Below are 230686 nucleotides of genomic sequence, written 5' to 3'. Positions count from 1 at the left end.
CGCCGGCAAGCCGGCTCCTACAGTTTCCCGGGAATGCGTGAAGATCCTTTTTTATTCGTCGTTGCTTACTTCGACGCTTCAACCACACCGGTTTGGCGCTGCTTGAGGTTCTTGTCTGCCTTGTACTGCAAGGCTACGGAAGGCACGTCTGCGCTCTTTCCGCTCTCTACCCAATTACGCATGCGCGTGGCATCGGCAAAATGGGTGTACTTGCCATAGGCGTCAAGGATCACCAGGGCCACCGGGCGGTTACCCATTCGGGTCACCAGCACCAGGCAGTGACCGGCTTCGTTGGTGAAACCGGTTTTTGTCAGCTGGATGTCCCAGTCCGGCTTGCGGACCAAATGGTCGGTGTTGCGAAAGCCCAGGCTGTAGTTGGGTTTACGGAACGAGACGGTTTTTTCCTTGGTCGTGCTCAGCTCGGTCAGCAGTGGGTACTTGTGCGCGGCAATCAACAATTTGCTCAAGTCGCGAGCGGTCGACACGTTGCGCGGCGAGAGACCTGTCGGTTCGACGAAGTGTGTGTTGGTCATGCCCAGGGCCCTTGCCTTGGCGTTCATCGCGGCAATGAACGCGGCATAGCCGCCCGGATAGTGGTGCGCCAGAGTGGCGGCGGCGCGGTTTTCCGAGGACATCAGGGCAATCAGCAGCATTTCCCGGCGCGGCAGTTCGCTGCGCAGCTTGACCCGGGAGAACACGCCTTTCATTTCCGGTGTATCGCTGATGTTGACGTCGATGTATTCGTCCATGTTCTGCCGGGATTCAACCACGACCAGGCCAGTCATCAACTTGCTGACGGAGGCGATCGGCACCACTACGTCAGGATTGCTGGCATAGATGACTTTGTTGGTCTGCATGTCCAGCAGCAAGGAGCTGCCGGAAGCGAGCTTGAGTGTGGTATCTCGCGGCGCAGCGGTGGTTTCGCCAGCGCTGGCGATTGGCGTGATGAAAGTCCCTGCAACTGCAATAAATAGGCTCAGGATGGAAAGACGGATTTTCACGCTGGCAGACTCGTAAAGTGTTGATAAGCCGTTTTGTAACGGGCTGTTTCCTGAAAAGCGCGACATTCTGGAGTATGGCTGAATAACTGTCGATGGTTGTTCAAGTAACAGGTGAAAGTCCTGAGAAACATGAAAAAAATGTCATTTTCCGGCGGATGGTCGAGATGTTTCGCAGGCAAAAAAAACCCCGCCAGGGGCGGGGTTCCTTGTTTCGCTGTCAGCGTCTGCGTTGAAACTCAGCTGTGCAGGGTTTCAGCGGCATACAGGGTGTTTTCCAGCAGGCAGGCACGGGTCATCGGACCTACGCCGCCCGGTACCGGAGTAATCCAGCCGGCGCGGGGCAGGGCGGTTTCGTAGATCACGTCACCGACCAGCTTGCCGTCGTCCTGACGGTTGATGCCGACATCGATCACGATCGCGCCTTCCTTGATCCATTCGCCCTTGACCAGGCCCGGCTTGCCGGCGGCGACGACAACCAGGTCCGCACGGCCGACATGGCCGGCCAGGTCCTTGGTAAAGCGGTGGGTAACGGTCACGGTGCAACCGGCCAGCAGCAGTTCCATGGCCATCGGGCGGCCAACGATATTGGACGCACCGACAACCACGGCATCCATCCCGTAGAGATCGGCCCCGGTGCTTTCCAGCAGGGTCATGATGCCTTTGGGGGTGCATGGGCGCAGCAGCGGAATGCGCTGGGCCAGGCGACCGACGTTATAAGGATGGAAACCGTCGACGTCTTTATCCGGGCGAATGCGCTCCAGCAGTTTGGAGGCGTCCAGGTGTTCAGGTAGCGGAAGCTGCAGCAGAACGCCGTCGATTGCAGGATCGTCGTTCAGGCGATCGATCAGATCGGTCAGCGCTTCTTGAGTGGTTTCGGAAGGCAGGTCATAAGCTTGGGATAGAAAGCCGACCTCTTCACAGTCTTTACGCTTGTGCGAGACATAAACCTGAGAGGCAGGATCGCTGCCGACCAGGATCACCGCAAGGCCGGGCGTGCGCAGGCCTTGCTGGCGACGCTCGGTGACACGTTGGGCGATCTGCTGGCGCAGGCTGGCGGCGATCGATTTGCCGTCGATTAGTTGTGCAGTCATTGCGCGTGATTAACCATCGAGAGGGGAAAAAAAGAGAACGCATTCTCGCATGTCATGCGGTGAGGGCAAAGGCGCTTGGTCTGCAAATTCCCCTAACTCCTTTAATTAAATGAATTTTTTTTAAAAATGATTTGACGACCTTCAGGGGGCTCTATACTATTCGTCGCACTTGTCGGGCACAGCCTAGCACTGGTTAAGAAGGTTGAGCGGGATTACGGTTCTGCGAGACTGGAAAGCACTTAGTTTGTAGTCCTCCAAGGTTACAGCTAACAAGGCGCCCGTAGCTCAGCTGGATAGAGCATCCGCCTTCTAAGCGGATGGTCGCAGGTTCGAGTCCTGCCGGGTGCGCCATTAGGCAACTTTGGCACAAGTAGCGCGATATGGTGGGCGTAGCTCAGTTGGTAGAGCACGGGATTGTGACTCCCGTTGTCGTGGGTTCGATCCCCATCGTCCACCCCATATTTCGAAAGGCGCCAGATTAACAGTCTGGCGCCTTTGCTTTAAAAGGCTTCATCCGCGGATGTGGTGGAATTGGTAGACACACTGGATTTAGGTTCCAGCGCCGCGAGGCGTAAGAGTTCGAGTCTCTTCATCCGCACCAAATAAAGCTTCACTCAGGCTGTCGGCCTGGCTGGAGCTTCATAAAGAAGTTGTTTGGCTTCTTTAACAGGCAATATGGTGGGCGTAGCTCAGTTGGTAGAGCACGGGATTGTGACTCCCGTTGTCGTGGGTTCGATCCCCATCGTCCACCCCATATTTCGAAAGGCGCCAGATTGAAAAGTCTGGCGCCTTTTTTGTTTCAGCGGCCGCAGGTTCCGGGTCGCAGGGGCAGGGCGTTTCGTCGTATTTATGTTTCTCGATGATGCCGTCCTGTCCGCCGGCCTTGCTTGCGAGATCGGCTGTCAGGGAGATGATTGGCGACCTCTTCTATATAGGAAGGGTTGGCGCAGAGCCCTGGCGTGATTGGTTGTATTTGCCATCGGGGCGAGGTGCATTCGTGCATTCGCACCTATAAATTGCCTGCTGCTTTTTTACCCGTTTTCAGTAGGGTGACTTCTTGAGTTTGACCCACTAGAATGCATGCCCTTGATTCTGGGGTCGGAAACGGCCGGCTAACGTCTGTGCAACGAGGAATATCCATGCAAGTTTCTGTTGAAAATACTACTGCTCTTGAGCGCCGCATGAGCGTCACCGTGCCGGCTGAGCGCATCGAGAGCCAGGTCAACAAGCGTCTGCAGCAGACCGCCCAAAAGGCCAAGATTGCTGGCTTCCGTCCAGGCAAAGTGCCAATGAGCGAAATCAAGCGCCGTTTCGGTGCTGACGCTCGTCAGGAAGCTGTAGGCGACGTGATCCAGTCTTCCTTCTACGAAGCTGTGGTTGAGCAGAAGCTGAACCCGGCTGGTCAGCCTTCGATCGAGCCTAAGTCCCTGGAAGCGGGCAAGGACCTGGAATACGTAGCCGTATTCGAAGTGTTCCCTGAGTTCACCGTTGCCGGTTTCGAGGGTATCACCGTCGAGCGCCTGAGCGCTGACGTGGCTGACGCCGATCTGGACAAGATGCTGGACATCCTGCGCAAGCAGAACACCCGTTTCGAAGTGGCCGATCGCGCTGCCCAGAACGAAGACCAGCTGAACATCGATTTCGTCGGCAAAGTCGACGGTGAAGTGTTCGCTGGCGGTTCTGCCAAGGGTACTCAGCTGGTTCTGGGTTCCGGCCGCATGATCCCTGGTTTCGAAGATGGCCTGGTTGGCGCAAAAGCCGGTGAAGAACGCGTTCTGAACCTGACTTTCCCTGAGGACTACCAGAACCTGGACCTGGCTGGCAAAACCGCCGAGTTCACCGTGACCGTCAACACCGTTTCCGAGCCAAAGCTGCCAGAGCTGACCGAAGAATTCTTCGCTCAATTCGGCATCAAGGAAACCGGTCTGGAAGGCTTCCGTGCCGAAGTTCGCAAGAACATGGAGCGCGAGCTGCGTCAGGCGATCAAATCCAAGGTCAAGAATCAGGTAATGGATGGTCTGCTGGCCACCAACCCGATCGAAGTGCCAAAGGCTCTGCTGTCCAATGAAGTTGACCGTCTGCGCGTGCAGGCTGTTCAGCAGTTCGGCGGCAACATCAAGCCTGACCAACTGCCGGCCGAGCTGTTCGAAGAGCAAGCCAAGCGTCGCGTAGTGCTGGGTCTGATCGTGGCTGAAGTGGTCAAGCAGTTCGACCTGAAGCCTGACGAAGCCCGCGTTCGCGAGATGATTCAGGAAATGGCTTCGGCCTACCAGGAGCCTGAGCAAGTTGTGTCCTGGTACTACAAAAACGACCAGCAACTGAACGAAGTTCGTTCGGTTGTGCTGGAAGAGCAAGTTGTGGATACTGTTCTGCAGAAGGCTAGCGTGACCGACAAGTCGGTCTCTTACGAAGAAGCAGTCAAGCCGGTAGAAGCACCACAAGCCGACTGATCACTTTTGCGGTAAGAAGCAAACACCATAAGCCAGCCTTCGTGCTGGCTTATGCGTATTCAAGACATAACTATTTGGGAGTGACTGCAGAGCATGTTCCGTAATTCGTATATTCAGCAGAACTCTGATATCCAGGCCGCAGGCGGCCTGGTCCCGATGGTTGTCGAGCAGTCCGCTCGTGGCGAGCGCGCCTACGACATCTACTCGCGCCTGCTCAAGGAGCGAGTGATCTTCCTGGTTGGTCCGGTAGAGGACTACATGGCCAACCTGATCTGTGCGCAACTGCTGTTCCTTGAAGCGGAAAACCCGGACAAGGACATCCATCTCTATATCAACTCCCCGGGCGGTTCGGTGACGGCGGGCATGTCGATCTACGACACCATGCAGTTCATCAAACCCAACGTGTCGACCACTTGTATCGGTCAGGCGTGCAGCATGGGCGCATTCCTGCTGACGGCCGGTGCCCAAGGCAAGCGTTACTGCCTGCCGAACTCGCGTGTGATGATTCACCAGCCACTGGGCGGTTTCCAGGGCCAGGCGTCGGATATCGAAATCCATGCCAAGGAAATCCTCTTTATTCGTGAGCGTCTCAACACGCTGATGGCCAAGCACAGCGGGCGCACTCTTGAAGAAATCGAGCGCGACACCAACCGTGACAATTTCATGAGTGCGGACGCCGCGCGTGAGTACGGGTTGATCGACGAAGTGATCAGCCAGCGCCCTGCTTAAAATAAGCAGCTCAAAATAGGGTTGGTCGGCAGGTCCGATCACCTGCGGGCTTGAAAAAGCCCGCAATAGCCTTCATCTTGTGTTGCAAGCCTATCGGATTTGGATCGAACGAATGACTGACACCCGCAACGGCGAGGACAACGGCAAGCTGCTCTATTGCTCCTTCTGTGGCAAAAGCCAGCATGAAGTGCGCAAATTGATTGCCGGCCCCTCGGTCTTTATCTGCGACGAGTGCGTCGACCTGTGCAACGACATCATCCGCGAGGAGGTGCAGGAAGCACAGGCCGAAAGCAGCGCGCATAAATTGCCTTCGCCTAAAGAAATCAGCGGCATCCTTGATCAGTATGTGATTGGTCAGGAGCGTGCGAAAAAGGTTCTGGCCGTAGCGGTGTACAACCACTACAAGCGCCTTAATCAGCGTGACAAAAAGAATGACGACGTCGAACTCGGCAAGAGCAACATCCTGCTGATCGGCCCGACAGGCTCGGGTAAGACCTTGCTTGCCGAAACACTGGCCCGCTTGCTGAACGTTCCGTTCACCATCGCTGACGCAACCACCCTCACCGAGGCAGGTTACGTGGGTGAGGATGTCGAGAACATCATTCAGAAGCTGCTGCAGAAGTGCGATTACGACGTAGAAAAAGCCCAGATGGGCATTGTCTATATCGATGAAATCGACAAGATTTCGCGCAAGTCTGACAACCCGTCGATCACCCGGGACGTTTCCGGTGAAGGCGTGCAGCAGGCGCTGCTGAAGTTGATCGAAGGCACGGTTGCTTCCGTTCCGCCTCAAGGTGGTCGCAAGCATCCGCAGCAGGAATTCCTGCAGGTCGACACCCGTAACATCCTGTTCATCTGCGGTGGTGCGTTCTCTGGTCTGGAAAAGGTTATTCAAAACCGTTCCACCAAGGGCGGCATCGGCTTCAACGCAGAAGTGCGCAGCAAGGAAGAGGGCAAGAAAGTCGGTGAGTCCCTGCGTGAAGTCGAGCCTGACGATCTGGTCAAGTTCGGTCTGATCCCGGAATTCGTCGGTCGTCTGCCAGTCCTCGCGACGCTGGACGAGCTTGACGAGGCTGCATTGATGCAGATCCTCACCGAGCCGAAAAATGCTCTGACCAAGCAGTATGCCAAGCTGTTCGAGATGGAAGGCGTTGATCTGGAATTCCGTTCCGACGCTCTGAAATCGGTCGCCAAGCGTGCCCTGGAGCGTAAAACCGGTGCCCGTGGCCTGCGTTCGATTCTCGAAGGTGTATTGCTCGATACTATGTATGAAATCCCCTCGCAATCTGAGGTGAGCAAAGTAGTGATCGATGAAAGCGTGATAGAAGGCAAGTCCAAGCCACTGTATATCTACGAAAACAGTGAGCCGACCGCCAAGGCCGCGCCAGACGCTTAAGCGTCACGCAGCCGGTACAAAGAAGGGGCCTTCGGGCCCCTTTGCTTTTTGCGCGTTTTACACAGTCTTTGTGCTTGTTTTTTTTGAAGGCTACCCCCATCTTGGTTTCAAGCTTACTTCCATCTGTTTCCGGCCTTATGGCCGCCGTAGAGGCGAAATCATGAAGACAACCATCGAATTGCCTCTCCTGCCATTGCGTGATGTCGTTGTGTATCCGCACATGGTTATCCCGCTGTTCGTGGGGCGCGAGAAATCCATCGAAGCCCTCGAGGCTGCGATGACGGGCGACAAGCAGATTTTGCTGCTGGCCCAGAGAAACCCGGCTGACGACGATCCCGGTGAAGATGCCCTGTATCGCGTTGGTACAATTGCCACCGTTCTGCAGCTGCTGAAGCTGCCTGACGGCACGGTCAAGGTTCTGGTCGAGGGTGAGCAGCGGGGTGCCGTGGAGCGCTTCAGCGAAGTGGACGGCCACTGCCGTGCCGAAGTCTCCCTGATCGACGAAGTCGACGCGCCAGAGCGCGAGTCGGAAGTGTTCGTTCGCAGCCTGCTGTCGCAGTTCGAACAATACGTGCAGTTGGGCAAGAAAGTCCCGGCTGAAGTCCTGTCGTCGCTCAACAGCATCGATGAGCCAGGCCGCCTGGTCGACACCATGGCCGCACACATGGCCCTGAAGATCGAGCAGAAGCAGGAAATCCTCGAAATCATCGATCTGTCGGCCCGGGTCGAGCACGTCCTGGCGTTGCTGGATGCCGAAATCGATCTGCTGCAAGTTGAAAAGCGCATTCGTGGGCGCGTCAAGAAACAAATGGAGCGCAGTCAGCGCGAGTACTACCTGAATGAGCAGATGAAGGCCATTCAGAAAGAGCTCGGCGACAGCGACGAGGGTCACAACGAAGTCGAAGACCTGAAAAAACGTATCGATGCTGCCGGCCTGCCGAAAGACGCGCTGGCCAAGGCGACGGCCGAACTGAACAAGCTCAAGCAGATGTCGCCGATGTCCGCGGAAGCGACCGTGGTGCGTTCGTATATCGACTGGCTGGTTCAGGTGCCGTGGAAGGCCCAGAGCAAGGTGCGCCTGGACCTCGCACGGGCAGAAGACATTCTGGATGCCGACCACTACGGCCTGGAAGAGGTCAAGGAGCGGATCCTCGAATACCTCGCCGTGCAAAAACGCGTGAAGAAAATTCGTGGTCCGGTGTTGTGCCTGGTCGGTCCTCCGGGGGTGGGTAAAACGTCCCTGGCGGAGTCGATCGCTCACGCCACCAACCGCAAATTCGTGCGCATGGCCCTCGGTGGCGTGCGTGATGAAGCGGAAATTCGTGGTCATCGCCGTACTTACATCGGTTCGATGCCAGGAAGATTGATTCAAAAGATGACAAAAGTGGGTGTCCGCAACCCGCTGTTCCTGCTCGATGAAATCGACAAGATGGGCAGCGACATGCGTGGCGATCCGGCATCGGCGTTGCTGGAAGTGCTCGATCCCGAGCAGAACCACAACTTCAACGATCACTATCTGGAAGTCGATTACGACCTGTCCGATGTGATGTTCCTGTGCACCTCGAACTCGATGAACATCCCGCCGGCGTTGCTGGACCGGATGGAAGTGATCCGTCTGCCGGGCTACACCGAAGACGAGAAGATCAACATTGCCGTCAAATACCTTTCGCCGAAGCAGATCACTGCCAACGGTTTGAAGAAAGGCGAGCTGGAATTCGACGCCGAAGCGATCCGCGATATCATCCGTTACTACACCCGCGAAGCCGGTGTGCGTGGGCTGGAGCGCCAGATTGCCAAGGTTTGCCGCAAGGCGGTTAAAGAGCATGCACTGGAAAAACGCTTCTCGGTGAAGGTCACTGTGGACGATCTGGAGCATTACCTCGGCGTGCGTAAATTCCGCTACGGCCTGGCCGAGCAGCAGGATCAGATCGGTCAGGTGACCGGCCTGGCGTGGACTCAGGTGGGCGGCGAGTTGCTGACCATTGAAGCCGCTGTGGTACCGGGCAAGGGCCAGTTGATCAAGACCGGTTCCCTGGGGGACGTGATGGTCGAGTCGATCACCGCTGCCTTGACCGTTGTTCGCAGCCGGGCGAAGAGCCTGGGCATTCCCCTGGACTTCCACGAGAAGCGCGACACGCACATCCATATGCCGGAAGGGGCGACCCCTAAAGACGGCCCTAGCGCTGGTGTAGGCATGTGCACGGCCCTGGTTTCGGCATTGACCGGCATTCCGGTACGCGCGGATGTGGCCATGACCGGCGAAATCACTTTGCGTGGTCAGGTACTGGCGATTGGCGGTTTGAAAGAAAAACTGCTTGCAGCGCACCGTGGCGGAATCAAGACGGTGATCATTCCTGAAGAGAATGTGCGCGATCTCAAAGAGATTCCGGACAATATCAAGCAGGATCTACAGATTAAACCGGTTAAATGGATTGACGAGGTCCTGCAAATTGCGTTGCAATACGCGCCGGAGCCCTTGCCGGACGTGGCTCCGGAGATAGTCGCGAAGGATGAGAAACGCGACGCAGATTCTAAGGAAAGAATTAGCACGCATTAGTACGTATTTACCTGGGGGGCTTTCTTGACAGCTTTTTAGAGCCCTTGTTATAAAGCGGCTCTTAAGTGTCTGTAGGCCATTCAGCACTCGTTTTTGCTTTCACCAAAAAAACTTAGAATCATACTCAAATAGATATAAGGGGACTTAGAGTGAACAAGTCGGAACTGATTGATGCTATCGCTGCATCCGCTGATATCCCGAAAGCTGCTGCTGGCCGTGCGCTGGACGCTGTAATCGAATCCGTCACTGGCGCTCTCAAGGCTGGCGACTCTGTTGTTCTGGTTGGTTTCGGTACTTTCTCCGTAACTGATCGCCCAGCTCGCATTGGTCGTAACCCACAGACCGGTAAGACGCTGGAAATCGCAGCAGCCAAAAAACCAGGTTTCAAAGCCGGTAAAGCACTGAAAGAAGCTGTCAACTAAGTTCGATTCAGGTTTTTACCCATCCGGGTCGGGGTCATGCCTGACTTGGCAGCGGAGCGGCAGTCCTGACTGCAGGTCGCCGGTTCAAGACACCGAGGGTCGCCAGTTCGAGCCCTCGATCCGCTCCGCCAGTTACGAGAAGGCGCATCCTCGGATGCGCCTTTCTTCTATCCGGATTCTACCCACGCTCCACGGTTGCCTAATTTTGAAGTTCAACCGTTTCTGGGGGACGCATGCTGCAGAATATCAGGGACAATTCACAAGGCTGGATTGCCAAGACTATTATCGGGGTCATCGTTGTTCTGATGGCCTTGACCGGTTTCGACGCCATTTTCAAAGCCACGTCGCACAGTAATGATGCGGCCAAGGTCAACGGCGATGAAATCAGCCAGAACGAGCTGAGCCAGGCGGTCGATATGCAACGCCGCCAGCTCATGCAACAGCTGGGCAAGGATTTCGATGCTTCCTTGCTGGATGAAAAAATGTTGCGTGAATCGGCTCTCAAGGGCCTGATCGATCGCAAGCTGCTGCTGCAAGGCGCAGAAAAATCGAAGTTCGCTTTTTCCGAAGCAGCGCTGGATCAGGTCATCCTGCAAACACCAGAGTTTCAGGTTGATGGCAAATTCAGTTCCGATCGTTTCGATCAGGTGATTCGCCAACTCGGCTATACCCGCATGCAATTCCGCCAGATGCTGGCTCAGGAAATGCTGATTGGTCAGCTGCGTGCCGGCCTGGCAGGTAGCGGTTTCGTGACCGATGCACAGGTACTGGCGTTTGCCCGTCTGGAAAAACAGACCCGCGATTTCGCCTCCCTGAACATCAAGGCCGACCCGGCAGCCGTGAAGCTGACCGACGATGAGGTCAAGGCCTATTACGACGAACACGCCAAGGAATTCATGACGCCGGATCAGGTGGTCATCGATTACCTCGAGCTGAAGAAGGCTTCCTTCTTCGACCAGGTCAGCGTCAACGACGAAGACCTGCAGGCGGCCTATCAGAAAGAAATCGCCAACCTGTCCGAGCAACGCCGGGCTGCGCATATTCTGATTGAAGTGAACGACAAGACCACCGAGGCGCAAGCCAAGGCGAAGATCGAAGAGATCCAGGCCCGTCTGGCCAAGGGTGAGCAATTCGAGGCGCTGGCCAAGGAATTCTCCCAGGATCCTGGTTCGGCGAACAACGGCGGCGACCTGGGTTATGCCGGTCCTGGCGTCTACGACCCGGCGTTCGAAAAAGCCCTGTATTCGTTGACCAAGGACCAGGTCTCTGCACCGGTTCGCACTGACTTCGGTTTCCACCTGATCAAGCTGTTGGGTGTGGAAGCACCAGAAGTGCCAACGTTCGCCAGCCTGAAAGACAAGCTGACCCGTGGCCTGAAAAGCCAACAGGTCGAGCAGCGTTTCGTTGAGGCGAGCAAGCAACTGGAAGACGCCTCGTTCGAAGCGTCCGATCTGGCTCAGCCGGCGCAGGACCTGAAACTGACCGTGCACACGTCCAAGCCGTTCGGCCGTGAAGGCGGTGAGGGTATTGCCGCCAACCGTGCCGTGATCACTGCCGCGTTCAGCCCGGAAGTCCTGGATGAGGGCGCGAACAGCACCGCCATCGAGCTCGATCCGGAAACCGTGGTCGTGTTGCGTGCCAAGGAGCACCTGAAGCCTTCGCAATTGCCGCTGGAAAGCGTTTCTGCCGCGATCCGCGTGCAACTGGCCAAGGAACACGCCAGCGCCGATGCCAAGACCAAGGCTGAAGCCCTGATCGCCGGCCTGCGCGATGGCAAGACCCCGTTGGATCAAGCGGTCGACGGTCAGGCCTGGAAAGTCACTGAAGCGGCGACCCGCGCTCAGGAAGGGGTTGACCCTGCTGTGCTGCAAGCGCTGTTCCGCATGGCGAAGCCTGCGGCCAAGGACAAGCCGACCTTCACCAGCGTGACGCTGGCGGACGGCAGCCTGATGATCGTGCGCCTCAATGGCGTGAACGAAGCAGCGGCGCCGACCGAAGAAGAGAAAGCGCAGTACCGTCGCTACCTCGCTTCGCGTATCGGCCAGCAAGACTTTGCGGCGTATCGCAAGCAGCTGGAAAGCCAGGCAGACATCAAGAAATACTGATGCCTGAACAGGTTTAGCGCAGCACAGGAGACCCCGGCCGAAAAGCCGGGGTCTTTTTGTTTGGCCGTACGTCATTTGCCGCGGTGACGTTTGTGCAAAACCGGGGTCAATCAGCCTGTAACTGTTTTAAGACACGATCGATGCTCCGCTAAGCATCGATCTGTTGCACAATACGCCCCGTACCGTTTTCCTCAGGATGTTCAATGTTTAAATCATTTCCCATGCGGGTTGTCGGGTTGGCTGCCGTGCTTGCCACTGCGGCCGGTTGTTCATCGAACAAAACCGCCATCTATGAGCATGAGAACTTCGATGATTCCGGGACCTTTTCCCGCAACTATCCGGTCACCGATACCCAGAGCTGTGAAGCGGCCCGTCGCGCCTTGCTGAGCCAGGGTTACATCATCACCAGCAACGATTCGAAGCTGGTCAGCGGTCACAAGAGCTTCCAGCAGACCGGCGAGAACCACATGGAGATCAGCTTCAGTGTGGTCTGTACCGATGACGGCAGCGAAGGGCATCACGCGACGGTGTTCGCCAACGCCCTGCAGGATCGTTATGCGCTGAAGAAGACCAACAACTCCGCCAGTCTCGGTGTGGGTGTATTGGGCTCGGTATCGATGCCGATCGGCTCTTCTGATGACTCGATGGTCAAGGTCGCCAGCGAAACCGTATCGTCTGCCAAGTTCTACGAGCGCTTCTTCGCGCTGGTCGAACTGTTCCTGCCGCCGGAAGCGAAAAAGGCTGCGCACATCACCGAAAAGCCGAAGACGGACCTGGGCATGCCTGAACCCAAGGCCGCTCCGGCACCACTGGCGCCAGCCCCGGCGGCGGCACCCGCTGTAGAGCCGGCAGTGTCTGCACCTGCGCCGGCCGAAGCGATGCCTGTCTCCTCCGAGCCGGTTGCCCCGCCTCCTGACGCAGCACCGATCACACCGGTCGAGAGTATCGCGCCCGTACTGTCCCCGGAAATCGTCACGCCACCGCCGAACCCGACTGACTTGCCACCGCCGAGCGAACCCATTCCGGCGATGCCTGTCTCTGGCCAGTGAGGGTGTCTGCACAGGATCGGCTCAGATGACCCGATCCTGTGGCCGCTCCAATGATTGACCCGCATCAGGCAAGTCCGCAGTTCTGCGATTTCCCGCGAAAAAACCAATGATAAATTCCTGACCAACTGCTACGTTTTATTCAGTAGCGACGGAGTGTCGTGTCCGCGTCATTTTTCTTTCACGCGGGCACTTTATGCTCAAGGGGCTGGTCATTTATTCAAGCGTTTTCAATGTATGTCGGGGGGATCCAAAAATGGACGATTATCAAGAAGAGCTGCTCGAGTACCAGGCTTTCGAACTGGACCCACTGGAGCCGGCGGAAGACGCTACAGAGCTTTAAAGCTTCAACTTGTCGCTTGCAGCTAGACGCTTGAGGCTGTTTCTCTATGGCTTCGGCGAAATTCGCCGGGTGTCTGCCCGTTCCAGCGTTTGAATGCGCGTTGAAACGCTTCGGCTGAGGCAAAGCCCAGCAGGTAGGCGATCTCTCCGAACGCCAGCTCTGTGTCGCGTATGTAAGTCATGGCCAGGTCGCGGCGGGTGTCGTTGAGAATCGCGCGAAATTGCGTGCCTTCTTCGACGAGCTTGCGGCGCAAGGTCCAGGTCGGCAGCTTCAGGCGTGCCGCCACCTCCTGCAGGTCGGGTTCCCGGCCGCCATTAAGTAACGGTCCCAGCAGCGCGATGATGCGCTCCCGCAGGCTGCGGGTGCGTGTCAGTTGCTCCAACTCCTGCTCACACAGTTGCAGCAAATGCCGCCAGGTGCTCGGGCAATGCTCGGGGTTGCGCTGGGCGAGGCTTGCCAGGCCCAAGCGCAGTTGATTGCGTTCACTGCCAAACTGAATCGGACAGTCACCCAAAACGTCATAGGCCGCACGGTAACCGGGTTCTTCGAATTCGATCTCGATGCGTTCGGCGCGCAGTGGGGCCGGGCTGACACTGGATAACTGCTGTAACCAGCCGGCGATGATCGAATCGACCACGAAACGGTTGTAGGCGTTATAGGGGCTGATTGAATAGAAACGCAGCCAGGCGCCCTGGGCGTCTTCGTGAAAACTGGATTGACCCCGATAATTTGAACCATACAAGGCTTCGAAGCGAATCAGGCAGCGCGCGGCTTCACGCACTGTCGGCGCCTGGGCGGCGGTGACCCCGGCCAGGCCTGCCTGGCTCAGGCGACTGAGCTGCCCCATGCGCAGGCCAAGGGCCGGGTTGTCGGTCAGTTGAATGGCGCTGTGGCCCAGGCGCATGTAGCGCGGTATCGACAGGCGGGCACCGGCTTCGCTCAGGCGCGCGGCATCGAGGCCATATTGATCGAGCAGGGGCTGCGGATCGACGCCATGACTGCGCACGGCATCGGCCAGGCTATGAACAAAGCCCACCGACAGATTGCCGAGGCGCATCGGTTGCGGTTTCATGGCTTACAACCAGAGGTTCAGTAAGCGCGCACCCTGGGCATTGCCGTCGGCAAAGTGCTGGCCGTTGCGGCTGAGGAAACTGTGCCCGGCGCTGCCCTGATCCCAGAATTGACCCCGCAGGAACACACTCATGCCCGCGACAGCCTGACTGGCCGGAATCCGGGTCGAGAGGGTCAGGCGCTGCCAGGCCTGGCCTTCACTGACTTCTCCAGGCTTCAAGTCAACCGAGGCTGGCTCTGATGACCCCCTGTAGCCACGCCACGGCTGATCCCAAGTGCCACGGCCGGCAACAAAGGCCGGTACCGCCACCAGTTGAACGCTCTGGTCGTTGAGCCTGAGGTAGTTTTCCGGGTACCAGCTGTCGTGGCCGATCAATACGCCCAACCTTCCTGCGGGAGTATCAACGACGTTGAGCGCGTGCTCGCCGTTCGCCTTGATCCCGTTCTGTTGTGCGAAGAACGGGTGCATCTGGCGCTGGGGCTGGCCGATTGGCTGGCCATCGTTGTTGAACACTACACTGCTGTTGTACAGCGCACCGCGGCCGATTTTCAGGGTGCCGTCGATGATGCTCGGTTCGGGCAGCACAATGGAGCCTGCGACCAGTGTCACGTGGAATTCCCTGGCCAATCCTCCGAACAGTGCCTGGTAGTCTCTGGCCATCGCCTTGGCTTTCATGCGCAGATGGGCATCGTCCAGGCGGTTGCCACCTTCGGCGCTGATCAACGCCTTGGCGAACTTCAGGGGATTGCTCACCGCCAGCCAGTTCATGGCCTCCTTGAGGGTGCTGGCCTGATACAACTCATCCTTCTCGCCGCTGACCATCAGCCAGGTCCCGACGTGTTCCGGCAGCACGACGACGGTCTTGCCGTTCAACAAACCCTGGTCCTGGGCAGCTTGCAGATAGGCCGCGAGCTTGCGATGCAAGCGCTCGGGGCTTTGATAATCGGTAGGAAACAGTTCGGGCTGAATGCCCAGCAAATTGCCACGATCGGCAGGCGTACCCTGGTCGACAGCCAGATTGATCCGCAGGTCCGAAAGGTAATGGGCCACCGGCCGGTCCGCAGCCCACATCGCGTAGGTCGTGAGGGCGGCGAGCAATGCCATGGAGAATGTCAGGTACAAAAGTTTGCGCATGGGGAAACAGTTTACAGCCTGGAGCCGGGCGTGGCTTTTCATTTGAAACCGGATCGAGCATAAAGGGAATCAAGGGCTTGGTGGGCAAATTTCAACGCTGACGTATTTTTTGGCTGGAGGTCACACGGACCCTTGTAGGAGCGAGCTTGCTCGCGAGGGACGTCAACGATAACGCGTGTGAACTGGATAAACGCTGCGCACTTGAGTCCATCGCCGGCAAGCCGGCTCCTACAGGTATTGCGTTACTACTTGGTGACCAAGAGTTCCGGGCCGAGGTAGTTGTTGATCTGGTCGATGTCGTCGTCGCCCAGGCTGCCCACCGAAGAGGCCAGGCGCAGGCGCGACATCAGATAGCGCACCTTGGCATCGAACAGATCGTGACGTGCAACGAAGAGCAGCTCTTCGGCATTGAGGACGTCGGAGTTGGTGCTGGTGCCACCTTCCTTGAAGCCCTTGCGTGTCGAAGCCAGTGAGCGCTCGTTGGACGCTACGGCCGTCTCCAGTGCGCGAATGCGTTTGGCGCCGCTCAGTATGCCTTGATACTCACGGGTGGTTCCGGTGATGACTTCCTGTCGCGCGGCGTCAAGTTCATCCATAGCCTTGTCGCTATTGGCACTGGCCTGGCGAGTCAGAGCGCTGACGCCGCCACCGCTGTACAACGGAATATTGACTTCCAGCCCGACCGAGCCGTAGTGGTTGCGTTGATTCAACTCGGAAAGCGATTGGCTCTCACCCGCGGTGTAGCCGGCGATGAAATCCAGTGTTGGCCAGTGGCCTGCGCTGTTGCGCTTGACTTCTTCTTCGGCGAGGTCGCGGCTGTAACGGCGTGCATGGATCAGCGGGCTATCGGCTTGGGCCTTGACCAGCCAGTCCTGCAGGTTGCTTGGTAGCAGCGGTGGTGTATCGAAGGTCGGACGCAAGGTGGTCAACGATTCAGGGGTTTCACCGATGTATTCCTCGAGTTTGCGACGCGCGTTGACCAGATTGTCCTGTGCTTCGATCAGTTCAGCTTCGGCGAGGTCGCGGCGAGCGGTCGACTCGTCGATGTCGGTGACGGTGCCAGCCCCCAGTTCCATGCGCCGTTTCGCCGAGGCGAGTTGCTCATCGAAGGCGGTCAGCTTGGACTTGGCCAGGGTAATGGTTTCGCTGGCCAGGAGCACGTCGAAATAGCTTTCGGCCAGGCGCACTGCGGCGTCCTGGCTCTTGGCATCGAACACCGCGTCGCTGTAGTCGGCGCGCTGTTGACCCTGGCGGTACTCGGCCATTTTCTGTTTGTTGAACAGCGGTTGGCGCAGGCGCACGTTGGCGCCCTTGGAGTCGTAGTGCAGATCATTGTCGATTTTGTTCTGGGTTTGGGAGCCATTGACCTTGTTGTGGTAGCCCGAGGCATTGATCTGCGGTAGCAGGCCGGCCTTGCCGATGGCGCGGTTTTCGCCGCCGGCCTCTTTTTCATGCACGGCGGCTTTGTAGATAGGGCCCTGGTACTGCAACAGATCCCAGGCTTGCTTGAGGTCCATGGCGTTGGCCGGCAGGGCCAACCCCAGCAGGCAGAAAAGCAGGCAATGACGGTCCATTTCATTGTTCCTTGAATGAGCTGTCCACACGTTCGAGCATTGGTTTAAGAAGATAGCTCATCATGTTGCGTTCGCCGGTCTTGATGGTGACGCTGGCGGGCATGCCGGGGCGAATGTGATTGCTGCCAAGCAGGCTCATGCCGTCGGGCGTGACTTCCACCTGGGCCAGATAGAACGGTTGCTTGCTTTCCTCGTCCATCAGGCGGTCGGCGGAGATGGTCATCACGCGGCCGGGGATGTTGGGCGTCTTGGCATGGCTGAAGGCCGGGAAAGAAATGTCCACGGACAGGCCGGGGACCATCTTGTCGATGGCCTGCACGGGAATCATCGCGTCGACCTGCAGCGGTTGGTCGAGCGGAACGATTTCCATGATCTTGAAGCCAGGCTGAATGACCCCGCCGACGGTGGCAATGCTCAGGCCCTGGACCATGCCGTCGATTGGCGAGCGAATCACCGTGTGGGTCACTTCATAGTCGAGTGAGCGCAAGCGGTCGGCCAGTGTGGTGTTTTCCTTGGCGGTTTCAGTCAGCTGCGATTCGACTTCCTTCAGGTAATCGTGCTGGCGCTGCAGGATGCGCAGCTTGATTTCGGTGGTCTGGCTACGTATGCGGGCGATGTTGTTGAGGTTCTCGGCCTGGCCGGCGGAGAGGTCGGCATTGCTGCGTTCCAGTTCGAGCAGGCGGTTGCGTGGCACATAGCCTTCGGCCGACAGCACGCGGGTGCCTTGCAGTTCCTGATTGAGGAAGTTGATCTGCGAGGCGCGGGCGGCATAGACCTGCTGCAGGCCCTTTTGTTGCACTGCCGATGCCGCCAGGTTCTCCTGCAGGATGCTGATTTCGCCAGCGAGACCGATACGGCGAGTGTCCAGCAGGCGCTGTTGCAGGTCCATGGCGGCCTCAAGGCGGTAATCACCCTTGAAGCGCTTGAGCAGTTCGGGATCGAAGGTCACCACATCGCGACCGTCACGTTCCGCTTCCAGGCGGTTTTCCACGGTCTTGCTGACGATGTACTGGGCGCTGATTGCACCCTCCTCGGCAAGAGCACGCAACGAGTCGAGACGGACCACTTCCTGTCCTTTTTTCACCAGGTCGCCTTCGCGAACGAGAATGGCCTCCACGGTCCCGCCGCTCAGATGCTGCACGGCTTTGCGATTGTTGGTGACTTTGACCGTGCCTGTCGCAACCACGCCAGCATCCAGCGGCGCCAGCCAGGACCACAGGAGGAAACCGCCGAAGCCGGCGAGCACCAGCCACACGCCCCAGCGCGCGGGTTTACCGACGTCCAGATCGACTACGCTGCGGGGATCGGCAGGAATCATTTCGGTGTGTTGGCTCATTTGCATGATCGATCACTCCCGTGCTTTGACGGAGGCCAGCGGAGTCGACGCGCCTGCAGGCATCACACTGGCCTTGCGCAGCGCTGCGAATACTTCATCGCGCGTGCCAAGCATCTGCACGCCGCCGTCACGCAGCATCAGCACCTTGTCGACGGCGCAGAGTACGTTGGGACGGTGGGAAATCAGGATGACGGTGGCGCCACGAGCCTTGAGTTCGGCCAGCGCATCGACCAGGGCTTTTTCGCCGATATCATCAAGGTTGGCGTTCGGCTCATCCAGCACGATCAGGTTGGGCTCGCCATATAGGGCGCGGGCCAAGGCGATACGTTGCTTCTGGCCACCGGAAAGCGGGCTGCCATCGGTGCCCAGGCGGGTGTCATAACCCTGTGGAAAACGCAGGATCATTTCGTGCACGCCAGTGATCTTGGCGGCGCGGATGACCGCTTCGCTGTCCACTTCGCCAAATCGCGCAATGTTGTCGGCAATGTTGCCCTCGAACAGCTCCACATCCTGTGGCAGGTAGCCGATCCAGGGGCCAAGTTCGGCCTTGTTCCAGGTGAATATGTCCGCGCCGTCCAGGCGTACCTTGCCGGCCTGCGTCGGCCAGACGCCAACCAGCAGGCGGGCGAGGGTGGATTTGCCCGAGGCGGATGGGCCGATGATGCCCAGGCTTTCGCCGGGGACCAGGCTGAAGCCCACACCGCGCAGAATCGTGTTGTTGGTACCGGGGGCACCTGCATACACATTCTCCACCGCCAGCATGCCCTGTGGCCGCTGCAGCGACATGCTCGGTGGCCGGCGCGGGTAATCAGCCAACATCTCATTGAGCCGGCCCCAGGCCGAACGGCAGCCCAGCAGTTGCTTCCAGGACGCGATGACCTGTTCCACCGGGCCCAGTGCACGGCCGGTGAGGATCGAGCAGGCAATCATCATCCCCGGGGTGATCTTGCCTTCGATCGCCAGCAGCGCGCCGGCGCCAAGGATCAGGGATTGCAGCGTGATCCGCACGAAACGCCCGGTGCTGCTGATCAAGGCAGCGCGGTCGGAGGCCAGGGTCTGCATTTCCAGAATGCGCAAATGGCTCAGGTACCAGCGCTTGCTGATCGACGGCAGCATGCCCATGGCCTCGATGACCTCGGCATTGCGCAGGTTGTTGTTGGCGTATTGGGCGGAGGACATGGCGGCCTGGTTGGCTTCGGCCAGCGGCCTTTGCGTCGCCTTTTCAGTGAGGTACGCCAGGCCCATCAGGATCAGCGAGCCGACCAGGGTGAGCAGTCCGAGCAGTGGGTGGATCAGATAGGCGACCAGCAGGTAGATCGGCGTCCACGGTGCATCGAAGAACGCGAACAGGGAATTGCCGGTGACGAACTGACGAACCTGGGCGAGGTCTTGCAGGGCCTGGGCCGGATTACCGCCGGCGCGGCTCAGGTTGCGCTCGAATGCTGCGTTGAAAATGCGCCGGTTGAGGTCCATGTCGAGGCAGTTGCCGACCCGGATCAGAACCCGGGTGCGGACCATCTCCAGCGTGGACATCAGCAAGAACAGACCCACTACCAGCACAGTCAACATCGTCAGCGTCGTGACGTTGCGACTGACCAGGGCTCGATCATAGACCTGCAACATATAAATAGCTGGCGTCAACATCATGACGTTTATGACGCCGCTGAACCCCGCCAGAGAGTAAAAGCTGCGGCGCATGCGAAAAAGGGCGTCGGCCAATTCGGAACGGATGCTCGACTGCTTGGGCATGGTGATCCTCCCACTGCGAAAAGCCGGTTGCCCTTGCGGCGCAACAGCTAACAGTAAATGTAGTTCCTTTAAGCGCTTATGCACACGCAGGCTGGTCGCTCTGTGGATGGCGAGTCTTCCGAAATCGCTGCGGTGCTCCCTTATGCAGGAGCGTAGGTGGCGGCGAAACACTCCGAAATAACATTTCGCTCTATACCTGCACTCAACTTTCTATATGTCTTTTAAAAACAGCTAGTTGTGCGCCTCAAACACCAGTCGTCTGTTTTAGCGACGTAATATTGACAAAGGTTTGCTATGGAACTTTAGTCTTAGTTATCGGGGGGCCCGCCCGCCTGAAGCTTGCCATCGTTTTGGCAACGCAAGGCGCGGTGATTTTCCCGGGAGGAGCAGAACATGTTGATCATTTCGTTGTTTTGCGGAGTGAAAGGGCTTACCAGCAAGTTTGCCTTTACCTCCTGTTTCCATGGCCCGCCCAGGGCACGAACCCGCTCTGCCTGATCGCGCGGCGAGCAATCCATTACGCGAATTCCAGGCGCGTATCCCGAGTTCCGGGTAACGCCAGCTCTCGCTAAAAAACAAAACCAACAAACTGCACAAGCCAGCACTTGACTTGGCGCGGAAGGACTTTCTCGTCCCGCGCCTTTACCCAGACAGATCGAGGGCAATCCAAAATGGCCAATTTCAACAAGTCGGACCTGGAGTTCATCCTCAAACAAATCTTTATCGCCGAAGCGCAAGCCGACGGCGCCAGCCTCAGTGATTTGCTACCCAACACTCAGGTGCCATTCGGTCTGCGTACCGTTGATGGCAGCCTCAACAACCTGGTCACCGGCCAGAGCGAGTTTGGCGCCGCGGACAATGCTTTTCCGCGCCTGCTTGAACCCTCGTTCCTGCCTGATTATGTCGGGACAGGGACGGTGATCGACCCGCAACCACGGATTATCAGTAACCTGGTAGTCGACCAGACCGCCAACAACCCGGCGGCCTATGCCTCGGCTTTTGATCCCGGCCTGGACGGAGTGCTCAACTTCGGCGTGGTAGGCGCGGGTAATGACGACGTCCTCAAGGATGGCGTAGAGATAGTCTCCAGCCCCGGTCTGGATGGGGTATTCGGCACGGCCGATGACAAAGATGTGTTCTTCTTTCCCAACCAGTCAGCGGACGCCGGCCTGACCGCCAGCTTCAACTCGTGGATGACTTTCTTCGGCCAGTTCTTCGACCACGGTCTTGACCTGGTCACCAAGAGCGCCACCGACATCGTATTCATCCCGCTGCAACCGGACGATCCGTTGTTCGTACCGGGCAGCCCGACCAACTTCATGGTGCTGTCACGTGCGGTGCGTACCGCCGGCGCGGACGGAGTAGTCGGCACGGCCGATGATGGCCAGACCAATACCACCTCGCCGTTCGTCGACCAAAGCCAGACCTACAGCTCGCACCCTTCGCATCAGGTGTTCCTGCGCGAGTACGTTCTCAACGCGGCAGGCGACCCTGTTGCAACGGGGAACCTGATTAGCAACCGCGATCTCGGTGCCGATGGCATCTTCGGCACTGCGGATGATGGCGTCGGTGATGGCATGGCGACCTGGAAGGTGGTCAAGGCCCAGGCCCGTGACATTCTCGGTATCAACCTGACCGACGCCGATGTGCACAACGTGCCGTTACTGGCAACCGATGCCTACGGCAACTTCATCCGCGGGCCTAACGGCATGCCGCAGGTGGTGATTCGCGTCAGCAACGGTGCCGACGGCATCGCCGGCACGGCTGATGACGTCACTCAACTGGTCGAAGGCAACCGGGCTGCTCCAATCAGCCTGGCCAATGCCGTGAGCACCGGGCATGCCTTCCTCGACGACATCGCGCACAATGCCGCGCCGGTCGTCGTCGGCGGGGTTCTGCAGGCGGATGGCGACGCCCTTGTCGGCAATGCTCAGCCCGTTGGTCCGACTGGCAACAACCTGACCTATGACAACGAACTGCTCGACGCCCACTACATTGCCGGCGACGGCCGGGCCAACGAGAACATCGGCCTGACCACCGTGCACCATGTGTTCCACTCCGAACACAACCGCCTGGTCCAGCAGTCCAAGGACACCATCCTGGCCTCCGGCGACCTGGCCTTCCTCAATCAGTGGCTGGCTGACGACGTGACCGCAATACCGACTACACCTGCCGGGATCGCGGCGTTGGTGTGGGACGGCGAACGCCTGTTCCAGGCCGCCAAGTTCGGTACCGAGATGCAGTACCAGCACCTGGTGTTCGAAGAGTTCGCGCGGACCGTGCAGCCGCAGGTCGACGAGTTCCTCGCGCCCAACGGCTACGACACCTCGATCAACCCGGCGATCCTCGCCGAGTTCGCCCACGTGGTGTACCGCTTCGGTCACTCGATGTTGACCGAGACCGTCGATCGCTTCGACCCTGCGTTCAATCCGCTGCTCACTGACCCGACCAATCCGGACTCGCAAATGGGGCTGATCGCGGCCTTCCTCAACCCGCTGGCGTTCGCCGGCAGCGGCGCGACCGCGGACGCAGCGGCAGGGGCGATCATTCGTGGTGTGACCCGTCAGGTCGGCAACGAGATCGACGAGTTCGTCACTGAAGCCTTGCGCAACAACCTGCTCGGTCTGCCGCTCGATTTGCCGGCCCTGAACCTGGCGCGTGGTCGCGACACTGGCATCCCTACATTGAATGAAGCGCGTCGTGATATGTACGGAGCGACCGGCGACAGCCAACTGAAACCGTACATCAGTTGGGCTGACCTGGTGGACCACCTCAAGCACCCCGAGTCGCTGGTCAACTTCATCGCGGCCTATGGCACACATAGCTCGATCACGTCGGCGACCACCCTGGCAGACAAACGCGCTGCCGCACTGGCGCTGGTATTCGGTGGCGCGGGTTCGCCAGCCGACCGCCTGGACTTCCTCAATAGCACTGGTGCCTGGGCCAACGTAACGCAGGCCGGCGCGGATGGGGTACTGGGTACCGCAGACGACGTGACGGGTGTGACGATCACCGGGCTAGACGATGTCGACTTCTGGGTCGGTGGCCTCGCCGAACAGAAAATGCCGTTCGGCGGCATGCTCGGCTCGACGTTCAACTTCGTGTTTGAAACCCAGATGGAGGCGTTGCAGAACGGCGACCGCTTCTACTACCTGTCGCGTACCGCGGGCCTGAACTTCGGCACTGAGCTTGAAAACAACTCGTTTGCCAAGTTGATCATGCTCAACAGCGATGTCACCCACCTGTCGAACACCGTGTTCCTGACACCGACCTTCACCCTCGAGGTGAATCAGGCCAATCAGTTCACCGGCCTTGGCGTGGGTGGCCACGACGACCCGACCGGCGGCATCATGATCAACGGCGTGGAAGTCGTGCCGCTGGTGATTCGCGACAACCCCGACACCCCAGGTGCGGACACCAATTACCTGCAGTACACCGGTGAAGATCATGTCGTCATGGGCGGCACCGCCGGCAATGACATCATCATTTCCGGTGATGGCGATGACACTGTTTACGGCGACGGCGGCAACGACCGTCTCGAAGGCGGTGCGGGGAACGATGCGGTGCTGGGCGGCGATGGCGATGACATCATCAGCGACTCGTTCGGCGACAACCGTCTGGAAGGTAATGCCGGTAACGATGTGATCGTGGCGGGCAGCATGTTTGCCTTAGGCAACCTGATCCTGGGTGGCGATGGCCAGGACTTCATCATCACCACCGAAGACATCACCACCACCTTCGGTGGCCAGGGTGACGACTTCATCCTCGGTGCCAAGACCAACCTGCCACCGACCGGTAACGAAGGTGATGACTGGATCGAGAAAGGCACCCAGGACGGTGCGCCAGGCGATAACTTCTCGCCGCTGCTCAATGACGACATCATCGGCAACGATATCTTTGTCGGTGGCGGTGGCTTCGACGAAATGATCGGCGAGGGTGGCGATGACATCTTTGTCGGCAGCGATGCCCAGGACAAGATGGACGGCATGTCCGGCTTCGACTGGATCACCTACAAGAATGACAAGGTTGGCGTGACCGCTGACCTGAGCCTGGCCGCGCTGGCGCAGCCACACGGCAACGCGCCAAACCAGAACGCCGGGGTATTCAATCCGGTCGGCGCCTCGCCGGCCTCGATTCTCGACCGTTTTGCCGAGGTCGAGGGTTTGTCCGGTTCGAGCTTCGGCGACGTGCTCAAAGGCGATGATGTCGATGCTGACACCATCATCAACCACGGTGGTGCCACGGGCAGTGCACTGACCAATGTCGCGTTGATCCGCGGACTGGATCAGTTCCTGGCCGATGCCGGCTTGCCGGTTACCGGCTTTGCCACCGGCAACATCATCCTCGGCGGTGATGGCAGTGACCTGATCGAAGGCCGCGGTGGTGACGACCTGATCGACGGTGACAAATGGATCAACGTCAGGATTGCCGTTTATGCCCCTGGCGACGTCAACCATACGGGCCCTGAGGTCGCCTCCTTCGACAGCATGGTCGATATGATCCCGTTCATGATCGACGGTACCATTAACCCCGGTCAGCTCAAGGCCGTGCGGGAAATCATGCCGGGTACCTCGACGGGCGGGGCGGCCTTCGACACCGCCATTTACTCCGGGGTTGCCTCCGAGTATACGGTTACCGTTGATGACCGCGGCACGGTCGATCTGGCGGACGATGTCTATACGGTGACAGATAGCGTAGCGGGCCGCGACGGCACCGATACCCTGCTGCATATCGAACGCCTGCAGTTCTCCGATGAACAGCAAGTGCTGGTACCGGGGCTCAATGCCCAGCCGACTGGCAGTCCGGCGGTCATCGATGGCAACGGCGGTGCGATAGTCGTGGGCGACACGCTGACGGTCAACGTGAACGCGTTGCGCGATGCCGACAACATCACGGCGGGTAATCCGCTGGGCTTGATCAATAGCTCGGTGTCCTACTACTGGCAGTTCGAGTCAACGCCAGGCAGCGGCGTTTTCGAGGACATCATCCTCTTGCCGGCCGGCGACCTGGCGTTCCAGAGTGCCGACGGCACCACGTTCAAGGTCTCTCCCGACCTTGCCGGGTTGTCGCTGCGGGTCAAGGCGATCTACCAGGATGCTCACGGCACGACTGAAATCATGTTCTCGCAGCCGACTGGCGTAGTGGCTCCTGGCACACCGGTCGTACCGACGGCGCCGATACCGGTAGTCGATGCCACCGAGGGTGGCGCGGGCCTGCACATGGTTCGCTCCGACCTCAACTTCATTCTTGACCAGATCAAGATTGCCGAGGCTGAAGCGTCCGGTCAGGACATCCTTTCGCTGATCCCGAACATTCGCGCGCCGTTGGGCCTGCGTGCGGTCGACGGGTCGAACAACAACCTGATGAACCTCAATGGCCACAACAACACCGAGTTTGGTGCCGCCGACAACGTCTTTCCGCGCTTGAGCGATCCGGTCTTCAATCCGGCGGAAGGTGTGCCTGCCGGCTTCTTCGGCCCCGGTTCGCCGGCCGTCCCTGGATCGTCGTATGCGCAGACCAGCGGCAATGTGTTTGACTCACAGCCACGCACTATCAGTAACCTGATCTCCGACCAGACGTCGAATAACCCGGCGGCCTATGCCGCGGCCCACGACGTTGGCGCGGACGGCGTGCTCAACTTCGGCGCGGTGGGCAACGACGACGTGCTCAAGGATGGCGTGCGGGTAGTCGCCAGCCCTGGCCTGGACGGTCAGTTCGGTACTGCCGACGACCACGAAGTGTATATGTTCGAGAACACCGCGGCGGATGCGGGGCTGTCCGCACCGTTCAACTCCTGGATGACGTTCTTCGGGCAGTTCTTCGACCATGGCCTGGACCTGGTGACCAAAGGCGGTTCGGGCACCATCTTCATCCCGCTGCAACCGGATGATCCGCTGTTTGTGCCAGGCGGCAACACCAACTTCATGGTGGTGACCCGCGCGACCAACCTGCCAGGGGCGGATGGCATTCTCGGCACGGCCGATGACATCCATGAGCAAAGCAACACCACCACGCCGTTCGTGGACCAGAACCAGACCTATAGCTCGCATCCGTCGCACCAGGTGTTCCTGCGCGCTTATGAACTTACCGCTGACGGCCCCGTCGCCAACGGCAGGTTGATCACTAACCGTGACCTGGGCGCGGATGGCACATTTGGTACCGCGGACGACGTCGAAATCGGTGGCATGGCGACCTGGAAGGTGGTCAAGGCTCAAGCCCGTGACATTTTGGGCATCAACCTGACCGATGCCGACGTCGATAACGCCCCACTGTTGGCGACAGACGCCTATGGCAACTTCATCAAGGGGCCGAACGGCTTCCCGATGGTTGTGATGAGGGGGGCTGACGGCATTGGTGGTACGGCGGATGACGTTCTTGTCGAAGGCGATCCGACTTCCCCCATTAGCCTGACCACTGCTGTGCGTACCGGTCACCAGTTCCTCGTCGACATCAACAACAATGCCGCACCGGTAATCGTCGGTGGGGTTCTGCAGGCGGATACCGACTCCCTGGTCGGTAATGCGCAGCCCACTGGCCCGGCCGGCAACAACCTGACCTATGACAACGAACTGCTCGACGCTCACTACATCGCTGGCGACGGCCGGGTCAACGAGAACATCGGCCTGACTGCGGTGCATGCGATCTTCCACTCCGAGCACAACCGCCTGGTCCAGCAGACCAAGGACACCGTGCTCGATTCGGGTGACGTGACCTTCCTCAACGAGTGGCTGCTCAATCCGGTGGCAGCATTGCCAACCACCCAGGCCGAGTTCGATGCGTTGCAGTGGAATGGCGAGCGCTTGTTCCAGGCTGCCAAGTTCGGTACCGAGATGCAGTATCAACACCTGGTGTTCGAGGAGTTTGCGCGGACCATCCAGCCTAACGTTGACCTGTTCTTCGCACCGACCCAGGTCTATGACGTCGACCTCGATCCCTCGATCGTCGCCGAGTTCGCCCACACCGTGTACCGGTTTGGTCACTCGATGCTGACCGAGACTGTCGATCGCTACGACATCGACTTCAACGTGGTGGGCGATCCGGCCAGCGCCAATCCCGATCAGCAACTGGGCTTGATCGCGGCGTTCCTCAACCCGTTGGCGTACGCCGCCAGTGGCGTGTCGCCAGAGGATGCGACCAGTGCGATCGTGCGTGGGGTGACCCGTCAAGCCGGTAACGAAATCGACGAGTTCGTTACCGAGGCTTTGCGCAATAACCTGTTGGGCTTGCCGCTCGACCTGCCGGCGATCAACATCGCCCGTGGCCGCGACGTGGGGATTCCTTCACTCAACGCGTTCCGCCGCGACATCTACAGCCAAACCGGTGACACCCAACTCAAGCCGTACAACAGCTGGGTCGATCTGGTGCAGCACCTCAAGCATCCAGAGTCGTTGATCAACTTCATCGCGGCCTATGGTACGCACGCCTCGATCACGTCGGCGATCACGATGGATGCCAAACGCGATGCAGCCCTGGCGCTGGTGTTCGGTGGTGCCGGTGCGCCAGCTGACCGTCTGGACTTCCTCAATGGCACGGGCGCCTTTGCCAACGTGACGCTGCCCGGCAGGGATGGAGTGCTGGGTACTGCCGACGACCTGAAGGGCGTGACGGTCACGGGCGTCGATGCCATCGATATGTGGATTGGCGGTCTTGCCGAACAGAAAACGCCGTTCGGCGGCATGCTCGGCTCGACCTTCAACTTTGTGTTCGAGAACCAGATGGAAAAACTGCAGGACGGCGATCGCTTCTACTACCTGGAGCGTACCTCTGGCCTGTCGATGAATGCCGAACTTGAAAGCAACTCCTTCGCCAAGCTGATCATGGCCAACACCTCGGCCACGCACTTGCCTGGCCTGGTGTTCTCGGACCCTGGCTTCTACCTGGAAGTGGATCAGGGCAAGCAATTCAACGAAGGCCTGGTCGCTGTCGATCCGCTCGGCCCGAACGGCGAGCAGGTGGTGTTCCGCGACAACCCGCTGACCGTCGGCGCTGACACCAACTACATCCGCTACAGCGGTGCCGAGCACATCGTGCTGGGTGGTACCGACGGCGTCGACATCCTTATCTCCAGTGAAGGCGACGACACGGTCTGGGGCGATGGCGGCAACGATCGCATCGACGGCGGTGACGGCAACGACCAGCTGCGTGGCGGCACTGGCGACGACATCATCACCGACACCGGTGGCGACGATAACATCCAGGGTGGCGACGGCAACGACGTGCTGCACGGAGGCAATGGCGTCAACCTGATCATTGGCGGGTTCGGCAGTGACTTCATCGTGACCGGTGAGGACGCCTCCGAGGCCATTGGTGGCCAGGGCAACGACTTCATCCTGGGCAGCAAGGCCAACGAACAGGACATGGGTAACGAAGGCGATGACTGGATCGAAAAGGGCACCTCGGACGGTGCACCTGGCGACAACTTCGATCCGCTCGGCAACGACCCTGTGATCGGCAACGATGTATTCGTCGGCGGTAACGAGAACGATAAGTTCAACGGCGAAGGCGGTGACGACATCATGGTCGGCAGTCTCGGCTTTGGTGACCGCTATATCGGCGGCTCGGGCTATGACTGGGCGACCTTCAAGGATCTCGCCCAGGGTGTGACCATCGATTACAGCGACCGCTTCTTCGATGTGCCACCGATGCCGGGTTCGGGAGCCTCGGCGCTGGTGCGCTTCGACATCATGGAAGGCCTGTCGGGTTCGACACACGGTGACTTCCTGCGCGGTGATAACGAAGATGCGACATCGCTACCTACCGCGGGTGCAACCGGCAGTGTGCTGACCAACATCAGCCTGATCAACGGCCTGTCCGATCTGCTGGCAGCCGGAGCGACGTTCTACGACGGCGGCAACATCATCCTCGGCGGCAGCGGCAGCGACCTCATCGAAGGTCGCGGCGGTGACGACATCATCGATGGTGACAAGTGGCTGAACGTACGCATCAGCGTACGGGCAAACGCTGATGGTACCGGCGCGGAAATCGCCAGTTTCAACAGCATGGAGCCGCTGGTGCCGTTTATGCTCAACGGTACCTACAATCCGGGCCAACTGGTCGTCGTGCGGGAGATTCTGGCCGGCACTGACAACTTCGACACCGCGGTGTATTCCGGTAATGCGTCGGAGTACACAGTCACGCTCGACGGCAATGCCGTCGTCGTGACCGACCTGGTGGCGGGCCGTGATGGTGTCGATCGTCTGACGGGCATCGAGCGTCTGCAGTTCTCTGACCAGGCGCAGGCGACCGGAGTCGGCACCGCTGTGAACAGTGGACCTGTGGGGCGTCTGGCAATTCTCGACGCTACTACCGGTGCGCGTGACGATACGCCTGTCGCCGGTCAGTTGCTGCGGGTCAGCAGTCAGTCGATCCGCGACCTGGACAGCGTGAGTGCAACCAATGCGACCGGTGCGGTTACCGGTCCCGTGTCTTACTACTGGCAAGTCGAAAACGTTGCTGGCTCGGGTGTCTATGAAGACATCACCTTCGTCGCCGCCGGCGAGGTATCGCGGGCGATCGGCGCCACCTACCGGGTGGCGGATGATGTCGCCGGTCTGAACATCCGTGTTCGGGCGGTGTATCAGGATGGCAATGGCACGCTGGAGTTTGTCTCCTCGTCGGCGAACAACACACCGACGGCAGGGCCAACCGTCACCGGGCTTGCAACACAGAACCAGGTGCTGACCGCCGACCCGTCGACCATCATTGACGTCGATGGCCTCAGCAATCCGCAGTTCACCTTCCAGTGGCAGGTGACCAACGGGGTTACCTTCGTCAACATCGCCGGTGCCACCGGCAGCACGCTTACGCTTGGCCAGGCTCAGGTCGGCAACCAGGTGCGCGTGGTGGTCAGTTACGTGGATGACTTCGGTGTCGCTGAAAGCGTGCCGTCCGATGCCACGGCGCCGGTGGTCAACGTCAACGATGCACCGACAGGTGCGTTGCTGATCAGCGATACCACACCGACTCAAGGGCAGGTGCTGACCGCACAGACGGCCGCGATTGTCGATCCGGACGGCGTGGGCGCATTCAGCTACCAATGGCAGCAAGGTACCGGGACTACCTTCACCAATATCGCTGGCGCAACGGGCGTGAACTTCACGCCTGGCGCGGCGCAGATCAACCAGCAAATCCGGGTGATCGCGCGCTACACCGATGGCTTCGGCACGCTGGAGTCGGTGACCTCGGCGGCGACGGCGCTGGTCGTGCTGCTGGGTGCGGTGCAAACGGGTGACGCTTTGGCGAACACCCTCGTCGGTACCGCAGGTAGCGATGTGCTGTTCGGCCTGGGCGGCAACGATACGCTCATTGGCCTGGGCGGTGTCGACCAGTTGTTTGGTGGCATCGGTGACGACAATCTCAGTGGCGGAGACGGCAACGACTTCCTCAATGGCGAGGACGGCAATGACTTCCTCAATGGCGGTGCGGGTAATGACCAGATGCTGGGCGGAGTCGGTAACGACACCTACCGCGTCGACTCAGCCGGGGATGTACTGATCGAGTTGACCGGCGAGGGTGCGGATTCCGTGCAGACCACGCTGGCCAGCTTCACACTGGGCGCCAATATGGAGCACCTGCTCTACCTCGGCGCCGCCAACTTCACCGGTAACGGCAACGCGCTGAACAACGTCATTACTGGTGGGGCGGCTAATGACACCCTCAACGGCGGTGACGGCAATGACACACTGATGGGTGGCGCCGGCAACGACGTCCTCACCGGCGGTGCGGGCAATGACGCGATGGTCGGTGGAGCCGGCAACGATACCTTCCGCGTCGATTCAACCGGGGACCTGGTGGTCGAGACGGCGGGTGAGGGTTCCGATTCCGTGCAGACGACGCTGGCCAGTTACACACTGGGCGCCAATGTCGAGAACCTGCTCTACACCGGAACCGGCAACTTCACCGGCAACGGCAACGCGTTGAATAACGTCATGACCGGTGGGGTGGGTAATGACACCCTCAACGGCGGTGACGGTAACGACACCTTGCTCGGTGGCGCCGGCAACGACGTCATCACTGGCGGTGCGGGCAATGACCGGATGGTCGGTGGCGTCGGCAACGACACCTTCCGCGTCGATTCGAGCGGAGACTTGGTGGTCGAGGTGACAGGTGAGGGTGCGGACTCCGTACAGACGACGACGATCAGCTACACGCTAGGCACCAATGTCGAGCATCTGCTCTACCTCGGAGCCGGCAACTTCGTCGGTACCGGCAACGCGTTGAACAACATCATGACCGGTGGGGTGGGTAATGACACCCTCAACGGTGGTGATGGCAACGACACATTGCTCGGTGGCATCGGCAACGACGTCATCAATGGCGGTGCGGGGGCTGACCGGCTGGAAGGCGGAGTCGGCAATGATACCTACATCGTCGATTCTGCCGCGGACGGGGTGATCGAGTTGGCGGGTAACGGTGAGGACTCCATCCAGACCTCGCTGTCCAGTTACACACTGGGCGCCGATGCCGAGCATCTGCTCTACACCGGAGTTGGCAACTTCAGCGGTACCGGCAACGCGTCGAACAACGTCATCACCGGTGGGGCGGGTAACGACAACCTCAACGGCGCTGGCGGTAACGACACAATGCTGGGCGGTGCAGGCAACGACATCATCGATGGCGGTGCCGGCAACGACAGTATTGCGGGTGGTGCCGGCAACGACACGATGAATGCCGGCAGTGGCGACGATGTCTTCGTGTTCGGACTGGCCTTCGGCAACGATCGGATCCTCAACTTTGATGCCAACGCGGCTGGAGGACAGGATTTGCTCAATTTTGCCGCGCTCAACATCACGGCAGCGACATTCAACACGAGTGTCAACATCGTTGATCAGGGAGCGGATTTGTTGCTGAACTTCGGCGCCGGTTCCATCACCCTGGTAGGTGTGGGCGACCCGAACACCATCTCGGCCTCGGACTTCATTCTGGCCTCTTGATGTTCTGACAGGCACTGTCGCAAGGAGCGTGGACCACGGAAGGGAGGGCAATGGATGCCCTCCCTTTCTTCTTCCACCTGGTTTTCCGGGTGCCAGCAGCGTACTGGAGCTCGACAAAGCAGGCTGGAACCGAGCTGCGAAATCAAAAAATGAAAAAGGGGGAATTCGGCCGTGAACATTTCAGCCACCTGCCTCTTGATCAGCCTGTTGGCTTCGGTAACGGCTTCTGCCCTCGGAGCTGCTTCGGTGTTCGATCTGGACTTCACCCGATCGGCCAAGGAAACCCTGAAAAAACTGGATATCAACGACGCTTGCATCATCTCCGTTTCAAATCCTGCCGCGTTTACCTTCTGCCGAAAAGGATCGTCGACGCTTTGGAAGTATCAGGCGCTGGATCTGGAACAACAGGCGGCGATCCAGATTGGGCATAAGCGGTCTTCGACCGACTATCAACGAATTACCATCGTGCAACTCAACAGCGTTGCTTGCGAGCAGGAACACCTTGCAGCATTGGCTAAACCGGCTATCAGGCGTGGACTTGTGCTTGGCCTGATCACTCTGTTTTTGTTGGTCAGTCTTGGATATACCTACCGGGCAATCCGGTATGGCTACTATGACCAGGCTGGTCATTCGAAGCCCGATTTACAGCAATCCAGCGAATTTCAGTTACCGCAAAACTCAACTGTCATGGCGTTGGTCGCGTGGGGTATGGCGGCCATTACGGCATTTATCTACTTCGGCTTTTGAGTTTGACCGCAGATAGCGGACATGCCGTCAGGGGCTGCACATTTTGATCAATAAGTTGTCATTTACGGTCATTGAGCCATGGCGTCACGGCTCTTAGTCTGTCGAACATGAATGATGGGGGCCGTAGAGCTCCTGCACTTTCCGTGATCGATCGATGTGGAGTTACCGATGACCGCCGCTCAATACCCGCACCTGCTGGCTCCGCTGGACCTGGGTTTCACCACGCTGCGCAATCGCACCCTGATGGGCTCGATGCACACTGGCCTTGAAGAGAAGCCGGGTGGTTTCGAGCGCATGGCGGCGTACTTTGCCGAACGTGCCCGTGGCGGTGTCGGCCTGATGGTCACCGGCGGTATCGGCCCGAACGATGAAGGCGGCGTGTATTCCGGCGCGGCCAAGCTGACGACTGAAGAGGAAGCGCTGAAACACCGCATCGTCACTCGTGCCGTGCATGATGCAGGCGGCAAGATCTGCATGCAGATCCTCCACGCCGGTCGTTATGCCTACAGCCCGAAACAGGTCGCGCCGAGTGCGATCCAGGCGCCGATCAACCCGTTCAAGCCCAAGGAGCTGGACGAGGAGGGCATCGAGAAGCAGATCAGCGATTTCGTCACCTGCTCGGTACTGGCACAAACCGCCGAGTACGACGGCGTGGAAATCATGGGCTCCGAAGGTTATTTCATTAACCAGTTCCTCGCCGCCCACACCAACCACCGTACCGACCGCTGGGGCGGCAGCTACGAAAACCGCATGCGCCTGCCAGTGGAAATCGTTCGCCGGGTGCGTGAAGCGGTCGGCCCGAACTTCATCATCATTTTCCGCCTGTCGATGCTCGACCTGGTCGAAGGCGGCAGCAGCTGGGACGAGATCGTGCAACTGGCCAAGGCCATCGAGCAGGCCGGCGCGACCATCATCAACACCGGTATCGGCTGGCACGAAGCGCGGATTCCGACGATCGCCACCAAAGTGCCGCGCGCGGCGTTCAGCAAGGTCACGGCCAAGCTGCGTGGTTCGGTCAATATTCCGCTGATCACCACCAACCGCATCAACACGCCGGAAGTGGCCGAGCAGATCCTCGCCGAGGGCGATGCCGACATGGTGTCCATGGCGCGGCCGTTCCTCGCCGACCCGGATTTCGTCAACAAGGCCGCTGCAGGCCGCGCCGATGAGATCAACACCTGCATCGGTTGCAACCAGGCCTGCCTCGATCACACCTTCGGCGGCAAGCTGACCAGCTGCCTGGTCAACCCACGTGCCTGCCACGAAACAGAACTCAACTACCTGCCTGTGCAGCAATTGAAGAAAATCGCCGTGGTCGGTGCCGGCCCGGCCGGTCTGTCCGCCGCGACCGTGGCCGCCGAGCGTGGCCATCAGGTGACGTTGTTCGATTCGGCCAGTGAAATCGGCGGTCAGTTCAACATTGCCAAGCGGGTGCCGGGCAAGGAAGAGTTCTTCGAGACCATTCGCTACTTCAACCGCAAGCTGCAGACCACCCATGTCGAGGTGTGCCTGAACACCCGCGTCGATGTGGCGCAACTGGTCGAGGGCGGCTACGACGAGATCATTCTGGCCACCGGCATTGCGCCGCGCGTGCCGGCCATTCCAGGTGTGGAAAACACCAAGGTGCTGAGCTACCTGGATGTGATCCTGGAGCGCAAGCCGGTCGGCAAGCGTGTCGCGGTGATTGGTGCCGGTGGTATCGGTTTCGACGTCTCCGAGTTCCTTGTGCATGAAGGCGTCGCCACCAGTCAGGATCGTGCCGCGTTCTGGAAGGAATGGGGCATCGATACGCACCTTGAAGCGCGCGGCGGTGTCGCAGGTATCAAGGCCACGCCCCATGCGCCGGCTCGCGAGGTGTTCCTGCTGCAACGCAAGAAATCCAAGGTTGGCGACGGCCTGGGCAAGACCACCGGCTGGATTCATCGTACCGGCCTGAAGAACAAGCAGGTACAGATGCTCAACAGCGTTGAATACCTGAAGATCGACGACGAAGGCCTGCACATTCGCATTGGCGAAACCGGCGAGCCGCAGGTGCTGCCAGTGGACAACATCGTGATTTGCGCCGGGCAGGATCCGCTGCGTGAGTTGCATGACGGTCTGGTGTCGGCGGGGCAGAGCGTGCACCTGATCGGCGGCGCGGATGTCGCGGCAGAGCTGGATGCCAAGCGGGCGATCAATCAGGGTTCGCGGTTGGCGGCGCAGTTGTAATTCACGTAATCAGGCTGTTCACAAAACCTGTGGCGAGGGGGCTTGCCCCCGTTGGGACGCGAAGCGGCCCTAATACGACTGCTTCGCAGCCGAACGGGGGCAAGCCCCCTCGCCACAAAGGTGCTGCTAAGATGCCGGATCACTCCAATGATCCGGCATCATGCTTTCTCCTCCTGACAACTGGCTTCCTCAAGTCCCCCTCGAACCCCTTCACCTCGACTGGCTCGCTCACGCCGGCATCGAGTTGGCGGTCCTGCGCCTGGACCAGATCGACCCGCTGATCAGCGGCAACAAATGGTTCAAGTTCATCGAACACCTGAGGATCGCCGACCGCGCTGGTGCCGAAGGCATCATCAGCCTGGGTGGCGCGCACTCCAATCACCTTCACGCGCTGGCAGCGGCGGGCAAGCGTTTCGGTTTTTCCACTGTCGGCCTGTTGCGCGGCCATCCTCAGCAAACCCCGACGGTCAACGACTTGCAGGCGTTCGGCATGCAGTTGCACTGGCTGGGCTATGCCGGTTATCGCGCAAGGCATGAAGCGGGTTTCTGGCAACCCTGGCAGACACGCTACCCGACGTTGCATCCGGTGCCTGAAGGGGGGGGAGGTTTGCCTGGCGCCCTGGGTTGCATGCAGTTGCGGGCCGCTGTTTGCGCACAATTGCAGGGCTTGGGCTGGAGCGACTACGACGGCTGGTGGCTGGCCTGCGGAACCGGCACGACGCTGGCCGGCCTGGTGCTTGCGGAGGCCGGGGATCATCCGGTGTACGGTGCCCTGGCGGTGCCAGGCGATCACGGGGTGGCGCAGCAGGTCGAGAGTATCGTGCAGCAGGCCGCTATCGCCGATCCGGTTTATGAACTGTTCGACGCCAGCCGTGGCGGTTTTGCCAAAGTCGATCCGCTTCTGCTCGATTTCATTGAAAGGGCCGAGCAGGCCAGCGGCGTTCCCCTGGAGCCGCTGTACACCGGCAAAGCGCTGCTGGCACTCAAGCAGCAACTCGAGGCGGGAAAGTTTGCCCGTGGCACGCGGCTGATCTTCGTTCACACCGGCGGCTTGCAGGGGTGGCGGGGATTCAGTTCAAAAAACTGAGCGGCGCTGCGATCCAGTGTGGGAGCAAGTCCGCCCCCACATTGGCATTCAGTGGCCTCAGGTATCGCGGTTTACGCTTTTTGGCATCATCCGCAGCAAGGTGTTATCGCCCACCACGTAATGGTGATACAGCGCGGCCACTGCATGCAGGCCGATCAGCCAATAGCCGATAGTGCCGCCGAGCTCGTGCCAGTCCTGGAGTTGTTTGCCCAGCTCCTTGTTTTCCGCTATTGGCATCGGCAGGTCGAAACCGTAGAACATCACCTGATTGCCCTTGGCGCTGGTGACCAGCCACCCGAGAATGGGCGTTACGATCATGAAAATGTACAGCGCCCAGTGCATCAACCTGGCCAGCGTCGTTTGCCATCGCGGCGAGGCCGGGAAGACCTGTGGCGCCGGGCCGAGACTGCGTGCGAACAAGCGCAGCCAGACCAGGACGAATACGGTCAGGCCGAGCATGAAGTGAGATTCGACGATCAGCGTGCGCCCGCCACTGCCCTTGGGAAACATCCCGCGAAACTCGATACAGGCGTAAACCAGTGCCAGCAGGACCAGCATCAACCAATGCAGCGTTATCGATACGGTGCTGTAGCGCGAGGCAGAGTTCTTCCACGGCATACGGTGTTCCTCAGAGGTCCGGTTTAAAGCCACCGTTCTTGTCCGACGGTGTGCCTTAACTGTAATCCTGTTTCACCGGGTTTGCCTGAGGCGAATGGTCGCTGGATGCTCTGATTCGGTAATACACAGAAAATCCCCTGTAGGAGCGAGCCTGCTCGCGATGGTCGTCAACGATGACGCCGGCAGCCTGACACCCAGCGGTGTCCTGGAGCTCATCGCGAGCAAGCTCGCTCCTACAGGGGGGCGTTTTTTAGCTCGATTGCGGCATTTCGCCGTTGGCCAGGCGCTTGTTGATGTCGGCGATCACTTCCGGCAGGTCGGTGATGGTGTCGATCATGTAGTGCGGGCGCGAACTGTCGAACATCGCGTGGATGCGCTTGCGCTCGCTGTCCAGTTGGTCGCTGCCCAGCGCGCGATAACCTTCGTAGTCCAGGCCCAGGGCGTTACCGGAGCAGATCAGCGCAACGGTCCACATGCCGGCGCGGCGACCTTCGAGGATGCCCGGTACGGTGTCATCGATCTTCACGCACGCGCCGACATCGTCGATGCCCAGGGCGATGACGTTGGCCAGTGCCTGGGCAGGCCATGGGCGACCATTCGGCACTTCGTCGGTAGCGACCACGTGATCGGCCACGTAACCGTTGGTCGCGGCCAGTTCGACCACTTTGTCCATGACCTGTTTCGGGTAGCCGGAGCAGGAGCCGATCTTGATCCCTTGCTGGCGCAGGTTGGCGATGGTCTCCAGCGCACCTGGAATCAGCGCCGAGTGCTCGGCGATCTTTTCGATCTGCAGCGGCATGAAGCGCTGATAGATGGCGGTCACGTCATCGTCGGTCGGCGTGCGGCCGAACACTTTGCGATAACGCTCGGCAACTTCCGGCAGATCGCACAGGGTGCGGATGTGGTCCCACTTGCCCATGCCCATCGGGCCTCGGGCTTCTTCGATGGACACCTGGACGTCGAACTCGGCGAACGCCTCGACGAAAATCTGCGTCGGGGCAAAGGAGCCGAAGTCGACCACGGTGCCGGCCCAGTCGAGGATGGCGGCTTGCAGTTTGCTTGGGTTGGAGTAGTTCATGGTGATCAAGTCCTGTGGCAACTGGCTAATGATGGGTTGCTTTTTTGTGGGAGCGGGCTTGCTCGCGAATACGGTCTGACATTCAGCAATGATGTCGACTGATATGCCGCTTTCGCGAGCAAGCCCGCTCCCACAGAGAATTGCGGTGTGGGTTAGATCTCGAGCACTTCCATCTCGCGCAACACTTCAGCAATCGCTGCCACCGCTTCGCGCATTTGCGCCGGGTTGACGTGACCGATGCAGCCGACGCGGAAGGTTTCGACCTGGGTCAGTTTGCCGGGGTAGAGGATGTAGCCCTTGGCCTTGACCCGTTCGTAGAACTCCTTGAACTGGTAGCGCGGATCATTCGGGGCGTGGAAGGTGGCGATGATCGGCGCCTGGATAGCCGCCGGCAGGAAGCTGCGCAGTCCCAGCTTGCCCATCTCTTCCATCAATGCCTGGCAGTTGGCGGCGTAGCGTTCGTGCCGCGCCGGCAAGCCACCTTCTTCGTTGTATTGCAGCAGGGCTTCGTGCAGTGCGGCGACCACATGGGTCGGCGGGGTGAAGCGCCACTGGCCGGTCTTGGCCATGTAGGCGTGCTGGTCCTGCAGGTCCATCGCCAACGAGTGCGAATTACCGGCGGCGCTGGCCAGGGATTCCTTGCGGGCGAAGACAAAACCCATGCCCGGAACACCTTCCAGGCATTTGCCCGACGCAGCGATCAGGGCGTCGAATGGCACCTGTTGCGCGTCCACCGGCAGCGCGCCGAAGGAGCTCATGGCGTCGATGATCAGGCGCTTGCCGTGTTGCGCCACGACCTGGGCAATCTCCGGCAGCGGATTGAGGATGCCGGTGCTGGTTTCGCAGTGAATCAGGGCGATGTGGGTGATGCCGGTGTCGGCGCGCAGCAGACGGTCGACGTCGGCGGCGGTGGTCGGTTCGTCTTCGGCGGTTTCGAAGGTGCTGAAGGAGCGGCCCAGCACTTCGCAGATTTTCGCCAGGCGCTTGCCGTAGGCACCGTTGATCAGTACCAGAACCTTGCCATCGCGAGGCACTAGCGTGCCGATCGCTGCCTCGACCGCGAAGGTGCCGCTGCCTTGCAGGGGTACGCAATGGTGGGTGGCGGCGCCGTTGATGATCGCCAGCAGTTGCTCGCAGAGGCTGGCGGTCAGTTGATTGAAACGGTCATCCCATGAACCCCAGTCGACCATCATCGCCTGACGGGTGCGGGCCGAAGTGGTCAATGGGCCGGGGGTGAGCAGGATGGGTTCGGCAGTACTCATTCTCGTGTCCTCGCAATCGATGGGATGAAGCTACGGGGCTTAAATTGCAATTTGCCGTGTTATCAATCAAATTGTTTATTGTTATGCCAGCCATCAGTGAGGGTTATTCATGAACCTGTTTCAGCTGCGCGCCTTCGATGCCGTGGCCCGGGAGGGCAGCTTTACCCGGGCGGCGGCGCGGCTGTTCATCAGCCAACCGGCGGTTACCGGGCACATCAAGGCCCTGGAGGAGCACTACCAGATCACCTTGCTGCGCCGCACCGCCCGACGAGTGGAGCTGACGGAGGAGGGCACCAAGCTGGCGGCCATCACCCGGGCGATGTTCGGCCTGGCCGAAGAGGCGCAGGTGATGCTCGAAGCCAACCGGCAATTGCTGACGGGGCGTCTGGAGGTGGCGGCGGATGGTCCGCACATGGTCATGCCGATGCTCGCCAGCCTGCGCGCGCGCTATCCGGGGATCACGGTGAACCTGCGCCTGGGTAACGCCCAGGAAACTCTGGCGGCGCTGCTGTCCGAACATGCCGATGTGGCGGTGCTGACCGAGGTCGAGCCGCGCAAGGGCTTGCACCTGCAGGCGCTGAACGAGTCACGGATTTGCGCACTGGTGCCCGAGGGCCATCCTTGGGCGCAGAAGACCAAAGGCGTGCAGCTCAAGGAGCTGGATCAGGTGATCATGGTACTGCGCGAACCGAGTTCGATTACCCGGCGCACCTTCGATGAGGCTTGCGCCCAGGCCAGGGTCAATCCTCGGGTGTTGCTGGAACTGGACAGCCGCGAAGCGGTGACCGAGGCGGTGGCCGCCGAACTGGGGGTTGGGGTGGTGTCTTCGGTGGAGGTCAGCCACGACCCGCGAGTGGCGGCGGTGCCGATCATTGGCGAGGGGTTGCTTAACCGGCACATGATCGGGTGCATGGAGCGGCGACGGGATTTGCGCTTGATCCAGGCGTTTTTCGGGCTGGCGCCCGTCAGGTAGACCGAGACGCGGCCTTCGCGAGCAAGCCCGCTCCCACAGGGATCACGCTGAACCTGTGGGAGCGGGCTTGCTCGCGAAGGGGCCGGACCTGCCTACACCAGACTCTCGCGAACCATCTGCAGAAACGTCGCCACCACCCGCCGCGAACTCTGCTCGCGCAGGCACACCAGGGTTTCAGTCAGCCGTCGTTTGCAATCGATAATCGGCAGCGCGCAAACCCGGGAGTCCGCGCCAAACTCGGCAGCCGAAACCACGCCCACCCCAATCCCAACCACCACCGCTTCCCGCGCGGCCTCCCGGCCTTCAACCTGAATGGCCGGGCGAATGCGGAACCCGGCCCCGGCCATTTCCTCTTCCAGGGTCTGCCGGGTCACCGAACCGATTTCCCGTAGCACCAGTGGTGTGTCGTCGAGGTCCGCGAGGGTGATGGATTCGCGGTCGGCCCACGGGTGATTGCGCGACACGAATGCGACCATCGGGTCGTTACGCAGGGGCAGGGAGATCAGGCGTTCATCGCTGACGTCGCGGCCCAGTAACGCCAGGTCCGCCTGATAGTTGAACAGGCGAAACAGTGATTCATCGGTGTTGCCGGTTTCGATCTTCACGCTGATGCCGGGGTAGCGTTCGCAGAAGCGGGCAATTTGCGGCAGCACGTGCACCGGCGCATCCACCGCCAGAATCAGGCTGCCGGTCTGCAAGGCCTGGGAATCCTGCAACAGCTCCTGGGCTTCGGCCTCAATCACAAAAAGCCGCTGGGTCACGCTGAGCAGGCGTTCACCCAGATCGGTCAGGCGTACCGAGCGCTTGTTGCGGTGAAACAGCAAAACGCCATAGCGCTCTTCGAGTTTGCGCACTTGGTCGGAAATCGCCGGCTGCGTCAGAAAAAGTCGCTCGGCGGCTTTGGTAAAGCTTCCATGGACCGCCACGGCATGGAAGGCTTTGAGCTGGGCGTGGGAAACCGACATGGGAATCTCCAGTAACAAGCTGAGCTTATTTTGGAAATACGATAAATCGATTTCACTTATTAATCAGTAATTGTTTTTATCCACCTCAGCCCCGGTGACTGGTCAGTCGAACAGCAGCGGGTGCCATGAGCCTGTGCGTGCAACTACAGGACTCATCTGACCGGAATCACCCAAAGGGACAAGGTGATTTCGCAGTGCTCAACAATAAAAACACAGGCGTTTTCTTCCAATTCTGCCGGCACACTCACACCCTGAGGTCAGAACTACAATGAACAAGCACATCGGCACCATCAAGCGTTGGCGCGTGCAGATCTTCGCGATCACCTGGCTCGCCTACGCCGCTTTCTACTTCACCCGCAAAGCGTTCTCGGTCGCCAAACTCGGTATTGGCGAAGATCCGACCTTCATGCTCGACAAAATGGCCATGGCCAACCTCGACGCCATCTACCTGACGGCTTACGCCGTTGGCCAATTCACCTGGGGCATCCTCGCCGACCGCTTCGGGCCGCGGGTGGTGGTGCTCGGCGGGTTGCTGATTTCCGCCGCAGCAGCGCTGGTGATGGGCAACTTTGCAACGTTACCGATTTTCGCTACCTGCATGCTGATACAAGGCCTGGCGCAATCCACCGGTTGGTCGGGATTGTGCAAGAACCTCGGCAGCTTCTTTCCCTCCGAGCAACGCGGGCGGGTATTGGGCCTGTGGAGTTCCTGCTATGCCTTTGGTGGTCTGGTAGCCTCGCCGTTTGCCGGTTGGTGGGCGTACACGCTCATCGGTAGCTGGCATGCGGCGTTTGTTTCCAGTGCGGCGGTGGTTGGGCTGGTCGCCGTGCTGTTTTTTATTTTCCAACGCAACAAACCGGAAGACGTGGGCTTGCCGGCGGTGGAACCGGAACCTGAGCTGACCGCCGAACAAGCTGACGCGCAAAGCAAAATCAGCATGTGGGAGCCGCTAAAGGAAATCCTGCGCAACCGCACCGTGCTGGTGTTGGGATTGGCGTACTTCATGCTCAAGCCGGCGCGCTACGCGATTCTGCTGTGGGGGCCGGTGATCGTCTTCGAACAGATGCCTTCGGTGGGCAAGGTGGGTGCGGCGATCATTCCGACCGCGTTTGAACTGGCGGGATTGCTTGGGCCGATCCTGATTGGCCTGGCCTCGGACAAACTGTTCGGCGCCCGGCGCATGCCGGCCTGCGTGATCAGCCTGTTGGCGCTAACGGTGTCCCTGGCGTTTTTCATGGGCGCCCTGCATACCGGCAGCGTACTGCTGGTGGTGGCGCTGCTGTTCGTCATGGGCCTGACCCTCTATGGACCTGACTCGATGATCAGCGGCTCGGCCGCCATCGACTTCGGCACCGCCAAGGCCGGCGCCACGGCAGCCGGTTTCGTCAACGGCTGCGGCTCGGTCGGGGCGATTCTCGGTGGCCTGCTACCGGGTTACTTCGACACCGTTACCGTGTTCATTGTCTTCGCCGGCTGCGCGATGTTCTCGGCGCTGGTGCTGATCCCGCACTGGAACAGCCGCCCTGGCGGCCTGAAAACCAACTACCCCTTCGTGCCCAATCGGGCGATGAACATCAAACCCCTGCGCACCTGAATCCTGCCCCGCGTCGCCTGCTGCGTCTGCGGCAGGCTGGCGTGTGGGCCATTGACTGGAGATTTCCCCATGAGACCCTTTTGGCTGGACCAGGCCTTGAAGGCTGATGCATCCGAAACCTGTCCGCCACTGGAAGGCGACAGCCGCGCCGACGTGTGTATCGTCGGCGGCGGCTACACCGGGTTGTGGACCGCGATCATGCTCAAGGAACAGAACCCCGAGCTGGACGTGTTGCTGATCGAAGCGGATATCTGTGGCGCCGGGGCCAGTGGGCGCAACGGCGGTTGTGCGTTGTCGTGGTCGGCCAAGTATTTCACTCTTGAGCGCTTGTTCGGCGTCGAAGAGGCCGTGCGCCTGGTCAAGGAGTCCGAGCGCAGCATTCATGCCATCGGCGCGTTCTGCGAAAAATACGCGGTGGACGCCGATTACCGCCTCGACGGCACGCTCTACACCGCCACCAACCGTGCGCAATACGGCTCGACCGATGCGGTCATCGCCGCACTGGAGCGCAACGGCATCAACTCATTCACCCAGCGGCCGGTGGCTGATGTGCAGCGCATGGCCGGGTCCGGCAAACACCTGGAAGGCTGGTTTTCCCCGGCCGCGGCGAGTGTGCAGCCAGGCAAGCTGGTGCGCGGTCTGCGCCGGGTCGCCCTGCAGCTGGGCGTGAGGATTCACGAAAACACCGCGATGACCGGGCTGGAAGAGGGCAAGCCGGTGGGCATTCAAACCCCCAACGGCACCGTCCGCGCCGACCGCGTGGTGCTGGCGATGAATGCCTGGATGGCCCGGGCGTTCCCGCAGTTCGAGCGCAGCGTGGCGATCGTTTCCAGCGACATGCTGATCACTGAACCCCGCCCGGACCTGCTCAATGAAATCGGCTTGACCAGCGGCGTCACGGTGCTCGATTCGCGGATTTTCGTGCACTACTACCACAACACCCCGGACGGCCGGATCATGCTGGGCAAGGGCGGCAATACCTTCGCTTACGGTGGACGCATGCTGCCGGTGTTCGATCAGCCTTCGCCTTATGCGGGTTTGTTGCAGAACAGCCTGGCGGATTTCTTCCCGGCGTTTGCCGACGTCAAGGTTGAAGCGACCTGGAATGGTCCGTCGGACCGCTCGGTGACCGGGCTGCCGTTTTTCGGGCAGATGAGCGCCAGTGGCAATGTGTTCTACGGTTTCGGCTACTCCGGCAGCGGTGTCGGTCCCTGCCATATGGGCGGACAGATTCTGGCGTCGATGGTCCAGGGCCTGGACAACCCCTGGACCCGCTCGCCGCTGGTCAACGGCCCGCTGGGTTTTTTCCCGCCGGAGCCGATTCGCTACCTCGGCTCGTTGATGGTGCGCAACGCCATCCGCCGCAAGGAACGCGCGGAGGATCACGGGCGTCGGCCACGGCATCTGGACGTGCGCCTGGCGAAGTTCGCTGCCGCCGCCGGCAAGGCTGACAAGGGCTGAGTTTCAGGGCGCAAGGTCCGAGCGGGTGAGCAGCCAGTCGAACAGCAGGCGGGTATCGCCACGGGGCTCGCGCGGGCGAGGACGATGAGGTTTCGGCCTAGGGCCCAGAGCCGTACAGAGCACCGGGCGATCCGGGTCACTGTCGAGGAAAATCACCAGTACCTCACTGCCGGCCACGGGCAAGCGGGACGGATCGATCCAGTCCTCGGCGCAGGTCAGCGCCAGCGGCAGCCACAGGCCGGTGGACGCCTCCGTGGCTGATGGCGTGGCGGGCCAGAGGCGCACCTGAACCCGGCCATCCTCATCCACTGGCGCCGGTTGCCCGAGCGGGCCGCACACCTGGCCGGGCTGATACCCGGGAATGCTCGGCCGGGGTTGTTTGAGTGGGGGCCTGTACACCGTCGACCAGGGGATGGCGCTGAATTGATTGCGGTAGCCCGCGGCCATGCCCGACGAGTCGTCGAGCAGAATCGATGAGTGGCGCCCCTGATGGCTTATTTCTGTCACCAGCCATTGATCATTGAAATTCGCCAGCGGGTGCTCGGCCACTTGCAGGATCCGACCACTGCGAAATGCCCTCTGGTTACTTTGACCGTGGATCTGCAGGTGTCGGCAGCGCAGGCGTTCCAGTTGTCGACGGCTGAGCTGGTCGCGATGTTGTTGTTCGCGGGCGGGACAATGCCGTGCTGTGGCGAACGAGTGATTGGCTGCGCCTTCGCTGATGTCTGCTGCACCCGGATTCCTGGCGCCAGGGCGCACAGGGGAGAGCGGGGCATCATGGCGCTGGAACAATTCGCTGATCACCGGTTCCTGGTGCTCGCCGAGGGCATTGTTGCTCATCGACATGAGCAACGGTTCCTGGGGAAAACTCAGGCTGTCATCGGCCAGCACCAGCACATGGCCGTCGTGTTGATGCTCGAAGTGATAGTGGATGCCTTCTTCCTCGCACAGTCGTTGCAGCAACGCCAGGTCGGTTTCATCGTACTGGATGCAAAAAGGTCGCAGTGGATAGTGCCCGGTTGTCAGTTCAAAGCGATAACTGCTGGCGGGCAATCCATGCTCCTCAAGCAATTGGCGCAGGATCATGGGCACGCTGGTGCGCTGGAAAACACGTCGACATCGTTGCTGATCCAGCGCCTGGACACGGGGCACCAGCGCCAGTTTGTAGGCGACCCGGTGTCCGCTTCGATGTTCACAACTGGCACTGTGCAGCACGCCATGAATGCCTTGGTCGTGGCCGAACTCGAGGACTGCCGGTTGGTGCAGCAATCGCTCAAGGTTCAGGGCCGGTGCCAGCCCGATGACCTCGATGTCGAATCGATAGGGCTGGTTGAGAGCTTCATGACCACTGAACCGTACCACCTGGAAACTCAGGTCGTTGTCGAGAAGCGTGAGGGTGGTGGGACTTTCCTTGTCGTTGTGCATCGAACGCGCTACCGCCGTGGAGTAGGGTGCAGAGCGTACGAAACCCCAGCGCATTGCGGGCACGCCAAAGCGACATTTCCGAATCGCCCTACAACCGCTGGTGAAGATGTCGATGCAAGTCGGGATTTTTTGGTCGATTGCCAACTTTAGGCCGTATAAACTTGCGCAAAGCGTCGGCCAATAGATGTCTCGGCGCCACAGATGCCACAGATAAGAGAGTGAGAAATGGGCGCACAGTGGAAGGTTAAACACAAAGAAGCGGCAGCCAATGCCAAGGGCAAGATCTTCGGCAAACTGGTGAAGGAAATCACCATTGCTGCGCGCAACGGCGCTGATATTGCTACCAACGCACACTTGCGCCTGGTGGTTGAACAGGCCAAGAAAGCTTCGATGCCCAAGGAAACACTGGATCGCGCCATCAAGAAGGGCGCGGGCCTGCTGGGCGAAACCGTGCAATACCATCGCGTGACCTATGAAGGGTTCGCCCCGCATCAGGTGCCGCTGATCGTTGAGTGCGTGACCGACAACATCAACCGCACCGTCGCCGAGATCCGCGTAGCGTTCCGCAAGGGCCAACTGGGCGCGTCCGGCTCCGTGGCCTGGGACTTCAACCATGTCGGCATGATCGAAGCGTCGCCGGACACCCCGGACGCCGATCCGGAAATGGCCGCCATCGAAGCCGGTGCACAGGATTTCGAACCGGCTGAAGAGGGTGCAACCCTGTTCCTGACCGAGCCGACCGACCTCGACGCGGTCCAGAAAGCCCTGCCGGAACAAGGCTTCACCGTGCTGTCGGCCAAACTGGGTTACCAGCCGAAGAACCCGGTCAGCGGCCTGAGCGATGAGCAGATGGCGGAAGTCGAAGCGTTCCTCGAAGGCCTCGATAACCACGACGACGTGCAGGATATGTTTGTCGGCTTGGCGGGTTGATCGGACTGGCCTGGATCTGACTTGTGGCGAGGGGGCTTGCCCCCGTTCGGTTGCGCAGCAGCCGTCGCTTTTGGGACGGCTTCGCCGTCCAACGGGGGCAAGCCCCCTCGCCACATTGTTTTGTATTTACAGTTTGAACTCAGCTAATTCCTGAACAACTTCCTCAAACCCAGGCCGCGCCAGCACCTGCGGCTGACAGCAACGCTGCTCCAGCTGTTCCAGCACCCCACGCTGCTCATCGCTCAACCCCGAATCAACCCGCGCCAGCAATTCCCCCAGCAATACCCCGAACGCCCGTACCTCGATCCGCTGCAAGGCACGGCTTTCCGGGCTGTCGGACAAGGCGTGGAATGACGCCGCGCCAAAATCCCCCAGCAAGCAATCACCCTGTTCATTCCACAGAATATTGTGTCCATAGAGGTCGCCGTGGGTGATGCCATGGCCGTGCAGGTGCTCGGCCACCGAGGCGATGCCCGCGGCAATGCGTAGCGCCACCGCTGCATTGAAGCGCAAGTCGTCGGGGTAAATGTCGCGGCTGCACGACGCCAGGCTGGGCAGCGCGGCAAGGTTGCGGTAGCTCGGTGCGATCAGTTGCATCACCAGTCCGGCGGTTTGCTGCGGGTGATCGACAATCCGCCCTTCGACGCGAATCAGGTTCGGGTGCAGCCCGGCTGTGATGCAGGCGTTCATCTCGTGCAATGGCGAACCGTCGCTGGTCATTTCGCCCTTGTAGAGCTTCACCGCAATAGCCATGGGTGGCTGATCAACCGGTTGCCAGCGGGCTTGATGAATCACTCCGGAGGCCCCTTCGCCGAGTTTTTTCTCCAGGCGTAATGCCGACCAGTCAATGCGCGGTGTGGCGTCGAGGGCCGCGGCATCGGCTTCGGTTTCCAGTGGGTTACCGGCGTACGCCAGCCAGGTCAGGCTCGGCAGTTCCAGCAGCCATTGTGGCAACTCGGTCAACTGGTTGGCGGCAATGCGGAGCAGCTCCAGTCGATGGCACTGACGCAACGACTCCGGCAGCGTGTGCAGACGGTTGCCGGCGAGCATGAGCTTTTGCAGGAACGGGCGCTCTCCCAGTTCCTCCGGCAAGGTTTCGATGCTGTTGTCGGTCAGGATCAGCCAGCGCAAAAGAGGCGGGAGGGCCGCTGCGGGCACGTGAACGATACGGTTGGCCTTGAAGCCGATCATCGTCAGTGCGGCGCATTGGCCCAGGCAGGCCGGCAACTCGGTGAAGCGGTTATCGGAACAGAACAACACGCGCAAACGCGTCAGGCGATGCAAGTCCTCGGGCAGGGCGCTCAAGGCATTGCCAGTGAGGTTGAGCACTTCCAGCGAGTCCGCCAGATCGAAAATTTCCCGAGGGAATTCGGTGAGGCCATCGACCAGATCCAGCCGTGTGATGCCCGACAACTCGCCGGCACGCAATTGAGCAAGGGTATGCATGAACAGATTCGCTATTGATCAAGGAGTAGGCGCGAGGCCCCGCAAATGCGCGACATGATAGCGGGAAAGATGTGGCGACTGTCAGGCCGCCTTCGCGAGCAAGCCCGCTCCCACAAAGGATCGGTAATCAATGTGGGAACGGGCTTGCTCGCGAAGAGGCCCTTCAATACAACAAAAAAAACCGCTCATGCCAGTTCGCTGACTTCGACCAGTTGCCCCAATCGACTGCGGGTGCGCGCCAGATCAATGGCATCACCACCCAGGCTTTCGCGCAATGAGTGCTGCCCAAGCAGCGTCAGGTGTTTGTCCTGGTCGTACAGCACGTCGATGAGGTTGATGAAGCGCTGTTGGGCGGCAATCGAGCACTCGCCAAGCCGCGGCAGGTCATCGATGATCCAGCGGTCGAAGCGGCGGCACAGTTCCAGATAGTCCATCACGGCCGTGGGTTGCTCGCACAGGTCGGCGAAGGTAAAACCAATGCGCCGCTCCTCGCACAAGCGCGCCTGGAAATGCCGGGTGCCGACGGGCAACGACACGGCCGGGGCGTCGCGATCCGGCAGGTGCAAAGCCTGACGCTGCGCCACACTGGCCGGCCACACGTAATGGCCCTGGGTGAACACCTGTTGCGCGTGGCTGCGGATCTGGCTTCGATAGTCGTGCGGCCCGCCGACTTCCATCACCTGCATGCGCGTATTGATCAAGTCGATCACCGGTTTGAAGCGGGCGTGGTACAGCGGATTGGGCAGCAGGCCTTCGGGCGGGTAATTGGAGGTCAGCAGCACCAGGATGCCGCGCTGGAACAGCGCCTTGAACAGCCGGGTGATGAGCATCGCATCGCCGATGTCGTGCACATGGAACTCATCGAAACACAGCACCCGGCAATCGCTGAGCAGTTCATCGAGGGTGATCGCCAGGGCGTCGGCCTGTTCGCGGTGCTTGAACATGCCCAGATGCAGTTGGGCGAAAAACTCATGGAAGTGCAGGCGTTGTTTTTCCGCGAGGGGAATGGCCCGGAAAAACCCGTCGAGCAACCAGCTTTTGCCGCGCCCCACGGCACCATGCAGGTAAAGGCCGGGAAGGGTTTTCGACGATTCACCCATCAGTATCGAGGCATGCAGGGCCATGCAGTCGATCACGCGCTGTTGGCTGTGACTCAGGGTATAACCCCGAGAGTGGGCCTGGTGGCGAAAGTAATCGTGGATGACTTGGCGTGTCGCGTAGCTGCCCGCAGCCGGTGCCCTGCCGAGCAGACGACGCAACGCTTGCCAGCGCGATTGGGTTCGCGAACGGTTGGGCGGTCGAACGGCCACTGGGATATCACCTCTGGAGTGCGGGCAGGCTCTTCGTGCTGCGGCGGCATAGTGTAACCAGAGCAGTGAATTGGCTTCCAGCGGAGTCGCACTGCAAACCCTGTGGGAGCGGGCTTGCTCGCGAAGGGGGCGCATCAGTCAACATGATGTTGTTTGACACACCGCCTTCGCGAGCAAGTCGGATCGCCGCACCGCCGCTCCCATATTTGATTGGGGTCACCATCAAAACTGTACTGTTTTGCTGAGCATCCGCGCCGCCGGGGTGTCCGTCGGGCTGACCATCGCATAGTTGTAGCCGCTTCCCGACCAGTACTCGGCCTGCAACCCGCCATCACTGCGGCTGCCCCTGGGCAGGAGAAAGTTTTTCGGTCCGGGCGGTCGCACATAGAAACTGATCTTCTGCCCGCTCTGGTTCTCGTAGACCACCATCGCCGCCGGTCCTTGCTCGGTGCTCAGCAGGCGCCCGCTAACCGGTTTGAATCCGGCATCCGAAAGGTCGGGCAGGCGATTGGCCTGTGTGAAATAACGGTCGAGCCAACCCTGCATATCACCGTCCTCGCCGACTTTGTAATCGGCCGGCAGGAGGCCTTGCTGGGCAATCAGGCGATAGGCTTGCAGTGCGTCGGCCATCGGTGCCGATGCGCTGAGCAGGGTCATTTGCCGTGCTTGCCAACCGCTAACGCCGCCGATGCCGACCGCGATCAACAACACCGCGGCACTGGCCAGGTGCCGACGGGCCTGGCGTTTGAGGCGCTGGCGTATCACTGCCGGATCGAGGTCCGGGTTGGTTGGCTGCTGCAAGGCGCCACCAAGGGCGGCGCGCAGTTGCTGGGCGTCCAGTTGCCAAGCGTGCACTTGTGCGGAGATTTCGGGATTGCTGGCCAGAAAAGTCTCGACCAGGCGTCGGTCGGCGTCGCTCAGTTGGTGGTCGACGTAGGCGTGCAGGTCACGCTCGCTGGGGGGCATGCTGATCATTTGAGTCTCCGCAGGGATGGGCGGTTGATTTCGCCATCGCTGAGTTGGCGCAGGGCCTGGCGAGCCCGGGACAGGCGGGACATCACGGTGCCGGTGGGTACGTCGAGAATCTCGGCGACCTCTTTGTAGCTCAAGCCTTCCACGGACACCCAGAGCAGCAGCGCGCGTTGTTCGGTGGGCAGTCGGTCGAAGGCGTTGAGGGTCGATTGGGCTATGACTGTGCGCTCCACCGAGGGCTGGGCATCGTCACGGCCGGTGAAAAAGTCGAGCATGCGCGCATAGCGCCGGGAGCGGCGGTGCGCATCGAGAAACTGTCGATAGAGAATCGAGAACAGCCAGGCGCGCAAGTCGCCCTCGGCGCGTTTGCTACCCCAACTCGACAGCGCGCGCTCCAGGCAGGCTTGCACCAGGTCGTCAGCGCTGCTGGTGTTGCGCGTCAACGACACGGCGAAGCGCCGCAATCGGGGAATGATTTCTCTGAGTTGTTCGTCGATATCGTTCATCAAACTCTGACTAGTCACTACGCTTTGGACTAGGAAGACGCCCGGTACTCGAGGTTATTCCACGTCAGAAAAAATAAAAACCGCGTGTGGGAATAAACCTGCGTGCGGTTCGTCTGCTTGATTCTTCTCACTTGTGGCCGATGGCCCTGGAGTCTTTCATGGTAGATCGATCATCACCGCCAATCCGGCCGCCCCTGAGCGCCGCCAGCCTGATGTTGCGTCTGGCTGGCATTGCCGTAGTCGTTGCCGCAGTGGCTGGGGCGTTTGCCTACGTCAACGGCACTCTCGACCCACAGCGCCTGACCCCGAAGAAACTAATCAACGTGCTGGAAACCAACAATGGCGTGCATCCGGGGTTCCGTCGCAATCACTCCAAAGGTGTGTGCGTGATCGGGTATTTCGAGAGCAGCGGTGAGGCACGCAGCTATTCCACCGCTCAGGTGTTCAACGACGCGCGGACGCCGGTGGTCGGACGTTTTGCTCTGCCCGCCGGTAATCCATACGCACCGGACAATGCTGTGCCGATCCGTAGCATGGCCTTGCGCTTCACTCAGGCCAACGGCCAGCAGTGGCGCACCGGGATGAACAGCATGCCGGTGTTCCCGGTGGGCACGCCCGAGGCGTTCTACCAGTTTCAACAAGCCCAGTCGCCAGACCCGGCCACCGGCAAACCCGATCCCAAGGCCGTGCCGGCGTTTTTCGGTTCGCATCCCGAATCCGCGCCTTTCCTGGCCTGGGTCAAGACGGCCAAGCCGTCGGCCAGCTACGTCACCGAAACCTACAACAGCGTCAATGCGTTTTACCTGGTCAACGCCGCCGGTCAAAAGCAAGCGGTACGCTGGAGCATGACGCCAGTGGCCCAAGACGCGCCGGGGGCCACGGCACCGCAGGGCAGTGATTTCCTGGAAAAAGACCTGGTTCAGCGAATCGCCGCCGGCCCGTTGCGCTGGCAGTTGAACATCACCCTGGCCAACCCCGGCGATCCGGTCAACGACGCCAGCAAGGCCTGGCCCGAAGGGCGCAAGGTGTTGAACGCTGGCACTCTGGTGCTTGAAAAGACTCAGCCGCAACTCAACGGCGAATGCCGTGACATCAACTACGACCCGCTGGTGCTGCCTGCCGGGATCGAAAGTTCCGACGACCCGCTGCTCGCCGCTCGTTCAGCCGGTTACGCCAATTCCTACCTGCGTCGCACCAGCGAAGTCAGCCAGTTGCCCGCCGCCAAACAGGAGGCACAGCAATGAACACCCAACCGAACCACTTCGCACCGCTGGCGCGCCTGCTGCACTGGCTGATGGCGCTGATGATCATCGCCATGCTGTTTATCGGCGCTGGCATGGTTGCCTCGGTGTCCGAGCGTCATGAATGGCTGATTCATCTGCACAAACCCTTGGGCGTCGCGATTTTGTTGTTAGTGATCGTGCGTCTGGTGGTGCGCTTTTCCACCACGCAGCCACCGCTGCCGGCGGACTTGCTGGCTGTGCAAGTACTCGCGGCCAAGGCTTCGCATGTCTTGTTGTATGCATTGATGCTGGTCTTGCCGCTTTTGGGCTGGGCGATGATTTCGGCATCGGGCGAACCGGTGATGCTCAGCAATTCGCTGCAGTTGCCGTCGATTGTGCCGGCGAACGCGCAGGTGTTTGCGTTTTTGCGCAAAGCCCACGGGTATCTGGCGTATCTGTTGTTTCTGACCGTGTTGCTGCATTTGGCGGCAGCGTTGTTTCACGGCTGGGTGCGCCGCGATGAGGTGCTGGACAGTATGTTGCGGGGTAAGGGTCGCGGTTGAACTCATTACGCTAAAAGACAGTTTTAAGAAGGGAGGGCGCTCACCTGTCAACTTTGACAGTTTCGCTGATCTGAAAAAGCACGTTCAATGCTCTAAGGCTGCAGTGATCCCGAACGGGGTCAGTCGAAGAGCACTGATCGTGCCATTCCGGGAGACGGGCCATGTCCAAGACAGCAGGTGTGGGTTCCATGCGACGCGCTTTTTCCGGGCTGTCGTTAGTGTGTTTGGCTTTGATACTCGGAGCCTGTGCACATCCGCCGACGACTGATTCCGCGGAACCGAAAAAACGGGTTGTCGAGAATGTTGCGAGTAAATCGACAGCGGAGTTGTATGCGGATTTGATTGCGCCAGCGGTTTTCGAACGTTCGAGTTCAAAGGTCATTGATGGGTATACCGTTGAGAGCGGCAAGCTACGGTTGCCGGACAAATCCGAGGGTTCTTTGGTCACTGTTCGATCGGCTGACGGAAGCTTGACAGCATTGATCAATAAGCCGGGACAATTCGGCTCCTTACATGTCGATAGTAAGGGGGTAAGTCATTTTATTCCGGAGCCTGAGGCTAAAACCGATATTGAAGACGCTGTTCCCAATCCGAATGAACAGGTCGCTACTGCATCTGTGAATTCAACTAAGTCAGAGCATTTTGTTGTAGATGTACTGATGGGGTATTCCAAGGCGGGAGTTATTAGAGCAGGCGGCGATGCGCATGCCGATGCGTTGGCCAAGATTGAGTTGGTCAATATGATGTTACGCAATTCCTTGGTGGACAACGTTTCATTGAGACTGGTTGGTATTCAGATAGTTGAAGATGATTACCCCATTTCAACTGAAACCCTCGGGAAACTACGTACAATTTTTGCCGAGGGTATGGCCAAGTTTGGGCCAGACGTTACGTACGGAAATTTTGCTTATATTGTGCCAGGAGGGCCAATGGGGTTGGGATGGACGCCTGGTGGTTCTGCTATCGGTGTATCGAATGGCGCTTATATATTCGCTCACGAGATTGGTCACAATGCAGGCAGTAATCACTGCAATGTTAACGGCGTGAACAACTATCGTTTTGGATATTTTAATGGAAAATCGCGAAGTATCTTATGTCACGGCCCAAACTCAATTTACTATTCGACACCGGCCGTCATTGATCAGTACGGTTTGCCGTTAGGCAATGCTGTTACCGCCGATACAGCGCGTGTCTGGCGCGAAAATGCTGTGCGGTTATCCTCTTACGCTCCACCTCAGACCCCGCCAACCGCCCCAGAAAACTTTGCCAAAGTGGGGTCAACCGCCAGGACGATTACTTTTAGCTGGAACGCATCACCTAAAGCTGTTCGATATGAAATATACAGCGTGGATTTTTCTACTGGGGGCCCTATGCCAACAAAAATTGGAGACACTACGGCGTTAACTTTTACCACAACCAATATCTTCGGGGAGGCGCTGTACTTGGTTAAGGCCGTTAGTTTTATTGGCCTGGTTTCACCGTCGAGCAATTCCGTTGTTGCAACACCATAAATGCTCAAGTGAGTGACGTGGCCTGCTGTCAGGCCACGTCACTCTGTCGTTGTAGTCGAATCAGCGCAAGGTATCGACCATATCGGCAAGCGTGGTCAACACATCCTTGCCCAGTTGCTTCGAACGCTTGCCCGACCAGCCGGTTTCCGCGTTCGGGTGGTCGTCGTGATCCTTGAACGGCATTTCCAGGGTCAGCGACAGGCAGTCGTACTTCTGGCCCACACTGTTGCAGGCCAGCGTCATGTTGGCCTGTCCCGGTTCGTCGCGGGTGTAGCCGTACTTGGTCTGGAAGTCTTTGGTGGTGTGCTTCAGGTGGCTGCGGAAGTGCTCCTCGAGCTTTTCGATCCGCGGCGTGTAACCGGGGTTGCCCTCGCAACCGGCGGTGAACACGTGAGGGATTTCCTCGTCACCATGGGCGTCGAGGAACATATCGACGCCGTACTTTTCCATCTGCTGCTGAACGAACAGGACTTCCGGGCTGATTTCCTGGCTGGCGCTCTGCCAGGCGCGATTGAGGTCCTGGCCCATGGCGTTGGTGCGCAGGTGGCCGTGGAAGGCACCGTCCGGATTCATGTTCGGCACCAGGTACAGATCGGCGCTGGCCAGCAGTTTGTTCAGCACTGGGTCGTCGTGTTTTTCCAGGCGCTCGATCACGCCTTCCATGAACCACTCGGCCATGTGCTCGCCTGGATGTTGCTGGGCAATCATCCACACTTTTTTTCGTCCTTCAGCACCAGTGCCTTTACGCAGCAACTGGATGTCGCGGCCTTCGACGCTCTTGCCGGTGGCCAGCAGTTCGGTACCGGCCTTGCTCAGCGCCTGCTCGATCAGCCAGTCGTGGCGGCCGCGGCTGTAGGGTTCGAAGTAGGCGAACCAGGCGTGGGTCTGCTCGGCCTCGAGGCTGAAGCGCAGGCAGTCACCTTCGAAGATGGTCGGTACGCGGAACCAGTTGACGTGATCGTAGGACGCCACTGCCTGGTAACCGGTCCAGGCCTTGTTATAAGAGGATTGGCTGGCATTGTTCAGGCGAAACCAGTGTTCCTGGCCGACATGCAGGCCGCTGGCCTTGAAGTGGAACCACTGGAAATGGTTGCTTTTGGTGTCCGGGCGGATCGCCAGCAGGGGCTTGAGCGGGTCGCTGAGGTCGATCACCTGGATGTTGCCGCTGTCGAAATTGGCACTGATATCGAAAGAAGATTTAGCCACGGCCATAATCGGGTCCTGAATATGATTTTTATGGTGGCTACTTTACACGCAAGAGTGGGATGAAACCGAGGGGAATTGCGGGGTGCGAGGGTGGGGGGCGTCCTCCTTGACGCCGTCGCAGCTTAGAGATTATGCGATTGATTCTCAAGTGCTATCTGTCGCTGATTTGAACCCATGATGCCGGGCTTCTCTTGCCAATCGGCATTATTTTGATATTATCCGCGCCATCGAATTTGCAGCACCCAAAGACTTCATTAGCCTGAAGATACAAGCCAGAAAAACTGGCAAATAAAAGACCCGGCCCAAAGCCGGGTTTTTTATTTCTTAAAGCCTTTCTATTCCCCCATCCCCCCATCTAAAAAACGCAGTCGATCTGAGCCGTCATTTGCATCAGATTTGACCCGCACGCTTCGCGGACATGACCGCAGAGAACGCTCCAAAGACGACTTCCTCAGAGTACGACGTATGCCTGCCCATGCCTGCGTCGACCCGGCCCGGACGACTGCTCGTCGGCCCATCGAAAACCCACTCAAGATCGCCTCCTTCAAGCCGATGGAGTAAAGGTGCCAACTGGACTCAAGCAGTTCATTAACAAGGGGCAAAGTGCTAGCATCGCCGCCGCGCAATCCCCCCCCGGGCATCAACATAACCGTCGTCTTTCCCAACGCTTTTTTCATCTTTCGGACTTTATGCGATTTTTCCTAGATCCCCAGCGAGATATCGATGCAGCGTTGCTACGTTATCGCCGGCTGTTCGGCGTGTTGGCACTGTTCAGCGGGGTGATCAACCTGCTGATGCTGGTCCCGTCCATCTATATGATGCAGGTTTTCGACCGCGTCCTGACCAGTCGCAATGAAACCACGCTGTTGATGCTGAGCCTTATCTTGCTCGGGTTCTTTGCCCTTGGCTGTGTGCTGGAGTGGGTGCGCGGCCAGGTGATGATCAAGATGAGCGCCGGCCTGGACACTCAGTTGGGCGAGCGGGTATTCGATGCGGCGTTCGAGCGTAGCCTGAAGGAGCACAGCTCCAACCCGGCGCAGGTTCTGAGCGATTTGAACAGCATCCGGCAGTTCGTCACAGGTCCCGCGCTGATTGCTATCTTCGATGCGCCGTGGCTGCCGATCTATGTCATCGCGACGTTCCTGTTCCATCCCTGGCTTGGGAGTTTCACTGTCATCGGCTCGCTAATTCTTGCCGGGCTGGGCGTCTGGAACGAGATGACCACCCGCAAAAGCATGAGCGAGGCCAACCGTTTGTCCGTGGCGTCTTCCAGCTACGTGAACAGTACCTTGCAGAACGCCGAAGTGATTCAGGCGATGGGCATGCTCGCGCCCTTGCGCCAGCGCTGGTTCAACGTGCAGCAGCGGGTCATTACCGAGCAGGGTGAGGCCAGTGACCGCAGTTCGCGGATCGCTGCGCTGACACGCTTTGTGCGCATGACCTGGCAATCGCTGGCCCTTGGCCTGGGCGCCATCCTGGTGATCGAGAACCAGATTTCCGCCGGGGTGATGATCGCCGTGTCGGTATTGCTGGGACGGGCCATGGCGCCGGCCGAAGCGCTGATCGGTTCGTGGAAGCAGATGGGTAACGCCAAAAGCAGCTACGAACGCTTGAACCGCCTGCTCGGCGAATTTCCCAAAACCGCACCAGGCATGCCCCTGCCAGCGCCGACCGGGGCCCTTAGCATCGACCGCCTGGTGATCATCCCGCCGGGCATGCACAAGCCTGCGGTCAATGGCGTGACTATCAGCCTGGCCAAGGGCGAAGTACTGGCGATCATCGGTCCGAGCGCGTCGGGCAAGTCTTCCCTGGCGCGCGCGATGGTCGGCATCTGGACTGCCAAGCAGGGCTCGGTACGTCTGGACAGCGCCGAGGTCGGCCAGTGGTCGCGCGCAGCGCTCGGCCCGCACCTGGGGTACCTGCCGCAGGACATCGAGCTGTTCGATGGCAGCATCGCCGAAAACATCGCGCGTTTCGGCGAGGTGGACGCAGGCAAGGTCATCGCAGCGGCGCAACTGGCTGGTATCAACGAGATGATCCTGCACTTCCCCAAAGGCTATGACACCTTGCTCGGGACTGGCGGGCTGGGGTTGTCCGGCGGCCAGAAGCAGCGCATCGGCCTGGCCCGCGCGTTGTATGGCCAGCCGGCTCTGGTGGTGCTCGACGAGCCCAACTCCAACCTCGACGATGCCGGTGAAGCGGCGCTGGTGCAGGCCGTGCGCAAGCTCAAGGCCGAAGGCAGCACCGTGGTGCTGGTCACCCACAGGCCGAGCATTCTTGGCGCGGTCGACAAGCTGTTGTTCCTCAAGGACGGCGTACAAACCCTGTTCGGCCCGCGTGACCAGGTGCTCAAGACCCTGGTGCCAGCGACGCCGGCAAAAGCCGTCGAACTCCGTAATCAAGAAGCCTGAGGCGTCAATGCAAGCCAGTTCGACCGACATTTCGACCCCCGAGAACAAGCCCAATGCGGATGCCGCGGGCATTGCCAGGATCGGTGTGTGGTTTTTGCTCCTGGGCCTCGGCGGGTTCCTGCTCTGGGCCTGCCTGGCGCCACTTGACCGCGGCGTGGTCGGTAGCGGCACGGTGGTGGTTTCCGGCGAACGCAAGACCGTGCAGTCGCGCACCGGCGGCACCATCGACAACATCCTGGTACGTGAGGGCGACCAGGTACAGCAGGGGCAGATAGTGATGCAGCTCAACACTGTCCAGGCCAAGTCGCAACTGGATGTCGCCCTGGGCCAGTGGCTCGGCGCTCGCGCCGTCGAGGATCGGCTGATGGCCGAACGCCTGAACCGCGACACTGTGCAGTGGTCCGCAGCATTGCTGGCCCGCGCCGGCGACCCGCGTGCCGTCGCGGCGATGGAGCTGCAAGGCTATCTGTTCGCCACCCGCCGTGCCGAACTGGCCAGTCGCATGCAAATCAGCCAGCACGAAATAGCCTCGCTCAAAGAACAGCTCCAGGGCTTCGAAGAGATCAAGCGCAACCACGCCGTACAACTGCAATTCCAGCAGCAGGCGCTCACGGGGCTGCGGGAACTGGCCCGTGAAGGTTATCTGCCACGCAACCGGCTGTTCGAAGCCGAAAGCAGTGCGGCGCAGTTGGGCGCCCAATTGGCTTCGAGCGTTTCCGATATCGGCCGCACGCGCCAGGCGATCAATGAAAGCGAGCTCAAGGCGCTGCAACAGGGACAGGTCTTTCGCAGCGACGCCGAGTCGCAATTGACCCAGGTCGTGGCGCAGACATCGAGCCTGATCGACCAGATCAAGTCATTGGAATTCGAAGTCAACAGCGCCGCAATCGTCGCGCCCGTCGCCGGCCAGGTGATGGGCATGACCGTGCACACCGTCGGCGGCGTCGCCCCCGCGGGCCAGCGCCTGATGGACATTGTCCCGCAAGGTTCCAGCTGGGTGGTCAAGGCGCAATTCCCGCCGATGATGGCCGACCGGCTCAAGCCGGAGCTGCCGGTCGATCTGCGTTTCGGTTCGTTGCAACGGATCCACACCCCGGTGATCGTCGGCAAGGTGCTCACGGTGTCGGCCGACCAGTTGATCGACGAACACAGCGGTTCGCCCTACTTCTCGGTGGAGGTCTCGGTCAGTCCCGAGGCGATCATCCATCTGCGCGAGTTGGGCCTGGACGTCAAGCCAGGCATGCAGGCTGAAGTCCTGGTCAAGACCGGCGAACGCACCCTTGCCAACTACTTGATGCAGCCGGTGACCGAACGTATGGCTGGCGCTTTCAAGGAAGAATGACCGTGTCCGTACGTATCGCCTTGCTACTCTCCGTGTTCTGCTCGTGCCGGCTGCTGGCGGCTGAAGCGCCGTTGTCACTGGTCGCTCTCTACGACGCCTCGCGGCTCAACGATGCGACCTACCAGGTTGCCAACCATGACTACGAGGCATCGCGCCAGGAAGAGGCTATCGGCCGCAGCGGCTTGCTGCCTCAGGTCGCCATCAACTCACGCTACGGTCAGGGTGGCCTGTTTGAACACCAGTCATCGACCAATAGCCAGGACGATCAGTACGCTTCCGACAGCATTGCCCTGTCGGTTATCCAACCGCTGTTCGACAAAGGCCGCTGGGCCTCCTACGAACAGGCCAAGGCGCGTGGGCAACTGGGCGGAGTCCAGCACGAAGGTGCCGACCAGGAGTTGTTCGATCGCGTGGTGCAGGCCTATTTCGATCTCGCCCAGGTGGAAAACGAACTCAAGCTGACGACCCAGCAGAAAGCCTCGGTCGAAGAATTGGCCAAGCAATCCCGACGCTTGTTCGAAGCCGGTGAAGGCAGCATCACAGACCTTGAAGAGGCTCAAGCCCGGCTCGATTCGATCCGCGCCCTGGAAATTCAGTTGCAGGCCCAGCATCGCGCGGCCCTGCGCAAGCTGGCGGGCCGCGCCGGGATTACCGTCAGCGAGATCCCGCAGATGCAAGAGCAGGCACCGGCCGCCGCCTTGCTTGCACCCGAGCAGGACCTCGACTATTGGCTGATCAAGGCCGACCAGACCGCGTCTGCACTGGGCATCAGCCGTGCTTCGATCAAAGTGGCCGAAGCCAACCTCAAGCAACAGAAGGCCGGGCACTACCCGACCGTAGCACTGAGCGGCCGGCTCGCACGGGTCGGCCAGAGCGACCTGAACGAAACGACCCAGCGCCAGTCGACCTACTACGTGGGCGTCGTCATCGATATCCCTATATACCAGGGCGGCGGGGTCAGCGCTTCTACCGAAAAGGCCCGTGCTGCCCTGGAGAGTGCCCGGTCCGGCTATGAGGTCCAGCTCCAGCAAATGAATGAGGACCTCGAGCTCAACTACCTGGGGGTGGTGGCGGGCTTCGAGAAAATCAAGGCGCTGGTGACCGCCGTGCGATCCAGCCAGACCGCCCTGAAATCCGCGGAAAAAGGCTATGAGGCCGGCGTGCGCTCGACGGTCGACATCCTCGACGCCCAACAGCGCCTGTTCTCTTCAAAGCGTGACCTGCTCGATACCAAGCTGGCGATGCTGCAAAGCTATGTCAACCTGCACACCCACACCGGCCTGATGACCCGCAACGAGCTGGAAAAGGTCCAGGGGTTGTTCTGATCAACTGTAGGAGCGAGCTTGCTCGCGATGGTCGTTAACGATAACGCGTGTTTACTGACTAAACGTGGCGCTCTCAAGTCCATCGCGAGCAAGCTCGCTCCTACACCCGGCCAGGCGCGACACTGCTGATCGCGTCCTCGAAATCCCTGACGAAGCGTGGGGTGTCGAACAGCGCCGAGTGCTCGCGGCCCTGGTGCAGACGCTCACGCAAGCCGGGCAACAGATCCGCCTGGGTCGCCAGTTCGACGGCACGCTCTTCGTACTCGGCCAGCGTGGTGGTGATCAGCTCCGGCAGGTCCAGCGCAGTCAGCAGGCTGCCAGCCATGCGTGAGGCAAACGTGCGTCCCGAGCGGGTCAGCACCGGCAGGCCCATCCACAGGGCATCGTTGGCCGTGGTCCCGGCGTTGAACGGGTACGCATCGAGGAACAGATCCGCGGCACTGTAGCGGGCCAGGTATTGCGCTGGTGCGACCCGCGGGGCGAACAGCAGGCGAGCCGGGTTCACGCCATGTGCCTCGGCCCTGGCGCAGAGGTTTTCCTGGGCCCAGGGGTTGTCGGCCAGCAGCCACAACACACTGTCGGGCGCGCGGTGCAGGATGCGCATCCAGCAGTCGAATACTTCTTCGTTGAACTTGTAGTTGTTGTTGAACGAGCAAAACACGAAACGGTCTTGCGGCAAGCCGCACTCGGCGCGGGTCGGCAGCGCCGCAACAGGTCGTTGGCGATCGCTGCACTGGTAGATCTGCGCCAGGTACAGCGGTGTTTCGCTGTAGTACGCCTTCTCGCTGTCGGGGATCAGGTAGCGATCGGCGATTACATAATCGATGCCTGGCAGCCCGGTCGACCCGGGAAAGCCCAGGTAGGTCATCTGCACCGCAGCCGGGCGGAAGGCCGGAATGTCCGGACGGGCCCCGGACGTCAGCCCATGCAGGTCGATGAGGATGTCGATCTCATGGTCGCGGATGCATTGCGCGGCAGCGGCATCATCCATGGCGTCGATGCGCACGAAGTGATCCATTGCCTGCCTGACCCGTTCGCGCAGGGGCGAGCCGTCTTCGCGGGTCCAGCAAAAACCGTACACCTCGAAGCGCTGCCGATCGATCAGTTCGAACAGCTCCACCGTCAGCAACGACACCGCATGCAGGCAGAAGTCCGAGGACAGGAAGCCGATGCGCAGCTTCTGGTGGCCATAGCCCTGGGCCGGAGCCAGGGCGGGTACCCGTACATTGACCCGTTCCTTGACGAAGTGCACCGCGGCGGCCAGTTGCAGGCCAGGGTCATCGCTGCCGGCGAGCAGTGCCAAGGGCGAGGACGCCTTGAACAAGTCGCCACGGGTCAAGCCCGCCGGTGGCTCATAGACCGGCCAGACGCATTGTTTCTGGCGCAAGTGCACCCAGTGCTGAATCACCTTGGGTTGATGCGGGTCGACTTCCAGACTGGTGCGCAGGATGGCTTCGGATTTCTGCAACTGCCGGGTTTCCTCGAACAGGCGGCCCAGGTTGTTGCAGGTCATCAGGTACAGCTCGCGGCTTTGCGTGGCGTCGACCAGCCGGTCATCGAGCAACGACTGCCAGATGGCCAGGGCCTCCTGCGGTTTGTTTTGACGCTCCAGAAGCGTCCCCAAGTTGAACCACGCCTGGGCGAATTCCGGGTTCTGGGCAATGGCGGCGCGATAGGCTGCCTCTGCGGCCTCGATCTGCCCCAGTTGCGACAGCGTGGTTCCCAGGTTGAACTGGATAATGTAATTGACCGACGAATGGCAGTGCTGCAGCCAGCGCTGGTAGAGCGCAGCGACATCGGTGATGCGCTGCGCGCCATTGAGCCGGTCTGCGGTTTCGAGCAACTTCATCGGTTCCAGAGCGACGCCCTCGGCCAGCTGCAGGGCTGCGGCCAGCACGATATCGAGGTTCGGGCTCTCAAGATTCTGTCTAGGCATTTGCGCGACGATCTCTTCCAATAAAAAAATACCGAGCTCTTTCGAGCCCGGTATCGGATCAGTCAAGGTTTACCACTGAAACTCAGTGAATCCAAGTCTGCACGTCGGTTGCGACCAACAACTGGACGTCGCCGTCGTTGAACACGTTGTAGCTGGCGCCATCGACCGTGGTGGTTCCGGCCGCCTGCCAGTGGCCACTGTCGCCAGTGATGTTGACCGTGTCGTTATGGTCACCGTCGATGATCATCTGCACCGGTGCCGCGGCACCGCTGGCCACATCCACCTGGCCAGCCTGGCCGAGCTTGGCGACTGTCTCTGCATTGACGGTCAGTACGCTGGCCTTGCCGCCATCGGTCGACAGATCGATGGCACCCAGGGAGTGGGCATCGACTTTCGACGAATCCAGCTTGGTCAGGTCCAGGGACTGATTGCCATTGGCGTCGGTGCGGAACCAGACGTCGGCGATCGTATGGCTCTGGCCATCGCTGGTTTGGTAGCTGCTGTCCAGACCGATCAGGTTGCCATGGTTGAGCTCAGCGGTCTTGGCCACATCCAGATTGAACTGGGTGATGCCCAGCTCCTTGAGGGTGTGCATCTCGCCCTTTTCACTGACGCCATCGTTGTTGGCATCGACCCAGACTTGCAGCGCCGAGAACAACTGGTCAGCCGAGTTGAGCGCGCCGTCATGGTTGCTGTCGAGGCTGACGAGTGCTTCGAAGCCGTCCTTGGCCAACGAACCGTCCGGCAGACGGAACGAGGAACCGAACAGCTCGGAGCCATCGTTGACCTGGCCATCGCCATTGAGGTCGAGTGCCAGCAGGCCGTCACCGCCAGCGGTCCAGCCAGTGGCTTCCTTGTGGCCGTCGGCATTGAGGTCGAACTTGACGCCGTTGCTCAGGTGGGTGGTCTGCACGCCATCGCCGTTGAGGTCCAGGACCAGCGGCGTGGACAGGGCCAGCGCGTCGATCTGGGTGGCGGTCATCGCCTGCAGTTGCGCGGTGGTGAACGAATCAACCTGGGTCATCGACAGGTGCGACAGTTGCGCCGTGGTCAGGACTGCGGCTTGCGCCGTGGTCAGTGCCGCGACTTGCGCCGTGGTCAATGCCGCCATGTCGGTGGTTTCGATCGCCACGATCTGCGCGGTGGTCAGGGCCGCCACATCGGCGGTTTCCAAGGCGCTGATCTGGGTCGGCTTGAAGGCCGCGATCTGCGCCGTGGTCAGTGCCGCGACCTGGGCAGTGGTCAACGCTACCAGCTGGGCAGACGTCAGCGCGCCGATATCGGCGGTTTCCATGGCCGCCACTTGCGTGGTGGTCAGGGCTGCAATCTGGGTCACCTTCAGCGCCGCCACTTGGGCGGTGGTCAGGGCAACTACCTGGGCGGTGGTCAGGGCCGCAGTCTGCGCGGTGGTCAGGCTGGCAGTGTCGGCCACTGTCAGCGCGGCGATGTCCGCGGTTTCAAAGGCCGCCACTTGCGTGGTGGTCAATGCCGCCGTTTGGGCGGTGGTCAAGGCCGCCACCTGAGCGGTGGTCAGCGCCACGATGTGGGCGGTAGTCAGCGCCGCTACATCGGCGGTTTCCATGGCGCTGATCTGGGCCGGTTTCAATGCCGCCACTTGTGCCGTGGTCAGTGCCGCGACCTGGGCGGTGGTCAAGGCCACCAGTTGAGCGGAAGTCAGGGCGCCAACATCGGCAGTTTCCATGGCCGCCACTTGCGTGGTGGTCAAGGCAGCGACTTGCGCGGTGGTCAGAGCGGCCACCTGAGCGGTGGTCAACGCCACCACCTGGGCGGTGGTCAAGGCGGCCACGTCGGCGGTTTCCATGGCACTGATCTGGGTCGGTTTCAGTGCCGCCACTTGCGCTGTGGTCAGCGCTGCGACCTGAGCAGTGGTCAGGGCCACGACGCTGGCGGTGGACAGCGCGCCGACATCGGCAGTTTCCATGGCCGCCACTTGCGTGGTGGTCAGTGCAGCTACCTGGGCCGGTTTCAGCGCGGCCACCTGGGCGGTGGTGAGGGCCACGACCTGGGCGGTGGTCAGGGCAGCGGCTTGCGCGGTGGTCAGGGCAGCGATGCTGGTCGCTGGCAAGGCGGCGATGTCAGCGGTTTCGATGGCCGCCACTTGCGTGGTGGTCAAGGCCGCCACTTGTGCGGTGGTCAGTGCCGCCACCTGGGCGGTGGTCAGGGCCACTACCTGAGCCGTGGTCAAGGCGGCCACGTCGGCGGTTTCCAAGGCGCCGATCTGGGTCGGTTTCAGAGCCGCTACTTGTGCCGTGGTCAGTGCCGCGACCTGGGCAGTGGTCAAGGCTACCAGTTGGGCAGAAGTCAGGGCGCTGACATCGGCAGTTTCCATGGCTGCCACTTGCGTGGTGGTCAGGGCTGCGATCTGGGTCACCTTCAGCGCCGCCACCTGGGCGGTAGTGAGGGCCACGACCTGGGCGGTGGTCAGGGCAGCGGTCTGCGCGGTGGTCAGCGCGGCGACGCTGGCCACTGGCAAGGCTGCGATGTCAGCGGTTTCGATGGCCGCCACTTGCGTGGTGGTCAACGCAGCCACTTGTGCGGTGGTCAGAGCGGCCACCTGGGCGGTGGTCAGGGCCACGACCTGGGCGGTGGTCAGCGCCGCGACGTCGACAGTCTGCAGGGCGCTGATCTGGGTCGGTTTCAGTGCCGCCACTTGTGCCGTGGTCAGTGCCGCGACTTGGGCAGTGGTCAAGGCGACGACACCCGCGGTGGTCAATGCACCGATATCAGCGGTTTCAATGGCCGCCACTTGCGTGGTGGTCAAGGCAGCCACTTGCGCGGTCGTCAAGGCAGCCACCTGGGCGGTGCTCAACGCCACCACCTGGGCCGTGGTCAAGGCGGCCACGTCGGCGGTTTCCATGGCGCTGATCTGGGCCGGTTTCAGTGCCGCCACTTGTGCCGTGGTCAGTGCCGCCACCTGAGCGGTGGTCAGGGCCACGACGCTGGCGGTGGACAGCGCACCGATATCGGCAGTTTCCATGGCCGCCACTTGCGTGGTGGTCAGTGCAGCCACTTGGGCCGGTTTCAGCGCGGCCACCTGGGCGGTGGTGAGGGCCACGACCTGGGCGGTGGTCAGGGCAGCGGCTTGCGCGGTGGTCAGCGCAGCGATGCTGGCTGCTGGCAAGGCAGCGATGTCAGCGGTTTCGATGGCCGCCACTTGCGTGGTGGTCAAGGCTGCCACTTGCGCGGTGGTCAGTGCCGCCACCTGGGCGGTGGTCAGTGCTACCACCTGGGCGGTGGTCAAGGCGGCCACGTCGGCGGTTTCCAAGGCGCTGATCTGGGTCGGTTTCAGTGCCGCCACTTGTGCCGTGGTCAGTGCCGCGACCTGGGCAGTGGTCAGGGCTACCAGTTGGGCAGAAGTCAGGGCGCCGACATCGGCAGTTTCCATGGCTGCCACTTGCGTGGTGGTCAGTGCAGCCACTTGGGTCGGTTTCAACGCGGCCACCTGGGCGGTGGAGAGGGCCACGACCTGGGCGGTGGTCAGGGCAGCGGTCTGCGCGGTGGTCAGCGCGGCGACGCTGGCCAGTGGCAAGGCAGCGATATCAGCGGTTTCGATGGCCGCCACTTGCGTGGTGGTCAAGGCCGCCACTTGCGCGGAAGTCAGTGCCGCCACCTGGGCGGTGGTCAGGGCCACCACGTGAGCCGTGGTCAAGGCGGCCACGTCGGCGGTTTCCAGGGCGCTGATCTGGGTCGGTTTCAGAGCCGCCACTTGTGCCGTGGTCAGTGCCGCGACCTGTGCAGTGGTCAAGGCCACCAGTTGGGCAGAAGTCAGGGCGCCGACATCGGCAGTTTCCATGGCCGCCACTTGCGTGGTGGTCAGTGCAGCCACCTGGGCCGGTTTCAGCGCTGCCACCTGGGCGGTGGAGAGGGCCACGACCTGGGCGGTGGTCAGGGCCGCGGTCTGCGCGGTGGTCAGCGCGGCGACGCTAGCCGCTGGCAAGGCAGCGATGTCAGCGGTTTCGATGGCCGCCACTTGCGTGGTGGTCAAGGCCGCCACTTGCGCGGTGGTCAGTGCCGCCACCTGGGCGGTGGTCAGGGCCACGATCTGGGCGGTGGTCAGCGCCGCGACATCGACAGTCTGCATGGCACTGATCTGGGTCGGTTTCAGAGCCGCGACCTGGGCGGTAGTCAGTGCCGCGACCTGGGCCGTGGTCAAGGCGACGACACCAGCAGTGGTCAATGCACCGATATCAGCGGTTTCGATGGCCACCACTTGCGTGGTGGTCAAGGCAGCCACTTGCGCGGTGGTCAGGGCAGCCACCTGAGCGGTGGTCAACGCCACCACCTGAGCGGTAGTCAATGCCGCTACGTCAGCGGTTTCCAGAGCCGCGATTTGAACCGGAGTCAGTGCCGCGACCTGGGCGGTGGTGAGCGCCGCGACCTGGGCGGTGGTCAGGGCCACGACGCTGGCGGTGGTCAGTGCGGCGACATCGGCGGCCTGCATGGCCGCCACTTGCGTGGTGGACAGTGCAGCGACCTGGGCCGGTTTCAGCGCGGCCACCTGGGCGGTGGTGAGGGCCACGACCTGGGCGGTGGTCAGGGCAGCGGCTTGCGCGGTGGTCAGCGCGGCGACGCTGGCCACTGGCAAGGCGGCGATGTCAGCGGTTTCGATGGCCGCCACTTGCGTGGTGGTCAAGGCAGCCACTTGCGCGGTGGTCAGTGCAGCCACCTGGGCGGTGGTCAGGGCCACGACCTGGGCGGTGGTCAGCGCCGCGACGTCGACGGTCTGCAGGGCGCTGATCTGGGTCGGCTTCAGAGCCGCCACTTGTGCCGTGGTCAGTGCCGCGACCTGGGCAGTGGTCAAGGCTACCAGCTGAGCGGAAGTCAGCGCGCCAACATCGGCAGTTTCCATGGCCGCGACTTGCGTGGTGGTTAAAGCAGCCACTTGCGCGGTGGTCAGTGCCGCCACCTGAGCGGTGGTCAGGGCCACGACCTGGGAGGTGGTCAGCGCCGCGACATCGACAGTCTGCAGGGCGCTGATCTGGGGCAGTTTCAGTGCCGCCACTTGTGCGGTGGTCAGTGCCGCGACTTGAGCAGTGGTCAAGGCGACGACACCAGCGGTGGTCAATGCACCGATATCAGCGGTTTCCATGGCCGCCACTTGCGTGGTGGTCAGGGCTGCCACTTGCGCGGTGGTCAGGGCGGCCACTTGAGCGGTGGTCAGTGCCACCACCTGGGCGGTGGTCAAGGCGGCCACGTCGGCGGTTTCCATGGCACTGATCTGGGTCGGTTTCAGTGCCGCCACTTGTGCCGTGGTCAGTGCCGCGACTTGAGCGGTGGTCAGGGCGACGACGCTGGCGGTGGTCAGCGCGGCGACATCGGCAGTTTCCATGGCCGCCACTTGCGTGGTGGTCAGTGCAGCCACTTGCGCCGGTTTCAGCGCGGCCACCTGGGCGGTGGTGAGGGCCACGATCTGGGCGGTGGTCAGGGCAGCGGCCTGCGCGGTGGTCAGGGCGGCGATGCTGGTCGCTGGCAAGGCAGCAATGTCAGCGGTTTCGATGGCCGCCACTTGCGTGGTGGTCAAGGCCGCCACTTGCGCAGTGGTCAGTGCCGCCACTTGGGCGGTGGTCAGGGCCACTACTTGAGCCGTGGTCAAGGCGGCCACGTCGGCGGTTTCCATGGCACTGATCTGGGTCGGCTTCAGAGCCGCCACTTGTGCCGTGGTCAATGCCGCGACTTGGGCAGTGGTCAGGGCGACGACGTCAGCGCTGGTCAGTGCGGCGACATCGGCGGCCTGCATGGCCGCCACTTGTGTGGTTGTCATTGCAGCCACTTGGGCCGGTTTCAGCGCGGCCACCTGGGCGGTGGTGAGGGCCACGATCTGGGCGGTGGTCAGTGCAGCGGTCTGCGCGGTGGTCAGCGCGGCGATGCTGGCCACTGGCAAGGCAGCGATGTCAGCGGTTTCGATGGCCGCCACCTGGGTGGTGGTCAGGGCAGCGAGCTGGGTGGTTTTCAGCGCGGCGACCTGGGCGGTGGTCAGGGCCACTACCTGAGCCGTGGTCAAGGCGGCCACGTCGGCGGTTTCCAGAGCACCGATCTGGGCCGGGGTCAGTGCGGCGACCTGGGCAGTGGTCAGTGCGGCGACCTGAGCGGTGGTCAGGGCCACGACGCTGGCGGTGGTCAGCGCGGCGACATCGACGGCCTGCATGGCCGCCACTTGCGTGGTGGTTAGCGCTGCGACTTGCGTGGTTTTCAGCGCGGCCACCTGGGCGGTGGTGAGGGCCACGACCTGTGCGGTGGTCAGCGCTGCGGTCTGGGCGGTGGTCAGGCTGGCGAGTGAGGCAACGGGCAGCGCAGCGATATCCGTCGTTTCGAAGGCAGCGACTTGCGTAGTCGTCAGCGCAGCGATCTGCGTGGTTTTCAGTGCAGTGACCTGAGCGGTGGTCAGAGCTACGACCTGCGCGGTGGTCAGTGCCGGTACCTGCACGGCCGAAAGCACGACAATGTTCGGTGTGGTGATGACCGCGATCTGCGCAGTGGTCATCTGGGCGATCTGAGCGGTGCTCAAGGCGGCAATATCCTGGGTCGCAAGCCCAGCAATGGTGGTTGTACTCAGGGCAGCGACTTGCGCTGGGGTCAACGAAGAAATAAAGCTCATGAACGCATCCTGTTTAGGGGTCATTTACGGCGCTGCCAGCGTTGTCGCCGTAGCCTTGGGCGAAAATTTGGTAGCCCTCGTGTCATTAGCGACACATTCAGTGAAAACATTAAGAATCTTTTTGGTGGCTTTTTGCCTTTTTTAAACTTTTAGTTATAAAAATACTTCGCTTTATAGGCTTGAATAGTAATGATTTGATGCTATATGGCCACTATCGTGGGTTCACGCCATTCGTTGCGAGCTGACCAAACGGCACTCCGTTGTGCTGCCATGACCTTGACCCTTGCCCAGCACTTCCCCTAGTGTGCGCGGGCGTCCGTTGGCAGGCATTGGCCAGCGGAACACGCCCCCATTTCCCCTTTTGCCATCCGGCAAGGGCCTTGATCGAGTAACTGATTGTGAAAACCTTCCTCCATGTAGGTTGCGGTCCAAAGAGCAAGAACAGCACGACCAAGGGCTTCGCCTCGGAGCAATGGCAGGAGCTGCGCTTCGATATCGATGAGAGTGTCAATCCGGACATCGTCGGCACCATGACCGATATGTCCCAGGTCAAGGACGCTTCGGTGGATGCGCTGTTCTCCAGCCACAACATCGAGCATCTCTATCCCCATGAAGTGCCGGTAGCCCTGGCGGAGTTCAAACGAGTTCTCAAGCCTGGCGGCTTCGTGATCATCACTTGCCCGGACCTGCAATCGGTGTGCGCTCTGGTGGCCGAAGACAAGCTGACCGAGGAGGCCTACCTTTCACCGGCCGGCCCGATCGCGCCCATCGACATCCTCTACGGCCATCGCCCGGCCATGGCCAACGGCAACGTGTTCATGGCGCACCGTTGCGGTTTCACCAAGAAGGTCCTGACCGGCTCCCTGCAAGCGGCCGGCTTTGACATGGTGCTGCCGATCCAGCGCGCCCATCCGGCCTATGACCTGTGGGCGGTGGCGGCACTTGCGCCAATCTCCGAGCAGGAAGTGGTGGCGATCGCCAACCAGCATTTCCCTGCCTAAGCCATGCTCACTAGCGGGCCCGGCATGCAGGGCTCGTCTTCTCTCAGCAGATATTGCGGGGGACGCATCGGGATGGCTTGTCTAATCACCAAAGCGCCGTGCAATTGATGCCTTATGGCAAATGCGAAATGCGGCGGACAAAAAAAGACCCGGCAAAAAGCCGGGTCAAAAACCGTGATTAGCCTGATGAGGAGATAGTCCAGGAGACCGACCTAAGGTCACCTGGTCCATCGACTGATCTCGCGACCAGTTGATGCAATAATAATCATTCTCGTTTGCAAGTCAAACGTTTTTACCTGCGCGATAGGAAAATTCTTTCTTTCCCTCTCGATTTACCTTCTCAAGCGTTTTCATACTTCTCCAGTGATCGATCAACCATCGCCTTGGCCATGTCGATCATGTGCACCGTCGAAAACGCCAGGTCGCGGTTTGCGCCTTGCAGGTGACTGGCTGACTCGTACGCGGTGGCGGCGGCACAGCGCAACAGGTCCAAAGCATGGACCAGTGCCTCTTCGCCGCTGATATTGCGGTTAACATCAAAAAAACGCGGCTCGGCCAACTCCTCCGAAACAGCAGGTTTCAAGTAATAGTCCAGCGCGCGTTGTGCCGCCGCTGAGTCCAGGGAGGAGGTGAGGGTCGTATCGACTTGCATGTCCGGCAGGTCATTGGCGGGTGGGTTCATGGCGATGGCAAGCTCCGTGTTAGATTCAGATCCGTGAATCGATCCTAATACGAACTGTATTTGTGACCATAATTTAAATACTACAATTTGTGTTTTGATGGCCGGAGTCCCCCACGTATCGTGCCGCACATGGATAAATGGATTGAATTGGTCAAGGCCAAGATGAGTGAGCTCAAGATCACTCAAGAGATACTCGCCGAGCGCCTCGGGATGTCCCAGGGCGGCATTGGCCACTGGCTCAACAAACGTCGTGAACCCGGCATCGAAGACATGAACCGTGTACTGCGGGCGCTGGGTCTTGAGTTTCTCGAAGTGGCGCTGGTGATCCGCGAGCCGCAGGCATCAGTGGACGACGAAATCTCTCTGACACAGAAGTACAACCCGTACTTCCGCTACCCGATCAGTGACTGGCGCGAACCTGCCGAAGTGCGCGACGGCGAGGTTGCGGTATACGCAAAAGAGCGCTCTGAAGTGTCCGACTACCACGCCCGGGGCCAGGCATTCTGGTTGAGGGTGGTGGGCGATGCGATGACCGCACCCAATGGCATCAGCATCCCGGAAGGCATGTTGATCCTGGTGGACCCGGCGGTGGACGCGGTGCCTGGCAAACTGGTCATTGCCCAGTGGCCGGACAGCGCCGAAGCGACTTTTCGCAAGTTGATCGAAGAGGGCGGGCAGCGTTATCTGGTCCCGCTCAATCCGACGTATCCGAAAGCCTTGTACGCCGAAGAATGTCGAATCATCGGCGTAGTGGTTCAGGCAACAGCCAGGTTCTGATCAGATCGGTCCTCGCGATGCGTAGGACCGATCTTCACTTCACGCTTCTTCCAGTTCGACCAGCGCACTGCCTTCGCTGACCATCTCGCCTTCCTGGCAGTACAGCGCCTTGATCACCCCGGCATGGGGCGCGCGAATGCTGTGCTCCATCTTCATCGCTTCCAGTACCACCAATTGCGCCCCGGCCTCGACGGCTTGCCCGGCCTCCACCAAGACGCGCACGATGCTGCCGTTCATCGGTGCGGTGAGCCCGCCCTGATGGCTGTGGCTGGCCTCGACGGCGCTGATCGGGTCGTAGGACTCGATACGGCGCAATTCGCCATCCCACTGCAGATACACATGTTCGCCACGGCGTATGGCCCGGTGTTGACGGCGCACACCGTCGTGTTCGGTCAGCAGGTGCTCGCCCTTGAGCCGTGCGCTGTGGGCATCGATGTCGCCCAGCGTCAGCGCACGGTCCTGGCCTTCACAACTCAAGTGAAGGGTGATTTCTCTCGGCAAACCTGCACGCAGCCCGTTCGGTGCCGCCCACGGCGAACTCGGGTCATCGGTGCGGATTGCATGGGGCTGGCTTTGGGTAAACGCCTGGGCGGCGGCTTGCCAGAAATCATCGCTGAGTTCCGCTGGCGCCGGCAGCAACTGCTCCTGATAGCGCGGAATGAAGCCGGTATCGAGTTCGGCAGCGGCGAACGCCGGATGACCGATAATGCGCCGCAGGAAATTGATGTTGGTCTTCAGCCCGCCGATGGCGAATTCGTCGAGCATGCTCAGCAGGCGCAAGCGCGCCTGTTCACGGTCCACGCCCCAGGCAATCAACTTGCCGAGCATCGGGTCGTAGAATGGCGAAATCTCATCGCCTTCTTCAACGCCGCTGTCCACTCGACGCCCCGATCCCTGGGCGGATTCGCGATACAGTTCCAGACGACCGGTCGCCGGCAGGAAATCATTGCCCGGGTCTTCGGCATATAGCCGCACTTCGATCGCATGCCCTACCAGCGGCACCTGATCCTGGGTCATCGGCAAGGCTTCGCCGCGTGCCACGCGAATCTGCCAGGCCACCAGGTCGAGGCCGGTGATGGCTTCGGTGACCGGGTGTTCCACTTGCAGGCGGGTGTTCATCTCCATGAAGAAGAACTCGCCGCGCGCATCCAGCAAAAACTCCACGGTGCCGGCACCGACATAGCCAATGGCCTGGGCCGAGCGCACGGCGGCTTCGCCCATGGCGCGCCGCAGTTCCGGGCTCAGGCCCGGCGCCGGGGCTTCTTCGACGACTTTCTGGTGGCGGCGCTGAATCGAGCAGTCACGTTCGTTGAGGTACAGGCAGTTGCCGTGCTGGTCGGCGAACACCTGGATTTCCACGTGACGTGGCTTGAGCAGGTACTTCTCCACCAGCATCCGCGAATCGCCGAACGACGACTGCGCCTCGCGCTGTGCCGAGGCCAGGGCTTCGGCCAGTTGGCTGACGTCCTCGACCACTTTCATGCCTTTGCCGCCGCCACCGGCCGTGGCTTTGAGCAGTACCGGGTAGCCGATGCGTTCGCAGGCGGCGCGGAAGGTTTCCAGGTCCTGGGCTTCGCCGTGATAACCGGGCACCAACGGCACGCCGGCGGTTTCCATCAAGGCCTTGGCGGCAGACTTGCTGCCCATGGCGTCGATGGCCGAGGCGGGCGGGCCGAGGAAAATCAGGCCGGCGTTTTCGATGGCGCGGGCGAACCCGGCGTTCTCGGACAGAAAGCCATAACCTGGATGGATCGCCTGGGCACCGCTGGCCTTGGCGGCGGCGATCAGTTTGTCGATCTGCAGATAGCTGTCGGCGGCTTTGCTGCCGCCCAGGTCAACACGAATGTCGGCTTCACGGCTGTGCCGGGCGTCACGGTCGGTGGCGCTGTGCACGGCCACGGTAGTCAGGCCCAGCGCCTTGGCGGTACGCATGACCCGGCAAGCGATTTCGCCACGGTTGGCCACCAGCAGGGTGGTGAGGACAGGTGCGCTCATCAACGGGGCTCCTTGGTGGTTTGTGCTTGCCAGCTTGCTGGACGTTTTTGCAGGAAGGCACGCAAGCCTTCCTGGCCTTCAGGGCTGACGCGGATGCGGGCGATGGCGTTTTCGGTGTAGCGGCGCAGTGCCGGGTTCAGCGAGCCATCGCCGACTTCACGCAGCAAGTCCTTGCTGGCGCGCATGGCGGCGGGGCTGTTGAGCAACAGATTGTCGATCCATTGCTCGATTTTTTGCTCCAGCTCGGCAATCGGGTAACTCTCCGACAACAGACCCAGCTCCCGTGCCCGCTGCCCGCCAAAGCGCTCAGCGGTCAGGGCATAACGACGGGTGGCGCGCTCGCCAATGGCTTGCACCACGAACGGGCTGATCACCGCCGGCGCCAGGCCGATGCGCACTTCCGACAGGCAGAACTGCGCGTCATCGGCACCGATGGCCATGTCGCAGCAACTGATCAGGCCCAGCGCACCGCCAAAGGCCGCGCCTTGCACCACGGCCAGGGTCGGGACTTTGAGCTTGGCCAGGTTGTACATCAACTCCGCCAGTTCCCGGGCGTCATCGAGGTTGGTGGCGTAATCGAGTTCGGCCGATTGCTGCATCCAGGCCAGGTCGGCGCCGGCGCTGAAATGTTTGCCACGGCCGCGCACGATCAGAAATCGCAGGCTGGCATCGCTCGCGACTTTGTCGAGGGCAAGGATCAGCTCGCGGATCATTTCGGCATTGAAGGCGTTGTTCTTTTCTTCACGGCTGAGCCACAGCGTGGCAAAACTGCGGGGGTCGGTCAGCAGTTCGAGGGTGTTGAAGTCGCTCATATTCGTCCGTCTCCACGGTCCTTGTGGGAGCGGGCTTGCTCGCGAAAGGGTTTTACGATTGCTACGCAATCGAACGGGAGCCAGCTCCCTCGCCACACAAGCCCGCACCCACAGAAAATCACATCCGGAACACGCCGAAGCGGCTCGGTTCGATTGGCGCGTTCAACGACGCGGACAAGGCCAGGGCCAATACGTCGCGGGTCTGGGCCGGGTCGATGACACCGTCGTCCCACAGACGCGCGCTGGAATAGTAGGGGTGACCCTGTTCTTCGTACTGGTCGAGGATCGGTTGCTTGATCTCGGCTTCCTGCTCGGCGCTGAAACCCTGGCCGCTGCGCTCGGCCTGTTCGCGCTTGACCTGCACCAGCACGCCGGCCGCCTGTTCGGCACCCATCACGCCGATGCGTGCGTTCGGCCACATCCACAGGAAGCGCGGATCGTAGGCGCGGCCACACATGCCGTAGTTGCCGGCGCCGAAGCTGCCGCCGATGATCACGGTGAACTTCGGCACCTTGGCGCAAGCTACCGCCGTCACCAGTTTCGCACCGTGCTTGGCGATGCCGCCGGCTTCGTATTTCTGGCCGACCATGAAGCCGGTGATGTTCTGCAGGAACAGCAGCGGGATACCGCGCTGGCACGCCAGCTCGATGAAGTGCGCGCCTTTCTGCGCCGCTTCGGCAAACAGGATGCCGTTGTTGGCGAGGATCGCGATCGGGTAACCGTGCAGGTAGGCGAAACCGCAGACCAGCGTGGTCCCGAACAGCGCCTTGAACTCGTCGAACACCGAACCATCCACCAGACGCGCAATCACTTCGCGTACGTCAAACGGTTGCTTGGCGTCGGCCGGGACCACGCCGTACAACTCATCGCTGCTGTAGAGCGGGGCGATCGGCGTGCGTTGCTGAACCTCACCTTGCTTGCGCCAGTTGAGGTTGGCGACACTGCGACGCGCCAGCGCCAGGGCGTGCTCATCGCTCTCGGCGTAATGGTCGGCCACCCCGGAAATCTTGCAGTGAACATCGGCCCCGCCAAGGTCTTCGGCACTGACCACCTCACCGGTCGCGGCTTTCACCAGCGGCGGGCCGGCGAGAAAGATCGTCGCCTGTTCGCGGACCATGATCGCTTCGTCGGCCATCGCCGGTACATAGGCGCCGCCAGCGGTGCAGGAACCCATGACCACGGCAATCTGCGGGATGCCCATGGCGCTCATGTTGGCCTGGTTGAAGAAGATCCGCCCGAAGTGCTCGCGGTCCGGAAACACCTCATCCTGGCGCGGCAGGTTGGCGCCGCCAGAGTCCACCAGATAGATGCACGGCAGGCGATTCTGCTGGGCGATGGTCTGGGCGCGCAGGTGCTTTTTCACGGTCAGTGGATAGTACGAGCCACCTTTTACCGTGGCGTCGTTGGCGACGATCATGCACTCGACGCCCTCCACCCGGCCGATCCCGGCAATCACGCCAGCGGCGGGGACGTCTTCGCCATAGACCTCGTAAGCCGCCAGTTGGCTGATCTCCAGAAACGGCGAACCCGGATCGAGCAAGCGGTTGATGCGCTCGCGAGGCAGCAGTTTGCCTCGCGAGGTGTGGCGTTCCTGGGCTTTCGGGCCGCCACCTTGCGCCACTTGGGCGAGCAGGGTGTGCAACGCGTCGACCTGCTTGAGCATCGCCGCGCTATTGGTGGCGAACTCCGCTGAACGGGGGTTGAGCTGGGTGTGCAGGGTAGCCATGGACAGCTCCGTTTAGCGGGTTTCGTTGAACAGTTCACGACCGATCAGCATGCGACGGATCTCACTGGTGCCGGCGCCGATTTCGTACAGCTTGGCGTCACGCAGCAGACGACCGGCCGGGAATTCGTTGATGTAGCCGTTGCCGCCGAGAATCTGGATCGCGTCGAGGGCCATTTGCGTGGCGCGTTCGGCGCTGTAGAGGATCACGCCGGCGGCGTCCTTGCGCGTGGTTTCGCCACGCTCGCAGGCCTGGGCCACCGCATACAGGTAAGCGCGGCTGGCGTTGAGCTGGGTGTACATGTCGGCGACCTTGCCCTGGATCAGCTGGAATTCACCGATGCTCTGGCCGAACTGTTTGCGGTCGTGGATGTACGGCACGATCAGGTCCATGCACGCCTGCATGATCCCGGTCGGGCCACCGGAAAGGACGACACGCTCGTAGTCGAGGCCGCTCATCAGCACTTTCACGCCGCCGTTGAGTACGCCGAGGATGTTTTCTTCCGGCACTTCGACGTCATCGAAAAACAGTTCGCAGGTGTTCGAACCGCGCATGCCGAGCTTGTCGAACTTATTGCTGCGGCTGAAGCCTTTCCAGTCGCGCTCGACGATGAAGGCGGTGATGCCGTGGGGGCCCTTTTCCAGGTCGGTCTTGGCGTAGATCACGTAGGTGTTGGCGTCCGGACCGTTGGTGATCCAGGTCTTGCTGCCGTTGAGCACGTACTTGTCGCCGCGTTTGTCGGCGCGCAGTTTCATCGAGACCACGTCGGAACCGGCGTTCGGTTCGCTCATGGCCAGGGCGCCGATGTGCTCGCCGCTGATCAGTTTCGGCAGGTATTTGGATTTCTGCTCGTGGTTGCCGTTGCGATTGATCTGGTTGACGCACAGGTTGGAGTGCGCGCCGTAGGACAGCGCCACCGAGGCCGAGCCGCGGCTGATTTCTTCCATTGCGACGACGTGAGCCAGGTAACCCAGGCCAGCGCCGCCGTACTCTTCCGGCACGGTGATGCCCAGCAGGCCCATGTCGCCGAATTTGCGCCACAGGTCGGCGGGGAACAGGTTGTCGATGTCGATCTGAGCGGCGCGCGGGGCGATCTCCTTGGCGACGAAGGACTGAACCTGATCGCGCAGCATGTCGATGGTTTCACCGAGGGCAAAATTCAGGGATGGGTAGCTCATGGGTCACCTTTTGGCTTTTTTGTCGGTTGGTGAGACTGTCAATGGGCTCTCACCTTTACGTTAACGTAAGCCTGTGACGAATGGCTGTCAATCACCCTTTACGTTAACGTCAACTTGAGCGAGAGTAGAGACAGTTCAAGATAGAACAGCGGACCCATCCTGTGGTGATGGCCTGTGGCGAGGGGGCTTGCCCCCGTTTGAGTGCGCAGCACTCACAAGATCTTCGATACATCGGAAATTTTGGGGCTGCTTCGCAACCCAGCGGGGGCAAGCCCCCTCGCCACAGGTCGCTCCCACAAGAGACCGCCGGTAGCCCATAAATAAAGACAATAGGGGTCGTCATGGATCAACCCAGTGCAAGCCCGCAACGCAGTTATACCCGTGGTTCCCAGGACAAAGCCTTGCTGGCGATGACCATTGGCCAGGCGTTCGACAACACTGTCGCGCAGTATCCGACCGGAGAAGCGCTGGTCGTGCGCCACCAACAGCTGCGCTACACCTGGCGGCAATTGGCGCAGGTTGCGGACCTGCACGCCAGGGCACTGCTGGCGCTGGGACTGCAAGCAGGAGACCGCCTGGGCATCTGGGCACCGAATTGCGCCCAATGGTGTATCACTCAGATTGCCACGGCGAAAATCGGCGTGATCCTGGTCAACATAAACCCGGCCTACCGCAGTTCCGAACTCGAATACGTATTAAAGCAATCCGGTTGCCAGTGGCTGGTCTGCGCCGGGGCCTTCAAGACCTCCAACTATCACGCCATGCTGCAAGGCCTGGTACCGGAACTGGCCGAGCAGTCCATCGGCAAATTGCAGAGTGAACGCCTACCGGATTTACGCGGGGTGATCAGTCTGGACACGCAGCCGCCCAGTGGTTTCCTGCCGTGGTCTCAATTGACCGATCTGGCGGGCAGCGTGTCGGCCGAACAACTGCGCGAGCGCCAGGACAGCCTGCATTTCGACCAGGCGGTGAACATTCAGTACACCTCGGGCACCACCGGTTTCCCCAAGGGTGCAACCCTCAGTCACTACAACATTCTCAACAACGGCTACATGGTCGGCGAAAGCCTGGGCCTGACGGCAGCCGATCGCCTGGTGATCCCGGTGCCGCTGTACCACTGCTTCGGCATGGTCATGGGCAACCTCGGCTGCATCACCCATGGCAGCACCATGATTTACCCCAACGATGCATTCGATCCGCTGCTGACCCTGAGCACTGTCGCCGAAGAAAAAGCCACGGCGCTGTACGGCGTGCCGACCATGTTCATCGCCATGCTCGATCAGCCGCAACGCGCGCAATTCGACCTGTCGAGCCTGCGCACCGGGATCATGGCGGGCGCGACCTGTCCTATCGAGGTGATGCGCCGGGTTATCAGCGAAATGCACATGAGCGAAGTGCAGATTGCCTACGGCATGACGGAAACCAGCCCGGTATCGTTGCAGACCGGTCCGTCGGACGACCTGGAACTGCGCGTGACCACCGTCGGCCGTACCCAGCCACAACTTGAAAGCAAGATCATCGACGAAGCGGGCAACCTGGTGCCGCGTGGCACCATCGGTGAGCTGTGCACTCGCGGTTACAGCGTAATGCTGGGTTACTGGAACAATCCCGAAGGCACGGCAGAAGCCATCGACCAGGCAGGGTGGATGCACACCGGTGACCTGGCGAGCATGAACGACGAGGGTTATGTATGTATTGCCGGGCGCAACAAAGACATGATCATTCGCGGCGGTGAGAACGTTTATCCACGGGAGCTGGAAGAGTTTTTCTTTACTCATCCGGCCGTTGCCGACGTGCAGGTGATCGGCATTCCATGCTCGCGCTACGGCGAAGAGATCGTCGCCTGGATCAAGTTCCACCCCGGCCACAGCGCCACCGAGCAAGAGCTGCAAGCCTGGTGCAAGGAGCGCATCGCGCACTTCAAGACGCCGCGTTACTTCAAGTTCGTGGAAGAGTTCCCGATGACGGTAACGGGCAAGATCCAGAAATTCCGCATGCGCGAGATCAGTATCGAGGAGTTGCGCATCAACAAGGCCTGACTCGTTCCCCTGTAGGAGCGAGCTTGCTCGCGAAGAACGTCAACGATAACGCGTGCAGCCTGGATAAACGCGGTGCTCTTGAGTTCTTCGCGAGCAAGCTCGCTCCTACACGGGGCGGTGGAAATCTCAAATGCCAGACAGCACAAAGGGGAGCCGAAGCTCCCCTTTAATTTGTCGTTGCGCGTGCTCTTTTTTTATTATTGAGGGTCGGTCTGTTGTTGTTTTTGGCAACCGTTGCCCTTTACCGCTGTTTTTGGCGATCCCCATTCGGGATCAAGAGCAAACGTATTTTTTTGAGCGCTGATCTACTTTCTCGCTGAGCGATCCAACCAGTTCGGGAGCTACCTGAAGGTAGTTTTATTATTCTCTGCCCGGTTGCGGGTAACTCCGAAAAGCACCCTGAAAAGCACATCTTCTCCAAAAAAATCTGTTAGCTGCGTCTCTGCCGTGTTGTTTTTGTTATGTCAGAGTCGTTACGTCTTGTTTTTATTAGGGTTGCCGCAATTTTTTTATTCTTGTTATGCGATAGATATAGCAGGAGCCGTGCCAACTTTTTAAAAGTCTTTAAAATCAATGGTTTGCGAATTTGTAGGGTTTTACGCCTCAGGCTAAACCCTACATTTTGTTTCCGTGTTACTCGCTTACGCCCACGTTTGAGTCCGTGCGGTAACACCCGGACACACTCTGCGCACTCACTGTGCGCTGCGGGCCCTGGCCACGCGGGAACCGGTAGGGCGACCCAATACTGTGCAGATCTGCTGGCCGGCGAGCATCAAGGCGTCGAGGTCGATTCCGGTGTCGATGCCCAGGCCATTGAGCAGGTAAACCACGTCTTCGGTCGCGACGTTACCGCTGGCACCCTTGGCATAGGGGCAGCCGCCGAGACCGGCGATGGAGCTGTCGAACACCGAGATGCCTTCCAGCAGGCTGGCGTAGATGTTGGCCACGGCCTGACCGTAGGTGTCGTGGAAGTGCCCGGCGAGTTTTTCCCGGGGTACATCCTTCGATACCACTTCAAACATCTTGCGGGTTGCGCCAGCGGTGCCGGTGCCGATGGTGTCCCCCAGCGAGACCTCGTAGCAGCCCATGGCGTACAGCTCGCGGGCGACCAGGGCGACCTGCTCCGGGGCGACGTTACCTTCATAGGGACAGCCCAGCACACAAGACACATACCCGCGCACGGTAATCCCGTGTTGTTTCGCGGCGTCCATGATCGGCGCGAAACGCTCCAGGCTTTCGCTGATCGAGCAGTTGATATTGCGCTGGGAAAACGCCTCGGACGCCGCGGCGAACACGGCGACTTCCTTGACTCCGGCGGCGAGGGCATCTTCAAAGCCGCGTAGATTGGGTGCGAGTGCGCCGTAGACCACACCCGGTTTGCGCTGGATCTGCGCAAAGACCTCGGCGGAACCGGCCATCTGCGGCACCCACTTGGGCGAAACGAAACTGCCGACTTCTATATAGCCGAGCCCGGCTGCAGTCAGCGCATCGACCAGTTGCACCTTGTCGGTAACACTGATGGGCTGGGCTTCGTTTTGCAGGCCGTCGCGTGGGCCGACTTCGACAATGCGTACGTGGGTGGGGAGAGGCATAAGGTTCACCTGAAGTAATGGGTGAGTGGTGATCTACTGTGGGAATTGTGGCGGGTTACTGAATCGATTCCTGGCTTTTGAGCGTCTGCTCCAGCGCCTGCACGCAGCGCTCTTCGGCAGTATCGAGCTCCAGTTTCATCTGTTCGATGTCGAGCATTTGCTGTTCAAGCTGCTCCCGGCGCTCGCTGATTTTCGCCAGCATGCTGTGCAGCTGTTTGGTGTTACCGCTGGACGGGTCGTAAAGCTCGATCAGCTCGCGGCATTCAGCCAGGGAGAAACCGATGCGCTTGCCCCGCAGGATCAGCTTCAGGCTGACCTTGTCGCGGGGTGAGTAGATGCGTTCCTGGCCACGGCGCTCAGGGCTGAGCAGGCCTTGCTCTTCATAAAAGCGAATGGCCCGGGTGGTGATGTCGAGCTCGCGGGCGAGGTCGGAAATGCTGTAGGTCTGGCTGCTCATGGGCGCGCTCGCAAAAGGTCATGGCGCTAAGCTAATGGCAGGTTGACGTTTACGTCAAGGGGCGTGAGATTTCAGTGTTCTTGTGGGCCTCTTCGCGAGCAAGCCCGCTCCCACAGGGGATCTGTGTCGAACACAAGTATTGTGTCCACTGAAGATCCAATGTGGGAGCGGGCTTGCTCGCGAAGCCACCTCGGTATCAAGTACTACACCTTCTCGAGCTTTTTCTCCTGCGCCGTCACCTGCTGGCACAACTCGATCATCTGTTCGCGCATCCAGCGGTTCGCCGGGTCCTGGTCGGTGCTTTCGTGCCAGTAAAGGTGGGTTTCCACTGGCGGTACATCGTTGACCGGCAGATAAAAGGCGTGCAGGTCGTTACGGCGGGCGAAACGTTCCGGCACGGTCATGACCATGTCCGTCTGCTGCAGTACTTGCGAAGCCATCAGGTAATGCTGGGAGCGCAGGGCGATCTTGCGCTGGATGCCCATCTTGCCCAGCGCCAGGTCGACATAGCCGAGGCCGCTGCGGCGGCTGGAAATATGGATGTGGGTCAGGCCCAGGTAATCATCCAGTGTGAGTTTGTCCTTGCCCGCCAGCGGATGCCCCTTGCGCATGGCACACACGTAGCGGTCTTCCATCAACTTGACGTGGCGTACCTGCGGATCGGTGTTGAGCGGCGCGTCGACCGCGAAGTCGAGGCGGCCGGCCGCCAGCTCCTTGGTGGTTTCACGGCGTTTGGACAGGAAGCTTTCGATGATCACCGTCGGCGCCAGGCGGCGCAGGCGCTGGAACAGCGGCGGCAGGATCACCGCTTCGGTGAGGTCGGTCATGCTGATGCGATAGGTCTTGACCGCTTGCTGCGGGTTGAAAATGCGGCTCTCCTGCACCGACACGCGCAGCAGCGAGAGCGCGTTGCGCACCGGGCCGATGATGTTCTGCGCCATCGGCGTCGGCACCATGCCCTGGGCGGTGCGCACGAACAGCGGGTCGTTGAAAGTCTCGCGCAGACGCGCCAGCGCGTTCGACACCGCCGGTTGGGTGATGCCGACAATCTGCCCGGCACGGGTCAGGTTGGCTTCGGTATAGATCGCGTCGAAGACGATGAAAAGGTTGAGATCGACCTTGCTCAGATTCATTACGCGGCTCTCTTATTGTGTGGGCGGACTGACCGTGACGATCAGTCGATCATATATCGGTGATGAATGTTTATACACGCCGAGAATAGGCTAGGTAAATTATCAGCGCTGTTCTAGCATCGATACATGACCTAAACAACCTCCCCCAAGAAGGTATCTCGCTCATGGATTTCGCTTATTCGCCCAAGGTTCAGGAACTGCGTGAGCGCGTAACAGCGTTCATGGACACTTACGTTTATCCCGCCGAAGCCGTGTTCGAGCGCCAAGTCGCCGAAGGCGATCGCTGGCAGCCGACGGCGATCATGGAAGAACTCAAACTCAAGGCCAAGGCTGAAGGCCTGTGGAATTTGTTTCTGCCTGAGTCAGAGCTCGGTGCTGGCCTGACCAACCTCGAATACGCGCCGCTGGCGGAAATCATGGGCCGCTCGTTGCTGGGGCCAGAGCCGTTCAACTGCTCGGCGCCGGACACCGGCAACATGGAAGTGTTGGTGCGTTACGCCAACGAAGAGCAGAAACAACGCTGGCTCGAACCGCTGCTGCGCGGCGAGATTCGCTCGGCATTCGCCATGACCGAACCGGACGTTGCGTCCTCCGACGCCACCAACATGGCCGCCCGTGCGGTGCGCGATGGCGACGAGTGGGTGATCAACGGCAAGAAATGGTGGACATCGGGCGCTTGCGACCCGCGCTGCAAGATCCTGATCTTCATGGGCCTGAGCAATCCGGATGCGCCGCGCCATGCCCAACACTCGATGATTCTGGTGCCGGTGGATGCGCCCGGTGTGAAGATCGTGCGCCCACTGCCGGTGTTCGGCTACGACGATGCACCTCATGGGCATGCCGAAGTGCATTTCGAAAACGTGCGGGTGCCGTACGAAAACGTCCTGCTCGGTGAAGGGCGCGGCTTCGAAATCGCTCAAGGTCGCCTAGGCCCTGGCCGGATTCACCACTGCATGCGTTCGATCGGCATGGCCGAGCGTGCACTGGAACTGATGTGCAAACGCTCGGTAAGCCGTACCGCATTCGGCAAACCCCTGGCACGCCTGGGCGGTAACGTCGACAAGATTGCCGACTCGCGCATGGAAATCGACATGGCACGCCTGCTGACGTTGAAAGCGGCGTACATGATGGACACCGTTGGCAACAAAGTGGCGAAAAGCGAGATCGCGCAGATCAAGGTCGTCGCGCCAAACGTGGCATTGCGGGTGATCGACCGGGCGATCCAGATCCATGGCGGGGCAGGGGTTTCCAACGATTTCCCGCTGGCCTACATGTATGCGATGCAGCGCACCCTGCGCCTGGCCGACGGCCCGGACGAAGTGCACCGTGCGGCGATCGGCAAGTTCGAAATCGGCAAATATGTGCCGAAGGAGATGCTGCGTAGCGGGCACTAAGACCGCGGCGCCTGCCATTCGCGAGCAAGCCCCCCCCACAGGGACCGCACTGAACCTGTGGGAGCGGGCTTGCTCGCGAAGGCATCATCCCATTCAACACAACCACATCAGATTCAATACACCCATACCTCAACCCGCCGATTCTTGATCCTTCCCTCATCGGCGCTATTGGCCGCCACCGGCATTTCGGCACCGAATCCGCGGATCTCGCGAAACACCACGCCGCTCTTCACCAACTCCCGTCGCACCGCCATGGCCCGCAGTTTTGACAACAGATCGGCGCGCGCCGGGTCACTCTTGGCATCGCCAAACCCTACCAGCGTCACTTGCCCAGTCGTTTTGTCGTGCTGCCTTATATAGTCGAGCACTCGCGTCAGGTCTTGCCGCGCCTTGTTGTCCAGGTTGGCACTGCCTTCTTCGAAGCGAAAATTCACCGACAACCGCTGGGCATGACGACTCAGGGACTGGTATCCCTCGGGCATCAGCACATTCGGCGTGACGGCCATGGCCTGGACGGTTTGGGCAATAAAACCGTTGGCGGCAACAATGGCCTGACCCTTGGTGCTCTGGGCAAAAGCCACCAGGGCATTGGCCCAGGGATTTTTCCCGCTGGGCGGCAGGTAAAGGAACAACCGACGGGACAGCGGATAATCTTCCGTGGCAATCAGGCTGTTGAGCGGCAGCATGGCTTGTGATTGACCGTCGACAATGGCCACGGCTTTGGCCTGGCGCACATAGGGCAAACCGATGAAGCCGATGCCTTGCGGGTCAGTGCTGACCGCATCGGACAGTTGTTCGCTGGACTCGAAGCGCTTCGCCGCGCTGCCGAGGATTTTCCCACGGCCACTGAGGACCAGTTCCTTGAAGGTGTCGTAAGTCCCGGACTGGTCATCCCGCGCATACAAATGAATCGGCCCGCCGGGGCCACCGAGGTCTTCCCAGTTTTTCACCTCGCCACTGAAAATGCGCGCCAGTTGCACGGTGTCCAGTTGGTTCAGCGGATTGTCCGGGTGAAGGATGATCGCCAGGCCATCGATGGCAATGACCTGTTCGGCGCTCGGGCTTTTCAGGTCGCCGAGGGACTGCAGGCTGGCCAGTTCACTGTCCTTGATCGGCCGCGAGGAGGCGGCAAGGTCGGCGCTGCCCGCTTTCAACGCAGTGAAGCCGGTGCTGGAACCATGGGCTGCCACCTCCACCACGACCTGCCGACCCTGAACCGTTTCGCCGACAATGCGCAGTTCGTTGGCGGTGTCCGGGGTTTCCCGGTGGATCTTGCGCAGGCCTTGCTCGCTCAGCAGGCCCTCGACCAGCGCCGGCCCCAATGCCGCGCCGATGGTGTTGGAACCCTGGATGCGCAACACCGGGCCGTGTTCGGGTGTCGGCAAGTCGCCGGCCGAGGCCGTCTGCGGCAAGCCCGTGCACAGCATCAACAGGAACAACACGCGCAGCATCATGCCGGCACCTTGAATAGCCAAAGGAGGTGTCGGGAGATTAAGTCAGTAAGGTTTCGGAAAAATGACACTTTCCCATGTGGGAGCGGGCTTGCTCGCGAAAGCGGCGGGTCAGTCGACATTGATGTTGAATGATTAACCGTATTCGCGAGCAAGCCCGCTCCCACATGAGAGTTGTGTTCGACGGGGATCAGCTCAATTCAAGCCAGATCGGCGCATGGTCCGATGGTTTTTCCATGCCGCGAAGTTCGTAGTCCACTCCGGCAGCCTTCACCCGTGGCAGCAGGCCATGGGAGGCGAGGATCACATCGATACGCAGGCCGCGCTTGGGCTCGTCTTCGAAGCCACGGCTGCGGTAGTCGAACCAACTGAAGGTGTCGGCCACGTCCGGGTTCAGGTGACGGAAACTGTCGACCAGGCCCCAGTTCTTCAGGCGGGCCATCCACTCGCGCTCTTCCGGCAGGAAGCTGCATTTGCCAGTCTTCAGCCAGCGTTTCATGTTGTCCGGGCCGATGCCGATGTCGCAGTCTTCCGGGGAAATGTTCACATCGCCCATCACCACCAGTGGCTGGTCGTTCTTGAACTGGCTTTCCAGCAACTGCTGCAAATCACCGTAGAAGCGTTCCTTGGCCGGGAATTTGGTCGGGTGGTCGCGGCTTTCGCCCTGTGGGAAATAACCGTTCATGATGGTCACCGGTACGCCGTTGGCGTCGGCAAAGGTGCCCCAGATGAAGCGCCGCTGGGCGTCTTCTTCGTCGGTGACGAAACCTTTATGCAGGGCCAGCGGCTCCTGGCGAGAGAGCAGGGCGACGCCGTAGTGGCCTTTTTGCCCGTGGAAGTACACGTGGTAGCCCAGGGCCTGTACCTCGGCCAGCGGGAACTGATCATCGTGGACCTTGGTTTCCTGCAAGCCGATCACATCGGGCTGGTGCTTTTCGATCAGCGCCGCCAGCTGATGGGGACGGGCACGCAGCCCGTTGATGTTGAAGGAGACGATCTTCATGGTCGGCAGTCCTGGCAAAAGGGCGATGCTAGCTGACATGTGGGAATCGGGCCAGTGTGGGGTGAGGGGATTCGGCTGTGCCTGTCGGTTGTGTATGGGCAGTGATGGCCCTTTCGCGAGCAAGCCCGCTCCCACAAAAGCACAGGCCGGTTCATCACCTGTGGGAGCGGGCTTGCTCCGGGCGGCGTTCCGACGAAGGCGATTTCATTGCCTACACTGATTGCGGATCTGTATGGAACTGTGTCAGCGCCGATCAGCTCGTAACAACAAGAGCGCAGCCATCCGAGCTGTGCCGGGGAGATCAACCGTCATGCCCGAAACCTCGACCGTCATTGCCGATATTCACATGCTCGACAGCGGCTACGCCCGCGAAGCGCGTTCGCTGCTGTACCAGGCTTATCGACACGAACCGACCTTCGGCTATCTGTTCGAGGCCGAACGCCCCGGTTACGAACAGCGGGTCCGCGCCACCGTGCGCGAACTGGTGACCCAGCATTTTCTCCAGGACCTGCCGGCCATCGGCCTGCTGGTCAACGACCGCCTGATCGGCATCGCCCTGATCGCACCGCCGCAACGTCGTCTTGGCGTCACCGAAAGTTGGGCCTGGCGCCTGCGCATGGTGCTCAGTACGGGATTTCGCTGCACTCGCCGCTACCTCGAGTATCACGCTGCCGTGGAAGCCTGCGTACCGAACGACTCGGTGCACGTATTGCCGTTGCTGGGGGTTCATCCGCAGTTCCAGGGCAAGCATTTCGGCGAACAACTACTGCAAGCCGTGCACAACTGGTGCGCGGTGGATGAGAACTCACAGGGCGTGATCCTCGACACCGGGAATCCGCGTTATCTGGAGTTCTACAAGCGTCAGGGCTATGAGGAAATCGGTGAAGTCGCCGTAGGACCGATCCGTGAGCACGTGTTTTTTCACCCCAATCCCCAGGTGTTACACACTGCAACGGCCTAGGCGCCGAACTTTCCGGGCATGTCAGGCTCTATCACGCTCTCAAGCTCGTGATAGCATCCGCGCCTATGAAGTTTCCAGGAAGAATTACCAGCGGTGTGCTGATGCTGATGACCAGCTGCACGGCGCTGGCACAAAGTGAATTGGATGTACGGATCAAACCGTCCAATGATGAGCTGAAAGCCAATATAGAAGGCTACATCGGCAGCCTCGGCGATCGTGACGAGCAGGCGTTGCTGCGCTTCAGTCGTGGCGCCGAAGAGCAGGCGCGCAAGGCTGCCCAGGCCTTGGGTTATTACCAGCCGCACATCGACAGCGAAGTGAAGGGTGGCGACAAGCCGCGCCTGGTACTTTCGGTCGATCCCGGCGAGCCGGTGCATCTGCGCAATGTCACGGTGCGTGTCGACGGTCCGGCAGCCTCCCTCAAAGCCTTTCGGGTGCCCAAAAGCGATGCACTCAAGTCCGGTGCCGTGCTCAATCATGGGCATTACGAGGACGCCAAGCGCCTGATCCAGAACCAGGCTTCGCGCTATGGCTTTTTCAGCGGCCGTTTCACCCGTTCGAAACTGTCGGTCGACCCGCGGGCCGGCGTCGCCGATATCGAACTGATCTATGAAAGTGGCCCGCGCTATACCTTGGGCAAGGTCAGTTTCGAGGGTGATACGCCGTTCGATGACGAGTTGCTGCAACGCATGGTGCCCTTCAAGGCCGGTACGCCGTATGACTCGGAACTGATCGCCGAACTCAATCAGAACCTGCAGTCGAGCGGCTACTTCGAAGGCGTGCGCGTGGACGCGGCACCCACGGCATCCAAGGACGAAGCGATCCCGGTGGACGTCAAGCTCGAAACCCGCAAGCCACGGACCATGGGCCTGGGCCTGGGTTTCTCCACCGACGTCGGCCCGCGGGCCAAGGCCAACTGGACTCGGCACTGGGTCAATGCGCAAGGGCACAGTTACGGCTGGGAGGCCGAAGTCTCGGCGCCGCGGCAAAACGTCGGGCTGTTCTACGACATTCCGCTGGACCCGCCACTGACCGACAAACTGCGTTTTGCCGGCGGCTATCAGAATGAAGACATCGCCGGCACCGACACCCACAGCAAACTGTTGACCCTCGGCCCTGAGTGGCACAGCAAACTGCCCAGCGGTTGGCAACGGGTGGTATCGCTGAAGTGGCAACGCGAGGATTATCAACTGGGCGACGACTCGGGACTCAGTACCTTGCTGATGCCTGGCGTGAGCTATTCGTACCTCAAGAGCGATAACCGCATCGACCCGCATAACGGCTATCGGCTGCAATTCGAATCCAAAGTGGCCAAGGAAGGCCTCGGTTCCGACAGCAACTTGCTCTACGGCACGGCATTGGTCAAAGGCCTGACTACGGTGTTCGATAATCACCGTTTCCTCGGGCGGGTGCAGGTCGGCGGCAGTGCCACCAACGGTTTCAATTCGGTGCCGCCATCATTGCGCTTCTTCGCCGGTGGCGATCAGAGCGTGCGCGGTTACGACTATCAGAGCCTGTCCCCGGAAAACTCCGAGGGTGATCGCATCGGTGGCCGCTACATGGTGGCCGCCAGCGCGGAATATCAGTATTCCATCGCCGAAAAGTGGCGAATCGCGACCTTTGTCGATCAGGGCAACTCTTTCAACACACTCGAACTGCCGAACCTCAAGACCGGGGTCGGTATCGGCGTGCGCTGGGTCTCGCCGGTGGGGCCGATCCGCCTCGATCTGGCCCATGCGCTGGACGACGATGGCGGCATTCGGCTGCACTTTTCCATGGGGCCTGAGCTGTGAAGCGTGGTTTGAAAGTAACGCTGCTGGCGATAGCGGCGCTGTTGATGTTGGTTGTCCTGACGCTGGCCACGGTGGTGGGTACGGCGACGGGCAGCCGCTGGGCGTTGGGCTTCGTACCGGGTTTGACCCTGGACAACTTCCAGGGCCGGCTGGGCGGGCAGTGGAGCGCCGACCGGGTGTTATGGCAGCAGGCCGACAACCGGGTTGAATTGAGTCGGGTGATTTTCGCCTGGTCGCCGTTGTGCCTGACCCGCAGGACCTTGTGCATCGAACAGTTGCAGGCCGATCAGGTCAGCCTGACGTTCCCGCCGGGCGCCGAAGCACCCGACAGCGGTCCGATCACGCTGCCGGAACTGAAGTTGCCCCTGGCCATCGAACTGGGCGAGATCAAGGTCGGCAGCCTGCTGTTCAACGGCAGTGAAGAACTCAAGGGCTTGCAACTGGCGGCGCACTGGACCATGGCCGGTTTGAAGATCGATTCGGTGTCGCTACAGCGCGATGACCTGAGCCTGAACCTCTCCGGCCTGCTGCAACCAAGCGGTAACTGGCCGCTCAGCGCCGAAGGCAAACTGACCCTGTTGTCGACGCCTGAACCCCTGGCGCTGGCGTTGAAGATCGACGGCGACCTGCTGAAAACCCTGAACCTGAAAGCCGACAGCAGCGGTTACCTCAACGGGCAACTGAGCGGCGAACTGCAACCTCTGGTGGAGAATCTGCCGGCCAAGGTGCGGATCACCGCGGATGGCTTCAAGCCCAGTGCCGATCTGCCGGACACCCTGCAACTCAATCAGCTTGAACTCACGGGGGCGGGCGACCTGAAAAACGGCTATGCCCTTCAAGGCAAAGCTACGTTGCCTGCCGAGCAAGGCCCGGTCGCCCTGGCGCTGCAAGGCAAGGTCGACGCCAAGGGGGCGCAGATCGCCGCGCTGGACCTGACTGCCAGCGACAAACAAAGCCTCAAGCTCACAGGGTTTCTGGACTGGAGCAAGGGCCTGAGCGCCGAGGCGAAGATCGACTGGCTGGACTTCCCGTGGCACCGGCTATACCCGTTGATCGACGAACCGGAGGTAGCGCTGCGCCGCTTCAACGGAGAGGTGTCCTACACCGACGGCAAGTACCTCGGTCATTTCGACGCGGCGGCGGATGGTCCGGCGGGTGCCTTCACCCTGGCCAGCCCGTTCGCGGGCGACCTGACGAAGATTTACCTGCAACAGATTCAACTCCAGGCCGGGCAGGGCAAGGCCGAAGGGCACCTGAACCTGCAATTCGCCGACGGCATTGCCTGGGACACCGCACTGGACCTGTCGGCGATCAACCCGGCGTACTGGGTTGCGGAGCTGCCGGGCACCCTGGCCGGGCCGTTGCGCAGCCAGGGTGAGATGAAAAACGAAGTGCTCAGCCTCAATGCCGACCTGGACCTCAAGGGCAAACTGCGCGGTCAACCGGCGGTGATCCAGGCCAAGGCCGATGGCCGTGGCGAGCAATGGAACCTCAACGCCCTGCAAATTCGCCTGGGCGACAACAGCATCAGCGGCAAGGGCAGCCTGCAACAGAAGCTCGCCGGCCAGATCGATCTCAAGCTGCCGCGCCTGGCACAGCTATGGCCGGAGTTGCGCGGCCAGCTCAATGGCCGCGTGGATGTCGCCGGTACACTCAAGGCGCCCCAAGGCAAGCTTGACCTGCAAGGCTCGCAATTGGCTTTCCAGGACAATCGCCTGCAAAGCCTGAACCTGGACGCCACCCTGGATAGCGCGCAACGGGCGAAAATCGACCTCAAGGGCAGCGGCATCCAGGCCGGCGACACCTCGCTGGGAACACTGACCGCCAGCGGCCAGGGCGACATCAAGAAGCAGACGTTGAACCTCGACCTGCAAGGCCCGAAGCTGAAACTGGCGCTCGGTCTGGACGGTGCGCTGGACCAAGACAATTGGCGCGGACGCCTGGCCAGCGGTGATATCCAGGCTGGTGGCCAGGACTGGCGGCTACAAGGGCCGGCGAAACTCGAACGCCTGGCGGATGGCAAGATCAACTTTGGCGCCCATTGCTGGGCGTCCGGCCAGGCCAGCCTGTGCGGCGAAGACTCGCGCCTGATGCCCGAGCCCAAGCTGCGTTATCACCTCAAGCAATTCCCGATCGACAGCCTCGCGCAGTGGTTGCCGAAGGATTTCGCCTGGCAGGGTCGGCTCAATGCCGACCTGCAACTGGACCTGCCGGCCAGTGGTCCGAATGGCCAAATCAGCGTGGATGCCGGTGGCGGCACCTTGCGCATCAAGGAAAAGGACCAGTGGCTGGACTTCCCGTACCAGACCCTGAAACTCACCAGCAAACTCACGCCCAAGCGCATCGACACCGAGCTCAATTTCGTCGGTGGCAAACTCGGTGAACTGATGGTGCAGGCGCAGCTCAATCCGTTACCGAAGAACAAACCCGTAACAGGTTCATTTCGCTTGAGCGGGCTGGACCTGTCGGTGGCGCGGCCGTTTGTGCCGATGGTCGAGAAGCTGGCCGGGCGCCTGAATGGCAGCGGCACGATTTCCGGCGGGCTGTTGGCGCCACAGGTCAATGGCAGTCTGCAACTCAGTGACGGCGTGGTGGCCGGGCCTGAATTGCCGATGGAGCTGCAAAACCTGCACGTTCAGGCGCTGATCGCCGGTGAAAACGTGCAGCTCAACGGCGGCTGGAACAGCGGCAAGGCCGGGCAGGGCAGCTTGAACGGCAACATCGCCTGGGGCCAGGCGCTGGTGGTAGACCTGGCACTCAAGGGCTCGCAATTGCCGGTCACCGTCGAGCCTTACGCCAAGCTGGAAGTCGCACCGGACCTGAAAATCTCGATGAAGGGCGACGAACTGGCCATCGCCGGCAAAGTGCTGGTGCCCAAGGGCGACATCACCATTCGTGAATTGCCGCCGTCGACGGTCAAGGTCTCCGATGACACGGTGATCGTCGGTCAGCAGACCGAGGAGGGCAAGCCGCCGCTCGCGATGAAAATGGACATCGAAGTGGTGGTTGGCGAAGACAAGTTGAGCTTCGCAGGATTTGGCCTGACCGCGAATGTGCAGGGGCATGTGCACATTGGCGACAACATGGACACCCGTGGCGAACTGTGGCTCAACGATGGCCGCTATCGCGCCTACGGCCAGCGGCTTTCGGTGCGCCGGGCACGCTTGCTGTTTGCAGGTCCCATCGATCAGCCGTACCTGGACATCGAGGCCATTCGCAAGACCGACGACATCATCGCCGGCATTCGCCTCAGCGGCAGCGCCGAGCAGCCGACCACGCAGATCTTCTCGGAACCGGCCATGAGCCAGGAGCAGGCGCTGTCCTATCTGGTGCTCGGGCGTCCGCTGAGCAGCAATGGCGAAGACAACAACATGCTCGCCCAGGCGGCCCTCGGTCTGGGCTTGATGGGCAGTTCCGGGGTAACCAGCGGCATCGCCAAGAACCTGGGCATCCAGGACTTCCAGCTCGACACCCAGGGCAGTGGCGATGCCACCAGCGTGGTGGCCAGCGGCAATATTTCCGAGAAGCTCAGCCTGCGCTATGGCGTCGGCGTGTTCGAACCGGCCAACACCATTGCCTTGCGCTACAAGCTGAGCAAAAAGGTCTACCTCGAAGCCGCCGGTGGCGTGGCCAGTTCGCTGGACATCTTCTACAAGCGGGATTTCTAGGTCCCGTTCTCCCATCCGGGTGCGGTCCCTGTGGCGAGGGGGCTTGCCCCCGTTGGGCCGCGAAGCGGCCCCAAAACCTGCAATTTCATTCCTCTTGAATTCCTATAAATCCAAAAGCGACGACTGCTTCGCAGCCGAACGGGGGCAAGCCCCCTCGCCACAGGTTTATGGTAATTCCCGACGCCGTTAGTCAACTATTTACCAAGCATGCTAACTATTACGTTGACATTCGCTGCCTAGGCAGTAACATCTCGACATACATTCACTGCCTAGGCAGCTAATTGGTGGTCAGATGAAGCATTTCTCTCCAGACGATTTCCGCAATTGCCATCTCGGCCTGTTGCTCGGACGTGCCGCGCTGCTCAAGGACCGGATCATCGACACCCACATGGAACCCCACGGCATCACCGCCGCGCAGTTCAAGGTGTTGATCATCATCGCCCAGTACGGCGTCGATTCGCCGGGCGAGTTGTGCCGTCACCTGTCCCTCGACAGTGGCTCGATGACGCGCATGCTCGATCGTCTGGAACAGAAAGGTTTCCTCGTCCGCCAACGTTCCGAGGCGGATCGCCGTCAGGTGCAGTTGGTACTGACCGAAGAAGGGCAGAAGCTGGCCGACCGCCTGCCGCACATCGGTGCCGAAGCCATGAATGAACTGGCCGGTGCCATCACTCCGGAAGAGCTGAAAACCCTGGAGCTGATCCTGAAGAAAATTTTGCTGGCAGCCGGTGACGCGATCACCCTGCTGCGGGTAGGTGACAAATGAGCAGTAATCCCTTGCGTACCGGCCTGAGTCTGGTGCTGTTGGCCATGAGCGTCGCCGGTTGCGCCAGTTATAGCGGCCTGAAAACCGAAGGCGTCAACCTCGACGCGAAGAGCCTGAAGGCCGGGCAATCCCTCAGCGGCGTGACTTTGTCCCCCGCGGCCTGGCCGAAAAGCGACTGGTGGAAAAGCCTCGGCGATCCGCAACTCGACGGCCTGATCCGTGAGGCCCTGCGCGACAGCCCGGACATGCAAATTGCCGACGCCCGTGCCCATCAGGCCAGCGCTGCCGCTTCCGCCGCCGATGCCGAGCGGATGCCGACCCTGGATGCCAGCGCCGGTGTCAGCCGTTCGCGCCTGGCCCGGGACCAGGACCCACTTGGACAGGGTGACGCGTACGCCACCATTCGCAACATCAGCGCCGGTTTCAACTACAACTTCGACCTCTGGGGCGGTCAGCGCGATGCCTGGGAAGCGGCCCTCGGCCAGGCCCGCGCCGCCGAAGTCGACCAGCAGGCCGCGCAACTGACCCTGGCCGCCGATGTCGCCCGGGCCTACAGCGACCTCGGCCAGGCACACATCGTCTATGACCTGTCCAACGAAGACCTCAAGCGCACCCGACAAATGCTCGACCTGAGCCAGCGGCGCCTGACGGCCGGGATCGACAGCCAGTACCAGTTCCAGCAGACCGAAAGCCTGGAAGCCACTTCCCAGGCCAATCTGATCGATGCCGAGAAACGCCTGAACAGCGCGAAAATTGCCCTGGCCGTTTTGCTCGGCAAAGGCCCGGATCGCGGCAATGAAATTGCCCGGCCGCACATTCTTCAGCCGAGTGCGGTAGCGCTACCTTCGGTGCTGCCAGCCGAATTGCTCGGGCGTCGCCCGGACCTCGTCGCCGCGCGCTGGCGGGTCGAGGCAGCGAGCAAAAGCATCGACGCCGGCAAGACCCGCTTCTATCCCAACTTGAACCTCAGCGCCGCTGCCGGTGCCGAATCCTTGCTGGGCGATGCGATGTTTGGTTCGGCCAGCCGCTTCTTCAACATCGCACCGACGATCTCTGTGCCGATCTTCGACGGTGGCCGCTTGCGCGCCGACCTCGATTCGCGCGACGCCGATTACGACCTCGCCGTGGCGCAGTACAACAAAAGCCTGGTGAAGGCGCTGGGGGATGTCAGTGACAGCATCAACCAGCTGCGCGATATCGGCCGGCAGATCGCTGCCCAGCAGCACGCCACCGACATCGCCCAGGATTCCTACAACACCGTGGTCCAGCGTTACGGTTCCGGCATCGGCAACTACCTGGACGTGCTCAGCATCGAGCAGCAGTTGCTCCAGGCCCAGCGTCAGCTGGCCAACCTGAATGCCGAGCAGATCGACCTGTCGATCCAACTGATGCAGGCGTTGGGCGGCGGTTACCAGCCAGAGGCCATTGCCTCGGCCAACGCCACGCCAGCCACGCTGACCCACTAATTCAAGGTACTTGTCATGGCCACTGCCGATACAACTCAACCTCCTGAAAACACTCAAGGCAACCCCAACTCGGGCAAGCGCAAATTCATGCTGTTGGTCCTCGCTGCCGCCGTCGTGCTCAGCGGCGCGGGTGTCTGGGCTTACCACGAGTTTTACGGGCGCTGGAGCGAAAGCACCGACGATGCCTATGTGAACGGCAACGTGGTGGAAATCACCCCGCTGGTCACCGGCACCGTGGTCAGCATCGGTGCCGATGACGGCGATCTGGTCCATGAAGGCCAGGTACTGGTGAATTTCGACCCGAACGATGCCGAAATCGGCCTGCAAAACGCCCAGGCCAATCTGGCCCGCACCGTGCGCCAGGTGCGCGGCTTGTACAGCGATGTGGACGGTATGAAAGCCCAGGTCAATGCGCAGAAAGCCGAAGTGCAAAAAGCCCAGGACAACTTCAGCCGGCGCAAGAACCTCGCCGCCGGCGGGGCGATTTCCCAGGAAGAACTGTCTCACGCCCGCGACGACCTGACCTCGGCGCAAAACGCCCTGGCCAACGCCGAGCAAAAGCTCAAGACCACCAGCGCGCTGGTCGATGACACCGTGGTTTCATCGCACCCGGACGTGATGGCGGCCGCTGCGCAACTGCGCCAGGCCTATCTGAACAACTCGCGCAGCGTCCTGATCGCTCCGGTTACCGGTTATGTGGCCAAACGCTCTGTACAGCTGGGTCAGCGTGTACAACCGGGTACCGCGCTGATGGCGGTGATCCCGCTGGATCAGCTGTGGATCGACGCCAACTTCAAGGAAACCCAGCTGCGTGACATGCGCATCGGCCAACCGGTGGAGATCGAAACCGACCTCTACGGCAGCGACGTCAAGTACAGCGGCACCATCGACAGCCTCGGCGCCGGGACCGGCAGCGCGTTTGCCCTGCTGCCGGCGCAGAACGCCACCGGCAACTGGATCAAGATCGTGCAGCGCGTGCCGGTGCGGGTCCACGTCAATGCCGAGGAGCTGGCCAAGCATCCGCTGCGGGTCGGCCTGTCGACCATGGTCGATGTCGACCTGCACGACCAGAGCGGCCCGGTGCTGGCGCAACAGCCGCCGCAGAAGGCTTCGTTCAGCACTAACGTCTACGACCGTCAGTTGGCCGAGGCCGACGCGATGATCGCGCAACTGATCCATGACAACAGCGCAGCGGTCAGCAAGACCGCGCAACGCTGATATGCCATCACATCGACCCTGTGGGGCGAGCTGTGGCGAGGGGGCTTGCCCCCGTTGGGCTGCGTAGCAGCCCCAAAATTTCCGATGTATCGAAGAGCTTGTGAGTGCTGCGCACTCAAGCGGGGCGGTTCGGCGTTCCGACAAGCCCCCTCGCCACATTTCGCTCCCACAGGGTTAGCTGCGTTTGTAAAAGGCGCAGTGCCGATCAGGTTTCAAGGGATTCACCATGAGCAATAACGCGTCTTTCACGCCGCCCAGCCTGCTGCTCAGCACCATCGGCCTGTCGCTGGCGACCTTCATGCAAGTGCTCGACACCACCATCGCCAACGTGGCATTGCCGACGATTTCCGGCAACCTGGGCGTGAGTTCGGAGCAGGGCACCTGGGTCATCACTTCGTTTGCGGTGAGCAACGCCATCGCCTTGCCGCTGACCGGTTGGCTCAGCCGCCGTTTCGGCGAGGTGAAGCTGTTTGTCTGGGCGACATTGCTGTTCGTGCTGGCTTCGTTTTTGTGCGGGATTGCCACCTCGATGCCCGAGCTGGTGGGCTTCCGGGTGCTGCAGGGCGTAGTGGCCGGGCCGCTGTACCCGATGACCCAGACCCTGCTGATTGCGGTTTACCCCCCGGCGAAACGGGGGCTGGCGTTGGCGCTGCTGGCGATGGTCACGGTGGTTGCACCGATTGCCGGGCCGATTCTCGGCGGCTGGATCACCGACAGCTACAGCTGGCCGTGGATTTTCTTCATCAACGTGCCCATCGGCCTGTTCGCCGCGTGGGTGGTGACCCAGCAGATGAAAAAGCGCCCGGTGGTCACCAGTCGCCAACCAATGGATTACGTCGGCTTGATCGCGCTGATCATCGGTGTCGGGGCGTTGCAGATTGTGCTCGACAAGGGCAACGATGCCGACTGGTTCGAATCCAGTTTCATCGTGATCGGCTCGGTCATTTCGGTGGTAGCCCTGGCGTTCTTCGTGATCTGGGAAATGACCGACGAGCATCCGGTGGTCAACCTGCGCCTGTTCGCCCACCGCAACTTCCGTTACGGCACCATCGTGCTGATCCTGGGCTATGCGGGGTTCTTCGGGATCAACCTGATTCTGCCGCAGTGGCTGCAAACGCGACTGGGCTACACCGCGACCTGGGCCGGTTTCGCCGTGGCGCCACTGGGGATCCTGCCGGTGCTGCTGGCGCCGTTTGTCGGCAAATACGCGCCCAAATTCGATATGCGCCTGCTGGCGGGCGGGGCGTTCCTGGCCATCGGCCTGAGCTGTTTCATGCGCGCCGGGTTTACCAACGAAGTGGACTTCCAGCACATCGCCCTGGTGCAGTTGTTCATGGGGATCGGCGTGGCGCTGTTCTTCATGCCGACCCTGACCATCCTGCTCTCGGACCTGCCGCCAAGCCAGATTGCCGACGGTTCGGGGCTGGCGACGTTCTTGCGGACGTTGGGCGGTAGTTTCGCGGCGTCGTTGACCACCTGGATCTGGATTCGCCGGGCCGATCAGCATCACGCCTACCTGACCGAAAGCATCACTCCGTTCGACCCGGCGACCCGCGAAGCACTGACCAACCTGGGCGGGGCAGGGGCCAAGGCTTATACGCAGCTGGACCAGATGGTGATCAGCCAGGCGTACATCATGTCCACGGTGGACTACTTCACCCTGCTGGGCTGGATGTTCATGGGCTTGATATTGATTGTGTGGCTGGCCAAGCCGCCGTTTACGGCGAAGGCCGGGCCTGCGGCTTCTGCCGGACGCTAACAAACACCGTAGAACCCATGTGGGAGCGGGCTTGCTCGCGAAAGCGGTGGATCAGTCAATACAGATGTCGACTGACAATCCCTCTTCGCGAGCAAGCCCGCTCCCACAGGTTTTGTGCTCGACGCTAGTTTGCCGGTGCAGCGAGCTGCGGCGGCGGGGCGAAATCGAACGGCGCCAGCGCAAACCCTTGCTCATCGACCTGCAACGCCCACCCTTGACGATCCCAATCCCCCAGCACAATGCGCTTGGCCGCTTGCTCGCCAAGCTGCAACTTGTGAATCGCGGGGCGGTGGGTATGACCGTGGATCAGGGTCTTCACCCCGTATTGCTGCATGATCCGCGGAATCTCCAGCGGCGTGACATCGACAATGTCATTGGCCTTCATCCGCGTCTGCGCGCGGCTTTCACTGCGCAGCTTGCGTGCCAGTTTGTGCCGGGTGCGCAGCGGCAAGTGCCGCAGGATGAACAGGGTGATCGGGTTGCGCAGGTAGCGACGCAGCTTCATATAGGCTTCGTCGCGGGTGCAGAGGCTGTCGCCGTGCATCAGCAGCACCGGCTCGCCGTTGAGTTGCACGACACTCGGATCCTTCAGCAAGGTGCAGCCGGCTTCTTTACAGAACGCCTTGCCGAGCAGGAAGTCGCGATTGCCGTGCATCAGGAAAATGGCCGTGCCGCTGTCGCTGAGTTCGCGCAGGGCCTGGCAGATGGAGCGCTGGAAGGGTGTCATGGCGTCGTCGCCAATCCACACCTCGAAGAAGTCGCCCAGAATGTACAACGCACTCGCCGAGCGGGCGCGTCCGGCGAGCAAATCCAGAAACGCCCGGGTAATGTCCGGGCGCTCCTCTTCCAGATGCAAATCTGAAATCAGCAATATCACTCAATGATCTCGGCTTTCTCGATGATCACGTCGTCTGCTGGTACGTCCTGGTGGCCGGACTTGGACGTGGTGGCCACGCCTTTGATCTTGTCGACAACGTCCTGGCCGGCGGTCACTTTACCGAACACTGCGTAGCCCCAGCCTTGCACGTTCTTGCCGCTGTGGTTCAGGAAGCTGTTGTCGGCCACGTTGATGAAGAACTGTGCGGAAGCCGAATGCGGCTCCATGGTACGGGCCATGGCGACGGTGTATTTTTCGTTGGAAAGACCGTTGTCCGCTTCGTTCTGGATGCTTGGGCGCTTGTCTTTCTTTTCTTTCATGCCTGGCTCGAAACCGCCGCCCTGGATCATGAAGTTACCGATGACACGGTGGAAAACGGTGTTTTCGTAGTGACCGGCTTTAACGTACTCGACGAAGTTGGCCACGGTGATCGGGGCTTTGTCGGCGTTCAGCTCAAGGACGATGTCGCCATGGTTGGTAGTCAGTTTGACTTGGGTCATGATCGGGCACTCTTTTTAAACAGCAGTTTTATAAGGAATTCGTGGTTTTGGGACATTCCATCCCGCAACCGGTTCAGCCTGTCTCGGCCAAGGTGCGCAGTTTAGCGTGACAGGCACGAATTTCGAGGCTGTTTTTTCATTTACGGCCTATTAAATACGACGGTTTACAGAGTGCGCTCTGTCAGGTACTTGACGGCATCGGCTATGATAGCGGCTTTGTTTTGTCCGGCCTTCATTACGGCCACGCACTTGTACGTTCAAGGATCCTATGAGCAAGCCCACTGTCGACCCTACCTCGAATGCCAAGACCGGCCCTGCCGTGCCGGTCAACTTCCTGCGGCCGATCATCCAGGCAGACCTGGATTCGGGCAAGCACACGCAGATCGTCACCCGTTTTCCGCCTGAACCCAACGGCTACCTGCACATCGGCCACGCCAAGTCGATCTGTGTGAACTTCGGCCTGGCCCAGGAGTTCGGCGGCGTCACGCACCTGCGTTTCGACGACACCAACCCGGCCAAGGAAGACCAGGAATACATCGACGCGATCGAAAGCGACGTCAAATGGCTGGGCTTCGAATGGTCCGGCGAAGTGCGCTACGCCTCGCAGTATTTCGACCAGCTGCACGACTGGGCCGTTGAGCTGATCAAATCCGGCAATGCCTACGTCGACGACCTGACCCCGGAGCAAGCCAAGGAATACCGTGGCAGCCTGACCGAACCGGGCAAGAACAGCCCGTTCCGCGAGCGCAGCGTCGAAGAGAACCTGGATCTGTTCGCCCGCATGAAAGCCGGCGAGTTCAAGGACGGCGCACGGGTGCTGCGGGCCAAGATCGACATGGCCTCGCCGAACATGAACCTGCGCGATCCGATCATGTATCGCATTCGCCACGCTCATCACCACCAGACCGGTGACAAGTGGTGCATCTACCCGAACTACGACTTCACCCACGGTCAGTCGGACGCCATCGAAGGCATCACCCATTCGATCTGCACCCTGGAGTTCGAAAGCCACCGTCCGCTGTACGAGTGGTTCCTCGAGCACTTGCCGGTGCCGGCCAACCCGCGCCAGTACGAGTTCAGCCGCCTGAACCTGAACTACACCATCACCAGCAAGCGCAAGCTCAAGCAGTTGGTCGATGAAAAGCACGTCAACGGCTGGGACGACCCGCGCATGTCCACGCTGTCGGGCTTCCGCCGTCGTGGCTACACGCCGAAGTCGATCCGCAACTTCTGCGAAATGATCGGCACCAACCGTTCCGACGGCGTGGTCGACTTCGGCATGCTCGAATTCAGCATCCGTGACGACCTCGACCACAGCGCCCCGCGTGCCATGTGCGTGCTGCGTCCGCTGAAAGTCGTGATCACCAACTACCCGGAAGGCCAGGTCGAGAACCTCGAACTGCCGTGCCACCCGAAAGAAGACATGGGCGTGCGCGCACTGCCATTCGCCCGTGAAATCTACATCGACCGTGAAGACTTCATGGAAGAGCCGCCAAAGGGCTACAAACGCCTGGAACCGGCCGGTGAAGTGCGTCTGCGCGGCAGCTACGTGATCCGTGCCGACGAAGCGATCAAGGACGCCGATGGCAACATCGTCGAACTGCGCTGCTCGTACGATCCCGACACCCTGGGCAAGAACCCGGAAGGTCGCAAGGTCAAAGGCGTGGTGCACTGGGTGCCGGCCGCTGCCAGCGTCGAGTGCGAAGTGCGCCTGTACGATCGTCTGTTCCGTTCGGCCAACCCTGAGAAGGCCGAAGACAGCGCCAGTTTCCTGGACAACATCAACCCTGACTCGCTGCAGGTACTCACCGGTTGTCGTGCCGAGCCTTCGCTGGGCAACGCACAGCCGGAAGACCGTTTCCAGTTCGAGCGCGAAGGTTACTTCGTTGCCGATCTCAAGGACTCGAAACCAGGTCAGCCGGTATTCAACCGTACCGTGACCCTGCGTGATTCGTGGGGCCAGTGATTCAGCGTCAAGGAAATATAAAGTGCTGACGATCTACAACACGCTCACCAAGAGCAAAGAAGTTTTCAAGCCTTTGGATGGCAACAACGTGCGCATGTACGTCTGCGGCATGACCGTGTACGACTACTGCCACATTGGCCACGGCCGCAGCATGGTCGCGTTTGACCTGGTGACCCGCTGGTTGCGGTTCAGCGGTTATAACCTGACCTACGTGCGCAACATCACCGACATCGAAGACAAGATCATCAATCGTGCCCGCGAGAACGGCGAACCGTTCGACGCGCTGACCGAACGCATGATCACTGCAATGCATGAGGACGAGGCACGCCTCAACATCCTCAAACCGGACATGGAACCGCGTGCCACCGATCACATTCCGGGCATGCTGAGCATGATCCAGACCCTGATCGACAAGGGTTATGCCTACGCACCGGGCAATGGCGACGTGTACTACCGCGTCGCCAAGTTCATGGGTTACGGCAAGCTGTCGCGCAAGAAGATCGAAGACCTGCGCATCGGCGCACGGATCGAAGTTGACGAGTCCAAGCAGGACCCGCTGGACTTCGTACTGTGGAAAGCCACCAAGCCGGGTGAGCCGAGCTGGGAATCGCCGTGGGGCGCCGGTCGTCCGGGCTGGCACATCGAGTGCTCGGTGATGTCGACCTGCTGCCTGGGCGAAACCTTCGACATTCATGGCGGCGGCAGCGACCTTGAGTTCCCGCACCACGAAAACGAAATCGCCCAGAGCGAAGCGGCGACCGGCAAGACCTACGCCAACGCGTGGATGCATTGCGGCATGATTCGCATCAATGGCGAGAAGATGTCCAAGTCCTTGAACAACTTCTTCACCATTCGCGACGTGCTCGACAAGTACCACCCGGAAGTCGTGCGTTACCTGCTGGTGTCGAGCCACTACCGCAGCGCCATCAACTATTCGGAAGACAACCTCAAGGACGCCAAGGGCGCCCTCGAGCGTTTCTACCACGCGTTGAAAGGCCTGCCGAGCGTGGCGCCTGCTGGCGGCGAAGCCTTCGTCGAGCGCTTCACCCAAGTGATGAACGACGACTTCGGCACGCCGGAAGCTTGCGCGGTGTTGTTCGAGATGGTTCGTGAAATCAACCGTCTGCGCGAGAGCGATCTCAATGCCGCGGCCGGTCTGGCAGCCCGTTTGAAAGAACTGGCCAGCGTGTTGGGTGTGTTGCAGCTCGAAGCCGATGATTTCCTGCAAGCGGGCGCCGAAGGGCGCGTGGATGCAGCCGAAGTCGAAGCGCTGATCGCTGCGCGCCTGGCGGCACGTGCCGGCAAGGACTGGGCCGAATCCGACCGCATCCGCGACCAGCTCACCGCCATGGGTGTGGTGCTGGAAGACGGCAAGGGCGGCACGACCTGGCGTCTGGCTGACTGATGGCGTTACTGGCTACAAAACAAAACCCGCCTTGTGCGGGTTTTTGTTTTTTTGGGGGCTTCTGATTCTGAGGTGGCAGAACTGACGCCTTCGCGAGCAAGCCCGCTCCCACATTGGATTTGCGTCGTACACAAAACTCAAACACACCAAAGATCAACTGTGGGAGCGGGCTTGCCCGCGAAGGGGCCCGTTCGGCCAACTTGTCATTCAGCCTGGCGCAACCGCTTGTAAAGGGTATTGCGGCTCACCCCAAGCCTGCGCGCCAGGTAGGAAATATTCCCGCCGACCGCCTGCAACTGCCGGTTCAAATCCTCTGCATCATTCAGATCCACGGCCAATTGCTCCGGCGTCTCCACCGGCTCCATCTCCAGATCGACAAAAAAATCATCCGGCAAATGCTCCGGCCGTATCGGTTGTTCCTCGGCCATGGCCAGGGCGACCTGAATAACGCTGCTGACCTGGCGCAAGTTACCCGGCCAGGGATGCCGGCAGAACAGCGCCAGCACTTCCTGGCTCAGACCGGCCCATTGTGCGGGTTCACGGTGCTGTTCCCACAGGCGCTTGAACAGTGCCTCTTTGTCGCTGCGCTCTCTTAGCGGTGGCAGTTCCAGGGTCAGGCCGCCGATGCGGTAATACAGGTCCTCACGAAACCGCCCCAGTTGCACCTGTTCGCGCAGCGAGCGGTTGGTGGCGGAGATAATCCGCAAGTCCACAGGGAACAATTCGCTGCTGCCTACCGGCTGCACGCAACGCTCCTGCAACACCCGCAACAGTCGCGCCTGGGTTGGCAGCGGCATGTCACCGATTTCGTCGAGGAACAGCGTGCCTTTGTCAGCCTTGCGGATTAGCCCGATGCTGCCTTTCTGGTTGGCGCCGGTGAACGCGCCTTTCTCATAACCGAACAACTCGGATTCCACCAGTTCGGCGGGAATCGCTGCACAGTTGACGGCGATGAACGCTTGTTTGCTGCGCGAGCTGGCCTGATGCAGGGCTTTGACGAACACTTCCTTGCCGACCCCGGTTTCACCATGGATCAGCAAGGGAATGTCTTTTTCCAGCAAGCGCTCGGCCTGACGCACGGCTTTTTCCACGCGACTGTCGCCGAAATGCAGGGAGTTGAGGCTGATGGCCGCGGGTGCAGCTACAACCGGCTCGGTGAACACTCGAGGTTGAATTGATGCCTGTTTCGGCCGCTTCAACAGGCACTGGAAGCGGTTGCGCCCGGAGGTTTGCAGGGCGAAGGGCAGGCCTTCGGGCTGGTTGAGCAATTCCAGCAGCGAGACCTTGAACAGGCTCTCGACACTGACCCGCGACAGGCTGATACCCAGCAAATTGTCGGCCCGGCGATTGGCCGACAGCACCTGGCCGGTTTCATCGAAGATCAGCAACCCGGCCCATTGGCTGTCGAGGTTGTTCAGCCCGGTGTTGAACGTCAGCTGGAAATGCAGGCCATGGAACAGGTTGAGGATCAGCCGGTTTTCCACGGTCTGGCTCATCATCTTGACCATGCCCAGGGTGTGGGAGGGCGGCAGGTAGCTGTCACTGGACACGTCCAGCACCGCGATCACCTTGCGCTCGGCATCGAAAATCGGCGCGGCGGAACCGGTCATGAAGCGGTTGGCCTTGAGGAAGTGTTCATCGTGCTCGATGTGCACCGCTTGTTCGCAGGCCAGGGCGGTGCCGATGGCGTTGGTGCCGGTGCAGCGCTCCATCCAGCTGGCGCCGGCACTAAAGCCTCGGGCCAGTTTCGGTTCGATAAAGCGCTGGGTGCCCCAGGACGTGAGCACCTGGCCCTGATGGTCGGCGAGCATGATCAGGCAATTGGAGTTGCTCAGGATGTTCTCGTAGTAGGGCAGCACTTCCTGATGGGTGGTTTGCACCAGCGAATGCTGGCTCTCCAACAGTTGCGCGATGCCCGCGGCCGGCAATTGGTCGAAGGCCGGCGCGCTCTGATGGCTGAGGCCGAACGCGCGGCATCGGGACCAGGAGTCCTGGATGATGGCGTCGTGGGACAGCGGCGAGGCGGGTGCGGCCATGGCAGTCGATCTCTGGGCAAGCTTTTGTTGTTTTTATGGGTAGTTCTGCAGTGCGGCGAACTCCATGTGGGAGCGGGCTTGCTCGCGAAGGCGGTGTTTCAGTCACATCAATGCTGAATGACACACCGCCTTCGCGAGCAAGCCCGCTCCCACAGGTTCTGCGTCCATTTCGATATTCCCGGAATGGCAAAAAAGCATCCATAGAGTGTTGTTCACTATTGTTCACTGTCAATGGGTGAACTGTTCAGTTGTTCATTTTCGATTGTTCATTTGTGTTCAGCAACGAACGTGGTTTTGCCGTCTTCTTCTGGAATTTCAAGTGCAATCAACGGCTTGCGATTTTTGGCACGGATGTCGCTATGTAGCTCCGGTCGCTTGACTCCAATAATAAAAAGGCCGAGCCATGTCACTCACCCTGGAGCACGTCAGCCGCACCGTCGAGGGCCAGACCTGGATCGACGATGCCAACCTGAGTTTTGAACCCGGTTCCTTCAACGTTTTGCTGGGCCGGACCTTGTCCGGCAAAACCAGCCTGATGCGCCTGATGGCCGGTCTGGACAAGCCCGACAGCGGGCGCATCCTGATGAACGGCGTCGACGTCACCCAACGCCCGGTGCGCTTGCGCAACGTGTCGATGGTCTATCAGCAGTTCATCAACTACCCGACCATGACGGTGTTCGAGAACATCGCTTCACCGTTGCGTCAGGCCGGTGTATCCAGCGAGCTGATCCAGAGCAAGGTGCTGGAAACCGCGAAGATGCTGCGCATCGAGAAGTTTCTAAAGCGCTATCCGCTTGAGCTTTCCGGCGGTCAGCAGCAGCGCACGGCCATGGCCCGGGCGCTGGTCAAGGATGCCGAACTGATCCTGTTCGACGAGCCGCTGGTCAACCTCGACTACAAGTTGCGCGAAGAACTGCGCCAGGAAATGCGCGAGCTGTTCAAGGCGCGTCACACCATCGCGATCTATGCCACCACCGAGCCCAACGAAGCCCTGGCCCTGGGCGGCACCACCACCATTCTTCACGAAGGCCGGGTGGTCCAGAGCGGCCAGTCTTCCTCGGTCTATCACCAGCCGCAAACGGTGCTGGCGGCCGAACTGTTCTCCGAGCCGCCGATCAACCTGATGCCAGGTCGCATTGTCGGCAATGAAGTGAGTTTCGCCAACTTCGTGCACTTCCCGCTGAACGTCGACTTGCGCCCGGTGGGCGAGGGCGAGTTCCGTTTCGGCGTGCGACCCAGCCATATCTCGCTGGTGCCGAGCAATGACGATGACCTCGAATTGGCAGTGACCGTCGAGGTCGCGGAAATCAGCGGCTCGGAAACCTTCCTGCACGTACGCAACGAGCATTTCCTGCTGGTGCTGCACTTGCCGGGTGTTCACGAATACGACGTCGATGCGCCGATTCGCATCTACATCCCGACCCATAAACTGTTTGTGTTCGATACGCAGGGGCGCCTGGTCCAGGCGCCGGGCCGGCGTGTCTCGAGGGTTGCCTGATGGCTGAAATCCGTTTGCAGAACCTCGCCCACAGCTACACCAAAACCCCGGCGGGACCTGAGGACTACGCGATCCGCGAGATGGACCACATCTGGGAGCAGGGTGGCGCCTACGCGTTGCTCGGCCCATCGGGCTGCGGCAAGTCGACCTTGCTCAACATCATTTCCGGGCTGCTCAGCCCGTCCCAGGGCCATGTGCTGTTCGACGGCAAAGCGGTCAACGACCTGACCCCGGAGAAGCGCAACATCGCCCAGGTTTTCCAGTTTCCGGTGGTCTACGACACCATGACGGTGTTCGACAACCTGGCCTTTCCGCTGCGCAACCAGGGCATGGCCGAGGCGAAAGTTCATAGCAAGGTCCAGGAAATCGCCGAAGTCCTCGACTTGCAGAACCTGTTGAGCAAAAAGGCGCGCAACCTCACCGCCGATGAAAAACAGAAAGTCTCCATGGGTCGCGGGCTGGTGCGTGATGACGTCTCGGCGATCCTGTTCGACGAGCCGCTGACGGTGATCGACCCGCACCTGAAGTGGAAACTGCGACGCAAGCTCAAGCAGATTCACGAGCAGTTCAACATCACCATGGTCTACGTCACCCACGATCAACTCGAGGCCTCGACTTTCGCCGACAAGATCGCGGTGATGTACGGCGGGCAGATCGTGCAGTTCGGTACGCCAAGAGAGTTGTTCGAGCGGCCGAGCCATACCTTTGTCGGCTACTTCATCGGCAGCCCCGGGATGAACCTGATCGAGGTGCAGCCGCGACCGGGCGGCGTCGGGTTTGCCTCGACTCACCTGCCGCTGTCCGAGGCCATGCAGCAGCGCATCGCCGAAACCGAATGGAAAACCCTCAAGGTCGGCATTCGTCCGGAGTTCGTCCATGTGTGGGACGAAGCCTTTGATGACGCGCTGCGGGCGCAGGTCGTACACGTCGAAGACCTGGGCACCTACAAGATCATGACCCTGAACCTCGATGGCGCCACCCTGAAAGTGCGCCTGGCCGAAGACAAACCGGTGCCGCAAGGCACGGCCTACATCAGTTTTCCGGCGCAATGGCTGATGGTCTACGCCGACGAATTCCTCCTGGAAACCCAAGCCAACATTGAGGTGCAGCCATGAACAAGGTGCAGAACAACAAGGCCTGGTGGCTGGTGCTGCCGGTGTTCCTGCTGGTGGCGTTCAGTGCGGTGATCCCGATGATGACCGTGGTCAACTATTCGGTGCAGGACATCTTCGACCAGTCCAGCCGCTATTTTGTCGGCGCCGACTGGTACAAACAGGTGCTGCTCGACCCGCGCCTGCATGACTCGTTGTTGCGCCAGTTCATCTATTCCGGCTGTGTGCTGCTGATCGAAATTCCCCTGGGCATCGCCATTGCCCTGACCATGCCGACCAAGGGCCGCTGGTCTTCGGTGGTGCTGATCGTGCTGGCGATCCCGCTGCTGATCCCGTGGAACGTGGTCGGCACCATCTGGCAGATCTTCGGCCGCGCCGACATCGGCCTGTTGGGGGCGAGCCTCAAGGCCATGGGCATCAACTACAACTATGCGGCGAACACCATGGACGCCTGGGTCACTGTGCTGATCATGGACGTCTGGCACTGGACCTCGCTGGTGGCGCTGTTGTGCTTCTCCGGGTTGCGGGCGATTCCGGATGTGTATTACCAGGCGGCGCGGATCGACCGTGCCTCGGCCTGGGCGGTGTTCCGGCATATCCAGTTGCCCAAGCTCAAGAGTGTGCTGCTGATCGCCGTGATGCTGCGCTTCATGGACAGTTTCATGATCTACACCGAGCCGTTCGTGCTCACGGGCGGCGGTCCGGGCAATGCCACGACCTTCCTCAGTCAGACCCTGACCCAGATGGCCGTAGGGCAATTCGACCTGGGGCCGGCTGCGGCATTCTCGCTGGTGTACTTCCTGATCATCCTGTTGGTGTCCTGGCTGTTCTACACCGCCATGACTCACTCTGACGCCAACCGTTGAGGCCTGCGCCATGAGCAAAAGAAAGCTTATCCCCTTGCTGCTCTACATCCTGTTCCTGCTGGTGCCGATCTACTGGCTGCTGAACATGTCCTTCAAGAGCAACAGCGAAATCCTTGGCGGCCTGACGCTTTTCCCACAGGAGTTCACCCTGGCCAACTACAAGGTGATCTTCACCGATCCGAGCTGGTACACCGGCTACATCAACTCGGCGTACTACGTGAGTCTGAACACGATCATCTCCCTGACCGTGGCGCTACCGGCGGCCTATGCCTTCTCGCGCTATCGCTTCCTGGGCGACAAGCACCTGTTCTTCTGGTTGCTGACCAACCGCATGGCGCCACCGGCGGTGTTCCTGCTGCCGTTCTTCCAGCTGTATTCCTCGATCGGGTTGTTCGATACCCACATCGCCGTGGCCTTGGCCCATTGCCTGTTCAACGTGCCGTTGGCGGTGTGGATCCTTGAAGGTTTCATGTCCGGCGTGCCCAAGGAAATCGACGAAACCGCCTACATCGATGGCTACAGTTTTCCCAAGTTCTTCGTGAAGATTTTCATCCCGTTGATCGGCTCCGGCATCGGTGTCACGGCGTTTTTCTGCTTCATGTTTTCCTGGGTCGAACTGCTGTTGGCGCGAACCCTCACTTCGGTGAACGCCAAACCGATCGCAGCGGTGATGACCCGCACGGTCTCGGCGTCCGGTATCGACTGGGGCGTGCTGGCGGCGGCGGGGGTGTTGACCATCCTGCCGGGCATGCTGGTGATCTGGTTTGTTCGCAACCACGTGGCCAAGGGCTTCGCCCTGGGTCGGGTATGAGGAACTGATGATGGAATGGATGAGCTGGACCGCCCCCACGGCGGCATTCTTCAGTGTGATTGCCCTGATCCTGGTGGTCATGACCACTTGGGAATTACGTTCGCCGAGCATCCTTCGGCGTGGTTTTCTGCCGATTGCCACCACCCGTGGTGATCGTTTGTTTATCGGTCTTCTCGGCAGCGCCTACCTGCACTTGCTGGTAATCGGCGTCACCGACTGGAGCATCTGGGTGGCGTTCGCGTTGTCCCTGGTGTGGCTGTTGGCTGTGATGCGTTGGGGCTAGTCGAATCGCTCGGCAATGTTGCTCCGAAACTTAAACAGGAGGTCTCTATGTTCGACAAAAACAATAAGCTGCGACATAGCATTTCATTGGCAGCCATGCTGGCACTCAGCGGTTTGAGCGCTTCGGCCTGGGCCGATGCCTACGAAGATGCCGCGAAGAAATGGATCGGCAGTGAATTCAAGCCGTCCACACTCACCGCCGATCAACAACTGGAAGAGCTGAAGTGGTTCATCAAGGCAGCGGAGCCGTTCCGTGGGATGAACATCAAGGTGGTGTCGGAAACCATTGCCACCCACGAGTACGAGTCCAAGGTGCTGGCCAAGGCCTTCACTGAAATCACCGGGATCAAGCTGACCCACGACCTGCTGCAGGAAGGCGACGTGGTGGAAAAGCTGCAGACCGTGATGCAGTCGGACAAGAGTATCTATGATGGTTGGGTCAACGACTCGGACTTGATCGGTACGCACTTTCGCTACGGCAAGACCGAATCGATCACCGACTTGATGGCCAACGAAGGCAAGGACTTCACCTCGCCGACCCTGGACATCAAGGACTTCATCGGCATCTCGTTCACCACTGCGCCGGACGGCAAGATCTATCAATTGCCTGACCAACAGTTCGCCAACCTGTACTGGTTCCGCGCCGACTGGTTCGAGCGCGCGGACCTCAAGGCCAAGTTCAAGGAAAAGTACGGCTATGACCTGGGCGTGCCGGTGAACTGGTCAGCCTATGAAGACATCGCCAAGTTCTTTAGCGAAGACGTCAAGGAAATCGACGGCAAGCGCGTTTACGGGCACATGGACTACGGCAAGAAAGACCCGTCCCTGGGCTGGCGCTTCACCGATGCCTGGTTCTCCATGGCCGGTGGCGGCGACAAGGGCATCCCCAACGGCTTGCCGGTGGACGAGTGGGGCATTCGTGTCGAGGACTGCCATCCGGTGGGTTCCAGCGTGACCCGCGGCGGCGACACCAACGGGCCGGCGGCGGTGTTCGCCACCACCAAGTACGTCGACTGGCTGAAGAAGTACGCGCCACCGGAAGCGGCGGGCATGACCTTCTCCGAATCAGGTCCCGTACCGTCCCAGGGCGCCATCGCCCAGCAGATATTCTGGTACACCGCCTTCACCGCCGACATGACCAAACCGGGCCTGGCGGTAATGAACGCCGACGGCACGCCGAAATGGCGCATGGCGCCGTCGCCGCGTGGGCCGTACTGGGAAGAGGGCATGAAACTGGGCTATCAGGACGTGGGTTCCTGGACTTTCATGAAGTCCACGCCTGAGAAGCAGAAACTCGCGGCCTGGCTGTATGCGCAGTTCGTGACCTCGAAAACCGTGTCACTGAAGAAAACCATCGTCGGCTTGACGCCGATTCGCGAGTCGGACATCAACTCGCAAGCGATGACCGACCTGGCGCCGAAACTCGGTGGCCTGGTGGAGTTCTACCGCAGCCCGGCCCGCGTGCAATGGACCCCGACCGGGACCAACGTGCCGGACTATCCACGCCTGGCGCAACTGTGGTGGAGCCACATCGCCGAAGCCGCCAGCGGCGAGAAAACCCCGCAACAGGCACTCGATGGCCTGGCCAAGGATCAGGACGCAATCATGAGCCGTCTGGAACGCTCGAAGGCACAAGCCACCTGCGCGCCGAAAATGAACCCCGAGCGCGATGCGCAATACTGGTTCGACCAGCCGGGTGCGCCGAAGCCGAAACTGGAAAACGAGAAACCTAAAGGCGAGACCGTGAGCTACGCCGAACTGCTGAAGTCGTGGGAGGCGGCGCGTAAATAAAGTGATTGGACTGTGAAAAGCGAACGGCACCGGAAGGTGCCGTTTTTGTTTGTGCTTGTCCGCGAAGTGGCCATTGAGGACAGTTGGGCTCTCTGAGCAGCATTACTTCTCAAAAACAATGACCCGTGGCGAGGGAGCTTGCTCCCGCTGGACTGCGCAGCAGGCCCCTTTCGCAAGTTCCGGTCTATCTGGTAAAGAGTGAAGATCTCAAATTTTGGCGACTGCTTCGCAGCCGAGCGGGAGCAAGCTCCCTCGCCACAGAAAACGGCACCCGAAGGTGCCGTTTTTGTTTTCTACCGAGAGTCGCCTAAGCGATCAACCCGCCAACCCCGACTGTTGAACCAGGTTCAGTAGTGGTTGTGGGTAGACGCCGAGGAAGAACGCGACCAGGGCGATGGCCAGCAGCATCACGCCGCCTGCCTTCTGTTCCCAATGCAGTTGCGCATCGTGGCGACGCAGGTTCGGTTCGATCAGGTACAGGGTGACCATGACGCGCAGGTAGTAGAACACGCCGATGGCGCTGCCCAGTACCAGCGAGCCGACCAGCCACCATTGGTGCGATTCGACACCGGTGGCGATGATGTAGAACTTGCCGATGAAGCCCGCGGTCAGCGGGATACCAGCCAGCGACAGCATCATCACGGTCAGTACGGCGGTCAGGTACGGACGGCGCCAGAACAGGCCGCGGTATTCGTACAGGGCGTCTGCGTCACGGCCGTTGTACGGCGAGGACATCAGGGTGATCACGCCGAAAGCGCCGAGGCTGGTGATCACGTAGGTGACCAGGTACACGCCGATGGCTTCCACGGCCAGACCCTTGCTCGCCACCAGGGCGATCAGCAGGTAACCGAAGTGGGCGATGGACGAGTAACCCAGCAGACGCTTGAGGTTGCTCTGGGTCAGCGCCAGCAGGTTACCGAACAGGATCGACGCAATGGCGATGATGGTCAGCACGTCGCTCAGCACGCCGCTGCTTGCGGCTGGCGAGATCTGGAACAGACGCACCATCACCGCGAACACAGCCACTTTGGAAGCGGTCGCGAGGAACGCTGCAACCGGCGCCGGAGCACCTTCGTAGACGTCCGGCGTCCAGAGGTGGAAAGGTACCAGCGACAGCTTGAACGCCAGGCCGATCAGCATCATGCCCAGGCCCAACTGAGCCAGCGAGCTTGGCAGGCCAGTAGCCGCAAGCGCCTGGCCGATGCCGACGAAGCTCAGGGAACCGGAGTCTGCGTAGAGCAGGGCCATACCGAACAACAGGAACGCGGAACCGGCAGCCGACAGCACCATGTACTTGATGCCGGCTTCCAGCGAACGCTTGTTGAAGAAGGCGTAGGCCACCAGACCGTAGACCGGCACCGACAGCAGTTCCAGACCGATGAACAACCCGGCCAGGTGCTGCGCGCTGACCAGAACCAGGCCACCGGCGGCGGCCATCAGGATCAGCAGGTACAGTTCTTCACGGTTGCCCGGGTAACCGGAGCCGCCATCGCCGAGGTAGGCGTGGGCGAGGGTGACACAGGCGAGGGTGGCGACCAGGATCAGCGCCATGTACAGGCAGGCAAAGGTGTCGATCTGCAGCAAAGGCGTCACGGCCAGGGGCGCGACTTTCAAGGCCGGCAGGATCGACAGCAAAGCCAGGTTCAGACCCGCCACGGAAATCAGGAAGGTCTGCGAGTGGTTGCGGCGCCAGGCGATTGCCAGCATCACCACGATAATGGTGAGGCTGGTAATCAACAGCGGCGCTAGCGCGATAAAGTGTTGAGTCGTGAATTCCATAGCGCTCTTACCGGGCCGAAGCGAGTTGAGTGAAGGCGGTGCCGAGCCACTGCTGCACGCCATGCATCGTCGCGGCAGAGGTATCGAGGAACGGTTGCGGGTACACGCCGATGTAAATCAGCAGTGCGGCCAGACCGACCACCATGATCATTTCGCGACCGTCCATGCCATGCAGTACCGCGTCCGATTTGGCCGGACCGAAGTACGCACGGTGGATCATGATCAGCGAGTAGACCGAACCGAACACCAGGCCGGACGTGGCGATGATGGTGACCCATGGGGCGATCGGGAAGGTGCCGATCAGGATCAGGAATTCGCCGACGAAGTTACCGGTACCCGGCAGACCCAGGGACGCCGCTGCAAAGAACAGGCTGAGGGCCGGCAGGTAAGCGATCTTCGACCACAGGCCACCCATTTCACGCATGTCGCGGGTGTGGGTGCGTTCGTACAGCTGGCCACTCAGGATAAAGAGTGCCGCTGCCGACAGGCCGTGGGCGAGCATCTGCATCACCGCGCCCTGCAGCGCCAGTTGGCTGCCGGAGTAGATGCCGATCAGTACGAAGCCCATGTGGGAAACGGACGAGAAGGCGATCAGACGCTTGATGTCGGTTTGTGCGAAGGCCAGGAACGCACCGTAGAAGATCCCGATCAGACCCAGGGCCATGGCGAACGGCGCGAACTCGGCCGAGGCATTCGGGAACAGCGGCAGGGCGAAACGCAACAGGCCGTAGGCCGCGGTTTTCAGCAAGATACCGGCGAGGTCGACGGAACCTGCGGTCGGTGCCTGGGCGTGAGCATCAGGCAACCAGGAGTGGAACGGTACGACCGGCAGCTTGACCGCGAAGGCGATGAAGAAGCCGAGCATCAGGATGTACTCGGTGGTCATCGACATCTTGGTTTTCAACAGGTCGGCGTAGTTGAAGGTAATCACGCCTGTGTTGTTGAAGTTGACCAGTACCAGACCCAGGATCGCCACCAGCATGATCAGGCCGGAAGCCTGAGTGAAGATGAAGAACTTGGTCGCCGCGTAGATCCGGGTTTTCTTGCCGTCCGAAGAACTGTGACCCCAGAGCGCGATGAGGAAGTACATCGGCACCAGCATCATTTCCCAGAAGAAGAAGAACATGAACAGGTCGAGGGCGAGGAACACACCGACGACACCGCCCAGGATCCACATCAGGTTCAGGTGGAAGAAACCCACGTGACGCTGGATCTCTTTCCACGAGCAGAGTACCGAGAGCACACCCAGCAGACCCGTGAGCATGATCATCAACAGTGACAGGCCGTCGAGGGCCAGGTGCACGTTGATGCCGAAGCGCTCGATCCAGACGTGCTTGAACTCAAGCGCCCAGGTCGGGTCGGCGCCAGGCGCCGGGGCAAATGAATAATCACCGTTGGCCCACAGCCAGAGGCCGAGGGAGAGCAACAGGGACATGGTGATCAGCGCAATCCAGCGGGGGAGGGTGGCGCCGAAGCGCTCACCCATCCAGCACAGCAGGCCGCCGATGAAGGGGATCAGGATTAGCCAAGGCAGAATCATGACGGGTTCGTTTCCTTTCGCAAATTCGCAAGGTTCATATCAGACCGCTACCAGCACGACGGCGCCAATGACCAGCACGGCACCAGCAGCCATCGAGGCGGCGTACCAACGCAGTTGACCGGTCTCGGTACGGCTCAGGGCGGTGTGACCGCCTTTGGCCATGCGCGGGATCAGACCGATGGTCTGGTCGAGCGGGTCTTTGCGCAGGATGTGGCTGATCGCCAGGTAAGGCTTGACGAACAGTTTGTCGTAGATCCAGTCGAAGCCCCAGGCAGCGAACCACCAGGCTGACAGGAAACGGCCGATGCCGCTGTTGGCGATGGCGGTGACGAAGCGACGCTTGCCAAGGAACAGCAGCGCGGCCAGCAGGATACCGGCCAGGGCGATGGCGCCCGAAGCGATTTCCAGGCTGTGCTTGGCTTCGCCGCCGGCATGGCCGACGCTTTCCGGCAGTACACCGTGCAGCGGTGGAACGATCATCGCGCCGATGGCGGTGGACAATACGATCAGCACCGACAGTGGCAGCCAGTGGGCGATGCCGTGACCGGCGTGGGCTTCGGTCTTCGCTTCACCGTGGAACGTGATGAAGATCAGGCGGAAGGTGTACAGCGAGGTCATGAACGCACCGACCAGACCTGCATACAGTAGGCCGTGGTTGCCGCTGGCGAACGCTTCCCAGAGGATTTCGTCCTTGGAGTAGAAGCCCGCGGTCACCAGTGGCAGGGCCGCCAGGGCCGCGCCGCCAACGATGAAGCTGGCGTAGGCCAGTGGCAGTTTCTTCCACAGGCCGCCCATCTTGAAGATGTTCTGCTCGTGGTGGCAGGCAACGATCACCGCACCGGAAGCAAGGAACAGCAGGGCCTTGAAGAAGGCGTGGGTCATCAGGTGGAAGATCGCGCCGTCCCAGGCACCAACGCCCAGGGCCAGGAACATGTAGCCGATCTGGCTCATGGTCGAGTAGGCGAGGATACGCTTGATGTCGGTTTGAACCAGTGCAGCGAAGCCGGCCAGGACCAGGGTCACACCGCCAACCAGGCCCACCAGGTGCAGGATTTCCGGCGCCAGGGTGAACAGGCCGTGGGTACGGGCGATCAGGTAGACACCGGCGGTGACCATGGTTGCGGCGTGGATCAGTGCCGAAACCGGAGTCGGGCCGGCCATCGCGTCCGCCAGCCAGGTTTGCAGTGGCAGTTGCGCGGATTTACCGACGGCGCCACCCAGCAGCATCAGGGTGGCCATGACCATCCAGAAGTCGCCGGACTGGAATTTTTGCGGAGCCAGCACCAGCAGTTCCTGGACGTTCAGCGTGCCCAGCTGGGCAAACAGAATGAACAGGCCGATGGCCATGAACACGTCACCGATACGGGTCACGATGAAGGCCTTGAGTGCGGCGTTACCGTTGTTGCGGTTGCTGTAGTAGAAACCGATCAACAGGTACGAGCACAGGCCCACGCCTTCCCAACCGAAGTACAGGAACAACAGGTTATCGCCCAGCACCAGGAACAGCATGCTGGCGATAAACAGGTTGGTGTACGCGAAGAAGCGCGAGTAGCCGTCTTCACCGCGCATGTACCAGGACGCGAACAGGTGGATCAGGAAGCCGACACCGACGACCACGCCGAGCATGGTCACGGACAGGCCGTCCAGGTACAGGGCGAAGTTCGGCGTGAAGCCTTCCACCGCCATCCACTGCCACAACACCTGGGTGTAGTGGCCGCCTTCCGGCGGGGCAACGTTGAACTGCCAGATCACGTAGGCGGTGACGATTGCCGACAGACCGATGGAGCCCACGCCGATCAGTGCGGCAAGGTTTTCCGAAATGCGGCCGCGCGAGAACGACAGCAGCAGGAAACCAATGAGAGGGAATACGAAAGTCAGAAAGAGTAGGTTCATCCGCGCATCTCACTGGCAGCGTCGATATCGAGCGTGTGGAAGCGGCGATACAGTTGCAGCAGGATCGCCAGGCCAATGCTGGCCTCGGCGGCTGCCAGGCTGATCACCAGGATGAACATGATCTGTCCATCCGGCTGCGCCCAGCGGCTACCGGCAACGATGAACGCCAACGCGGAGGCATTCATCATGACCTCCAGGCTCATCAGCACGAAGAGGATGTTGCGGCGGACCATCAGGCCGACCAGACCGAGGCAGAACAGGATGCCGGCGACCGCCAGACCATGCTCCATAGGGATAGCAGGCATCGTCATTGCTCCTTGGCTTCGTTACGGCCCAAATGGAACGCCGTGACGGCTGCGGCGAGCAGCAGCATCGAGGCGAGTTCGACCACCAGCAGGTAAGGACCGAACAGGCTGATGCCCACGGCCTTGGCGTCTACGGTGGTGTGGCCGACGGCCTGGCCGCTCTGGTGGGAGAACAGCACGTACAGCAGTTCAACCAGCAGCAAGGCTGCGAGGAGGACCGGGCCGCCCCAGATACCGGGCTTGAGCCAGACGCGCTCTTGTTGGACCGAGGCCGGGCCCAGGTTCAGCATCATCACCACGAACACGAACAGCACCATGATGGCGCCAGCGTAGGCGATCACTTCCAGGACACCGGCAAACGGTGCGCCGAGGGCGAAGAATGTCATCGCCACGGCGATCAGCGAAATGATCAGGTAGAGCAGGGCGTGCACAGGGTTGGTGTTGGTGATCACACGAAGCGTGGACACCACAGCGATACCCGATGCGAAATAGAAAGCGAATTCCATCTTTCTTCCTTAAGGCAGCAAGCTCTTCACGTTGATCGGTTCGGCTTCATTCTGCGCGGAGCCTTTCGGCTTCCCGGCAATCGCCATACCTGCAACACGATAGAAGTTGTAATCAGGGTTTTTGCCGGGGCCGGAGATCAGCAGATCTTCTTTCTCGTAAACCAGGTCCTGACGTTTGAACTCGGCCATTTCGAAATCCGGCGTCAGCTGGATCGCGGTGGTCGGGCAGGCTTCCTCGCAGAGGCCGCAGAAAATGCAGCGCGAGAAGTTGATGCGGAAGAAGTCCGGGTACCAGCGACCGTCTTCGGTTTCAGCTTTCTGCAGCGAGATGCAACCGACCGGGCACGCCACGGCGCACAGGTTGCAGGCTACACAACGCTCTTCGCCGTCGGGGTCGCGGGTCAGGACGATACGCCCACGGTAGCGCGGCGGCAGGTACACGGCTTCTTCCGGGTACTGCAGCGTGTCGCGCTTGCGGAAGGCGTGGCCGAAAATCATCACCAGGCTGCGAAGCTGGGTGTAGAAGCCATGCACGATGTCAAAAATGTACTTCATGATTCTCTATCCTCACTGAGCCGCGACGGCGGGCGTGTTGAGCAACACGATCGCAGCGGTCACCAGCATGTTGACGAGGGTCAGCGGCAAGCAGAACTTCCAGCTGAAATCCATCACTTGGTCATACCGTGGGCGCGGGATCGAAGCGCGCAACAGGATGAAGATCATGATGAAGAACGCGGTTTTCAGTGCGAACCAGATGAACGGGATCTGCGGCAGGATGCCGAAAGGACCGTGCCAGCCACCGAAGAACAAGGTCACCAGCAGCGCCGAGATCAGCACGATGCCGATGTACTCGCCGACGAAGAACATGCCCCATTTCATGCCGGCGTATTCAATGTGGTAACCGTCGGCCAGTTCCTGTTCCGCTTCCGGCTGGTCGAATGGGTGACGGTGAGTCACGGCCACGCCAGCGATGAAGAAGGTCAGGAAACCGAAGATCTGCGGAATGATGAACCACAGGTTCTGCGCCTGGTAATCAACGATGTCGCGCATGTTGAACGAGCCGACCTGGATCACGATGCCCATCAGCGACAGGCCCATGAACACTTCGTACGACACGGTTTGCGCCGAGGCCCGCAAGCTGCCCAGCAGGGCGAACTTGTTGTTACTCGACCAACCGGCGAACAACACCGCGTAGACCGACAGACCGGCCATGGCGAAGAAGAACAGGATGCCGATGTTCAGGTCCGCCACGCCCCAGGTCGGGGTGATCGGGATGATCGCGAAGGCAATCAGCAGGGCGCTCATGGCCACGACCGGTGCCAGGGTGAAGATCATCTTGTCGGCGAATGGAGGCGTCCAGTCTTCCTTGAAGAACATCTTGATCATGTCGGCGGCGATCTGGAACGCGCCGAACGGGCCGACGCGGTTCGGACCGTAACGGTCCTGCCAGAGGGCGAGCAGACGACGCTCGACCCAGCTCAGCAGTGCACCGCAGACCACCACGGCAAGCAGAATCACCACGGCCTTGAGGACCGCGAAGATCACGTCGATCACTTCAGGAGTGAACCAGGTCATTGAGCTGCCTCCTGCAGACCGTCAACGGATTTACCGAAAATCGCTGGCGGAATGCCGGCGATGCCTGCAGGCAATGCCACCAGGCCCGCGCCCAGTTCTTCATTGATGCGCAGCGGCAGACGCAAGGTCTGGCCGGCCACGTTCAGGCTCAGCATGGCGCCGTCGTTGACACCCAGGCGGTCGGCTTCGGACTTGGCCAGTGCAACATAAGCAGCCGGAATGCGTTCCTGAACCGGAGCGGCTTTCGAAGAGTTCTCTTCGCTGCCGAGCAGGTGGAAGAACGGCACGGCCTGCCAGGTACCTGGAGCCGGGTTGAACGCACGCGGAGCGCTGGCGAACCAGTTCAGCGAGTCACCGGTGCTTTCGATCAGGCGGGTGCCCGGGTCGCCAGCGCGGATGTGACCACCGACTTCGTCCTGGAACTTGTTCCAGGCTTGCGGCGAGTTCCAGCCCGGAGACCAGGCGAACGGCACTTGCTGACGCGGTTCAACCGAACCCGAGTAACCTTCCATGGAGAAGGCGAACGCGGTGTCCTTGTCCTGCGGGGTACGCGGTTCGTGCACGCTGATGTCGGCGCGCATGGCGGTACGACCGGAGTAGCGCAGCGGCTCGCGGGCCAGTTTCATGCCCTTGATGCGGAACGCGGCGGACGGTGCGGCATCGACAATGCGATTGAGGATCGAAGTGCTGGAAGCGACGGCGGCGGTGACGTGGTCCAGTTGGGTCCAGTCGATCGGCTGGTTCAGCAAGGTCGCGCGCAGGGCATGCAGCCAGCGCCAGCCTTCGTGAACCAGGATGCTCGCGTCCATGTACTTCGGATCGAAGACCTGGAAGAAGCGCTGGGCACGGCCTTCCTGGCTGACCAGGGTGCCGTCGCCTTCAGCGAAGCTGGCGGCTGGCAGGACCAGGTGCGCGCGATCGCTGGTGGCGGTCTTCTGATGGTCGGCGACGATCAGCACTTTGGCGGCGGTCAGGGCAGCATCGACCTTGGCCTTGTCGGTACGGGTGTACAGGTCGTTTTCCAGCACGACGATGGCGTCGGCCTTACCGTCGATCACGGCTTGCAGCGCGGCGTCGACCGATTCACCACCGAGCATGGCCAGGCCGAGGCTGTTGGCCTCTGGCACGATCAGGCTGATGGAACCGTTCTTCTCGCGCAGCTTCAAGGCTTTGGCGATGTTCGCGGCGGCTTCGATCAAGGCTTTGGAGCCCAGGGAAGTACCGGCGATGATCAGCGGGCGCTTGGCTTTGATCAGGGCGTCGGCGATGCGCTTGGCCAGTTCGAGGGCTTCAGCGTCCAGGCCTTCAACGGCTGGAGCGCTGGCGTCGAGGGCGTGAGCCACGGCGAAACCGATGCGGGCCAGGTCGTCTGGAGCGGCGTGAACACATTCTTCGGCGATGTCGTCGAGCTTGGTTTCAGCCAGGCTGGCGATGAACAGCGGGTTCAGCGCGTGCTGGCCGATGTTCTTCACGGCGGCGTCGAGCCAAGGCTGGACGCGCATGGCGTCGGCCATGTCTTCAGCCTTGCCCTTGACCGATTGGCGCAGGGACAGGGCCATGCGTGCTGCAGTCTGGGTCAGGTCTTCACCGAGGACGAACACGGCGTCGTGGTCTTCGATGTCGCGCATGTTCGGCACTGGCAGCGGGCTGTCCTTGAGCACCTGCAGGACCAGGCGGATGCGTTCCAGTTCGGCAGCTTCGATACCCGAGTAGAAGTGCTCGGCGCCGACCAGTTCGCGCAACGCGTAGTTGCTTTCGAGGCTGGCGCGAGGCGAACCGATACCGACGATGTTGCGACCGCGCAGCAGGTCGGCGGCGTTATCCAGCGCTTCGTCGAGGCTCAGCTTGGTGCCATTGGCCAGCAACGGCTGACGCGGACGGTCTTCGCGGTTGACGTAGCCATAGCCGAAACGGCCACGGTCGCACAGGAAGTACTGGTTCACCGAACCGTTGAAACGGTTTTCGATGCGACGCAGTTCGCCGTAACGCTCGCCCGGGGAGATGTTGCAACCGCTGGAGCAGCCATGGCAGATGCTCGGCGAGAACTGCATGTCCCACTTGCGGTTGTAGCGCTCGGAGTGAGTCTTGTCGGTGAACACACCGGTCGGGCAGACCTCGGTGAGGTTGCCGGAGAACTCGCTTTCCAGGGTGCCGTCTTCAACGCGACCGAAGTACACGTTGTCGTGGGCGCCGAATACACCGAGGTCGGTGCCGCCAGCGTAGTCTTTATAGAAGCGCACGCAGCGGTAGCAAGCGATGCAGCGGTTCATCTCGTGGGAAATGAACGGGCCGAGTTGCTGGTTCTGGTGAGTACGCTTGGTGAAACGGTAACGGCGCTCGTTGTGGCCGGTCATTACCGTCATGTCTTGCAGGTGGCAGTGACCGCCTTCTTCACAGACCGGGCAGTCGTGAGGGTGGTTGGTCATCAGCCATTCAACAACACTGGCGCGGAATGCCTTGGATTCTTCATCTTCGATGGAGATCCAGGTGCCGTCGGTGGCAGGGGTCATGCAGGACATCACGATACGACCACGGGTGTCGTTCTCGTCGGTGTACTGCTTGACCGCGCACTGGCGGCAAGCGCCAACGCTGCCCAGGGCAGGGTGCCAGCAGAAATAAGGGATATCGAGGCCTAGCGACAGACATGCCTGTAACAGGTTGTCTGCCCCATCGACTTCGAGCTCTTTGCCGTCTACGTGGATAGTGGCCATGGTTCAAAGTTCTTCGTTGGCCCGGTGTCAGCGGGCGTGGCTAATGGAATCTTGTTATCCGCGTGAATCAACACAGCCGTTAAAGGCGTCATCACACGAAAAGCGAAGGGCACGGACCCTTCGCCTTTTTTAAGCGTTTAAGCGCCGACTACGATCGGCCTTGCCAGAGGCGGGACGGCGGCGCTGACAGGCGCGATACCGGCTTCGAACTCATGGCGGAAGTATTTGATTGCGCTGCCCAACGGCTCCACGGCGCCCGGTGCGTGAGCACAGAAGGTCTTGCCCGGGCCGAGGAAACCGACCAGACCCAGCAGGGTCTCGATGTCGCCTGGCTGACCCTCGCCGTTCTCGATGGCCATCAGCAGCTTGACGCTCCATGGCAAGCCATCGCGGCACGGGGTGCAGAAACCGCAGGATTCGCGGGCGAAGAACTGCTCCATGTTGCGCAGCAGGGACACCATGTTGACGCTGTCGTCCACCGCCATGGCCAGGCCGGTACCCATGCGGGTGCCCACTTTGGCGATGCCGCCGGCGTACATTTGTGCGTCCAGGTGCTCCGGCAACAGGAAGCCGGTACCGGCGCCGCCAGGCTGCCAGGCCTTGAGCTTGTAACCGTCGCGCATGCCGCCGGCGTAGTCTTCGAACAGCTCGCGAGCGGTGACGCCGAATGGCAGCTCCCACAGGCCCGGGTTCTTGACCTTGCCGGAGAAGCCCATGAGCTTGGTGCCCATGTCTTCGCTGCCTTCGCGAGCCAACGATTTGTACCAGTCCACGCCGTCGGCGATGATCGCCGGCACGTTGCACAGGGTTTCAACGTTGTTCACGCAAGTCGGCTTGCCCCACACGCCAACGGCGGCAGGGAAGGGCGGCTTGGAGCGCGGGTTGGCGCGGCGGCCTTCGAGGGAGTTGATCAACGCGGTTTCTTCACCGCAGATGTAACGCCCGGCACCGGTGTGCACGAACAGCTCGAAATCGAAGCCGCTGCCCAGGATGTTCTTGCCCAAAAGGCCAGCTGCCTTGGCTTCTTCCACGGCACGGTTCAAGTGCTTGGCAGCGGTGGTGTACTCGCCACGCAGGAAGATGTAGCCACGGTAGGTTTTCAGCGCGCGGGCACTGATCAGCATGCCTTCGATCAGCAGATGGGGCAGTTGCTCCATCAGCATGCGGTCCTTCCAGGTGTTCGGCTCCATTTCATCCGCGTTGCACAGCAGGTAGCGGATGTTGATGGATTCGTCCTTTGGCATCAGGCCCCACTTCACACCAGTGGGGAAGCCTGCACCGCCACGGCCCTTGAGGCCGGAATCTTTCACGGTCTGGACGATGTCGTCCTGAGCCATGTCGGCGAAGGCCTTGCGCGCAGCGGCGTACCCGTTCTTGGCCTGGTACTCGTCGAGCCATACGGCTTCGCCGTCGTCACGCAGACGCCAGGTGAGCGGGTGAGTCTCGGCCGAACGCTTGATGCGGTTGGCTGGACCGAAAGAAGTCAGGGTCATACGTAGCCCTCGAGCAATTTGGCAACGCCGGCTGGCTGCACATCACCGAAAGTGTCGTCGTCGATCATCAACGCCGGCGCCTTGTCGCAGTTGCCGAGGCAGCAGACCGGCAGCAGGGTGAAACGACCGTCGGTGGTGGTCTGACCCAGGCCGATGCCGAGTTTGCTCTGGATTTCGCTGACCACGGACTCGTGGCCGCCGATGTAGCAGACCATGCTGTCGCAGACGCGAATGATGTGACGGCCGACTGGCTGACGGAAGATCTGGCTATAGAACGTCGCCACGCCTTCAACGTCGCTGGCCGGGATGCCGAGGATCTCGCCGATGGCGTACAGGGCGCCGTCCGGCACCCAGCCACGTTCCTTCTGGACGATCTTCAGGGCTTCGATCGACGCCGCGCGCGGGTCTTCGTAGTGATGCAGCTCGTGCTCGATGGCCGAGCGCTCGGTTTCACTCAAGGTGAAACGGTCTGTCTGGATAAGCGTGCTGTTCATGCTTAGCGGTCCACGTCGGCCATAACGAAATCGATACTACCCAGGTACGCAATCAAGTCCGCGACCATGCTGCCTTTGATCACCGAAGGGATCTGCTGCAGGTGCGGGAAGCTTGGGGTACGAATCCGGGTGCGGTAGCTCATGGTGCCGCCATCGCTCGTCAGGTAATAACTGTTGATGCCCTTGGTCGCTTCGATCATCTGGAAGGATTCGTTGGCCGGCATGACCGGGCCCCACGAAACTTGCAGGAAGTGCGTGATCAAGGTTTCGATGTGCTGCAGGGTGCGCTCTTTCGGCGGCGGCGTGGTCAGCGGGTGATCCGCCTTGTACGGGCCTTCCGGCATGTTGCGCAGGCACTGGTCGATGATCCTGATGCTCTGGCGCATCTCCTCGACACGCACGATGCAGCGGTCGTAGGCATCGCCATTGGCGGCCAGCGGCACTTCGAACTCGAAGTTCTCGTAACCCGAGTACGGGCGCGCTTTACGCAGGTCGAAATCGCAACCGGTCGAACGCAGGCCAGCACCGGTGACGCCCCATTCCAGGGCCTCTTTGGTGTTGTAGTCGGCGACGCCGATGGTCCGGCCACGCAGGATGCTGTTGTCCAGTGCGGCTTTCTGGTATTCGTCCAGACGCTTGGGCATCCACTCGACGAAGTCTTTAACCAGTTTTTCCCAGCCGCGTGGCAGGTCGTGGGCGACGCCACCGATGCGGTACCAGGCCGGGTGCAGGCGGAAACCGGTAATGGCTTCGATCACCGTGTACGCACGTTGGCGGTCGGTGAAGGTGAAGAACACCGGGGTCATGGCGCCGACGTCCTGGATGTAGGTGCCCAGGAACAGCAGGTGGCTGGTGATCCGGAAGAACTCGGCCATCATGATGCGGATGACGTCGACCTTCTCTGGCACCTTGATGCCGGCCAGCTTCTCGACCGAGAGCACGTACGGCAGGTTGTTCATCACGCCGCCGAGATAGTCGATACGGTCGGTGTACGGGATGAAGCTGTGCCAGGACTGACGCTCGGCCATCTTCTCGGCACCACGGTGGTGGTAACCGACGTCCGGTACGCAATCGACGATCTCTTCACCGTCCAGCTGCAGGATGATGCGGAACGCACCGTGCGCGGACGGGTGGTTCGGGCCGAGGTTGAGGAACATGTAGTCCTCGTTCGGGCCGGAACGCTTCATGCCCCAGTCTTCCGGCTTGAAGCGCGCGGACTCTTCTTCGAGCTGCTGCTTGGCCAGGTTCAGGGTGAACGGATCGAATTCGGTGGCGCGCGCCGGGAAATCCTTGCGCAGCGGGTGACCTTCCCAGGTCGGCGGCATCATGATGCGCGACAGGTGAGGGTGGCCTTTGAAGTCGATGCCGAACATGTCCCAGACTTCACGCTCGTACCAGTTGGCGTTCGGCCAGATGCTGGTGACGGTCGGCAAGCTGAGGTCGCTCTCGGACAAGGCGACCTTGATCATGACGTCACTATTACGTTCGATCGACATCAGGTGATAGAACACGGAGAAATCGACGCCGCTTGGCAGCCCTTGACGCTTGGTGCGCAGACGCTCGTCCACGCCGTGCAGGTCATAGAGCATGACGTACGGCTTGGGCAGGTTACGCAGGAAGCTCAGGACTTCGACGAGTTTGGCGCGGGCAACCCAAAGCACCGGCATGCCGGTGCGGGTAGCCTGGGCGGTGAACGCCTCCGGGCCAAAACGGTTGTTCAGTTCGACGACCACATCCTGGTCGTCTGCCTTGTAAGGCGGGATGTACAGAGCACTGCCTGTAGTCATGGTTATTTATCGCTTTCGGTCAACGTAAAGAATGAAGCCAGTGTCTCGTTCTATTAAAGAAGCAGATCTGGATCAGACTTCGTCGGGGCTGCGCAGGTTGGTGACTGCGATTCGCTGTTCGCGGCGCTTTTCCTTCTCGGAAGGCATCTCGGCGCGGTATACGCCTTGATCACCAACGACCCAGGAAAGCGGACGACGCTCCTGTCCAATCGACTCCTGCAACAGCATCAGGCCTTGCAGGAAAGCTTCAGGACGGGGCGGGCAGCCAGGCACGTAGACGTCCACGGGCAGGAACTTGTCCACCCCTTGAACGACGGAGTAGATGTCGTACATGCCACCGGAGTTGGCGCACGAACCCATGGAAATAACCCATTTAGGCTCGAGCATTTGCTCGTAGAGACGCTGGATGATCGGCGCCATCTTGATGAAGCAGGTACCGGCGATAACCATGAAATCCGCCTGACGCGGCGATGCCCGGATAACCTCGGCGCCAAAGCGCGCGATGTCGTGGGGCGCCGTGAAGGCGGTGGTCATTTCCACGTAGCAGCACGAAAGACCGAAGTTATACGGCCACAGGGAGTTCTTGCGCCCCCAGTTGATCGTGCCGTTAAGCACGTCTTCGAGCTTGCCCATGAAAATGTTTTTGTGGACTTGATCTTCTAACGGATCGGAAACGGTTTCCCGTTGGCCAATCGGATACTGCTCGTTAGGAGCATCGGGGTCGATCCTGGTGAGATTGTATTGCATTGCCAAAGCCTCATTGTTTCAGCTTCGCTTGCCGCTTGCGCCGAGCTTCCGGAGCCCAGTCAAGGGCGCCCACTCGGAATAGGTAGACAAGGCCTGCCAACAGAATTGCTATGAAAACGAGAGCTTCGACGAATCCGGTCCAGCCGCTTTCGCGGACGGACACAGACCATGCAAAGAGAAAGAGGGCTTCGATATCGAAGATCACGAAGAGCATCGCGACCAGATAGAATTTGGCTGAGAGCCGCAAGCGGGCGCCACCTGTAGGTAGCATGCCGGACTCGAACGGTTCGTTTTTGCTGCGGCCCCAGGCTTTTGACCCGAGGAGGCTGGAAACGCCCAGCATGAAGGCACAGAGGCCGACGACGCCTAGAAGGAAAATGGCAAAGCCCCAGTTGTGGGCCATGAGTCCTGTCGCTTCGGGCATGCTGGTAATCCTTAACAGAGAGCAAGGGTCTCTGAGCTTGAAAAGAAACAAAAGCAGTGACGATATGTCGCAGCAATCAATCCCGCTGATTTTATGGCTAAACACCCGGCAAGTAAAATTCCTATAGCGAAATTATTTATAGGAATAAGGACATAGCGCGCGTCAAAACCCCTGCAGGCCTTGCCCCTTGGGCATTAGCCGGCATTTCGTCAATTATGTTTTGTAAGGAATGTAACGAACATAGTTATAGCTAAATGATAATCAATATTGTTTGTCGTGGTTTTTAAACTGCTTATCCTTCGGATGCTCGGGAAGTTGTCTTATTTGTGCGTTACAGCAAGTAGCGGCGGTGAGCGTTTTAGTGGATTTTTCTGACGGCCGTACCGGTCTGGATCAATGATTTTCTCCCTCCACCACCGTCCCTTGTGGGAGCTTGCTCGCGAAAGCGTCGGGTCAGTCGACATCAATGCTCAATGATCAACCGCATTCGCGAGCAAGCCCGCTCCCACAGGGTTTTGTGGTGGTTGTTGAATTGCGCGCAAAAAAACGCCCCGAACCAGTCGGGGCGTCAGATGTGCGGCGTTGCAGTTTCTAATCGGTCCGCAGCGGCCGTTGACTCAGGCGAAGCAGATCAGTGGAACTGTTCTTCTTCAGTCGAACCGGTCAGCGCGGTAACCGAAGACGAGCCACCCTGGATCACGGTGGTCATGTCGTCGAAGTAGCCGGTGCCCACTTCCTGCTGGTGAGCCACGAAGGTGTAGCCCTTGGAGGCGTCAGCGAATTCCTGCTCTTGCAGCTTCACGTAGGCAGTCATGTCGTTACGGGCGTAGTCGTGCGCCAGGTTGAACATGCTGTGCCACATGTTGTGAATGCCGGCCAGGGTGATGAACTGGTGCTTGTAGCCCATGGCGGACAGTTCGCGCTGGAACTTGGCGATGGTCGCGTCGTCCAGGTTTTTCTTCCAGTTGAAGGAAGGCGAGCAGTTGTACGACAGCAGTTGGTCCGGGTATTCCTTCTTGATCGCTTCAGCGAAGCGACGAGCCTCGTCCAGGTCTGGCTTGGCGGTTTCGCACCAGATCAGGTCGGCGTACGGAGCGTAGGCCAGGCCGCGAGCGATGGCCTGGTCGAGGCCGGCGCGCACTTTGTAGAAGCCTTCCTGGGTACGTTCGCCAGTCACGAATGGCTGGTCGTACGGGTCGCAGTCAGAGGTCAGCAGGTCAGCGGCGTTGGCGTCGGTACGGGCCAGGATGATGGTCGGAGTACCGGCGACGTCAGCTGCCAGACGAGCAGCGGTCAGCTTCTGTACGGCTTCCTGGGTAGGAACCAGTACTTTGCCGCCCATGTGGCCGCATTTCTTCACGGAAGCCAGTTGGTCTTCGAAGTGAACGCCGGCGGCGCCTGCCTCGATCATGCTCTTCATCAGCTCGTAAGCGTTCAGTACGCCGCCGAAACCGGCTTCAGCGTCAGCCACGATCGGCGCGAAGTAGTCGATGTAGCCAGCGTCGCCCGGGTTCTTGCCGGCTTTCCACTGGATCTGGTCGGCACGACGGAACGAGTTGTTGATGCGCTTGACCACGGTTGGAACCGAGTCCACCGGGTATAGCGACTGGTCCGGGTACATCGATTCGGCGGAGTTGTTGTCCGCAGCCACTTGCCAGCCCGACAGGTAGATCGCCTGGATACCGGCTTTGACTTGTTGAACAGCCTGGCCGCCGGTCAGGGCGCCCATGCAGTTGACGAAATCTTTCTCAGGACGGAAGGCTGGCTTGGCACCCTGGGTAACCAGGTTCCACAGCTTCTCGGCGCCCATTTTTGCAAAGGTGTGCTCTGGTTGAACCGAGCCACGCAGGCGGACGACGTCAGCAGCGGAGTAAGTGCGTGTCACGCCTTTCCAGCGCGGGTTTTCAGCCCAGTCTTTTTCGAGGGCTGCAATTTGCTGTTCGCGTGTCAGTGCCATGGGAGATAAACCTCGTCGCGTCTTTATGAAAAGTTGTTCTGCGGTGGAAAATTCCTGCGCTCGCTGACCAGAAGCTTTGATGGTCAAGTCGGATTCGGCGGGGAGGGCGACGGGATGAACGATGGCTCGAGGGGAAGTGAGCAGGTAAAGGCGAACTGCGGGCGCATTCGGGCGTCGTGGGCCTTGGTACGAACATCAGTGTGCTGCCGGGTTACCTAATTACGCTTCCGTCCCTCGGGACAACTTCGTTCCAGTCGACAACCTCGTCAAACACACCTTGTGGGCGGTACAGACACGAAGCGGTTCGCGGGGGTAGGTTGCGAACATCGCCTCGAAGGCCCTTGCCAGGGCCCCTGATTAGCGGGAGCGAGGCCATCATGCCTTCGCTTTTTTGGCTCGTCAAACGTTTTGTAGTGCTTTTTTTCAAGCACTACATCTTTGGTCTAATACGACTCGCCGGTCAGTTTTCGGTGGTTTAGTCCAGGGTGTCGACTTTCACCCGCAAAGTCATGTCGTTGCGGCCCTGGGTGGAGTAGCTGCGGGTCTGGCCCTGTTTGTCGGCCTGGGTCTGGCCATTCATCCCGGCCAGCAGGATCCACTCGCCGAGGTGGCCGGTGACAGTTGTGTCGGTACTTTGCACGTTCACTACATCGGGACGTTCCTGGCTCATGCGGTCACGGTTGGTACTGATCGACAGATGAACGATGTCGCCGGTGACATTTGCGGTGACGTAGAAACCCTGGGTGACGTTGCGGTATTGGGTTTCGCTGCTGTAGCCGCCGTAGGAATCGCTCTGGCTACTGGTGACCGGCACGCTCTGGCCGACCTGGATCAGCGCCGGGGTGCCTTCGCTGGCCTGGACCTGCTGGGTGCCGCCGTCACGGCTGGCGGTGCCGTAGTTGATGATGCGGGTCTGGCTGGGCTTGGCGCCATTCACCGAATAGCCCTGCTCACCCAGGCCGTTGCTGTCGCTGGTGTCGACGGTGATCAGCAGGCGCTTGGGGGCTGTATCGAGTTGCGAAAGAAGGGCTTTAAGTTCGTCGATCTTGCGTTGATCGGCGTTGACAATCAGTTGATTGCCATAGGCGCTGACCTGTCCGTCCTTGCCGATGAAGTCCTGCGCTACCGGCAGCAGGTCGGCGCTGGTGTGATACTTGAGGGGCACGATTTCTGTGGCTGCCATCACCGAAAAACTGCAGCAGAGCAGCAAGGTGGTGAGCAGGGTGCGTAGGGACATGTCCGTTATCTCCGCGTTCTGAAGCTTGATATTGCCAGTTTGTCGGCCTGGCGTGGCGCTAGTTGAATCGTAGACAGCAAAACGCCCCGGCATCGTGTGATGTCGGGGCGTTTTGTGGAGTGCTTTCTGGCCTCTTCGCGAGCAAGCCCGCTCCCACAGGTTCAGCGTGAACCTTGTGGGAGCGGGCTTGCTCGCGAAAGGAGCACCTCGGTCTCAAGCGGAATGGCGAACCATGTCCACATGCGGAATCCCGGCTTCCAGGAACTCCTCACTGACCATGTTGAAGCCCAGGCGCTCATAGAACGCCGTGGCTTGCACTTGAGCGCTGAGCATCTGTTGCTTCAGCCCGCGCTTTTCGGCTTGGCCAATCACTGCCTGCATCAGCGCATCGCCGACTTTCAGGCCGCGCCAGTCCTTGAGCACCGACACTCGGCCAACGTGGCCGTCAAGCAGCAGGCGTGCGGTGCCGATTGGAAAGTCGCCTTCGTAAGCGAGGAAATGCACTGCATCAATGTCATCGGCATCCCATTCCAGTTCAGGCGGAACGGATTGCTCGGCGACGAACACCGCTTCACGAATGCGGCGGATTTCGGCGTTGTCCTTTTGCCAGTCTGCGACACGTACGTGAATCTTATTCATCGGCAAACCCCAGGCTTCCTTGCTTGACCAGTTCGCACAGCAGGCCGCGGCCGTCTTCATCCTTCAGCCATTCGCCGAGGTTGTCGGCGTGCAGCGCGTCGGCGGCGCAGATCATCTTCAGCAATTCACGCAGTTTGCCCGGCAGATAACGGCTCTGGCCGCTGGCGAATAGCAGCAGGTCGTCGTCGACTTCGGACCATGCCAGGCGTGCGCTCGGGTTGCGAACCAGGATCGCGCCTTGTTCCAGTTCGTTCATGACGTCGTCTTCTGCGACTTCTTCCGGGCCCGCTACCAGTTCCGGGTAGCGTGGCTCGGTCATGAATTGGCCGAACCAGGTCAGCAGCAGGCGCTCGTCGCTCATGTGCTCGGCCAGCAGGCCTTTGAGGCGGTCGAGTGCGTCGCGCTGGATCTGGTGAGGATCGGCTGTCGGCACGGCGTCGGCGTCGGTGTAGCGTTCTTCGTCCGACAGGAACTGGCTGAGGAAGTCAGTGAAGTGGGTCAGCACTTCAGCGGCGCTCGGTGCGCGGAAACCGACCGAGTAGGTCATGCAGTCATCGACGGCGACACCGCAATGGGCCAGGCGCGGTGGCAAGTAGAGCATATCGCCCGGTTCCAGCACCCATTCATCGGTCGCTTCGAATTCGGCTAGGATGCGCAGGTCGGCGTGGGCCAGCAGCGGGCTTTCGGTGTTGCACATCTGGCCGATCTTCCAGTTGCGCTTGCCGTGGCCTTGCAGCAGGAACACGTCGTAGTTGTCGAAGTGCGGACCGACGCTGCCACCTGGCGCTGCGTAGCTGATCATCACGTCGTCGATGCGCCAGCTCGGCAGGAAGCGGAAGTTTTCCAGCAGTTCGCTGACTTCCGGCACGAACTGATCCACGGCTTGTACCAGCAGGGTCCAGTCAGTTTCAGGCAGCTTGCTGAATTCATCTTCGGCGAACGGGCCGCGACGCAATTCCCATGGACGCTCGCCATTCTCGATGATCAGGCGCGATTCGACTTCTTCTTCCAGCGCCAGGCCGGCCAGTTCGTCGGCGTCGATCGGGCTTTCGAAATCAGGAATTGCCTGACGGATCAGCAGCGGCTTTTTCTGCCAGTAGTCGCGCAGGAATTCCCGTGCCGTGATGCCGCCCAGAAGTTGAAGAGGAGTGTCAGGATTCATGTGTAACCTATTGAAAAAATGCACTTTTCATACGGGAATAAAAACGCCCGGCGCTGCCGGGCGTCTTAAAAGGGTCTAGCGGTCGATCAGATGCGTTTGGCTTGCGCTACAGCGTTGCCGATGTAGTTGGCCGGGGTGAGCAGTTTCAGCTCGGCCTTGGCGGCGGCTGGCATGTCCAGGCCGTCGATGAAAGTCTGCAGTGCTTGCGGGCTGATGCCCTTGCCGCGGGTCAGTTCTTTCAGCTTTTCGTACGGGTTTTCGATGTTGTAGCGGCGCATCACGGTCTGGATCGGCTCGGCCAATACTTCCCAGCAGGCGTCCAGGTCAGCGGCAATCTTCTGCTCGTTGAGCTCCAGCTTGCTGATGCCCTTGAGGCTGGCTTCGTATGCGATCACGCTGTGGGCGAAGCCGACACCGAGGTTGCGCAGTACGGTGGAGTCGGTCAGGTCGCGCTGCCAGCGGGAGATCGGCAGCTTGCTCGCCAGGTGTTGGAACAGTGCGTTGGCGATGCCCAGGTTGCCTTCGGAGTTTTCGAAGTCGATCGGGTTGACCTTGTGCGGCATGGTCGACGAACCGATTTCGCCAGCGATGGTGCGCTGCTTGAAATAGCCCAGGGAAATGTAGCCCCAGATGTCGCGGTCGAAGTCGATCAGGATGGTGTTGAAGCGCGCGATCGCGTCGAACAGCTCGGCGATGTAGTCGTGCGGTTCGATCTGCGTGGTGTACGGGTTGAAGCCCAGGCCCAGCTCGTCTTCGATGAAGGCGCGGGCGTTGGCTTCCCAGTCGATCTCTGGGTAGGCCGACAGGTGTGCGTTGTAGTTGCCGACAGCGCCGTTGATCTTGCCCAGTAGCGGTACGGCGGCGACTTGAGCGATTTGACGCTCCAGGCGGTAAACCACGTTCGCCAGTTCTTTGCCCAGGGTGGTCGGCGAGGCCGGTTGACCGTGGGTGCGCGACAGCATCGGCACGTCGGCGAAGCGGATGGCCAGTTCGCGGATGGCATTGGCGGTCTGGCGCATCAGCGGCAGCATCACGTCATCACGGCCTTCGCGCAGCATCAGGGCGTGGGACAGGTTGTTGATGTCCTCGCTGGTGCAGGCAAAGTGGATGAACTCGCTGACCTTGGCCAGTTCCGGCAGCTTGGCCGCCTGCTCTTTGAGCAGGTATTCGATGGCTTTGACGTCGTGGTTGGTGGTGCGCTCGATCTCTTTGACGCGCTCGGCGTGCTCCAGAGAGAAGTTTTCCGCCAGGGTGTTGAGCACAGCGTTGGCTTCGGCGGAGAACGCCGGCACTTCGCTGATGGCAGGGTGAGCGGCCAGGCGCTGGAGCCAGCGCACTTCAACCAGGACGCGGGCACGGATCAGGCCGTACTCGCTGAAAATTGGGCGCAGGGCCTGGGTTTTGCCGGCGTAGCGGCCGTCAACAGGGGAAACCGCAGTGAGCGAAGAAAGCTGCATGGGGTGTTCTCGGACAGTCGGGCAACGAAATGGGGCGCGTATCATACATGAAAAAATCCGCCGGTCCGTCGCCAACTGACCGGCGTATTACGCGTATTGCAAAGTTCGGTGCTGTCGATGCGGGTTATTCGTTACGCATCAATGGGTAAAGCTCTTTAAGCAATTTGCGGCGGCTGATCACCAACTGCCAGCGGTGACCACCCAGTTGCCGCCACAGGCGTGCCGAACGGATGCCGGCCAGCAGCAGGGCGCGAATTTTCGAGGCGTTGCTCGGTTGTTGCAGGTTGCGCATGTCGCCGTGCACCTGGATGCGTTGGCGCAGGGTGCTCAAGGTGTCCTGATACAGCGCGCCGCAGGCGGCGATCACGTTTTCGTGGGCCGGACCGAAGTGTTCGACCTGGGACTGGATCTGCGGCAGGCGCTTGCCGATCACCTCGAGCATGTCGTCCCGTTTTGCCAACTGACGCTCAAGGCCGAGCATGGCCAGGGCGTAGCGCAGCGGTTCGCGTTGCAGGGCGCTCGGGTCGCGCTCCAGGGCGCCGACCAGCGCGCGATAGCCTTCGCGCAGGTTGATGTCGTCACCACCGTAGACTTCCAGCGTGTCCTTGGGGTCGCGAATCAGCAGGCTGCCGAGCATGCAGGTCAGGCCGGCCTCGTGGGTCTGGCCGGTCTTGGCGATCCTGTCCACCAGCACGGCGGCGAGAAACACGCCGCCCAGTGCTGTCAATTGCTCCTGAATCGGGCTCATTGGTGCTTGCCTTCAGGAATGTCCTTGCTGGTCCATGGTTCGGCCACTTCGATCACACCGCCGCCGAGGCAGATCTCACCGTCGTAGAACACCACGGACTGGCCCGGAGTCACCGCGCGCTGCGGATCATCGAAGGTTGCGCGATAACCGCTGGCGGTTTTTTCCAGGGTGCAGGGCTGGTCGCTCTGGCGATACCGCACTTTAGCGGTCAGCTTGCGCGGCTGGCTCAGGTCGATCGGATTGACCCAGTAGATATCCGAGGCGAGCAGGGCGCGGGAGAACAGCCACGGGTGATCGTTGCCCTGGCCAACGATCAGCTCGTTGTGTTCCAGGTCCTTGATCAGCACGTACCACGGCTCGTCGCTGGCATCTTTCAGCCCGCCGATACCAAGGCCCTGACGCTGGCCGATGGTGTGATACATCAGGCCGTGGTGGCGGCCGATGATTTCGCCTTCGGTGGTCTTGATCTCGCCCGGTTGCGCCGGCAGGTACTGCTTGAGGAAGTCGCTGAAGCGGCGCTCGCCGATAAAGCAGATCCCGGTGGAATCCTTTTTCTTCGCGGTCGCCAGTTCGTACTTCTCGGCAATCGCGCGCACCTGTGGTTTTTCCAGTTCGCCGACCGGGAACAGGGTCTTGGCGATCTGTTCACCGCCGACGGCGTGCAGGAAGTAGCTCTGGTCCTTGTTCGGGTCCAGGCCCTTGAGCAGTTCGGTACGTCCATCGATGTCGCGGCGACGCACGTAGTGGCCGGTGGCGATCAGGTCGGCACCGAGCATCATGGCGTAGTCGAGGAACGCCTTGAACTTGATCTCGCGGTTACACAGGATGTCCGGGTTCGGCGTGCGTCCGGCCTTGTACTCGGCCAGGAAATGCTCGAACACGTTGTCCCAGTACTCGGCGGCGAAATTGGCGGTGTGCAGCTTGATGCCAATCTTGTCGCAAACGGCTTGAGCGTCCGCCAGGTCATCCATGGCGGTGCAGTATTCCGTTCCATCGTCTTCTTCCCAGTTCTTCATGAACAGGCCTTCCACCTCGTAACCCTGCTCGATCAGCAGGAGGGCGGAAACGGAAGAGTCCACGCCGCCGGACATACCGACAATGACGCGCTTCTTTTGTGTGTCAGAAGGGGCTGGATCACGCATAGGGATTCAATGAGTGTCTTGAAAAAGGACGCGATTCTAACAGGCTCGGGGCCGCAAGGCTAAAGAGAAGGACGGATCAATTCGAGGTCGAAGTGAATGCCTGCCAGATAGTCGTCGATGCAACGGATGATCAGCTCACTGCGCCAGTTGTCGCGTTGCTGGATTAATTCTTCGCGGGTCAACCACTTGGCGCCGACGATGCCGTCGTCGAGTTGATAATCGGCGTGGTGTTTCAGCGCTTTGGCAATGAAGCAGACCCGTTGGTAGGTCACGCCGTTGCTCGGGGCGGTGTAGAGATAAATGCCCAGTACGCCGGTCGGTTCGACGTCCCAGCCGGTTTCTTCGAGTGTTTCGCGCACGGCGGCTTCGGTCAGGGTTTCGTTCGGGTCCAGATGGCCGGCGGGCTGGTTGAGCACCACGCGTCCGTGCTTGAGTTCCTCGACCATCAGGAAGCGGCCGTTGTCCTCGACGATGGTGGCGACGGTGATGTGGGGTTTCCAGTCCATAAAATGCCCTCGATGTTGAAATGCGATCCCTGTAGGAGCCGGCTTGCTGGCGATAGCGGTGTATCAGTCAATGAAGATGTTGAATGATAAACCGTATTCGCGAGCAAGCCCGCTCCCACATGGGATTTGTGTAAGGTCTGAAAACACAAACCCCGGCACAGGGCCGGGGTTTGTGATGTTCCCTTACAACCTTAAACCAGCGCAGCGACCGCCGCGTTGAAGGTTGCGCTTGGGCGCATGGCCTTGCTGATCAGCTCGGCGTCGGCGTGGTAGTAACCGCCGATGTCCACTGGCTTGCCCTGAACGGCGTTGAGTTCGGCAACGATGGTCGCCTCGTTCTCGGTCAGGGTCTTGGCCAGGGTCGCGAACTGCGCTTGCAGTGCAGAGTCTTCGGTCTGGGCAGCCAGGGCCTGAGCCCAGTACAGCGCCAGGTAGAAGTGGCTGCCGCGGTTGTCGATGTTGCCGACTTTGCGCGATGGCGACTTGTTGTTGTCCAGGAACTGGCCGGTAGCCTGGTCCAGGGTCTTGGCCAGAACCAGCGCCTTGGGATTGTCGTAGGTCACGCCCAGGTGTTCCAGGGACGCGGCCAGGGCCAGGAATTCACCCAGCGAATCCCAGCGCAGGAAGTTTTCTTCCAGCAACTGCTGAACGTGTTTCGGAGCCGAACCGCCAGCGCCGGTTTCGAACAGGCCACCGCCGTTCATCAGCGGAACAATCGACAGCATCTTGGCGCTGGTGCCCAGTTCCATGATCGGGAACAGGTCGGTCAGGTAGTCGCGCAGTACGTTGCCGGTTACCGAGATGGTGTCTTTACCTTCGCGGGTACGCTGCAGGGTGTACTTCATGGCGTCGACAGGCGACATGATCTGGATGTCCAGGCCGGCAGTGTCGTGATCCTTCAGGTAAGCCTGAACTTTCTCGATCACTACGCCATCGTGGGCGCGCATCGGGTCCAGCCAGAAGATCGCCGGGGTGCTGCTTGCGCGAGCACGGTTGACGGCCAGTTTGACCCAGTCCTGGATCGGCGCGTCTTTGGTCTGGCACATGCGGAAGATGTCGCCGGCTTCGACCGACTGCTCCAGCAGCAGGTTGCCCTTGCTGTCGGTGACGCGAACAACGCCGTCAGCCTTGATCTGGAAAGTCTTGTCGTGGGAGCCGTACTCTTCGGCTTTTTTCGCCATCAGGCCAACGTTCGGCACGCTGCCCATGGTGGTCGGATCGAACGCGCCATTGGCCTTGCAGTCTTCGATCACTGCCTGGTAGATGGTGGCGTAGCAGCGATCCGGGATTACGGCCTTGGTGTCGTGCAGTTGGCCATCGGTGCCCCACATCTTGCCGGAGTCACGGATCATCGCCGGCATCGAGGCGTCGACGATCACGTCGCTCGGCACGTGCAGGTTGGTGATGCCTTTGTCGGAGTTGACCATCGCCAGGGAAGGGCGAATGGCGTAGACCGCCTGGATGTCAGCTTCGATCGCAGCTTGCTGTTCAGCAGGCAGGGCCTTGATGCGGGCGTACAGGTCGCCGATGCCGTTGTTCAGGTTGAAGCCGATCTGTGCCAGCACGTCAGCGTGCTTGGCCAGTGCGTCTTTATAGAACTCGGCAACGATCTGGCCGAACATGATCGGGTCGGAGACCTTCATCATGGTGGCCTTCAAGTGAACCGACAGCAGCACGCCTTGGGCCTTGGCGCTTTCGATTTCAGCGGCAATGAAGGTGCGCAGGGCGTTTTTGCTCATGACCGCGCAATCGAGGATCTCACCGGCTTGTACGCTGGTTTTTTCTTTCAGGACGGTGGTGGTGCCGTCTTGAGCGATCAGTTCGATTTTCACGGCGTCAGCGGCGTCGATCAGGGCGGCTTTTTCGCTGCCGTAGAAATCGCCGGTGCTCATGTGCGCGACGTGGGACTTGGAGTCCTTGGCCCAGGCGCCCATTTTGTGCGGGTGCTTGCGTGCGTAGTTCTTGACCGACAGCGGAGCGCGGCGGTCGGAGTTGCCTTCACGCAGAACCGGGTTCACGGCGCTGCCCTTGATCTTGTCGTAGCGGGCCTTGGCGTCTTTGTCGGCGTCGCTGGTGACGGTCTCAGGGTAGTCCGGCAGTGCGTAGCCTTGAGCTTGCAGCTCTTTGATCGCGGCCTGCAGTTGCGGAACCGAAGCGCTGATGTTCGGCAGCTTGATGATGTTGGCTTCAGGCGTAACGGCCAGGGCGCCCAGTTCGGCGAGGTGGTCGGCTACGGCTTTGTCGCCCAGTTGCTCGGGGAAGCTGGCCAGGATGCGCCCTGCAAGAGAGATATCGCGGGTTTCAACGGCGATATCAGCCGAGGCGGTGAAGGCCTCTACGATAGGCAACAGTGAATAGGTGGCGAGGGCAGGAGCTTCGTCGGTGAAGGTATAGATGATCTTCGAGCGGGTGGGCATATTCGGATTAACTCTCTCTTCTTTGCTAAAGCGTGCGCAGAAACTCGAGGGCGCCGGGTAAGCGCGTTCGTTCAAAGTCATCCATGAGCCGAATATCGAGGTTTCGTTGCTGTGATGTTGGGTGCATCAGTAGGGTGTCAAGTAGCCGGGCTGCGGTAACAGACCGGCCTTTGGCGGAAACGCTCGTCGCTATTTACCCAGCAGCGGGCCGTTCAACCTGACGTGACCCTTTAGTCAGCGGCGGCATTATACATAGGTAGCTGGCAATCTGCCGATGGTTCATACGCAACGAATGTCGTCCATTGGTCTAAAGGTCGCAGGGGCGAGGAGGGCGTAAGGTCATTCGTCGTGCTTGAGTTTGGCGTTTTTCCCTTTGCTTTCAGGCTTGTATCTCGCGAGTTTCAAGGCTTTGCGGCAGTTGGACGGAACATAGGGTTTGCGCGCCGATTCAACTGGGTTACGCTCGAACCAAGCCAGATGTTCAATCCAATCAATGGAGTTCAGCATGGGTTACAAGAAGATTCAGGTTCCAGCCGTCGGCGACAAAATCACCGTCAATGCAGACCATTCTCTCAATGTTCCTAATAACCCGATCATCCCCTTCATCGAAGGCGACGGCATTGGTGTCGACATCAGCCCGGTCATGATCAAGGTTGTCGATGCTGCTGTTAAGAAGGCTTACGGTGGCGAGCGCAAGATTTCCTGGATGGAAGTGTACGCCGGGGAAAAAGCGACTCAGGTCTACGATCAAGACACCTGGCTGCCTCAGGAAACCCTGGACGCGGTCAAGGATTACGTGGTTTCCATCAAGGGCCCGCTGACCACCCCGGTCGGTGGCGGCATCCGTTCCCTGAACGTGGCCCTGCGCCAGCAACTCGACCTGTACGTCTGCCTGCGTCCGGTGCGCTGGTTCGAAGGCGTGCCTAGCCCGGTCAAGAAGCCAGGCGATGTCGACATGACCATCTTCCGCGAGAACTCCGAAGACATCTACGCTGGCATCGAGTGGAAGGCCGGTACGCCGGAAGCCACCAAGGTCATCAAGTTCCTTAAAGAAGAAATGGGCGTCACCAAGATCCGTTTCGACGAGAACTGCGGGATCGGCGTCAAGCCGGTGTCCCTGCAAGGCACCAAGCGTCTGGCGCGCAAGGCCCTGCAATATGTGGTCGACAACGATCGCGACTCGCTGACCATCGTGCACAAAGGCAACATCATGAAGTTCACCGAAGGTGCCTTCAAGGAATGGGCCTACGAAGTGGCGGCCGAGGAGTTCGGCGCGACCCTGCTCGACGGCGGTCCTTGGATGCAGTTCAAGAACCCGAAAACCGGCAAGAACGTTGTCGTCAAGGATGCCATTGCCGACGCCATGCTCCAGCAGATCCTGCTGCGCCCGGCCGAGTACGATGTGATCGCGACCCTGAACCTGAACGGCGACTACCTCTCCGACGCCCTGGCGGCGGAAGTGGGCGGTATCGGTATCGCGCCGGGTGCCAACCTGTCCGACACCGTGGCCATGTTCGAAGCCACCCACGGTACGGCACCGAAGTACGCCGGCAAGGACCAGGTCAACCCGGGTTCGCTGATCCTGTCCGCTGAAATGATGCTGCGCCACATGGGCTGGACCGAAGCGGCAGACCTGATCATCAAGGGCACCAATGGCGCGATTTCCGCCAAGACCGTGACTTATGACTTCGAGCGCTTGATGGAGGGTGCGAAACTGGTTTCGTCTTCCGGCTTCGGCGATGCGCTGATCTCGCACATGTAAGAAAAACGCAGGCACACAAAAAGCCGCCTGATTCAAGAAGTTGAGTCAGGCGGTTTTTTTATGACTGGATGACGGGTTGCGTCAGCTCGACACCGTTTCGTGCCCGGTGGCGGAGGCAATCTTTTCGCTCGGGTGAGTGGCAGACGTAATTTTTACGGCATGCAAGCCTTTGGGGCCCTGAACGATCTCGAAGTTGACGACTTGTCCGGCCTTGAGGGTCTTGTAGCCATCCATGTCGATGGCCGAATAGTGGGCAAAGAAATCGATATCCTTGCCGTCCTCGTCACGGCCTTCTTTGGCGTCGGTGTTAATGAAACCGAATCCCTTGGCATTGTTGAACCATTTCACCTTGCCGACTGACATACCCAACTCCCTCTGCAACAGACTCCATCACTGGAGTATCATCCAGTACATCCGCAGTCGAATCTGTAAATAAGATTGACTCCGCGGACCTTTTTTACCCACTGTGGGCTCTATTGGTTGTAACACCGTTTTGCCGATAGTCAAGCTGACCCGGCAGTCGGAGTTGAAATCGCTGATAGCCGCCCCCACCACTGTATTTGCACAACTGACGAACCTTTCTTTCCATGCATGCAATCAGCCAGATTCGACTAACATTCAATCAGGATCGCCCGACTCTCCAGAAAGATCGCCCGGAGGAGCACGACGACGATTCCGCAGGCATTGCTGTTCAGGAGGCCAAGCCTGCTTTACAGGCGCCGCCGATGTACAAGGTGGTTTTGTTTAATGATGACTACACACCGATGGATTTCGTCGTCGAAGTGCTCGAGGTGTTTTTTAACCTGAATCGCGAGCTGGCGACCAAGGTCATGCTGGCCGTCCATACAGAAGGACGGGCAGTATGTGGAGTGTTTACCCGCGACATCGCCGAGACCAAGGCCATGCAGGTCAACCAGTACGCCAGGGAAAGCCAGCATCCGCTACTCTGTGAAATCGAGAAGGACGGTTAATCGCCGGACACTTGGGTATGAGGTGAAGCTATGTTAAACCGCGAGCTCGAAGTCACCCTCAATCTTGCCTTCAAGGAGGCCCGTTCGAAGCGTCATGAATTCATGACCGTCGAACACCTTCTGCTGGCCCTATTGGACAATGAGGCTGCCGCCACCGTATTGCGTGCGTGCGGCGCGAACCTCGACAAACTCAAGCATGACCTGCAGGAGTTCATCGACTCCACCACGCCATTGATCCCCGTGCATGACGAGGATCGCGAAACCCAGCCAACCCTGGGCTTCCAGCGTGTCCTGCAACGTGCTGTGTTTCACGTACAGAGCTCGGGCAAACGCGAAGTGACTGGCGCCAACGTGCTGGTCGCGATCTTCAGTGAGCAAGAGAGTCAGGCAGTGTTCCTGCTGAAACAGCAGAGCGTTGCCCGTATAGATGTCGTCAACTACATCGCCCATGGCATTTCCAAGGTGCCGGGGCACGGCGATCACTCTGAAGGTGAGCAAGATATGCAGGACGACGAGGGTGGTGAGTCTTCTTCCTCGGGCAATCCCCTGGATGCTTATGCCAGCAACCTCAACGAACTCGCGCGCCAGGGTCGTATCGATCCGTTGGTGGGGCGTGAGCTGGAAGTCGAGCGTGTCGCGCAGATCCTGGCGCGTCGTCGCAAAAACAATCCGCTGCTGGTGGGCGAGGCGGGCGTGGGTAAAACCGCGATTGCCGAAGGCCTGGCCAAGCGCATTGTCGACAACCAGGTGCCGGACCTGCTGGCCAATAGCGTGGTTTATTCCCTCGACCTGGGTGCCTTGCTGGCCGGTACCAAGTACCGTGGCGATTTCGAGAAGCGCTTCAAGGCGCTGCTCAATGAGCTGAAAAAACGTCCGCAGGCGATCCTGTTCATCGACGAGATCCACACCATCATTGGTGCGGGTGCCGCGTCCGGTGGCGTCATGGATGCCTCGAACCTGCTCAAGCCGCTGCTGTCCTCGGGTGATATCCGTTGCATCGGTTCGACCACCTTCCAGGAATTCCGCGGCATCTTCGAGAAGGACCGTGCCTTGGCCCGGCGCTTCCAGAAGGTCGATGTGTCGGAGCCTTCGGTGGAAGACACCATTGGCATTCTGCGCGGCCTGAAGGGGCGTTTCGAAAGCCATCACAATATCGAATACAGTGATGAAGCCCTGCGTGCGGCTGCCGAACTGGCTTCGCGCTATATCAATGACCGGCACATGCCGGACAAGGCGATCGATGTAATCGACGAGGCGGGTGCCTACCAGCGCCTGCAACCGGTCGAGAAGCGTGTGAAGCGCATCGAAGTGCCGCAAGTCGAGGACATCGTCGCGAAAATCGCGCGGATTCCGCCAAAACACGTCACCAGTTCCGACAAGGAGCTGCTGCGTAACCTCGAACGTGACCTGAAGTTGACCGTGTTTGGTCAGGATGCCGCGATCGATTCGCTGGCCACCGCGATCAAGCTGTCCCGTGCCGGCCTCAAGTCCCCTGACAAGCCTGTCGGTTCGTTCCTGTTCGCAGGGCCTACCGGTGTCGGTAAGACCGAAGCGGCGCGTCAGTTGGCCAAGGCGCTGGGTGTCGAGCTGATTCGTTTCGACATGTCCGAGTACATGGAGCGCCACACCGTATCGCGTCTGATCGGTGCGCCTCCAGGGTATGTGGGGTTCGATCAGGGCGGTCTGCTCACCGAGGCCATCACCAAGCAGCCACACTGCGTGCTGTTGCTCGATGAAATCGAGAAGGCGCATCCGGAAGTCTTCAACCTGCTGCTGCAGGTGATGGACCACGGTACGTTGACCGATAACAACGGGCGCAAGGCGGATTTCCGTAACGTGATCGTCATCATGACGACCAACGCCGGTGCCGAGACCGCAGCCCGCGCTTCGATCGGTTTCACCTATCAGGATCACTCGTCCGATGCGATGGAAGTGATCAAGAAGAGCTTCACGCCGGAATTCCGCAACCGTCTGGACACCATCATCCAGTTTGGTCGCCTCAGCCATGAGGTCATCAAGAGCGTGGTGGACAAGTTCCTTACCGAGCTTCAGGCGCAACTGGAAGACAAGCGAGTGTTGCTGGAAGTCACCGATGCGGCCCGCAGTTGGCTGGCCGAAGGTGGTTACGACGCGGCGATGGGTGCTCGCCCAATGGCTCGCCTGATCCAGGACAAGATCAAGCGTCCGCTGGCGGAGGAGATTCTCTTTGGCGAACTGGCCGAACATGGCGGTGTGGTGCACATCGACATCAAGGACGGCGAGCTGACCTTCGAGTTCGAGACCACGGCCGAGATGGCCTGACGTTCAAAAGCAAAGCAAAAAGGCGCCGAAAGGCGCCTTTTTGCTGTCTGCAGGTCATGCACAAATCCAGTGTGGGAGCGGGCTTGCTCGCGAAAGCGTCGGCATATCCAGCATCCCTGTGCCAGACAGATCGCATTCGCGGGCAAGCCCGCTCCCACATTGTCCGGGTGCGCCAGGTAAATCGCAGACAAACAAGAACGCCCGGCATAAGCCGGGCGTTTTGTGTTGACTTGATTAGCGAGCCGGCCCTACGCCTGTAGGAGCGAGCTTGCTCGCGATGTTCGTCAACGATGAAGCGGGGACTCTGACTTGACGCGGTGCTCTCAGGTTTTTCGCGAGCAAGCTCGCTCCTACCTTAGCGGGCGCGGTAAGTGATGCGCCCTTTGCTCAAGTCATAGGGAGTCAGCTCGACGCGCACTTTGTCGCCAGTAAGAATACGGATGTAGTTCTTGCGCATCTTGCCGGAGATGTGCGCGGTTACGACGTGCCCATTTTCCAACTCCACACGAAACATGGTGTTGGGCAGGGTGTCGACGACAGTGCCTTCCATTTCGAAGCTGTCTTCTTTCGACATGCAGTAAAGCCCTCGGTGTCCAATGAATGGCCCGGTGCAACTGCGCCAGGCAAAAGCGGCGTGCATTGTGCCCGAAAAATGGGGTTTAAGCCAAGGGGTTTAGGGCCTGCTCTAGTTTAGAACCACCCAGCGCTGATTAATCAGCAACTCAATGGGGCGATATTGAGTCTTGTAGTTCATCTTTTTGCAGTTTTTGATCCAGTAGCCGAGGTAGACCGCTTCCAGCCCCAGCCGCCTGGCCTCGCCGATTTGCCAGAGGATTGCGAAACGCCCGAGGCTGCGGCGCTCTTCGGAGGGTTCGTAAAAGGTATAAACCGCCGAAAGGCCATTCGGCAGCAAGTCGGTGACAGCGACGGCCAGCAGTTGGCCGTTCAGGCGGAACTCATAAAAGCGTGAAAACGGCAGATCCCGCACCAGGAATGTGGAAAATTGGTCGCGACTTGGCGGGTACATATCGCCATCGGCATGACGCTGCTCGATATAGCGCTGGTAAAGGTCGAAGTACTCTTCGCTGAAGCAGGGCTTGGCCGGACGTACCTGCAAATCCGCATTACGCTTGAAGATGCGTTTCTGTTGCCGGTTGGGCGTGAACTGCCCCACGGGAATGCGCGCCGGAACGCAGGCATTGCAATTCTGGCAATGCGGCCGGTAGAGATGATCGCCACTGCGACGAAACCCCATCTCCGACAGGTCTGCATAGACATGCACATCCATGGGCTGGCTAGGGTCGAGGAACAGGGTTGTGGCCTGCTCCTCGGGCAGATAACTGCAAGAGTGCGGCTGAGTGGCATAGAACTTCAAACGCGCCAACTCGGTCATGATCAACCCTCGGGATAGTGCTTTGGATTAAGTGTAAGCCACCTGCGCAAAAGTCGCTCAGCAAACCCAGGTCGCGCGATTGGGTTGATCCAGATGCTGGGCCAGGTAGTTGGCAAACTCTCGACGAGGTATCGCCCGGGCTCCGAGGCTGTGCAGGTGATCGGTGGGCATCTGGCAGTCGATCAGCACAAAACCCGAGTCTTTCAGATGCCGGACCAGCGTGGCAAAACCGAATTTCGAGGCGTTGTCAGCGCGGCTGAACATGGACTCGCCGAAAAACAACTGGCCCATCGCCAGGCCATACAGTCCACCGACCAGTTCGTCCCCGTCCCACACTTCCACCGAGTGCGCGTGGCCGCGCCTGTGCAGTTCGATGTAGGCGTCCTGCATCGCCTCGGTGATCCAGGTGCCGTCGGCGTAGTCCCGAGGCGCGGCACAGGCGCGGATGACGGCGGCGAAGTCCTGGTCGAAGGTCACTTGATAGCGTTGCTGGCGCAGCAGTTTGTTCAGGCTGCGCGAAACGTGCAATTCGTCGGGAAATAACACCGTGCGCGGGTCCGGAGACCACCACAAAATCGGCTGGCCTTCGGAAAACCAGGGGAAGCAGCCGTGGCGATAAGCCGAGATCAGCCGATCGGCGGACAGGTCACCGCCGGCAGCCAGGAGCCCGTTGGGGTCGCGCATGGCCTTTTCCAGCGGTGGGAAATGCAAGGTGTTGCGTTGTAACCAAGTCAGCATGGCATCCGGGCTTGCAGAAGGGGAGGGCAGTGGCGGGTGTTGGCCCGCCGTAAAGTTTGCCTTCAAACGGCAGGAATGTCGTCGAGGTATTTTTCGGCGTCCAGTGCCGCCATGCAACCGGCCCCGGCAGACGTAACGGCCTGGCGATAAACGTGGTCGGCCACGTCGCCGGCGGCAAACACGCCTGCAATCGCCGTAGCGGTGGCATCGCCTTCGCTGCCACCCTTGACCAGCAGATACCCGTCGCGCATTTCCAGTTGGCCCGTGAACAGGTCGGTGTTGGGTTTATGGCCGATGGCGATAAACACCCCGGCCAACGGCAGCTCCCTGGTTTCGCCGGTGTGGCTGTCGCGCAGGCGGGCGCCGGTCACGCCGCTGGCATCGCCGAGCACTTCGTCCAGATTCTGGTTCCAGTGCAGGCGGACATTGCCGCTGGCGGCTTTTTCGAAGAGTTTGTCCTGGAGGATTTTCTCCGAGCGCAGCTTGTCGCGCCGATGGATCAGGTGCACTTCCTTGGCGATGTTGGACAGGTACAAGGCTTCCTCGACTGCCGTATTACCGCCGCCGACCACCGCGACCACTTGGTTGCGATAGAAGAACCCGTCACAGGTCGCGCACGCCGAAACCCCTTTGCCAGCGAAGGCTTCTTCCGATGGCAGGCCCAGGTATTGTGCGGAAGCGCCGGTGGCAATGATCAGTGCGTCACAGGTATAAGTTGCGCCATCGCCAATCAGTTCAAACGGCCGTTGTTGCAACTTGGCCGTATGGATGTGGTCGTAAACGATCTCGGTGGCAAAGCGTTCGGCGTGTTTTTGCATGCGCTCCATCAGCACCGGTCCGGTCAGGCCTTCTACGTCGCCTGGCCAGTTATCGACTTCGACGGTGGTGGTGAGCTGGCCACCTGCCTGTATGCCGGTAATGACGACGGGCTTGAGGTTGGCGCGGGCGGCATAAACGGCTGCGCTGTAACCGGCAGGGCCGGAGCCCAGGATAATCAGGCGGGAATGCTTCGCTTCGCTCATAAAAACACCTCATAAGCCTTTGTCACAAAAGAGAATGCGTGCTCAAATTGAACAGCATGTCATGTGCTGTTGACTATGCTACACCCAAGGGTCTCAAGCATGGCGTCGTGCGCACAAACCCGTACAATGCCCTGCGTGTTACATATATTCAGTGCGCGCCGTGTTTATAAAAACCGAAGCGCAGTGTTAAAAGTAGTCCCGGTTACACGTGTTAACTTTTTTACCTGCCTGGATTGGGCGGTTTTTTGGCAGTTTTTATAGACATTCACCAGATGGACGCGCCCATGGCGCAGGAAAAGAAGCGTTTTGAAGAAATCCACCGCAGCACCTAAACCAGCCGTCGTTCCGCTCTGGCGCCAGCACTTGCACTACCGACTCAAGGAAGGTGCGCTGATCGCCATCGGTGCCTTGTGCCTGTTCCTGATGATGGCCTTGTTGACCTATGGCAAGGACGATCCGGGCTGGAGTCATAACAGCAAGATCGACGACGTGCAGAACTTCGGCGGGCCTGCGGGCTCCTACAGCGCCGATATCCTGTTCATGGTGCTGGGTTATTTCGCCTACATCTTCCCGTTGTTGCTGGCGATCAAGGCGTACCAGATCTTCCGCCAGCGTCACGAGCCGTGGCAGTGGAGCGGCTGGCTGTTCTCCTGGCGCCTGATCGGCCTGGTGTTCCTGGTGTTGTCGGGTGCGGCCCTGGCCCATATCCATTTCCATGCCGCGACCGGTCTGCCGGCCGGGGCGGGCGGTGCGCTGGGCGAAAGCCTCGGCGAACTGGCCAGGAACGCCCTGAATATCCAGGGCAGCACGCTGTTGTTCATTGCGTTGTTCCTGTTCGGCCTGACCGTGTTTACCGACCTGTCGTGGTTCAAGGTGATGGACATCACCGGCAAGATCACCCTCGACCTGTTTGAACTGTTCCAGGGCGCGGCCAATCGCTGGTGGGCGGCCCGTACCGAGCGTAAACAGCTGGTTGCCCAGTTGCGTGAAGTCGACAACCGTATGGATGAAGTGGTCGCGCCGACCGTCACCGACAAGCGCGAGCAGGCCAAGGTCAAGGAACGGCTGATCGAGCGTGAGCAAGCCCTGAGCAAACACATGTCCGAGCGCGAGAAGCAGGTGCCGCCGGTGATTGCACCCGCGCCGCCAAAACCTGCCGCACCGAGCAAGCGCGTCGAAAAAGAGAAGCAGGCGCCACTGTTCGTCGACAGCGCCGTGGAAGGCACCTTGCCGCCGATTTCGATTCTCGATCCGGCGGAAAAGAAACAGCTCAACTACTCGCCTGAATCCCTGGCTGCGGTTGGCCACTTGCTGGAAATCAAGCTCAAGGAATTCGGCGTTGAAGTCGCGGTTGATTCGATTCACCCGGGTCCGGTGATTACCCGTTACGAAATCCAGCCGGCGGCCGGCGTCAAGGTCAGCCGTATTTCCAACCTGGCCAAAGACCTTGCGCGCTCCCTGGCCGTGACCAGCGTGCGCGTGGTGGAAGTGATTCCGGGCAAGACCACGGTCGGTATCGAGATCCCCAACGAAGACCGGCAGATCGTGCGTTTCTCCGAAGTGTTGTCCACCCCCGAGTACGACAACTTCAAATCCCCGGTCACCCTGGCCCTGGGCCACGACATCGGCGGCAAGCCGGTCATCACTGACCTGGCGAAAATGCCCCACCTGCTGGTGGCCGGTACTACCGGTTCCGGTAAGTCGGTGGGCGTGAACGCGATGATCCTGTCGATCCTGTTCAAGTCCGGCCCGGAAGACGCCAAGCTGATCATGATCGACCCGAAAATGCTGGAGCTGTCGATCTACGAAGGCATTCCGCACCTGCTGTGCCCGGTGGTCACCGACATGAAGGACGCCGCCAACGCCCTGCGCTGGAGCGTTGCCGAGATGGAGCGACGCTACAAGCTGATGGCCAAGATGGGCGTGCGAAACCTCTCGGGCTTCAACGCCAAGGTCAAGGAAGCCCAGGACGCCGGCACGCCGTTGAGCGATCCGCTGTACAAGCGCGAAAGCATCCACGACGAAGCGCCACTGCTGCAAAAGCTGCCAACCATCGTCGTGGTCGTGGACGAATTCGCCGACATGATGATGATCGTCGGCAAGAAGGTTGAAGAACTGATCGCGCGTATCGCCCAGAAGGCGCGTGCGGCCGGTATCCACTTGATCCTTGCGACCCAGCGTCCGTCTGTGGACGTGATCACCGGTCTGATCAAGGCCAACATTCCGACCCGCATGGCGTTCCAGGTATCGAGCAAGATCGACTCGCGGACCATCATCGACCAGGGCGGTGCCGAACAACTGCTGGGCCACGGTGACATGCTCTACATGCCGCCGGGCACCAGCCTGCCGATTCGTGTTCACGGTGCTTTCGTGTCCGACGATGAGGTTCACCGCGTGGTGGAAGCCTGGAAACTGCGGGGCGCGCCGGAATACAACGACGACATTCTCAATGGCGTCGAAGAGGCTGGCAGCGGTTTCGAAGGCAGCAGCGGTGGTGGTGACGGTGATGATCCCGAGGCCGACGCGCTGTACGACGAAGCGGTGCAGTTCGTCCTGGAAAGCCGTCGCGCCTCCATTTCCGCGGTTCAGCGCAAGCTGAAGATCGGCTACAACCGCGCCGCGCGCATGATCGAAGCCATGGAAATGGCCGGGGTCGTGACGTCCATGAACACTAACGGTTCGCGTGAAGTCCTGGCCCCTGGCCCGGTGCGTGACTGACCCGAGTATGAAAGGGGGGGTGCCTTTGGCGCCGCCCGCACTCCCACGAATGTTATGAGGACTCCCATGCGTCTGATCCGCATGCTGTTGCTGCCGGTACTGGCCTTGACCACGCTCCAGGCTCACGCCGATGACAAGGACGTGGCGCGCCTGACCCAATTGCTGGAAAAATCCCAGACCCTGACCGCGCGTTTCTCGCAACTGACCCTGGATGGTAGTGGCACCCAGTTGCAGGAAACCGCCGGCGACATGTCCTTGCAGCGTCCGGGCCTGTTCTACTGGCACACGGATGCACCAGCCGAGCAGACCATGGTTTCCGATGGCAAGAAGGTCACCCTGTGGGACCCTGACCTGGAACAGGCCACCATCAAGAACCTCGACCAGCGCCTGACCCAGACCCCGGCCTTGCTGCTGTCCGGTGATGTGTCCAAGATCAGCCAGAGCTTCGACATCAGTGCCAAGGAAGCCGGCGGCGTGATCGACTTCACCCTGAAGCCGAAGACCAAGGACACCCTGTTCGATAGCCTGCGGTTGTCGTTCCGCAATGGTCTGGTCAATGACATGCAACTGATCGACAGTGTCGGCCAGCGCACTAATATCCTGTTCACCGGGGTGAAGGCCAACGAGCCGATCCCGGCGTCCAAGTTCAAGTTCGACATCCCGAAAGGGGCGGACGTGATCCAGGAATAAAACGCAAAACCTGTGGGGGCGGGCTTTTGTGGCGAGGGGGCTTGCCCCCGTTGGGTCGCGAAGCGACCCCAAAACCTGCTATTGCGTTGCATCAGGCATACCGAATGTGGAGTTTTTACGACTGCTTCGCAGCCGGACGGGGGCAAGCCCCCTCGCCACAGGGTCTTTGCCACGTTTTGAGATTTAGTTATTCACCCGAGGTTTTAAACGTACGCCATGGACCTGTTTCGCAGCACCCCGATCGCCCAGCCCCTGGCCGCCCGCCTGCGTGCGGCCAATCTGGACGAGTACGTCGGTCAGGAGCACGTGCTCGCTCGCGGCAAGCCCTTGCGCGAAGCGCTGGAGCAGGGTGCCCTGCATTCGATGATTTTCTGGGGGCCGCCGGGTGTGGGCAAAACCACCCTGGCGCGATTGCTCGCGGAAGTCTCGGATGCACACTTCGAAACGGTCTCGGCGGTGCTGGCCGGGGTCAAGGAGATCCGCCAGTCGGTGGAAATCGCCAAGCAGCAGGCTGCGCAGTACGGCCGCCGGACCATACTGTTCGTCGACGAAGTGCATCGCTTCAACAAGTCGCAGCAGGATGCGTTCCTGCCCTATGTCGAAGACGGCACGCTGATTTTCATCGGCGCCACCACGGAAAACCCTTCGTTCGAACTCAACAACGCGTTGCTGTCACGGGCGCGGGTCTATGTGCTCAAAAGCCTCGACGAAGCGGCCCTGCGCAAACTGGTGCAGCGCGCGTTGACTGAAGAACGTGGCCTGGGCAAGCGCAACCTGACCCTCAGCGATGAAGGTTTCCAGATGCTGCTGTCGGCCGCCGATGGTGACGGCCGGCGCTTGCTCAACCTGCTGGAAAACGCCTCGGACCTGGCGGAAGACAACAGCGAGATCGGCACCGAACTCCTGCAAAGCCTGCTCGGCGATACCCGGCGGCGCTTCGACAAGGGCGGCGAGGCGTTCTACGACCAGATATCCGCGCTGCACAAATCGGTGCGCGGCTCCAACCCCGACGGCGCGTTGTACTGGTTCGCGCGCATGATCGACGGCGGCTGTGACCCGCTGTACCTGGCCCGTCGTGTGGTGCGCATGGCCAGCGAAGACATCGGCAATGCCGACCCGCGCGCCCTGAGCCTGTGCCTGGCGGCCTGGGAAGTCCAGGAGCGCCTCGGCAGCCCCGAGGGTGAACTGGCGGTGGCGCAGGCCATCACCTATCTGGCCTGCGCGCCAAAGAGCAACGCGGTGTACATGGGCTTCAAGACGGCATTGCGCGCCGCCGCCGAGCACGGCTCGCTGGAAGTGCCGCTGCACCTGCGCAATGCGCCGACCAAGCTGATGAAACAGTTGGGCTACGGCGATGAATACCGTTATGCCCACGATGAGCCGGACGCCTATGCCGCTGGCGAAGACTATTTCCCGGAAGAACTCGACCCGATCCCGTTCTATCAGCCCGTACCCCGTGGCCTGGAGTTGAAGATCGGCGAAAAACTCAACCACCTGGCGAAACTCGACCGTTTGAGCCCAAGGCAGCGGAGAAAATAGTGCTTCCCTTGATCGTTGCGGTTTCCGTCGGCGGGATCGCCGGTACGCTGTTGCGCTTCGCCACGGGCAACTGGATCAACGCGAATTGGCCGCGGCACTTCTATACCGCGACGCTGGCCGTTAATATCGTGGGCTGTTTGCTGATCGGTGTTCTATACGGTCTGTTTTTGATACGCCCGGAGGTGCCCATCGAGGTGCGTGCCGGGTTGATCGTTGGCTTCCTCGGAGGGCTGACGACTTTTTCATCCTTTTCACTGGATACGGTGCGCCTGCTGGAAAGCGGGCAAGTGCCGCTGGCCCTGGGCTATGCGGCGCTCAGCGTATTCGGCGGGCTGCTTGCCACCTGGGCCGGCCTGTCCTTGACCAAACTTTGATAAACGAGAAACCGACATGCTCGATTCCAAACTGTTACGTAGCAACCTTCAGGACGTAGCGGACCGCCTGGCATCCCGTGGCTATACCCTGGATGTTGCGCGCATCGAAGCGCTGGAAGAACAGCGCAAGACCGTCCAGACCCGCACCGAAGCACTGCAGGCTGAACGTAACGCGCGCTCCAAATCCATCGGTCAGGCCAAGCAGCGTGGCGAAGACATCGCGCCGTTGATGGCGGACGTCGAGCGCATGGCGGGTGAATTGAGCGCCGGTAAAGTCGAACTGGACGCGATCCAGACTGAACTGGACTCGATCGTGCTGGGTATTCCCAACCTGCCGCACGAATCCGTGCCGGTGGGCGAAGACGAAGACGGCAACGTCGAAGTGCGTCGCTGGGGCACCCCGACGGCCTTCGACTTCCAGGTTCAGGACCACGTAGCCCTGGGCGAGAAGTTCGGCTGGCTGGACTTCGAAACCGCCGCCAAGCTGTCCGGCGCCCGTTTCGCCCTGCTGCGCGGCCCGATTGCCCGTCTGCACCGCGCCCTGGCGCAGTTCATGATCAACCTGCACGTCACCGAGCACGGCTACGAAGAGGCCTACACGCCTTACCTGGTCCAGGCCCCGGCGCTGCAAGGCACCGGTCAACTGCCGAAATTCGAAGAAGACCTGTTCAAGATCGCGCGCGAAGGCGAAGCCGACCTATACCTGATCCCGACCGCCGAAGTGTCGCTGACCAACATCGTGGCGGGCGAAATCGTCGATTCGAAACTGCTGCCGATCAAGTTCGTCGCCCACACCCCGTGCTTCCGCAGCGAAGCTGGCGCGTCGGGTCGTGACACCCGCGGCATGATCCGCCAGCACCAGTTCGACAAGGTCGAGATGGTGCAGATCGTCGAGCCGTCGAAATCGATGGAAGCGCTGGAAGGCCTGACCGCCAACGCCGAGAAAGTCCTGCAACTGCTGGAACTGCCTTACCGTACCCTGGCGCTGTGCACCGGCGACATGGGCTTCAGCGCGGTCAAGACCTACGACCTGGAGGTGTGGATCCCGAGCCAGGACAAGTACCGCGAAATTTCGTCGTGCTCCAACTGCGGCGACTTCCAGGCCCGCCGCATGCAGGCGCGTTTCCGCAACCCGGAAACCGGCAAGCCGGAACTGGTGCACACCCTGAACGGCTCCGGCCTGGCAGTGGGCCGTACCCTGGTGGCGGTGCTCGAGAACTATCAGCAGGCCGACGGCTCGATCCGCGTGCCAGAAGTGCTCAAGCCGTACATGGGTGGCCTTGAGGTCATCGGCTAAATGAACTATCTGCCGCTGTTTCACAACCTTCGCGGCAGTCGTGTGTTGGTCGTCGGCGGGGGGGAAATTGCCTTGCGCAAGTCCCGCCTGCTGGCCGATGCCGGTGCGCTGCTGCGGGTGGTTGCACCTGAAATCGAAGCACAACTGCGCGAACTGGTTGCCGGCAGCGGTGGCGAGTGCCTGCTACGGGGCTACGCCGAAGCGGATCTGGACGGTTGCGGGCTGATCATTGCCGCCACCGACGACGAAGCGCTGAATGCACAAGTCTCCGCCGATGCCCATCGGCGTTGCGTGCCGGTCAACGTGGTGGATGCGCCGAAGCTGTGCAGCGTGATCTTCCCGGCCATCGTTGACCGTTCTCCGTTGATCATTGCCGTGTCCAGCGGCGGCGACGCGCCGGTGCTGGCGCGTTTGATCCGCGCCAAGATCGAAACCTGGATTCCGTCCACCTACGGTCACCTGGCAGGTTTGGCTGCGCGTTTTCGTCATCAGGTCAAAGGCCTGTTTCCGGATGTGCGGCAGCGTCGGGCGTTCTGGGAAGATGTTTTCCAGGGACCGATTGCCGACCGGCAACTGGCCGGGCAGGGCGGTGAAGCCGAGCGCCTGTTGCAGGCGAAGATCGATGGCGAAGCGCCAGTGGCGACCGGTGAGGTCTATCTGGTGGGCGCAGGGCCAGGTGACCCCGATCTGCTGACATTCAAGGCATTGCGTTTGATGCAGCAAGCCGACGTAGTGCTGTACGACCGTTTGGTCGCACCGGCGATTCTCGAACTGTGCCGTCGCGACGCCGAACGGGTTTACGTCGGCAAGCGTCGCGCCGATCACGCGGTGCCGCAGGACCAGATCAACCAGCAATTGGTGGACCTGGCCAAACAGGGCAAGCGTGTGGTGCGGTTGAAGGGCGGCGATCCGTTCATCTTCGGTCGTGGTGGTGAAGAGATCGAGGAACTGGCGGCTCATGGCATCCCGTTTCAGGTGGTGCCGGGGATCACGGCGGCCAGTGGTTGCGCGGCCTATGCCGGGATTCCGCTGACGCACCGCGATTACGCGCAGTCTGTGCGTTTTGTCACCGGGCACCTGAAGGACGGCTCAACCGATTTGCCGTGGGCCGATCTGGTCGCGCCAGCGCAAACCCTGGTGTTCTACATGGGGCTGGTGGGCTTGCCGATCATCTGCGAGCAGTTGATCAAGCATGGTCGCGGTGCCGATACACCGGCAGCGTTGATCCAGCAGGGCACCACGGTCAATCAGCGGGTGTTTACCGGCACCCTGGCGGACCTGCCACGGCTGGTGGCGGAGCACGAAGTGCATGCGCCGACATTGGTGATCGTCGGTGAAGTGGTGCAGCTGCGCGAGAAACTGGCGTGGTTCGAAGGGGCTCAGGGGCAGGTCTAGAGACCGGGTCGCCCCATTCGCGAGCAAGCCCGCTCCCACATTGGATTTGTGAACGACACAAAACCAATGTGGGAGCGGGCTTGCTCGCGAAGAGGCCCTCAAATTCAGCGCAAAACCGAGATCAGGTTCAGGCCTTGCGCCAAACCCCTTTCCCGCTCAACCGCTGCCGGTCATGGGGCGCGCTAAAGTCCTGTGCCGGGCCTTTGGGCACCACACCCGTCGGGTTGATGGTGCGATGGCTGGCGTAGTAGTGGTGCTTGATGTGGGTAAAATCCACCGTCTCGGCAATGCCTGGCCACTGATAGATCTCCCGCAGCCAGTTCGACAGGTTCGGATAATCGGCAATCCGCCGCAGGTTGCACTTGAAGTGCCCGTAGTACACCGCATCGAAGCGAATCAGCGTGGTGAACAGGCGGATGTCCGCTTCGGTCAGGTACTCGCCAGCCAGATAGCGGTTGGCGCCCAGCAGCAGCTCCAGGCGGTCCAGTTCGGCAAACACCTCATCGAAGGCTTCTTCATAAGCCTGTTGCGAGGTGGCAAACCCGGCGCGGTACACGCCGTTGTTCACTGCCGGGTAAATCCGCTCGTTCAGCGCATCGATCTCACCGCGCAACGCTGCCGGATAGAAGTCCAGGTCGTTGCCGGTCAAATCGTCGAAGGCACCATTGAACATGCGGATGATTTCCGAGGATTCATTGTTGACGATGCGCTTTTGCTGTTTGTCCCACAGCACCGGTACGGTGACGCGGCCGGTGTAGTCGGCCGTGTCGGCGGTGTAGCGCTGGTGCATGAAGTCGAAGTGATCGAGCTTGTCGCCGGTCGAGCCCAGGCTCTGGTCGAAGGTCCAGCCGTTTTCCAGCATCAGCCAACTGACCACCGAAACGTCGATCAGGCTCTCGAGGCCTTTGAGTTTGCGCAGGATCAGCGTGCGATGCGCCCAGGGACAGGCCAGCGACACGTACAGGTGATAGCGCCCGGGTTCGGCGGCAAAACCACCGACGCCGGTCGGTCCCGGCTTGCCGTCAGCGGTCAACCAGTTGCGACGTTGCGCCTGTTCACGCTGGAACGCGCCGTCCTTGCTGCTTTCGTACCACTTGTCCTGCCAGCGGCCATCAACTAACAAACCCATGTCCAAGACTCCCGAAACCGATAATCGTTGGAGTTGAGTCTATTCCGATGAGTTCGAACAAAAAGCGCAAAGATCGGGCGTGAATGATCGGTTAAATCGATTTATCCCGGGCGGCCCAGTATTGCTCGGCGGTTTCAAAGGCCTGTTCGCGGCTCTGGCCGAGGCCGCGCAGGGCCAGGGCCATGGTCGAAATCAAGGCCATTTGCGGGTAGCTGTCGACCACGTCGCCACGCCACACCGCTTTCAAATGTTCAGGTTCAAGCGAGGCAGGTTTGACGTGACGCTGCGCCGACAACTGCGGCCATTCTTCGTCCCAACTCTCGCCGCCGGTGGTGCCGTACAGGTGGCTGTCGGCGTCCGGGTTGATCTCGATTTCGCCGCCATCGCCCTTGATCACGATGGCGGTGTCACCCAGCAGTCCGCTGGCATCGCGATGCACGGCCTGATAACCCGGGTGGAAAATACTCTGCAGGCCGCAACGCGCGCCCAGCGGATTGAGAATCCGCGCCAGCGAGTGGATTGGCGAGCGCAGGCCGAGGGTGTTGCGCAGGTCGATCATCCGTTGCAGCTGTGGCGCCCAGTCCACCAGCGGCATGAAGGCCAGGCCACCATTGTCCAGCGCCGCGCCGACCTGTTGCCAGTTGCGGCACAGCGGGATGTTCAATTCGCCCAGCTGTTGCTCGCTGTACAAGCGACCGGCCGTGTGGGCGCCGCCGCCGTGCATGAAAATCCGCACGCCGTTTTGCGCCAGGCACTTGGCCGCCAACAGATACCACGGTAAGTGCCGCTTCTTGCCGGCGTAGGTCGGCCAGTCCAGATCCACCGCCAGCGCCGGAGGATTCAGGCGTTCGCGCAAGCCCTCGGTGAAGCCGGCCATCTCCTCGGCGCTTTCTTCCTTGTGCCGCAACAACATCAGGAACGCGCCGAGCTGGGTTTCCTCGACCTTTTCATCGAGCACCATGCCCATGGCTTCGCGGGCCTCATCGCGGGTCAGGTCGCGGGCGCCGCGTTTGCCTTTGCCAAGGATCCGTACGAATTGGGCGAACGGATGCTCGGCGGGCGTTTCGAGGGTCAGTGCTGGGTAATCGGTCATAGGCAATTCGTCGGTTTGGGCAGGCCCGCCAGTTTCGCGGCGAGTTTGGCGGGAGTGCCTTTGAACAGTCGGTTCAGGTGCAGGCTGTTGCCTTTTTCCGGGCCGAGTTTCAGGGCGGTGTACTTGATCAGCGGGCGCGTGGCCGGTGACAGCTGGAACTCGGCGTAGAAACTGCGCAGCAGTTCGAGGACTTCCCAATGATCGGGCGTCAACTCGATATCTTCAGCCGCCGCCAGGGCGCTGGCCACATCGGCAGACCAGTCACTCAGCTCGACCAGGAAACCGTCCTTGTCCAGCTCGATGACGCGGGCGCCGACCGTCAATGCATTCATAGCCAGCTGTTGACCTTGTCGTAGTGAATCGACAGTTCGACGAAGGCCGGGTAGTCGATGGCGCGGGCCCAGTCTGGAACCGCAAGCGCACGGGCCTGGGCATCTTCGGCCAGGACGAACAGTTTCAGGCCGCGCGCGCTGAGCGCGGTGAACGGCGCGGTGCCTGGCTGTAGCGCATAGGCAGCATCACCGGACAGCAGCAAGCCATCGTTGGCGCCGATCACGCGCAGGCAACTGGTCAGGCGTTCGTCGCCGAATGGGGAATGAGACAACACATGCAAAGTCGACATCAGAGGGTGATCACCTGGTCGTAACGGTCAATGAGGGCGGTGATTTCGTCGGTGGCCAGCACCTGGGCTTCTTCCAGCGACAGGCCGCTCGGGTCGAGGCCGCGTTGGGTAATACTGTCGCCACAGGCGAACAGCTCCTCGACACCGAACATCGGCAGGGCTTGCAGGTTGGCGCTCAGGTCTTTCTGTTGCAGGGCCTTGGCGTTCTGGCCGGCGGCCAGCTGGAACACGCCGTCATCGAGAAACAACAGGCCAATCGGCAGGTCGAAGGCGCCGCCGGCCAGCACGATATCCAGCGCTTCCCGCGCGCCCGGGCCGGACCATGGCGACTGACGGCTGATGATCAACAAGGATTTGGCCATGTCACACGCCTCCGAAACAGATCAGGCGGTCGGCATCCTGCCCCGCGTCATGCAATTGGCCAAGGCCGGACAGTTCCCACGGCGCACCGACGGCAACAGCCTCGCGCTGATAGCGCTTGGCTTCTTCCTCGTTCAAAACACCACGACGCAGGGCGGCGGCGATGCACACCACGCCATCGAGTTGTTGGTCGCTGACAAAAGTGCGCCATTGTTTGGGCAAGTCCAGTTCATCCTGGGGCGTGACCACACTGGCGGACGCGTTGTAGACGCCGTCCTGATAGAAAAACAGCCGGACAATCTCATGTCCGCCGGCCAGCGCCGCTTGGGCGAACAGCAAGGCGCGGCGCGAAGAGGGCGCGTGGGCGGCGGAAAACACGGCGATGGCGAATTTCATGACGGACTCGATCAGCAAAACTGCGGCCATGATAATGCTTTATCGGCGGGGCGGCGAAGGGCGTTTATTCGTAGACCGTGTCGCCCCCTTCGCGAGCAAGCCCGCTCCCACATTTGATCTCCAGTGTTCACACGAGCAATGTGGGAGCGGGCTTGCTCGCGAAGGCGGCCTCACAGTCAACACCAGTCTCAACGCGGCATATACCCCAACTGCCAGCGCCGCGGGATCTTCAACGACAACACCCCGAGCGCGGCAGCCAGCAGGCCACTGGCAAACAACGCCTTGAGCCCCAGGTGATGTTCCAGCACGGCACCGAGTACCGCGCCGGCGAACATGCCGGTCCAGGGGATCAGTTGCACGCGCCAGCCGCTGCGGCGCTCGCCGAGCATCCAGCGCCCCAGTCCGCGGCCGAAGCGCGACAGGGCACCGGTGACGTAAGTCAGGCCCACCGGCAGACCGTTCACTTCTTCCACCGCGGCGTTGAGCATGCCCATTGCAATGATCGCCGCCAGCAGGGCGAGCAGCTGCGCGTCAAAAGGCCAGGCCGCGGCGGCACACAGCAGGGCGGCGATGCTCAACAACAAGGGCAGCGCCCGACGTCTGCCTAGCCGGCTGACGATAATGCCCAGCGCGTTGCCGACGATGAAGGTAGCGACGAGGATCACCAGGCGCAGGGTCAAGCCAAGGTCGCCAGTGCTGATGGCGACAGCCATCCGGGTGGTATTGCCGCTCATGAACGAGACGAAGTCGCCGCTGGCCATGAAGCCGATGGCGTCGGTCATGCCGGCGAGTACCGAGAGCATGGCCACCAGGCTCAGGCCAATGCGCCCGCGCCATTTCTGCGTGTGCAAATGACCGGGGCTGGCGTGGGTCCTGGTGGTGTTGGGCAGCATCGGTGACGGCGTCCTTGAGCAGTGCCTAGGGTTTTATCCCATTCAACTCGCAATATTCCAGCCAGCCCATGCCAGCCATATCCGCCACTTCCCGGTGCACTTCCAGGCGCTGCGCCTCGTAGTCTTCGGCCGTGGCAACCGTCAGTTGCAGCGTCAGCTCCCAGGCGAACAGCCCGAGGCGCTCGGCTTCGGCTTCGAAGGCCTCATGCAAACGTTCGTCGCGGTACTCCGTCCGGGTTTCACCCTTGGCCTGGGCCAGCAACGGGTTGAGATTGTCGAGGTCGTGGCGCAACTCGGGGCGTTCGTCGAGAAAACGCTTCAGTGCCTGCTCATGTTGCTGTTCGCTTGCCGCCATGGTCACTCCTTGAGTGGGGATTACGAAGACTGCTTCTTGCTGGCCTTGGCCGCTGCTGCCAGGCATTCGAGGGCAAACTGCTCGGTGTAGGTCATCTGGATCGGCGTGGTTTCGCCTTTGACGGTTCTTTCGCCGTCGAGGATGTACTTGATCCGTTTGTCGGTGACGCCGATTCGCTTGGCAATCCAGGACGGCGTCTGACCGATCTGGCTGATCAGCTTGTCGGCATACTCGGTGGTCGGTTTGTAGAACTCGGCGTTGGGTGTCATCAGGTTTCCAGTCATGGGTGCGATGCGCTGCTATTGGCGCGACAGGGTGCGCGAATCGTCGCGCCATGTCGCGGTATAAATGAAGTAAAGCAGAACGATACGGGCTGCCGGGGTGATAAAGTCCGCTTTTTCCCGATGAGTGAATGCAATGCGAATTCTGATGGTGGCGCTGGCCGTGACTTTGCTGGCGGGATGCGCGGGCCCGGCGATGAACGATGCCCGCACCAAGGCCCCGTACAAGACCCTGAACTCGGAAAAGCCGGGAAAAGATGTCGCCCAGTGCGTGCAGTTTTCCTGGCAGGACGAGGCTGTGTTCGGCGTCGATGCCGCAGCCTATCTGGAGCCTGGCGAGAAGGGCGGCACGACCGTTTATACCCGTTCGGCAGAGTCGTTTGTGGACGTGACCACCGATGCCTCGGGCACAGTGTTGAGCTACTACGCACAAAAGGATGATTTCGTGGCCAAGCGCCGGTTGGCGGCGTTGGCGACTTGCCTGTGACCTGAAGGCTTGCGCAGTATCTTGTGGGAGCGGGCTTGCTCGCGAATACGTAGTGTCAGTCGCTATCAATGTTGGTTGATAGACCGCTTTCGCGAGCAAGCCCGCTCCCACAGTGGTTTAGTGTGCGGGTCAGTAGCTCAGGCGCTTCTGGAAGAAGAAGTGCTTGTGCCCCGGCGGATAGTCGGCAATGTGCCCGATCTCGCTGTAGCCGCATTTCTTGTAGAACTCCGGCGCCTGGAATTCAAAGGTGTCGAGCCACAGCCCGACGCAGCGCCGTTCTCGCGCCAGGTCCTCGGCCATCTGCATCAGTTTCGAACCCATGCCCTGTCCCCGTGCCTGTTCCGGCACCACCAGCAAGTCGATGTACAACCACTGGTAAAACAAGCGGCCGTGCAGGCCGCCGAGGATCTCGTCGTTGTCATCGCGCACCAGCAAGGCGATGTGCTCAGGCACGTTACCTTCGGCCTTCGAGCCGTTGTAGGCGCGCAACGGTTTGAGGATGGCCTGGCGTTGTTCATCCGTGGGGTTTTGCGACAGTTCGATACGCAGGTTCATGGCTATATCCATATGGCATTGAAGCCGCAGCCTAGCTCGGTTGGGACGATTGATCCATCCCCTCATAACGAGTTGAACCGTCGCCAACGCGCAGTTGTCATTGCTTAAGACGCGTCACTCCAGAACGCAGTTGATGAGGACTACGCCCCGTGAACATTTTTGAAGCCTTGCGCGAAAGCCACGAACGCCAACGGACCTATGCCGAGGCGCTGATCCGTACCAGCGGCGATACGCCTGAGCGGGTCGAGGCCTACAAGCAACTCAAGTCTGAATTGCAGGCTCACGCCACGGCCGAAGAGCGGCATTTCTACATCCCGCTGATGGAGTTCGATAACGGGGTTGACCTCTGCCGCCATGCCATCTCCGAGCACCACGAAATGGACGAAATGATGGAGGAACTGGACGGCACCGAGATGTCCAGCCCGGCCTGGCTGGCAACCGCGAAAAAACTCTCGGAGACGGTGCATCACCACCTCGAGGAAGAAGAGCAGAAGTTCTTCCAGATGGCCGGCAAACTGCTCGACGACAAACAGAAAGAGACGCTGGCCGGGCAGTATGAGAAGGAGTACAAGGCGCAGCTTGCTTGAGGGGGCCTGTATTCGCCTAACATGTGCACCCTCTGACAAGAAACAGGATGCGTTGTCATGTCGAACACAGCCGAGCGGGTCAACATCGTCGAGTCCCAGGTGTTGTCCCACGACTGGTACCTGCTCAAGAAAATCACCTTCGATTACCAACGCAACAACGGCGAGTGGCAACGCCAGGTCCGCGAGGTCTACGACCGTGGCAATGGCGCGGCGATTCTCCTGTACAACCGCGAAAAGAAAACCGTGGTACTGACCCGGCAATTTCGCCTGCCGGTGTTCGTCAACGGTCACGATGGGCTGTTGATCGAAGTGGCGGCGGGGCTGCTGGAGGGCGCGGCGCCTGAAGACCGCATCCGCGATGAGGCGGAGGAAGAGACCGGTTATCGCGTGCACCATGTGCAAAAGGTGTTCGAGGCGTTCATGAGCCCCGGTTCGGTGACGGAAAAGCTGCACTTCTTCATTGCCGAATACGACGCCAGGTCGAAAGTCGGCGAGGGTGGTGGGCTGGAGGCGGAAACCGAGGAGCTTGAAGTGCTGGAGTGGGCGTTCGAGGATGCGCTCCAGGCGTTCTACCGTGGCGAGATCTGCGACGCCAAGACCATCATGCTGTTGCAGTATGCGGCGATGAAAAACCTCTTCGCCCCAACCTGACCCTGTGGTGGAAGGGGCTTTTGTGGCGAGGGGGCTTGTCGGAACGCCGCATCGCCCCGTTCGGCTGCGAAGCAGTCGTAAAAAAACGGAGAACGCGACCTTCCTGGAATTCAGGGGTGTATGGATTTGGGACCGCTGCGCAGTCCAACGGGGGCAAGCCCCCTCGCCACAAAGATGGTGTGTTGTCTTAAAACAAATCACCCATGCGACTGGCGCCCGACCACTCGCAGCCCTCCAGCGTCAGCAACAGCTCCTTCGCCTCAAGCCCCCCGGCAAACCCGGTGAGTTTGCCCGAAGCACCAATCACCCGGTGACACGGCGCCACGATCGAAATCGGGTTCTTGCCATTCGCCGCGCCCACCGCCCTGACCGCTGCCGGGTTGCCGATCTGCTCGGCGATCTGGCTATAGCTGCGAGTCTCGCCGAACGGGATGGTCAGCAGCGCCGCCCAGACCTTCTTCTGGAATTCCGTGCCGGAAAAATCCAGTTCCAGTTCGAAGCGATCGCGGTTGCCGGAAAAATATTCGCGCAACTGCACGGCGGTACGCACCAGGATCGGGTTATCCGGCGCTTCGCTCATCGGGCCGAGGCGCACCCGCCCGGGTTTGTCGTTTTCCCAGAGGATGGCTGCCAGTCGTGAACCGTTCGCCACCAGCTTCAGCTGGCCCACGGGTGAAGCCACGGTGGTGCAGGTATAGGTCATGTCAGGGCACACGTGAAATTGCTGAACAGGTGTTAAGGATACTGTCTCGACGGGGAGGCGCAATACGTAATCCCGACCATACTTGGCTACGGCTTTTGAAGCGTTTTCCTACGTAATAACAAGAAGAGACCGACTCATGAAGTACGAACCTTTTGCCAAATCGCTGATTGCGACCTCGTTGGCGCTCAGCTGCCTGACTGCCCACGCCGCCTCCGTGGCCCCGGCTACCGGGGAAAACGGTATGGTGGTCACGGCCCAGCACCTGGCCAGCCATGTGGGCGTGGATGTACTCAAGAACGGCGGCAACGCCGTGGATGCGGCAGTCGCGGTCGGCTATGCGCTGGCGGTTGTATACCCCGCGGCAGGCAACCTCGGCGGCGGCGGTTTCATGACCATTCAGTTGGCGGACGGGCGCAAGACCTTCCTCGACTTCCGCGAAAAGGCGCCGCTGGCCGCCACCGCCAACATGTACCTGGACAAGGAGGGCAACGTCGTTCCCGACTTGAGTACCCGTGGCCATCTGGCCGTGGGCGTGCCGGGCACTGTTTCGGGCATGGAACTGGCGTTGTCCAAGTACGGCACCAAGCCGCGCAAGGAAATCATCGCCCCGGCCATCAAGCTGGCTGAAGACGGTTTTGTGCTGGAACAGGGCGATGTCGATCTGCTGGACTACGCCACCGACGTGTTCAAGAAGGACATCAAGGATTCCGGCTCGATCTTCCTGAGTAACGGTGAGCCGATGCAGGTCGGCCAGAAACTGGTGCAAAAGGACCTGAGCAAGACCTTGCGGGAAATCTCCGAGAAGGGCGCCGACGGTTTCTATAAAGGTTGGGTGGCCGATGCCATCGTCACCTCCAGCCAGGCCAACAAGGGCATCATCACCCAGGCCGACCTCGACAAATACAAGACCCGCGAACTGGCGCCCATCGAGTGCGACTACCGTGGTTATCACGTGGTCTCGGCACCGCCACCGAGCTCAGGCGGCGTGGTGATCTGCGAGATCATGAACATCCTCGAAGGCTATCCGATGAAGGACCTGGGCTATCACTCGGCCCAGGGCATGCACTATCAGATCGAGGCGATGCGCCACGCCTATGTGGACCGCAACAGCTACCTGGGCGACCCGGATTTCGTGAAGAACCCGATCGCCCACCTGCTGGATAAAAACTACGCGACCAAGTTGCGCGAAGCGATCAATCCACAAAAAGCCGCGGTATCCAGCGAACTCAAGCCCGGTGTAGCGCCCCATGAAGGCAACAACACCACGCATTACTCCATCGTCGACAAGTGGGGCAACGCGGTGTCGGTGACCTACACCCTCAACGACTGGTTCGGTGCCGGCGTGATGGCGAGCAAGACCGGGGTCATCCTCAACGATGAAATGGACGACTTCACCTCGAAAATCGGCGTGCCGAACATGTACGGCCTGGTACAGGGCGAAGCCAACGCCATCGCACCCGGCAAGGCACCGCTGTCGTCCATGAGCCCGACCATCGTCACCAAGGACGGCAAGGTGGTGATGGTGGTCGGTACGCCAGGTGGCAGCCGCATCATCACCGCGACCTTGCTGACCATGCTCAACGTGATCGATTACGGCATGAACATCCAGGAAGCGGTCGACGCGCCGCGTTTCCACCAGCAGTGGCTGCCGGAGGAAACCAACCTGGAAGCCTTCACCACCAGCCCGGATACGGTGAAGATCCTCGAAAGCTGGGGCCACAAGTTCGCCGGTCCCCAGGATGCCAACCATCTGGCGGCGATCCTGGTCGGCGCGCCGTCCCTGGGTGGCAAACCGGTCGGCAAGAACCGTTTCTACGGGGCGAACGACCCGCGGCGCAATACCGGCTTGTCGCTGGGTTATTGAGGGTTGTATCCGGCGGGGGACGGGCTTATGTTCGTCCCCTGACCCCTCGACATTTCAAGGAAGGAAATCATGACCACTGCGTTGTTAATCATCGATGTCCAACAGGCCTTGTGTTCCGGTGAGTACGAGTGTTTCGAGATTGGACGGGTTATCGATACGATCAACGATCTCTCGGCCCGGGCCCGCAAGGCCGAAGTTCCCGTGGTGCTGATCCAGCACGAAGAAACGGGCAGTCCGCTGGCGCATGACACTGCCGGCTGGCAACTGGCCGAAGGGCTGCAAACCTCGGCCACGGATCATCGCGTGCGCAAGACCACCCCGGATTCGTTCTACAAGACCAACCTGCAAAAACTGTTGCCGGAGCAAGACTTCGAGCGCCTGGTCATCTGCGGCCTGCAGACCGATTACTGCGTCAACGCCACCGTGCGCCAGGCCCTGAAACTGGGCTACGACGTGGTGCTGGCGGACGACGCACATTCCACCGTCGACAACGGCAGCCAGACCGCCGAAGACATCATCACCGAGCACAACAAGGATCTGGCGCACCTGACCGGTTCCGTGGCGCGGATCGATGTGATGCCGGCCAAGGACATCCACTTCTGAACCCACCACATTCCCCTGTAGGAGCGAGCTCGCTCGCGAAAAACCTGAGAGCAACGCGTTTTATCCAGAAAACACGTGCCATTGTTCGCGACCATCGCGAGCAAGCTCGCTCCTACAGGTGACCGCAACCGGCACCACGCCGCCCAGCACCAGCCGGGTAATGGTCGCCGCCGCATTGGCGTAGTCCTCATCCTGCGGTGTCTCGCGCCCGGTTATGTGCGCCATCTGCCAGCCCAGATTGGTGTAGGTGCGGGTCGCCGACCAGATGAACAGCATCAGGTGCTGTGGGTCGACCGGTGCGATCAGGCCCCGGTCGATCCAGCCGCTCAGGCATTCGACGTTGCGCCGGGCCTCGGCGTACAGCAGGTCGCGGCATTCCTCGGGCAACTGTTTGCCCCCCAGCAGCAACTCGCCGCTGAACACCTTGGCAATGTGCGGATGCTCCCGGGCGATGCGGATACGGGCGGTGATGTAGGCCTGCAACCCTGCTACCGGGTCGTCGCTCTCGCGCAGCACCGCTGACGCATCCAGCAATGGCTGGACGAAGCCGAGCAGCACCTGGGCGTAGAGGTTTTCCTTGGTCTGGAAGTAGTAATACAGATTGGCTTTCGGCACCCCAGCACGCAATGCGATGTCGCGGGTTTGCGTGCCGTCGAAGCCTTTGGCGGCGAATTCGGCACTGGCGGCTTGCAGGATGAGGTGCAGATTGTGCTGGCGGATACGGCTCATGGGGCTATCTGGGGAAAAATAAGTTTCGCAATATACAAAACTATATAGCGATTGAGCCAGCGTTGAGCACACCTCTTGGCGACTGCTTGACTACGTCGGTCCGAAAATCTCGATCAGTTCGTTCAGGAACGCACTCACCAGATCCTTCTGTCGAGATGAATGCCGCACCGCCGCATGAAAACGAACCTCATAACGCAGCAGATCCGGATTCAGCGGGTGCAATTGCCCCAACTGTTCATGCCGGGTTGCGTAGTGCTGTGGCAGAAACCCCAGGTGCTGGCCCGACAGGATCAGCAGGGCGGCGCCGTCCATGCTGTCGGTGAGCACGGTCAGGCGCTCGATCGACGTGGGGGCCGGCATTTCCGGCAGCGGATGGCTCGGCCAGACCCAGTCAAACCCGCTGACATCTTCGCGGGTCAGCGCGCCGACCTGGTCGAACAGCGGATGCGAAGGCGCGCAATAGGCAATCTGGGTTTCCGGGAACAGCGGGAAATAATCGATGTTGGGCAAGCGGTGCCAGAAGTAACCGATGGCCAGGTCGATATGGCCGTTGATGATTTTTTCTTCCAGCAGGGACGACGACAGCTCGGTGAAATGGAAGTACAGCCCCTCGTGCCGCGCCCGTAAACGGGCAATGGCCTGGCCGATTTTCTTGTTCGCCACCGGATCGATTTGCCCCAGCAGGCCGATGTTGATACTGCCCGAGACCTTGCGATTGATGTGCTGCACCTCGACCCGAAAACCCTCGGCCGCCGCCAGTAAGCGTCGGGCCGCGTCGATGAACTGCGTACCTTTGGGCGTCACCGCAAACCCGCCGCGCCCGCGCTCGCACAAGCGGAAACCGACCCGGGCTTCCAGCGTCGCCAATTGCGCGCTGATGGTGGGTTGCGTGGTGTTGAGGGCGGTTTGCGCCGCCGATATGCCGCCCGCTTCGACGACGGTCAGAAATACCCGGATCAGACGCAGATCCAGCTCCGTTACAGTTCCCAGCATGGGGGCTCCCGATTCTCGCTTACATAGATGCGGATCTATGTGAACAGTGTGCCTGCGATATTTTATTGCCCGGACTCACGCCCTACATTGCCGTGAAACCAGCGTCATCGTCAGATTTTTCTGGAGTTTCACCCGATCTGGACGTCGTAGCGAGCGCTGTACCCACAAAAACAACAAACAACAGCATAGGAACAATCGTATGTCAGGTTCCCCAGTGTCTGCGCACGCCGCCGAGGCGAGCGGCGGGTTGGCCATCGAAGGCCACTCCATCGATTACATTCCGGAAAACGAACGTCACGCCAAACTCAGCAGCCAGGGGCCATTCTGGTTCCTCGGCAATTTCCACTTCTTCACCATCTCCATCGGCTTTGTCGGTCCGAGCCTGGGCTTGTCGGCGCTGTGGACCCTGCTCGCCGGTGCCCTGGGCATCATGTTCGGCACCATCTTCATGGCGTTTCATGGCTCCCAGGGGCCGGAAATGGGCCTGCCGCAGATGATCCAGTCCCGCGCCCAGTTCGGTTATCGCGGGGTGATCCTGGCGCTGATGGCGACGATGTTTGTGTTCGTCGGCTTCAACGTGGTCAATATCTCGTTGATCATGAACGGCCTTGAGCATGTGTTCGGCATCGACCCGACCATCGTCGCCGTGGCCGTGGTGCTGATCGGCGCGCTGTTGTCGATCTACGGCCACGACCTGATGCACAAGGCCTTCAAGTGGGCTTTGCTGGCGACCTTGCCGCTGTATGCCCTGGTGACCATCGCCCTGATGTTCGGCGCAGGTTCCGAAGGCGTCACCCCGGCGACCGACCTGGGCTTCAGCTGGGTGGCCTTCGCCACGCTGTTCGCCATCGGCGCGAGCTACAACATTTCCTATGCGCCCTATGTGTCTGACTATTCCCGCTACCTGCCGAAAAACACCAGCCGACCGAAACTGATCGCGGCGGTGTTCATCGGCGCTTCGTTGTCCGGCAGCTGGATGATCGGCCTCGGCGCTTGGCTGGCCCAGGAGCTGAAAGCGGCGGATGCGCTGGTGGCATTGAATCAGGTCGGCTCCTCGATGGTGCCGGGGCTGGGCAATCTGCTGGTGATTGTCTCGGTGGCGGGTTTCCTGCCGATCATCGCGCTCAACACCTACAGCGCCATGCTGACGCTGCTGACCGGAGTCGACTCGATCAGGAAAATCACCCCGACACCGCGTGCCCGGGTGCTGTCGATCAGCGTGATCAGCGTCATCCTGTTGACCTGCGTGCTGTCGATCAAAGGTGACGGCATCGCGTTGTTGAACACCTTCCTGGTGTTGTTGCTGTACTTCCTCGTGCCGTGGACCGCCGTCAACCTGGTGGACTACTTCTTCGTGCGCAAGGGCCGTTATGCGATCCCGCATTTCTTCACGCCGAAAGGCATCTACGGCGCCTGGCAATTTCGCGGCATCGTTTCGTACCTGATCGGCTTTGCCGCGATGGTGCCGTTCTTCTACATCTTCGATGCCGCCGCCGGCAAAGAGGTTTTCGTCGGGCCACTGGCGCGGATGCTCGAAGGCGTGGACATCGCCTGGCTGGTGGGCCTGGTGGTCTCGGGGCTGACCTACTACCTGCTCAGCCGCTCGATCGATCTGGCTGCCGAACGCCGGGTGATCGATGCGCTGACTGAAAGCGACATCGTCGCCATGACCCATTCATCTGCGGAGGCAGGGCGTTGAACAGCGTAAAAAATACCGTGGTCGCCTGCTGCCAACTGGCACCGAAAATCGGCGACCTGGCCTACAACCGCACGCTCACCGAACGCGCGATTCGCCAGGCAGCCTTGCAGGGCGCTCAAGTCGTGGTGTTGCCCGAGCTGGTGCAGAGCGGCTATCTGTTTGCCGACCGCGTTGAGGCGCTGAGCCTGGCGGAAACCGCTGACGGCCCGACCCTGCAATTGTGGCAGGCCCTGGCCCGTGAGCTGAACCTGGTGATCGTCGGCGGTTTCTGCGAGCGCCTGCCCGATGATGAACTGGCCAACAGCGCGGCGATGATCGACGCCAATGGCCTGCGCGCGGTGTACCGCAAGGCGCATCTGTGGGATGCCGAGAAGGACATCTTCACCGCCGGCGATGCACCACCGCCGGTGGTCGAGACAGTGCACGGACGTCTCGGCATGCTGATTTGCTACGACCTGGAGTTCCCCGAGTGGGTGCGTCTACCGGCGCTGGCCGGGGCCGATCTGCTGTGTGCTCCGGTCAATTGGCCCGACGGTCCGCGGCCGCAGACCGAACGCCCGGCCGAAGTGCTGCGGGTGCAGGCCAATGCCTCGGTCAACCGCATGTTCATTGCGGCTTGTGATCGCTATGGCCATGAACGCGGTGTCGGCTGGGTCCAGGGCTCAGTCATTGTCGATGCCGACGGCTACCCGTTGTCCGGGCCGGCGGAGCAGGGCGGCGAACAGATGTTGCTGGCCACGCTGAACCTGGCTGAGGCGCGCAACAAGCGCATCAGTGCCCGCAACGACCTGCATGAGGACCGCAGGCCCCGGTTGTACGGGATGAACAGCACTTTGTAACCGTTGATGTCATTGCCTGCTGGACGCCCGTCACGGGCCTATGGCATCGTCGAAACGAAAGGCCATGCAGTGAACGGGATCGCAATGATGGGGGAGGAAAATAAAGTCGGCGGTAACGCGACGATGGCCACGCTCAAGGAGTTCAATCATTGCGTATTGCACCTTGGGCGGCTGGCGCGGGAGAGCGGGGCGTCGCGGTTCATCGCCGATGGTCTGCAGGCATTCGGTCAACTGGTGCCCTTCGCATCTGCCTGGTGGGGCGAAATGTCTGCACCAGGTCCTGAAGTGCCCATGCAAAGCTGGATGCATGGCAGCATCAATCTTCCTGAGTCCTTTGCCGCCGACTGGCATCCAGTGGCGGCCAACGATCAGTTCTCCTACGCCACGCTCAATCGTCCCGGTGAGGTGGTGCGCGACAAGGGGTTCACCGACCCTTGCGAGGCAGTCAACGATTTCGCCCGGCGCTACGATCTCTATCACTTGATGAGCATCACCTACGAATTGCCCGAAAGCGGCCTGATGTTTTTCGTCTGCCTCTACCGGGGTGAGGATGAACAGGCGTTCGAGGAGAACGAAGCCGAGCTGTTCTTGGCGTTCTGCGATCACCTGTTCCAGCTGTGGCGGTTTCAGGTGCAGGACATGATTCGCTTCGACAGCGAAAACGGCGCGAGTGATTTTGGCGTCGCGCGCATGGACGGCAGTCTGCTCTATGTGGGGGCCAGGTTGTGTGTTGCGATCCAGCGCGAACTGCCCGGCTGGAGCGGTTCCACGCTGCCGCCCGAGGTGATCGCGCAATTGTCCAAGGCCCCCTGCGTGATCCGTCTGGGCCGCTGCGCCCTGACCCTGAGCCCCAACGCCGAACACGTCATCCTGTCCCTCGAAGCCCCCTCGGGCGGCGACGGCCTGGCACCTCGGGAGCGCACGGCGGCGATGCTGTTCGCCGCTGGCCACTCCTACAAGGAAATCGCCCGGATGCTCGCCTTGAGCCCGTCTACCGTGCGCACCTACCTGCGCAATTGCTACTTGCAGCTCGGTGTGAAAAGCAAGGTGGAACTGGGCTCGGTCCTGCGTTCGCCGGGCGCGCCGGCGGAGCCCGTGCGCCGGGATTAATCCCAGCCGTTTCAATTATTTGCCTTACCCCTCCTCATTTGCAGAGGTCCATTCGAACGCTGCGCCCTATAGGGTAGGCCCTGTCTATACAAGGGCTTGTGCAGCCGTTCGGGCCGCTTCAAAACAATAAGAACAGGGGTGAGGCATTTGAGACTTTCCAGGCTTTTTGTCGCCATGGCGGCGACCACGACATTTTCCGCCATGGCGTTGGCGGCGACACCCGCCGACACGGTCATGCGCAATGGCTACGTCTACACGGTCGATGGCCAGAATTCCGTGCAGCAGGCCATCGCCATTTCGGGCGGAAAGATCGTCTATGTCGGCAGCGATGCCGGGGTCGACGGCTACATCGGCAAGCAGACACAACTGATCGACCTGGCCGGGCGCATGCTGATGCCGGGCTTCGTCGATGCACACATGCACCCGGGGGATGGCGGGCGCGCCATGACCTTGTGCGACCTGAAATACCAGACCATGACCCGCGCGCAGTTTCAGGCAAGCATCCAGGCCTGCCTCGATGCCGAGAAGGACAAGGGCCCGGACGTCTGGCTGGAAGTCGGCAGCTGGGATCGCATGGGCATGACCGGGCTCGACGGCGATGCCGACAAGTCGACCCTCGACGCGCTCAAGACCCAGCGTCCGATCCAGGTGCGCTCCACCGACTTCCACACCGTGCTGACCAACTCCCGCGGCCTGGAACTGGCCGGCATCAACAAGAACACCGCCGACCCCGAAGACGGCAAATACCGCCGCGACAGTGCCGGCAACCCGAACGGTATCTGTGAAGACGGCGCCGCCGAATCGCTGGCCGCCGTGGTGCCGCCGGCGACCGACGCGGAAAAACTCAACCAGATGCGAGCGGCCCTCGACGCCATGCGCCAGCAAGGCATCACCAGTTTCTTCGATGCAATGTCCGGCCCGGAAAACGGCAAGGCCTTCACCAGCCTGCAGAAATCCGGTGAGCTGACCGCCCGGGCCTTGCTGGCGATCAAGCTGGACCCGGCCGCCGCTGCCGCCGACCCGGTGAAAACCATCGCCGAGGCCAAGGCCCTGGCCAGCACCTACGACCAGGGCGAAGTGAAAACCGCGCCGGGCGTGAACATGCGCCACGTCAAACTTTTCATGGACGGCATCATCAATGCCCCGGCGGACACCGGTGCCATGTTGACCCCGTACCTGCACAACAGCGGCACCGACAAGGCGCCGAAGTGGACGCCGGGCAAGAACCTGGGTGAGCTGTACTTCCCGCCGCAGGTGCTCAATCCGCTGGTGCTGCAAGCGGTCAAGGCCGGTCTCGATCCGCACCTGCACGCCACCGGCGAGCGCGCGGTGCGCGATGCACTGGACAGCGTCGCCTATGTGCGCAAGGAACTGCCCGGTACGGATTTCCGCCCGGCCATCGCGCACGCCGAGTCAGTGGACCCTGCCGACTATTCACGCTTCAAGGCACTGGACGTCACCGCCACCATGTCATTCCAGTGGGCGCAGCAGGCCCCGTCCACGGTCGACGGCACCAGTGATCACCTGGGTGCCGAACGATTCGAGCGCATGGAACCCTCGGGCAGCATCGCCCATGCCGGCGGCCGCGTGGCGTTTGGCAGCGACTGGCCGGTCGATCCCCTCGATGAGTTCCTGGCGCTGAAAGTCGGCGTCACCCGTTCCGGCGATCCGACCAATCCGCACAGCTATGGGCCCAAGTACGCCGGGCGACTCAACAGCGATCCGGCGCTGTCGCGAGCCGAAGTGCTGCGCAGCATCACCTTAAATTCCGCCGAACAGTTGAAGCTGGAAGCGGTGCTGGGCTCGATCGAAGTCGGCAAGTTGGCTGACCTGATCGTGCTCGACAAGAACTTCATGCAGGTGCCCGAGGAGGAACTGGGCCGCAATGACGTGCTGCTGACGCTGGTCGGCGGCAAGGTCGTGTGGGCCAAGGCACCGTTCCTCGGACTGGCGCCACAGGTTGTTTCCCAGGTTGTCACTTCCCGATCCGCCCAATAAAAACGAGAGAGCGTTCCGATGCGATTCATTCCAAACCTGTTGGCCGCCGCGCTGGCATTGTCCTCGGTACAAGCGATGGCCGCCGCTGACCTGGTGTTGTTCAACGGCAAAGTGTTTACCGCCGAACCCGGCCAGGCGCTGGTGCAGGCTGTTGCGGTGCAAGACGGCAAGATTCTGAAAGTGGGCAGCGATGCCGAAATCAATGCCCTGGCCGACGCCAAGACCCAGCGCATCGACCTGGCGGGCAAAGTGTTGATGCCAGGCATGATCGACACCCACAGCCACCCGGTGGTGGGTGCGTTCGACAGCATGAAGGCCAACCTGCTGGACGAGGTCAAACCCTTGCCGGAACTGGAGCAATGGTTGATCGAAGAGGACAAGGCCGGGCGTGCCCGCTCCGGTGATGTGATCAGCGTGGCCGGGGTCAGTTCGGCCTACTGGGAGAAAAGCCGTGAGCTGGGCAAGATGTTCAATCAGGGCCGTTGGGCTGATCAGCCCATCGTCTTCAGCGGCATCGACGGCCACACCGGTTGGGCCAACAACGCGATGCTCAAGCGCCTGAACATCGACGCGGCACTGGTGAAAAGCCTGCCGGAGAAAGAACGCGGCTACATCGGCCATGAAGCGGACTTCACCCCTAACGGCTACTTTGCCGAATCCCGCTGGGACGTAGTGCGCAACGGTATTCCGGCGCCCAGCCCGGAGACCATACTCAAGGCCGCTCGCGAGGCGGTGAAGATCAACAATCAATACGGCGTCACCGCCTGGATGGACGCAGCGGCGAACGGCGGCAGTGAAGATTCGCTGTTCGATTTCCATGCCACCGCGGAAAGTGTCGGCGTGCTGCCGCTCTACAAGGAGCTGGCGCAGAACGGCGAACTCAGTGCCCACGTCGCCGCGTTGATGGTCACCAACCCGAAAAGCAAACCCGCCGACCTGGAAGTGATCGCCACGGTGATGAAGCAGTTCGAGGGCGTGCCTAACCTGACGTTCCCCGGCATCAAGGTGTTTGTCGACGGCATCCTCGAATTCCCGGGGCAAACTGCTGCGGTCATCGTGCCGTTCAAGAACAGCCATAAAAATGGTCAGTTGCTGACCGACCCGGCGCACTTCGGCGAACTGGTGGTGGCGGCGGAAAAACGCGGCTGGATCGTGCACATGCACGCCGTCGGCGACCGCGCGGTGCGTGAAGCGCTCAATGGCGTGGCGTATGCGCGCAAGCTCAGCCCGACGCCCGTGCCACACAGCATCGCGCACTTGCAGTTGGTCAACCCCAAGGAGTTTCCGCGCTTCAAGGAACTGGGCGTGATCGCTTCGATGCAACTGCTGTGGGCCACCGGCGAGTCCTACACCGTCGAGCTGGTCAAGCCTTACATCAGCGCCTTCGCCTACGGTTACCAGTATCCCGCGCGGTCCTTGCATAACGCCGGCGCGACGATTGCCGGTGGCAGCGACTGGCCGGTGTCGAGCGCCAACCCGTTCAACGCCATTGCCCAGGCGAGCACGCGCAAAGGTCCGTTGGGCGTGCTCAATGCCAAGGAAAGCATCGACCGCCAGACCATGTTCTACGCCTACACCCTCAACGCGGCGAAAACCCTGCGCCTGGAGAAGCAGATCGGTTCGCTGGCACCGGGCAAGCAGGCTGACCTGATCATCCTCGACCGCGATGTGTTCAAGGTCAGCGATGACGACCTGTTCGAAACCAAAGTGCTGAACACCTTCTTCGCCGGCAAGCAGGTCTACGCCCCCGCGTCCTGACCTGCGTACACCCGACACACCTGAAAACCGCCAGCCCCTCGTAACGCGAGGGGTGTGGCATCGCCATGCCTGAAACTCCCCCGTACGCCATAACAACAAGAGAACTGTATGAACGCACTTTCAGCATTGACCCTCGCAGCACTCGCACTGGCCCCCCTGACCAGCCAGGCCCTGGTCCTCAACGATGATTTCAGTCTGGAGATGACCCTGGGCGTCGTCAGCGACTACCGCACCCGGGGCATCTCGCAAACCCTGGGGGATCCGGCGGTGCAGGGCGGCGCAACGCTTTTGCACAGCAGCGGCCTGTACATCGGCGCCTGGACCTCCAACGTCGACTTCGGCGGCGGCTTCGACACCCGGCAGGAGCTTGAGTACTACGCCGGTTACTACTGGCAGGCCACGGACGCCATCAGCCTGGACCTGGGCTACATCAAGTACGACTACCCGAAAAACTCCGAATTCAACCTCAGCGAAATCTACGCCGTCCTCGACCTGTACGGCGTGAAGCTGGGTGCCTATTACTCCAAGGACACGCCGAACGTTTTCGGCGAAGACCAGGACACCCTTTACACCTACGTGGGCTACAAAATCGCTTTGCCGGCCGAAGTCGGCCTGGACCTGCGCTTTGGCCGCAACGATGTGAATGACCCCGCGTTCTGGTCCGCCAATGGCGATAGCCGTGAGTCTTACTACGAGTGGGAAGCCAAGCTGACCCGCGACTTCGTCGGCGTGACCTGGGGCCTGAGCTACGTCGACACCGACTTGTCGAAAAGCGAGTGCAGCAGTTGGTACGGCTATGACGACCTCTGCTCGGCGACGGTTGTAGCCAGCGCAACCAAGACCTTTTGATTTCCGTCCCTGACAATAAAAACAGTTCCACAAAGGAAACGCCGCCATGAGTGCGCAACGCAGTCCCCTGATCGAGACCCGCTCGATCGATTTCATTCCTGAGTCTGAGCGACACGGCAGTCTCTATAGCCAGTTCACCTTGTGGCTCGGCGCCAACCTGCAGATCACCGCCATCGTTACCGGCGCCCTCGCCGTGGTACTGGGCGGCGATGTGTTCTGGTCGCTGATCGGCTTGCTGATCGGGCAAGTGCTCGGCGGTGCCGTGGTGGCGCTGCACGCGGCACAAGGGCCGAAGCTTGGGTTGCCGCAGATGATCTCCAGCCGAGTGCAGTTCGGGGTGTATGGCGCGGCAATCCCGATTGTCCTGGTGTGCCTGATGTACCTGGGTTTCAGCGCCACCGGCGCGGTGCTGTCGGGCCAGGCGATTGCGCAGTTGATCAGTGTCAGCGACAGCGCCGGCATCCTGATTTTCGCCGCATGTATCGCGTTCCTGACGATCTTCGGTTATCGGGTGATTCACCTGGTCGGACGGGTGGCCAGCGTGCTGGGTATCATCGCCTTCGCTTACCTGTTCACCCGGTTGATGACCCTCAACGACATCGGCCTGCTGCTCGATAACCGGCATTTTGGCTGGAGCACCTTCCTGCTGGCGGTGTCGCTCTCGGCGTCCTGGCAGATCGCTTTCGGCCCCTACGTAGCGGACTACTCGCGCTACCTGCCGAGCAAGACTTCGTCGTGGAAAACTTTCGCCGCCGTCGGTCTCGGCACGGTGTTGGGGGCTCAGACTTCGATGGTGCTGGGGGTGTTTGCCGCCGCACTTGCAGGGGCGAATTTTCGTGGGCACGAAGTGGCGACCATTGTCGGCCTGGGCAGTAGCGGTGTGATCGCGTCCTTGCTGTACCTGAGCATAGTGTTCGGCAAGGTCACGGTGTCCACTCTCAATGCCTACGGCAGTTTCATGTGCATCGCCACCATCATCAGCGGCTTTCGCCGGCGCCTGGAAATCACCGCCCGCCAGCGCATGCTGTTTGTGCTGCTGATCGTCGCGGCATCCACCGCGCTGGCGTTGCTGGGGCAGTACTCGTTCCTGAACTCGTTCAAGTACTTCATCCTGTTTTTGCTGACGTTCTTCACCCCGTGGAGCGCGATCAACCTGGTGGATTACTACTTCATCAACAAGGAGCGTTACGACGTTCCGGCGCTGTCCGACCCGAACGGCCGCTACGGTCGCTGGAACGCGCTGGGGATCAGCGTCTATGTGATCGGCGTGTTGATCCAGCTGCCCTTTGTCGACACCCATTTCTACTCCGGGCCGATGGTTGCGCAACTGGGCGGCGTGGATATTTCATGGATTGTCGGGCTGTTGGTGCCGGGGGTGATTTATTACGCACTGGCCAAGCCGTCGATGAGTGGCGTGGTGGTTGAGCGGGGTTAACCCCCGCATTTGTGGCGAGGGAACTTTTGTGGCAAGGGGCTTTTGTGGCGAGGGGGCTTGCCCCCGTTGGACTGCGCAGCAGTCCCATCTTTTGGGGCCGCTTCGCAGCCCAACGGGGGCAAGCCCCCTCGCCACAGGGTTAGCGTTCAGGCAGTTTCCAACGCTCACGCAATCGCTCGTACTGCGCTTGCGGCAGTTGCACCAGCACCGGGGATTTGCCCGGGTCCAGCCAATCGAACAACCGCGCGATATCCGCCGGGTCCATGGCCGTACAGCCCCGGGTCGGCGCGGTGGGGCCGCGCCAGATGTGGAAGAAAATGCACGAGCCGGCAGCGGGAGAGGCCGGAGTGTTGTGCTGGATGAAGATGCCTTGGCGGTACAGCTCATCCGAGCGGCGCATCCGTTCGGAACTGCTCCAGTCTTTGTCGACGACTGATCCGTCGACCAGTTCGTTGTAACGCGTGGATTGGCTGTCATCCACGCATTCGATGGTCGGTGTCAGCGACAGATAGGGTAGGCGGGTTTCGGCCGAAGGCGCGTAGCCAAACGCCGTGCCCAGCTTGAACATTCCAGCCGGCGCCTTGCCATCGCCCTCCTGTTTGACCGGTCCTTCAGGTTGCCCGGTATCGAGTAGCCCCTTGCCCCAGCCCATGCCGTTCTTGCCGAGCACCACTGCAAAGGGCGCTTCGAACTTTTCAAAGGTCCTGCCGCGCCGTTCATAACGCTGGGCAGTACCCTGGATGTCATCCCAGTTGTTGCTGGTGACCACGATCAGTTGCTCGCTGCCGTCGAGTCCCTGGGCCATTGCGGCCAACGGAAAAAACGCCATCAACAGGGCCTTGAGCAAAATGTTCATGGCGCCAACGGCGTGATGGGGAAATCCATGACGTCCGGCTTCGGCGGATTCCCGCTGTACGTGAAGTGCCACCACTCGGCCGAATACCCCACAAAGCCTTCCTTGGCCATGGCACTGGTCAGGCGCTGGCGATGGGCGTTGGCCTTGGCGTTGATCAGCGTCGAGTCGGTGTGGGCCCGCTCATCAAAACAATCGAAACCGGTGCCCATGTCGAGGGCGCCGTCGTGCCAGCGCTCGCCATAAGGTGCCGTGCAATCCACCGGTTTGACCGAAGGCGTCCAAGTGTCGGCGGGCAGCGCGTCGGGGCCGGTCAGGGTCAGGTCGACGGTGTTGCCCCGGGAATGATTGGACACCCGGGCCACATAACCCAGGCGCCAGAAGTCCTGCTTGTCGACCCGTGGATAGAACTCGGTCTTCAGCGGGTCGCCAGGTTCGGTGGCGAAGCGGCCCATGTCCGCCACCGCACGCTTGGGTCGATAGCAGTCGAACACCTTCAAGCCATAGCCTTCGGCTTTCAGTGAGCTTTGCACTCGGGCCAATGCCTTTGCAGCGTCCTCCGACAGCAGGCACTCCGCCGCCTGGTAGCCGTCGAGCGGATGCCCGGTGAAGTTGTGCGCGCTGGCGTAGCGGATGTCCTGTTCGATGCCCGGGTCGACGTTGCGCACATACACCATGTGCCCGGGTTTAGACTCGTCGGCCATGCACGGCAGGGCAAGGCTCAGGCACAGCAACAACAGACAGGGTAAACGCGACATCGGAAACGGCTCCATGCATGACCAGTCATTCCATCATGGCGTGAAACCGTCCGTACCTCCATGAAGTTGTTGATCGGCGTGATACGACGAACGCACCAGCGGCCCGGACGCGACGTTCTTGAAGCCCATGCGCGTGCCTTCTTCGGCGAACCAGGCAAAGGTGTCCGGGTGCACGAAGCGCTGCACCGGCAAGTGGCTACGCGAGGGTTGCAGGTATTGGCCGAGGGTCAGCATGTCGATGTCGTGCTCGCGCATGCGCTGCATGACCTCGATGACTTCCTCGTCGGTTTCGCCAAGGCCCAGCATCAGGCCGGATTTGGTCGGCACATGGGGCACCGCTTGCTTGAATTTCTGCAGCAGGTCCAGCGACCACTCGAAGTCCGACCCCGGCCGCGCGGCCTTGTACAGGCGCGGTACGGTTTCCAGGTTGTGGTTGAACACATCCGGTGGCTCATTGGCGGTGATCGCCAGGGCCACGTCCATGCGTCCGCGATAATCCGGCACCAGGGTTTCCAGTTGAATGCCGGGGGACAGTTTGCGAATCTCGCGCAGGCAATCGACAAAGTGTTGGGCACCACCGTCGCGCAAATCATCGCGGTCCACCGAGGTGATCACCACGTACTTCAGGCGCAGTTCGGCGATGGCCACGGCCAGGTTCAGCGGCTCGTTGGTGTCCAGCGGCTTGGGCCGGCCATGGCCGACATCGCAGAACGGACAGCGCCGAGTGCAGATGTCGCCCATGATCATGAAGGTCGCGGTGCCACCGGAAAAACACTCACCGAGGTTCGGGCACGAGGCTTCTTCACAGACGCTGTGCAGCTTGTGCTTGCGCAAGAGCTGCTTGATCCGGTCGACCTCGGGAGAGATCGGCATGCGCACGCGAATCCAGTCGGGTTTGCGCGGGAGTTCATCCGTGGGAATGATCTTCACCGGAATCCGCGCAACCTTGTCCGCGCCGCGCAGTTTGGTGCCGACCTCCACTTTGGCCGGGTTTTTACCGGCCGAATCGACGATGGCATTCATGGTGATTTCCTTGTGCAACAGCCGCAGGACCTGTGGGAGCGGGCTTGCTCGCGAAGGGGCCGTGTCAGTCGACATCAATATTGACTGACACACCGCCTTCGCGAGCAAGCCCGCTCCCACAAGGGGGTTTGTGTTGTGGGTTCAATCGCGGTAGACCGGGAAGTCGGCGCACAGGGCGGCCGCTTGTCGTGCGACATTGGCCTCGATGTCGGCATCGCCGAGGTGATCGAGGATGTCGCAAATCCAGCCGGCCAGGGCAATGCTTTGCGCTTCCTTGAAGCCACGGCTGGTGATCGCCGGCGTGCCGATGCGCAAGCCCGAGGTCACGAACGGTGACTGCGGGTCATTGGGTACCGCGTTCTTGTTCACGGTGATGCCGGCACGCCCGAGAGCAGCGTCGGCATCCTTGCCGGTCAGGCCCTGGCGGATCAGGCTGACCAGGAACAGATGGTTGTCGGTACCGCCGGACACCACGTCGTAACCGCGCTCGATAAAAACCTGCGCCATGGCCTGGGCATTGCGGATCACCTGCGCCTGATAGGTCTTGAAGCCTGGCTCCAGCGCTTCCTTGAAGCACACGGCCTTGGCGGCGATCACGTGCATCAGCGGGCCGCCCTGACCACCGGGGAATACCGCGGCGTTGAGCTTCTTCTCCAGCTCCGCATTGGCCTTGGCCAGAATCAAACCGCCACGCGGGCCGCGCAGGGTCTTGTGCGTGGTGGTGGTGACCACATCGGCGTAGGGCAGGGGATTGGGGTACAGACCCGTGGCCACCAGCCCGGCGACGTGGGCCATGTCGACGAAGAAATACGCACCGACCTTGTCGGCGATCTGGCGGAAGCGCGGGAAATCCAGGGTCTTCGAATAGGCCGAGAAGCCGGCGATGATCATCTTCGGTTTGTGCTCGACCGCCAGGCGTTCGACTTCGTCGTAGTCGATCAGGCCGGTGCGGGTGTCGATGCCGTACTGCACGGCGTTGTAGAGCTTGCCGGAAAAACTCACCTTGGCGCCGTGGGTCAGGTGCCCGCCATGGGCCAGGCTCATGCCCAGCACGGTGTCGCCGGCTTGCAGCAGGGCCAGATAAACCGCCGCGTTGGCCTGGCTGCCGGAGTGCGGCTGGACGTTGGCGTAGTCGGCGCCGAACAGCTGTTGGGCGCGGTCGATGGCCAGTTGCTCGACCACGTCGACGTGCTCGCAGCCGCCGTAGTAACGCTTGCCCGGATAGCCTTCGGCGTACTTGTTGGTCAGGCCGCTGCCTTGTGCTTCCATCACCCGTTGGCTGGTGTAGTTTTCCGAGGCGATCAGTTCGATATGGTGTTCCTGCCGCGCATCCTCGGCGTTCATCGCCGCCAGCAGTTCGTCGTCATAGCCTTTGATCTGGTCGTGCTTGCTGAACATGGTGTGGTCCTTGTGTGGAAGGGGTGGGCTTCAAGCGTCGGCGTGTTCTGCGGTCAGGCGTTCATAGGCGTCTTGATCGAGTAGATCGCTGAGCGCCTCGATGTCGACCGGTTTGAAGCGAAAGAACCAGCCTTCGCCCAAGGGGTCTTCGTTGACCAGTTCCGGGCTGCTCTCGAGCGTCCCGTTGACCTCGACCACTTCACCGTCCAGCGGCATGCCGATACTGCTGGCGGCTTTCACTGATTCCAGCACCGACACTTCAGCGCCTGCATCGAAGGCGCCCAGTTCCGGCACCTGAACAAACACCACATCCCCCAGCGCCTGCTGGGCAAACGCCGTGATGCCGACGGTGACCAGGCCATTGCTCTCAAGGCGCAACCATTCGTGATCGACGGTGAAACGCAATTCGCTCATATCAACTCCTTATTGTTTTGCGCTCGTGGCGGGGCGACGAGCGGGGTTGGAGGAGTAATAGCAAGGGCGGTGCCAATGTTTTTTATTTGTTATAAATCAATGACTTGAAGTGATTTTATTCAGTGCGACAGATTTCATGCGTATTGAAATCAATACAGGCGGGCAGGGCTGTGGGCGCAGACGCCGTAAATGCGGGAGGGAAAGGTTTTGTCTTGATTTCGCTACGCTGTATCGATTTGAAGACAGTTGGCCCGGCAACAACACTGATCCCCTGTGGGAGCGGGCTTGCTCGCGAATGCGGTGTGTCATTCACCGTCGATGTTGTCTGACACGACGCTTTCGCGAGCAAGCCCGCTCCCACATTTTTTCCGAGCCAAGTTCAGGTTTTGTTGGGAATCCCGTACTTGCGCAGGCGAATCGCAATCGCGCTATGGGACGTCTGCAACCGCGCCGCCAGCAACCGACTGGACGGATAGCTGCGATACAGCTGTTCCAGCAGGTTCCTCTCGAAGTCGCCCACAGCCTCTTCCAGGCTGCCGACTTCGCCGTCGTTCTGCCGCTCCACCGCCGTGCGGGCGATGTCCAGGTCATCGATGTCCACCAGCGGGTTTTCGCAAATCGCCGCCGCGCGAAAGATCACGTTCTGCAGTTGCCGCACGTTGCCCGGCCAGCGGTTGCCGAGCAGGGCGCTGAAGGTGCTCGGGGCCAAACGGCACGGCGGTCGCTGGATCTGCGCGCAGGCCTGTTGCATGAAGTGATTGGCCATCAGCAGGATGTCGTGGCCGCGCTCGCGCAGTGGCGGCACTTGCAGGTTGAGCACGTTGAGGCGGTAGAACAGGTCTTCACGGAAACGTCCTTCGGCGACCATTTTTTCCAGGTCGCGGTGGGTCGCGCTGAGTACCCGCACGTTGACCCGGACCTCTTTGTCGCCACCGACCCGACGGAAGCAACCATCGCTCAAGAAGCGCAGCAATTTGGCTTGCAGGTACGGCGACATTTCCCCCACTTCATCGAGAAACACCGTGCCCTGATCCGCCAGCTCCAGCAGGCCGAGCTTGCCGCCCCGTTGCGCGCCGGTGAAGGCGCCGGGGGCGTAGCCGAACAGCTCGCTTTCGGCCAGGCTCTCCGGCAGTGCCGCGCAGTTCAGGGCCAGGAACGGTGCGTCGTGCCGTGGGCTGATGGCATGGCAGGCGCGGGCCACCAGCTCCTTGCCGGTGCCGGTTTCACCCTGGATCAACAACGGCGCATCGAGGGCCGCCACCCGTTGTGCACGGGCCTTGAGTGCGCGGATCGGCGGCGATTCGCCGAGCAGCGCATCGAAGCCTTCGGCATGGTCGTGATGCAACGCCGACAGGCGTTCGCCAATGCGGTTCGGTTGATACAGGGTGAGCAGGGCGCCGGCGTCGGTGATCGGCATCGCGTCGAGGAGCAAGGTCTGGCCGCCGAGGCTGACCTCGTGCATCGGCAAGCGGAAATGGTGAGCGATCAAGGTGCGTTGCAAATCGGCATCGTCGAACAGCGCGGTCAGCGATTCACCGGCCGGTTCGCGACCGCACAGGGCGATCAGTGCCGGGTTGGCCAGCAGCACATGACCTCGGTCATCCACCGCCAGCACCGGGTCGGAACTGGCGGCCAGCAACGCGTCCAGTTGCAGGCGCCGGCGTTGCCCCGGAAGGATGTCGACCATGGTCACCGCTTGCACGCCGCGCACGTCGAAAAGCGCTTCGCGCAGCTCCTCCAGCACCTCGGCGCCAAGGGTCGGGGCGTCGATGTAAACGTTCGGCGGGACCATCTCCACCGCGTCCAGGTTGAAACTGCGTCCACCGAGCAGGGCCAGCACTTCCTGGGTGATGCCGACGCGGTCGATGAAGGTGACGTGGATGCGCATGACGGGCCTGCAAGGTTGGCGAACTAAAATCAGTATGCCCGGCAAATTTTGAATTTGGCGAGCGTCACATCACGGCTTGGCGGTTTTACGGGCGCTGGCGGCCAGGTCCTCGAGGAACGCCTGGAGGATCGGCGGCGGTGCCGTGCCGCGCCGGGTGATCACGTCGAAAGGCGATTTCAGACGCAGACTCCCGGGGGCCAACTGGTGCATCTCGCCGCTCTTGACCCACTGGGCGGCGAAGTGCTCAGGCAGGAAGCCCAGGTAGGCGCCGGAAATGATCAGGATCGCCGTGGCTTCGATGTTGTCCACGGTGGCCGCCGCCTTGCTCACGCCCAAGTGTTCGAGGTCGTATTGCTGCATGTAGCCACGCACGACGATGCGCCCCGCAGCGACTTCTTCGAGCAGTTCCTCACCTTCGGCGTGGCTGCCGTACAACGGGTGACGCCGCCCGCAATACAAGCCCAGGGCTTCCTGATACAGCGGTGATTGCAGCAGGCCCGGCACATGGATCGGGAAGTGTCCGATGGCCAGGTGCAAGCGACCGTCGAGCACCCGTTCTTCGAGTTCCGCCGGGGTGCCGACGTACACGTTCAGGTGCACGTCATGGCCCCGTGAAACGAAGCGCTGGGTGGTGCGCGGGATCGGCGAATCGGGGTCGGTGATCGTCGTGTCGATGATCCCCAGGTTGAGCTTGCCGCTGATGTGCTGCTTGAGCACGTCGGCGTCCATGCAGAAGTTTTCCACCGCCGACAGCAGGCGCTGGGTGGCTTCGTGAATCGCCACGCCCTGTTCGGTCAGGCGAAAGCCGCTGCGCCCGCGCTGGCAGAGTTTGACCCCGAGACGGGTTTCCAGGTGGGTCATCTGTTCGCTGATGGTCGACTGCCCGGCATTGAGCGCCGCCTGAGCGGCCGAGAACCCCCCGCAGCGGACAATCGTGGCAAACACCCTGAGCAGTTTCAGGTCGACATCGTGCAGCTGGATCATCTGGCACCTCCGGCACGTGGATGCATCGGGAATGCCGATATGAGTATCTGATGTTTAGCATTTTTTCCACGAAAACCTGCGCCCATAGTCTTTCCAACGGCGGTCGCCTTGCAGTCCGTCAAGCCGATAACAAGAAGTGGAGAGGCTAGAAATGTCGAACAATGGTTATGAATCCGGTCGCCTGAATCTGCCATTCGTGGGTCATTGCACCTTTGGCAAATCCCCGGTGTGCACCGACTGGGATGCACTGGATGCCGACGTCGCGGTGCTCGGCGTGCCCAACGACATGGGCACCCAGTGGCGCTCCGGCGCACGCTTCGGACCACGCGGGATTCGTGAAGCATCGACGCTGTTTTCCTTCGGCCACGCCGGCGCCTACGACCACGAAGATGACGTGATGTACCTCACCGCATCGGACGTGCGCATGGTCGACGTCGGTGATGCCGACATCGTCCACACCGACATGGTCACCAGTAACAAGAACACCGAATACGCCGTGCGCAAGATCCTCGACGCCGGCGTGATGCCGGTGGTGCTCGGCGGCGATCACTCGGTGCATGCGCCAGTGATCAAGGCCTTCGAAGGCCGCGGTCCGATCCACATCATTCACTTCGATGCACACCTGGATTTCGTCGACGAACGCCACGGCGTGCGCTACGGCCACGGCAACCCGCTGCGTCGTGCCTCGGAAATGAACCACATTGTCGGCATGACCCAGATGGGCATCCGCAACGTTTCGTCGTCCAACCGCGACGACTACGAAGCCGCACATGAAGCGGGCTCGAAGATTCTCTCGGTGCGCGACGTGCGTCGCCTCGGCGTCGAGGGTGTGCTGGCGCTGATCCCGCAGAACATCAACTACTACATCACCATCGACATCGACGGTTTCGACCCGTCCATCGCCCCCGGCACCGGCACCCCGAGCCACGGCGGCTTCCTCTACTACGAAGTGCTGGAAATCATCCAGGCCCTGGCCAAGCGCAGCAAAGGCAACATCGTCGGCATGGACCTGGTGGAAGTGGCGCCGGTGTACGACCCGACCGGCATGACCTCGATCCTCGCCGCGCAACTGTTGCTCAACAGCATCGGTTTCATCTTCCACGAGCGGGGCAAGGTGCGGGCGGCCGCCGAGAGCGAAACCGCATCAGCCTGATCATCGAAACCAGTGACCCGGCAGGCTCTGACTGCCGGGCAGAGAGAATAAAAATGGACACGATCGTCAAAAGTTACCTGCAAAAATTCGGCGTCAGCGAAGCCACCCAGACCTTCCTCAGCAAGGTCCAGAAAATGTTCATCGGTGGCGCCTGGGTCGAATCCAGCAACGGTGAAACCTCCGATGTCATCGAACCCTCGACCGAAGGCCTGATCACCCGCATTCCCATGGGCACCACTGACGACCTGGACCGCGCCGTGCAAGCCGCACGCGCCCAGTTCGACGGCGGCGCCTGGCGCCAGGCCAAACCGGCCGAGCGCGAGCGCATGATGCAACGCCTGGCCGACCTGATCGAACAGAACGCTGCTGAACTGGCGGAAATCGAATCGATCGACATGGGCAAATCGGTTGCCTTCGCCAAGGACGTGGACATCCAGGGCACCGTGGATACCCTGCGTTATTTCGCCGGCTGGGCCACCAAGCTGCACGGCCGCACTGTCGAACCTTCGCTGCCGGGCAACTACCTGGCCTATACCCGCAAGGAAGCGGTGGGCGTGGTCGGCGCCATCGTGCCGTGGAACTTCCCGCTGCAGACTATGGCCTGGAAGCTCGGCGCGGCGCTGGCGACCGGTTGCACCGTGGTGGTCAAGCCCGCCGAACTGACTTCGCTGTCGGCCCTGCGTTTCGCCGAGCTGGTGCAGGAAGCGGGCATTCCCGACGGCGTGATCAACATCGTCACCGGGCGCGGTAGCGTGGTCGGCGCGGCCATGGCCACCCACCCGGGCATCGATAAACTGACCTTCACCGGCTCGACCCCGGTCGGCCAGACCGTCGGCCGCGCAGCGCTGGATGACATGAAGCGCCTGACCCTCGAGCTCGGTGGTAAATCACCGGTCATCGTCTGCGCCGATGCCGACATCCCGGCCGCTGCCCAAGCGGTCGCCAACGGCGTGTTTTTCAACTCCGGGCAGGTATGCGACGCCGGTACACGGGCCTATATTCATAGCAGCGTCTACGACGAATTCCTGCGTGAACTGATCGCCTACACACGCACCCTGAAAATGGCCCCGGGCCTGGACCCGGACTGCTTCATCGGCCCGCTGGTCTCGGCCCTGCAGAAGCAGCGCGTGACCGAGTACATCGAGACCGGCAAGGCCGAAGGCGCCGAACTGGTCTACGGCGGCCAACCGATCGATGGCCCTGGCTTCTTCGTCGAGCCGACCATCTTCGCCAACTGCCGCAACGACATGCGCATTGTCCAGGAAGAAATCTTCGGCCCGGTGCTGGTCACCGCACCCTTCGACGATGAAGAGGATGCACTGGCCCTGGCCAACGACTCGCCTTACGGGCTGGCCGCGGCACTGTATTCCAACGACCTGGGCAAGGTGCACAGCCTGATTCCGCGCTTGAAAGCAGGCTCGGTCTACGTCAACGCCCACGGCACCCTCGACCCGTCGATGCCGTTCGGTGGCTACAAGCAGTCCGGATTCGGCAAGGACCTGGGCGCCGAGCAGCTCGACTACCTGCTCGAAACCAAGGCCGTGTGGATCACGCTGCCAAGCTGACGCGCTCCCACAATCAAAACGCATCTGCAACAACGCCAGGTAGGCATGGGCAACACTGAACTTGTGGCGAGGGAGCTTGCTCCCGCTGGGGCGCGAAGCGGCCCTGAAAATGGGACTGCTGCGCAGTCCAACGGGAGCAAGCTCCCTCGCCACAGGGGAGTCGTTCACCCGAAAGAACGCGGTTATCTCGTCATGATCTTCCAACAATAAGAGTCCATCATGAACACTAACGCCAAGTCCGCCACGAGCGTGTCCAGCCTCGACGAAAAATCCGTCGTCGAGGCGCATTCGATCGACTTCATCCCCGAGAGCGAGCGCACCGACAAACTGTCGAGCCAGGGCCCGTTCTGGTTCCTCGGCAATTTCACCTTCTTCACCATGACCATCGGCTTCGTCGGCCCGAGCGTCGGCCTGACCGCGCTGTGGACCACCCTGGCCGGCACGCTGGGCATCATGTTCGGCACGCTGTTCATGGCATTTCACGGCTCCCAGGGCCCGCACCTTGGCCTGCCGCAGATGATCCAGTCCCGTGCGCAGTTCGGTTATCGCGGGGTGATCCTGGTGCTGCTGGCGACGCTGTTCGTGTTCGCCGGCTTCAACATCGTCAACCTGGTGTTGATGATGCAGGGGCTGCACACGTTGTTCGGCTTCAACCCCGCGGTGATCGCGGTGGCGGTGACCATACCGGCGGCGGTGCTGGCGATTCTCGGCCATGACTGGATGCACCGCAGCTTCAAATGGGCGCTGTTCCTGTCGTTGCCGCTGTATGGCCTGGTGACCATGGCGGTGGTGATGGGCTGGGTGCCGGATGCAGTGCTGCCGGCACTCGCGGAAGGCGAAGTGGCCCGTGAGCCGCTGGGTTTCAACTGGACCGGTTTCATCGCGCAGTTTGCGGCGGCCGCCAGCTACAACATCGCTTACGCGCCTTATGTGTCGGACTACTCGCGCTACCTGCCGAAAAATACCTCCAGCGGCAAGCTGATCGCCGTGGTGTTCCTCGGTGCCTCGTTGTCCGGTGCATGGATGATCTCCGTGGGTGGCTGGCTGGCCGATCACCTGCACTCCACTGACGTGCTGGTGGCCCTCGGGCAAGTTGGCAACACCGTGTCGCCGCTGGTGGGCACGGCGGTGGTGGTCGTCACCATCCTGGCGTTCCTGCCGGTGATCGCGATGAACATCTACAGCGCCAAGCTGACCACGCTGACCTGCGTCGACTCGATCAAGCACATCGAACCCACCCGCAGGGCGCGCATCCTGGCCATCGGCTTCGTGATCCTGCTGCAACTGGGCGTGGCCCTGAGTATCCAGAGTTCCGGCAAAGGCCTGTCGGTGCTGGGGATCTACCTGGTGGTGATGCTGTACTTTCTGGTGCCCTGGACCTCGGTCAACCTCACCGACTACTTCTTCGTGCGCAAGGGCCGCTACGCCATCCCGCACTTCTTCATGCCCCACGGCAACATCTATGGCAGCTGGGGACTGCGCGGTATCGCCGCCTATGCCATCGGCTTTATCTCGATGATCCCGTTCTTCTACATCTTCGACGGCGTTGAACAGCGCGAAGTGTATGTCGGCCCGCTCGCCAAGGCGCTGGGCAGCATCGACATCGCCTGGCTGGTCGGGCTGATCGTGTCAGGCCTGGCGTACTACTGGCTGAGCCGTTCGATCGACCTCAAGCAAGAAGAAGTGGTGATCCAACAGATCGAGAAAAACTCCCCGCAATACACCACCGGCGACACGCTGACCCACAAACAGCAGCCACTGCCGGTATTCACTGAATCGACGGTCGGGAGATGACCATGGCTACGCAAAAATACGACTACATCATCATTGGCGCTGGCTCGGCAGGTTGTGTGTTGGCCAACCGCCTGAGCGAAGACCCGGCCACCTCGGTGCTGGTCCTGGAATTCGGCGGCAGTGACAAGAGCGTAGTGATCCAGATGCCGAGCGCTTTCTCGATCCCGATGAACACCAAGAAATACAACTGGCGCTACGAAACCGAGCCGGAGACCCATCTCAACGGGCGGCGCATTCACTGCCCACGGGGCAAGGTGCTGGGCGGCTCGTCGTCGATCAACGGCCTGGTGTACATCCGTGGCCACGCACTGGACTTCGACGAGTGGGAATCCCTCGGTGCCGAGGGTTGGGGCTACAAGAATTGCCTGCCGTACTTCAAGCGCGCCGAGAGTTACGAGTCGGGTGGCGACAGCTACCGCGGGCAGACCGGGCCGCTGCACACCACCAACGGCAACCACATGAAAAACCCGCTGTACGGCGCCTGGGTCGAAGCTGGCGCGGAGGCGGGCTACATCAAGACCGAAGACTGCAACGGCTACATGCAGGAAGGTTTTGGCGCCATGCACATGACCGTGAAAAACGGTGTGCGTTGCTCAACCGCCAACGCCTATCTGCGCCCGGCCATGGGCCGTCCGAACCTGACGGTGATCACCCACGCGATGACCCGTCAGGTCATCCTCGAAGGCAAGCGTGCGGTGGGGGTCATGTATGACCACGGCGGCCAGACCCACCAGGTGTATTGCAACCGCGAAGTGCTGATCTCATCCGGGCCTATCGGTTCGCCGCACCTGCTGCAACGCTCGGGCATCGGCCCGGCGGACGTCCTGCGCAAGGCCGGGATCGGCGTACGCCATGACCTGCCGGGGGTAGGGGAGAACCTGCAGGATCACGCCGAGGTGTACATCCAGTTTGGCTGCAAGGAACCGGTTACCCTCAACAGCAAGATGGATCCGCTGAGCAAGCTGATGATCGGTCTGCGCTGGCTGCTGTTCAAGGACGGCCTGGGCGCCACCAACCATTTCGAGGCCGGTGGGTTCATCCGTTCCGAGAAGGGCCTGCGCTGGCCGGACATCCAGTTTCACTTCCTGCCGGCAGCGATGCGCTACGACGGCAACAAACCGATCAAGGGCCACGGTTTCATGGTGCTGACCGGGCCGAACAAACCGAAAAGCCGTGGTTATGTGCGCGTGCGTTCGGCCGACCCGTACGAGCATCCAGAAATCCGCTTCAACTACCTGGAGCGCGAAGAGGACCGCGAAGGTTTCCGCCGCTGCATTCGCCTGACCCGCGAGATCATTGGCCAGAAAGCCATGGACCGCTTCCGCGACGGCGAAATCGCCCCGGGCGCGCAGGTGACCAGTGATGAAGATCTCGACGCCTTCGTCCGTGACAACCTGGAAAGCACCTACCATCCGTGCGGTTCATGCCGCATGGGCGAGGACGACATGGCGGTGGTCGATTCCGAATTGCGCGTACGCGGCATCGCCGGCCTGCGGGTGATCGACTCCTCGGTGTTCCCGACCGAGCCGAACGGCAACCTCAATGCACCGACCATCATGCTCGCCGAGCGGGCGTCCGATCTGGTGCGTGGCGTGCAGATGCTGCCATCAGCGGATGTGCCGGTGGGGTTGGTCGAAGGCTGGGAAAGCAGCCAGCGTAGCTCCTTGCCAGGGCGTAACGTGCGCGTTTGACCGCAACCCGCAATCCAATGCGGGAATCTAATGTGGGAGCGGGCTTGCTCGCGAAAGCGGTGTGTCATTCAACATTTATGTCGACTGACACGGCCTCTCTTCGCGAGCAAGCCCGCTCCCACAGTGGGTCGCGGTGCTTTCAGAAAATTTTACGTCGCTGTTCCATTGCCATTGCTAGTCTGTAATTCCTTGAGACCGCAATGGAGCACCCTCATGGCTATTCAGGCCCTGCGCGCCGACGCATCACATATCGACCAGATCACCCCTTTGTTTGACGCCTACCGGATGTTCTACGAGCAGCCGTCGAACCTGGCGCAATCGCGCGCCTTCATCGCCGAGCGACTTGCCCGGGACGAGTCGGTGATTTTCCTTGCCCAGGACAGCGACGGTGAAAACCTCGGCTTCGTCCAACTGTTCCCAACCTTTTCCTCGATCGACGCCCACCGTACCTGGCTGCTCGGTGACCTGTTCAGCACACCCGCCGCCCGGGGCAAAGGCGTCGGCACGCTGCTGATGAACACCGCCCGGGATTTTGCGAAGCTGGCCGGCGGCAAAGGCATGACCCTGGAAACCGCCACCGACAACTTCACCGCCCAGCGCCTGTATGAATCCCTGGGCTGGGTGCGCGACCCTGGTTACTACACCTACTGCCTGGATCTGAAAAAAGACTGCCCCAGCGATCCTGTCAGCCAAACACCGGACGCATGAATGAACGCTCGTAGCTGAGGATGAATTTCTTCTCTTCGGCGTATTTGAACGCCGCGATGCACTCCGGATCATTCATCGACTGCTGTCGGTAATGCTCGTACGCCGCCAGGCTCGGGAAGGTGAACAGCGCCAGGGCGATGTTGTTGGCGCCCTCCGAAGGCAAGAAGTAGCCGTGGTGCTGGCCGCCGAATTTTTCCACCAGGGGAATCCACAACTTGCCGTAGTGCTCGAAGGCTTCGAGCTGGTAGGGATCGAGCACGTATTTCAGGTAGCAGGTCACCATTGTTCCATTCCTTGATCGGGTTTTGAGTGCAGACGCCACTGTAATGAACCGTGGGCGCCCGGCACAGCCGCTTGTTCGACATCGACCGGTAAGTTTGCGCCAGATGCACTATTGGTTCAGTCAATAGTCACCATCAAGAATCGCAAGTTCTGTTTTCTGCGCAAAGGCGGAAAATTGCCAGCATTGAACACGCTGCTCAAGGAACCTGCGCGATGAAAATCTTGACCCGACTGGCTGTGATTGCCCTGTTGCTGGGCAGTGTTGCATCCACCGCATCGGCCTACGCCGAGGACGCACGCGCCTGCCATCTGCCGCCCATCACGGCGAGCCAGGGCGGATTGCAATACGGGCAGACGGTCGGGGTGCTCTACAGCGAAAACACCGTGGAAAACCTGCAATACCTTGAGCAATACCACTCGGTGGCCGTGAATGGCGCGAAAAACGCACTGGATGCGCGGATTCGCCAGGCCTTTGTCGACAGCTCCGATCCGCAACTGGCCATCGACTGGCTGTTGAGTTCGCTGCACAAGACTTTTCTGTCGGTGACGGTCTACGACAACCTCGATGCGCTGGTGCAGGCCCATCCCGATGTAGTGGTGATGCTCGATACCCACAACCAGTTGCTGACCCAGCGCAACGACCGGGTCGAGGCGCGTTTCGCCGCGCGGTTCTACGACGCCAGCCTGCAGTACATCGGCAAGGCCGAAGGCGCGGTGGCAAAACAACTGCCGTCGGTGTGGGTGCATGACAAGGCTGCCCCCGAGATTGCCGCGCAGATCGAGCAGCAACGCGACCTGCAACTGACCGCGTTGAAACAGTTCGATGCGTCGTTGAAGGCACTGGTATCCGCCGGATTGACCGCAGCTACAAATTAACAGGCCCGACGTCCACTGAGCGGCGGGCAAGCCAACGATTTTTTTCCAGGACCTGATTGATGCGCACTTTTTTCACCCCGACTCTGGCAATCGCTTCGCTGCTGCTGGCCGGTTGCGCCACGCCGAACGACCCGACGATGACCTTGCAGACCAGCAAGTCGCCCGAGGAATACACCCATTGCGTGGTGCCGAAGTTGCAGCACGATGCACTGGCGCCCACGGTGTCGCAGACCCAGCGCAGCTACCGGATTGTCGTATCAAGCAAAGTGGCGGCGGACAACGTACTGGAAACCTACAAGGCCTCGAACGGCGGCAAGGTGTTCCTGTACGAGCGCAAGCTGCTGGCCTCGGCGTTCGTGCCGTCGACGTTCGAGCGTGCGGCGCAGGAATGTTTGTAAGGCGGATTTCAGGCAAAAAAAAGCCGCCGGGAAAGGCAGCAGAAAGTTAAAGCACGCATTGGATGACCTGAGTATGGCACCCGCTTCATGACGATTCGATGACGGCTTGATGGTCATTCATCAGGATGCCGAAAATCCTGCTGCGAGTGATTAACTGTGGCGAGGGGGCTTGCCCCCGTTGGGTTGCGAAGCGACCCCAGCAATCTTCGGGCATATACGACTGCTGCGCAGCCGAACGGGGGCAAGCCCCCTCACCACAGAAGCCCCCTCGCCACAGGTCTTGTGTTGAGTCAGTAAACCTCCGGCACGATGATTTCCTGCGGTACGGGCCCCCGTGAATAGTCTTTCTGCCGCTCGCGCTGGGGCAACTCGATCACCGGCAACTCGACTTCTTCATACGGCATCTGGTTCAGCAGGTGATGAATGCAGTTGAGCCGCGCCTTCTTCTTGTCGTCAGCCTGCACCACCCACCATGGCGCTTCGGCGATGTGGGTGCGCTCGAGCATGATTTCCTTGGCCTTGGTGTAGGCCTCCCAGCGGCGGCGCGACTCCAGGTCCATGGGGCTGAGTTTCCACTGCTTGAGCGGGTCGTGAATGCGGCTGAGAAAGCGCAGGTTCTGTTCCTGGTCGGAAATCGAGAACCAGTACTTGATCAGCTGGATGCCGGAGCGGGCGAGCATGCGCTCGAATTCCGGCACGGTGCGGAAGAACTCTTCGTACTGGTCGTCATTGCAGAACCCCATGACCTTTTCGACCCCGGCGCGGTTGTACCAGCTGCGGTCGAACAGCACGATTTCCCCGGCGGCGGGCAAGTGCGAAACGTAGCGCTGGAAATACCACTGCGTGCGTTCGCGGTCATTGGGCGCGGGCAGGGCGGCCACCCGGCAGACCCGGGGGTTGAGGCGCTGGGTGATGCGCTTGATCACGCCACCCTTGCCAGCGGCATCGCGACCTTCGAACAGGATCACCACCTTGTGCCCGGTCTTGACCACCCAACTCTGCAATTTCACCAGTTCGCCTTGCAGGCGAAACAGTTCGGCGAAGTAGCGGCGCCGGGCTTCTTTCTCGCTGCCATCCTCGATGTGTTCATCGAACAGGGCGTCCAGGTTGTGTCCGTCTTCCGATAATTCCAGTTCCAGCTCTTCGTCACTGATATCGAGCAGCTCGCGGTGGATGCGCTGGATCAAGGTGTCCTGATTGGAAAGCATGGTGAGCACTCGGGTCGTGGGTGGCACAGCCGATCCTGGTCACAGTTTGTTACGAATTGGTGATGGCCACTGGTGTCATCTGGGTGTCATCGAAGCCATGGCAACATCCTCGCAATCCGTCTCGAGTGCCCGGCAGGCCGCCAGCCTGCCGGCAGATGAATGTGCAAGGAACCCCGTATGAAAGACGCCCCGCTGTTTGCCGCCATCGACCTGGGCTCCAATGCGTTCCGCCTGATGATTGGCCAGTCGGTGAGGCGCAACCAGCAGATGGTCATCCAGGAGGTGAAGACCTTGCGTGAACCGGTGCGTCTGGCCGAAGGCCTGCAGGGCGGGGCGCTCGATGAGTTGGCGCTGGACCGTGGCTGGCAGGCGCTGGCGCGGTTCGGCAAGAAGTTGCGCGGTTTCGAGGCCGGGCGCGTGCGGGCGGTGGCCACCAGTGCCGTGCGCGAAGCAGACAATGCGCCGTTGTTCCTGGCCAGTGCCGAACGCCACCTGGGCTTTCGCATCGACGTTATTTCCGGTCACGAAGAGGCACAACTGGTCTACGCCGGCGTGGCCCACACCTTGCCGGCGCAAAGCACGCGGCTGGTGGTGGATATCGGCGGTGGCTCCACGGAAATGATCATCGGCCGTGGCGACCAGTTGCTGGTCACCGAAAGCATTGCCATTGGCAGCGGCACCTTCGGCGCACATTACTTCCATGGCGGGCGGATCGTCGCCCAAGCGCTGCTGGAGGCCGAGCGCGCGGCGACGGTGCAGTTCGAACGCATTGCCCGCCGCTATCGCGCCATGGGCTGGCAGCAGGCGATCGGCTCTTCCGGGACGGCGCGGATGCTGGCCAAGGTGCTCAAGGCCAACGGCTTGAATGATGACGACCAGAGCGGCATCACCTACGGCGGCCTGTTGCGCCTGTCATTGCGCCTGCTGGAAGTCAAACATGTGAAACATCTCAAGCTGGCGGGCCTGCCCACCCATCGCCTGAGCATTTTGCCCGGCGGCCTGGTGGTGATGCTCGCGGCGTTCAAGGTGTTCGGGATCACGCATATGATTGCGTCGGAACCGGGTCTGCGGTTCGGCGTGCTGCATGGATTGATGAGCAAACACTGAAATCCCCGCAAGATCATCCAGCAGGCCGGCATTCCCGGGAAACTGTAGGAGCCGGCTTGCCGGCGATGGACTCACGTGCGCCGCGTTTATCCAGTTCTTACGCGTTATCGTTAACGATTATCGCTGGCAAACCAGCTCCTACAAGGGATTTGGGATCTCCCCGGCCTGCATGTTCCAATACCCGGCATCGCCAGACTGGAAACGGAACATGAAGAACATCGCAGCACTGCCCCTCGCCCTGGCGCTCAGCGCTGGCCTGTTCAGCATGCCCACCCTTGCAGCAGGCGATGCCCAGGCCGGGGAGAAAGTGTTCAAGCGCCTCTGCAGTGGCTGCCATCAGGTCGGCGAGTCGGCTCGCGCCTTTTTCGGCCCGCAGCTCAATGGCGTGATCGGTCGCCACTCTGCCGTCACCACGGACTACGTGTATTCCGATGCGATGAAATCCGCCAACCTGGTCTGGGACCGCGACACCCTGATCGCCTATCTCGAAGCACCAAAGAAAGTCGTCCCTGGTACCCGCATGATTTTCTGGGGGCTCAGCGATCCGGAAAAGATCGAAGACCTGTTGGCCTATCTGCAAACTTTTCCGGCGCAGTAATCACTCGCTGGCAAGGTTGTCGACCAGCCATTCGGTAAAGGCCCGCGCCATCGGGATGTTCTCGCTGTCACGGTGGGTCAGCAGTGCCCAGTTCGGGCCACGGATGGTTTGCTCCACCATCGGCTGCAACAGCCCGGTGGCCCGCGCCTGACGACTCAGCAACTGGCTGACCAGCGCAATGCCGAGCCCCATGCAGGCCGCGTCCAGCAGTAAACCCGGATCGGAAAAATTCAGCCCCTGATCCATCTGCCCCACATCAATTCCCGATTCCACCGCCCAGTGGCTCCAGTCCATTTCCCGCTCGCCATGCAGGGTGGTGCGCTGCTCAACCGGTACGGCCAGCAGGCTTGGATGGCAGGCCGGGTAGAGGCGGTCGGCGTGCAGCACCTTGAAGCTGCATTCGGCCTGGGAACTGATGTCGTCGCGCACCGCCAGGTCGATGGTCTGGCTGGCCATGTCCGGCACTTCATCGGTGCTGAACATCCACAGGTCGACCTGCGGATGCTGGCGCCGGAAATCCCCCAGGCGCGGCAACAACCAGTGCCGGGCGAAGGCCGGCGTGGTGTTGAGCACCAGTTGATTGGGTTTCTGGTACTGCCCCAACCGGCGAATCCCTACCGCCAATTGCTGCAACAACGCCTGGGTGGTGCTGAGCAAGTCGTGACCGGCATCGGTGAGGCTGACGCTGCGCCCGCTGCGATGGAACAGCGGTTGTTCCAGGTACGCCTCAAGGCTGCGGATCTGTTGGCTGATCGCCGACTGGGTGAGGTGCAACTCGTCGGCGGCCTTGTGAAAACTGCCCAGCCGGGCGGCGGCTTCGAAGCCGCGCAGGGTACTCAGGGGCGGCCAGTGTTTGAGCATATCGATAAGTTCCTCTAATCAGTTGCCTGCAAAATCCATCGTTTGTTTGCCCGTTTTACCAGCCGTAGCATGCATGCCAAGACCGCCAAGGCCGTTTTCATTGAACACAATGACTTAACTCAGAGGTACTTGTCATGCAGCAGAACGAAACTCAAAACAGTGGTTGGATGATGCCGGCCGAGTGGGTCACCCACGCCGCCACCTGGATGGTCTGGCCGCATAACAAGACCCTTTGGGAGTCCGGCTGGCGGGTGACGCTGGCGCAGGTTCAAGAGGACTTCGCCCGGGTGGCCAACGCCATTGCCCGCTTCGAACCGGTGAAGCTGGTGGTCGACCCTTCAGCCGTCGCCAGCGCCAAGGCGTTGTGCGGGCCGAATGTCGAGCTGATCGAACTGGCGGTCAACGACAGCTGGTGCCGCGACTCCGGCCCGAGCTTCGTCTGCCACCCGCAGCAAGGCCTGGCCGGTGTGAGCTGGCGCTTCAATGCGTGGGGCGGCAAGTCGGCCCACGATCTGGACGAGAGCCTGGCCCGCCGTGCGCTCAACCACCTGGGCCTGGAGTGTTTCGGCACGGCGCTGAGCAACGAGGGCGGCGCCATTCATGTGGACGGCGAGGGCACGCTGATCACCACCGAATCGGTATTGCTCAACCCCAACCGCAACCCGGGCGTGACCAAGGCCGAGATCGAAGAGATCTTCACCCGCCTGCTCGGTGTGAAGAAAACCATCTGGTTGCCGGGCGATCCGGACTACGTGACCGGTGACATGACCGACGGCCACGTCGATGGCGTGTGCGCCTTTGCCCGTCCCGGCGTGCTGCTGGTGGACGCCACCCACGACAAGCAATCGGTGTACGCCGAAGTGGCCCGCGAGAACCGCCGCGCCCTTGAACTGGCCACCGACGCCCAGGGCCGCAAGTTCGAGTTGATCGAACTCTATGAAGCCTCCGATGCGGTGGACACCGAGGCTGAAGTGTTCTGCGCCTCCTACACCAATTTCTACATCGCCAACGGCGCGATCATCATGCCGGCCTATGGCATCGACGCCGATAACGTTGCCGCCGAAGTGTTGGCGCAGGCATTCCCGGGGCGTGAAGTGGTGCCGGTGCGGATCAACCATCTGGCCCATGGCGGCGGCGGTGTGCATTGCATCACCCAGCAACAGCCGGCTTGGCCGGTGCGGGGTTGATGCCATGACGCTGCTGACTATCGCCACCACCCAGATGCCTTGCACCTGGGACCTCAAACACAACCTCGACGAGGCCGAGCAATTGGTCCGCGAGGCCGCGGCCAAGGGCGCGCAGGTGATCCTGTTGCAGGAACTGTTCGCCACGCCGTATTTCTGCATCGAGCAACACCACAAACACCTGGCGCTGGCCGAGGAGTATCGCGACAGTCACGTGCTCAAGCGCTTCGCTGCGCTGGCCAAGGAACTCGGCGTGGTACTGCCGCTGAGCTGGTACGAGAAAGCCGGCAACGCCTACTTCAATTCGTTGAGCGTGGCCGACGCCGATGGCCGTCTGTTGGGCGTGTACCGCAAGACCCACATCCCCAACGCCATCGGCTATCAGGAGAAGGAGTACTTCAGCCCCGGCGACAGCGGTTTCCGGGTCTGGGACACCGCGTTCGGGCGCATCGGCCTGGGCATCTGCTGGGACCAGTGGTTCCCGGAAACCGCGCGCTGCCTGGCCTTGATGGGCGCCGAAGTGCTGCTGTTCCCGACCGCCATCGGCTCCGAGCCCGGCTGTGCCACCCTCGACTCGCGCGATCACTGGCAGATGACCATGCGCGGTCACGCCGCCGCCAACCTGCTGCCGGTGGTCGCGGCCAACCGTGTCGGCCGAGAAGCGGCGACCACCGATCCGACCCTGCAAATGAACTTCTACGGCTCGTCGTTCATCTGCAACCACAAGGGTAAATTGCTCGCCGAAGCCGACCGCGACAGCACCGGCGTGCTGGTGCACAGCCTGGACCTGGCGGCCATGCGCGAAGACCGCCTGACCTGGGGCATCTATCGCGATCGCCGTCCGGACATGTACGGCGCCTTGCTGACCCAGGACGGTCGCCAGATCCACTCACGCTGGGCAACCCAAGGGGTGTGACATGAACACGATCAACAAGCGGTGCCTGGCCATGGGGCTGGCGTTGAGCTGTGCGGTGCCGGCGTTGCACGCCGAGGAGAAAACCCTGCGGCTGTACAACTGGGCCGACTATTTTGCCGAAGACACCCTGAGCAAGTTCACCGCCGAAACCGGGATCAAGGTGATCTACGACGTCATGGACGGCAGTGAAACCCTTGAGGCAAAAATGCTCGCTGGCGGCAGCGGCTACGACCTGATCTTCCCCGGTGACACCGTGGCCGAACGCCTGATGCGCGCTGGCAGCCTGCAACCGCTGGACCAGTCCAAAATCACTGCTTTGGCCGACGTCGAGCCCGGATTGCAGAAACTGCGCTCGCACTATGAGCATTCGAGCAAAGCCACGGTCCCGTACACCTGGGGCACCATCGGCCTGACCTACAACGCCGAGCAGATCGCCCAGCGTGCGCCGGACGCGCCGGTCAACAGCCTGGACATGCTGTTCAAACCGGAACTGGCGGCGAAGTTCGCCGACTGCGGCATCTCGATGATCGACTCGCCGGACGAAGTGCTGGCGGTGGTGCTCAACTACCTCGGCCGCGATCCGCGCAGCGCCAAACCGGCGGACCTGGCGGCAGCCAGTGACATGCTGATGAAGATGCGGCCATACATCCGCAAGTTCCAGTCGCAACCGGTGACCGACCTGGTCAACGGCAACCTGTGCATGTCCCTGGGCTACAGCGGCGACATGACCCAGGCGCAGCGCACGTCTGACAGCGCCGGCAAGAAAACCACCTTCCACTACCGCATCCCCCGTGAAGGCACCACGGTGTGGATGGACACCATGGCCATTCCCGTCGACGCCCGTCACCCGGAATACGCCTACGCTTTCATCAACTTCGTCATGCGCCCGCAAAACATGGCGGCCATCAGCAACTTCACCGGCTACCCGACCTCCAACGCCAAGGCGCGGCCGGACGTCGATGCGGCGATGCGCAACAACCCGGACATCTACCTCGATGAAGCCACCTACGCGCGGTTGATTCCCGGCAAGGACATTCCCCAGGCCGACATGCGGGCACGCATGCGCACCTGGACCAAGTTCAAGACCGCTACGGTCAATTGATCACCGGTCGGCCCGCGGGCCGGCCAACCCCCGGATTTCAGGAAAACACATGCCGACACGTCGAACATTCATCAAGCAGGCATCGGTCATCGCCGGACTGGGCGCAGTGGCGTCCATGGGATTGGGCTTTGCTTCCCTGCCGGTGCGCGCGGCTGGCAAAAAAGACTGGTACATGCCCGATGAGGGTGACAAACACCAGCGGGCCTTCATCGCCTTCGGCGCACAGGCCGCGATCTGGGAGGACTTCACGCCCCACGTGCAAGAGGCCCTTGGGCGGATCGCCCGCAGCATCGCCCAATACGAGCCGGTCACCGTGTTCTGTCGCCAGAGCGAGCGGCGCCTGGCCGAAGCCAAATGCGGCAGCCACAACACCACGTTCGTGATCACCGAGCTGGATGACATCTGGATGCGCGACACCGGCGCCAATTTTGTCGTCGATGGCAACGGCGGTCTCGGCGCCGTGGACTTCAACTTCAACGGCTGGGGCAACAAACAGCAGCATGAGGAGGATGCGCAACTGGCCGCCCAGGTCGCCGAAAACGCCAAGGCGGATTACCAGCGCAGCGAACTGGTGGGCGAGGGCGGTGCCATCGAAGTGGACGGCCACGGCACCGCGATCATGACCGAAAGCAGCTGGATCAACCGCAACCGCAATCCGGACTGGAGCAAGGCCGATGTCGAGGCCGAACTGAAAGAACGGCTGGGGCTGCGCAAAATCATCTGGCTGCCGGGGATCAAGGGCAAGGACATCACCGACGCCCATGTCGACTTCTATGCGCGCTTCGTCAAGCCCGGCGTGGTCATCGCCAACCTCGACAATGACCCCGAGTCCTACGACTACAAGGTCACTCGCGCTCATCTGCAGATCCTCGAAAACGCCACGGATGCCGATGGCCGCAAATTGCAGGTGCATACCGTGTCGCCACCGCTGAACCCGCGCAACAGCCGGTTCAGCAAGGACAACCCGGACTTCGCCGCCGGCTACATCAACTACTTCGTGATCAATGGCGCGATCATCGCACCGGAATTCGGCGACAAGGAAGCGGATGCCAAGGCCTTCGACCTGCTGTCCGAGCTCTACCCGGACCGCGAAGTGGTGCAGCTCAACATCGACGCGATCTCCGCGGGCGGGGGCGGGATTCACTGCGTGACCAGTCACCAGCCGCTGGTGTGAGGATTCCAGACGTTACACAAAACCTGTAGGAGCGAGCCCGCTCGCGATGGACTCAAGAACGCCGCGTTTATCCAGCAAGCACGCGTTTTCGTTAACGCCCATCGCGAGCAGGCTCGCTCCTACAAGGGATTTTTGGTGAATCAGGTAAATCAGGTCTTGCTGGCTTTCAGGTAAGCCCCGAGGCGCCGGCCCATTTCTTCACCCAGCGCCTGCAAGCCACTCAGTGGCCGCACCATCACTTCAAACTCGACAATCCTGCCCTGTTCGTTGAAGCGGATCATGTCGATGCCCTTGAGCTCTTTCTCGCCGACTTTGGCGCTGAATTCGAGAATCACGTTCAAGCCATCCGCCGTGGCCAACTCACGGTGGTAGGCAAAGTCCTCGAACACGTTCATGACCGTGTTGAGGATCATCGACACCACGGGCGCCCCCGGATACGGCGTGTGCGCCATCGGCGAGCGGAACACCGCCTGCGGATCGAGCATTTCGGGCAGGCCGCTCAAGTCGCGTTTGCCGATCATCGCGTGCCACTGCTTCAGGGACGCTGCGACATTGGGGTTCAGGTTCAGCTCAGACATCTTCAACTCCTGTTTTTATTGTTGTGGTGCGAAAGCGTTGGTCGATGACCCTGGCGGCATCGTCGGCCCATTGACGGTAAAGCAGCGGCCCCGGATGAAAGCCATCGCTGGCCATCAGGCCCGGTTCGGGCACCAGCGGGGTGGTCAGCATCGTACATTGATCCATTCGATCTGCCAGATCCGCCAGATGTGCGTTGAAAACACGCGCCCGGAACCCCAGAAACCAGCGCAGCGGCTGCGGCAGGGCGGGGAACAGGTGCATCGGCGGAAGGGGCGACACGACAATCTGCCTCACCGCAAACCTGTCGCACAACAGCGCCATCAAGCGCCGTTGCCGAGCGAGCCACTGATCCAGGGTGAGTGAGCTGGTGACATCGTTGACGCCAATCGACAACAGCGCCACGTCGAACGACTCCACGGCGTGCTGTTCGAGCAGTTCCAGCAACCCTTGCGAATCCAGACCGGAGCGCGCCCAGAGTTTCCACGACACCTGATAATCATCGGCCAGGCGCTCGACCAGCCGACCGCTCAGGGCTTCACCTTGAGTCGCCGCACCCACCCCCGCCGCGGCGCTGTCGCCGACAATCAACAAGCGCAGAACCTCGCCGCTGCCGGCCTCGCCCTGGCGTTCACCTTCGGCCTCCGGCAATTTGGGCGTCATTCGCCGGGTGTACAGGCCTTGCGCAAGCAACACCGGGCCGAGGAGGATTTTGGCGAGGGTTTCCGTATGGCTCATGGGCAGTTGCCTGATTGAAAGAGGGTGATCAGCCGGCGAACTCGTCATCGAAAATGCTCTCGATAGGCAGCGCAAACGCCCGGGCAATCTGAAACGCCAAGGGCAGGCTGGGATCATAGCGGCCATTTTCGATGGCATTGATGGTCTGCCGCGAAACATTCAACAACGCTGCCAGATCCACTTGTGACCACTTGCGTTCGGCGCGCAGTTCCTTGAGACGGTTTTTCATTGATAACGCCGCTTGGCAAGTCTAAGGCCGATCATCCACATCAGGCCCATCACTGGCCACACACAGACCCAGGACACGTGTGGAAAGCCGACATTCTCCAGAAAGCCGTAAGTGAAGGTCAGCAATGCCGAAGCGGCAAAGGCAAAACCGAGCGCCTCGTACTGAATGCGCAAATGCATTTCGTCCAGCGTGCGCATATTGCGCACCACCGCCCAACACATCAGCCCCGCAGGAATCACAGGCAGTAGCGTGATGATGATCTTCAGCGCCATGGCCATCTCTTGCTGATCCTTGAGCAGGATGAGCGACACGATCAGCAATATCGAGTACAGCGCCGTCGCAGCGCCCATTTCCATGTAATAGCGTTTCATTGCTTGCTCCTGATGTAAAAGACCCTTTACATACTCGCCGGAGATTTTATCGATGTAAAGGGTGTTTTACATCTGTGGGGCTGCCGATGAAAAAGCCCGGCTGATTGGGCGGGGCTTTTTGTCTGGATCACTGCACTGTCATCGACCCACCACGCACAACTCCCCCGTCGCCCGAATCATCGCCTGGCCATGCAGGTAATCCTTGATCAGCGCGGAGCGTTCGGTGGCCAGCCATTGCGGGCAGTTCGGGTCCTTGCGGTAGGGCAGGAACGCGGCGTACTGCTTGAGCAGCAGGTTTTGCAGTGTGTCGAGCTTCGGCCGGATCTGGTTATTGAGGTCCGGCCGTGGCGTATCCGGTGCCTTGTGCGCCGCTTGCCATTGTGCGAACCGGCCGTATTGCACCAGTTTGCTCGCTTCGATCTGGGCGGCGATCAGGTCGGCGACATCATCGGGGTCGAGCTGGCGCTGGGTCGCCTGCTTGCGCGCGTTGGCGATGACTTGCGCCTCCCGGGCGTTGTCCTGGATCGGCTTGCCGCTGTCCCACTTGGTCAGCGCCACCAGTTCACTGATGTACAAGCGCTCATTCATCGTCGCCAGCAACGGTTGCAGGGCATCGGGCGCCGGGGGCGTGGTGCTGGCCTGGGCGCCGCCAGCGAGCAAGCCGAGCAGGGTACAGGCCAGCCAGTGCGGCAGGCGTAGGGAACGGGGCATGGACGGAATCTCCTTGGACGCAGGAATCACTCCGGCTTGTGTATCACAAGTGCGGCCAGGGAACGATAGGTTGCGAAGGATTCAGGCGAGCAGCCGTTCAATCTGCGCCAGTTCCCAGGTGCTGAGCAAACTCACCGGGTCGGTACCGAAGCGCTGCCCGATGTCGAGCGCATACTCGCGGCCATCGGGGCATTGGCCGTGCAGGCAGTGGCGCAAGTGGCCGGCGTCGACCTCCAGAGTCAGTTGCCAGCCGTCGATGTCGACCTGTACATGACCAGACTTGCAGTGTTCATCGAGACGCTTGAACGTGCGAATACCCTGGGCGGCGTCGCGCAACGGCTGGTAAACCTCGCGGGCGGTGAGGGTGGGCACGGGTGTCTCCGGGGTGGAATCGGGGAGACACAGGATAGATCATCAGCCTGCAAAAAAGCCCGGCTGATGAGCCCGAGTATCACTCCGGGGGCCACCGGTCGCCCCGCAACAAAGAGAAAATCCGGTGTTTCGGTCTAGACCACCTGCACATTCTGAGCATTGCTCGCCACCGCATGACAACCGCAGGCCAGGAGATGGCCTTGCAAAACGAGCTCAATGCCGTTCATACGCCGGCGCGGATGCCCTTCTACGAAGGCAAACTCGCCCAGATGCAGTGGACAGGTAGCTTTGTCGCCCAGCACTGCAGGAGTTTTTCCATTGAGGGTATGCGTGCCTTCGAGCTGGCAGGAAACCACCTTGCCGCCACTGCTGGTGGCATCGCCAAGGCAAATGGGATGGCTCATGTCCTGGGTACTCCGCCGTTAGGGGAGCCGAACTTGAAGGGATCGGCACCACGGTTCTCGCGGTTCTTTTCTTTTCGTGCATCGTCCGGCGGGCGGATCATTTGTACTGTCAGGCTGCCGTCCGGGCCGGCGTAGACCACCGCGCTGGCTCCGCCGTCCAGGTAGCTGGCGATGGTTGCCAGGTTGATTTCCACCAGGGCCCCACTAACCCCGGTATTGCCCAGACGCCGACCGATGTCGTAACCCTCGTCGACATTACCCAACTCGATGCCATGGCCGTCCGTGTTCAGGCCTTGCAAGGCGTTAGTCAGGGCGATTTCTGCGTCCCGGTTGTCGGTGGTGTCATAGAACACGCGGACCGGTTGCTGCCCTTTGGGTAACGTCTCCAGGGCTTGCAGCCAGCCTGCCTGCAGGGCCTTGGCCTGCAACGCCGGTTTTAGCCGCTGACCGTGTTCATCCTGCATCGAGACCTTGATCGGTCGGTGTAAAAAACCCAGCACCGGCGCGGCGTCGAACTCTTTGACCTGGTGCTGGGCCCAGCGGATGGGTAGCCAGGGGGAGGGTTCGAACTCTCCTGGCCCGCGGTTGCTGATGGTTTGCCAAAGGGCGGGGAGTTGGGATTGCCAGTAGGCGGTGGACATGGTGCCGGGAGCTAAGGGATCTTGAGCGCCTTTGGCACGCTCCGCCTCTTCGTACACATCTAGAAACTCACGGGATTGTTTCCAGTAAAACGCCCACAACTTACCCAAATCAGTGTCTTTGTTCTGGTTGTCCTCACGTTCGTGGGTGGCATAACGGCGAATGTACCGATCCACCCTATCCGAGCGAGTGACCAGCAGTCCGGTCATGCTTTCGTACACCGTGGGGACGACATGGCCGTTCTGCAAGCCAGGGGTACCAGCCACGCGTAAACCGTTTCGCGTGACGTCGCCGTCCTCGCTCACGATCAAGGCTTGGGGCACTTCGGGGTTGTCATCAAAGAACTGGAACAATCGCTCGATCATGCCTTGGGCATGGGTTGTATTTTCCGCGTCCTGCCATAAAAAGAGCGTGACGCCCAAGGTTGCGGCATTGCGACCGCCGAGGATATTACTCGCCGCCCCGGTATCTGAAGGTTGCTTGGGCGGTGCGATGGAAAACACCGGGATTGGCCAGTACGCTACTGACGCGCCTGCCGAATGCTTGAACGCCACACGGATTTTGATATCTCTGGAGTTTTCTCTGGATCGTAGTGATGCCTTGTAGTCCTTGGGATCTCGTGAGTAAATCGACACAAAGTTGTTCTTTTTTTTCTTGATGAATTGCCAGATCTCCGATTGGTGGTCCTGGTAGATCCCAAGCCCAGCCCCGCGGATTTCCAATGCGTAAGTCCGCACTTGCGTGGCTTGCTGCTCGGCGATTTGCGCCATGACGTTGGCTTTATAGGCGGCAAGTCCTGCCTTTTCACTGGCCACGGCCTTGCCCCACCAGTGGACGCTGAAAATCAGCAGCAAGGGGCCCAGGATGGCGGCGATTCCCCAGCGCAGTACCGGGTTGATCTTACGAAGCTCCACGTCAGGTAACCCGTACGTTCAAAGCATTGCTCGCCACCGCATGACAACCGCAGGCCAGGAGATGGCCTTGCAGTACGAGGGGAATGCCGTTCATACGCCGGCGCGGATGTCCTTCGACGAAGGCAAACTCGCCCACGTGCAGTGGGCAGGTAGCCCTGTCGCCCAGCACCGCCGGTGTTTTTCCTTTGAGGGTATGCGTGCCTTCGAGCTGGCAGGAGACGACGCTGCCGCCACTGCTGGTGGCATCGCCCAGGCAGATGGGATTGGTCATGGTTTTGCTCCCGGCATGCGAAACCTGAACGGGTCGGCACCGTGGGTTTGCTGGTTCTTCGTTTTACGGGCTTCGTCTGGCGGGCGAACCATTTGCACGGTGACGCTGCCGTCTTCGCCGGTGTACACCACCGCGCTGACACCACCTTCCTGATAGCTGGCAATTGTGGCGAGGTTGATTTCGACCAAAGCGCTACTGACGCCGGTGTTGCCCAGGCGCCGACCGATGTCGTAGCCCTCGTCGACATTGCCCAGTTCGAGGCCGGATCCATCGACATTGAGGCCGTGCAACGCAATGGTCAGGGCAATTTCGCCTGAGGTGTTGTCGGTGCTGTCGTAAAACACGCGTACCGGTTTTTCATCCTTGGGCAGGGTTTCCAGTGCCTTTAGCCAGCCTGCTTGTAGCGCCTTGGCCTGTAGCGCGGGTTTGAGTGGTTTGCCGTTGTCGTCATGCATCGGGATTTTGATCGGGCGGTGCAGGTAGCCCAGGACCGGGGCTTTATCGAACTCCTTGACTTGATGTTCGGCCCAGCGCACCGGTAGCCATGCGGAGGGTTCGAAATGGCCGGGGCCTCGGTTGCTCAGGGTTTGCCAGAGGGTGGGGAGTTGCGATTGCCAGTAGGTGGAGGACATGGTGCTGGGGGCATTTGGTTCTTCCACACCCCTTGCCCGCTCAGCATTTTCATACCAATCGATGAACGCAGCATCACGATTCCAGTAGTACGCCCACAACTTGCCCATGTCGGTATTTTTGTTCTGGTTGTCCTCTGAATCGTGGGTGGCAAAGGGGCGGATGTAACGGTCTACCCGATCCGAACGGGTGACGAGCAAGCCAGTCATGCTTTCGAATACAGTCGGGACCGCATGGACGTTTTGCAGGCCGGGGGTGCCGCGCTTTCGGTAAACGCTTTGGGACACATCGCCGTCCTTGCTAACGATCAATGCCTGTGGCACTTGTGGGTTGTCGTCAAAAAATACGAAAAGCCGTTCGATCATTGCTTGGGCATGAGCGGTGTTTTCGTCGCTTTGCCAGAGAAACTGTGTCACCCCCAAAGTGGCAGCATTTCGACCTGAGTTGATCAGACCAGCAGCTTTGTAGCCTTTTTCATAAGGATCTGGTGGTCCCAACGCAAACACCGGAATTGGCCAGTAGGCCACTGAGTCGCTGGCTGAATGCTTGAACGCAACGCGTATGTTGATTTTTTGGGTGATCTCTCGAGAACTCACTGAAGTGTCATAATCCTTGGGGTCTCGCGAATAGATCGAAGTGAAATTGTTGTTGGTCTTTTTGATTTCCCGCCAAATTGATGATTGATGCCAATTATCAACGGCAAGCCCCGTTCCCCGTATTTCCAGCGCATAAGTACGCTCCTGGGTAGCGATGTGCTCGGCTCTTTCGGCCATGACTTTTGATTTGTAGGCCGCGAGCTCTGCCTCTTCGTAGGCTACGGCCTTACCAAACCAGTGCCCGCTGTAGGTCAACACCAGCGCGCCAAAAATACTTGCTGCTCCCTTAAGCATCACGGCGCTCATATCCCCCAACTCCCTGTTTTCAGCCTGTGCGGTGTAGATGACGACGAGTAAAAAACCAAGCCCAATAGCTATCAGTACCCCCGCAGTCCAGAGATAGCCCTTCAGCTTCGGCCGCTGTGATTTGTCCTGCTGGCGATCCCTCATGCACCTTTTCCCTTCGAGCCGATTATTAGTGCTGGCGGCGTTAGCGAAACCAGCTCGTTTGAAGGAAACTTACCCTTGTCGTAATACTGATAACTGGCCTTTACCAACGCCCGCGCCTTTGCACTCAGTCGCGACCAACCCAGAAAACTGCTGACTACTTCAAATCGATTTTCATCCATCTTCCAATCCGCAATCGCCACCAACACCTCCCGCATCACCGGATCATCCAGACACTTGGCCTGCCCAATCGCAATGTCCATCGCCGTCACCCAGCGATGGTTCTGCGGGCTACGCAAAACTGCCGAGTGATAGCTGTTGTCAGTCCATTCCTTCTGATCAACTTGCATGCGCGCACGGATTTCGCTAGGGGTTTCCTCGCGGTAGATGCGGTAGTGGTCCTTACGATTGAGCATCGGATTGCCGGACACCGGTGTCTGGCGCAGGGCCCGAGTCTGGTCGTCCGGCTCTTTGCCGTGATTCCAGCGAACAAGCCCTTCGTCCAAGTCGAGTCGCTTGTCGCTGTTGGTCACATAAATCCATTTGAAAGAGGCACCGGGGTTGCCCAATGCAGCGTTTTGCGACACCGCATCCGGTCGATCCTTTCCTGCCTCATGGGTAGACCCCGTCACGGCTTCACCACCGAACATCTGCGGCGCATGGGGTGGGTGCAGTTGCTCGGCATTGATGTTGCGCGTCTGGCCTTCACTGACCCCGGCTTGCGAGGCTATCGCCGCCACTGACCAGCCACCGGGATAGCGCGGCTCTCCTTCGGCGCGCGTGAAGTCTGGTTGCGCAGCCTTGCCCACGAATACCGGCTCGCCGTCGCGCAAGCGCTTGGTCCACAAGCGCTGGTAAAAACGCATGGATTGCAGCGCGGTCATGGCCGGCTCGCCTTTGGGCAGCGTGTCCGGCACGCCGTAAGTGCCGATGCCTTGCACATCATCCAGCGCCACGGTGGTGTCGTCCGGGCAGAAATACAGGTAGACCTTGCCGCGGTTGTCGCGCTCGGGAAACACCAGGGTTTTCCCGTCGGCACTCAAGCGCTGGCCTTGTTCGGGTGACCAGCGCGGCCCCGTGCGACCGCCATAACCCGGCAGGCTACAGCGCAGGGCACTGAGGGGTGGTTGCGCATGGGGTGATTGGGTGGTGTGTTGCACGATGTCGATCAGGGTTTGCAGGGTTCGCAAGTTTTTCGGCGTGGCATCCGGCAGTACCGAATAGGGCGAGGCCACCATGATGGCGCAGTCGGCACAGCGTTCACTGCGATCCACCAGCATGGCCTGGGCGAGCAAGGTGATCAGCGTGCCCTGGCTGTGCCCCATGATGGTGATGGTTTCATCGGGGGAAACGCGACGGATCTCGCTGACCAGCATGGCCAGCCGGGTGGCCGCGAGCACGAAATAACGCCGGTTCGGTCCCTTGCCCATGTACAGGGAGTTGGGCATCGTGGGTTGTACCCAATGGCGCAGCCACTTGGCGAAACCCTCTTCGTACATCTCCAGCAGATTGTTGGTGGCATTCGAAAAGAAACCGCCGCCCTTGGCGAAGTGACGGTCCAGACGATTGTCGAACCGGTCCTGGAATTGATGCCGCAGCCTAGCCGGATCGCCATTTTTATCGCGTTTTATCTCTCCGGGTTCGGCTCTGTAGCCCCAATAAAACGGGATCATCAGGCTGCGGGTTTTGGGCGCCTCAGTGTCGCGCTGGTAGAGGTAAGTATCCGGATCGTCGAGTATTTGCCCCTCGTTATCCTTCCACGCCTTCCTGGGCGTACTGTTAGCCTCGTTGTACTTGGCCCCATACCGCCCCGCCTTCAAATCCGGCCGATCCAGCCGCTCGTTCACCCCCTGGCACAACCCGGTTTCCACCGACTCATAGGACGCGCCGGGGTCATTCACACCGTGCAGGAAAATCACCACCCCCGGCAGGTCGGCAGGCACTTCCATTTTGCGCACGGTGTTGCAGTTGGGCATCAGGCGGGTGGTGAGTTGCGCCACGCAGTACGGATCTTCGCTGCTCATTGGCGGTCACCGTTCGGGCCTTTGTCACGTAACGCCGATGCATCGCCCAGGCAGAGGGGATTGGTCATGTCCTGGGTACTCCGCCGCTAGGGGAGCCGAACTTGAAGGGATCGGCACCCCGGTTCTCGCGGTTCTTTTCTTTGCGGGCCTCGTCCGGTGGGTGGATCATTTGCACCGTCAGGCTACCGTCCGGGCCGGCGTAGACCACCGCGCTGGCTCCGCCGTCCAGGTAGCTGGCGATGGTCGCCAGGTTGATTTCCACCAGCGCCCCACTAACCCCGGTATTGCCCAGACGCCGACCGATGTCGTAACCCTCGTCGACATTACCCAACGCGATGCCATGGCCGTCCGTGTTCAGGCCGTGCAAGGCATTGGTCAGGGCGATTTCAGCGTCCCGGTTGTCGGTGGTGTCATAGAACACGCGGACTGGTTGCTGACCTTTGGGTAACGTCTCCAGGGCTTGCAGCCAGCCAGCCTGCAGGGCCTTGGCCTGTAGTGCCGGTTTTAGCCGCCGGCCCTGTTCATCCTGCATTGAGACTTTGATTGGTCGGTGCAAGTAACCCAGCACCGGCGCGGCGTCGAACTCTTTGATCTGATGCTGGGCCCAGCGTATCGGTAGCCATGGGGAGGGTTCGAACTCTCCTGGCCCGCGGTTGTTGATGGTTTGCCAAAGGGCGGGGAGTTGCGATTGCCAGTAGGCGGTGGACATGGTGCCGGGGGCATCGGGGTTTGCAAAACCCTTGGCACGCTCCGCCTCTTCGTACACATCCCGAAACTCACGGGAATGCTTCCAGTAAAATGCCCACAGCTTGCCCAGGTCCGTGTTTTTGTTTTGGTTATCCTCAGGCTCGTGGGTGGCATAACGACGGATGTACCGATCCACCCGATCCGAGCGAGTGACCAGCAGCCCGGTCATGCTTTCGTACACCGTGGGGACGACATGGCCGTTCTGCAAGCCAGGGGTGCCAGGCTTGCGATAGACATCACGCGTCACGTCACCGTCCCGACTTGCGATCAGCGCTTGTGGAACTTGGGGGTTGTCGTCAAAAAACTGGAACAGCCGCTCGATCATGCCTTGCGCGTGTGAGGTGCTTTCATCGTCCTGCCAGAGGAACTGGGTTACCCCCAAGGTTGCCTTATTACGGCCTGAATTGATCAAACCGGCGGCTCGGTAGCCTTTCTCATAAGGGTCTGGAGGACCTAGCGCAAACACCGGGATTGGCCAGTACGCCACTGACCCGTTCGCTGAATGCTTGAACGCCACACGAATGTTGATGTTCCTGGTTATTTCCCGGGAGCTTAAAGAAGAATCATAATCCTCGGGGTCTCGAGAATAGATTGAAGCGAAGTTGTTGTTCTTTTTTTTAATTTCTCGCCATATCGACGATTGATGCCAATCATCCACTGCCATCCCCACCCCGCGGATTTCCAACGCATAAGTCCGTACTTGCATGGCTTGCTGCTCGTTGATTTGCGCCATGACGTTGGTTTTGTAGGCGGCAAGCCCCGCCTTTTCACTGGCCACGGCCTTGCCCCACCAATGAACGCTGAAAATCAGCAGCAAGGGCCCCAGGATGGCGGCGATCCCCCAGCGCAGTACCGGGTTGAGGTTACGAAGTTCCACGTTGTTTTCCTGTGCCTTGATGTGGGCCAGCCAGACGAAGCCGAGCCAAAGGACCAGCAGTACGCCGGCGATCCAGAGATAGGGTTTCAGTTTCGGTAACGTTCGGGGACGGTCTTGAGGATCGCTCACAAAGCACCTCCTTTTTTAGCGGCGCTGGCAAGCAGAGTGGGGGGTGTCAGCGAGACCAGATCGGAGGGCGGAAATTCTCCCTCCTGGTAATATTGATAACTGGCCTTCACTAATGCCCGAGCCTCAGCGCTTAGTCGCGACCAACCTGGCAACTCACTGGTTTTCCTGAATACCTCTTCATCCATCTTCCAATCCGCTATCGCCACCAACACCTCGCGCATGGCCGGTTCATCAAGGCAATGCGCCTGGCCAATGGCAATGTCCATCGCTGTCACCCAACGCTGGTTTTCCGGGCTGCGCAGGATCGCCGAGTGGTAGGAGTTGTTTCCCCAGGTCTTCTGGTCATGCTCCATGCGTGCCCGGGCCTCGCGTGGGGTTTCCTCGCGCTCGTGGCAGGAACTGCTACTGGAGCGGGCCGCGCCTTTTCGTACGGCGCGCGTGTGGTCTTCCGGGTCTTCGGACAAGCCGTTGAAACGGGCTAACGCCTCCCGCTGCGAGGTGTTCGGGGCGTCATACTCGGCGGGCATTTTTATCCACAAAAAGGTCGCGGCGTCTTTGCCAAGCGCGACGCTCTTGGCCACCTCATCGGGTTTGTCCAGACCTGCGGTGGTCGAACTGCCGGTTAGCGCTTCGCCACCGAACATCTGTGGCGCATGGGGCGGGTTCAGGGCCTCGGCATTGATCAGGCGTTCCTGCCCCTTGGCTATCGGCGCTTGCGAGGCCACTCCGGTGACAAAGGACGCGCCCGGGTAGCGGTGCTCGCCCGGCGCGCGGATGAACTCAGGTTGTGGCGGCTTGCCCACCAGCACTGGCTCGCCGTCACGATGGCGCTTGGTCCACAGCCGTTGATAAAAACCCATCGATTGCAGCGCCTTCATCGCCGGCCGACCATCCGGTGTTGCATCCGGCACACCGTAGGTGCCTATGCCTTGTACGTCGTCCAGGGCCACGGTGGTATCGTCCGGGCAAAAATACAGGTACACCTTGCCGCGATTGTCGCGCTCGGGGAAAACGCTGAGGTTGCCGATCTTGTTCAGGCGGGTCCCTTGCGTCGGTGACCATCGAGGGCCGCTGCGACCGCCATAGGTTTTGGCTTCCCTGAGCGCGGATAACGGTGGCTGGGTATGGGGCGTTTGCGTGACCGCCATGACGATACGGATCAACGTGGCGAGGGTGTCATGGTCTTTGGGGGTGACCTTGTGCAGCAAGCTGTAAGGCGAGTCCACGAGAATCAGGGTGTCGGCGCAGCGCTGCCCCTTGTCCATCAACAGGGCCTGCGCCAGTAACGCAATCAGGGTGCCTTGGCTATGGCCCATGAGGGTGATGGTTTCATCGGGGGATACCCGGCGAATTTCCCTGACCAGCATCGCCAGACGGTGAGCGGCCAACACAAAGTAATGCCGCAGCGGCGCATTGGCGAAGAGCAGGTAATTGTTCGGCTTGATCAATTCGACCATGCCGGTTTTCCGGTTGGCCTTGAAGCCTTCACCGTACATCTCTTCCAGGTTGTTGGTGGCATTGACAAAAAAACCACCGGCCTTGGCAAAGTGGCGATCCAGGCGATTGCCCTGGATATCCTGAAACTGGTTGCGCACCCTGAACGGATCACCGGCGTCATCGCGCTTGACGTGTTCCGGCGCGGCGCGATAACCCCAGTAGAACGGGATCATCAGGCTGCGGGTTTTGGGATCGTCCGTGTCGCGCTGATAAAGATAAGTGTCAGGGTCGTCGAGTATTTGTTCTTCTTTATCTGTCCACGTTTCCCGAGGCGTTTTTTCAGCCTTGTGGTACTTGCTCCCATACCGCCCCGCCTTGAGATCCGGCCGATCCAACCGCTCGTTCACCCCCTGGCACAACCCGATTTCCACCGACTCATAGGACGCGCCGGGGTCATTCACGCCGTGCAGGAAAATCACCACCCCCGGCAGGTCGGCAGGCACTTCCATTTTGCGCACGGTGTTGCAGTTGGGCATCAGGCGGGTGGTGAGTTGCGCCACGCAGTACGGATCTTCGCTGCTCATTGGCTGTCACCGTTCGGGCCTTTGTCACGTAACGCCGACACTTGCGCCTGATGCATCTGCTCGCGCTCCACCCGCTCCGTCATTCCGCTTGAATCTGTCAGTCCTTGCACTGTGCCGCCATCCTCCAGTTTGATTTGGTAAGCATGCTCGACTGCCAATCGGACGCTGTCGTCGCCGTGGCCGGGGTAGTGAATGGCCAGGCGTTGCGCGGCGGGATCGCGACCGAACGAGGGCACCGAGGCACTGTCAGTCTTGGGCCCCACCCAGTCATGCTCGCCGGCATGCACGATGGCCTTGCCTTGCGTGCCGATCTCGACCCCGCCGCCGATCCTGATGTAGCTGCCGTCATCGGCCACCAGGCGAATGGTCGGGGCGGTGATGAGGATTTCGCCTTCGGCTGCCGAAAGGTGCAGGTTCTTTTGCGCGTTGAGCACCATGTCGTCGTCCTGGGCTTGCACCAGCACCTTGCCGCGATTGGCAATGGCGCTGATGCCTTCGTCCTGGGCGAAGGCGCTGATCCCTTTGCCGGCGTGCAGGCGCATGGCCGCGCCGCTGGTCAACTGCAGGTGATCCTGGGCGGTGGTGTCGTGATTCTCGCCGGCGTAGTGCACCTGTGAACGCGGCGTGGCGCTGGCAATGCCGGCCTCGGCCGCCAGCGCGAGCACCGGCTCACCCGAACTGTTGCTGGTCGGTTCAGGCCACTGACTCAACGACCGACGCAACGCCTCGATGCCCTGGGTGTCGACCTGTCGGCTGCCTCGGGCAGCGGCGGTCTGGCCGAGGGACTGGAACAGTTCGCCGCACTCGGCCAACAGCTTGAGCAGTTCTTCACGGTCCAGCTGTGAGCCCTGCGCCTCGTGGCGAGCGTAGGTGGTCAACAACATCCCTTGAGCCGCCCGCAGGGCGATCGCGGCATCGCTGCGCAGTTCGGCGCCCTGGCCGCGCGCCTGGGCCTGTCCATCGGTTCGTGGCGTAACGAGCTTGCCCAGATTCAGCGCGGAGGCCTGATGGGTCGTGCCCAGTCGGGCACGCAGCGCGCCGGGGGTATCGTCGAAGAGCAGTTCGTTGAAGCCCTTGCCCTGATGTTCCCGAGTCCGGATCCCCGCTAACGTTCGATTGCCCGGTAGCCCCGTGGCATTGCTGAAGTGCGGGGGGAAATGGTCGGCGTTGTAAAGCACCGATGTCACCAGGGGGCGGTCGATATCGCCGCCGAGGAAGGTGACGAGCACTTCCTGCCCGATGCGTGGCAAAAACTGATGACCGAAGCCGTCGCCGCCACTGGGCATGGCGACCCTTAGCCAGGTCGTGCATTGGGCATCCCGTGGCTGTAATGACCGGGAAAGTCGTAGATTTCGTAGGTTGGAACATCACCTTGGATATTGACACTGGGCATGCTGACCGGCAGCGGATTGCGCGGTTGCTGGTAGTCGAAGGTCTGGATAGCCATCTTGCCGGACTGCAAAACCCGATGACTGCTCCAACGGGTGATCGAGTCGGCGGTCTCGGTGACCGAGGCACTGTGGTAACGAATCCGCGGTTGCCGGGCTAACGGTTCGAGGCTGCGGGAATGGTCGGTGATGATCAGGCGGTGTTCTTCCTTCGAATGATCGAAGTAGAAAAACAGACCCTCACGTTCCAGCAGGCGCAAGACGAAGTCCAGATCGCTCTCGCGGTATTGCGTGATGTAGCTGTGCGACTTGAGCGACTGCTCCAGACGGAACTCGAATCTGGGCAGTACGCCATAGTTGGCGAACACCGTGCGCAGAATGTCCTCGAGGGTTTGCTCCTGAAAGATCCGCGAGTCGAAGCGTCGCGACAGCATCCACAGCCAGGGGCTCAAGGTGGCCGAATAGTAAGCCAGGCCGCCGTCACTTTTCTGCAGGCTGAATCGACTGATGTAACCGTGGATGTAACGTGCCTCGCCGGTCGACAGTTCAATGTCGAGCAGCGCGGGTTGCCCCATCAATGACTTGAGTTCCAGTCGTGCGTCCTGGCTGATCAGCGCCAACTCGAAACTGAATAAGGTCGACATCCCTTCAGAGCCGGAAAAGCGTTCGAGCAGCAATTCTTGCGGGTTTTCAATCGGGGAGGTGAATGTGATCAACCGCCGGTTCTGCGGCGAAAAAATCTTTGTCAGTTCCATTAACAAGCTTCCTGCGGCATCAGCAATCCGTGTTTGCCTCAGGAAATACGCGTCCATGCCCCTGGACAAACCCAAAGGCGGGAATTAAGACGCTTATGAAATAACTTGTATGTAGGGCGATTCCTTTTTTGGATTAAGAATTGTCCGCGAATCGGGAAGTCTGGCCCTGACTCAGGGGCCAACCTGTTTCAGGACCAGACAAGTGCACGCCATCAACTTCCGGCTTGCTTGTTCAACGCCGCCTCCGCCGCCGCAATTTCAGCCTGGCGCTTGACGATCATGTCGCCCACCGGTGGCCCCTGGAACCGTCGCGCTTCAAAACCGAACCAGACGATGGCGGTCAGCACCAGGAAGCCGATGGTGATGTACAGCGCCCAATCGTTCGGTGGCTGGATGCCGATCACGAAGATGATGATCATCGACAGGACCGAGAGTATCGCGAACACCGAGTACCAGAATCGCCCCATGTTCCACGGCCCCATGGTCGGCCACTTCGACGTCCCGTAGGTGAACAGGCCGAGCACGATGGGGATGGCGAAGGAGAAGAACAGGAAGATCACCGTGCAGGACACCACGATCGTGTAGACCGGCGTTGCCCCGACCGAGATCACCGACGAGCCCCAGTCGAACAGGACGGCCAGGGTGGCACCGGTCCAGATCGCCGCCACCGGGCTGCGAAAGGTCGGCGACACCGAGGCCAGGGCTTTGGAGCAGGGCAGGCCACCGTCCCGGGAGAAGGCGAAGATCATCCGCGAAACCGAGGTGACCGTGGCCAGCCCGCAGAGCACCTGCGAGATGAAAATCGCCACGTAGAGCACCAGTTTCAAGGTCGGGTTGACCTGGGTGTTCATGGCCCAGAAAAACACGTTCCAGCCTTGTTTGGCCGCCTCGTCCATGTTCGGCAACATCAGCACGAACGCGCTGAGCATCAGCCAGCCGAACAGCAGCGACCAGACCACCGACATGACCATGCCGCGCGGCACCGACATGGCCGCGTTGCGGGTTTCCTCGGAGGTGTGCGCAGAAGCGTCATAGCCGGTGATGGTGTAGATCGGCAACAGCAGGCCGAGCATGAAGATCCAGCCGTTGGAGACCTGCGGCCAGACGCCGCCACCCGCCTCGCCGGAGTAGTTGCCGAAGGTCCACAACCGCGCAAACTCATAGCTCGGTGCCGACATCAGGCAGACGATGGTCAGCGCCAGCGCCGTGGCGAAGATCAGGTAACCGGAGAAGTCGGTGAGCTTGGCGGTCAGGCCAATGCCCAAGTGGTTGCACAAGGCCTGCACGCCGGTGAGGATCGCCAGGAAAATCACCCGGACCGTGGTCGTGTCCTCCATGCCCAGCGCCGGTCCGAAGGCGCCGAAAAAGAAGTAGTAGGTGCCGACGTTGATCGCACCCAGCACCGTGACCAGCCCCAGCAGGTTGAACCACGCGGTCAGCCAGCCCGTGAAGCGGTTACCCAGGATCGAACCCCAGTGGTACAGGCCGCCAGCGGTGGGGTAGGCCGAGGAGATCTGCGCCATGGCCATGGCGAACACCCCGGAGATCAGGCAGCCGATCGGCCAGCCGATCCCGATGGAGATGCCACCCGCGCCCGAGGTGCCCTGGGCCAGCGAGTTGATGCCACCGGAGAGGATGCAGATGATCGAAAAGGAAATGGCGAAGTTGGAGAAAACTCCCATGCGTCGTGAGAGTTGCTGGGCATAGCCCATGCTATGCAGCACCTTGACGTCATCGTCGTGCGTTTCGGTGCCCGGCTGGCTTGCTGGGTTCATCATGTGTGCCCCTTCAGGTTTTGGACAGGCCGAACTGAGCCGCCGTAGGCTCGACCTGGGTTTTCTGTGGGGGCGAGCCTGCTCGCGATGGACTTGACGATGATGCGGGGTGTCAGGTTGCCCGAGTCATCGTTGACGTCCATCGCGAGGAGGCTCGCTCCTACAGACGGCCGTGAAACGCCGCATCGAAAATCTTTGCCACGCCGTCCCGGGTCAGGGGCAGCGGGTTGCCGCCGGCGGAGGGGTCGACGACCGCCATGTCTGTCACCAGGTCGGCCTGTTTATCGTCCACCCCCAATTCAAACAGGGTGTGCGGCACGGCGATGTCCTTGCGCAGCTTGAGGACGAAGGCCAGGAAACTGTCGAAGCCGGGTGAGGGCAGGCGCAGGTACGCTGCCAGGCGAGTGATGCGCTCCTCGATGGCCGAACGGTTGAACTGCAGGACGTAGGGCATCAGGGTGGCATTGGTCATGCCGTGATGGGTGTCGTACAGCGCGCCAATCGGATGGGCGAGGGCATGCATCCCGCCCAGGCCTTTCTGGAAGGCCGTGGCGCCCATCGCCGCCGCCGCGAGCATTTGCGCGCGCGCCTCGAGGTCCGACGGCGTGTGCACCGCCTTCACCAGAGAATTGGCGACCAGGCGCATGCCTTCCACGGCAATGCCGTCAGCCAGGGGGTGAAAGCCGGGGGCGCAGTACGCCTCCAGGCAATGCGATAACGCGTCCATGCCGGTGCCGGCGGTGATTTTGGCCGGCATGCCGACGGTGAGGGCCGGGTCGCTGATCACCACGCGCGGCATCATTTTCGGGTGGAAGATGATGCGTTTGGTGTGGGTGCGCTCGTCGATGATCACCGCTGCGCGACCGACTTCGGAGCCGGTTCCCGCCGTGGTCGGCACGGCAATGACCGGGGCGATGCGGCTGTCGTCGGCACGGGTCCAGTAGTCGCCGATGTCCTCGAAGTCCCAGACCGGGCGGGTCTGGCCGCTCATGAAGGCAATCAGCTTGCCCATGTCCAGGCCACTGCCACCGCCGAAAGCGATCACGCCATCGTGCTGGCCGGCGCGCCAGGCATCGAGCCCGCCGGCCAGGTTGGCTTCCACCGGATTGGGCTTGAGGTCACAGAACAGCGCCACGCCAAGACCGGCGGCGCGCAATGCTTCCAGCGCCGCCGTGGTGATCGGCGCGCGCGCCAGGCCGCTGTCGGTCACCAGCAAGGGGCGCTGGATACCCTGGCTGCGACAGACCTCGGCCAGCTCGGCGATGCGCCCGACACCGAACCGAACGCTCGTGGGGTAGTTCCAGTTTCCTGTCAGGTTCATGGTCTACACCTCGTGACGCAGATGAAAGGATTTGGCCCGGGTCAGATGCTCGTAACCCAGTGGCGACAGAGTGACGCCGCGCCCACTGTTCTTCACGCCGGTCCAGGCCAGTGCCGGGTCCAGGTAATCGCAGCGGTTCATGAACACGGTGCCGGTGGCGATCTCGTTGCCCAGGCGTTCGGCCGCTGCGAGGTCCAGGGTCCAGATGGACGCGCTGAGCCCAAACTCACTGTCGTTCATCAAGGCGATGGCTTCTTCATCACTGGCCACCGGCATGATGCCGACCACCGGGCCAAAGCTTTCGTCGCGCATGACCGACATCTGATGGTTCACGTCCACCAGCACTTGCGGTGCCAGGTAGGCGCTGCCCGGAACGTCGGTGGGAAAGGACTGTGGATCGATCAGCGCCGTCGCGCCCTGGGCCAGTGCTTCGGCGATCTGGCCACGCACGAAGAAGGCGGCGCCCGGTGTGACCAACGGACCGAGGGTGGTGGCTTCGTCCAGCGGGTTGCCCAGCACGTACTGGCGGGTCAGTTCGGCGAAGCGCTCGACAAACTCCGGGAAGATTTTCTGGTCGACGTAGATGCGTTCCACGGCGCAGCAACTCTGCCCGGAATTGAAGAAGCTGCCGTCCACCAGATTTTCCACCGCATGTTCAAGGTTGGCGTCTGCCCGCACATAGGCCGGGTCTTTTCCGCCGAGCTCCAGGCCCATACCGAGAAATTGGCCGCTGGCGGCGCTTTCGATGACTTTGCCAGCCTCCACGGAACCGGTGAAGTTCACTTGCTGCACGCGCCCGCCAGCAATGATCGCCCCGGTCGATACATGGTTGAGCAGCAGATTCTGGAACAGCCCCTCGGGCAGTTTTGCGCGACGCATGGCCTCGGCGAAACGCTCACCTACCAGCAGGGTTTGCGACGCGTGCTTGAGGATCACGCTGTTGCCGGCCATCAGCGCCGGGATAATCGTGTTCACCGCCGTCAGATAAGGGTAATTCCACGGGGCAACCACCAGCACCGTGCCCAGCGGCTCGCGTTTGATATAGCGCCGGAAACCCGCCACAGGCATCGGCTCTACGGCGGCCAGGGCTTGTGGTGCGATCGCGATCATGTGCCGGGCGCGTTCGGCAAAACCGCGCAGTTCGCCGGCGCCAAAACGCACCGGTCGCCCCATCTGCCAGGCCAGCTCCGGGACGATGTCGGCCTGCATCGACAGCATCGCCTCCACTGCGGCGCTGCAAAATGCCGCGCGTTCGCTCAACGGGCGGCGTTGCCATGCCGCCTGTGCGCTGGCAGCGGCTGTCAGCGCCCGCTCGACCTGCGCCGCATCGGCCACCTCGCGTTCGGCGTAGACCCGGCCATCGACCGGGGAGATGAGCTGAATCTTCTCTTTCATGGCTATCTCAATAGCGCTCGAAACCGCGCTGTAATTCCCAGTCGGTGATTCGCCGGTCGTACTCTTTCTGCTCCCACTCGGCGGTGTGCACGTAATGCTCGACGACCTCATCGCCGAACGCTTCGCGCAACATGCTGGAGGCCTTGAGGGCGGCGCTCGCCTCGCGCAGTGTCTTGGACACTTCCGGCAGATGCTCATCGAGGTAGGCGTCGCCTTCGAACGGCGGCGCCAGATCGAGCTTCTCGTCGATACCCGCCAGGCCCGCGGCGATCAACGCAGCGAAGGCCAGATAGGGGTTGAGGTCGGCGCCGCCGATGCGGCATTCGATGCGGATCGATTTGCTGCCTTCGGCACACAAGCGAAAGCCGGCGGTGCGATTGTCGCGGCTCCAGACCGCCCGCGTCGGCGCAAAAGTGCCAGCCTGGAAGCGCTTGTAGGAGTTGATATAGGGCGCAAGAAAACAGGTGATGTCGTTGGCGTACTTGAGCTGCCCGGCGACCCAGGCCCGCATCAGTTTTGACATGCCGAACTCGGCTTTCGCGTCGTAGAACAGCGGCTTCTTGGCGTTCTTGTCCCACAGCGAATTATGGATATGGCTGCTGGAACCGGCGGCGTCGTAGCGCCACTTGGCCATGAAGGTGATCGCCTTGCCCTGCAACTGCGCGATCTCCTTGCAGGCGTGCTTGATGATGACGTGGTGGTCGGCCATGGTCATGGCATCGGCGTAGCGGATGTTGATTTCTTCCTGGCCCGGGCCCCACTCACCCTTGGAGTTTTCCACGGGAATGCCCGAGGCCTGCAAATGCTTGCGAATCGCCCGCAGCACCGGCTCTTCGCGGGTGGTCTGGAGGATGTTGTAGTCCTCAATGTAATGGCCGGCGGTTTTCGGTTTGTGATAGTTGCGCTTGTGGATCGCCTCGTAAGTCTCATCGAACAGATAGAACTCGAGCTCCGAGGCAAACATGCCGGTATAGCCGCGCTCACGCAGGCGCTCGACCTGTTTTTTCAGAATCGCCCTTGGGCTGTGGGGCAGGTCCTGGCGATGGTGGTGATCGAGCACATCGCACAGCACCAGGGCCGTGCATTCAAGCCAGGGCACGCGCCGCAGGGTGGACATGTCCGGCTTGAGCACAAAATCGCCGTAGCCCTTGCTCCAACTGGCCGCGGCGTAACCCGGCACCGGCTCCATGTCGATGTCGTCGGCCAGCAGGTAGTTGCAGCAGTGGGTTTCTTCGTGGCCGCTGTCGATGAAAAACTCGACCTGGAAACGCTTGCCGACCAACCGACCCTGCATGTCGACCATGCAGACCAGTACGGTATCGATTTCGCCGGCGGCAGCGGCGCGCTTGAGTGCATCAAAGCTGAGGAGGGGCTCTGTCATCACGTCGATCCTGCGTGAAAGGTTTGGGCCAGGCTGAGATCGCTGTTGCAGACGCTCTCCAGAAACACCCAAAACCTGCAGAACCGAGCATCATGAGCAACGAGTTGCTCAAAGCTTAGCCTACTGTTGCAATGTGTGAATTTTGCCAGGTGAATGCCAACGCACGACCTGGTCCCTGTAGGAGCGAGCTTGCTCGCGATGAACGCAAGAGCACCGCGTTAAGCCAGTCATCACGCGTAATCGTTAGCGACCATCGCGAGCAAGCTCGCTCCTACAGGGTCGCCTTCACTCCGGCAAGCCTGCCAGTCGCAGTCCATCGACGAAGCGGGCGAAATCCTCGGGCCGTTGAATCGGCAGCCAGTCCTTGAGGTTGCACAGGCGCAAGGAGGGATCGATTTTTTGCAGACGCTGCATCGCCAGATTCGCTTTATCCATGCGATCGCCGAGCGCATGACTGGCCGCCACCAGTGCCGCCGCGATCAGCAGGCTGGGCAGGTTGCCCAGGGCCTTTTCCGCCCAATCCGCAGCGGCATCGAAGTGTCCGGCGAAGAAATGCGCGAGCGCCATCCCGACCTGCATCCTGAACATTTCCGGGTCCAGCGGACTCAAGCGAACGGCATGGTTCAAATGCTCGATGGCGGCGTCTGTTTCACCGTGCAGCGCCCGCAGGATACCGCCCAGAAACCAGGCGGGGGCGAGGTTGGGATTGAGCAGGCGCGCCCTGTCGAGCAGGGCAATGCCGCCGTCGACTTCGCCAGCGAGATGAGCCAGCGCATGTCCGCCGCGGGTCAACGCGACGGCATCATCGCGGCCGAGGGTCACGGCCAGGCGCGCCAGCCGTATGCCCTCGGCGATTTCCGCAGGCCGATCGGTCATCCAGTCATTGAGCTTGCGCCAGAAATGACACCAGGCGGCCATGCCATAGGCCGAGGCAAATTCCGCATCGAGTTCGATGGCCTGGTAGAACATCGGCAGCGCCTGCTCGATAGCTTCCCGGCTGCCGCTGTGCAGCTTTGCCATGGCGCGCAGGTAATAGTCGTAGGCGTCCAGGCTTTCCGTCGGCTTGCGCTTGGCGCGTTCGATTTCTGCCCGTTCCAATTGCGGCGCGATGGCACCGACGACGCTTTGTGTGACTTGGTCCTGCAGCTCGAAGATATCGTCGAGCAAGCCTTCGAAGCGCTCCGCCCAGAGGTGCGTCCCGCTCGTTGCGTCGATCAGTTGCCCGGTAATGCGCACCTTGTTCCCGCACTTGCGCACGCTGCCTTCGAGAACGTAGCGAACGCCCAGCGCCTGGCCAACCCCCTGGGCGTCCACCGCCTGGCCCTTGTAGGTGAAGCTCGAATTGCGCGCGATGACAAACAGCCAGCGGATACGCGACAGGGCGGCGATGATGTCCTCCACGACGCCATCGGCGAAGTATTCCTGCTCCGGGTCGCCGCTCAGGTTCTGGAAGGGCAGGACGGTGATCGAGGGTTTATCCGGGAGAGCAAGGGTAGAGGAGGGGGTTTGCTTCGGGGCGGCGGTCGAGCCCTCATCGATGTCAGGCTGTTGCGCTTGCCCGGTCATCTCGTCGTTGAGCCGGCCAACGAAGCGGTAGCCCTTGCGGGCGACGGTGCGTACCAGGCGCTGCTCCTCACCGGTGTCACCAATGGCCTTGCGCACCGCATTGATGTGGCTGGTGATCGTCGATTCCGAAACGATTCGGCCACCCCATACTGCCTTCAGCAATTCGTCCTTGCTGACGACGCGCTCGGGATTGTTGACGAACAGCAGCAACAGGTCGAAGACCTGCGGTCCGACGGCCACGACTTGCCCGCGCAGGGTCAGCTCCCGGCGCTCCTGATCGAGTACGTAGTCTTCAAACGCGAATGGCAAGTTGAGCATCCCCTGGCGAAGCGCCCTCAACTCCGTGTCCCAGGCGGCTGGCGGTTGGTAACTGGGGACGATGATACGGCAGCTCGACACCCGCTGCACCGTCTGCGGCAAGGGCGGCTGGAGGAACCTCAGTAGCCTTGGACATAAATCCAAGCGCTCGCCAAGGCAAACCCAAGCCCGGCGCAAGGACTTGCCCGGTGCGCGCAGGCAATCTCTCTACACCGACGCAATGGTTGCAGTCGACAAGTGGAGAAAAGTCATGAAGATCGTCGTCATCGGAGGCTCCGGCCTCATCGGATCGAAACTTGTGAACACCCTTCGCGAGCGCGGCCATGACGCACTCGCCGCCAGCCCCAGCACCGGCGTGAACAGCATCACCCGCGTAGGCCTGGCCGAAGCGATGGATGGCGCTGATGTGGTGGTCGACGTGGCGAACGCGCCGTCGTGGGAGGACCAGGCCGTTCTCGATTTCTTCGAAACCTCGAGCCGTAACCTGCTGGCCGCCGAAGCCGCTGCCGGGGTTCGTCACCATGTTGCCCTGTCGATTGTCGGCAGCGAACGGCTTCCCGATACCGGCTATTTCCGCGCCAAGGTCGCGCAGGAAGCCCTTATCAAGGCATCCGGCATGCCTTACAGCATTGTGCGTGCCACGCAGTTCTCCGAGTTTGCCGGCGGCATTGTCCAGTCTTTCGCCGTTGGCGAGGAAATTCGTGCTTCGCCGGCGCTGATCCAGCCGATCGCGTCCGACGACGTAGTAGCGGCGCTGGCCGATGTCGTGCTGGCAGCACCGGTCAATGGCACGGTTGAAGTCGGCGGCCCGGAAACCATGCCGATCGACGAACTGGCCAGGCGCTATCTGCGAGCGACCCAGGACAACCGCAAGGTCGTGCCGGACGTGCATGCGCGCTACTTCGGCGCGGTGCTCAACGACCAATCGCTGGTTACCGGCAAGAACGCACGCCTGGGCGCGATCCGCTTCGACGACTGGCTGGCCCGGTCGACAGCGCAGTAACGAATCGCACCCACACATTTTCCTACCCATCCAGGAGAAATCCCATGGTTACCCGATTGCTAATGGCCGCAGTCTTCGCAGCACTCTCGATTAGCGCAGCGTCGGCCGCCGAGCCGCCCCACGGCAAGGTGACGGTGGTGTTCGACCGTCCCATTCCCAACATCCCTGGCAAGAGCATGAGAGGCGTGGTCGTCGAGTATGGGCCGGGTGCCGCATCGCCGGCCCACACCCACCCGAGAACGGCCTTCATCTATGCAACGGTGCTGGAGGGCTCGTTTCGCATCCAGGTCAAAGGCCAACCGGAAAAGATCTACACCGTCGGCGAAAACTTTGTAGAGGAACCGGGTTCCGTGCACCTGGTCAGTGCCAACGCCAGTGACACTCAACCGGCTCGCCTGTTGGCGGTGTTCGTTCTCGACACCGACGAAAAAGTACTCGTGACACCGATTAAAAAGTGAATCACGAAAAAGCCCGGCTGTTGAGGCCGGGCTTTTCGTTGAGTCCTGCGGTAAAGCACTGCATTCAGACAGCGCGGCTTTCGATCAGACGATCCGAACCGCCTTCGGCAACGCGGTTTTGCAGGAGCTTGTCAGAGCCGCCTTCAGCGACGCGGTTTTGCAGGAGCTTGTCAGAGCCGCCTTCAGCGACGCGGTTTTGCAGGAGCTTGTCAGAGCCGCCTTCAGCGACGCGGTTTTGCAGGAGCTTGTCAGAGCCGCCTTCAGCGACGCGGTTTTGCAGGAGCTTGTCGGAGCCGCCTTCAGCGACGCGGTTTTGCAGGAGTTTGTCGGAACCACCCTCGGCCACACGGCTTTCAATCAGACGATCCGAGCCGCCTTCAGCGACCACGGGTTGAGCAGAGGTAGCGGCGAAAGCGTTAACTGCGAAAACCGAGAAAGCGATGCTGAGGAGGGTTTGGCGTTTCATGATGGTGTGCTCCGGGGTGCTTATGGGTTGGTATGGAGCAGATGTTACGCCGGGGATTTTTTAAGAGAACTTCATTGAGATGATGGTGACTATCGACGCAGTCAATGGTGGATTCGCTGATCTCTGTGGGAGCGGGCTTGCTCGCGAAGGCGTTGTGTCAGTCGACAACATTGCTGGCAATGCCGACGCATTCGCGAGCAAGCCCGCTCCCACAGGTTTTCATGTGCCTGACAACGAGGCTCAAGCCTCACTGATCTGACTCACACTGGTGATCTGCCCATTCCAGACCATCTCGTAATGCGCCGTCTGCACAATCGACGATACCGGCCTCGGCGTCATCAACGCCCAGCAATGACTGCCCGGCATGCGCACCGAGTGATAGCGCAAACCCGGACAACCGGCGTCCCGCACCGCGCGCCCCAGTACACGGGAATGGCCGTAATCGTCCGGCGCATACACCGGATCGGTCGGCGGCAGGGCGGTGGCGTCCTTCATCCCTGCATCGCCAAACGCACAAGCCAACCCACGAAACACAAACCGCTCATAGTTCAGGCTCGTCACCTTCGACCAATACAGACTCTGGTGATGCCTTACCTCAGCCAGCGCCGCTTCCATCGAATCCGCCAGGTACAACACGCCAAAACTGCCATCACTGAAACGCGAACCCGCCGGGTTCACATGAGTAAACGGCGCAATAGCATAAGAGCAACCGGCAATCCCGAACGGAATCTCGCTGCGCGCAATCAACTCCAGCTGACCCACCTCATTCTTCAACCGCGGATTGGTCAGCGCCTGAATCTCGAACAACACCTCGAATTCATCCGCGTCCGCCACGTCATCGAACAACGCAATCGGCGGAAACTTCGAATTGACCAAGCGATAAGCCTGCAACGACTGACCTGCAAACACCGCCAGCTCACTCGCCATCACCATAACGCACCCCGCAGCATGTCGATGCGGCGGAAGGTTTCATACAGCGAAATCATGTCGCCCTGGGCCATGATTTCCAGCGGTGAACGCCCGTTGAAAAACTCATTGTCATTGGCCATCGAGGCAAAGCCATAGACGTTATCCGGGTTGTCGAACACCAACCGCAACGTTGCATGCATGTTCAGCACAAAGCTGATGCGCTGCATCTGGTCCGCATCCAGCGCCACCGCCCAATCCGGGTCGCGCTGCCGGGCGCGGGTGTAGGTACTGCGGGAAATACGCAGGATGCGACAGGCCTGGTCGCTGGTGGCTTTCCACTTTTCCAGAATGCTCACGGCGGCGCGCAGGCCGGTGACGCATTGGTTTTTGGTGAAGGATTGAGCCTGGATGGGGACGGCCATGTTTGTGTGCTCTAATTGCATCTGTAGATTCAAATGTAGTTTGAATGAATCTGTAGAGCAATATTGTCGCGACCAGTGGGTGCGCACACTCAAACACAACGGGCACCTCGCAGGCGCCCGTTTTTGTGGATTGATCACCTCAACGCATTATTGATCCAAAGCCTGAGTTACCGCTTGCCCAGCCACCGTCGTTTTCCCATGGGGAATAAACGCCGCACTGCCATTTTCCTTTGAATGAAACAACCGCGCGCCGTTGTTGGGTTTGGTGGTGATCAGTTGATGATCGACCGTCAGATAACTCAGCGGCAACTGATGGATGTCCTTGTACTGCTCCACGATGATCGTGCGTTCCGGATTCCAGGTCTCGCCACTTTTCTTTTCCAGCCACGCCATCAGTGCAGCACTGTCGCCGGTTTGTGGAATGTCCGAATCCGGGAGCACGTAATAGAACGGCGAGCCGTGATTTTGCAGGTACATGGGCAGCTTGTTGTCGACATCCACCAGCACCATGCGCCATTCATTCCACGGCGCCGTCTTGATGGCTTCGGCACGCACATCCCGGGTGAACTGCATGACACCGCCGGCACCGCCGTTGGTCCAGGGATAGACTACGCCCAGGACCAAAAACAGAAACCCGGCCGCCCCGGCAATACCCTTGGTCCAACCGGGCTCGCCGGCTTTACCGGTCGCCTGACGCGCGGCCATGCGCCGGGTGACCCACCAGGCCGCCAGCAACTGCGCAAACGGTACCAGCGGCAATACGTAATAGCTGCGCCGGCTGCCACTGGCGGTGAAGAACAGGAACAGCAAGCCGAGGCCCAGGATCAGCCAGCGAACATTGGCTTCGGTGTGCTTCCAGCTGCGCACGGCCACCCACAAACCGAGCATCCAGCAGGGCGCCCAGGGCAGGGTGTAGACAGGCAGGTAAAGCAGATAGGTATAGATCGGGCCAATGTTGTCGAACGGCTTGAAGAAACGAACCACGTTCTCCTGAAACACCAGGCCCAATCCGCTCGGCCCATAAGTCGGCGTGCCATAGCGGTGGGACAGCAGGAACGGCAGCATGTACACCACGCCGCCCACCAGCATCGCCAGAAACAGTCGTGGGTTGAGATGGTTTTTCCAGCGCTTCTCACTGAGCAGATGCGGCAACAGCATCAGCCCCGGCAGGATGAACCCGATCAAGCCCTTGAACAGCGAGGTTAGCGCCAGCATCAGGAAAAACACGCTGTACCGACTCAGCCGTGTGTCGTCTGGGCCGCGCCAATACCACCAGACCGCCGCCAGCACACCGCAAACCGTCAGCACGTCCGCCGTGGCGACCCGCGCCCAGAACACGAAAAAGAACGTCGTCGCCAGAAACCAGCCGGCAATCAGGCCAGTGCCTTTGCGATAGAGCCGCTCTCCGATCAAATACACCAGCCAGACACTCAGCCACGCCGCCAACACCGAAGACAAACGCAGCGACCAGTGCCCGAGGCCGCCCATCAAATGGGCAGTGGCCGTAATCAACCAATAGGAAGGCAGCGGCTTGTCGTAATAGGGCATGCCCTTGAGGTAAGGGTCGAAGTAATCGCCGGTTTGCAGCATTTGCAACGCAATGTTCGCCCAGCGCGTTTCAGCGCCCCAGAGCTCCCTTGCGCCCAACCCGAACAGCAAAAGAAATGCGGATACGCCAAGCAGAAGGATCAGCGCACCCCGGTCACTTTTCAGAAACCTGACTAACGAATGGTTCATCACTATTTCGCACGTTGCGCTCGCCGTGGCGACGCTGGAGCAACAAGGCTATCGGGCGAAATGTGATGGGATTGTCAGTAGATCGAGAACAAACCATTAGTGCGGAAGGGAAGGTGTGCGCCCAATCCGTTGAAATCAGGCCGTGACCTGCAGGATGAAAAATTGTTCATGCCGATCACGGCTCCCATCATTGATGAAACGTCCGCCCCAGCGCATCCAGGCGCGTGGCAATCGGCGGTAGTTGACGACTGCTCAGCGCCAGCGTCTGCACATCATCCGCCGTGTTCTGCGCAATGCTCTGCACCGACTGCAAGCGCCCGACAATCTCGAAACTCGCCGTGGATTGTTCGCGGGTCGTCGTGACAATCCGCCCATTGAGCTCATCGATGTGCGAGATGTCGCTGCCAATGGCCTGCAACATCGCCGCCGCCAACTGACTGTCCTCGACACAGCGCTCCACCCCTTCGCGACTGTCCTGCATGGCCTCCACGGCTTTGCGGCTGCCTTGCTGCAAGGCCTCTATGATGGTCCTGATTTCCTTGGTGGACACCGCCGTGCGCTGCGCCAGGCTGCGCACTTCATCGGCCACCACGGCAAAGCCCCGGCCTTGCTCGCCGGCGCGCGCCGCTTCAATCGCCGCGTTGAGCGCCAGCAAGTTGGTTTGCTCGGCAATGCTGCTGATCACCTCCAGCACCGTACCGATCTGCTGAGCCTGCCCGGCCAGCACCTGCACGGTCTGGTTGGTGCCTTCCAGGCGCGAGGCCAACTGAGTGATTTCCTGTTGCGCCCGGTTCACGCTTTCCTGCCCGCGGCTGATCTGCACGCTGGCCTGGCCGGCATGTTCAACGGCATGCTCGACATGCACCACGATGTGCTCCATTGCATCGCCCATGCGCTGCATCGACCCGGTCATCTGCGCGATTTCCGTCAACTGATGCTTGGCGCCTTTCTCCAGCGTATTGCTCGCCTTGGCCAACTCCTGGCCCAACTGACCCAGACCCTGAGAATCACGCACCACGCCGTCCACCAGCGCCGTGATCTGCATCAGGAATTGATCGAAACGCTGCGCCAGCGACACATGCACCCGCGCCTTGTCGCCCTTACCCGTATCGACTGAAAGCTGTGAAGTAGCGGCGAGCATCTTGTCCAGCATGTCCTGGCTCTCCACCGCATCGGCCTGGCTGTGCACCGCCAGATAGAGCAGCGCGACCGTCTCCATCAGCACATAGAAAGCGTGAACGAACACCATCGTCCAGCTCCCGTGATGAGCCATCACAAACACCGGAAAACCCTGATGCTGCAGCACATGAAACACCACGTGATGCAGCGCAATCGTCAGCGCCGCCACCAGGATTGGCAGCCAGTCCCGATAAAACGTCAACACTGCCAACAACGCAAAAATCCCGAAGTGCGACTCAATGACCCCCTCGGCCTGATTGATGTGCAACGCCGCCATCACCATCAAGCCCACGCCGAGCAAACAGCGCATCCACCGCGACCCGCCGATGGCGCGATACAGCAGCGTCAACAACACACTGGTACCACCGCCCACCAACAGCGCCTGCTTGAACGTGTCGTGCCAGAACGCCAGGCCCACCGCGAACACGAACATCAGCCAGATCAGGCCCAGCATGATGCGGTCGGCTTTGCGGTAGTGGTCGAGGAAACGAGGGGGGAAGGGCATGTACGCTTACTCCATGTATTCGAACCGGGAAGAAGCTGGGGTTGGACTGATACCGGAAGACAAGCCTGTCACTGTGGCGAGGGAGCTTGCTCCCGCTGGACTGTGCAGCAGTCCCTTTTTTGGGGCCGCTTCGCAGCCCAGCGGGAGCGAGCTCCCTCGCCACAGGTTTTATCGCTTTAGCCTTGGAGGCAAATCGATTGCCGGCATGGTCGCGGTGTATTTGAGAAACCGTGGAGAGCGTAGCCATTGGCCATCATTCTTGGCCGGTACGACGTCGCGGGTGGAAAACAAAGTCCGATATAGAGGCAAGTAATGCTGAAGTGACGGGGAGTACGACGGGTTCCCCTGCAAAGCCTGTCGTGCACCCGAGGTCCTTACGACTTCTTCGGCGGATAGTTACCGCGCAAGCCTCCTAATTTTCAGGGATTCGCGAAGTGATTTACTGATGAAGTTTAGCTAATCGACTGTGGGCAGGGTCGTTTGGCACTCGGGGGGGGGACATCAGCTTTTCTTTTTCGACTCCATTCTCGGATTTTGCCTACAACTTCGGCAGGAGTAACCCGCTATTCCAACAGTGAAAAACGGGAAATACTGACCAGGCAAAAAGGGAGGATCACCGGCCGTACGGCGAGAACCTTCTGAACAGCAAAGCCCGATAGGATGAGCCATGCTACAAAACGACCGCGACAATCTGGAACTCGATAAACTGCAAGTCGAAATCCGAAGGTCCATGGCCGAAACCCGCAAACTCACGGCAGAAGAACGCAAGCTCAGGCAAGAGTCCTTCTGGTACCCGATCGCGGTGGGGGCTGGTACGGTGACCGCTATCGTCGCCGCTGTCAGCCTTTGGGCGAAGTTTTGAGCATTCGTACTCGCCACGGCAGACACGACTCGTGACTCACACAGGAAGTAGCCGCATGTCCACACAACATACGAATCAATCCAGCATTGAACAACTGCACCGCGACGTTGCAGCTTTTGCCGAAGAGATGCGTAGTCCCGCCCCGAGCGCGATCCGCTCTGCTGTGTTGCCGTTCAGCATCGGTGCCGCGCTGGCACTGGCAATCTTTGCCGCCGTCGCCATAGTCGTTCGACTGGTCTAGTCTCTTGCCGTCCCTCCGATGGCTGGAGGTGTTTGGGTGAAACTGGTGTAAACCTGTTTCTGGACGAGACAAAAGGCTTCGCCCGGTGCTGTTTCTGGCCGACTGCAGCCTGTCATCATCGGCTGCAATCGACCCGAAACTGCAGTTGGCCAAAAGCAGAAAACGGCCAAAAGGAGGCCGTCAGATACGTCTGGAAAATCAAGGGTGACCCGCTACGAGTCACCCTGTCAGATCCGTAAGTTAAAGTATAAAATCCGCCGTCGTCACGCTGCTGATACCGGTGATCTGGATGGCGAACTCCGCGGCGCTGTCGGCATCGGTATTGCCGTAGAGCACGCCCGCTGAAACTTTCAACTGGCCGGCCGCACTGAAGGCAACGGTACTGCCGATGATCGAGGTGAAGGCTTCGTTGGTGATCGTCGCCGTGTTGGCATCGAGCGTCGACAGGTCAATCTTGTCGGCTCCGCGGACGAAGTCGGTGATGATGTCCCAGGTGGCACTGGTGAGCCCCGTTTCAGCGAGGGCGTTGAAATCGAAGATGTCGTTGCCGGCGCCGCCGGTGAGGGTGTCCTTGCCTAATCCGCCCGTTAACACGTTGGCTGCCGCATCGCCTTTCAGAGTATCGGCGTAGCTGGATCCGGTGAGATTTTCGATGTAGAGGAGGCGATCGACACCTGCACCGAGTGTATTCTGGGAGGCCGTCGTGATGTTCAGGTCGACTTTGACCGCAGAAGTTGCCCCCTCGTAGGTAGCCGTGTCCACGCCGCCACCGCCATTTAGGGTGTCATTGCCAGCCGCACCACGCAGGGTGTCATTACCAAGTCCACCACTGAGTGTATCGTCACCGTTGCCTCCATCGAGGCTGTTGTTATAGGCATTGCCCACCAGGCGATCGTTCGCGTAACCACCAATAACGTTTTCGATATTGAGAATTCGATCATCCTCGTAACGGGATGCCACGACACGCTGCTCGCCCGTGAGGCTGAGATTGACGTTGAGC

The 230686-nt window shown here is 60.7% G+C and carries 185 protein-coding genes, 4 tRNA genes and 1 pseudogene (1 of these 190 running past the window's edge); 82 read left to right on the top strand and 108 right to left on the bottom strand.

The features are described from left to right. Positions 1-65 precede the first annotated feature (65 nt). The gene (pbpG, locus tag QMK54_RS21100) at positions 66-1001 is read right to left on the bottom strand and encodes a D-alanyl-D-alanine endopeptidase (protein ID WP_110659928.1); all 936 of its coding nucleotides are present in this window, start codon (positions 999-1001) and stop codon (positions 66-68) included. 236 nt (positions 1002-1237) lie between these two features. Continuing rightward, positions 1238-2092 carry a bifunctional methylenetetrahydrofolate dehydrogenase/methenyltetrahydrofolate cyclohydrolase FolD gene (gene folD, locus QMK54_RS21095; RefSeq protein WP_223589051.1) on the bottom strand — a complete coding sequence of 285 codons (855 nt, stop codon included), beginning with the start codon at positions 2090-2092 and terminating at the stop codon, positions 1238-1240. 274 nt (positions 2093-2366) lie between these two features. Here folD and QMK54_RS21090 point away from each other — a divergent pair. The 11 genes from QMK54_RS21090 to QMK54_RS21040 all read left to right on the top strand — a co-directional run bounded on the left by QMK54_RS21090 (position 2367) and on the right by QMK54_RS21040 (position 12800). Beyond that, positions 2367-2443, top strand: a tRNA-Arg gene (locus tag QMK54_RS21090). Positions 2444-2475: 32 nt separating this feature from the next. Further along, positions 2476-2551, top strand: a tRNA-His gene (locus QMK54_RS21085). A gap of 57 nt (positions 2552-2608) precedes the next feature. Then, positions 2609-2693 (top strand) — tRNA-Leu (locus tag QMK54_RS21080). A 77-nt stretch (positions 2694-2770) separates the two neighbouring features. After that, positions 2771-2846: transfer RNA gene (locus QMK54_RS21075), tRNA-His, on the top strand. A 385-nt stretch (positions 2847-3231) separates the two neighbouring features. Further along, entirely contained in the window at positions 3232-4542 is a 1311-nt protein-coding gene (gene tig / locus QMK54_RS21070) for a trigger factor (RefSeq protein WP_223589054.1), read from the top strand. Positions 4543-4635: 93 nt separating this feature from the next. Next, positions 4636-5271: an ATP-dependent Clp endopeptidase proteolytic subunit ClpP gene (gene clpP, locus QMK54_RS21065; protein ID WP_015094302.1), complete on the top strand. Its 636-nt coding sequence runs from the start codon at positions 4636-4638 to the stop codon at positions 5269-5271. Positions 5272-5383: 112 nt separating this feature from the next. Continuing rightward, entirely contained in the window at positions 5384-6667 is a 1284-nt protein-coding gene (clpX, locus tag QMK54_RS21060; protein ID WP_007982210.1) for an ATP-dependent Clp protease ATP-binding subunit ClpX, read from the top strand. A gap of 160 nt (positions 6668-6827) precedes the next feature. Further along, complete coding sequence (gene lon, locus QMK54_RS21055; RefSeq protein WP_110657419.1) at positions 6828-9224, top strand: endopeptidase La; 2397 nt, start codon at positions 6828-6830, stop codon at positions 9222-9224. Between the two features lie 149 nt (positions 9225-9373). Next, the gene (locus tag QMK54_RS21050; RefSeq protein WP_002552737.1) at positions 9374-9646 is read left to right on the top strand and encodes an HU family DNA-binding protein; all 273 of its coding nucleotides are present in this window, start codon (positions 9374-9376) and stop codon (positions 9644-9646) included. Positions 9647-9879: 233 nt separating this feature from the next. Continuing rightward, positions 9880-11751: a SurA N-terminal domain-containing protein gene (locus tag QMK54_RS21045; protein ID WP_320401276.1), complete on the top strand. Its 1872-nt coding sequence runs from the start codon at positions 9880-9882 to the stop codon at positions 11749-11751. A gap of 203 nt (positions 11752-11954) precedes the next feature. Next, entirely contained in the window at positions 11955-12800 is an 846-nt protein-coding gene (locus QMK54_RS21040) for a DUF2242 domain-containing protein (protein WP_110657415.1), read from the top strand. Positions 12801-13162: 362 nt separating this feature from the next. On the opposite strand, the gene QMK54_RS21035 is transcribed toward QMK54_RS21040, so the two are convergent. The 5 genes from QMK54_RS21035 to QMK54_RS21015 all read right to left on the bottom strand — a co-directional run bounded on the left by QMK54_RS21035 (position 13163) and on the right by QMK54_RS21015 (position 20005). Further along, the gene (locus tag QMK54_RS21035; RefSeq protein ID WP_223589058.1) at positions 13163-14212 is read right to left on the bottom strand and encodes an AraC family transcriptional regulator; all 1050 of its coding nucleotides are present in this window, start codon (positions 14210-14212) and stop codon (positions 13163-13165) included. A gap of 3 nt (positions 14213-14215) precedes the next feature. Then, positions 14216-15346, bottom strand: a complete 1131-nt coding sequence (locus QMK54_RS21030; protein WP_320401275.1) for a nitrilase-related carbon-nitrogen hydrolase — start codon at positions 15344-15346, stop codon at positions 14216-14218. A gap of 245 nt (positions 15347-15591) precedes the next feature. Then, complete coding sequence (locus tag QMK54_RS21025; protein ID WP_110657409.1) at positions 15592-16920, bottom strand: TolC family outer membrane protein; 1329 nt, start codon at positions 16918-16920, stop codon at positions 15592-15594. Between the two features lies 1 nt (position 16921). Then, the gene (locus QMK54_RS21020; protein WP_320401274.1) at positions 16922-18262 is read right to left on the bottom strand and encodes an HlyD family type I secretion periplasmic adaptor subunit; all 1341 of its coding nucleotides are present in this window, start codon (positions 18260-18262) and stop codon (positions 16922-16924) included. 6 nt (positions 18263-18268) lie between these two features. After that, positions 18269-20005: a type I secretion system permease/ATPase gene (locus tag QMK54_RS21015; RefSeq protein ID WP_223589062.1), complete on the bottom strand. Its 1737-nt coding sequence runs from the start codon at positions 20003-20005 to the stop codon at positions 18269-18271. A gap of 671 nt (positions 20006-20676) precedes the next feature. Here QMK54_RS21015 and QMK54_RS21010 point away from each other — a divergent pair. The 4 genes from QMK54_RS21010 to QMK54_RS20995 all read left to right on the top strand — a co-directional run bounded on the left by QMK54_RS21010 (position 20677) and on the right by QMK54_RS20995 (position 35980). Next, a complete protein-coding gene (locus tag QMK54_RS21010) occupies positions 20677-31938 on the top strand; it encodes a peroxidase family protein (protein WP_320401273.1) in 11262 nt (3753 codons plus the stop codon). Positions 31939-32109: 171 nt separating this feature from the next. After that, positions 32110-32685, top strand: coding sequence for a hypothetical protein (locus tag QMK54_RS21005; protein WP_320401272.1), 576 nt, complete (start codon positions 32110-32112; stop codon positions 32683-32685). A 168-nt stretch (positions 32686-32853) separates the two neighbouring features. After that, complete coding sequence (locus QMK54_RS21000; RefSeq protein ID WP_320401271.1) at positions 32854-34893, top strand: NADPH-dependent 2,4-dienoyl-CoA reductase; 2040 nt, start codon at positions 32854-32856, stop codon at positions 34891-34893. 160 nt (positions 34894-35053) lie between these two features. Next, positions 35054-35980, top strand: a complete 927-nt coding sequence (locus QMK54_RS20995) for a 1-aminocyclopropane-1-carboxylate deaminase/D-cysteine desulfhydrase (protein WP_320401270.1) — start codon at positions 35054-35056, stop codon at positions 35978-35980. A gap of 57 nt (positions 35981-36037) precedes the next feature. On the opposite strand, the gene QMK54_RS20990 is transcribed toward QMK54_RS20995, so the two are convergent. From QMK54_RS20990 to QMK54_RS20980, 3 genes are all read right to left on the bottom strand, one after another. Further along, positions 36038-36598: a cytochrome b gene (locus QMK54_RS20990; RefSeq protein ID WP_110660813.1), complete on the bottom strand. Its 561-nt coding sequence runs from the start codon at positions 36596-36598 to the stop codon at positions 36038-36040. A 250-nt stretch (positions 36599-36848) separates the two neighbouring features. Further along, a complete protein-coding gene (gene phnX, locus QMK54_RS20985) occupies positions 36849-37676 on the bottom strand; it encodes a phosphonoacetaldehyde hydrolase (protein ID WP_223589070.1) in 828 nt (275 codons plus the stop codon). A gap of 152 nt (positions 37677-37828) precedes the next feature. After that, positions 37829-38938: a 2-aminoethylphosphonate--pyruvate transaminase gene (locus tag QMK54_RS20980; protein ID WP_110660815.1), complete on the bottom strand. Its 1110-nt coding sequence runs from the start codon at positions 38936-38938 to the stop codon at positions 37829-37831. 109 nt (positions 38939-39047) lie between these two features. Between QMK54_RS20980 and QMK54_RS20975 the strand changes: the two genes are divergently transcribed. After that, entirely contained in the window at positions 39048-39911 is an 864-nt protein-coding gene (locus QMK54_RS20975; protein WP_320401269.1) for a LysR substrate-binding domain-containing protein, read from the top strand. A gap of 92 nt (positions 39912-40003) precedes the next feature. Here the strand turns inward: QMK54_RS20975 and QMK54_RS20970 are convergent, their stop codons facing one another. Next, positions 40004-40876, bottom strand: coding sequence for a LysR family transcriptional regulator (locus tag QMK54_RS20970; RefSeq protein WP_110660817.1), 873 nt, complete (start codon positions 40874-40876; stop codon positions 40004-40006). 268 nt (positions 40877-41144) lie between these two features. Here QMK54_RS20970 and QMK54_RS20965 point away from each other — a divergent pair, with 268 nt between their 5' ends. Next, positions 41145-42470 carry an MFS transporter gene (locus QMK54_RS20965; RefSeq protein ID WP_110660818.1) on the top strand — a complete coding sequence of 442 codons (1326 nt, stop codon included), beginning with the start codon at positions 41145-41147 and terminating at the stop codon, positions 42468-42470. A gap of 69 nt (positions 42471-42539) precedes the next feature. After that, on the top strand, positions 42540-43931 hold the full coding sequence (locus QMK54_RS20960) for an FAD-dependent oxidoreductase (RefSeq protein WP_223589077.1): 1392 nt from the start codon (positions 42540-42542) through the stop codon (positions 43929-43931). A gap of 3 nt (positions 43932-43934) precedes the next feature. Here the strand turns inward: QMK54_RS20960 and QMK54_RS20955 are convergent, their stop codons facing one another. Further along, on the bottom strand, positions 43935-45356 hold the full coding sequence (locus QMK54_RS20955) for a type VI secretion system Vgr family protein (RefSeq protein ID WP_223589134.1): 1422 nt from the start codon (positions 45354-45356) through the stop codon (positions 43935-43937). Between the two features lie 225 nt (positions 45357-45581). On the opposite strand from QMK54_RS20955, the gene QMK54_RS20950 reads away from it, so the two are divergent. Then, positions 45582-46286, top strand: a complete 705-nt coding sequence (locus tag QMK54_RS20950; protein ID WP_223589079.1) for a YebC/PmpR family DNA-binding transcriptional regulator — start codon at positions 45582-45584, stop codon at positions 46284-46286. A gap of 126 nt (positions 46287-46412) precedes the next feature. On the opposite strand, the gene QMK54_RS20945 is transcribed toward QMK54_RS20950, so the two are convergent. From QMK54_RS20945 to QMK54_RS20930, 4 genes are all read right to left on the bottom strand, one after another. Beyond that, entirely contained in the window at positions 46413-47732 is a 1320-nt protein-coding gene (locus QMK54_RS20945) for a leucine-rich repeat-containing protein kinase family protein (protein WP_320401268.1), read from the bottom strand. 185 nt (positions 47733-47917) lie between these two features. Continuing rightward, complete coding sequence (gene zapE, locus QMK54_RS20940) at positions 47918-49042, bottom strand: cell division protein ZapE (protein ID WP_110661902.1); 1125 nt, start codon at positions 49040-49042, stop codon at positions 47918-47920. A gap of 222 nt (positions 49043-49264) precedes the next feature. Next, positions 49265-50017, bottom strand: coding sequence for an anti-sigma factor (locus QMK54_RS20935; RefSeq protein WP_320401267.1), 753 nt, complete (start codon positions 50015-50017; stop codon positions 49265-49267). After that, positions 50014-50520, bottom strand: a complete 507-nt coding sequence (locus tag QMK54_RS20930; RefSeq protein ID WP_103395435.1) for a sigma-70 family RNA polymerase sigma factor — start codon at positions 50518-50520, stop codon at positions 50014-50016. Before QMK54_RS20930 ends, QMK54_RS20935 begins: the two co-directional genes overlap by 4 nt. A 158-nt stretch (positions 50521-50678) precedes the next feature. Between QMK54_RS20930 and QMK54_RS20925 the strand changes: the two genes are divergently transcribed. The 3 genes from QMK54_RS20925 to QMK54_RS20915 all read left to right on the top strand — a co-directional run bounded on the left by QMK54_RS20925 (position 50679) and on the right by QMK54_RS20915 (position 53817). Further along, positions 50679-51764, top strand: coding sequence for a catalase family peroxidase (locus QMK54_RS20925; RefSeq protein ID WP_320401266.1), 1086 nt, complete (start codon positions 50679-50681; stop codon positions 51762-51764). Beyond that, the gene (locus QMK54_RS20920) at positions 51761-52306 is read left to right on the top strand and encodes a cytochrome b (RefSeq protein ID WP_223589087.1); all 546 of its coding nucleotides are present in this window, start codon (positions 51761-51763) and stop codon (positions 52304-52306) included. The genes QMK54_RS20925 and QMK54_RS20920 overlap by 4 nt, the downstream gene beginning before the upstream one ends. Positions 52307-52467: 161 nt before the next feature. Continuing rightward, a complete protein-coding gene (locus tag QMK54_RS20915) occupies positions 52468-53817 on the top strand; it encodes a hypothetical protein (RefSeq protein ID WP_320401265.1) in 1350 nt (449 codons plus the stop codon). Between the two features lie 60 nt (positions 53818-53877). On the opposite strand, the gene QMK54_RS20910 is transcribed toward QMK54_RS20915, so the two are convergent. Continuing rightward, complete coding sequence (locus tag QMK54_RS20910; RefSeq protein ID WP_110660276.1) at positions 53878-55029, bottom strand: M14-type cytosolic carboxypeptidase; 1152 nt, start codon at positions 55027-55029, stop codon at positions 53878-53880. Between the two features lie 683 nt (positions 55030-55712). Between QMK54_RS20910 and QMK54_RS20905 the strand changes: the two genes are divergently transcribed. The 3 genes from QMK54_RS20905 to QMK54_RS20895 are packed head-to-tail and all read left to right on the top strand — an operon-like array spanning position 55713 to position 60101. Continuing rightward, a complete protein-coding gene (locus tag QMK54_RS20905; RefSeq protein ID WP_110660277.1) occupies positions 55713-57434 on the top strand; it encodes a type I secretion system permease/ATPase in 1722 nt (573 codons plus the stop codon). Positions 57435-57441: 7 nt separating this feature from the next. Then, positions 57442-58776, top strand: a complete 1335-nt coding sequence (locus tag QMK54_RS20900; protein ID WP_110660278.1) for an HlyD family type I secretion periplasmic adaptor subunit — start codon at positions 57442-57444, stop codon at positions 58774-58776. Next, positions 58773-60101 (top strand): TolC family outer membrane protein, encoded by a 1329-nt coding sequence (locus QMK54_RS20895; protein ID WP_110660279.1) that lies wholly within the window; start codon positions 58773-58775, stop codon positions 60099-60101. Before QMK54_RS20900 ends, QMK54_RS20895 begins: the two co-directional genes overlap by 4 nt. 100 nt (positions 60102-60201) lie before the next feature. Here the strand turns inward: QMK54_RS20895 and QMK54_RS20890 are convergent, their stop codons facing one another. Continuing rightward, positions 60202-62037 carry a tetratricopeptide repeat protein gene (locus QMK54_RS20890; RefSeq protein ID WP_320401264.1) on the bottom strand — a complete coding sequence of 612 codons (1836 nt, stop codon included), beginning with the start codon at positions 62035-62037 and terminating at the stop codon, positions 60202-60204. 82 nt (positions 62038-62119) lie between these two features. After that, positions 62120-68653 carry a hypothetical protein gene (locus QMK54_RS20885; RefSeq protein WP_320401263.1) on the bottom strand — a complete coding sequence of 2178 codons (6534 nt, stop codon included), beginning with the start codon at positions 68651-68653 and terminating at the stop codon, positions 62120-62122. Positions 68654-69051: 398 nt separating this feature from the next. On the opposite strand from QMK54_RS20885, the gene QMK54_RS20880 reads away from it, so the two are divergent. Next, on the top strand, positions 69052-69654 hold the full coding sequence (locus QMK54_RS20880) for a class I SAM-dependent methyltransferase (protein ID WP_110661212.1): 603 nt from the start codon (positions 69052-69054) through the stop codon (positions 69652-69654). Between the two features lie 340 nt (positions 69655-69994). On the opposite strand, the gene QMK54_RS20875 is transcribed toward QMK54_RS20880, so the two are convergent. Next, the gene (locus tag QMK54_RS20875) at positions 69995-70336 is read right to left on the bottom strand and encodes a DUF6124 family protein (protein WP_110661211.1); all 342 of its coding nucleotides are present in this window, start codon (positions 70334-70336) and stop codon (positions 69995-69997) included. A gap of 129 nt (positions 70337-70465) precedes the next feature. On the opposite strand from QMK54_RS20875, the gene QMK54_RS20870 reads away from it, so the two are divergent. Further along, a complete protein-coding gene (locus QMK54_RS20870; RefSeq protein WP_223589097.1) occupies positions 70466-71113 on the top strand; it encodes a LexA family protein in 648 nt (215 codons plus the stop codon). Positions 71114-71152: 39 nt separating this feature from the next. On the opposite strand, the gene QMK54_RS20865 is transcribed toward QMK54_RS20870, so the two are convergent. The 4 genes from QMK54_RS20865 to QMK54_RS20850 form a co-directional block, all read right to left on the bottom strand. Beyond that, complete coding sequence (locus tag QMK54_RS20865; RefSeq protein ID WP_320401262.1) at positions 71153-73108, bottom strand: acetyl/propionyl/methylcrotonyl-CoA carboxylase subunit alpha; 1956 nt, start codon at positions 73106-73108, stop codon at positions 71153-71155. Continuing rightward, on the bottom strand, positions 73108-73920 hold the full coding sequence (locus QMK54_RS20860) for a gamma-carboxygeranoyl-CoA hydratase (protein ID WP_320401261.1): 813 nt from the start codon (positions 73918-73920) through the stop codon (positions 73108-73110). The genes QMK54_RS20865 and QMK54_RS20860 overlap by 1 nt, the downstream gene beginning before the upstream one ends. A gap of 118 nt (positions 73921-74038) precedes the next feature. Further along, positions 74039-75646 (bottom strand): carboxyl transferase domain-containing protein, encoded by a 1608-nt coding sequence (locus QMK54_RS20855; protein WP_056724065.1) that lies wholly within the window; start codon positions 75644-75646, stop codon positions 74039-74041. A gap of 12 nt (positions 75647-75658) precedes the next feature. Continuing rightward, the gene (locus QMK54_RS20850) at positions 75659-76822 is read right to left on the bottom strand and encodes an isovaleryl-CoA dehydrogenase (RefSeq protein WP_007946948.1); all 1164 of its coding nucleotides are present in this window, start codon (positions 76820-76822) and stop codon (positions 75659-75661) included. Between the two features lie 341 nt (positions 76823-77163). On the opposite strand from QMK54_RS20850, the gene QMK54_RS20845 reads away from it, so the two are divergent. After that, positions 77164-78861 carry an AMP-binding protein gene (locus QMK54_RS20845; RefSeq protein WP_110660234.1) on the top strand — a complete coding sequence of 566 codons (1698 nt, stop codon included), beginning with the start codon at positions 77164-77166 and terminating at the stop codon, positions 78859-78861. A gap of 692 nt (positions 78862-79553) precedes the next feature. Here the strand turns inward: QMK54_RS20845 and QMK54_RS20840 are convergent. The 3 genes from QMK54_RS20840 to QMK54_RS20830 all read right to left on the bottom strand — a co-directional run bounded on the left by QMK54_RS20840 (position 79554) and on the right by QMK54_RS20830 (position 82043). Further along, on the bottom strand, positions 79554-80453 hold the full coding sequence (locus tag QMK54_RS20840; protein ID WP_110660233.1) for a hydroxymethylglutaryl-CoA lyase: 900 nt from the start codon (positions 80451-80453) through the stop codon (positions 79554-79556). 55 nt (positions 80454-80508) lie between these two features. Then, positions 80509-80910: a MerR family transcriptional regulator gene (locus QMK54_RS20835; protein ID WP_085725920.1), complete on the bottom strand. Its 402-nt coding sequence runs from the start codon at positions 80908-80910 to the stop codon at positions 80509-80511. Between the two features lie 203 nt (positions 80911-81113). Next, complete coding sequence (locus tag QMK54_RS20830) at positions 81114-82043, bottom strand: LysR family transcriptional regulator (protein WP_110660231.1); 930 nt, start codon at positions 82041-82043, stop codon at positions 81114-81116. 164 nt (positions 82044-82207) lie between these two features. Between QMK54_RS20830 and QMK54_RS20825 the strand changes: the two genes are divergently transcribed. Continuing rightward, the gene (locus tag QMK54_RS20825) at positions 82208-83437 is read left to right on the top strand and encodes an acyl-CoA dehydrogenase (RefSeq protein ID WP_110660230.1); all 1230 of its coding nucleotides are present in this window, start codon (positions 82208-82210) and stop codon (positions 83435-83437) included. Positions 83438-83550: 113 nt separating this feature from the next. Here QMK54_RS20825 and QMK54_RS20820 read toward each other — a convergent pair whose 3' ends face one another. Both QMK54_RS20820 and xthA read right to left on the bottom strand, forming a co-directional pair. Next, a complete protein-coding gene (locus tag QMK54_RS20820) occupies positions 83551-84891 on the bottom strand; it encodes a phosphate ABC transporter substrate-binding/OmpA family protein (RefSeq protein WP_320401260.1) in 1341 nt (446 codons plus the stop codon). A 187-nt stretch (positions 84892-85078) separates the two neighbouring features. Continuing rightward, the gene (gene xthA, locus QMK54_RS20815; RefSeq protein ID WP_223589109.1) at positions 85079-85891 is read right to left on the bottom strand and encodes an exodeoxyribonuclease III; all 813 of its coding nucleotides are present in this window, start codon (positions 85889-85891) and stop codon (positions 85079-85081) included. Positions 85892-86201: 310 nt separating this feature from the next. Here xthA and QMK54_RS20810 point away from each other — a divergent pair, with 310 nt between their 5' ends. From QMK54_RS20810 to QMK54_RS20780, 7 genes are all read left to right on the top strand, one after another. After that, the gene (locus QMK54_RS20810) at positions 86202-86852 is read left to right on the top strand and encodes a GNAT family N-acetyltransferase (RefSeq protein WP_110661253.1); all 651 of its coding nucleotides are present in this window, start codon (positions 86202-86204) and stop codon (positions 86850-86852) included. Positions 86853-86917: 65 nt separating this feature from the next. Next, on the top strand, positions 86918-88645 hold the full coding sequence (locus tag QMK54_RS20805; protein WP_110661252.1) for an autotransporter assembly complex protein TamA: 1728 nt from the start codon (positions 86918-86920) through the stop codon (positions 88643-88645). Next, entirely contained in the window at positions 88642-92313 is a 3672-nt protein-coding gene (locus QMK54_RS20800) for a translocation/assembly module TamB domain-containing protein (RefSeq protein WP_320401259.1), read from the top strand. The genes QMK54_RS20805 and QMK54_RS20800 overlap by 4 nt, the downstream gene beginning before the upstream one ends. A 292-nt stretch (positions 92314-92605) precedes the next feature. Beyond that, positions 92606-93079 carry a MarR family winged helix-turn-helix transcriptional regulator gene (locus tag QMK54_RS20795; RefSeq protein WP_110662609.1) on the top strand — a complete coding sequence of 158 codons (474 nt, stop codon included), beginning with the start codon at positions 92606-92608 and terminating at the stop codon, positions 93077-93079. Then, positions 93076-94545, top strand: coding sequence for an efflux transporter outer membrane subunit (locus QMK54_RS20790; RefSeq protein ID WP_110662610.1), 1470 nt, complete (start codon positions 93076-93078; stop codon positions 94543-94545). Before QMK54_RS20795 ends, QMK54_RS20790 begins: the two co-directional genes overlap by 4 nt. Before the next feature lie 15 nt (positions 94546-94560). After that, on the top strand, positions 94561-95763 hold the full coding sequence (locus QMK54_RS20785) for an HlyD family efflux transporter periplasmic adaptor subunit (protein WP_223589117.1): 1203 nt from the start codon (positions 94561-94563) through the stop codon (positions 95761-95763). A 226-nt stretch (positions 95764-95989) separates the two neighbouring features. Further along, complete coding sequence (locus QMK54_RS20780; protein ID WP_320401258.1) at positions 95990-97522, top strand: DHA2 family efflux MFS transporter permease subunit; 1533 nt, start codon at positions 95990-95992, stop codon at positions 97520-97522. Positions 97523-97646: 124 nt separating this feature from the next. Here QMK54_RS20780 and lpxH read toward each other — a convergent pair whose 3' ends face one another. Beyond that, the gene (gene lpxH / locus QMK54_RS20775; RefSeq protein ID WP_223589122.1) at positions 97647-98399 is read right to left on the bottom strand and encodes a UDP-2,3-diacylglucosamine diphosphatase; all 753 of its coding nucleotides are present in this window, start codon (positions 98397-98399) and stop codon (positions 97647-97649) included. Beyond that, positions 98396-98899 (bottom strand): peptidylprolyl isomerase, encoded by a 504-nt coding sequence (locus tag QMK54_RS20770; protein WP_110661356.1) that lies wholly within the window; start codon positions 98897-98899, stop codon positions 98396-98398. The genes lpxH and QMK54_RS20770 overlap by 4 nt, the downstream gene beginning before the upstream one ends. A 268-nt stretch (positions 98900-99167) precedes the next feature. On the opposite strand from QMK54_RS20770, the gene QMK54_RS20765 reads away from it, so the two are divergent. Together QMK54_RS20765 and cysS are read left to right on the top strand one after the other, a co-directional pair. Then, entirely contained in the window at positions 99168-100865 is a 1698-nt protein-coding gene (locus QMK54_RS20765) for a glutamine--tRNA ligase/YqeY domain fusion protein (RefSeq protein WP_320401257.1), read from the top strand. Between the two features lie 22 nt (positions 100866-100887). Further along, entirely contained in the window at positions 100888-102270 is a 1383-nt protein-coding gene (gene cysS / locus QMK54_RS20760; RefSeq protein ID WP_320401256.1) for a cysteine--tRNA ligase, read from the top strand. Between the two features lie 203 nt (positions 102271-102473). On the opposite strand, the gene QMK54_RS20755 is transcribed toward cysS, so the two are convergent. Continuing rightward, positions 102474-104306 carry a sigma-54-dependent Fis family transcriptional regulator gene (locus QMK54_RS20755; protein ID WP_320401255.1) on the bottom strand — a complete coding sequence of 611 codons (1833 nt, stop codon included), beginning with the start codon at positions 104304-104306 and terminating at the stop codon, positions 102474-102476. A gap of 403 nt (positions 104307-104709) precedes the next feature. On the opposite strand from QMK54_RS20755, the gene QMK54_RS20750 reads away from it, so the two are divergent. From QMK54_RS20750 to QMK54_RS20725, 6 genes are read left to right on the top strand one after another with little or no spacing between them, the layout of a single operon-like run. Continuing rightward, entirely contained in the window at positions 104710-105804 is a 1095-nt protein-coding gene (locus QMK54_RS20750; RefSeq protein WP_320401254.1) for an ABC transporter ATP-binding protein, read from the top strand. After that, entirely contained in the window at positions 105804-106919 is a 1116-nt protein-coding gene (locus QMK54_RS20745) for an ABC transporter ATP-binding protein (RefSeq protein ID WP_223592018.1), read from the top strand. Before QMK54_RS20750 ends, QMK54_RS20745 begins: the two co-directional genes overlap by 1 nt. After that, positions 106916-107782 (top strand): carbohydrate ABC transporter permease, encoded by an 867-nt coding sequence (locus tag QMK54_RS20740; RefSeq protein ID WP_110662254.1) that lies wholly within the window; start codon positions 106916-106918, stop codon positions 107780-107782. The genes QMK54_RS20745 and QMK54_RS20740 overlap by 4 nt, the downstream gene beginning before the upstream one ends. Positions 107783-107792: 10 nt before the next feature. Then, a complete protein-coding gene (locus QMK54_RS20735) occupies positions 107793-108593 on the top strand; it encodes a carbohydrate ABC transporter permease (protein ID WP_320401253.1) in 801 nt (266 codons plus the stop codon). A 10-nt stretch (positions 108594-108603) separates the two neighbouring features. Then, positions 108604-108876, top strand: a complete 273-nt coding sequence (locus tag QMK54_RS20730; RefSeq protein WP_110662252.1) for a DUF2160 domain-containing protein — start codon at positions 108604-108606, stop codon at positions 108874-108876. Between the two features lie 47 nt (positions 108877-108923). Further along, on the top strand, positions 108924-110666 hold the full coding sequence (locus QMK54_RS20725; RefSeq protein ID WP_110662251.1) for an ABC transporter substrate-binding protein: 1743 nt from the start codon (positions 108924-108926) through the stop codon (positions 110664-110666). 315 nt (positions 110667-110981) lie between these two features. On the opposite strand, the gene nuoN is transcribed toward QMK54_RS20725, so the two are convergent. The 23 genes from nuoN to QMK54_RS20610 all read right to left on the bottom strand — a co-directional run bounded on the left by nuoN (position 110982) and on the right by QMK54_RS20610 (position 137692). Further along, on the bottom strand, positions 110982-112445 hold the full coding sequence (nuoN, locus tag QMK54_RS20720; protein ID WP_150701295.1) for an NADH-quinone oxidoreductase subunit NuoN: 1464 nt from the start codon (positions 112443-112445) through the stop codon (positions 110982-110984). Between the two features lie 7 nt (positions 112446-112452). Then, positions 112453-113985, bottom strand: a complete 1533-nt coding sequence (gene nuoM, locus QMK54_RS20715) for an NADH-quinone oxidoreductase subunit M (RefSeq protein ID WP_110659242.1) — start codon at positions 113983-113985, stop codon at positions 112453-112455. Between the two features lie 39 nt (positions 113986-114024). Further along, on the bottom strand, positions 114025-115878 hold the full coding sequence (gene nuoL, locus QMK54_RS20710) for an NADH-quinone oxidoreductase subunit L (RefSeq protein WP_223592021.1): 1854 nt from the start codon (positions 115876-115878) through the stop codon (positions 114025-114027). Continuing rightward, the gene (gene nuoK, locus QMK54_RS20705; protein WP_007946416.1) at positions 115875-116183 is read right to left on the bottom strand and encodes an NADH-quinone oxidoreductase subunit NuoK; all 309 of its coding nucleotides are present in this window, start codon (positions 116181-116183) and stop codon (positions 115875-115877) included. Before nuoK ends, nuoL begins: the two co-directional genes overlap by 4 nt. Before the next feature lie 2 nt (positions 116184-116185). After that, on the bottom strand, positions 116186-116689 hold the full coding sequence (gene nuoJ / locus QMK54_RS20700) for an NADH-quinone oxidoreductase subunit J (protein WP_103395473.1): 504 nt from the start codon (positions 116687-116689) through the stop codon (positions 116186-116188). 9 nt (positions 116690-116698) lie between these two features. After that, entirely contained in the window at positions 116699-117244 is a 546-nt protein-coding gene (nuoI, locus tag QMK54_RS20695) for an NADH-quinone oxidoreductase subunit NuoI (RefSeq protein WP_177330210.1), read from the bottom strand. A gap of 12 nt (positions 117245-117256) precedes the next feature. After that, positions 117257-118264: an NADH-quinone oxidoreductase subunit NuoH gene (gene nuoH, locus QMK54_RS20690; RefSeq protein WP_320401252.1), complete on the bottom strand. Its 1008-nt coding sequence runs from the start codon at positions 118262-118264 to the stop codon at positions 117257-117259. Next, positions 118261-120975: an NADH-quinone oxidoreductase subunit NuoG gene (gene nuoG / locus QMK54_RS20685; protein ID WP_223592026.1), complete on the bottom strand. Its 2715-nt coding sequence runs from the start codon at positions 120973-120975 to the stop codon at positions 118261-118263. Before nuoG ends, nuoH begins: the two co-directional genes overlap by 4 nt. Before the next feature lie 137 nt (positions 120976-121112). Beyond that, positions 121113-122468: an NADH-quinone oxidoreductase subunit NuoF gene (gene nuoF / locus QMK54_RS20680; RefSeq protein ID WP_046817163.1), complete on the bottom strand. Its 1356-nt coding sequence runs from the start codon at positions 122466-122468 to the stop codon at positions 121113-121115. Next, a complete protein-coding gene (gene nuoE, locus QMK54_RS20675) occupies positions 122465-122962 on the bottom strand; it encodes an NADH-quinone oxidoreductase subunit NuoE (protein WP_008053447.1) in 498 nt (165 codons plus the stop codon). The genes nuoF and nuoE overlap by 4 nt, the downstream gene beginning before the upstream one ends. 2 nt (positions 122963-122964) lie before the next feature. Then, positions 122965-124749, bottom strand: a complete 1785-nt coding sequence (nuoC, locus tag QMK54_RS20670; protein WP_223592028.1) for an NADH-quinone oxidoreductase subunit C/D — start codon at positions 124747-124749, stop codon at positions 122965-122967. 72 nt (positions 124750-124821) lie between these two features. Next, positions 124822-125496: a NuoB/complex I 20 kDa subunit family protein gene (locus QMK54_RS20665; protein ID WP_046037844.1), complete on the bottom strand. Its 675-nt coding sequence runs from the start codon at positions 125494-125496 to the stop codon at positions 124822-124824. A gap of 10 nt (positions 125497-125506) precedes the next feature. Beyond that, positions 125507-125920 carry an NADH-quinone oxidoreductase subunit A gene (locus QMK54_RS20660; protein WP_003223812.1) on the bottom strand — a complete coding sequence of 138 codons (414 nt, stop codon included), beginning with the start codon at positions 125918-125920 and terminating at the stop codon, positions 125507-125509. A gap of 631 nt (positions 125921-126551) precedes the next feature. Next, the gene (gene aceA, locus QMK54_RS20655; RefSeq protein ID WP_110662143.1) at positions 126552-127877 is read right to left on the bottom strand and encodes an isocitrate lyase; all 1326 of its coding nucleotides are present in this window, start codon (positions 127875-127877) and stop codon (positions 126552-126554) included. Positions 127878-128352: 475 nt separating this feature from the next. Beyond that, positions 128353-129114, bottom strand: a complete 762-nt coding sequence (locus QMK54_RS20650; RefSeq protein WP_223592030.1) for a secretin N-terminal domain-containing protein — start codon at positions 129112-129114, stop codon at positions 128353-128355. A 213-nt stretch (positions 129115-129327) separates the two neighbouring features. Beyond that, positions 129328-129753, bottom strand: a complete 426-nt coding sequence (locus QMK54_RS20645) for a GNAT family N-acetyltransferase (RefSeq protein ID WP_223592032.1) — start codon at positions 129751-129753, stop codon at positions 129328-129330. Next, entirely contained in the window at positions 129746-130915 is a 1170-nt protein-coding gene (locus QMK54_RS20640) for a cupin domain-containing protein (RefSeq protein ID WP_223592034.1), read from the bottom strand. Before QMK54_RS20640 ends, QMK54_RS20645 begins: the two co-directional genes overlap by 8 nt. Positions 130916-131001: 86 nt before the next feature. Next, the gene (gene purB, locus QMK54_RS20635) at positions 131002-132372 is read right to left on the bottom strand and encodes an adenylosuccinate lyase (protein ID WP_110662578.1); all 1371 of its coding nucleotides are present in this window, start codon (positions 132370-132372) and stop codon (positions 131002-131004) included. A gap of 124 nt (positions 132373-132496) precedes the next feature. After that, entirely contained in the window at positions 132497-133120 is a 624-nt protein-coding gene (gene hflD, locus QMK54_RS20630) for a high frequency lysogenization protein HflD (RefSeq protein WP_110662577.1), read from the bottom strand. Continuing rightward, positions 133117-134262, bottom strand: a complete 1146-nt coding sequence (gene mnmA, locus QMK54_RS20625; protein ID WP_223592036.1) for a tRNA 2-thiouridine(34) synthase MnmA — start codon at positions 134260-134262, stop codon at positions 133117-133119. The genes hflD and mnmA overlap by 4 nt, the downstream gene beginning before the upstream one ends. A gap of 59 nt (positions 134263-134321) precedes the next feature. After that, positions 134322-134768, bottom strand: coding sequence for an NUDIX hydrolase (locus QMK54_RS20620; RefSeq protein ID WP_110660640.1), 447 nt, complete (start codon positions 134766-134768; stop codon positions 134322-134324). A 191-nt stretch (positions 134769-134959) separates the two neighbouring features. Further along, complete coding sequence (locus QMK54_RS20615) at positions 134960-137185, bottom strand: NADP-dependent isocitrate dehydrogenase (RefSeq protein WP_320401251.1); 2226 nt, start codon at positions 137183-137185, stop codon at positions 134960-134962. Positions 137186-137524: 339 nt separating this feature from the next. Continuing rightward, the gene (locus tag QMK54_RS20610) at positions 137525-137692 is read right to left on the bottom strand and encodes a hypothetical protein (RefSeq protein WP_320401250.1); all 168 of its coding nucleotides are present in this window, start codon (positions 137690-137692) and stop codon (positions 137525-137527) included. Here QMK54_RS20610 and icd point away from each other — a divergent pair. Beyond that, positions 137691-138947, top strand: coding sequence for an NADP-dependent isocitrate dehydrogenase (icd, locus tag QMK54_RS20605; RefSeq protein WP_057399856.1), 1257 nt, complete (start codon positions 137691-137693; stop codon positions 138945-138947). The two genes, QMK54_RS20610 and icd, sit on opposite strands and share 2 nt — an antisense overlap. Positions 138948-139028: 81 nt before the next feature. Here the strand turns inward: icd and QMK54_RS20600 are convergent, their stop codons facing one another. Further along, positions 139029-139310 (bottom strand): cold shock domain-containing protein, encoded by a 282-nt coding sequence (locus QMK54_RS20600; protein WP_110660638.1) that lies wholly within the window; start codon positions 139308-139310, stop codon positions 139029-139031. Positions 139311-139534: 224 nt separating this feature from the next. Here QMK54_RS20600 and clpS point away from each other — a divergent pair, with 224 nt between their 5' ends. Further along, the gene (clpS, locus tag QMK54_RS20595; RefSeq protein ID WP_020799529.1) at positions 139535-139918 is read left to right on the top strand and encodes an ATP-dependent Clp protease adapter ClpS; all 384 of its coding nucleotides are present in this window, start codon (positions 139535-139537) and stop codon (positions 139916-139918) included. A 30-nt stretch (positions 139919-139948) separates the two neighbouring features. Next, a complete protein-coding gene (clpA, locus tag QMK54_RS20590; protein WP_110660637.1) occupies positions 139949-142219 on the top strand; it encodes an ATP-dependent Clp protease ATP-binding subunit ClpA in 2271 nt (756 codons plus the stop codon). 355 nt (positions 142220-142574) lie between these two features. On the opposite strand, the gene infA is transcribed toward clpA, so the two are convergent. From infA to trxB, 4 genes are all read right to left on the bottom strand, one after another. Further along, positions 142575-142793: a translation initiation factor IF-1 gene (infA, locus tag QMK54_RS20585; protein ID WP_002553999.1), complete on the bottom strand. Its 219-nt coding sequence runs from the start codon at positions 142791-142793 to the stop codon at positions 142575-142577. Between the two features lie 111 nt (positions 142794-142904). Beyond that, positions 142905-143612 (bottom strand): arginyltransferase, encoded by a 708-nt coding sequence (locus QMK54_RS20580; protein ID WP_110663072.1) that lies wholly within the window; start codon positions 143610-143612, stop codon positions 142905-142907. A 57-nt stretch (positions 143613-143669) separates the two neighbouring features. Beyond that, complete coding sequence (aat, locus tag QMK54_RS20575; protein WP_320401249.1) at positions 143670-144350, bottom strand: leucyl/phenylalanyl-tRNA--protein transferase; 681 nt, start codon at positions 144348-144350, stop codon at positions 143670-143672. Between the two features lie 62 nt (positions 144351-144412). Beyond that, positions 144413-145372: a thioredoxin-disulfide reductase gene (trxB, locus tag QMK54_RS20570; RefSeq protein WP_110662495.1), complete on the bottom strand. Its 960-nt coding sequence runs from the start codon at positions 145370-145372 to the stop codon at positions 144413-144415. A 306-nt stretch (positions 145373-145678) separates the two neighbouring features. Here trxB and QMK54_RS20565 point away from each other — a divergent pair, with 306 nt between their 5' ends. From QMK54_RS20565 to cysG, 6 genes are all read left to right on the top strand, one after another. Further along, positions 145679-148090, top strand: a complete 2412-nt coding sequence (locus tag QMK54_RS20565) for a DNA translocase FtsK (protein ID WP_103395492.1) — start codon at positions 145679-145681, stop codon at positions 148088-148090. A gap of 66 nt (positions 148091-148156) precedes the next feature. Then, positions 148157-148780 (top strand): outer membrane lipoprotein chaperone LolA, encoded by a 624-nt coding sequence (lolA, locus tag QMK54_RS20560; protein ID WP_110663261.1) that lies wholly within the window; start codon positions 148157-148159, stop codon positions 148778-148780. 216 nt (positions 148781-148996) lie between these two features. Further along, positions 148997-150319, top strand: coding sequence for a replication-associated recombination protein A (locus tag QMK54_RS20555; RefSeq protein WP_110662615.1), 1323 nt, complete (start codon positions 148997-148999; stop codon positions 150317-150319). Then, entirely contained in the window at positions 150319-150693 is a 375-nt protein-coding gene (gene crcB, locus QMK54_RS20550) for a fluoride efflux transporter CrcB (protein WP_110662614.1), read from the top strand. Before QMK54_RS20555 ends, crcB begins: the two co-directional genes overlap by 1 nt. 16 nt (positions 150694-150709) lie before the next feature. Beyond that, positions 150710-151990: a serine--tRNA ligase gene (gene serS / locus QMK54_RS20545; protein ID WP_320401248.1), complete on the top strand. Its 1281-nt coding sequence runs from the start codon at positions 150710-150712 to the stop codon at positions 151988-151990. Continuing rightward, on the top strand, positions 151991-153385 hold the full coding sequence (gene cysG, locus QMK54_RS20540; protein ID WP_320401247.1) for a siroheme synthase CysG: 1395 nt from the start codon (positions 151991-151993) through the stop codon (positions 153383-153385). A 127-nt stretch (positions 153386-153512) separates the two neighbouring features. Here the strand turns inward: cysG and QMK54_RS20535 are convergent, their stop codons facing one another. The 9 genes from QMK54_RS20535 to QMK54_RS20495 form a co-directional block, all read right to left on the bottom strand. Beyond that, positions 153513-154514, bottom strand: coding sequence for a glutathione S-transferase family protein (locus QMK54_RS20535; RefSeq protein WP_223592049.1), 1002 nt, complete (start codon positions 154512-154514; stop codon positions 153513-153515). Positions 154515-154605: 91 nt separating this feature from the next. Continuing rightward, entirely contained in the window at positions 154606-155607 is a 1002-nt protein-coding gene (locus QMK54_RS20530; RefSeq protein WP_320401246.1) for a glycosyl transferase family protein, read from the bottom strand. Further along, positions 155604-155939: a TusE/DsrC/DsvC family sulfur relay protein gene (locus QMK54_RS20525; RefSeq protein WP_110658782.1), complete on the bottom strand. Its 336-nt coding sequence runs from the start codon at positions 155937-155939 to the stop codon at positions 155604-155606. Before QMK54_RS20525 ends, QMK54_RS20530 begins: the two co-directional genes overlap by 4 nt. After that, complete coding sequence (gene tusB / locus QMK54_RS20520; protein WP_110658784.1) at positions 155936-156229, bottom strand: sulfurtransferase complex subunit TusB; 294 nt, start codon at positions 156227-156229, stop codon at positions 155936-155938. Before tusB ends, QMK54_RS20525 begins: the two co-directional genes overlap by 4 nt. Further along, entirely contained in the window at positions 156229-156591 is a 363-nt protein-coding gene (gene tusC, locus QMK54_RS20515) for a sulfurtransferase complex subunit TusC (protein WP_223592058.1), read from the bottom strand. The genes tusB and tusC overlap by 1 nt, the downstream gene beginning before the upstream one ends. Position 156592: 1 nt before the next feature. Further along, a complete protein-coding gene (gene tusD / locus QMK54_RS20510) occupies positions 156593-156985 on the bottom strand; it encodes a sulfurtransferase complex subunit TusD (protein ID WP_320402937.1) in 393 nt (130 codons plus the stop codon). A 188-nt stretch (positions 156986-157173) separates the two neighbouring features. Next, positions 157174-157878, bottom strand: a complete 705-nt coding sequence (locus QMK54_RS20505; protein WP_320401245.1) for a YoaK family protein — start codon at positions 157876-157878, stop codon at positions 157174-157176. A gap of 25 nt (positions 157879-157903) precedes the next feature. Then, positions 157904-158233, bottom strand: coding sequence for a DUF6388 family protein (locus QMK54_RS20500; RefSeq protein WP_320401244.1), 330 nt, complete (start codon positions 158231-158233; stop codon positions 157904-157906). Positions 158234-158253: 20 nt separating this feature from the next. Then, a complete protein-coding gene (locus QMK54_RS20495) occupies positions 158254-158502 on the bottom strand; it encodes a hypothetical protein (protein WP_103395504.1) in 249 nt (82 codons plus the stop codon). A 148-nt stretch (positions 158503-158650) separates the two neighbouring features. On the opposite strand from QMK54_RS20495, the gene QMK54_RS20490 reads away from it, so the two are divergent. Continuing rightward, positions 158651-159001, top strand: a complete 351-nt coding sequence (locus tag QMK54_RS20490; RefSeq protein ID WP_320401243.1) for a hypothetical protein — start codon at positions 158651-158653, stop codon at positions 158999-159001. Positions 159002-159130: 129 nt separating this feature from the next. Here QMK54_RS20490 and QMK54_RS20485 read toward each other — a convergent pair whose 3' ends face one another. Continuing rightward, entirely contained in the window at positions 159131-159556 is a 426-nt protein-coding gene (locus QMK54_RS20485) for a GNAT family N-acetyltransferase (protein WP_110658798.1), read from the bottom strand. A 149-nt stretch (positions 159557-159705) separates the two neighbouring features. Between QMK54_RS20485 and QMK54_RS20480 the strand changes: the two genes are divergently transcribed. Both QMK54_RS20480 and QMK54_RS20475 read left to right on the top strand, forming a co-directional pair. Continuing rightward, complete coding sequence (locus QMK54_RS20480) at positions 159706-160143, top strand: hemerythrin domain-containing protein (RefSeq protein ID WP_320401242.1); 438 nt, start codon at positions 159706-159708, stop codon at positions 160141-160143. 57 nt (positions 160144-160200) lie between these two features. Then, a complete protein-coding gene (locus tag QMK54_RS20475) occupies positions 160201-160794 on the top strand; it encodes an NUDIX domain-containing protein (protein ID WP_110658802.1) in 594 nt (197 codons plus the stop codon). A 187-nt stretch (positions 160795-160981) separates the two neighbouring features. Here QMK54_RS20475 and QMK54_RS20470 read toward each other — a convergent pair whose 3' ends face one another. Then, entirely contained in the window at positions 160982-161497 is a 516-nt protein-coding gene (locus QMK54_RS20470) for a methylated-DNA--[protein]-cysteine S-methyltransferase (protein ID WP_110658806.1), read from the bottom strand. Positions 161498-161633: 136 nt separating this feature from the next. Between QMK54_RS20470 and ggt the strand changes: the two genes are divergently transcribed. After that, complete coding sequence (gene ggt / locus QMK54_RS20465) at positions 161634-163361, top strand: gamma-glutamyltransferase (protein ID WP_110658808.1); 1728 nt, start codon at positions 161634-161636, stop codon at positions 163359-163361. 69 nt (positions 163362-163430) lie between these two features. Continuing rightward, positions 163431-163964 (top strand): cysteine hydrolase family protein, encoded by a 534-nt coding sequence (locus QMK54_RS20460; protein WP_223592067.1) that lies wholly within the window; start codon positions 163431-163433, stop codon positions 163962-163964. Between the two features lie 60 nt (positions 163965-164024). Here QMK54_RS20460 and QMK54_RS20455 read toward each other — a convergent pair whose 3' ends face one another. Then, a complete protein-coding gene (locus QMK54_RS20455; protein WP_110658812.1) occupies positions 164025-164693 on the bottom strand; it encodes a TetR/AcrR family transcriptional regulator in 669 nt (222 codons plus the stop codon). A 90-nt stretch (positions 164694-164783) separates the two neighbouring features. Beyond that, positions 164784-165686, bottom strand: a complete 903-nt coding sequence (locus tag QMK54_RS20450; protein WP_110658813.1) for a LysR family transcriptional regulator — start codon at positions 165684-165686, stop codon at positions 164784-164786. A gap of 199 nt (positions 165687-165885) precedes the next feature. Here QMK54_RS20450 and QMK54_RS20445 point away from each other — a divergent pair, with 199 nt between their 5' ends. The 7 genes from QMK54_RS20445 (at position 165886) to QMK54_RS20415 (ending at position 175374) form a co-directional block, all read left to right on the top strand. Further along, positions 165886-167385, top strand: coding sequence for a purine-cytosine permease family protein (locus QMK54_RS20445; protein WP_320401241.1), 1500 nt, complete (start codon positions 165886-165888; stop codon positions 167383-167385). Continuing rightward, positions 167382-168224: a nitrilase family protein gene (locus QMK54_RS20440; protein WP_320401240.1), complete on the top strand. Its 843-nt coding sequence runs from the start codon at positions 167382-167384 to the stop codon at positions 168222-168224. The genes QMK54_RS20445 and QMK54_RS20440 overlap by 4 nt, the downstream gene beginning before the upstream one ends. 87 nt (positions 168225-168311) lie before the next feature. Then, positions 168312-169334: a helix-turn-helix transcriptional regulator gene (locus tag QMK54_RS20435; protein WP_320402936.1), complete on the top strand. Its 1023-nt coding sequence runs from the start codon at positions 168312-168314 to the stop codon at positions 169332-169334. 201 nt (positions 169335-169535) lie between these two features. Beyond that, complete coding sequence (locus QMK54_RS20430) at positions 169536-171332, top strand: amidohydrolase (RefSeq protein ID WP_110662301.1); 1797 nt, start codon at positions 169536-169538, stop codon at positions 171330-171332. An 18-nt stretch (positions 171333-171350) separates the two neighbouring features. Then, on the top strand, positions 171351-173090 hold the full coding sequence (locus tag QMK54_RS20425; protein WP_320401239.1) for an amidohydrolase: 1740 nt from the start codon (positions 171351-171353) through the stop codon (positions 173088-173090). Positions 173091-173198: 108 nt separating this feature from the next. Then, entirely contained in the window at positions 173199-173939 is a 741-nt protein-coding gene (locus QMK54_RS20420; RefSeq protein ID WP_223592082.1) for a TorF family putative porin, read from the top strand. Between the two features lie 46 nt (positions 173940-173985). Then, positions 173986-175374: a purine-cytosine permease family protein gene (locus QMK54_RS20415; RefSeq protein ID WP_223592085.1), complete on the top strand. Its 1389-nt coding sequence runs from the start codon at positions 173986-173988 to the stop codon at positions 175372-175374. 139 nt (positions 175375-175513) lie between these two features. Here QMK54_RS20415 and QMK54_RS20410 read toward each other — a convergent pair whose 3' ends face one another. The 7 genes from QMK54_RS20410 to QMK54_RS20375 form a co-directional block, all read right to left on the bottom strand. Further along, positions 175514-176230, bottom strand: coding sequence for a L,D-transpeptidase family protein (locus QMK54_RS20410; RefSeq protein WP_223592087.1), 717 nt, complete (start codon positions 176228-176230; stop codon positions 175514-175516). Continuing rightward, a complete protein-coding gene (locus QMK54_RS20405; RefSeq protein WP_223592089.1) occupies positions 176227-176985 on the bottom strand; it encodes a M15 family metallopeptidase in 759 nt (252 codons plus the stop codon). Before QMK54_RS20405 ends, QMK54_RS20410 begins: the two co-directional genes overlap by 4 nt. 33 nt (positions 176986-177018) lie before the next feature. Further along, positions 177019-178008 (bottom strand): lipoyl synthase, encoded by a 990-nt coding sequence (gene lipA, locus QMK54_RS20400; protein ID WP_320401238.1) that lies wholly within the window; start codon positions 178006-178008, stop codon positions 177019-177021. A 141-nt stretch (positions 178009-178149) separates the two neighbouring features. Then, positions 178150-179406 (bottom strand): serine hydroxymethyltransferase, encoded by a 1257-nt coding sequence (glyA, locus tag QMK54_RS20395; RefSeq protein WP_320401237.1) that lies wholly within the window; start codon positions 179404-179406, stop codon positions 178150-178152. Between the two features lie 30 nt (positions 179407-179436). Further along, the gene (gene gcvH / locus QMK54_RS20390) at positions 179437-179820 is read right to left on the bottom strand and encodes a glycine cleavage system protein GcvH (RefSeq protein ID WP_223594114.1); all 384 of its coding nucleotides are present in this window, start codon (positions 179818-179820) and stop codon (positions 179437-179439) included. Between the two features lie 379 nt (positions 179821-180199). Beyond that, on the bottom strand, positions 180200-181708 hold the full coding sequence (locus QMK54_RS20380) for a sigma-54-dependent transcriptional regulator (protein ID WP_320401236.1): 1509 nt from the start codon (positions 181706-181708) through the stop codon (positions 180200-180202). Positions 181709-181777: 69 nt separating this feature from the next. Beyond that, the gene (locus tag QMK54_RS20375) at positions 181778-182692 is read right to left on the bottom strand and encodes a LysR family transcriptional regulator (RefSeq protein ID WP_223594116.1); all 915 of its coding nucleotides are present in this window, start codon (positions 182690-182692) and stop codon (positions 181778-181780) included. A 151-nt stretch (positions 182693-182843) separates the two neighbouring features. On the opposite strand from QMK54_RS20375, the gene speB reads away from it, so the two are divergent. The 5 genes from speB (at position 182844) to QMK54_RS20350 (ending at position 189603) form a co-directional block, all read left to right on the top strand. Beyond that, entirely contained in the window at positions 182844-183845 is a 1002-nt protein-coding gene (gene speB, locus QMK54_RS20370) for an agmatinase (RefSeq protein ID WP_095151590.1), read from the top strand. Between the two features lie 53 nt (positions 183846-183898). Continuing rightward, positions 183899-185410, top strand: coding sequence for an aldehyde dehydrogenase family protein (locus QMK54_RS20365; protein ID WP_223594122.1), 1512 nt, complete (start codon positions 183899-183901; stop codon positions 185408-185410). A 219-nt stretch (positions 185411-185629) separates the two neighbouring features. Beyond that, entirely contained in the window at positions 185630-187204 is a 1575-nt protein-coding gene (locus QMK54_RS20360; protein ID WP_320401235.1) for a purine-cytosine permease family protein, read from the top strand. Between the two features lie 2 nt (positions 187205-187206). Next, the gene (betA, locus tag QMK54_RS20355; protein ID WP_320401234.1) at positions 187207-188895 is read left to right on the top strand and encodes a choline dehydrogenase; all 1689 of its coding nucleotides are present in this window, start codon (positions 187207-187209) and stop codon (positions 188893-188895) included. Positions 188896-189108: 213 nt separating this feature from the next. After that, positions 189109-189603: a GNAT family N-acetyltransferase gene (locus QMK54_RS20350; protein ID WP_223594130.1), complete on the top strand. Its 495-nt coding sequence runs from the start codon at positions 189109-189111 to the stop codon at positions 189601-189603. Here the strand turns inward: QMK54_RS20350 and QMK54_RS20345 are convergent. Next, positions 189581-189886 carry an NIPSNAP family protein gene (locus QMK54_RS20345; protein WP_056723739.1) on the bottom strand — a complete coding sequence of 102 codons (306 nt, stop codon included), beginning with the start codon at positions 189884-189886 and terminating at the stop codon, positions 189581-189583. The genes QMK54_RS20350 and QMK54_RS20345 overlap by 23 nt on opposite strands. 212 nt (positions 189887-190098) lie before the next feature. Between QMK54_RS20345 and QMK54_RS20340 the strand changes: the two genes are divergently transcribed. Then, positions 190099-190761: an ATPase gene (locus QMK54_RS20340; RefSeq protein ID WP_320401233.1), complete on the top strand. Its 663-nt coding sequence runs from the start codon at positions 190099-190101 to the stop codon at positions 190759-190761. A gap of 59 nt (positions 190762-190820) precedes the next feature. Continuing rightward, the gene (locus QMK54_RS20335) at positions 190821-191159 is read left to right on the top strand and encodes a hypothetical protein (RefSeq protein WP_110663311.1); all 339 of its coding nucleotides are present in this window, start codon (positions 190821-190823) and stop codon (positions 191157-191159) included. A 290-nt stretch (positions 191160-191449) separates the two neighbouring features. On the opposite strand, the gene ppk2 is transcribed toward QMK54_RS20335, so the two are convergent. Next, a complete protein-coding gene (ppk2, locus tag QMK54_RS20330; protein WP_223594137.1) occupies positions 191450-192367 on the bottom strand; it encodes a polyphosphate kinase 2 in 918 nt (305 codons plus the stop codon). A gap of 177 nt (positions 192368-192544) precedes the next feature. On the opposite strand from ppk2, the gene QMK54_RS20325 reads away from it, so the two are divergent. Next, on the top strand, positions 192545-193474 hold the full coding sequence (locus QMK54_RS20325) for a Ppx/GppA family phosphatase (RefSeq protein WP_223594139.1): 930 nt from the start codon (positions 192545-192547) through the stop codon (positions 193472-193474). Between the two features lie 208 nt (positions 193475-193682). Continuing rightward, positions 193683-194072, top strand: a complete 390-nt coding sequence (locus tag QMK54_RS20320) for a cytochrome c family protein (RefSeq protein WP_320401232.1) — start codon at positions 193683-193685, stop codon at positions 194070-194072. Here QMK54_RS20320 and QMK54_RS20315 read toward each other — a convergent pair whose 3' ends face one another. Beyond that, positions 194073-194933: a LysR substrate-binding domain-containing protein gene (locus QMK54_RS20315; protein WP_320401231.1), complete on the bottom strand. Its 861-nt coding sequence runs from the start codon at positions 194931-194933 to the stop codon at positions 194073-194075. 134 nt (positions 194934-195067) lie between these two features. Here QMK54_RS20315 and QMK54_RS20310 point away from each other — a divergent pair, with 134 nt between their 5' ends. From QMK54_RS20310 to QMK54_RS20295, 4 genes are read left to right on the top strand one after another with little or no spacing between them, the layout of a single operon-like run. Continuing rightward, positions 195068-196120 carry an agmatine deiminase family protein gene (locus QMK54_RS20310; RefSeq protein ID WP_320401230.1) on the top strand — a complete coding sequence of 351 codons (1053 nt, stop codon included), beginning with the start codon at positions 195068-195070 and terminating at the stop codon, positions 196118-196120. Positions 196121-196124: 4 nt separating this feature from the next. Beyond that, positions 196125-197033: an N-carbamoylputrescine amidase gene (aguB, locus tag QMK54_RS20305; RefSeq protein ID WP_110659317.1), complete on the top strand. Its 909-nt coding sequence runs from the start codon at positions 196125-196127 to the stop codon at positions 197031-197033. Position 197034: 1 nt separating this feature from the next. Continuing rightward, the gene (locus QMK54_RS20300; protein WP_320401229.1) at positions 197035-198135 is read left to right on the top strand and encodes an extracellular solute-binding protein; all 1101 of its coding nucleotides are present in this window, start codon (positions 197035-197037) and stop codon (positions 198133-198135) included. A gap of 49 nt (positions 198136-198184) precedes the next feature. After that, positions 198185-199309 carry an agmatine deiminase family protein gene (locus QMK54_RS20295; RefSeq protein ID WP_320401228.1) on the top strand — a complete coding sequence of 375 codons (1125 nt, stop codon included), beginning with the start codon at positions 198185-198187 and terminating at the stop codon, positions 199307-199309. 149 nt (positions 199310-199458) lie between these two features. Here QMK54_RS20295 and QMK54_RS20290 read toward each other — a convergent pair whose 3' ends face one another. The 19 genes and pseudogenes from QMK54_RS20290 to QMK54_RS20200 all read right to left on the bottom strand — a co-directional run bounded on the left by QMK54_RS20290 (position 199459) and on the right by QMK54_RS20200 (position 221895). Then, positions 199459-199887 (bottom strand): nuclear transport factor 2 family protein, encoded by a 429-nt coding sequence (locus QMK54_RS20290; protein WP_320401227.1) that lies wholly within the window; start codon positions 199885-199887, stop codon positions 199459-199461. Continuing rightward, the gene (locus QMK54_RS20285; RefSeq protein ID WP_320401226.1) at positions 199880-200623 is read right to left on the bottom strand and encodes an SGNH/GDSL hydrolase family protein; all 744 of its coding nucleotides are present in this window, start codon (positions 200621-200623) and stop codon (positions 199880-199882) included. Before QMK54_RS20285 ends, QMK54_RS20290 begins: the two co-directional genes overlap by 8 nt. A gap of 28 nt (positions 200624-200651) precedes the next feature. Next, positions 200652-200852 (bottom strand): helix-turn-helix transcriptional regulator, encoded by a 201-nt coding sequence (locus tag QMK54_RS20280; protein WP_007988375.1) that lies wholly within the window; start codon positions 200850-200852, stop codon positions 200652-200654. Next, on the bottom strand, positions 200849-201223 hold the full coding sequence (locus QMK54_RS20275; RefSeq protein WP_110659312.1) for a hypothetical protein: 375 nt from the start codon (positions 201221-201223) through the stop codon (positions 200849-200851). Before QMK54_RS20275 ends, QMK54_RS20280 begins: the two co-directional genes overlap by 4 nt. A gap of 138 nt (positions 201224-201361) precedes the next feature. Beyond that, the gene (locus QMK54_RS20270; RefSeq protein WP_110659311.1) at positions 201362-201934 is read right to left on the bottom strand and encodes a chorismate mutase; all 573 of its coding nucleotides are present in this window, start codon (positions 201932-201934) and stop codon (positions 201362-201364) included. A gap of 81 nt (positions 201935-202015) precedes the next feature. Next, positions 202016-202306 carry a hypothetical protein gene (locus tag QMK54_RS20265; RefSeq protein ID WP_223594155.1) on the bottom strand — a complete coding sequence of 97 codons (291 nt, stop codon included), beginning with the start codon at positions 202304-202306 and terminating at the stop codon, positions 202016-202018. A gap of 134 nt (positions 202307-202440) precedes the next feature. Further along, positions 202441-202710, bottom strand: coding sequence for a PAAR domain-containing protein (locus tag QMK54_RS20260; protein WP_223594157.1), 270 nt, complete (start codon positions 202708-202710; stop codon positions 202441-202443). Then, positions 202707-204263, bottom strand: coding sequence for a DUF2875 family protein (locus QMK54_RS20255; protein WP_223594158.1), 1557 nt, complete (start codon positions 204261-204263; stop codon positions 202707-202709). The genes QMK54_RS20260 and QMK54_RS20255 overlap by 4 nt, the downstream gene beginning before the upstream one ends. 1 nt (position 204264) lies before the next feature. Next, positions 204265-204534, bottom strand: a complete 270-nt coding sequence (locus QMK54_RS20250; RefSeq protein WP_223594159.1) for a PAAR domain-containing protein — start codon at positions 204532-204534, stop codon at positions 204265-204267. After that, a complete protein-coding gene (locus QMK54_RS20245) occupies positions 204531-206210 on the bottom strand; it encodes a DUF2875 family protein (RefSeq protein ID WP_223594160.1) in 1680 nt (559 codons plus the stop codon). Before QMK54_RS20245 ends, QMK54_RS20250 begins: the two co-directional genes overlap by 4 nt. Further along, positions 206207-208231: a DUF3274 domain-containing protein gene (locus tag QMK54_RS20240; protein ID WP_320401225.1), complete on the bottom strand. Its 2025-nt coding sequence runs from the start codon at positions 208229-208231 to the stop codon at positions 206207-206209. The genes QMK54_RS20245 and QMK54_RS20240 overlap by 4 nt, the downstream gene beginning before the upstream one ends. A gap of 64 nt (positions 208232-208295) precedes the next feature. After that, entirely contained in the window at positions 208296-209984 is a 1689-nt protein-coding gene (locus QMK54_RS20235) for a DUF2875 family protein (protein ID WP_223594162.1), read from the bottom strand. After that, complete coding sequence (locus QMK54_RS20230) at positions 209981-212005, bottom strand: DUF3274 domain-containing protein (RefSeq protein ID WP_223594164.1); 2025 nt, start codon at positions 212003-212005, stop codon at positions 209981-209983. The genes QMK54_RS20235 and QMK54_RS20230 overlap by 4 nt, the downstream gene beginning before the upstream one ends. Continuing rightward, positions 212002-214154 (bottom strand): annotated as a pseudogene (locus QMK54_RS20225) (type VI secretion system Vgr family protein). Before QMK54_RS20225 ends, QMK54_RS20230 begins: the two are co-directional and overlap by 4 nt. Positions 214155-214360: 206 nt before the next feature. After that, a complete protein-coding gene (locus tag QMK54_RS20220) occupies positions 214361-215923 on the bottom strand; it encodes an amino acid permease (RefSeq protein WP_110659321.1) in 1563 nt (520 codons plus the stop codon). Positions 215924-216083: 160 nt separating this feature from the next. Next, positions 216084-217244: an iron-containing alcohol dehydrogenase gene (locus tag QMK54_RS20215; protein WP_320401224.1), complete on the bottom strand. Its 1161-nt coding sequence runs from the start codon at positions 217242-217244 to the stop codon at positions 216084-216086. A 3-nt stretch (positions 217245-217247) separates the two neighbouring features. Beyond that, positions 217248-218639, bottom strand: a complete 1392-nt coding sequence (locus tag QMK54_RS20210; RefSeq protein ID WP_320401223.1) for an aldehyde dehydrogenase family protein — start codon at positions 218637-218639, stop codon at positions 217248-217250. A gap of 7 nt (positions 218640-218646) precedes the next feature. After that, entirely contained in the window at positions 218647-220020 is a 1374-nt protein-coding gene (locus QMK54_RS20205; RefSeq protein ID WP_223594168.1) for a glutamine synthetase family protein, read from the bottom strand. A 285-nt stretch (positions 220021-220305) separates the two neighbouring features. Next, positions 220306-221895 (bottom strand): winged helix-turn-helix domain-containing tetratricopeptide repeat protein, encoded by a 1590-nt coding sequence (locus tag QMK54_RS20200; protein ID WP_320401222.1) that lies wholly within the window; start codon positions 221893-221895, stop codon positions 220306-220308. Between the two features lie 259 nt (positions 221896-222154). Between QMK54_RS20200 and QMK54_RS20195 the strand changes: the two genes are divergently transcribed. Together QMK54_RS20195 and QMK54_RS20190 are read left to right on the top strand one after the other, a co-directional pair. Continuing rightward, positions 222155-222907 (top strand): SDR family oxidoreductase, encoded by a 753-nt coding sequence (locus QMK54_RS20195; protein ID WP_223594171.1) that lies wholly within the window; start codon positions 222155-222157, stop codon positions 222905-222907. Positions 222908-222951: 44 nt separating this feature from the next. Next, positions 222952-223365 carry a cupin domain-containing protein gene (locus QMK54_RS20190; RefSeq protein ID WP_110660400.1) on the top strand — a complete coding sequence of 138 codons (414 nt, stop codon included), beginning with the start codon at positions 222952-222954 and terminating at the stop codon, positions 223363-223365. Between the two features lie 64 nt (positions 223366-223429). Here QMK54_RS20190 and QMK54_RS20185 read toward each other — a convergent pair whose 3' ends face one another. The 5 genes from QMK54_RS20185 to QMK54_RS20165 all read right to left on the bottom strand — a co-directional run bounded on the left by QMK54_RS20185 (position 223430) and on the right by QMK54_RS20165 (position 228583). Then, positions 223430-223831, bottom strand: coding sequence for a hypothetical protein (locus tag QMK54_RS20185; protein WP_320401221.1), 402 nt, complete (start codon positions 223829-223831; stop codon positions 223430-223432). 240 nt (positions 223832-224071) lie between these two features. Beyond that, complete coding sequence (locus QMK54_RS20180) at positions 224072-224764, bottom strand: RES family NAD+ phosphorylase (RefSeq protein ID WP_320401220.1); 693 nt, start codon at positions 224762-224764, stop codon at positions 224072-224074. Beyond that, positions 224758-225162, bottom strand: coding sequence for an antitoxin Xre-like helix-turn-helix domain-containing protein (locus QMK54_RS20175; protein WP_223594176.1), 405 nt, complete (start codon positions 225160-225162; stop codon positions 224758-224760). Before QMK54_RS20175 ends, QMK54_RS20180 begins: the two co-directional genes overlap by 7 nt. A 147-nt stretch (positions 225163-225309) precedes the next feature. Next, positions 225310-226899 (bottom strand): ArnT family glycosyltransferase, encoded by a 1590-nt coding sequence (locus QMK54_RS20170; RefSeq protein WP_223594178.1) that lies wholly within the window; start codon positions 226897-226899, stop codon positions 225310-225312. A 187-nt stretch (positions 226900-227086) separates the two neighbouring features. Next, the gene (locus tag QMK54_RS20165) at positions 227087-228583 is read right to left on the bottom strand and encodes a methyl-accepting chemotaxis protein (RefSeq protein ID WP_320401219.1); all 1497 of its coding nucleotides are present in this window, start codon (positions 228581-228583) and stop codon (positions 227087-227089) included. 667 nt (positions 228584-229250) lie between these two features. On the opposite strand from QMK54_RS20165, the gene QMK54_RS20160 reads away from it, so the two are divergent. Both QMK54_RS20160 and QMK54_RS20155 read left to right on the top strand, forming a co-directional pair. Beyond that, on the top strand, positions 229251-229445 hold the full coding sequence (locus tag QMK54_RS20160; RefSeq protein ID WP_110661133.1) for a hypothetical protein: 195 nt from the start codon (positions 229251-229253) through the stop codon (positions 229443-229445). A gap of 55 nt (positions 229446-229500) precedes the next feature. Then, on the top strand, positions 229501-229686 hold the full coding sequence (locus QMK54_RS20155) for a hypothetical protein (RefSeq protein ID WP_110661134.1): 186 nt from the start codon (positions 229501-229503) through the stop codon (positions 229684-229686). A gap of 240 nt (positions 229687-229926) precedes the next feature. Here the strand turns inward: QMK54_RS20155 and QMK54_RS20150 are convergent, their stop codons facing one another. Further along, positions 229927-230686, bottom strand: partial view of a M10 family metallopeptidase C-terminal domain-containing protein gene (locus QMK54_RS20150; RefSeq protein WP_263295966.1) — the 3' end only. Its footprint extends 1466 nt past the window's final position; 760 of the gene's 2226 nt are visible here — the last part of the coding sequence; the start codon falls outside the window, past its right edge — the gene reads right to left on this strand; the stop codon is at positions 229927-229929.

The sequence above is a fragment of the Pseudomonas sp. P5_109 genome, from assembly GCF_034009455.1.
In the GTDB taxonomy this organism is placed as follows: Bacteria; Pseudomonadota; Gammaproteobacteria; order Pseudomonadales; family Pseudomonadaceae; genus Aquipseudomonas.
Note: the sequence above shows the minus strand (reverse complement) of the source record. Positions and strands in the feature narration are given on the sequence as shown.

Coding starts and splice junctions, on each gene's coding strand:
- QMK54_RS20365 (WP_223594122.1), top strand. CDS start 183,899: ATGGACACGATCGTCAAAAGTTACCTGCAAAAATTCGGCGTCAGCGAA.
- QMK54_RS20500 (WP_320401244.1), bottom strand. CDS start 158,233: ATGGCGGCAAGCGAACAGCAACATGAGCAGGCACTGAAGCGTTTTCTC.
- QMK54_RS20965 (WP_110660818.1), top strand. CDS start 41,145: ATGAACAAGCACATCGGCACCATCAAGCGTTGGCGCGTGCAGATCTTC.
- QMK54_RS20735 (WP_320401253.1), top strand. CDS start 107,793: ATGAGCAAAAGAAAGCTTATCCCCTTGCTGCTCTACATCCTGTTCCTG.
- QMK54_RS20270 (WP_110659311.1), bottom strand. CDS start 201,934: ATGCCCCGTTCCCTACGCCTGCCGCACTGGCTGGCCTGTACCCTGCTC.
- QMK54_RS21000 (WP_320401271.1), top strand. CDS start 32,854: ATGACCGCCGCTCAATACCCGCACCTGCTGGCTCCGCTGGACCTGGGT.
- QMK54_RS20450 (WP_110658813.1), bottom strand. CDS start 165,686: ATGCTGGGAACTGTAACGGAGCTGGATCTGCGTCTGATCCGGGTATTT.
- QMK54_RS20755 (WP_320401255.1), bottom strand. CDS start 104,306: ATGGCCGCACCCGCCTCGCCGCTGTCCCACGACGCCATCATCCAGGAC.
- QMK54_RS21045 (WP_320401276.1), top strand. CDS start 9,880: ATGCTGCAGAATATCAGGGACAATTCACAAGGCTGGATTGCCAAGACT.
- QMK54_RS20525 (WP_110658782.1), bottom strand. CDS start 155,939: ATGAATGCATTGACGGTCGGCGCCCGCGTCATCGAGCTGGACAAGGAC.
- QMK54_RS20220 (WP_110659321.1), bottom strand. CDS start 215,923: ATGAACCCAGCAAGCCAGCCGGGCACCGAAACGCACGACGATGACGTC.
- QMK54_RS20505 (WP_320401245.1), bottom strand. CDS start 157,878: ATGCTGCCCAACACCACCAGGACCCACGCCAGCCCCGGTCATTTGCAC.
- QMK54_RS20730 (WP_110662252.1), top strand. CDS start 108,604: ATGGAATGGATGAGCTGGACCGCCCCCACGGCGGCATTCTTCAGTGTG.
- tusC (WP_223592058.1), bottom strand. CDS start 156,591: ATGGCCAAATCCTTGTTGATCATCAGCCGTCAGTCGCCATGGTCCGGC.
- QMK54_RS20165 (WP_320401219.1), bottom strand. CDS start 228,583: ATGCCCTTCCCCCCTCGTTTCCTCGACCACTACCGCAAAGCCGACCGC.
- gcvH (WP_223594114.1), bottom strand. CDS start 179,820: ATGAGCGAATTGCGTTTCACCGTCGATCACGAATGGTTGCGCCTTGAG.
- QMK54_RS20910 (WP_110660276.1), bottom strand. CDS start 55,029: ATGGCCGTGGCTAAATCTTCTTTCGATATCAGTGCCAATTTCGACAGC.
- QMK54_RS20495 (WP_103395504.1), bottom strand. CDS start 158,502: ATGACACCCAACGCCGAGTTCTACAAACCGACCACCGAGTATGCCGAC.
- QMK54_RS21025 (WP_110657409.1), bottom strand. CDS start 16,920: ATGGACCGTCATTGCCTGCTTTTCTGCCTGCTGGGGTTGGCCCTGCCG.
- QMK54_RS20645 (WP_223592032.1), bottom strand. CDS start 129,753: ATGAATAAGATTCACGTACGTGTCGCAGACTGGCAAAAGGACAACGCC.
- QMK54_RS20335 (WP_110663311.1), top strand. CDS start 190,821: ATGCGCACTTTTTTCACCCCGACTCTGGCAATCGCTTCGCTGCTGCTG.
- QMK54_RS20780 (WP_320401258.1), top strand. CDS start 95,990: ATGAGCAATAACGCGTCTTTCACGCCGCCCAGCCTGCTGCTCAGCACC.
- QMK54_RS20920 (WP_223589087.1), top strand. CDS start 51,761: ATGAACACCCAACCGAACCACTTCGCACCGCTGGCGCGCCTGCTGCAC.
- nuoC (WP_223592028.1), bottom strand. CDS start 124,749: ATGACTACAGGCAGTGCTCTGTACATCCCGCCTTACAAGGCAGACGAC.
- lolA (WP_110663261.1), top strand. CDS start 148,157: ATGCGTCTGATCCGCATGCTGTTGCTGCCGGTACTGGCCTTGACCACG.
- nuoH (WP_320401252.1), bottom strand. CDS start 118,264: ATGACCTGGTTCACTCCTGAAGTGATCGACGTGATCTTCGCGGTCCTC.
- QMK54_RS20975 (WP_320401269.1), top strand. CDS start 39,048: ATGAACCTGTTTCAGCTGCGCGCCTTCGATGCCGTGGCCCGGGAGGGC.
- QMK54_RS20290 (WP_320401227.1), bottom strand. CDS start 199,887: ATGTCTGAGCTGAACCTGAACCCCAATGTCGCAGCGTCCCTGAAGCAG.
- QMK54_RS20810 (WP_110661253.1), top strand. CDS start 86,202: ATGCCCGAAACCTCGACCGTCATTGCCGATATTCACATGCTCGACAGC.
- QMK54_RS20195 (WP_223594171.1), top strand. CDS start 222,155: ATGAAGATCGTCGTCATCGGAGGCTCCGGCCTCATCGGATCGAAACTT.
- nuoM (WP_110659242.1), bottom strand. CDS start 113,985: ATGATTCTGCCTTGGCTAATCCTGATCCCCTTCATCGGCGGCCTGCTG.
- QMK54_RS21020 (WP_320401274.1), bottom strand. CDS start 18,262: ATGCAAATGAGCCAACACACCGAAATGATTCCTGCCGATCCCCGCAGC.
- QMK54_RS20435 (WP_320402936.1), top strand. CDS start 168,312: ATGGGGGAGGAAAATAAAGTCGGCGGTAACGCGACGATGGCCACGCTC.
- QMK54_RS20885 (WP_320401263.1), bottom strand. CDS start 68,653: ATGAGCTTTATTTCTTCGTTGACCCCAGCGCAAGTCGCTGCCCTGAGT.
- QMK54_RS20240 (WP_320401225.1), bottom strand. CDS start 208,231: ATGAGCAGCGAAGATCCGTACTGCGTGGCGCAACTCACCACCCGCCTG.
- QMK54_RS20415 (WP_223592085.1), top strand. CDS start 173,986: ATGAGTGCGCAACGCAGTCCCCTGATCGAGACCCGCTCGATCGATTTC.
- QMK54_RS21035 (WP_223589058.1), bottom strand. CDS start 14,212: ATGAAACCGCAACCGATGCGCCTCGGCAATCTGTCGGTGGGCTTTGTT.
- clpA (WP_110660637.1), top strand. CDS start 139,949: ATGTTAAACCGCGAGCTCGAAGTCACCCTCAATCTTGCCTTCAAGGAG.
- ppk2 (WP_223594137.1), bottom strand. CDS start 192,367: ATGCTTTCCAATCAGGACACCTTGATCCAGCGCATCCACCGCGAGCTG.
- QMK54_RS20830 (WP_110660231.1), bottom strand. CDS start 82,043: ATGAATCTGAGCAAGGTCGATCTCAACCTTTTCATCGTCTTCGACGCG.
- nuoI (WP_177330210.1), bottom strand. CDS start 117,244: ATGAAGTACATTTTTGACATCGTGCATGGCTTCTACACCCAGCTTCGC.
- infA (WP_002553999.1), bottom strand. CDS start 142,793: ATGTCGAAAGAAGACAGCTTCGAAATGGAAGGCACTGTCGTCGACACC.
- QMK54_RS20960 (WP_223589077.1), top strand. CDS start 42,540: ATGAGACCCTTTTGGCTGGACCAGGCCTTGAAGGCTGATGCATCCGAA.
- QMK54_RS20425 (WP_320401239.1), top strand. CDS start 171,351: ATGCGATTCATTCCAAACCTGTTGGCCGCCGCGCTGGCATTGTCCTCG.
- QMK54_RS20485 (WP_110658798.1), bottom strand. CDS start 159,556: ATGAACCTGCGTATCGAACTGTCGCAAAACCCCACGGATGAACAACGC.
- QMK54_RS20410 (WP_223592087.1), bottom strand. CDS start 176,230: ATGAACATTTTGCTCAAGGCCCTGTTGATGGCGTTTTTTCCGTTGGCC.
- QMK54_RS20740 (WP_110662254.1), top strand. CDS start 106,916: ATGAACAAGGTGCAGAACAACAAGGCCTGGTGGCTGGTGCTGCCGGTG.
- QMK54_RS20905 (WP_110660277.1), top strand. CDS start 55,713: ATGCGATTTTTCCTAGATCCCCAGCGAGATATCGATGCAGCGTTGCTA.
- QMK54_RS20310 (WP_320401230.1), top strand. CDS start 195,068: ATGCAGCAGAACGAAACTCAAAACAGTGGTTGGATGATGCCGGCCGAG.
- QMK54_RS20660 (WP_003223812.1), bottom strand. CDS start 125,920: ATGCCCGAAGCGACAGGACTCATGGCCCACAACTGGGGCTTTGCCATT.
- QMK54_RS20315 (WP_320401231.1), bottom strand. CDS start 194,933: ATGCTCAAACACTGGCCGCCCCTGAGTACCCTGCGCGGCTTCGAAGCC.
- purB (WP_110662578.1), bottom strand. CDS start 132,372: ATGCAGCTTTCTTCGCTCACTGCGGTTTCCCCTGTTGACGGCCGCTAC.
- nuoG (WP_223592026.1), bottom strand. CDS start 120,975: ATGGCCACTATCCACGTAGACGGCAAAGAGCTCGAAGTCGATGGGGCA.
- QMK54_RS20245 (WP_223594160.1), bottom strand. CDS start 206,210: ATGAGGGATCGCCAGCAGGACAAATCACAGCGGCCGAAGCTGAAGGGC.
- QMK54_RS20950 (WP_223589079.1), top strand. CDS start 45,582: ATGGGCGCACAGTGGAAGGTTAAACACAAAGAAGCGGCAGCCAATGCC.
- lon (WP_110657419.1), top strand. CDS start 6,828: ATGAAGACAACCATCGAATTGCCTCTCCTGCCATTGCGTGATGTCGTT.
- aguB (WP_110659317.1), top strand. CDS start 196,125: ATGACGCTGCTGACTATCGCCACCACCCAGATGCCTTGCACCTGGGAC.
- QMK54_RS20840 (WP_110660233.1), bottom strand. CDS start 80,453: ATGCCTCTCCCCACCCACGTACGCATTGTCGAAGTCGGCCCACGCGAC.
- nuoL (WP_223592021.1), bottom strand. CDS start 115,878: ATGAACCTACTCTTTCTGACTTTCGTATTCCCTCTCATTGGTTTCCTG.
- speB (WP_095151590.1), top strand. CDS start 182,844: ATGTCGAACAATGGTTATGAATCCGGTCGCCTGAATCTGCCATTCGTG.
- serS (WP_320401248.1), top strand. CDS start 150,710: ATGCTCGATTCCAAACTGTTACGTAGCAACCTTCAGGACGTAGCGGAC.
- xthA (WP_223589109.1), bottom strand. CDS start 85,891: ATGAAGATCGTCTCCTTCAACATCAACGGGCTGCGTGCCCGTCCCCAT.
- QMK54_RS20320 (WP_320401232.1), top strand. CDS start 193,683: ATGAAGAACATCGCAGCACTGCCCCTCGCCCTGGCGCTCAGCGCTGGC.
- folD (WP_223589051.1), bottom strand. CDS start 2,092: ATGACTGCACAACTAATCGACGGCAAATCGATCGCCGCCAGCCTGCGC.
- QMK54_RS20890 (WP_320401264.1), bottom strand. CDS start 62,037: ATGCCTAGACAGAATCTTGAGAGCCCGAACCTCGATATCGTGCTGGCC.
- trxB (WP_110662495.1), bottom strand. CDS start 145,372: ATGAGCGAAGCGAAGCATTCCCGCCTGATTATCCTGGGCTCCGGCCCT.
- QMK54_RS20875 (WP_110661211.1), bottom strand. CDS start 70,336: ATGAACCCACCCGCCAATGACCTGCCGGACATGCAAGTCGATACGACC.
- QMK54_RS20535 (WP_223592049.1), bottom strand. CDS start 154,514: ATGGGTTTGTTAGTTGATGGCCGCTGGCAGGACAAGTGGTACGAAAGC.
- QMK54_RS20895 (WP_110660279.1), top strand. CDS start 58,773: ATGACCGTGTCCGTACGTATCGCCTTGCTACTCTCCGTGTTCTGCTCG.
- QMK54_RS20490 (WP_320401243.1), top strand. CDS start 158,651: ATGCGAATTCTGATGGTGGCGCTGGCCGTGACTTTGCTGGCGGGATGC.
- QMK54_RS20750 (WP_320401254.1), top strand. CDS start 104,710: ATGTCACTCACCCTGGAGCACGTCAGCCGCACCGTCGAGGGCCAGACC.
- QMK54_RS20900 (WP_110660278.1), top strand. CDS start 57,442: ATGCAAGCCAGTTCGACCGACATTTCGACCCCCGAGAACAAGCCCAAT.
- clpP (WP_015094302.1), top strand. CDS start 4,636: ATGTTCCGTAATTCGTATATTCAGCAGAACTCTGATATCCAGGCCGCA.
- QMK54_RS20770 (WP_110661356.1), bottom strand. CDS start 98,899: ATGACCCAAGTCAAACTGACTACCAACCATGGCGACATCGTCCTTGAG.
- QMK54_RS20650 (WP_223592030.1), bottom strand. CDS start 129,114: ATGTCCCTACGCACCCTGCTCACCACCTTGCTGCTCTGCTGCAGTTTT.
- QMK54_RS20970 (WP_110660817.1), bottom strand. CDS start 40,876: ATGTCGGTTTCCCACGCCCAGCTCAAAGCCTTCCATGCCGTGGCGGTC.
- QMK54_RS20935 (WP_320401267.1), bottom strand. CDS start 50,017: ATGATCAGCATGCCCCCCAGCGAGCGTGACCTGCACGCCTACGTCGAC.
- QMK54_RS20990 (WP_110660813.1), bottom strand. CDS start 36,598: ATGCCGTGGAAGAACTCTGCCTCGCGCTACAGCACCGTATCGATAACG.
- QMK54_RS20610 (WP_320401250.1), bottom strand. CDS start 137,692: ATGCTGAACTCCATTGATTGGATTGAACATCTGGCTTGGTTCGAGCGT.
- QMK54_RS20345 (WP_056723739.1), bottom strand. CDS start 189,886: ATGGTGACCTGCTACCTGAAATACGTGCTCGATCCCTACCAGCTCGAA.
- QMK54_RS20825 (WP_110660230.1), top strand. CDS start 82,208: ATGGATTTCGCTTATTCGCCCAAGGTTCAGGAACTGCGTGAGCGCGTA.
- phnX (WP_223589070.1), bottom strand. CDS start 37,676: ATGAACTACTCCAACCCAAGCAAACTGCAAGCCGCCATCCTCGACTGG.
- QMK54_RS20785 (WP_223589117.1), top strand. CDS start 94,561: ATGGCCACTGCCGATACAACTCAACCTCCTGAAAACACTCAAGGCAAC.
- QMK54_RS20925 (WP_320401266.1), top strand. CDS start 50,679: ATGGTAGATCGATCATCACCGCCAATCCGGCCGCCCCTGAGCGCCGCC.
- QMK54_RS20360 (WP_320401235.1), top strand. CDS start 185,630: ATGAACACTAACGCCAAGTCCGCCACGAGCGTGTCCAGCCTCGACGAA.
- QMK54_RS21040 (WP_110657415.1), top strand. CDS start 11,955: ATGTTTAAATCATTTCCCATGCGGGTTGTCGGGTTGGCTGCCGTGCTT.
- QMK54_RS20180 (WP_320401220.1), bottom strand. CDS start 224,764: ATGGTGATGGCGAGTGAGCTGGCGGTGTTTGCAGGTCAGTCGTTGCAG.
- QMK54_RS20250 (WP_223594159.1), bottom strand. CDS start 204,534: ATGACCAATCCCATCTGCCTGGGCGATGCCACCAGCAGTGGCGGCAGC.
- QMK54_RS20870 (WP_223589097.1), top strand. CDS start 70,466: ATGGATAAATGGATTGAATTGGTCAAGGCCAAGATGAGTGAGCTCAAG.
- QMK54_RS20795 (WP_110662609.1), top strand. CDS start 92,606: ATGAAGCATTTCTCTCCAGACGATTTCCGCAATTGCCATCTCGGCCTG.
- lipA (WP_320401238.1), bottom strand. CDS start 178,008: ATGAATGCCATCGTCGATTCGGCCGGTAAAAACCCGGCCAAAGTGGAG.
- clpS (WP_020799529.1), top strand. CDS start 139,535: ATGCATGCAATCAGCCAGATTCGACTAACATTCAATCAGGATCGCCCG.
- QMK54_RS20170 (WP_223594178.1), bottom strand. CDS start 226,899: ATGAACCATTCGTTAGTCAGGTTTCTGAAAAGTGACCGGGGTGCGCTG.
- glyA (WP_320401237.1), bottom strand. CDS start 179,406: ATGTTCAGCAAGCACGACCAGATCAAAGGCTATGACGACGAACTGCTG.
- QMK54_RS20745 (WP_223592018.1), top strand. CDS start 105,804: ATGGCTGAAATCCGTTTGCAGAACCTCGCCCACAGCTACACCAAAACC.
- QMK54_RS20340 (WP_320401233.1), top strand. CDS start 190,099: ATGAAAATCTTGACCCGACTGGCTGTGATTGCCCTGTTGCTGGGCAGT.
- QMK54_RS20275 (WP_110659312.1), bottom strand. CDS start 201,223: ATGAAACGCTATTACATGGAAATGGGCGCTGCGACGGCGCTGTACTCG.
- QMK54_RS20835 (WP_085725920.1), bottom strand. CDS start 80,910: ATGAGCAGCCAGACCTACAGCATTTCCGACCTCGCCCGCGAGCTCGAC.
- QMK54_RS20930 (WP_103395435.1), bottom strand. CDS start 50,520: ATGAACGATATCGACGAACAACTCAGAGAAATCATTCCCCGATTGCGG.
- QMK54_RS20470 (WP_110658806.1), bottom strand. CDS start 161,497: ATGACCTATACCTGCACCACCGTGGCTTCACCCGTGGGCCAGCTGAAG.
- QMK54_RS20210 (WP_320401223.1), bottom strand. CDS start 218,639: ATGAAAGAGAAGATTCAGCTCATCTCCCCGGTCGATGGCCGGGTCTAC.
- ggt (WP_110658808.1), top strand. CDS start 161,634: ATGAAGTACGAACCTTTTGCCAAATCGCTGATTGCGACCTCGTTGGCG.
- QMK54_RS20175 (WP_223594176.1), bottom strand. CDS start 225,162: ATGGCCGTCCCCATCCAGGCTCAATCCTTCACCAAAAACCAATGCGTC.
- QMK54_RS20850 (WP_007946948.1), bottom strand. CDS start 76,822: ATGAGCTACCCATCCCTGAATTTTGCCCTCGGTGAAACCATCGACATG.
- nuoJ (WP_103395473.1), bottom strand. CDS start 116,689: ATGGAATTCGCTTTCTATTTCGCATCGGGTATCGCTGTGGTGTCCACG.
- QMK54_RS20995 (WP_320401270.1), top strand. CDS start 35,054: ATGCTTTCTCCTCCTGACAACTGGCTTCCTCAAGTCCCCCTCGAACCC.
- QMK54_RS20300 (WP_320401229.1), top strand. CDS start 197,035: ATGAACACGATCAACAAGCGGTGCCTGGCCATGGGGCTGGCGTTGAGC.
- QMK54_RS20790 (WP_110662610.1), top strand. CDS start 93,076: ATGAGCAGTAATCCCTTGCGTACCGGCCTGAGTCTGGTGCTGTTGGCC.
- QMK54_RS21010 (WP_320401273.1), top strand. CDS start 20,677: ATGGCCAATTTCAACAAGTCGGACCTGGAGTTCATCCTCAAACAAATC.
- QMK54_RS20955 (WP_223589134.1), bottom strand. CDS start 45,356: ATGCACAACGACAAGGAAAGTCCCACCACCCTCACGCTTCTCGACAAC.
- QMK54_RS20285 (WP_320401226.1), bottom strand. CDS start 200,623: ATGAGCCATACGGAAACCCTCGCCAAAATCCTCCTCGGCCCGGTGTTG.
- icd (WP_057399856.1), top strand. CDS start 137,691: ATGGGTTACAAGAAGATTCAGGTTCCAGCCGTCGGCGACAAAATCACC.
- tig (WP_223589054.1), top strand. CDS start 3,232: ATGCAAGTTTCTGTTGAAAATACTACTGCTCTTGAGCGCCGCATGAGC.
- QMK54_RS20460 (WP_223592067.1), top strand. CDS start 163,431: ATGACCACTGCGTTGTTAATCATCGATGTCCAACAGGCCTTGTGTTCC.
- QMK54_RS20215 (WP_320401224.1), bottom strand. CDS start 217,244: ATGAACCTGACAGGAAACTGGAACTACCCCACGAGCGTTCGGTTCGGT.
- cysG (WP_320401247.1), top strand. CDS start 151,991: ATGAACTATCTGCCGCTGTTTCACAACCTTCGCGGCAGTCGTGTGTTG.
- QMK54_RS20280 (WP_007988375.1), bottom strand. CDS start 200,852: ATGAAAAACCGTCTCAAGGAACTGCGCGCCGAACGCAAGTGGTCACAA.
- QMK54_RS21015 (WP_223589062.1), bottom strand. CDS start 20,005: ATGCCCAAGCAGTCGAGCATCCGTTCCGAATTGGCCGACGCCCTTTTT.
- QMK54_RS20295 (WP_320401228.1), top strand. CDS start 198,185: ATGCCGACACGTCGAACATTCATCAAGCAGGCATCGGTCATCGCCGGA.
- QMK54_RS20455 (WP_110658812.1), bottom strand. CDS start 164,693: ATGAGCCGTATCCGCCAGCACAATCTGCACCTCATCCTGCAAGCCGCC.
- hflD (WP_110662577.1), bottom strand. CDS start 133,120: ATGAGCCCGATTCAGGAGCAATTGACAGCACTGGGCGGCGTGTTTCTC.
- QMK54_RS20160 (WP_110661133.1), top strand. CDS start 229,251: ATGCTACAAAACGACCGCGACAATCTGGAACTCGATAAACTGCAAGTC.
- QMK54_RS20600 (WP_110660638.1), bottom strand. CDS start 139,310: ATGTCAGTCGGCAAGGTGAAATGGTTCAACAATGCCAAGGGATTCGGT.
- QMK54_RS20205 (WP_223594168.1), bottom strand. CDS start 220,020: ATGACAGAGCCCCTCCTCAGCTTTGATGCACTCAAGCGCGCCGCTGCC.
- aat (WP_320401249.1), bottom strand. CDS start 144,350: ATGCTGACTTGGTTACAACGCAACACCTTGCATTTCCCACCGCTGGAA.
- QMK54_RS20580 (WP_110663072.1), bottom strand. CDS start 143,612: ATGACCGAGTTGGCGCGTTTGAAGTTCTATGCCACTCAGCCGCACTCT.
- aceA (WP_110662143.1), bottom strand. CDS start 127,877: ATGGCACTGACACGCGAACAGCAAATTGCAGCCCTCGAAAAAGACTGG.
- nuoE (WP_008053447.1), bottom strand. CDS start 122,962: ATGAACAGCACGCTTATCCAGACAGACCGTTTCACCTTGAGTGAAACC.
- QMK54_RS20375 (WP_223594116.1), bottom strand. CDS start 182,692: ATGATCCAGCTGCACGATGTCGACCTGAAACTGCTCAGGGTGTTTGCC.
- QMK54_RS20350 (WP_223594130.1), top strand. CDS start 189,109: ATGGCTATTCAGGCCCTGCGCGCCGACGCATCACATATCGACCAGATC.
- mnmA (WP_223592036.1), bottom strand. CDS start 134,262: ATGCGTGATCCAGCCCCTTCTGACACACAAAAGAAGCGCGTCATTGTC.
- QMK54_RS20155 (WP_110661134.1), top strand. CDS start 229,501: ATGTCCACACAACATACGAATCAATCCAGCATTGAACAACTGCACCGC.
- QMK54_RS20915 (WP_320401265.1), top strand. CDS start 52,468: ATGTCCAAGACAGCAGGTGTGGGTTCCATGCGACGCGCTTTTTCCGGG.
- QMK54_RS20865 (WP_320401262.1), bottom strand. CDS start 73,108: ATGAGCGCACCTGTCCTCACCACCCTGCTGGTGGCCAACCGTGGCGAA.
- QMK54_RS20665 (WP_046037844.1), bottom strand. CDS start 125,496: ATGCAATACAATCTCACCAGGATCGACCCCGATGCTCCTAACGAGCAG.
- QMK54_RS20190 (WP_110660400.1), top strand. CDS start 222,952: ATGGTTACCCGATTGCTAATGGCCGCAGTCTTCGCAGCACTCTCGATT.
- betA (WP_320401234.1), top strand. CDS start 187,207: ATGGCTACGCAAAAATACGACTACATCATCATTGGCGCTGGCTCGGCA.
- nuoK (WP_007946416.1), bottom strand. CDS start 116,183: ATGCCTGCTATCCCTATGGAGCATGGTCTGGCGGTCGCCGGCATCCTG.
- QMK54_RS20420 (WP_223592082.1), top strand. CDS start 173,199: ATGAACGCACTTTCAGCATTGACCCTCGCAGCACTCGCACTGGCCCCC.
- QMK54_RS20945 (WP_320401268.1), bottom strand. CDS start 47,732: ATGCATACCCTTGCTCAATTGCGTGCCGGCGAGTTGTCGGGCATCACA.
- QMK54_RS20405 (WP_223592089.1), bottom strand. CDS start 176,985: ATGTCGCGTTTACCCTGTCTGTTGTTGCTGTGCCTGAGCCTTGCCCTG.
- clpX (WP_007982210.1), top strand. CDS start 5,384: ATGACTGACACCCGCAACGGCGAGGACAACGGCAAGCTGCTCTATTGC.
- QMK54_RS20725 (WP_110662251.1), top strand. CDS start 108,924: ATGTTCGACAAAAACAATAAGCTGCGACATAGCATTTCATTGGCAGCC.
- nuoN (WP_150701295.1), bottom strand. CDS start 112,445: ATGGAATTCACGACTCAACACTTTATCGCGCTAGCGCCGCTGTTGATT.
- QMK54_RS20640 (WP_223592034.1), bottom strand. CDS start 130,915: ATGAATCCTGACACTCCTCTTCAACTTCTGGGCGGCATCACGGCACGG.
- QMK54_RS20980 (WP_110660815.1), bottom strand. CDS start 38,938: ATGAGTACTGCCGAACCCATCCTGCTCACCCCCGGCCCATTGACCACT.
- QMK54_RS20325 (WP_223594139.1), top strand. CDS start 192,545: ATGAAAGACGCCCCGCTGTTTGCCGCCATCGACCTGGGCTCCAATGCG.
- QMK54_RS20185 (WP_320401221.1), bottom strand. CDS start 223,831: ATGAAACGCCAAACCCTCCTCAGCATCGCTTTCTCGGTTTTCGCAGTT.
- QMK54_RS20620 (WP_110660640.1), bottom strand. CDS start 134,768: ATGGACTGGAAACCCCACATCACCGTCGCCACCATCGTCGAGGACAAC.
- tusD (WP_320402937.1), bottom strand. CDS start 156,985: ATGAAATTCGCCATCGCCGTGTTTTCCGCCGCCCACGCGCCCTCTTCG.
- QMK54_RS20260 (WP_223594157.1), bottom strand. CDS start 202,710: ATGAGCCATCCCATTTGCCTTGGCGATGCCACCAGCAGTGGCGGCAAG.
- nuoF (WP_046817163.1), bottom strand. CDS start 122,468: ATGACCCTGACTTCTTTCGGTCCAGCCAACCGCATCAAGCGTTCGGCC.
- QMK54_RS21030 (WP_320401275.1), bottom strand. CDS start 15,346: ATGCGCAAACTTTTGTACCTGACATTCTCCATGGCATTGCTCGCCGCC.
- QMK54_RS20805 (WP_110661252.1), top strand. CDS start 86,918: ATGAAGTTTCCAGGAAGAATTACCAGCGGTGTGCTGATGCTGATGACC.
- QMK54_RS20845 (WP_110660234.1), top strand. CDS start 77,164: ATGGATCAACCCAGTGCAAGCCCGCAACGCAGTTATACCCGTGGTTCC.
- QMK54_RS20820 (WP_320401260.1), bottom strand. CDS start 84,891: ATGATGCTGCGCGTGTTGTTCCTGTTGATGCTGTGCACGGGCTTGCCG.
- QMK54_RS20475 (WP_110658802.1), top strand. CDS start 160,201: ATGTCGAACACAGCCGAGCGGGTCAACATCGTCGAGTCCCAGGTGTTG.
- QMK54_RS20230 (WP_223594164.1), bottom strand. CDS start 212,005: ATGAGCAGCGAAGATCCGTACTGCGTGGCGCAACTCACCACCCGCCTG.
- QMK54_RS20380 (WP_320401236.1), bottom strand. CDS start 181,708: ATGCGCATCCACGTCACCTTCATCGACCGCGTCGGCATCACCCAGGAA.
- QMK54_RS20765 (WP_320401257.1), top strand. CDS start 99,168: ATGAGCAAGCCCACTGTCGACCCTACCTCGAATGCCAAGACCGGCCCT.
- QMK54_RS20530 (WP_320401246.1), bottom strand. CDS start 155,607: ATGACCGATTACCCAGCACTGACCCTCGAAACGCCCGCCGAGCATCCG.
- tusB (WP_110658784.1), bottom strand. CDS start 156,229: ATGTCGACTTTGCATGTGTTGTCTCATTCCCCATTCGGCGACGAACGC.
- QMK54_RS20860 (WP_320401261.1), bottom strand. CDS start 73,920: ATGAGCGACTTCAACACCCTCGAACTGCTGACCGACCCCCGCAGTTTT.
- QMK54_RS20555 (WP_110662615.1), top strand. CDS start 148,997: ATGGACCTGTTTCGCAGCACCCCGATCGCCCAGCCCCTGGCCGCCCGC.
- QMK54_RS20445 (WP_320401241.1), top strand. CDS start 165,886: ATGTCAGGTTCCCCAGTGTCTGCGCACGCCGCCGAGGCGAGCGGCGGG.
- QMK54_RS20615 (WP_320401251.1), bottom strand. CDS start 137,185: ATGCCCACCCGCTCGAAGATCATCTATACCTTCACCGACGAAGCTCCT.
- QMK54_RS20855 (WP_056724065.1), bottom strand. CDS start 75,646: ATGGCTACCCTGCACACCCAGCTCAACCCCCGTTCAGCGGAGTTCGCC.
- QMK54_RS20430 (WP_110662301.1), top strand. CDS start 169,536: ATGGCGTTGGCGGCGACACCCGCCGACACGGTCATGCGCAATGGCTAC.